The organism is Pseudomonas sp. DSP3-2-3 (assembly GCF_049898225.1).
Lineage (GTDB): Bacteria > Pseudomonadota > Gammaproteobacteria > Pseudomonadales > Pseudomonadaceae > Aquipseudomonas.
This window is the reverse complement of sequence record NZ_JAFCXH010000011.1, coordinates 1-195,988: the sequence shown is the minus strand read 5'-3', so window position 1 is coordinate 195,988 and position 195,988 is coordinate 1. Positions and strand designations below refer to the sequence as shown.

Here is a 195,988-nt window from a genome sequence, read left to right as displayed (position 1 = left end):
GAGTGTTTGATTACCCACTTCAACTGATCATCGTTGAGCTCGGTAAAAAAAGGCGTGTGGCGAAGCAGGTGCAAATAAGTGATTGAGGCTTTCATTCTGCTGTCCTGATAGGCGGTTTCGGGATCGGATGGTGCTTGGGGTATGCAACCAATGACTGCGAGGCCCGCTATACCAAGTACAAGGAAGCGAATGAGTTGAGTCGTTATCAGCGCGCAGTTCATTGGAGGATCCTCACGGGATGGGTGGCTTAACGTGAGGCAATAGTGAATTGCTTAGCCGAAAAGATAATTAGGCGTGATACGACATTACTATTCAGCTTTGATCAACAATCGATAAGCGTGTCCAAGTGAAGCAGGCGAAAGTAACGCGACTAACGCGGAAGCTATCCAAGTCAATTAAACGTTAGCGGTGGGACGATTTTGCAGGGGCAAGTCCACTAGGAAACGTCGAACATCACGGAGCTGCTTTAAAATCTCGGTAGCATTGGGAACATCCACTCTTTGAAAAGGGTTCGTGCTTTTACACCAGCAATTCCAGGCACTGACGGAGGGCCAGAGCGGAGTTCGGCAATGTGTTTTTCCGTCCTTTAGCGGAATGAATAGCTGTATCGGGGCTGCAAGAACAGCAGGCAGGTAGTAGGTATCCATGATCCGCAGCCCATGGTTTTCGCCCCCAAACACGCCGAGCACGAGAAGTCGCGCTGGAGCATGGCCGGCCATTCGAAAAATTCCACTGGTACCCAGTTGGCAAGGATGTAGGCAACGTTCGCAACCAAGGGCCACAGCTGATCGAGCCTCTGTCACTGCCTTCGTATGCTGAAGACTGAGCTTCGGCGTCTTCAGCTTGAGTGACATCTCCATCTGCTGCCGTTGCTCGCCATCCCACCGCTGTAATTTGAGCGACTATCGTTTGCGCCGCCGATTGGCTAATGGCTTACCGACAATCACTGTAGCACCTTGCGCAGCTACTGTTTTCGCGATGGCAGCGCCAATGCCCTTAGCATGCTCCGGTAACGAGTGCTTTGGCTTTCAGACCCTTCATAGGCCCAACCTGTTAACAGTATGTTGAGGCCGCAAACGGCTCCAATGTGGTTAGCATTTACGACCGATTCTTCATCGATAGCATATTGATCCGCGACTTGGTGTCCAACCTTTCTTGAAAACCTAGACACTCATCAACACCGCCCCCGCGATAAGCAAGCTAGCCGCCGCCATTCGTTGAACGCTTAACGGTTGTACCGTCATTTCAAACCAGCCCAGACGATCCAGTGCCATGGCCGCAAAAACTTGCCCTGACATCACCAATGCAATCATGCTGGCAGCGCCGATCCGGGGAGCAACGGCTGTGGTCGCTGACAGCACCACGGCGCCACACAACCCGCCGATCCAAGCCCACCAAGGCAGGCCCGTCATCTGAGAGGGTCTTGGCCACGGCTTACCTGCCGCCAAAGCGATGCATGCAAGTACCGCTGCTACCACCAACGCGGACAGAGCTGCTGCCCACAGGGGGCCTCCTACTGAACGTGCCAAGCGGGCATTCACCACCGCCTGTAAAGGGAGCATCACTCCGGCGGCAACGGCGAGGAAAAAATAGAACAGGGGCACGCTATTTCCCTTCTGGCTTGAAAAAGCTTACCAACAAGTCGGCCACTCGATTGGCGGCCTCTTCTGGCAGGTAGTGGCCGGCGTTGAGAATCACTTCACCTCGTACATTTTTTGCCAAGGCCTGCAATGCTTTAACGATATGATCGCCAACCCCTCGCTCTGCTCCTAATGCCAGAACCGGAATTTCGAGCAGTTTCCCAGCGCGAAGGCGATTTGCGGCGATCCCTTCAGGTGACAAGGCTGACTGGTAGTACCCGGTCACTGCTCGCAGTGCGCCAGGCGCGGCAAGCTGGCGCGCATAGACAGCAATATCCTCGGCTGTAATAGTCCAAGGCTGCATTGCCTTGGCTCGAAACAGCCAAGTGAGAAACATCTCTTCGCGTCCGCTAATCAGCAGCTCGGGCAGGTCATCGAGTTGGTTGAACGCAAAATGCCAACTGCGTCGGTTAGCCTCATCGGCGGACAGATCAGTACGTGGCGCTGAAACTCCGGGAATCAAAGCGTCAAGCACCGCGACACGCCGGATATCCGAGGGCCAGTCGGCGGCCCACGCATAGGCGATCCACGTGCCCACGTCGTGCCCAGCCACATCGATTGGCCCCTTCTCGAACAGCCCGATAGTTTCTGCAAAACGGTGCAGTTCGGTGGCAACAGTAGCCAGATCATAGTCGCCTACAGGCGCGTCACTTTCCCCCATGCCACGGGGATCGACCGCAATGACTCGATAGCCGGCAGCCACCAATTGCGGCATCACGTAACGCCATGCATACCAGCTCTGTGGCCAGCCAGGAATCAGTAAAATAGGTGGGCCTTCACCTCCTTCGACGTAGTGAATATTGACATCGCCAACTCGCGCACTCGCATGGCGAAATTGCTGCCAGAAATCTGTTCTCTTCATGAAATCCGTACCGACATGCCCTGGTTGCTCTGATCGAACGCGCATAACTTTCTCCCGAAAATGGAATTGATCGTTTCCTAATTGGTTAAAATGCTATTCAAGCAATTTCATCAGCTCGCAAACCATTCCAAGCATCTGCTTAGTATCTGATCCCGTTTTGCCTACTACCCGCATACCCTGCTGAAGCGTCAGGAGCAGTTTTGCTAGATTGGAGGCGTTGAGCTGCTCGCGAATAGAGCCATCTAGCTGGCCCTCTTCGATCAGGCGACGGAGCTGGGCTTCTCGCCTGTTCTGCTGTGTAGCAATCAAACTTGCAATCTCGCTGTCGGCCTGCGAAAGCTCGACGGTAGTTTCGACAACTAAACATCCTGTACGGCCTGCAGCCTCGCAGCTAAGGCGAGCATAGTGAGTGAGCAGAGCCTCGATTTTGTCGCGCCCTGAACTCTCCCTCGCCAAGCAAGCGGCAATCGCCTTGGCGCGTAGCGCCATATAGCGATCAAGCGCAGCCAGAAATAGGCCTCGCTTGTCGCCCCAAGCCTTGTAGATGCTGCCCGATGTCAGGCCCAGGCACGCATTCAAATCGGAGATCGAGGTGCCGTGGAACCCATATTCACTAAAGCGCGTGATCGCCTTGTCCAACGCCGTGTCGGTGTCAAACTCACGGGGGCGACCTGGAGGGATGGACATGTCAGTTTTGATATTCATGGAGCTAGTATAGGAAACAATCGTTTCCAAATGAAGAGCTGGGAGCAAAAAAGAGGTTATTCACGCTCAAAGATCAAAAGACCAATGTTTTTCGCCGGCCTTGCGCAGGTGTACCAAGGCTTCGAACCTGATGAGCCCTACGGTTTCGTCATCATCACGGCTAACAGCGATCAGGGCATGGTAGATATGCGTTAAGGGAGGTATGACGTTGAGCATTGAACCGCAATCGAGACTTTTTTTTGCCTTAGGCTGCCCAGCTGAACTGAGAAAGACGATTTCCCGATGGCGGTCATCGCTTTCGCTGCGGATCGGTCGCCCAGTTCCTGCAGCTAACTTTCATCTCACGCTGCTGTTTCTGGGAACTGTTAATAAGGCTCAGATCGCAGAGATCTGTGCAGCCACATCGACGGTTAAGGTACCCGGAAAACGTCTGACTGTAGTCCTTGACCAGCTTGAGGTATGGCGCAAATCAAAAGTTTTAGTGCTTACACCGGAAGATGCTCCTCCGGAGCTGATGCGACTGTCGTATGCGCTAGAGCAGACCATGTCGTCGTTCGGGCAGGATCAGGAGCATAAAGAATTTCGACCTCATTTGACTCTGACACGAGACTATCAATCTCCAGTACCGGAAGCAGATAGTCAGCCAGAGTTCTTGCTCCGAGCCGACCGTTTCGCGCTCTACGAGTCCCATAAAGGCCAATACCGGGTATTAGCGGACTGGCCACTTGTCGAGCCTGATAAGGCTGGGTGAGAGTGGTATCGGGGTGCATACCATTGTTGAGGTAGGGAGAAGGAGTCATAGAAATGGATACTGATTTATGAATCCTACGACACCAGACGGTCGTTATTTTGTTGTCAACGGAAAGCTATGGCGCTGTTCCAATCCTGCGTTGGATAAACACGAACGGCAGCGACTGGTGAACGCCTTGATGGCTGCGCGGCGGGCAGTAAAGGCAGCCAAAGCATCAGGAGATCCAGACGAGCTTAAGACCGCCAGAGCAGCTGTCGACAGAGCAAAGGGGGGCCTGGGAGAGCGTGGCCCAGTTTGGTCGGAAGACGGTGCACCGGACTTCAACAGGCACAAGGTGGGTAATACACCATACGCTGAGTGGTACCAGGCACTGGACGCTGTTGATTCTTAAACGTGGAGGCGGACTTTTTTCATCGGGTAGGCATCCAATCCTGGAATAGCGACTGCCCCTTCGGATACCAGGACAACATATGACTTTCTACATTTTCCTTCTTGCATGCTGCGCTGCTGGAGCAACCGGCATCATCTTCCAGCCGGGGGCCTGGTACGAATCCCTTAACAAGCCGAGCTTCACTCCACCGAATTGGGCCTTTCCAGTGGCGTGGACGACGATCTATCTACTGCTGGCGTGGGCAGGATATCGCCTAACCGGACTACCAGGCAGCGAGACCGTGCTGGCGCTATGGGCAGCTCAAATTGCGCTCAATACGTTGTGGACACCCGTGTTTTTTGGAGCGAACCGAATCGGCGTGGCGATGGTGATTCTTGCTTTGCTCTGGATGATTGTGGCCGCCATGGTATTGCTGGCGTTGCAGCTGGATATCGTCACAGGACTTATTCTATTCCCCTACCTGCTGTGGCTTTCGGTCGCTGCTGCGTTGAACTTCTCTATCCTGCGCCACAATAAATGACGTAGCGGGAGCCAAAATCATCGGTGGCAACGAGAACTGCGTTCTACAGCCCTAGATCGGTGGCCAAATAGTCCTCACTAAATTCGTCTCCCAACTCCGGAAACTGCATCAATTGCCATTGAAGATGGCGGCTCAGATGCGCTCTGAGACGTGATCGGATATTAAGGTAGCCCGTGCCCCTGGGAGCGTTCACGTTGCCATAATACGCAGCCATGGCATCGCCAAGTACCTGTAATCCACGGGGGCTGACCTGCGATGCATACAGCCGTGTAGGTTCGTCTAAGCCTGGCTGTCGTTTAAAGCTGCGCAACGCTTCTTCAAGGATAAACTGCATGCGAGCCCCGAACACTTCGCATGCTTTTTGCCAGATGCGGCCTTCAATATCAATTCCAAGCAAACCTCACCTCCCGTGATAACACCGGCATGGCCCTCGGCCTGCTCGGCGTTATAATTTTCAGCCTGACCCTGCCCATGACCCGCATCGTGGTCGAGGAAATTCACCCTCTGCTGAACGGCCTCGGTCGCGCGTTGGTGGCCGCGATTCCAGCGGCGGCGCTGTTGCTGCTGAGGCGTGAACAGTGGCCAACCTTGAAGCAGTGCAAAGGTCTGTTCTTTGTGATCCTCGGGGTCATCGTGGGTTTTCCGGTTCTCTCGGCGTGGGCCATGCAAACGTTGCCCTCCTCCCACGGTGCACTGGTTAACGGCCTGCAGCCGCTGATCGTGGCGATGTACGCCGCCTGGTTGTCCCATGAACGCCCGTGCAGAGCATTCTGGGCCTGCGCCGCGCTGGGCAGTGCGTTGGTGTTGATCTACGCGTTGATTCAGGGTGCCGGCAGCATCAGCAGCGGCGACTTGCTGATGCTTGCTGCCATTGCCCTCGGTGGTCTGGGTTATGCCGAAGGCGGGCGACTGGCGCGGGAGATGGGCGGCTGGCAGGTGATCTGCTGGGCATTGGTGCTGGCATTCCCGGTCTTGCTGGGCCCCGTGTTGTACCTGGCATTCCAGCATCAGGGGCCAATCAGCACGCCAACATTATGGGCGTTCGGCTACGTCACCCCGTTCTCGCAATTCATCGGCTTTTTCGCCTGGTACGCCGGCCTGGCCATGGGCGGGATCGCCAGGGTTGGCCAGGTGCAGTTGCTGCAGATCTTCTTCACCATTGCCTTTTCCGCGCTGTGGTTCGGCGAGCACATAGAACCTGTCACCTGGCTATTTGCTGCTGGCGTGGTAGGCACCGTGATACTGGGACGCCGGACCACGGTGAAGCCACCGCAGGCGAGTACGCTAAGTGATTGAGCCAGGCCAACCAGACTAAAACCTGATCGGATCGCCAGGTATGGAGGGTTGGACGAGAGTCTGACCCTCAGCCGCGCTGCAAAGCAGCTACAAATTCATCCTGACGCATATTCATATAGCTGTTTCATTCAACAAACACATAATTAGCTTAGATCAAAAAAGCCTTTTACAGCTCTTAGTCATAAGATTACGGTCTGAGGAAACCTGCCGGGACATTCCCGCGTCAGCCCTCACTCCTGACTGATGACTGCCCATGAGCACACGTTCCCTGGCTTGCGTTTCTGACGTTACACCCACCCTGCCGACGCCGTCTGGCTCCCCGCCAAACAGCGCGCAGCGGATTTTTTTCGGTTCACCAAACCGCTGGCTCGCGATTCTGGCCATCTCGTCAAGCCTGATCGGCTGCTCACCTTCCGCCGAACAGAACACCAACAATGGAACGCTGAAAATCGCGTTTTTCCGGGATAACACCACGCTCGTCAGCCTCGATCCTTTCCAGGTTTACTGGCTGGAACATCGGGTCGTGTTGCGCAACATTGCTGAGTCCTTGACTGATCAGGACCCGCAAACCGGCAAGATTATTCCCTGGCTGGCGACAGGATGGGACATCAGCGCGGACGCCTTGCAGTACACCTTCCACCTGCGCAAGGACGTCACGTTCAGCAATGGCACGCGCTTCGACGCCCACGCGGTGAAGACCGCTTTTGATTCCGACAAGGCTTTCGCCGAGCAACTGCCTGCGACCTTCGGTGCAACTTACCTCGCGGGCTACGATCATGCCGAGGTCGTTGACGACTTCACGGTAAAACTCATTCTGGCGCGCCCGAATGCCGGTTTCCTGCAAGCTACCTCCACCACCAACCTGGCGATCCTCGCGCCGGAAAGCTACGCCAAAACTGCCAAGGAACGCTCACTTGGGGCAATTATCGGCACCGGGCCGTTCGTGCTTGAGCACTACACCCCGGAGTCTGGCCTGCGGCTCCTCAAGCGAACCGGTTACGCCTGGCCCTCAGCCAACGCGCGGAATCGGGGCGAAGCGCACCTGGACAAGGTTGACGTGACCTACATTCCCGAGGAAAGCGTGCGTAACGGCCAATTTGTGCAGGGCCAGCTCGACATACTCTGGCCTCGTGCACCTTTTTCCGAAGTGGATAGCAAACTGTTCGAGTCGAAAAAAGCCACAATCCAGAGCCGCTCACTGCCTGGCCCGGCCCTGAACTGGTTTCCGAATACCCGTGGTGACCGCCTCCTCGGCGACGCTGCAATACGCCAGGCGCTGCAAAAGGCCATTGACCGCAAGACCTATGCCTCGACCGTTTATAGCCAGCAATTCCCGGTAGTCAGCAGCCTTTACGACACAACCACTCCATTTTTCAAAAATCAGAGCGCCAAGCTCGTCTTCGATCCCGTCGGCGCGCGGCAACTGCTCAATGACGCTGGCTGGGTGCCGGGTGCTGACGGGTACCGAGTCAAGAACGGCAAGCGCCTCAAGCTAACCTACAACCTGCAGGTCGCAGAAACCGCCGGCGACGTTCTGATCCAGGATCAGCTGCGCCAGGTCGGCATTGATCTCAAGCTCAACGTTTTGACCACTGCTGACTGGGCAGCCGCTAACGCCGCCGGCAACTATGACCTGACCTCCACCTACATGACGCGCGCCGACCCGATCATTCTGCAAACCATCATTGATCCACGAACGGCCAACAGCTCCACTGTGGCGACCAACCTGTACACCCCGCAAACGTTGCCCAAGGCACAGGCGCTGTTTGACGCAGGAATGACGGCAACCTCCAGCGACCAGCGGGCCCAGGCCTACGGCGCGCTACAGGATCTGCTCATTGACGAGGCCTCGGCATTTCCGATCTATGAGCGGGTGTGGCAAGCCGCGACCAGCCAGCGGGTACACAACTTCCGCTGGACTGCCGAGGGCTTTGCGCTGCTCAACGACATTGAGCTCAAACAACCATGAGTCGCTATGTGATCGGCCGAATCGGTCAGGCTGTTCTGGTGTTATGGGGTGCCTATACGGTCGCCTATTTCATTCTGTACCTGCTTCCGGGCGACCCACTCTCGATCATGCTGAGCGCATCCGGCGTCGAGATCGATTCACTCTCGGCGGCAGATCTTGCCAAGGCTCGCGCCTATTACGGCCTCGACCAAAGCGTGCTTCAGCAATACGTCAGCCTGGTGCTGGGCGCGGTGCACGGCGACTTTGGCCAGTCGATCGCGCTGAACCGCCCGGTGGCCGAGCTACTCACCGAACGGCTGCCTCAAACGTTGGCGCTGGCAGGCGTGGCCATTGTGTTGTCGTTGACTGGCGGTATCGGGCTGGGATATCTGGCGGCCTATGTGCGCTGGCGCCCCCTGAAAAAGGCCTTGGCCCGGGTGCCTTCGCTGGGTTTTTCCGTACCGGTTTTCTGGATGGGCTTGCTGCTGATCCAGGTGTTCGCATTCAGCCTTGGCTGGCTGCCATCCACCGGCAATCAAGGTGTGTCCAGCCTTGTGTTGCCCGCGATCACCTTGGCTATCCCTAGCGCGGCGGTTTACGCCCAGGTGTTACTGCGAGGCTTTCAGGGTGTCCGTCATGAGCCTTACCTCGCGACCGCGTACGCAAAAGGCCTGAGCCGTGCGCAAGTGCAGCGGCGCCATGCCTTCAAGAACGCTGCTTTACCGCTGCTCACCTTGATTGGCTTACAGGTCGGTAACACCGTGTCCGGTGCTGTGCTGGTGGAGACCATCTTTGCGCGCAGCGGCATAGGCCGTCTGGCTCAGGAGGCCGTTCTGCGCCAGGACATCCCGGTGGTTCTGGCTATCGTCAGCGTGGCAGCAGCGGCATTCGTCGTGGTCAACCTCGTCGTGGACCTGCTCTACCCCCTTCTTGATCCACGCATCACTCATACGCCGAGGATTGCCTGATGGCTGCTACCACCGAGATGTTGCTTGAGACGTTCCCCGGACACCTCAGCCCGGCCCCGGTCTGGCGACCGCGAACCCGGTGGCAACGGGCTCGCATTGCCGTGGCGCCTTTGCTGCGCCGTCCCGGATTTCTGCTGGCCCTGGCAGTCGTCGGTTTTGCACTGCTCTCAGCACTCGTCCCGGGGCTACTGAGCCATGCGGATCCTTATGCGACTGCGCCCATTGCCAAACTGGTGTCGCCAGGCGCCGCTCACTGGTTCGGTACCGACGAGCTTGGCCGCGATTTGTACAGCCGCGTGGTTTATGGATCACGCCTGTCAGTCACGGCCGCACTGCTGGCAGTGGGTATTGCGTTAGTTGGCGGTCTAGGGCTGGGCATTCTGGCCGGCTTTGCCGGTGGGCGTCTGGACACGATACTCATGCGCCTGATTGACGTCATGCTCGCCCTGCCCGGCCTGCTCCTCGCGCTGGCCATCGTGACGGCAATCGGTTTCGGCACAGTGCCCGTCGCAATCGCCGTAGGCGTCGGCATAATCCCCGGCTTTGCGCGCACGACCCGGGCGGAAGTGCTGCGAATCAAAACCCTTCCTTATGTCGAAGCCGCTCGCCTCGGCGGCGCAAGCTGGACACGCACCTTGCTGCGCCATGTATTACCCAACGCATGGGGGCCGGTAGCGGTTCTGGCGACCCTGGATTTTGGCGCCGCGATTCTCGCCACGGCAGGCTTGAGTTTTCTCGGTTTTGGCGCGGCACCGCCTGCGGCTGAATGGGGAACGCTGATCGCCAACGGCCGCTCCTTCCTGATGACCGCTCCCTGGGTGCCTTTGCTGCCCGGCCTGTTTCTGGTGGCCGTGGTGTTCAGCGTCAACCATATCGCTCGTACGCTGGAGGAAAACCCACGATGAATTCCCCGCTGCCCCTCATTGAAGTCACCGATCTGCACGTGTCGTATCGCGCCAGCGGTCAGTCGATGTCTGCAGTCCGCGGCGTGTCGTTCACCGTGCAGCGTGGCGAAACCCTAGCAATTGTCGGCGAATCCGGATCGGGTAAATCCACGCTGGCCAATGCTCTGCTGGGCCTGCTGCCGGGAAATGCGAGCATCGATAAAGGCCAGTTACGCGTTGACGGCAAGGAGGTTACCCACGCCAGCGAGCGTGAGTGGCAAAGGCTGCGCGGCCGCACCGTAAGTCTCGTGCCCCAGGACCCGATGGTTGGGCTCAACCCCACGTTGCGCATCGGGCAGCAGATTGGCGAGGCGCTGATTCAGGCTCAGGGTCGACGTTACCTTACTGTTGACGCGGACATTATCGAGCTGCTGGAACGGGTCGGGCTTGACCAGCCATTGTTGCGCGCCCGCCAGTATCCCCACGAACTGTCCGGAGGTATGCGCCAGCGCGTGCTGATCGCCATCGCGTTGGCGGGCAATCCACGGCTTATCATTGCCGACGAACCCACCAGCGCGCTCGACGTGACGGTACAACGCAAAATCCTCGATCACTTGCAGAATCTGGTGGCCGAGCGAGACATATCACTGCTGATCATCACCCACGACCTGGCGGTGGCGGCAGATCGTGCTGACCGTCTGTTGGTGATGAAAGACGGTCAGCTTATCGAGCAAGGTCCTCCGGCGCAGGTCCTTGAGTTTCCTTCTCAACCGTATACCCGAGCGCTTATCGCGGCAGCCCCTGCCTTCAGCACCCGTACGCGTCTATCGCCAATACCGGCGGCCAACGGCACGAGGCTTTTGTCTGTGGAGGGAATCAGCAAGACCTTCCAGCTGCCCAGACACAAAGGCGAGCCGACTTCATTTCAGGCATTACAGGGTGTCAGTCTGGAGGTTTACCCCGGTCAGACAGTGGCGATCGTCGGCGAGTCAGGTTCCGGCAAGAGCACTGCCTTGCGCATTGCATTGGGACTGGAGCAGCCCACTGAAGGCCGCATAATCTTTGACGGCCGAGACGTTACCAACCTCAGCTGGAGGGAATTTCGCCCCCTTCGCCAGCGCATGCAACTGGTACAGCAGAACCCCTTCGCCGCACTTGATCCGCGCATGACTATTTTCGAAAGCGTGATAGAACCGCTGGTGTCATTTGGCCGACTAAAGGGGCGAGAGCTTGAACAAGCAGCGCGCAAACTGATGGAGCGAGTTCATCTGCCAGTGACCTTTCTGGACCGGTTACCTCGCGAACTATCAGGCGGGCAACGCCAGCGCGTTGCCATCGCTCGTGCGTTATCGCTGCAACCGGACTTATTGCTTCTGGATGAGCCGGTGTCGGCTTTGGACGTCTCGGTTCAAGCACAGATTCTCGATCTGCTGGCCGAACTACAGACCGAACTGGGATTGGCCTACCTGCTCGTTTCCCATGATCTGGCGGTCGTTGCCAATGTCGCGCATCAGGTGTTGGTGCTGCGTCACGGCAAGGTGGTTGAACAAGGGACGACCGACCAAGTCTTCAAAAACCCGCAGGCGGCCTATACCCAGGAGCTGCTGGCGGCGGTGCCAGGGCAAAAGCGCAGCGCCTGATTGAAAGCCGACATGAGGTATTGACTCGGCATCACAATTCTTCAGCTTGCTCCACACGATTTCGCCCCGCCCGCTTGGCGCGATATAACGCTGCGTCGGCCGAGCCGTAAGCGGTGTCAAAGGTCGTCCCACAGGCGCTGGCGCTGACGCCAAAGCTCGCGGTGATTTGCCGGTTTACCGGATCGGCGAATACATGGCTGGCAATCGCGTCGCGCATGGCTTCTGCCAGTTCCAGTCCACGCGTCAGGTCTTCACCGGCAATCAACACTGTGAACTCCTCGCCGCCGACGCGACCGATCTTGCCAGTGTCTGCAACCACCTTGCGCAGGCACCCGACAATGCCCTGGATGACCGCGTCGCCGGCGGGATGACCAAACTCGTCATTCACGTGCTTGAAGTGGTCAATGTCCAGCACCACCAGCACGGCACCGTTTTTCTGCAGCGCCTGGACCGCCAGCTCGATGATCGCCCCGCGATTGAGTATTCCGGTCAGGGCGTCGTGAGTGGCACGGTATTCAAGCTGGCCCGCCAGCGTCTGCAACTGCGTATTGAGCAAATTCATTTCTCGCTCGGCACGGTCGCTTCTGCCGATCAACCGGCGCATTTCGCGCAGCAGTCGCTCGTAATGAGAGGCAAGATCAGCCAGTGATCGCCTGTAGATTGATGCCTCGGCATCCGTCACAGCCAGGATCGAGCGGGCATGTTCGAGCGCATCCGTCTCGTTTTTAAACAAGTCAGGAACCGCGTCACTCGAAGCGCAAATGGGTGTGACTGAAGCTGACATGACCGTCATCCTCATCAAGTGGTGATTGGATGGTCGTTGAACGTGACCGCCGTGAAGTCAGCCTTCAATTCCTCGCCGAATTCAAAAATCGTTTCGTCTTCTTCGTCGTGATACCAGTTCACCTCGATGCGGTTTCCAGCCTGGGCAGCTTGATCCAGGGCATCGAATATGTTGAACAGGATTTTGGTGCTGGAACTATTGAAATAGGCCAGTGCGATATTAACGGTGATGGTTGCGCTGTCTCGCTCAAGCAGAAAAGCGCGTAGTTGCTGCACGACAGGAGCATAAAAAGCAGCGGCATTTTCCGGGTACGACTCGCCCTTCATCGAAAGAAGATCCTGATCAAAGCGAAAATCGATCTCCGGCGAAGTTGCGGTTGCTTCGATGTAGAAATTATCCATGCTAGATAGGCCACTCATTTCAAATGATCGCTTTGAGGCAGAACAATGTGGTGTCGGGATCATCTGCTCTCGGGTGAAAGCCAAACTCCAAGGGGGCGCTTGCGTCTCGCGCCATGGTCAGAAAACCCAGCCCGGCGCCCTTGCTGTCTGCAGGAGTCTCCGAGCGCAACGTTACCTTGTAAGCAGCCTTGATTTCTTCAAGTGACATGTTGCGCAAAGGCTCCAGCTTTTCCCGCAGGCGCTCGACATCTGTCGTCGCAATGGGGTTGGCGCAAAGCATCAGATGGCGCTCGCCTTCGGTACTGATGCAGACAGCGCCCTGGCGAAGCACCGAATTCTCGGAAAGAGCTGCTCCAAGAGCGTCGGAGGAATAGTGAATAATATTCTGCGAAAGTTCGACGAAAGACGAAAACAACTTGCGTCTCGTTGGCCCACTCACTCCTGAGATCTCCAGCTGGAGTTTGACCACCTCCGCCATTGCCGAAATAACATGGTGGGAGAAGTAACCCTTGTGATAGAAAATCACGTTTTGTCGACTGGCCAATTCGAAGAATGAACCATCCTGTTGAACGCTAGATGAATTAAGCATTTTGATTCCTGAGGCGGGCACAGAACAGGGTCAAGTCATCCCGACGGGTTTGCTCGCCCTGCCAGTTGAGCAGCGTATTTTTTAAAGCGTCACAGATGGCCGCTGATGGCTGGGCACGATGTTGCAGTATTGTGTCGAAGGCCTTGCGCTTGCCAAAGCCAATGCCTTTAGGTCCGCCGATCTGATCGGTAAGCCCATCGGTGGCGATGAAGAGAATGCTGCCAGGCAACATCGGCACGGCGGCGGGCACCCACTCAAAGTCATAATCGCTATCGACGTAGCCGACACCCATCCGCTGGCCTACGAAGGTCTGAAGCTGCTCCGAGTCTGTATGCAGTACGTGCAGTGACATGCGCGCACCCGCGAAACTCAGCACCTGCGTGGCGTTGTCGAACCAGAAAAACGCCGCATCCAGTCCGTCATCTGATTCCGGTGTGCCATCCAGCCCATCGATCTGTCCGAGCAACCCCTTCACGCCACGGTTCACCGCAGATAAAAGAGCGGCAGGGTCGCGCGGCCCGATTTGCCCCAGCGCCTGGGTCAGCGACGACGACGCAATCAAGGTCATGAAGGCGCCCGGCACGCCATGCCCCGTGCAATCGGCGATTGCCCCGAACCAGCCCTCGGGATAGGCACAAAAATGATAGAAATCGCCGCCCACTACATCGCGTGGTTCCCACAACAGCGCGGCGTCATCCAGCGTTGAGGCCAATGCATCGCGGGAAGCTCTGAGCATGGCCCGTTGAATGACGCTGGCGTACTCAATGCTCTGCATCATCTGACGGTTCTTTTCCGCTTGCATGGCAGCCACTACCGCCATCAACTGCAAGCCATTGCCCAGACCTGCGAACCGGCCTTCACGGGTCACGATGAAACCGTCAGCAAGCGCTTTTTCGCCAAACTCCACCGTTTTGAAGGTCAGTTCCTCGATGCTCATTCCGGAATCGACCACCAAGGGCTCTTTGTCCATAAACGCAATGCAGCTCTTGCGGTCATACAGCTCGCGGTGAAAGGGTTTGCTCATCTGCGACATGAAGATATTTCGATTGATCAGCCCAATGGGTCGCTCGCCCTCGACCACGGCAAGACACACCATCTCGCGATGCGCGGTGAAGATGTCCATGACCTTGATGTTGGTGCTGTCCGAGTCGATGCCGGGCACCTCGTTGCACAAATCATCTGCACAGCGATGGTCCCTGGGCAGTGTTGGTCGCATGAATGTGAACTGTTCTGCCTGCATGCTCGCGTCATCGTGGCTGACTAAAGCTCATATCCTGACACGCTGATGTTAAAGTGATATTACAGCGCCTTTTTCATTTTGCTTCCCGACTGCCCTGGCAATGGGGCCGTGACGTCGTGAAAAAATCATCGCTGCCCCCTGGATTATCGTCACCCGCCCTCCTCAATTTCGTCTATCCCTGCCTTGTCCAGGTGACAGCAGGCGCGGCAGTTGTCGCAGCCTTGGACTACCTTTCCCTGCGCACGGTTGTCCATTAACAGGTCGACTTGACCATTCAGCGCTCACGAACGCGGGGTTAGACAAAAGCAAATTCCCCTAACACACCCGTAGCGGCAACCTGTAATTCGCTGCAAATAACAAAAACAACAACAGCCCAAGAGGCCTCTCCCATGCGCAAGAACAAGCTGCATTCCCTCGCTTTCCGTCTTCTCACGTGCGCTGCCATGGGGCTTTCAACGCTCCCGGCCTATGCGGACTCTGCAAAACCAGAAGTGCTCAAGATAGGTATCACGACGTTTATGTCGGGATCAGCCTCCGTTTTCGGGATGCCGGCCAAAGTGGCTGCCGAAATGTACATCGAGGAGCTGAATGCGGCAGGCGGCATTGAGGGTGTGAAAATCGAGCCGACCTTCATCGATGAAGGCGTTGGGGGCGACCGTCTTCTTTCCGAGTATCGCCGCGTGGTTCAAGAGCAAGGCGCGAAAGTGATGCTTGCGTCCATCTCCAGTGGGAACTGCAACACCCTGGCCCCGGTAGCCGAAGACCTGAAAGTGGTCAATATCCTTTGGGATTGCGGCACTGAAAAAGCCTTGGAAGGCCATGACTATAAATACGTCTTCCGTACCCAGGCGAACGCAGTGACCGAAATGGTTTCCAGCGTTCTCTACCTGCTTAAAACCAAACCCGATTTCAAAACCATTGCAGTGGTCAATCAGGACTACGCATGGGGCCGCGACTCCTGGGAAATATTCAGTGCCACTCTTAAACAGCTCAAGCCTGATGTAAAGATCGTGGCAGAACTGTTCCCCAAGTTTGGTGCTTCCGATTTTTCCGCAGAAGTCAGCCGGCTGCAGGTGCTGCGACCTGACGTTATCTTGAGCACCTCCTGGGGTGGTGATCTCGATACGTTTATCAGGCAAGCAAGCCAGCGCGGCTTGTTGCGCACTTCGCAGTTTTTCTTGCCACTGGGTGAAACTTCCCTGGAGCGACTTGGCAGCGTGCTTCCGGACGGAGTGCTGATTGGCGCGCGCGGCGATCACTATTTCCTCCACCCTCAATATGTCAACGACGCTCGGCACAAAGCGTTTGTCGAAAAATTCAAAGCCCGCACTGGCTCGTATCCCATCTATTCGGTTTATCACATGATCCAGGCGCTCGACGGCATGAGCGCGGCCTTCCGTAAGTCCATCGCTGACAACGGCGGCAAATGGCCGGACGAGGAGCAACTTGCCAGTGCGTTTCGCGGCCTGGAGTTTCGTGGTTTGACCAGCCCGGTACGGATTCGAGCCGAGGATGGCCAAGGTATGGAAACTCAACTGTTCGGCATGACCACCTCCAGCCCTGATTACAAATTCAAAGTGCTCAAAGACATCATGCTGGTGCAGGCCGACCGGATCACCACGCCGGCGGGCCAGAAGTCTTCCGAGTGGGTCAAGACCGTAACGCCAGCACTGTTGGAGGAAGTTAAACCCGCAAGTACCCAGCCATGAGCCGCGATATTTTCATCCTGGCATTGCTGGACGGAATGTCATACGCGGGCCTGCTGTTTCTCGTTGCGCTTGGCCTTACCTTCATCTTCGGAGTCGTGCGCATCCTGAATGTGGCGCACGGCAGCCTCTACGCATTTGGCGGCTACGGTGCTGCATCGCTGGGCTTATGGCTCGGGCAAGGGAGCGAATCGGCTTTTTTCTCGGTAATCCTGCTCGTCACCGGCGCAATTGCCGTCGGCGTGGTGATGGGTACTGTGCTGATGCTGCTGCTCAGACGCTTTCAAGACCGCGACCCGATCCTGCAACTGCTGGTGACGTTTGGGGCATTCATGATCTTCGAGGACGTTCAACGTCTGGTCTGGGGCACGCAACCGTACTTTGTCGCCGATGTAGTCAATCAGATGGGCACCTCTGAGTTGATGGGCGTCGTGTACATGAACTATCAGCTGTTCTTCGTACCTGGCGCTGCCGTCGCGGTCTACTTTGCTCTCAAATGGTTTCTGAATCAGACACTGACAGGCAAACAGATCGTCGCGGTGACCCACGATCGCGAGGTCGCTACCGCGCTGGGCATTAACGCGAAGCGCATCGCCTACCTGACGTTCGTAGTCGGGGCAGTGCTCGGTGCGCTTGGCGGGGCACTGGCCTCACCCACCACTTCCCTGGTGCCGGGGATTGGCGCGGACATGATCGTGCTCTCCTTTGCGGTTGTCGCGAGTGCCGGCCTGGGACAAATCACCGGCGCCTTACTGACGGCGCTGATGATTGGCTTGTCGCGTTCCTTCTGCGTTTACCTGGCTCCGGAAATGGAAGTGGTCATGCCTTATCTGATCATGGTTCTGGTTCTATTGGCGCGTCCACAAGGGCTGTTTACTGTGGTTCAGGCGAGGAAAATCTGATGCGTTCATTACTGATTGCAGGCATTTCTGTTGTATTGATCATGGGGCTGGCCCTCGCATTTCCATGGCTGAAACTGCCTCTGATCCTTGCACTTTGCTACGGCCTGGCGGCGCTGGGTATCGTCGTGCTACTGAGAGCGGGGCAGATTTCTTTCGGTCATGCAATGTATGCATGCATCGCTGGATACGTGGTCGCTTTTCTTGGCCAGCGTTATCCGTCGCTGGACGGTCTGTTGTTAATCGCCGCAGGAACCGTCGCAAGTATTCTGGCGAGCATGCTCATCGGGGCTTTCGTCGTTCGCTATCGTGAAATCTTCTTCGGCATGTTGAATCTCGCCATCTCCATGGTGCTGTTTACGGTGCTGGGCAAGTTTTACAACTTTACCGGTGGCACCGACGGGCTGCGCATCAATCGCCCTGACCTGCTGGGCTTCCAGATGGAACGTTCGCCTTTTGAGCTATCCCTGCTCGTGCTGGTTCTGGCGATCTCTCTGCTGGTGATCTTCGGCGTACAACGTTTCTTTGAATCCAGCGGTGGCCAGGCCCTGTCCGCAATCAAGACCAACGAAACACGGCTCGAATATCTAGGCATCTCGGCCAAGAAAGTCTTGTGGAAGGGCTACGTTCTGTCGGCATCACTTTGCGGACTGTCGGGCTCGTTGTTCGGCTTGTCGCAAGGCCTGGTGACGCCGGAAATGGGTTACTGGCTTCGCTCAGGAGAGTTTGTCTTCATCGCCATTCTCGGCGGTGCCGGACACGCAGTAGGTGCGTTCGTGGGAGCCATCCTCTACGAATTTCTCAAGATGTATGCGGCCGCGTTGGTCAGCGGGTCCTGGCAGCTGGTGCTGGGTGTCATTTTGATTGTGATCATTTACTTCCTGCCAAAGGGGCTGACCGGCCTGTTGCGCAAACGCAAAGCCCTCGCTGGAGGTGACGCATGACCGCTCTCTTGCAGACCCAAAACCTGACGCTGGCATTCGGTGGTCTGGTCGTGGCCAACGGCATCGATTTCAGCCTGGAGGAAGGTGAGCGGTTGGCGGTGATCGGCCAGAACGGCGCGGGAAAAACCACGTTCATCAATATTTGTACTGGCCTGCTCAAGCCCAATGACGGAAGTGTGCGATTTGCCGGCAACGACATCACCGGGCATTCGCCGCGCAGCATTGTCCGTCGCGGTATGGCTCGATCCTTTCAGCTGCCGCAATTATTCCTGGAACACAGCGTCCGTGAATGCCTGCAATTGGCGGCAGTGGCTCGGCAAGCCAGTTTATCTTCATGGAAAAGGCTTGCCGGCTCCAGCTCAGACCAGGAAATAGACAGAATGCTGTTCTTGATCAGCCTGCGTGATCGCCAGCACGAACTCTGTATCAATCTGCCCGAAGGCCAGCGCAAGCTCCTCGACGTGGGCATGTCCTTGATGCTGAACCCCCGGCTTTTGATTCTTGATGAGCCCACCAGTGGCGTTTCAACGGAAGAAAAGCACGGCGTAATGGAAATCCTCATGCGCGCCCTGGACGAGCAGCGGGTAACGGCGATCTTCGTTGAGCATGATGTGGATATCGTCAAGCGCTACGCCACCCGAGTAGCCGCCTGGATCAATGGCGCAATCGCAGCGGATGGATCGCCGTCCAGCGTGCTGGCCGATCCAACAGTAAAACGCGAGGTACTCGGGATATGAGCAGCAACGTAATGCTTGGCTTAAGCAATGTCAGTGCTGACATTCTCAGGGTCCCCATCCTGCGGCGTATCCATGCCGAGCTGCCCAAGGGCAGCATCATTGCGGTGGTTGGTCGCAATGGCGCGGGCAAGACCACGCTGTTGCGCACAATCATGGGCCTGGTAGCACTCAAGGAAGGACAGATTCTGTTCGATGGCAATGATCTTGCCCATGTACCGGCCCACGGTCGAGCGCGCTTGGGAATCGGCTATGCACCGCAAGAGCGGGTGATGTTTCCTACGCTGTCCGTAGAGGAAAATCTTCGCCTGCCCTGCCAGGTCGCGGGCATGAACAAGCAGGCGGTGAATGACCGCCTTGAACTGACGCTGGACGTTGTTCCGCAGTTGCGCCCAATGCTCAGCCGCTCAGGCGCCGCGCTGTCCGGCGGGCAAGGAAAAATGGCGGCGCTCGGTCGAGCGTTGATGATCGGGACACGTCTGATCCTTCTCGATGAGCCGTTCCAGGGACTCGCTCCAGCGCTTGCGTCTGAATACAGCAATGCACTCAAGCGTTTGCAGGAACGTCTGCCCGAGCTATGCATCCTGGTCACGGAATCCAACGGCAGCCTTCTCAAGGATGTCCCCGACCAGATTTTGCACATTGAGCGAGGCGAGCTCTCAGTCTTCGACCCGACCACAAGTGCTTCATCATCTGACCATTTCAATCCTCAGCCTAGGGAGGCGCAGCAATGAGTACGCTTTTTATCGCGGGTAAAAAAGTCTCTGCCACCGGCGGACAAAGCATCCCGGTTTATTCTCCGGTGACGGGTGAGGCTTATGCTGAAATCGCTCGCGGCCAGCCCGAAGACGTCGACCGCGCCGTGGCGGCAGCACGGGCAGCACTGAGCGGGGAATGGGGCAATTTGAGCGCAACGGAGCGTGGCCGCATTCTCGTGCGCATCGGCAACAGCGTGCTCGCCAATATCGACGAGCTTGCCGAAATCGAAGCCAGGGACACCGGCAAGCCTCTGCCACTGGCGCGCAAGGACATCGAAGCGTTGGCGCGTTACTTCGAGTTTTATGGTGGTGCGGCGGACAAAGTCCACGGCGAAGTCATTCCCTACCTCTCGGGATATTCGGTCAATGTTGTCCGCGAACGGTGCGGTGTGGTCGGCCACATCATTCCCTGGAACTATCCGGCACAGATGCTCGGCAGGACAATTGCTCCGGCGTTGGCCATGGGCAACGCCTCGGTGGTCAAACCCGCCGAAGACGCCTGCATGACATCCCTGCGCTTCGCAGAACTGGCGACCGATGCCGGCCTGCCGGCGGGTGCCCTGAACATCGTTACAGGTTTCGGGCGCGAAGCCGGAGCCGCCCTGGCCGGGCATCCTGATATCAACTTGATTACCTTTACCGGCTCGCCGGAGGTCGGCGTTTCCATTCAGACCGCAGCGGCCGCCAATCATGTGAAGTGCGTTCTGGAACTGGGCGGCAAATGCCCACAAGTAGTCTTCGCCGACGCCGACCTGGACAAGGCCGTACCGGTGATTGTCGGTGCGATTATTCAGAACGCCGGCCAGACGTGCTCAGCTGGCAGTCGACTGCTGGTGCAGCGTGAAGTCTATGACCAGGTCGTTGAGCGGGTTGCAGCGCGCTTTCGTGAAGTTCGCGTCGGCTTGCCCGAGACGTCCCCCGATTGCGGCCCGATCATTACCAAAGCGCAGTTCGGTCGGGTCAAGCAATTTATCCAGGAGTGCAAGGACAGCAACCTGCCGGTCATCGCCGAAGCGATGATGGACAGTGACCTCCCTGAAGCGGGCTACTACGTTCGGCCCGCAGTCTTCGGCCCCGTCCCGCGCGATCACAAGCTCGCCCTTCATGAGGTGTTCGGCCCGGTTTTGGCGGTACTTCCTTTCGATGATGAAGACGATGCGGTTGCCCTGGCAAACGGCACAGAGTATGGCCTCGTCGCCTCTATCTGGAGCGAGAACGGCGCACGTCAACAGCGGATGGCGAAACGGCTGGAGGGCGGTCAGGTATTCATCAATTGCTACGGCGCGGGGGGCGGTGTCGAGCTGCCTTTCGGCGGTATCCGCAAGAGTGGCCACGGCCGTGAAAAAGGCTTGCTCGCGCTGGATGAATTCAGCATCACTAAAACCGTGGTCTGCCACCACGGTTGAATCGACGGACACTTGTTAACTTACAACTTTCTACCCAGGAATCAGTCACGGAGAACAACATGGCTCAGCTCAATAACAAGATTGCCATTGTCACGGGTGCCGCCAGTGGTTTCGGCGCCTGCATCGCTCGTCGTTACATTGAGGAAGGCGCCAAAGTCGTTTTAGCTGATATCAATTACCAAGCTGCCAATCTGCTCGCGAACGAACTTGGCGCCAACGCTATCGCCGCTGCGTGTGACGTAACCAGCGCTGAACAGGTGCAAGCCGCCGTCGATCTATGCGTGAACACCTTCGGCGTACCGGACATTGTCGTCAATAACGCGGGCACTACCCATCGCAATCAGCCGCTGATGGATGTTGACGAAAAAACGTTTGATCGGGTCTTCGCCGTGAATGTGAAATCCATTTTTCACATGACCAAAGCCATCGTCCCACTGATGCGCGAACGCAAAAGCGGCTCCATCATTAACGTGGGTTCTGTTGCAGGTATTCGTCCACGTCCGGGGCTGACCTGGTACAACGGCTCCAAAGGGGCCGTCAATCTGCTGTCCAAATCGCTGGCTGTAGAGCTGGGCCCTGATGGAATCCGGGTCAACAATATCTGCCCGGTGTTGGGTGAGACCGCGCTGCTCGAAGATTTCATGGGCATGCCTGACACGCCCGAGAACCGTCAAAAGTTTCTCGCCACGATCCCCCTCGGACGCTTTTCCACGCCGAACGATGTCGCTGCGGTTGCAGTCTTTTTGGCAACCGACGATGCGGCTTTCCTGAACGGCGTGGAATTGCCGGTCGACGGTGGTCGAGTCGTTTAATCGGCCGCCGACAAACGAGTTGCGGTTAACCAAGTGACTCATGACAAAAACCGAAGGGGCAATCTTCGATGCAAATTCGCGCCGCTGTACTCGAAAAAATGGGAGCACCTGCGCCCTACTCCGTTAGCAAGCCACTAAGCATTCAAGACGTTGAGCTGGAAGGCCCTGGCCCAGGTGAGGTCTTGATAAGGATCGCTGCTGCGGGAATCTGTCATTCCGACCTGTCGGTGATCGAAGGCGTGAGGCCTCGTCCGCTGCCCATGGTGATCGGGCACGAAGCTTCAGGTGTGGTGGAAGCTGTGGGTCCGTATGTGTACGACCTGACTCCTGGCGATCACGTCGTTACCGTATTCGTCGCATCCTGCGGACACTGCGTCTCGTGCTCAGGTGGACGCCCGGCACTTTGCGAGCCAGGTTCGGCAGCAGGCGCCGCAGGCACACTTCTGCGCGGAGTAAGGCGCCTCAGCTCGAAAGGTCATGCGCTGAACCACCACTCCGGCGTCTCCTGCTTCGCCGAATATGCCACCGTCTCGGCGCATTCGCTGGTCAAAATTGACCCATCAATTGCCCTTGAACATGCGGCTTTATTTGGGTGCGCCGTGCTGACCGGGGTTGGCGCGGCAATCAATACAGCGCGGATTCAGCTTGGAAACACCGTTGCCATCGTCGGCATGGGTGGGGTAGGAATGGCCGCCCTGCTAGGCGCTTATGCAGCAGGTGCAGCGCAAGTAATCGCCATTGATACCAATCCCGACAAACTCGATAAAGCCAAGTCTCTCGGCGCAACGGCGACGTTCAATGCGCTGGATGAAAACGTCGTAGAGCTGGTCAGGGACTGGACCAAGGGTGGCGTCGATGTGGCGCTGGAGTTTGCTGGAGCAGCACCGGCACTGGATCTGGCCTGGCGCATTGCCAAGCGTGGTGGCGAGGTTGTCACCGCCGGGCTCGCGCCCCCCACTGCAACCTTTGCGGTGCCCATGGTCACGCTGGTAGCTGAAGAACGCTCACTTCGTGGCAGCTACATGGGCAGTAGCGTCCCCTCCCGCGACATTCCTCGATACCTGGAGCTATTCAAACAAGGCCGTCTTCCCATCGACCAGCTTGTCACTCATCGAATGAATCTTGATGACATCAATGTTGGCATGGACAGGTTGAAAGAGGGAAAAGCGATCCGGCAACTCATAACCTTTTGATCCTGACTTGAAAGGATCCGGGCCGGCTCTCAGCCGGCCTTTCGCATTCCAAACGCATTCAAACGTCTATCGCCAACCTCTCCGGCCCTTCCTTCAAACCGCTCAGCCCCCTACCAAGCCCTCCGCTCAATGAGCCCAAGGCGTCATCGTTCCTTAACACCTTTATGACATTCATCTTGCAGCGCTCGGTCAGGCATCCCGATAGACAAGCGATGTTTTGTGAATCAGAGGAAAGCGGACAGATGAAAGTGACAGTGTTCGGAACGGGTTATGTAGGACTCACCCAAGCCGCCTGCCTGGCCGAAGTGGGCCACACGGTTTGCTGCGTGGATGTCGACCAGGAGCGTATTGACGCCCTGCGCCAAGGCATCTGTCCCATTTTCGAGCCTGGTCTGGCGCAACTGCTGCGTAACGGACTGGACAGCAAGCGACTGCGGTTCACCACCGACGAGGCCCAAGGCAGTCGCTTTGCTGAGCTGGTATTCATCGCAGTCGGCACGCCCCTGCAAGCCGACGGTCACGCTGACCTGACCCAGGTGCTCACGGTGCTGCGTTCGCTGCTCAGGCACGCCGAAGGGGCGCGGATCATTGTCAATAAATCCACCGCGCCGGTGGGTACTGTCGACCGCCTGCGCCTGGAAATCGCTGCCAGCCCAAGGTGTAATGAAGGCTTTGAAGTGATCAGCAACCCGGAGTTTCTCAAGGAAGGTTCAGCCGTCAACGACTGCCTGCGCCCGGACCGCATTATCGTCGGCGGCGCCAGCCCGGCGGCACTGGAGCGTTTGCGCGAGCTTTACCAGCCATTCAGCCGTAACCGCGAGAAGTTCGTGGTCATGGATGCTCGAAGCGCCGAGCTGACCAAGTACGCCGCCAACTGCCTCTTGGCGACCAAGATTTCCTTCATCAATGAGATGGCCAACCTGGCTGAACGGCTGGACGCCGATATCGAACAGGTGCGGCTGGGCATCGGCGCTGACCCGCGCATTGGTTACGACTTTATCTACCCGGGATGCGGTTTCGGCGGCTCATGTTTCCCCAAGGATCTGCACGCCCTGCTCAGGACTGCCGAGGAGCACGGTATGGACGCTTCTCTGCTGGGCGCCGTGGAGCAGGTCAACCGCCGCCAGAAAAACCGTCTGTTTGAAAAGATCCACGCTCATTATCAAGGCTCACTCAAGGGTAAAGTCTTTGCTGTCTGGGGGCTTGCGTTCAAGCCCAATACCGACGATATCCGTGAGGCGTCCAGCCTCGCTTTGCTCGAAGCGCTTTGGGCAGCCGGCGCTCAGGTCCAGGCACATGACCCGCAAGCCATGCAGGCAATCCAGCGGCAATATGGCTCGCGCAGCGACCTGAATCTGGCGCACTGCAAGGAAGACGCACTTGAGGGCGCTGACGCTCTGGTGGTGATTACTGAATGGCAGGATTACCGGGTGCTGGATCTGGATCGGCTCGGTAAACAACTGCGTGACCGGGTGGTGTTCGACGGCCGCAATCTTTTCGATCCTATACAGGTGCGTGACGCGGGATTGACTTACTACGGCATTGGCCGTGGGCAGGCGGCCCAGCCATGACCGTGCTGGTGACCGGCGCCGCCGGTTTTATCGGGTATCACGTCGCCAGACAGCTGTGCGAGCAAGGCATTGAGGTGGTCGGTGTCGACAACCTCAACGCTTACTACAGCGTTGAGCTCAAGCAAGCCCGTCTGGCGATGCTCCAGTGTCTGCCGGGTTTTACTTTTCAGCGTCTGGACATCACCGACTTTGTCGGTCTGTCTGCGCTGTTCGAGCGGCACGGCTTCGAACAGGTTATTCACCTGGCGGCCCAGGCCGGTGTGCGTTATTCGCTGGAGGACCCGGGTGCCTACGTCCAGTCGAATCTGGTCGGTTTCATCAATGTGCTCGAAGCCTGTCGGCACCATCGCCCGGCGCATCTGATCTACGCTTCGAGCAGCTCGGTCTACGGCGCTAACCAGCGCATGCCCTTTCAGATCGAGGATGCGGTCGACCGGCCACTGTCACTGTATGCCGCCAGTAAACGGTCCAACGAACTGACGGCGTACAGCTACTCGCACCTCTACGGCCTGCCCGCCAGCGGCTTGCGCTTTTTCACTGTGTACGGCCCTTGGGGTCGCCCGGACATGGCGCTGTTCAAGTTCACCCGCGCCATGCTCGCCGGGGAGCCTATCGAGCTCTACAACCATGGGCAAATGGCGCGGGACTTCACCTACATCGATGACATTGTCGAAAGCGTTCTGCGCCTGCGTCTGCGCCCTCCCGTCGCTGTCGACAATGTGCCACCGCATCAACTCTTCAACATTGGCCGGGGTCAGCCGGTCACGCTGCTGGAGTTCGTCAATTGCCTGGAGGCAGCGCTGGGTTTGCGCGCAGAACGTCGCAACCTGCCGTTGCAGGCTGGCGATGCGCTGAAAACCTGGGCTGACGTTTCCGCTCTGGCGCGCTGGATCGACTTTCAACCGCAGGTGTCGCTCGACGCCGGCGTCCGCGCCTTCGTCACCTGGTATTGCGAGCATTACCAGGTCCAGGTCTGTCTGCCATCTTCACAACAGGGACATCAATGACTGTGCCGATTTTTCTTTCCGTAGTGATTCCCGCCAAGAACGAAGCCGACAACCTGCCAAGCTTGTTGGCGGAGGTGCGCAACGCGTTGTCCGCGGAACGCTACGAAGTGCTGGTGGTTGACGACGGCAGCACCGACGACACCTTGCCAGTGCTGCGCGCGTTGATGGACGGCGGTTTCCCGGAACTGCGGGTTCTGCGCAACGAGCGCTCGCTGGGGCAAAGCACCTCGATCTACGGCGCGGCTCAGGTTGCCCGGGGCACTTGGCTGGCGACGCTTGACGGCGACGGACAAAACGATCCCGCAGACATCCCCGGCATGTTGCAACTGGTGCGTGCTCGCGCAGAACGCGCCGATGCCATTCAACTGGTGGCCGGGCACCGGGTGAACCGTCGCGACACCGCCAGCAAGCGTTGGGCCTCACTGTTCGCCAACGGTCTGCGCAGGCGACTGCTCAAGGATTCCACGCCCGATACCGGTTGCGGTCTCAAACTGGTCGAGCGTGAAGCTTTCCTGCGCCTGCCGTATTTCGATCATATGCACCGGTTTATTCCGGCACTCATCCAGCGCCACAACGGGCGCATGTTGATCCATCCGGTCAATCATCGTCATCGCCAGGCCGGGGTGTCCAATTACGGCAATCTGGACCGTGCGTTGGTGGGCATTCTCGATCTGTTCGGCGTCTGGTGGCTGATCCGCCGCACCCGCCTGAACAGCCAGCCGCAGGAGCTGAACCGATGAGAATTGATAGCGCGACCCTCTGGCTGATCCTCGGTTTTGTCGGGCAGGCGGTATTCACCGGCCGTTTCGTCCTGCAATGGCTGTACAGCGAATTCAAGAAGCGCAGCGTCATCCCGGTGGGCTTCTGGTATCTGAGTATGCTTGGCAGTTCCCTTTTGCTGGTCTACGCCATCTATCGACAGGACCCGGTATTCATCGCTGGCCAGTCCTTCGGACTGGTGGTGTACCTGCGCAACCTTCAGCTGATCAATCAGCAAGCCAAGTCACTCAAGGAGTCATGACCGTGCGACCTACCCTTTCGGTGCGCGTCGAAGGTTGGCTGCTGGTGGTGTTTGCCGTGTTGCTGATCGGCGCCGGACTGGGTCTGCGCCAGTCACAGAATGTGGATGAGGAACGCTTTCTGGGCGTCGCGCTGGAAATGCTGCAGAGCGGTTCGTGGTTCGTGCCGCACCGGGCGGCAGAGATTTACGCCGACAAGCCGCCACTGTTCATGTGGACCGTAGCGTTCTTTACGTGGCTGACCGGCCGAGCGGAAATCGCGCTGTACCTGCCGGGTTTGCTGTCGGCCGCCACCACCACCGCTGTGCTCTACGATCTGGGCAACCGTCTATGGAACAGACGCACCGGACGCTACGCCGCCCTGCTGTTCCTTGCCACCTATCAGACCTACAGCATCTTGCGCACCGGCCAGATCGACAGTTTTCTGTGCCTGTGGATCGCGTTGGGTTTCTATGGACTGGTTCGCCACTTGTTACTGGGGCCGGCCTGGGGCTGGTTCTACCTGGCTTGCGCGGCCATGGGCCTGGGCATTATCAGTAAGGGTGTGGGCTTCGTGCCCGCGTTGATGCTGATTCCTTATACGTATGCCGTGCGCAAGGGCTGGCACGGCGTGGTGGCAATGCCCGGACGGGCTGCTCGCTGGGCGCTTGGCCTGCTGGTGGTGCTGTTGGCCTGCTGCTTCTGGCTGGCGCCGATGGTTATCTCGGTCATGCGCGACGGCGGGCCGGAAGGCATTGCCTATCTGCGCGAGATACTCCTGCATCAGACCGCCAATCGCTATGCCAGCGCCTGGGACCATCGCGAGCCGTTCTGGTACTTCCTCGTCAAGGTTATCCCGCAATATTGGCTACCGCTGGTGTTGGCGCTGCCGTGGCTGATTCCGGCGTGGCGTCGGCAGCTGTCCAAGCGCGACGGCCGGGTGCTGGTGCTGCTTGGCTGGGTGTTGCTGGTGCTGCTGTTCTTCAGTCTCTCCAGCGGCAAGCGCAAGATTTACATCTATCCGGCTTTACCCGGCCTGGTACTGGCTGCCGCGCCATTGGTACCCTGGCTGCTGCGGCGCTGGTTCGCCGACCGCGTCTGGGCCCGGCGAGTTTTCCTCGGAGCGACTGCGGCCTGGTTTAGCCTCTGGTTTGCCCGAGGATTCATCGAGCCCGTCATGGAGGGCGACAATCCTCATCAGCGCCTGATGGAACAAGCCGCCGAACTGACCCACGGTGCCGACCTGGTGCTGGTCAACTGGCGCGAAGGCCACTGGCTCTACGCGCGCCAGCCTCTGGTGCATTTCGGTTTCGCTCACACTTCATCGATTGAACAGGCAGCCGGCTGGTTGCAAGCGCACCCGAGCGCCTATGCGTTGGTGCCTGATGCGCAACTGGCCAGGTGCTTTATCCAGGACAAGGCCTACCCGCTGGGCCAGACGTCCCGGGCTGACTGGTTCATCGTTGGCGTCAACGCCGACAACGGCCAATGTCGACCGGCCAGCCCTGCTTCCGTCTACCGTTTCGTCTGGGGTCCGAGCGAACGTTGACGGGCCGCTGTGTGCATATCGTTCGGGCGCGCTTGCCGTCTGGCTCACTCCCTGCCCTCAGGAAAGACACATCCGCCATTGCGCACCAGCGCCTTCACCTCTTCGCTCACCTGCAGGAGGTTCTGACTTAATCGAGCAACGAACTCCTTGCGACGCAGCAGGTACGACTCCGAATCGTGCTTCGCGCTCCACAGGGCTACGTTAAGCACGATGGGAATGAGGTCCAGGCCCTTCTCGGTCAGCGTATAAAAGTCCTTGCGCCCGTCGTCGGGGCTGGGCGCCCTTGAGAGAATTCCTTGCTGCTCAAGAAATACAAGGCGGGAAGCAAGGACATTGGTCGCAATTCCCTCTTCCGATTTACGGAACTCGCCATAGGTCTTCTTGCCGACAAAAACGATGTCGCGAATGATCAACAGCGACCATCGGTCGCCGAAGATCTCCACACCGTAGTTCACCGCGCAATGGGACCGAATGTCTTCTTTACAGGTCGTTTTCATGCCCGCGATCTTAACATCGCTTGCATGCCGCAAGTAAATCCCTACCTATTAATTGCTTTCCACAAGTGAAATGCCTCGGCATGTTTGCATGTTGAGCGTGGTCGCCGGATCGCGCCGCCAGTCCATCAATTGAAGGGCCGGATCCTCGTGAATACTACTAACCGTAATGCCAGCATTGAGCCGTAACGTAATTCCGCACGGAACAGCGGATGCACTTGCACAAATGGTGGGGACGCCTCCGACTACCGGTCAGCGCTTCGCAAAGATCCTGTCTACGCTTCTGTTTGGGGTAAATATACGGATCGTAGAGGTCGGCATGATGACGGACGTTGTCAAACCGCGCGTGGGCATGCCCTTTGCCCTGCTGATAGGGATTTCCAGCCTTGTTGCTGGCTGTGGCAAGGAGCCTGCCCCGCCGCCCCGCCTGGCGCCAGACGTCACTGTGATGACGATTACCGCCCGTGATACCCCCGTCACTTTCGAGTTTGTCGCCCAGACCCAAAGCTCGCGCGAGGTCGAAATCCGCGCGCGCGTCGCCGGCTTTCTGGACCGTCGTCTGTACACCGAAGGCGACCTGGTCAGGACCGGGCAGACGCTATTCCAGATGGACCGCAAACCTTTCGAGGCAGCGCTGGCCTCCGCTCAGGGTCAGATGGCCCAGCAGCAAGCGCGCTATGAGGTGGCCAAGGCCACCTTGGCCCGCGTCCGTCCCCTGGCGGCGCAAAATGCGGTCAGTAAAATGGATCTGGACAACGCCGTCGGAGCTGAACGTGAGACCCGGGCTGCCGTCCTTGCTGCAGAAGGCTCGGTGCGCACCGCACAGCTGAACCTCAGTTACACCACTATTACCTCGCCCCTGAACGGTCTTTCAAGCGATGCAAAAAAACAGGAAGGCAGTTACGTGACACCTGGGGAGTCAGGGTTGCTGACTTCTGTTTCGCAGATGGACCCTATTTACGTCAACTTCAGCCTCTCGGAAAACGAAACGCTCAAATACCGCGACGACATCGCCGCAGGACGTCTCAAGTTTCCACCCCGTAGCGACTTTGTCGTCGAAGTGGTGCTGGCTGACGGCACCGTAGCGCCCGACAGAGGCAAGGTGAATTTCCTGGCGCCTTCATTCAGCCAGCAGACCGGGACGTTCCTGGTCCGGGCGGTGCTCGCCAACCCAAACGGCCTGCTCCGACCCGGCCAGTTTGTGCGTGCCCTGGCCAAAGGTGCTACTCGACCAAACGCCATTCTGGTCCCGCAGAAGGCCGTTCTGGAAGGTGCCAAGAGCCATTTTGTCTGGATCGTCGATAGCGAGGGCAAACCCCAGCAACGCATTGTAGAAGTTGGCGAATGGCAGGGTGATAACTGGTTTATCACCAAGGGTCTACGTGCCGGCGAACGCATCGTGGTGGATGGCGCCCTGCGGGTTACCGCCGCAGGCGCGGTCAGAATCGTCGATGTGCCTGGGGCCGATCCGGCGGCGGCGGCACCCGCGCAACCCGCTAACGCTGGCTCGTCGGGCGCAGCCAGCGGGAATAAGCCATGAGCATCTCCCACTACTGCATTGAGCGGCCGATCTTCGCCTCGGTGATCTCTATCATCATCACCTTGGCGGGCGCGGTGGCCATGCTTCAATTGCCCGTTGCTCAATACCCGGACATCACGCCTCCGCAAATCACAGTGGCAGCGACCTATCCAGGTGCGGATGCGCAGGTTGTAGCCAATAACGTCGCAGCGCCAATCGAGCAGCAGGTCAATGGCGCTGACAACATGATCTACATGAACTCGTCGAGCTCCGCGACTGGCAACATGACCCTTAACGTGTTCTTCGAGATTGGTACCGACCCTTCGCTGGCCCAAGTGGATGTGCAGAACCGGGTCAATCTGGCCCTGCCGCAACTTCCCTCGGCAGTGCAGAGCCAAGGCATCCAGGTGCAGAAAAAATCCTCGGCATTCATGATGGTGCTGGCCGTGTATTCCGCAGGCGACCGTTATGACAGTACCTACGTGGCTAATTACGCCAACCTTTATCTCCTGGATGCGATCAAGCGCATTCCAGGCGCCAATCAGGCCAGCATTTTCGGCACGCCGGATTATGCCATGCGCATCTGGCTCAAGCCCGACCGCATGGCTCAGTTGAGCATTACCGCCGCCGACGTGCAGAAAGCAGTGGCCAATCAGAACCAGCAGTTCGCTGTGGGACGTGTTGGCCAGTCGCCAACCGGCGCGCCTGTGGAACAGTCATTTGCCGTGACCACCAAGGGCCGTCTGACCGAACCTGCGGAATTTGAAAACATCATTCTGCGTGCCAGCAATGACGGGGCAGCCATCGTCAGATTAAGGGACGTCGGGCGTGCTGAACTTGGACAGAAAGACTATTCCTTGCGCAGCACCTACCAAGGCAAGCCGGCCACGCTGATCGCGGTATATCAACAACCCGGCGCCAATGCCCTGGATGTTTCCGCGGCAGTCACCAAGACGTTGGCGGACATGAAGGCGACGTTTCCCGAGGGCATCGACTACAAGATTGTCATGGACACCACCGCCTTCACCCGCGCGTCGATTTCCGAGGTGATCCACACGTTCTTCGAAGCCTTGGTGCTGGTAGTCATCGTGGTGTTTCTATTCCTGCAGAGTCTGCGTGCCACGCTGATCCCGGTGATCGCTGTGCCGGTGTCGATTGTCGGCACCTTTATCGGCATGTCTGCCCTGGGGTTTTCTGTGAACATGCTGACGCTGTTCGGCATGGTATTGGCCATCGGTATTGTGGTGGACGATGCGATCGTGGTGATCGAGAACGTCGAACGCAACATGCACGTCCATCAGATGACGCCCAAAGACGCTGCCAAGCGCGCCATGGACGAAGTGGCTGGCCCGGTCGTGGCCATCGTGCTGGTGCTGTGCGCCGTGTTCATTCCGGTGGCGTTCATGGGCGGGATCACCGGCCAGCTTTACAAACAGTTCGCCATTACCATCGCCATATCCGTGGTGATCTCCGGCCTGGTCGCCCTGACCCTGTCGCCAGCCCTGGCCGCTCTGCTGCTCAAACCGCAGCACGGCGACAAGAATGTTTTCTTCCGTTGGTTCGAACGCAGTTTCGAGCGCATTACCGAAGGCTACTCACGCTCAGTCGCGTTCATGATCAAGCGCTTCGTCCTGGCGCTGCTGCTGTTTGTCGGCATGATCGTGCTGCTCGTGTTGATGGCACAGCGCATACCCAGTGCCTTCCTGCCACCGGAGGATCAGGGCTATCTGCTGGGCGCCGTGATCATGCCAGACGCTGCCAGCCTGGATCGCACTGGCGAGGTGGGGAAAGTCGCCAGTGACTTCTTCATGAATGATGGCGCCGTCGAAGGTGTGGCCATCGTTAACGGCTATAGCCTGCTCGATGGGCAGAACAAGAACAATGCCGCTGCGTTTTTCGTAGGTTTCAAGGACTTCGAAGGACGCTACAAGGATTCGGACACCATCAGGCAACAAAGCGCCCCGGCGGTTATTCAAAAGGCGGCCCATGCATTTTCAACGGTGCAGGAAGGCATCATTCTGCCCGTCAATCCGCCGTCGATTCCTGGCCTGGGCACCACCGGCGGGATGGAGGTGTGGATTCAGAGCAAGGGCGATGCGCGCATCGATCAACTGGCAGAAGTGGTCAGCAATCTCGTGGCAAAAGCCAAGGAGCGCCCCGAACTGGGCGCCATTACCTCCACGTTCAACGTCTTTTCCCGTCAACTGATGGTCGAGGTGGACCGGGAAAAAGCCGAGAGCCTGGGGGTACCGGTGGAAGATGTCTACAGCACCATGCAGACCATGTTTGGCTCGCTGTACGTGTCTCAATTCAACAAGTTCAGCCGGCTGTGGCAAGTCATCCTGCAAGCCGAGCCGGCCTATCGGCTCAAGGCCGAGGATCTGCAACAAATCTATGTGCGCAACAAGAACCTTGAGATGGTGCCGCTCAAGGCCCTGCTGACTACCCGATACGTCACTGGCCCCGACTTGCTCACTCGTTTCAATAACTTCCCGGCAGTCAAACTCACCGCTAATCCGGCCCCCGGCTTTAGTTCCGGTCAGGCGCTGGCTGCCCTGGAGGAGATCAGCGCAGAAATCATGACTAACGACTATGCGCTGGCCTTGAGCGGCGAGGCGTTCGAAGAGAAAAAGAGCGGTGGTGCCTCCTCCCAGGTGTTCATTTTCGGCCTGGTGATGGTGTTCCTGATCCTCGCAGCCCAATACGAAAAATGGTCACTTCCCGTCGGTGTCCTGCTGGCGGTGCCCTTCGCGTTGTTCGGTGCCCTGCTCGCCGTCCTGATCCGGGGCCTGAGCAACGACGTCTACTTCCAGATCGGCTTGACTATGCTAGTGGCTCTCGCCGCCAAGAACGCCATCCTGATTTTCGAGTTTGCGGTCCTCAACCGGGAAAACGGCATGTCCGCCTACGACGCCGCCATGGTCGCGGCGAAAGAGCGCTTGCGCCCTATCGTGATGACCTCCCTGGCATTCATCCTGGGCTGCGTACCGCTGGCCATTGCAGTGGGTGCGTCGGAGAACAGCCGTCATTCCATAGGTACCGGGGTAATCGGCGGAATGCTGGCGGCCACAGTGATCGCGATTTTCTTCATTCCGTTGTTCTACTACCTGGTAGAACGGTTGTTCGGGGAAAAGGACGCTGCTCAAACGCCTGCCGAGCCAAAACAGCCAATGTCCTCGGCGCAGTTGCCCGACGGAGCAGCGCAAAGCCGGCATGAGGGGGATTAACATGCATCAGTCCTCGGTCCCGCTGTTGCTGTGTCTGGCCTTGGCCGGGTGCATGGTTGGCCCGGATTATCAGCCCCCGGATATTGAAACCCCCGCTGCCTACCGCTATGCCGACCACGAGGCCAGGAATCTATCCAATACACTGTGGTGGGAGCAGTTCCAGGACCCGGTTCTTAACGAGTTGATCCGCAGTGCGTTGCTTGAGAACAAAGACATCAAGATTGCCGCTGCGCGGGTAGAGGAATTTCAGGGCCGCTATGGTGAAACGCGTTCTTTGTTGTTTCCTCAGGCAGGGCTCGGCGCGCAAGGTCAGCGCAGCCGGTCTCCCCGAAACAACGGCCCGGTACCACTGGACTCGTCCATCGACCCGGTGTTCAACAACTATCAAGCCATCCTCAGCGTGAACTGGGAGCTGGACATCTGGGGCCGTCTGCGTCGCCTCAATGAATCCGCCCGCGCCGATCTACTCGCCTCCGAAGAAGGACGCCGTAGCGTCATACTCAGTCTGGTGTCATCGGTGGCCTCAAGTTACGTGACGTTGCGCGATCTGGACCGCGAATTGGAGATCGCCCGCACGACCGCCAAGGTGCGGGGTGACTCCTTTGATATATTCAAACTGCGGTTCGGTGCCGGCACCATCTCCGAAATGGAATTGGCACAGAATCAATCCGAATACCAGCGCACCCTGGCTTCAGTGGCCCAGCTTGAGCCTCTGGTCGCGCAACAGGAAAACGCGTTGGCCGTACTTCTCGGGCGCAACCCGGGACCCATCCTTCGGGGTCGCGATTTGGCGGATCTGACGCTGCCATCGGTGCCCGCCGGTTTACCGTCGGATTTGCTGCACAGGCGTCCCGATCTACGTCAGGCGGAGTTGAACCTGATTTCCGCAAACGCCCAGATCGGGGCGGCCAAGGCCCAGTATTTCCCGACCATTTCCCTGACGGGCCTGCTGGGCTCAGTCAGCAATCAGCTCTCGAACCTGTTCACCGGACCCGCCGCCACCTGGTCCTACGGCGTCGCTGCGAGCGCGCCAATCTTCACGGGCGGGGGCATCGCCGGGCAGGTTCAACAAGCAGAAGCCTTCCAGCAACAGGCGCTGCTCACTTACCAGAAAGCGATTCAATCATCCTTCAGCGATGTTGAAAATGCGCTGATCGCATCCAGTAAATCTCGCGAACAGATGGCGTTTCAGGCACGGCAGGTCGAGGCGCTGCGCACATATGCTTATTACGCGCGTTTGCGATACGACAACGGGTACACCAGTTACATCGAGGTGCTGGATGCCGAACGCAGTCTGTTTGATGCCGAGTTAAATTACACACGCACCCGCGGCACAGTCTTCACTTCAATGATTGATCTGTACAAGGCTACTGGCGGCGGATGGGTTGCACAGGCGGAGAAACTGACAACGAATGATGCGCCAAGCCAATAAACGCAGGGGGCCATTGCCGAAATCAAGTAACACAACTTCATCTCAACAACACCCCGAGCTCGGTGAGGGTACATATGCTAAAGAGGCTTATTAACACAACGGTCCAAACCGAATAGTTATTTAAATCTTACTCAGGGCAATTTGTCGTTTCACTCAAAACGAACTAGCGTGTTAAATCAAGCTGTACCGTAATTATTGAGCAAGGTATCTGCACACCATCAGTGCCAGCGAACTCGGACGTGAACGCGGCGGCGGCACTGCATAACCTGCCCGATCATCCGCGATCCGATCGCCTATTAACCCTGACGCCTTGACTCGCGCTGTGTTGGTGCCCCGGAATGCATGACCAAGCGGATAATCGATAACCGATAAGTTGAGAGAACCAACATGGCGTTCAACATGCATAATCGCAATCTGCCAAGCCCGGAGCACCACGCTCCGCGCGAACTGCGCTACTTGCTCGACCTGTCCCGAGACCCCAAACGCGCCAAATATACCGGCAAGCCTGAACACCTAGAATAATTTTTGCGCCGGCATGTTCATGCGCATTGCTTTACGGGTCGTGATCGCGATTGCCCTGACACTTGTCGAAGCGAGCGTGGGGACCCTTTTGGCTGCTGATTCACCCCAGGCCGCACGCGGCCCCTCAGCCATATCAAACCTTACCGTTTCGCAGGGCGAACTCAAGGCGTTACAGCTCAGGCTGGACAGTCTCAAACAGCAGATTTCATCGGCCAGCAGTTATAACCAGTTGGAGGGTCCGCAGGATCAGGTCCAGGCGTTCATTCTGGACATCGACCGGCTGTCGAATGCATTGCTGCCCGAGCAGGCTCAATTACGCGCGCAACTTGGGGTAATGGGCTCCGCGCCGGTTGAAAAGACTGCCCCGGAGATGACCGATATCGCCGAGCAGCGCGCCTCCCTCACCGCGCAGAAAAACCAGGTTGACGCGACCCTGGGCGTGCTTGCGGCGCTGAAAGAAAACGCTATCGACTTGATCACCCAGATAGCCGTGATCCGACGCAGTCTCCTCGAAAACGAACTCACGCTGAGAACCCCCAGCATTCTCAGTTCGGACTTCTGGGCGCCATTGTTTGACCCGTCTGCAGACGATCTGCAGAAGTTAACGGTTTTCATCGATCAAGTGGCGGACACCGGGGCCATTGCCTGGCAGCCCGGACAGCGCCTCTATACGATTGTTCTTGCGGCGCTGGCGCTGCTCATCTGGACACCGGGTCGGCGTTACGCTGAGCGCGTCCTGACCTGGTTCTGCATCCACCATATGCCGGATGGACGATTGCGCCGGAGCACATTGGCCCTGGCCTCGGTATTGTCGACCATTCTGACCACGGCCTGCGCTCTGCAACTGCTCTTTCATGCCTGCACCCGGCACCAGCCATTGACACCCATGCTCGCGACGTTTTCCGATGGCTTCGAGAAAGCCGCGTATATCTGTGTCCTCATCGCCGGACTGAGCCGCGCGCTGCTATCCACCGAGCATCCCTCCTGGCGCTTGCCGTCGATCTCAAATCCGCTGGCACTTGCTCTGCAGCCTTTTCCAAGACAGCTTGCCAGCACGCTGTTGGTGCTGATGACACTTATGCAAATCATCAATGCAGCCGGTATCAGTGGACAGACCGTGATAACCGCCCGAGGCATTATCGCGCTGGCCGTAACAAGCATTACAGCAGCGGGGTTATTGCGCATCGGAAAGGTCCGACGCGTAGCGGTTGCTGTGAAGGATTCAGCGCCGGCTGGCAGCACCTTGTACGGTCTGGTGTACACCATCACGGCAATTGCCACGCTCGTATCGTTGCTGGCAATGCTGGTCGGCTACATTTCACTGGCTAGATTCATCACCTACGAAGTCGCCTGGGTGCTGATTATCTTTTCGGGTTTTTACCTGCTGATGCAGCTGTTCAGAGACAGTTGCGAGTACCTGTTATCGCCCAAAAACCCAAGCGGCAAGTCGCTCGGACAGGTACTGGGTATCAGCGACACGCGGCTGGAACAGATATCGATCATCGTGTCCGGCATCGGCCGCGCGGGACTGTTGCTGCTCGCAGTGATCACGCTCTTCGTGGGTGGCCTGGGCACCACGTTGGGACAGCTGATGCACAATATCCTGACCATTCTTGGGGGCGCCGGGCTGCGCAACTTCAATATCATTCCGGGTCATTTACTGAACGCAGCCTTGGCGCTGCTCATCGGCGTCTACTTGATTCGATCCCTTGGCCGGTGGCTGGACAACGAGTTTCTGCCCAAGACCGATATGGACCCAGGCATGCAGGCGTCGCTGAGTACGCTGTACGCCAACATTGGTTATGCGCTGGTCATCCTGATAGCCCTGTCTTCGCTAGGTGTGGAGTGGACGAACCTGGCATGGATCGTCAGTGCGCTGTCCGTCGGTATCGGTTTCGGGCTGCAGGAAATCGTCAAAAACTTCGTATCGGGACTGATCCTGCTGACCGAACGCCCCGTCAAGGTAGGCGACCTGATCAGCATCAGCGGCGTGGAAGGTGACATTCGCCGCATCAATGTCAGAGCGACCGAGATACAACTGAGCGATCGATCGATCGTGATCGTGCCCAACTCGCAGCTCATTTCGCAAAACCTGCGCAACGTGACCTTGGGCGGCAGTGCTCAGGGCGTGGCGACACTCGAACTGCTGTTCCCGCTGGATATTGATCCTGAGCAAGTACAAAACCTGCTGTACGACGCTTACAACGAGCACGAACATATACTCGTCAGGCCAGCCCCTTTCGTGCGCTTCAGTAAACTCACGCCTGATGGCATCACCTTGACGGTTACTGGCTACGTGAGCAGCCCACGCATCGTCGGCACGACCAAGAGCGATTTGCTGTTCGACATTCTCAAGCGTCTGGGTGCAGCCGACATTGCATTGGCCAAGCCAGCATCCACTGCCTGAGATCAACGGATAGGTCGGAGGATGTCTCCATGAGCGCTTTGTTTGACGCTATCGTATTGGGCCTGCTGGCGTTGTTACCCTTGATCAATCCCCCGACTACAGTTGCGCTGTTTCTGGCGCTCGCCCAAGGTCTTAGTCGAGAAGAAAAAAAGAAACAGGCATTTTTAACCGCGTTCTACGTCTTTGCGATCATGACGCTCACCTACTACATCGGCGAACTGGTCATGGATGTTTTCAATATATCCATACCCGGCTTGCGCATTGCCGGCGGTGGCATTCTCGTGATCATCGGTTCGCGAATGTTATTTCCGCAGCCCCCTCGACCATCTTCTGCGGATGATGGCGATGTTCGACGAACCAGCTTTGCGTTCATCCCGTTAGCCATGCCCAGCACCGCCGGCCCAGGGACAATCGCGATGATCATCAGCGCATCGGCCAGCATCAAACACAACACCACCTTCCCCGCGTGGGTGCTGCTGACCGCGCCTCCTTTGATCTTCCTTGCAACTTCGCTGGTACTTTGGCTTTGTTTGAGTATGTCGGACGTCATCATGAAAGTGACGGGCGAATCGGGTATAGATGCCATATCACGATTGATGGGTTTTTTACTGGTTTGTATGGGTGTCCAGTTCGCCATTAACGGGGTCCTGGAGGTTGTTCAAACCCTCATCGACAGCAATCTGCAGCCCCGCGGCCCGGTATAAAGCGTGTCAACGTTGCGGCGCATTCCATGATCGCCAATGTTTGCACGCAGGTTCCCCTCAGAAAATTTCCGGGATATGCCTGAATGGATAATCCGCTTTGCGATAGTCGCCTGGCTTCTGCCGCTTGGGCAGCGTGGTCTTCTCGCGCGGAACAGTCTTGTAGGGAATGCGGCTCAGCAGATCTGAGATGATGTTGAGGCGGGCACGACGCTTGTCGTTTGAGTTGGCTACCAGCCAAGGTCCATGCTCGGTATCGGTAGCCTTGAACATGTCGTCACGGGCGCGCGAGTAGTCGAACCAGCGGCTGTACGACTTTAAATCCATCGGGGACAGTTTCCAGATCTTGCGCCCGTCTTCAATCCTCGCTTCGAGGCGACGTGTTTGCTCCTCCTGGCTGACCTCCAGCCAGTATTTGAGCAGAATGACGCCCGATTCGACGATTGCACGCTCCAGCAAAGGTACTGACTTGAGGAACTTGTCTACCTGCTTTTCAGTACAGAATCCCATCACCCGCTCCACCCCTGCGCGGTTGTACCAACTGCGATCGAAGATCACTACCTCGCCAGCTGCGGGCAGGTGTGGCAGGTAGCGCTGCATGTACATCTGGCTCTTCTCGCGATCAGTCGGCGCGGGTAGCGCCACCACCCGAAAGACACGCGGACTTACCCGCTCAGTGAGTGCCTTTATCGTCCCGCCCTTCCCCGCACCGTCGCGACCTTCGAAGATGACACAAATCTTGATGCCCTCTCGCTTGACCCACTCCTGGAGGTTGACCAGCTCAACGTGCAGTCGGCGCAGCTCGGTATAATAATCCTTGCTCGGCAACTTCCGGGTTGTGGCAGATGGGAGTTTACGAGAGCCCTTGTTCTTATCCTTTGTCATGATCAGACCTCACGGGGTCGTGGTTTGGCGAGTGCAGAATCAGTCTAGCTTCAATCAAACCTGTCGCCAGAGCGAACGGAAAGCAGTGCCGGGAAGCGCTGACAAGATAAACCTCCAAAATCAAAAATCCGCCGCCTGGAACTGGCAGAAAAAAAATGTTTGCTACTCTCAGTGAGAGGCGTCGAGGTGGCCGTTGTGCATGGCACAGCTGGCGCTTACTTTCCCGCCACTCATTCGTTTACCTCACGCCTGCCTGATCGCGAAGGGGGGGCAATGCGCATTCCACTACTTTGCGTGGTGTCTGCCTTAATGTTGTTCAGCGGTTCGGTCGGCCTGGCACAACCAGTTGATGCGACCGCAAATGCAGCTGACTCCGCGCCAGTCGCTACAGCGACCAAAGATGCCGTGTTCACTCAGGAACAGCTGGATCAGATGTTGGCGCCCGTTGCGCTTTACCCAGACCCACTGCTGGCGCAGGTACTGATGGCTGTGACCTACCCCGGAGAAGTTGCAGAGGCGGTGACCTGGTCAAAAGCTCACCCGGACGCGAAAGGCGATGAGGCGGTCAAGCAAGTGGCCAACCAGCCTTGGGACCCCAGCGTGCAGGCGCTGGTCGCTTTTCCGCAGCTCATGGCAACGTTAGGACAAGATCCCGTGTGGGTACAGCGCCTGGGCGATGCCTTCCTCGCTCAACCCGACGATGTGATGACAGGCGTGCAACGCTTGCGTCATAAAGCGCAAGCAGCGGGCAACCTTGAAAGCAATCAATACCAAAGCGTGACGGTTCAGGCCCTGGCGGCGCCAACGCCGGCGGCCGCCCCTGCGCCTGCTGCCGCAGCACCTCTACCCGCCAGCAGTACTTCGACCATCATCATTCAGCCCGCCGATCCACAGGTGGTGTACGTCCCCAGTTATAACTCGACCACCACCTATGGCACCTGGCCGTACCCTGCCTCCCCGCCGGCATACTATCCGCCTTCACCGGCCTATTACCCCGGTCAAGCGCTCATGGCGGGCCTGGCATTCGGGACCGGCGTAGCGATCGTCGGCTCGTTGTGGGGTGACTGCGACTGGGGCAATAACGATGTAGACATCGACGTCAATCGCTACAACAACATCAACAGCAGCAACCGGATCACCAACAACCAGAACAAGTGGCAACATAACGCTGCCCATCGCGATGGCGTTCCCTATCGGGACACCAGAAGCCGCGAACAGTACGGCCGCCAACTCAACGGCGCCAATGAGCGACAGGCCTACCGAGGGGACAATGCTCAACGAGCCCAGGCGCGAGAAAAAGCCCGTGGTTCCATGGACCGGGCCGGGATCGAGCGACCCGCCACCAGCAACCGCGAAGCCCGTGATCGAGCACGCGCCGCGCAATTCGAACCCTCAGCCAGCAATCGGTCACCGGCAGGTGCTGCCAGATCTGGTCCGGCTGGCCGGGGTCAGAATAGCGACAGAAATCCTCGCGACAACCAGCAGAACGGGCGACCGACGGCTCAGACAAATGAGCGCGGCCAGGCGTCCTCGCCAGGGCGCCCAGCCAGACAAGAGCGTCCCTCCGCAACGCCTGGCGGTGCGCGCAACAACGCATTCGCCGGCGCGCGCTCACCTTCCCAGAGCAATGCCCAAGCCAGTCGCGGCCGAGCCAGTCAGGCATCGGCCCTGCGCCCCAGTGCCGCGCGGTCTGCCGGTCCGCAGATAACCAGGCCGTCCGGTCCACCCATGCGTCAAAGGGGGGGCCGTCGGTGAAAAAACGGTTTCGAGTGAACGCTCTCATGGGCCGCCTTCTTTATTTCGTAACGATTACAGTCGGTTTGGCCTGGCCGTGGGTCGCCACCGCGCAGCAGGCATTTCCAACACCGGAACAGGCTGCTCACGCGTTTGTGGAGGCGCTGGGCACCGAGCGCGCTGATCAGGCACGGCTGACCGAGTTGCTGGGTGAAGAATGGCGCAGCTTCATTCCGCGTCAGGGCGTGCAGCGCAAAGACGTGGATGCGTTTTTGCAGCAATACCGCGAAGAGCACCGCATCGAAAAAACCAGCGAGTACCAGGCGCTGCTGTCGGTCGGCAGTGAGCACTGGACACTGCCGATACCGATGATCAAAACCGAAAACGGTTGGCGCTTCGACATCAAAGCCGGGAGCGCAGAAATCAGAGCGCGTCGAATCGGGAGCAACGAACTCGCCGCAGTGCAATCGGTGCTGGCCTATCACGATGCGCAGATGGACTACGCATCAGTGGACCGGGATGGTGACGGTGCTCTTGAGTATGCGCAGAAAATCTTTAGCACACCGGGCAGGCATGACGGACTCTATTGGCCGGACGATAAAAGCGGTGCTATCAGCCCGTTAGGCCCCGACTTCGGCAAGACCATCGCGGGCGAAGACTGGCATGGCTACCACTTCCGCATCCTCCACAGCCAGGGTTCCTCCGCACCAGGTGGCGCTTACAGCTACCTGATCGGCGACAAGATGATCCGCGGCTTTGCACTGATCGCCTGGCCTGCCAAATACAACGACACCGGGGTCATGAGTTTTATGATCAGCCATGAGGGGCAAGTGTTTGAGAAAGACCTTGGGCCCGCCGGTGCCACGTGGGCGCAGTCGATAAAACGCTTCGATCCGGATGAAAGCTGGAAAGCGGTTACTGTTGATCAAGACTAGCCGTTGATTCAGCCAGCGGTGTTACCGGAGGCTGAACCCGGCTCAGGATCAAGGGGTGACCTGATACCCTCGTTGCTGCATGCATGTGCTGTAAGCAGATGACGCCTGCTCTGTGGCGTGCCTGGCGTCTCGCCGATCCTGACGCTGTCGAGACCCGCCTACGACCGCACCGGCTACGGCAGCATCCTTGGCTTTACTTTGTCGATACTCCTGCTTGACGCTGTCATCGACCCGATCATAAGCGTTGTCGTGTTGATTACCCCGCACTTGTGCGACACCCGCACCTGCTACGGCCGCCTTCGTAGCACCGCGAACGCGGCCGCCCGACTGCGAAGTCGTGGCATTGCCCGTAGTGCCGGACGACGCCTGACATTGACTGGTATCGAGTTGGACTGTCTCGGGGGACTGGCCTTTGATGGGCACTACGGTTTCAGCGGCGGCACAAATGCTGAGTACGGACAATACCGCCGCCACGCTGGGGATTATGCATGTGTTCATGATCATGCCTCCATGGTTGGCAGTGTGCAGTAGATGCGACAAACAGCATCGCCGCGCGGGGCCAGACTGTTCACCGTATTAACACCTGGCGCAGGTGGTTTCGAAAAACATACTCTCTAGTTTCTTGTCCTTCTCATTATCTGCGCTGCTACGCACTCGATTATTAAAGACTTAATTCAAAGAATTACTCATCTCACCTAAGTTAGCCGATGTGCGGACAAGGGCAAACATCAAGCTTTCCCTACCCAACAAAATGAAGTCGTGTGAACTGATTAAGTTATTGTATTTGAAAGATTTTTTAAATAGTCAGGATAAAAAACCTGACTTTTTAACAATAAAACGCAATAAAAAATGTTTTTACATAACCAAATAGTTAGTTGACCAAGGTCTTTAAACATCTATACCTAGTCAAGTACAAGCGCCTGACAGTCAGGTGAACAACAACCAAGAGATCATGGACATGACTATCTTGAAGATTGCTGCGAGCGATGCAGTTCGCGCTTCTTTCAATACTACCCGTGAAGTCGTTTCTCTCGAAAATACATCTCTAACCGACGTTGCCGTCGCCGTGCTCTCGTTAGATGATTTAAAAGCTGGCGCAATAGAGACTATTAAGAATACCGGCTTCGATATTCCTATCTTCCTGATGGCTAACCAAGGCCCTGGCAATCGTTCCCTGGATGTATACAAACAGCTGCAGGATGTCATTCTCCAGGTCAGCGGCGTCTTCGACCTGGCCAGTAATAATGCGGAATATTATGGCCACCAGTTGGAAACGGCGGCGAAGGCCTATGAAGAGAGTCTCCTGCCGCCATTCTTCGACGCGCTGAAGCGCTATACCGAGGCGGCCAACGCTACATTTGCCTGCCCAGGTCACCAGGGTGGCCAGTTCTTTCGCAAACACCCGGCGGGTCGAGAGTTCTTCGAATTCTTCGGCGAAAACCTGTTTCGGGCCGACATGTGCAATGCAGACGTCAAGCTCGGAGATTTGCTGATTCATGAGGGTCCGGCACTCCTCGCACAACAACAGGCGGCGAAGGTGTTCAATGCGGACAAGACTTACTTTGTGCTCAACGGCACCTCGGCATCCAACAAAGTTGTTGCCAACGCGCTGCTCACTCATGGCGACCTGGTTCTATTCGACCGCAACAATCACAAGTCAAACTATCAAGGTGCGTTGTTGCAGGCCGGGGCCACGCCGGTGTATCTGGAGACCGCGCGCAACCCTTATGGGTTTATCGGTGGAATCGATGCTCACTGCTTCGAAGAGGACTACCTCCGTCAGCTGATCAAGGAAGTTGCTCCAGAAAAGTCCGAGGCACCAAGGCCGTTCCGGCTGGCGATCATCCAGCTTGGCACCTACGACGGTACCGTCTACAACGCCCGTCAGGTAGTCGAGCGTATCGGCAAACTGTGTGACTACATCCTGTTTGATTCCGCCTGGGTGGGCTACGAGCAGTTCATCCCGATGATGAAAGACTGCTCGCCCATGCTCCTTGACCTCGGCGAAAACGATCCAGGCATTTTTGTCACCCAATCGGTGCACAAACAACAGGCCGGGTTCTCACAAGCCTCGCAGATTCACAAGAAGGACCGCCACATCAAGGGCCAGGCGCGCTACTGCAACCACGCGAGGCTGAACAACGCGTTCATGGCCCAGGCCTCTACCAGCCCGTTCTACCCACTGTTTGCCTCGCTTGATGTGAATGCGCGTATCCACTCAGGCCGTAGCGGTCGGCGGTTATGGGACGACTGCGTCAAGTTTGGTATCAACGCACGCAAGCTGATCATGGAGGCGTGCACCATGGTCCGGCCGTTCGTGCCGGACCTCATTGACGGGCGCCCATGGCAGGATCACGCAACGGAAGCGATTGCCAGCGACCTGCGGTTTTTTGAGTTTCATCCCAAGGATCGCTGGCACGCCTTTCCTGGCTATGCAGACAAACAATATTTTATTGACCCCTGCAAACTGCTGTTCACCACTCCGGGTATTGATGCGGTGGATGGCACTTATACCGACTTCGGTATTCCTGCCGGCATCCTCGCCAACTTTCTGCGTCAGAACGGCATCGTTCCGGAAAAATGCGACCTGAATTCCATTCTGTTCCTGCTCACTCCGGCGGAAGACTGGGCAAAAATGGCCCACCTCGCCGCACAGATAGCCCGCTTCGAGCGCTTCGTTCAAGACGACGCGCCGCTGAGCCGCGTTTTGCCGGGGATATACGCCCAGCATGAGCAGCGCTATCGCGGTTACACGATTCGCAGGCTCTGCCAGGAAATGCATGACCTGTACCGCAGCCACAATGTGCAGCAGTTGCAGAAAGATCTTTTCCGCAAGGAACATTTTCCGAAGCAGGCCATGAAGCCCCAGGCCGCACAGACCGAGTACATCCGCGGCAATGTTGAGCTGGTGCCGCTGGCCGAGGCTGAGGGGCGCATCGCTGCCGAAGGTGCGCTGCCCTACCCACCCGGCGTGCTGTGCGTAGTGCCTGGGGAAGTATGGGGCGGCGCGGTGCTCAAGTACTTTCTGGCCCTCGAAGAAGGCATCAACTGCCTACCCGGCTTCACCCCTGAATTGCAGGGTGTTTACCTGAAACCTGAAGGCGATCGAATCCGCACCCATGGTTACGTAGTTACTGCCTGAGGCTGCGTCCTGAGCATGCTCAAGGAGAAACCCATGAGCTCCACGCAAACCAGACTGCCTCTTGATTTGGCCCAACGCTTCCCCGTGCTGATCGTCGCCAACACCCAAGAGCATAAGAACACCGTCACTATGCGCAGCGTCCAGGCAATCGCTGCCATCCTTGATGAGCATGAGCTCAAGGTCGAGATGGTCGGGTCGCTGGACGAGGCTGAAATCGCGTTCAGTGCCAACTCCGCCTACTGCTGCACAATTCTCGGCTGGGGCCTGTGCGATAACGACCAGGACAAAGCGCTGCAGCTGATCCAGCTGATCCGTCGGCGTACCGCACAGATGCCGATCATCCTGGGAATGACGCAAGCGCATCAGGGTCAGGTGCCACTGGCCTTCGTGGAGACCATCGACGGTTTCATCTGGCAGCCCGAAGACAGTCCGCAGTTCATCGCAGGACGCATTGAAGCCGCCGCCCGCCGCTACCTTGACACCATCCTGCCACCGTTTTTCGGGGCGTTGGTGAACTTTGCCGGCACCCATGAATACTCGTGGCATACCCCGGGGCACACGGGTGGTACGGCGTTTATGAAAACTGCTGTGGGCCGCACATTTGTCGACTTTTACGGCGAGCAGATGCTGCGCTCGGACCTGAGTGTTTCAGTCGGCGAACTGGGCTCGTTGAATGACCATTCCGGACCGATACATGAAGCGGAAAAATACGCCGCGCGGGTGTTTGGTGCGGATTTCACCTTCTTTTCCGTAGGCGGAAGCTCCGCGAGCAACGAGATAGTCCTGCACTCAGCAGTCACTGACGGCGATGCCGTGCTGGTCGACCGCAACTGCCACAAGTCATTGAATTATGCCTTGAACATGTCGGGCGCAGTGCCGCTCTATCTGCGTCCCCGGCGCAATGCCCGGGGTCTGATAGGCCCGGTGCCGGGTACGGAGTTGACCCCGGCCACGGTCAAACAAAAGCTCGCTGAAAGTCCGCTGGCGATCGATAAGTCAGCCAGACCGGTGCTGGCGGTGCTTACCAATTCGACTTATGACGGCCTTTGCTACAACGTCCAGACCACCACTCGAGAACTGAGCAAAAGTGTCGACCGCATTCATTACGACGAAGCCTGGTACGCCTATGCGCGCTTCAATCCGCTGTACGAAGGCAGGTACGGCATGCACCGTGGAGAACGGCATGCCGACGACGCCACGGTGACAGTCACCCACTCCACCCACAAGTTATTGGCCGCGCTTTCGCAAGCTTCAATGATCCATGTCCGGTCCGGGAAGATTCCGGTCAAACCCGCATTGTTCAATGAAGCCTTCATGATGCACACCTCGACGTCGCCGCAGTACAGCATCATCGCCTCGACCGATGTCTCGGCGAAAATGATGAACGACGCTGGGGGTTACCTCACTGATGAATCAATCGCCGAAGCAATCGCGTTTCGTCAAGCCATGGTGCGTCTGAGCAAGGACATTCAGCAGCGCGATCCCAAGGATTGGTGGTTCGCCGTGTGGCAACCGGACGAGGTCGACGGGGTGCCATTCGTTGATGTTGATCCGCAAGTATTGCGTCAAGGCGCCGCCTGGGTCCTCAAGCCCGAGGCGACGTGGCACGGGTTTGGCGATCTTGGAAGTGACTACTGCATGCTCGACCCGATCAAGGTCATGGTGCTCACCCCGGGACAAACGCTGGAAGGCATTATGGAGAACGATGGCATTCCGGCGCCGCTTGTGTCGTCTTTCCTCTCCAGCCGCGGCATTGTGGTGGAGAAAACCGAGCCCTATTCCATTCTGGTGTTGTTCAGTCTGGGGGTGACCAAGGGCAAGTGGGGCTCGCTGGTCGCCGGCCTGATGGATTTCAAAAAACACTACGACGAAAATTCCGCACTGGATCAGGTGATGCCGCATCTGGTCGCCAGCCATGGCGAACGCTACGCGCAGATGGGTCTCAGGGACCTGGCCAGCGAGATGCATCAGGACATGCTTGCTACCCAAATGCTGAAGAACATGGACGCCGCCTACACCCTGTTACCCGACCCGGTGTTTTCACCCAGGGATACCTACGCCAGGCTAGTCAGACATGAAATCGAACAGATTGCTGTGCGGGACATGATCGAACGCACCGTGGCCGTGCAGATCGTCCCCTACCCCCCAGGAATTCCTCTAATCATGCCTGGTGAGAAGGTCAGCGCCGATAAGAAGGCGATTGTCGACTACCTGCTGGCAATGGAAACCTTCGATGGTCACTTTCCCGGTTTCGAACATGACAACCATGGCGTCGAGATCGAATGTGACAGCCAGGGACAGTCAACCTACAAGATCTATGTAGTCAGGCAGTAAGCACTAATCCTGCTCGGCCGCTTGCGCTTAAGGGTCGGGCCAAGTTCAACACTTTGAACACGGCAAGGAGCTTGCGATGGCTGATTCAAGCAAGAAAATGAGCCTGACAGGACTGACGACGCTGGTGACCGTCAACATGATGGGTTCGGGCATCATTATGTTGCCCACCAACATGGCGCAATTAGGGGCGGTCTCGTTGCTGTCGTGGATTTTCACCGCCATAGGCTCTATGGCCATCGCCTACTGCTTCGCGCAGTGTGGGGTGTTCTGCCCTCGCTCCGGCGGCCTGTCTGCCTACACTGAAGAGGCGCATGCAAAGTCCGGCTTCTTCCTCTGTTCGTACCTGTATTTTCTGTCGCTTGCCATCGCCAACGTCGCCGTTGCCATCTCTGCTGTAGGCTACATGACCGCGTTCGTGCCATGGCTGGGGACGGGCGCCATCCCCTTGTGCATCGGCACAATTGCCTTGATCTGGCTCACCACGTTCGCCAATTTCGGTGGCCCCAGCATCACCGGAAAAATCGGCGCCTTCACTGTCTGGGGTGTGATCATTCCGGTTGCAGGCCTGAGCATTGTTGGCTGGTTCTGGTTCAAGCCCGATGTGCTGAGCGCCGCGTGGAACCCCAACGACCTGCCGATCGCGGAGGCCATCAGCAAAGCCATACCGCTGACCTTATGGGCTTTCCTGGGCATGGAGTCAGCCGCCCAGGCCTCTGATGCGGTCGAAGACCCCAAGCGCAACGTTCCGTTGGCATGCCTGTTCGGGACCCTTGGTGCAGCGGTGGTTTACGTGCTGTCGACGACCGTCATTCAGGGCATCATCCCGAACCAGGAGCTGGCGAATTCTTCTGCTCCGTTCGCGCTGGTCTACGCCAGGATATTCAGCCCCCTCGTAGGCAACATTGTCATGGCGCTGGCGGTCATGGCCTGTATCGGCTCGCTGCTGGGATGGCAGTTTACCCTCGCACAAACAGCGAAGATGACGGCGGACCAGAACCTGTTCCTCAAACTGTTCAGCAAGCTGAACTCGGCAGGTGCGCCCGTCGTCGGGATGCTCGTCTGCGGCGTGATGCAAACCCTCCTCGCGCTGTCGACCATATCGCCCGACGCCGCCGCCCAATTCAGCAAGCTGGTAAGTCTGGCAGCGGTGACCAATCTCCTCCCCTACATCACCGCGCTTACTGGCCTGCTGGTGATCATGCACAAGGCCGGGGTGTCCCGGGGAGTCTACTCGCGCAATGTGGTGGTATTGCTGATTGCAGTGACGTACTCCTTGTATGCCCTGTATGCATGCGGCAAGGACGCGGTACTGGGCGGAACCTTGGTCCTGGCGATCGGCTACCTGCTTTACGGTTTCCTCGCCAAGCGCTTTGTCGACGCGTCGCCAGATGCTGATACCCCCGCCGCAAACCCTTAGGCCAGACGGCCAGGGCTACACAAACATCTGCCTATAGGGAGTCGGATATGAACCTGCCATCTTCCAGGATCACTCGCTTGCTGGTCGCGCTTGCGCTTTCAACGCTGTCGCTGCTGACCAGTGCCAACACCCTTGAACGCGTGCGCAGCAGCCACACTCTGACCTTGGGTTTTCGACCGGATCTGGCTCCCTTCAGCGTGGTCGACGGCGACCAGGCCCGTGGATATGCCATCGACCTGTGCTTGATGGTCGCTGACAAACTCAAGAGCGAATTAGGCCTGCCCGACCTGCAGGTGCGCTACCAATCGGTAACGGTTGCCGCCGAGGTCAATGCTGTGAGCTCGGGCAAGGTCGACATTCTCTGCACACCCACACCGCCCACCCTTGAGCGGCGCAAGTGGGTCAGTTATTCCATACCCGTCTACACCGCAGGGCTGTCGGTAGTGGTGCGCAACGATGCCGGCGAGCCCTTGCTCAATGCACTTAACGGTCAGGTCGTCCACGACGGCCCGACCTGGCGCGCCACAGTCAACCGCGGCCTGGCCAATCAAACCTACGCGACCGTTGAAGGCGGAGTGACCGAAGAGTGGATTCGCCAGCAGATGCGCCTGCTGGGCGTAGTGGCCTCGCTGGTGACCGTCACCGACAATGATGAGGGAACCAGGCTGGTGGTCGATGGCAAGGCCGACGCCTTTTTCTCCGAGCGGATGCTGTTGAGGAGCGAACTGGCCAAGCAAGGCGAGGCCAGTAAACTGATACTTTTGGATCGGATTTTCGAGTACCTGCCGGTGGCAATGATGGTGGAGCGCAACGACGAAGACTTCCGCCTGCTGGTGGATACCGCGTTGAGTGAAGCCTACCGCTCGGGGGCCATAGAACGGGCCTACGACAAATATCTCGGGGGAGCTGACGGCATATTGAAAAAACTTTTCAAGGTGTACGCATTGCCCTGATTCGCCGCGGTCAGCACACCGCGGTGGCCAGGCGTCCGGTCAAGATGCTGTGAGGCTTTCCCGAAAACTGGCTGAGTGCCTTGGTAATCCAGAGCAACTCACAATTTTTACCCGGCGCCACTTACTCCCTGTCTTTGGTAAAGCGGATGAGATCACCGCGTAATTTCACGATTGCCTTGTGCATCTGTACGAAGTCGTCGGGATCCAGACCGGTTTGCGGGAAGCCTTCTTCTGTGAGGCCTTCACGCAGTTCGCGACCCTCTTTTGTCAGGCTGATGCGCACCTGACGTTCGTCTTCCGGGTTGCGCTGGCGCAGCAGATAGCCCATTGCTTCCAGCTTCTTGAGGATCGGAGTGAGAGTATTGGATTCGAGGAACAGCTTTTCACCAAGGCTGCCAACGGTCTGGTTGTCTTCCTCCCACAACGCAACGAGGGTGATGTATTGCGTATAGGTCAGTCCGAGCCGTTCCAGCATAGGCTTGTACGCCTTGCCGAAGGCGAGATTGGAGGAATAGACCGCAAAACACAGAAAATCGGCAAGCTTCAGGTCGAGGGCGTTTGTCTTTTCGGTGGACTTCATGAGCGTTCTCGATAGCCAGGACGAATGGGTTGCAAAAATGCACTATACGTCGTATGCGATGGTATCGGAAGAACCCTACCCTTTTGCAATCAATACCAGGTGCCTCTGGTCTTTGCAGGTCAGCGACCGGCCCGCCAGGAATCACCCTGACGAGCCGGCCAGACAATGCATTACTCGGTGAGCACGTTGATAGCGACATCAATGTTGCCGCGTGTTGCTTTGGAGTACGGGCAGATTGCATCGGCGTTATGCGCCAATTCGGTCGCGACACCCTCAGCCAGACCCGGCACGCGCAGGGTGAGCCGGGCCTGGAGGAAGTAATCCGCACCGGTCTGGCCCAGATCCACTTCGATGTCGACGGCGGTATCGGCCGGCAGTGTCACTTTCATCTGTTGGGCAGCCAGCCCCACTGCTGCGATGTAGCAAGCCGACCAGGCGCCCGCGAACAATTGCTCGGCTTTCGGGTGCGGCTGAACGCCAGTCAGCACGTGTGCCGGAGTGGCGTTGCCGGGCGATGAAAGCTCGATATCGACGTTGCCGTTATGCCCGCGCGATGTCCTGCCCGCGCTGTTGTGTGTGGTGTGGGTTTTGCCGGTGACCAGTACTTTATCGATCTTGCTCATGGGGATTTCCTGAGTATTTGTAATTGCATACGATTTCATCGCATGCGTGATATTTGGTGGCGCAGAGCCAGGATTTATCATTCAGCTGGCGAGGTGATCCAGTTGTTGTCGTTGCTGCCATGGAAAACGCGATAAGTGGTGTGGTTGCTTTCGGTATCCATGGCTGAAGCTCCAGGCAGTAGGGTTTTGGTTGAGTGATATCGCTTTCGATTGAATCGCACGCGATATGATGATATTCAATTAACGTCCTGCTGATGTCAAAGATTATTTGTTGTCTGGACGACGAGCGGTGAAAGGCAGTTGCGCGGGCAACTGTGTCCATCTGCCCTTGCAACGCTTTACGCAACCTTTACTGAATCCAGACCTCCGTTTACACGGAATGGGTGTTTCATACATCTATGGCGAACCCACACATGCCGCCTGAGGAGACACCATGTTTTCGAAGATAACCAAAGTCTTGATCCTGTCCGGTTGCCTGGTTGCCGCTGGTACGGCATCCGCCAATGGTCGCGACGTGATCGTGCCAGTCATTGCCGGGGCTGCGGTGGGCGCCATACTGGCCACGGTGATCAGCGGTTCAAGCCGCGATAACTATCGCCCGCAATACCAGGGCTACCAACCACAGCCCCGTTATCAACCGCAGTACCAGCCGCAGTACCAGCCAGTGGCCTACGTACCGGTGGCCACCCGCGTCGAATATCGCCGGTTCGACCCACGACCACCTCGCGGCTATTACAACGGTGGCTATGACTATGGTCATGATCGTGACCGGGGCCGTGATCGCGGCTTCGACCATAACCGGGGCGACGGCCGCTGGTAATCTCCAGCCCGGACACCAGGCCGCTCTAGTCATCGAGAGCGGCTTTTTTATGGGGCTACCTCATCTGAGGTTCAAACGCATCCAATGCTCCACATCCATGACTTCAATGCCGCGTTGAGCATTGAACGTGCAGCTTTGCTCCCAGGCGACCCCCTTCCCTTGCGCAAACACTGCCCGATATTTTCTTATTGCATCGTCAGGTTCAAGTGCCAGATCCGCGTCCAGTTTCGCGACCGGCCATTGGACCCGCTGCACCTTGCGATTGAGCACCTTGTCGATTTTGTCCGCCAGCTCCGCGTAGGTCAGCGTGTCGCCTGCGGTGTAAATCACCTGGTTGGCGAATCGAGGGGTTGCGAACAGGATTTCAGCCGTGAGCAAGCCAATGTCTTCAGGCGTGGTCACCGTGACGGCGGTGTCCCAACTGCCGAGGGCGTGTACCGTGTTTTCAGCGAGATCCACCACGCCGAACACCGGCTCGAACAGGAAGCTGGTGAACATCCCGGTGGAAATGATCAGCCACTCGGTTTGATCCTGGCCCCGCAAGATGTCCCGCACATCCAGCTGCTCATCGAACAGGTCCTGGGCGCTGCCTCTGCCAATGACGTCATAGTCCACACCAAACTGCCAAGGCACATAACGCGGAACACCAGCCTCGATTACCGCACGCACCAGCTTGATTTGTGTTCCCTTGCCAGCAGCAAATCCTATGCAGCTGACCACGGTGTCGAAGCCGCTGAACAACGCGCTGAGTTCGGCAATCGTGCCTGACACCAGGTCGCCCGGCAGCAATTCGATACCCAGCGAGCGCAGTTCCTCAATCTCCTTTTGCTTGTCTGGCGCGCTGGACTTCAGCGTCGAAGGACGCAGCAGGACCGCGACCCGCGTCTCGCCCGACAACGCCGCCAATCTGGACAACTGACGTAGCACGGCCATACCCAATTCACCCGCGCCGAGGACGAGGATCCCGCGCTCTGTAGTGCGTGTGGCATCTTGCATCATCATCTCCCGTTATTTGTTTGCACCACCGATGGCACTGCGTGATGCTGGCACACTTGAAGACGGCTCATAAGAAGGCACACCAGTGATACCGGGAGGGCAATTGGACAACGCAGAAGTATTAAGACGCTCTCAAGCCGCCTGTGACGCCTTGAGCGCAGATGATGACGGGCTGAAACGCGATGTGCTGACTCACGCAGGCAATCGCTGGTCACTGGGTGTTGTTCATACCCTGGGTGTGGCTGGCAAACTGCGCCACGCAGAAATCGGGCGGCGCATGCACGGCGTGACGCAGAGGATGCTCACCCGCACGCTGCGCCAACTGGAACGCGACGGTCTGGTGCTGCGTCACGATCACCACGAAGTGCCGCCACGCGTTGAATACGAGTTATCGGCGCTGGGCATGGGTCTGCTGGTGCACATGATCCCCATGTGGACCTGGGTGGTGGAAAACGCGGAAGGTTTTCGCAGCGCACGCGCGGCCTATGACAACCAGATCAATCCCGTCACAGCGCCCTGACGAAGCGCTTGCGATATTCGCTAGGGGTCACGCCAACGTGTCGGGTAAAGGTGCGCCGCAAGGTATCGGCGTTGGCGAATCCGCACTGCGCCGCCACTTGCTTGGGTACATCCACCCCGCTCTCCAGCTGCTTTCTGGCAGCAGCGACCCGCGCCTGTTCGACCCAGGCCGCTGGCGTAATGCCCACCTCCGCGTGAAACAAACGAGCGAAATGCCGTGGGCTGAGGTTCACCCGTTCCGCCAGGCGGGAAATGCTGTGATCGTCAGCAGGATTGGCCGCGATCCAGCGTTGCAGCTCTTGCAGCATGGCGCGCCCGGTGGGCAACGATTCGCCGCGCCGACTGAACTGCAATTGCCCGCCGGGACGTTTGAAATACATGACTAACTGACTGGCGACCTGCTTGGCAATGTCACGACCCAAATCATCTTCGACCAGCGCCAGCGCCATATCCAGCCCCGCTGTAACACCCGCAGCGGTATGCACCTTGCCGTCGTGGACATGCAGGGCATCTTCTTCCACGCAGATATCGGGATAGCGCTCGGCCAACAATGCCGAGCGCATCCAGTGGGTCGTGACGTGCTTGCCTTCCAGCAAGCCTGCCGCCGCCAACACAAAGGCGCCAGTGCATACCGAACCGTAGCGGCGGGCGCTGAGCGCCGAGTCCTGAAGCCAGCGAACAATGCTCGGTTTAAGGATCAGATACGGAGCATTCGGCGCGCCAGCCACCAGCAACGTGTCGACCTCAAGCTGCTCATTTCCCGCCACATGATCAGGCAATAAACGGGCGCCGGATGAACTGCGCACAGGCCCTGCCTCCAGCGCCCAGATTTGCAGTCGGTAGTATTCACGACCGCTCTGCGCGTTGGCTTCGGCAAATACATCCAACGGCCCCGAGACGTCCAGCAATTGAACGCCGGGCACCGCGAGGATGGCGATGGTGCGCGTTTTCGACATGCAGGGCTCCGCGTCTGTCAACTGCACGATATGGCAGGATTTGAATGTTACCGCCATTTGAAGCCATAGCGCCAGCGCTCGATACTGAGATCACAAACCACACCGCAGGAGAAACCCCATGACATCGAATATTGGCGACATCAAGATTCCCGACAGCGCAATGGCGCGTCAGATTACCGAACTGGTACGCGATACCGAGTCCGAGCTGCTCTTCAATCACTCCAGCCGCGTTTATTACTTTGCGGCCTTGGCAGGTCGGAAGCGCGGGCTGAGCTTCGACTCAGAATTGCTCTACGCCGGCTGCATGTTCCACGATATGGGCCTGACCCATAAATGCAGCAGTGCATGCGAACGTTTTGAGGTGGACGGCGCCAACGCGGCGCGCGATTTTCTCAAGGGCTACCAGCTCAGCCAGCAGGATATCGACACGGTCTGGACAGCCATCGCGCTGCATACCACGCCGGGCATTCCCGAGCATATGCATCCGGTGATCGCATTAGTCACAGCAGGGGTGGAAATGGATGTGCTCGGCCTGACTTATCCGCTGTACAGCGACGCTGAGCGCGAAGCCGTGGTGAAGGCTTACCCACGCAGCGCGCAGTTCAAGGAAGACATCATTCAAGCGTTCTATGACGGGATCAAAGACAAGCCGCAAACCACCTTTGGCAACGTAAAAGCCAATGTTCTCGCGGACAAGGATCCGTCGTTCGCGCCGGGTAATTTTTGTGAGGTCATTCGCCGTTCCGCCTGGTCTGCTTGAGCACTGATGGAGTTACTGCCGCTCGTTTAGTCAAATCAACGAGCTGGCAGCTCCATCAGTCCTGCAAGACCTGCTCAATGAGCCACTGCTTGAAAGCCTCAGCAGCAGGCGATGCCTCTACCCCTTCCCTTTGCACAATGTAGTACGCAAAGTCGCAGCTTTGCGCCTCACCAAAAGGACGAATCAATCTCCCCGCTTCGATATCGCTTCGGACCAGACTACTGCGGCCCAAAGCGACACCACTCCCGGAAATCGCAGCCTGCATGACAGCGGCGGAATCATTGATCTGCAGCCCTCGTTCAACGTCAGCAAACTCGTACCCTGCCCGCTGCAGCCAGGTTCGCCAGATTGGGAAAACCGTCGAATAGCGCATCGACACGTCGTGGATCAACGGAAAATGCTTCAGATCATCCACGCTTTTCAGCGGATGCTCAGCGGTGGGCAGTGTCGGACTGCACACCGGGAAAAATTCGTCAGCCATCATCTGCGTCGCGCTGAGGCCGGGCCAATGCCCGCTACCAAAACGGATACCGAGATCAATCCTTTCGGCGTTGAAATCGGCCAGCCTGCCGTTGGTATCAAGGCGCAGCTCGTAACCCGGATGCAGGGCGCGAAAGCCCTCGACGCGCGCCAGCAGCCATTTATCAGCAAACGCAGGCGGCACCGTGACGGTGATCGTTGCGCCCACTTCGGTTTTCAAACGGGCAACGGCGGAGGAAAGGAAATCAAAACCGGTCTGAAGATCCGGCAGCGCTGCGAGTGCCTGATCGGTCAACACCAGCCGCGCAGGACCACCGCGCGACCGATGAAAGAGCACGACACCGTGTGCGTCCTCCAACCCTCGAACCAGCTGGCCGATGGCTGCCGGACTGACATTCAGCTCTTCAGCAGCCCGCACATAACTCAAGTGTCGGGCGGCTGACTCGAACGCTCGAAGGGCATTGAGATGATTAGGCGCTCGCATAAGGCTCGCTGGCAGATGTCGGGAAATTGAAAATCATAGTCTCAGCTGGATTGCGGGCGGGCAACGTAAATCAAAAGCTGTTTTGCTCAGGTTCTGGAGACCTTTCGATCGAGGAACTCGCGCATCAAATCAGCGACTTGGCTGGAATGGGTCTCAAGGGCGAAATGCCCGGTATCCAGGAAATGCACCTCAGCCGAAGGCAGATCGCGGCGGTAAGCATTTGCGCCTGGCGGTATGAAGGCCGGGTCATTCTCGCCCCAGACGGCCAGCAACGGTGGTTGGTGGGTACGAAAATACTCTTGAAAGACCGGATACAGAGCGACATTGGTTCGGTAATCCAGGATCAGATCCAGCTGTTTTTCTTCCGCATCGGGCCGCGCCATATAGGCAATATCCAGCGTGTAACCGTCCGGTGCGACCAAACTGTGATCGGCACCGTGCAGGTACTGAAAGTTGATGATCGCATCGGCGCTCAATGATGCCCGGCATGCTTCGCGGGTCTGCGCGGACGGATTGCGCCAGTAGTCTTGCCAGGCCCCCCATTGATCGCTCAATCCTTCATTGTAGGCGTTACCGTTCTGACTGATGATCGCAGTTACCCGCTCCGGATGCGCCATCGCCAGACGAAAGCCCGTCGGCGCACCGTAGTCAAATGCATAAATTGAGTAGCGCTTGAGCATCAAGGCATCGACAAAACCGCCAATGACTTTCGCGAGGTTATCGAAGGTGTAGGCAAATGCACCGCGCGCGGGCGACCGGGTATTGCCAAATCCTGGCAAGTCGGGAGCGATAAGGCGGTAGCTGTCCGCCAATAGCGGGATCAGATTGCGGAACATATGGCTTGCGGTCGGGAAACCGTGCAGCAGCAAGATCACCGGCGCATTCGCCGGGCCTGCTTCCCGATAAAACACTTCGACGTCACCGACTCTCTGGGTTTTGTAAACAACCTCATGGGCGGCGCGGCTTGCGGTTGTTCCGGGCGCAGCCTTCGCGTTGTTCGAGCTTGCCGCCTGGCTTATTTGCGACGCCACAAGCGCGGCGGCTCCCACAGCAGCGGCGGCCAATGTCTGACGGCGTGAAAACTGAAAACTCGGTGCGGATTCATCTATCGAGCTGGTCATTACTCATTCCCGGACGGCACGCAGGTGCCTGGTCAAGTTGATTACAGAGTCCGGGAGCTGGCGCTTACCCGGTTGCACTGACTATCACCAAAAACCGGACGCCGGCCAAATCAGAAGATCTGTGCCACCGACAAAGAAAAACTATGCCGCGGGCCGTTGCTGAAAACCGGAGGTCACTAAGCCACCTGCGCCATAAGAAAGTCGATCAGCGTTCTGACGCGCAGGGGTACATGCTTGACGTGTGGATACAGCAACATGAACGGCCGGGTCGCGCCAGCCAGTCCGCTAAGGACTTCAACCAGCGCGCCGCGCTCGATGTCTTCCTGCACAGTGAAACGATAAGTCTGCACGATCCCTGCCCCATGCCTGGCCATGGTCACGCTGGCCAGATAGTCCTCCAGGCAAGTTGTATTGCCGGACGTCTGCACGTTGATTGCATTGCCCTTGTCCATGAACACCCAAGGCACATTTCGGCCGCTACTGGGCAGTTCGAACTGGATGCAGTCATGTGCTTTTAGATCCGCCAGCGATTCAGGGACGCCATATGCCTTCAGGTACCCGGGCGAAGCGACCACTACCAGCTCGGCGTTCTCCAGCGTGCGGGCAATCAGCCCGGAATCGTCTGGAGCGCGACCGCGAACCGCCAAGTCATAACCGCCTTCGGCGAAGTCGATATTGCGATTGCTGACGTGTACTACAACCTGCACCAGCGGGTATAGACGACGAAACTCAGCGAGCCTCGGCAGCAGCCGAAAATGTGCGTAAGGCGTGGGCGCGCTGATCCGGATTTCGCCTGAAGGCGCCTGTTGCTGGCCGGTGACCTCACGCTCGGCGTCCACCAGTTGGGTCAGCGCCTGGCGACACTGTGCGTAATAAAGGCGCCCGCCATCCGTCAGGCTTATCTGCCTGGTGGTTCGTACGAACAAACGAACGGCCAGACGCTCCTCCAGCCGCGAAACCGATCTGCTGACCGCCGCCGGGGTAACGCCCGCTGCGTTGGCCGCAGCGGTAAAACTTTCGTGCTCAACGGCCAGACAGAACAGCTCAATACTGCCCAGCTGCACATCATCAAAATGTCGCGGCATGTCAGCCTCTATTAATTACATCACGTATCAATTCAATTGTTCAGTAGGCGATTTATCTTACCCAAGCGCAAAAGTAAAGTGGCTTCACCGGACAACAGTCCACTCATCCAGAGGCCTTCACCATGAACACCATTCAAACCGTTATTGTCACTGGCGCTTCCAGCGGCCTGGGTTTCGCCATTGCCGAGGCGTACCTGAAGCGCGGCTACAACGTCGTGGGCAATGCTCGCACCCTGGATCGTCTTGAAACAGCCGCTGCCAAGCTCGGTAATCCCGAAAACTTCTTGCTGGCTGCCGGCGACATCGCCCAGCCGGACACCGCCAAAGCCCTCTTCGAACGAGCCATCGCCACTTTTGGCAAGGTCGACATCCTGATCAATAACGCTGGCATCTTCATTCCAAAGGCCATCGGTGACTACACCGAGGCGAACGTCAACGCCATTGTCGGCACCAACCTGATGGGCTTTTTCTACCCTTCCCAGGCGGCCGCCACCCATATGTCCGCCAACGGCAGCGGGCACATTGTGACCATCACCGCGAGCATCGCCATGCAGCCCAACATCAACGTCCCGGCGCTGCTGCCCGTGCTGATCAAAGGCGGTTTGAATCACGCCACCCGCGGCCTGGCTCTGGAACTGGCGCCGTTCAACGTCAAGGTCAATGCCGTTGCGCCGGGGATCATCGATACGCCGCTGCACAACAAGGATGAAGGCACTCAAGCCTTCCTCAAGGCATTGTCGCCGAGCGGCACCATCGGCAGCCCGAAAGACGTGGTGGATGCGGTGCTGTACCTGACCGATTCATCCTTCACCAGCGGCAGTGTCATGACAGTCGATGGCGGCTCAACGGCCGGTGTCTGGTAATTCAAACCCCGTCTTTCAAGGAGACATGACCATGCCTTACGTCAACATTCGCGTCACGAAAGAAGGCGTCACCCCGGAACAGAAGCTGGCACTGATCGAGGGGACAACCGAGCTGCTGTTTCAAGTGCTGGGCAAGCCGCCCCTATCGACCTTCGTGGTGATTGACGAAGTCGAGACTGACAACTGGGGTTGGCAGGGGAAAAGCACAACGACCCTAAGAAAAGAGCAGAAAGCCGCCAGTACCGAATAAGACGCCAGCACATCCGCAGGGCTGGCGTTGCCGGCCTTGAACGGCTACCTTTCCGGCTTCCCCACTGTTGCGCGCGAGTTCCCATGGCCCCAGCCGACAGCCGCCGACATTTTGGCATGAGCCTTAAAGGCATCAATCAGCCTTACGGCCGGACCGACATCGTTTCAGGACCGCAGGCAGACGGCTGTCGAAAAATTGCCGTGGTGGTCCTGGAACATTTTTCGATGATGGCTTTCACCGGTTCGCTGGATGCGCTGGTGACGGCCAATTATCTGAGCCAGACGCCGCGCTACGAAATCACAACCTACAGCCTTAAGGGCGGTCAGGTGCGTAGTGATCTGGGCATCGCGATCGCCACTGACCTGCCCGTCGACAAGCTGACCGTGGCAGACCTCGACATGCTGATCGTCTGTGGTGGTTTGCGAACCGCATTGACCCCGGCTTTGGCACTGATCAAAAAACTGCGCCAGGCCAGCCGCCAATCGGTGCTGCTCGGCAGTCTATGGAACGGCTGCTTCCAACTGGCGCATGCCGGTCTGCTGGACCAGCGCGAATGCACCGTGCACCCGGAAAGCCAGGCCAGCCTTCACGAACTATGCCCCGGCGTGCGTTTGCGGCCACAACCCTTTGTCATTACCGGAGACCTGGTCAGTTGTGCCGGCGCCAATAGCGCGTTGGGGATGATGCTGGCAATCATCCGGCGCCAGCAAGGGGCCGAACTGGTCAAGGGCATTGAGGCGATTCTCAGCTGTGATCGCGGTGCCTATGCCGAGGATATGCCCCTGGCACGTGGTGGTCGGGATCCGGCCTTTCCGCCTCAGCTATCGAGCCTGATCGAGCTGATGGAAAACAATCTGGAAGACCCGCTGGAGCTGGATGAACTGGCGAGTTATGTGGACTTGTCCCGTCGGCAGATCGAGCGCCTGTTCCAGACGTTCCTGCACAGCTCGCCGCGTCGCCATTATCTGGAGTTGCGCCTGACGCGGGCACGTCGCCTGTTATTGCAAGGCCATGCGTCGGTCGTGGAAGTGGCCATGGCCTGTGGGTTTATCAGCTCCCATCACTTTAGCCGGTGCTTCCGGGATTATTTCGGCTACACCGCCAGTCAGGCGCGTAGCCGACAGCGCATCGCGAGCGATTCATCCCCCAGGCTGCCAACGCTGCCCGATGACCCCAACGGCCAGACAAACTAGAAAAGCCGCCCCTGAGACAAATCATCCTGGCGCGCGCTCACCACTGGCCGCGATTGCAGAAAATGGAGAAATGCCGCTTGTGATGAAGTGGCGGGTTCCAGACAGTTTGTTTTCTGCAAAGATACGAATAGCGCAAGGGAATAGGCTTGGCAGTTGATGGATTTTTGAGGGTTGAACTCAATATCGGTGAACGCAGAATAGTCAGCCAGTTGCTCCGTAAGATCCTTTCGACTCTTCAGCGCATTTATATACAACCAGTCATAGAATGCGGTCTGCGGCTCCAGCGGCCAGTCCGTCTCCATGAAATTGAAGCCTGTGAGTCTTCCGGATGTACGCAACCGCTCGTCACGCTTGGCGTCACGCGAGGTGAACCGGTAAATCTCGGTAAAAGGGCCGCCTTGCTCGAACACTTTGCTGCCCTGAAAAGCGCATTCAACACTTACAGGACGCTCAAGCATCGACATTGCGAAGCATAGATTAAACGCGCTAAGCGCCACTCCGAGAGGCTCCGCAGATTTGGTCGACACTTCCAGTACGCTATCGACACCTGTTAAGCCACGTGCTGCCTGATGCAACGAATTGATGGATTTATGTTTCTGAGTTACGGACAGACCAGCAAACCATTCGAAGTCTACGGCATGCGTAATCACCGGCGCCTGCCCATCGGGGTTTGGAATAAAAACGGGTCTGCTAGCCATCAGTAAGTCCATCCGCGTTTACGTGCATAAGAGCGCGCACTGAGAAAACCACGACCTTCGGAATTAACCAGCGTCCGCCGGTCGCCAACGCAATCGTTGTAGGTCTGCAGGCTGCTCTCATCACTGAAAACCACCCCTTTGATGAAATCAGGCGACACTGTATCAAACGCTAAAACCTCAGCTTGAACGTCTGTAGGATCGAACGGCAACAGCTTGTTTTCTTCGCGAGACGCTAAGCCTTGCACAGGATTGAACAGATTATCGAACGCCGATACGGTCTTGAGGTCGTCGAGGGATTGTTGGCGAATACGATTGTCCGCGGCATTGTGATTGCAGAACGCGACGCTCAGGGTCCAGAGCACGCAACGATCAATGACCAGCACCACCCAGCCTTGTTCAGGCGTCTTCCAGCGGTAATGGGCGAACATCTTGTCATTTGGATAGCCGATAGACAGGCAAACGGCATCAGGACGCCCTTCCAGACGCAAGCGATCATTAAACTTGAAATCGACAGTAGCTTCAGTGAGCGTGGTAATTGAACACAGCCCACGTTGCATGATCGACGGTAAGTTTTCGACGCGAGTGAAATGAACCAGGTACGGAAGCTCAAGAGCTTTCACGCGAGCCTCTATCTCAGCCGGAGATGTGAGCATCGGACGGGGAGTTTCCGGCTCGTCGGTGGCAGGCTCAGGCTGTAACGAATCGGCGGTTATCGAGGGAACCGTACGTAATATGGCACCGAACGACAGGCGTGCAGATGGTTTGGTTTTTTCGGCAGCTATCTGGCAGATGCTGTTCCAGGTCTCGGCCCCGCCCACTTTATTAAGTTCATCACGCAGAGCGTTGCGCAGTGGTTCGTCAGTCCATACCTGGCGAACAATGTCGCGTAGAAAGCCATCTCGCTCGCTTCGTAACGTACGTATCCTGGCTCCAATGGCGATGGTATTGGTCAGGTTTGCATCGTCTTGACCAGGAGCAACAGTGAAGTCTGGAAACTGCCACCCAGGCGAAGGTTTCACCACAACCACATCAGTTGCCGGTTTTAGTACCTTGGTAAACCGGGCATAAGCTTCCTGATAGTGAGCCCAGCCTTCCTCGCCACGCTCCTCGCGAAAAGCCTGCACCTTGAGCGCAAGTTGTGCCCGCTGCAACGCATGTTCAACTCCGAGTTTTTCATTGAACAACGCACTTTGCAGCACTTCAGTCGCGCTGTTAACCGCCATGCTCAGGGATATCGAGTCAGTAAAGGCTGTGAGGGCATTGTTCACAGAGTCGAGCGAGCGCTGGACAGTGCCGACCTGAGGCGGGATTTCGCTTGGTTTTGAAACCGTGCGACCTACACTTGATACCGGCGGCGACAGGGCTGAAACAGCAGTTTCGCCGCGCTTGGGGATGATCGGGCGGGTTGTCTCAGTGCTGCGATCTTCTGGTTTGAAGAACGCGTAGCACATCCATATTGTGATCAACTGGAGCAGGATAAGCCCCGAAAAAAACACAGTCACAAGCGTGAATAATGTCCACGCCGCGCATGCAACTACTAGCGCTTTTTTACCGACCAGACTCGTGACATATAGGGTAAAGACAATAATTATCTGAAAATAAAGAATCGTCATCCATGGCTTCCCGATGGCAGCGGCCGTTTAATTACACAGAGGGTGAAGCCAACTGCCAGGCGCGGTATGCGCTGACCGATCGCGACCATCCATCCTTCGCGCTTGCTGCGCCCAGGTAACGGACCTATGAGTCTTCAGGCGCGGTTTAGTTGCGTATTGCCATCCCCCAACCATTAAAATTGCCCCACGAGTCGGGCCTGCAGTCCTTGTGTGTAGAATATATCTTGAATGAAGATGTGAAATATTATGTGAAGATAGCTAGTGGATATATCTCAAAAAAATCGCTGTCCCCCTTAAAAATAAAGGGTTCTAGCCGTAGGGATATGTGAAATAATATGTGAAGAATATGTTACTGGACTATCCATCGACAGTAAGGCGCTCAGGGATGTCATTGATCACATCGAAGACTTGGCTCGACCCAATCCTGCCCGAAGACCTTCCACCCTCCATCGTCTCGTTAGCCGATGCGCTCCCGAGGAAAACCCAATTCCTCGCTGGTCGCCTGGCCCCGGAATCGGGCGTCCAATTGGCGCGCCTGCTGCGGATAACGAACACCTACTATTCCAATCTTATCGAAGGCCAGTACACAGAGCCTGCGGATATGCAGAAGGCTCAATCGGCGCCGCGCCGCGAGCGCAAGCTGCTCAATGACCTGGCAGTCAAACACATGGAAGTGCAGTCGGTGCTTGAACGCGCTCTGCGGCGCAATGTGCCGGGAAACTGGGCGCAGATGTTCGATCCGCAACTGCTGTCACTGGTCCACTATCGGCTCTTCACTGACACCAGCGAGAGCAGCAGGACGCTACAAAACGGATTAGTCATGGAGGCCGGCGTCCTGCGGTCAGAGACCGGTCAGAATGTCTCGGTTGGCGGCCATGATGCGCCGGACGCCGCGGCCGTAGAGAGCATGCTGCTACATCTGCAGACCGGGTTCGGCCGCATTAAAGACCCGCGACGACAGCTTATCGGTGCCCTTGCGTACCACCATCGCCTTGCGTGGGTACATCCATTCGTCGACGGAAACGGTCGAGTCGCCCGAATGATCACTCACCTGCAACTGGTCTGTCTGGGACTGGAGCCACGGCTTTGGTCGCTGGCCAGGGGGTTGGCGCGGCGACATGAGGAATACTATCGCATGCTTGCATTGGCAGATCGCCAGCGCGAAGGCGATATGGATGGGCGAGGACAGATGTCGCGCAAGCACTATTTCGCGTTCATAGAGTTCATGCTGGACGTTTGTCACGATCAGGTCGATTACATGATCTCAGCGTTGAATCCGTCGTTAATGCGAGAACGAATCGTGCGGTCATTCAAGACCAATGAAAAGCTGCTGAACATGAAAATCCGTCCGGAAAGTGCCCCGGCGATTCATGCACTCATCATGGCAGGGTCAATGCCTCGTAACGACTTGAAGACCTTCACCGGTTTAACACCGCGCCCGGCCATCGACGAACTTACACGATTGATCAAAGCCGGGCTGGTGGTAAGCCCTACGCCCAAATCCCGCACAGTAACGCCAGGCCTGCCGGCATGGTTTGCGCAGGATATCTTCCCGGACCTTCATCGGCGCTTTCAGTAGGGTTTGTTGCGTCTAACATTCTGGCCTGATTGTAAGCCGGTGCCATCTCACGCTGATATGCGCTGGTTTCAGCCGAAACACTGACGATCAGTGAACGCAGGGTATTGCCTGCCATTTACGAATACTCCGGACATTAAAAAAACCGCTGGACGCGGGTTCGATGCGAGAACAGAGGAGAGACCCTACTTCGCGGCCTCCGCATCTGTTAACAGCGTGTTCAGTTTGTAGTAATGCGAGAAGCAGTTTTCGAAAGAGAAACCCTGTTCATTTGCACAGTAACTCCTTAGATTATCTTTATTCCTTTCTACCAGGGACTTCATGACAAGCACCGAGAGCAGCGAGATGACACTGTCTCCATAAATCTCGTTATGATTTTCTATGAAGGACCCAGGCACTGAAACAAAATCTATGGGATCTGTGGTTGAGCAGGGAAAAGAACTGATACCAAAGTCCTTATTCGTTCGCGAACACCTATTTTCAAGTGTCCACCTCTCAAGCGGCATCGCTTCCAACGACCGGATGTCCAACGATCCATCTTGAGCCATATTTGACAAGACGTGTGTACTTCCAGAGGGTTTCTCCGATCCAGTGGAGCGCTTCAGCTCGGCACGTTCGGCCTTCACAATATTAACCGCCTCGGCTTCGACTTTTTCAAATTCACGATCACTCATCACGCCAGTAGTAAACATGCCATAGTTGCCGACAGTTTGCGTATCCAGATCTTGTTCACGGATAACATAATCACGGCCAAGGTATCGCCGCTTAATATCAACCTGATTTGTTCTGACATTCACACCGAAGAACTGACCCAGCGGGAATAAATAATTGGTAGGGATGTCGGCCTGTGAGCTGACTACGTACATGATCGAAGGGACCTTTTTAGCCATCGCTCCAATGTTCATGCTGTGCTCTTTCAGCAGCAATGCTTGATTAGCCTCTATCGCAGGATTCAGCAGTATCACCCCGTCGCCAAAGGCCTTGGTCTCCTCACCGCGCTCAATAGCCGCCATTTTGCTCAACAACGTATCATGCAAGGCTGTGAGGGTGATGGCACCACCGAAGCTGTGACCTATGGTAATCATGAAGTTCTTCTGGTTGGCTGCCGTCATGTTTTCCAATTTTAGAAACAGTTCGGTCACGCCTCCCCGGCCCACTTCCTCTGCAGTGGACTTCCTGTCCCAGAAGGTAAGGTTTTCAAGGGCGAGGCCGTGAAAGCTCATACCGCGCCACCCCACATAAAGACCTATGATTTTTTTGCCACCGACGACCCTGGATACGGCTATGCGCTGCAACGCCTTTTTGAAGCTATTCACGTTGCCATCATCCGTTGAAGCGTTATGTTTCCATCCGTGGACAAAAATGACCAGTGCAACACTACCGGCATCCGAGGCGTCTTGTATTTTTTTCAGTAATGAAGCGGTCTCTTGAGGATTAAAATCATTGCCTCTTTCTGTGTACTCAATAAAGCCCAGATCATACCCGTTGTTTTTTTCATAAGAGCTCCCGCATCCGCTCCAATGCTCACACGAAACGCCATCGACCGTTCTAAACGGTGAATTTCCCACACAAGCGGACAATAGAACGGTCAACACAAGTATTACAGCTTTCATATGTTCATCCCCTACCCTGGCAAGTGATAAACCCTTCAAAACTCGATATGCATCAGGCCGCTCGTGCGTGCTTTCGGCAAACTGACAACGCAACTGCCTCGTTCAGGATTCAAACGAGCATGGTTGACGATCTGAATTTCGTCCACTTCGCGTCACTTAAGTAACCAGTACGCCAACCCTGCCCAGAGGTTTGTCGCGGTATTTGATTCACAACTGCTGCTGAAACGACACCGGACGGGTGGGTATCGGATTACGCAGGCGCTGGTCGAGCGCCCGGGCAATATCGCTGCACTTGCTGGGGTAAACATACTCGCGCGGCAGGTCCGGATTTGGCCGGACGTAGCCATCGATCAGCACCTCGCAGCGGTGATCGTCGATGACATTGATGATCATCTGTGAAGGATTCGAGCGGCACTGTAGCCGAGCACCCGGCTCGGGCGTCGATAATCAGGGTTTCTCGTCGTCAGGCGCGTCATCCGTGGCCGGCGGGGCTTCCGGCTTGTCGTCTTTCGCGGGTTTTGTCGCCGGGTTTGCGGGTTTGCCGGTTTTGCTGGGTTTCTTGCCCAGCTCTTCGGCATAGCCCGATTCGATCAACGCATCGGCGATGGATTCAACGTGCCGTGGACCAAAGTCGTGCTTGGCGATGACGCGCACCGGGGTCTGATCGCGCTGGAAGGCGCTGATAACGGCACCGGTGCTGTCCGTGTAAGTCGCCTCTTTGCTGAAATCGATGACCATTGCGTCGTCTTGGGGCCATAGCCAAACCCACGAAATGACAAAGTTTCGGAACTCCCCCTTTTCCAAAGCCCAAAAAAAACCCCGAAGACGTGAGTCTTCGGGGCTTTTAATAGTGGAGGCCGAGGTCGGAATCGAACCGGCGTAAGCGGATTTGCAATCCGCGGCATAACCATTTTGCTACTCGGCCTCAAACATCAAGTGCTTGACAAGCATTCAATGCATTTAAACTTGTCTGGAAACCAGAGCTACTTACTGGCGTCCAACCCTTTGAAATCTATAGGGTTTTTCGTATTCCTGAATCAGGAATGGACGCAATTCTGTACTTGTTCGGCGGGCATGTCAAGGAATGCCATGAAAAAAATACCAGTCAGCTCTAAATGATGAACTTGGTCAGGAATAACCCGCGATCGACCTGCTGTGCCAATTGCGGGTTTCAGGTTAGTTGCCTTTGGGCAAGGCGTACGCGATGACGTAATCGCCGCGATCCTGCGACTGACGCGCTCCGCCGGCAGTGATTACAACGTATTGCTTGCCGGTTTTGGGCGAGACAAATGTCATCGGTCCACCTTGGCTGCCGACTGGCAGGCGGGCTTTCCAGGTTTCTTCTCCGTTGGCGGAGTTGAAGGCGCGCAGGTAGTAATCCTGGGTACCGGCGATAAATATCAAACCGCCTTGGGTTGAAAGAGTTCCTCCCAGCGTCGGCATTCCGATTGGCAGTGGCAGGTGCATTTTGATACCCATCGGCCCGGTGTCCTGAACCGTGCCGACCGGCACTTGCCAAGCCACTTTCTGGGTCTTCATATCAATCGCCGTCAGAGTGCCAAAAGGCGGCGCCTGACAAGGAATCCCGGCCACCGAGAGGAAGCGATTCTTGTTCACGGCATACGGCGTGCCTTTAAGTGGCACCGCGCCCATGCCGGTGTTCAGCGCTTCGCCGCCGGAGGAAGCCAATGCATCTTTTTGCTGCGGCACCATCTGATTCCACAGGCCCAGGCGCATGTCATTGACGAAGATGAAGCCGTGGACTGGATCAGTCGAGATGCTGCCCCAGTTCATCCCCCCCAGCGATCCGGGAAAGCTCAGGGAAACATCGGTGCCTGGCGCTGTGTACAGCCCGTCGTAACGCATTTTCTTGAACGAGATACGGCACAGCAGTTGGTCGAACGGCGTGGCGCCCCACATGTCCGACTCAGTCAGGTGTTGCGCGCCGATTTGCGGCATGCCGACTGACAACGGTTGCGTCCGCGAATAGGGCTCGTTCGGGATGTTGGAGGCTTTGACCGGTATGTCTTCAACTTTGGTCAGGGATTTGCCGGTGGCGCGATCCAGGACGAAGATCTGTCCGGCCTTGGTGCCGATCACGACGGCAGGAACCTTGCTGCCGTCTGCCTTGGTGAAGTCGATCAGACTCGGCTGCATGGGCAGGTCGAAGTCCCACAGGTCATTGTGAACGGTCTGATAGACCCACTTCTCTTCACCGGTTGTAGCGTTCAGCGCCAGTACGGATGCGCCGTACTTGTGGTCCAGTGCAGTCCGCTCCACGCCATAAATGTCGGTGGAAGAACTGCCCATCGGCAAAAAGATGGTGTTCATCGCCGGGTCATAAGACATCGGCGCCCAGCTATTTGGTGTGCTACGCACGTAGGTGCTGTCGGCGGTCGGAGCTTGCTTGTCCTGCGGATTACCCGGGTCAAACGCCCAGCGCATTTCACCGGTAACGACGTCAAAGCCACGGATGACGCCACCGGGCATATCGGTCTGGACGTTGTCGGCGACTCGGCCGCCGACCACTACGGTGGTTCCGGCCATCAACGGCGGCGACGAAAGCTGGTAATAGGAATCCGGGACATTGCCCAGTCCAGCTTTGAGATCTACCTGACCATTGGTGCCAAAGCCCTGGCAGAACGTCCCCGTGTCCGCATCCACAGCAATCAAGCGTGCGTCGATGGTGTTGGTCAGCAGGCGGCGCTGACAGTTGGCACCAGCCGGTACTGCAACAGCCTTGGCGGGCGTACTGCCGTCGGCGGGTTGAGCGACCGCGGCCGTAGCGTCGAAATACGCGATGCCACGGCAGCGCTGCCAGACCGCAGATTTGGCGTTGATCTGGTTTTTCCACAGTTCTTTGCCGGTGTCAGCATCGAGCGCGATGAGGTTGTTGTGCGGGGTGCAGATAAACACCTTGTCACCCACCTGCAACGGCGTCATTTGATCTTCGGCGCCATTGCCGTCACTGACCGCGACATCCCCGGTCTGGTAAGTCCAGGCGGGCACCAGTTTCGAGACGTTGTCGCGATTGATCTGGTCCAGCGCGGCGAAGCGGCCGCCGCCTTCGTCATTGCCGTAATGCGCCCAGTTTTTCTGGGCATTGGCAGGATCAACCTTGGTCAAGCCAGGACCATCGCCACTGGCCGACACAGGATTGTGTGGGACGAACATGCCCCAGAACCCGGCAACCATGGCGATTGCCAGCACGCCGCTCAGTGCGTAGCCACCACGGCCACTGACCAGGCCGTTGGCCTTGCGTAGCGTCGGGTAAATCAGCGCAACCAGCAGACTCAGCACGCCCAAGGCAAACAAACGCGAAACCAGCGGCCAGAAATTCAGACCGGCATCCACCAGCGCCCAGATAACGGTCAGGACCATCACGGCCGCAAATAGCCAGGCCCCCAGAAGACGTTGCTTGAACAGCAATACCGCGCAAATGATCAAACCGAGACCGGCAAGCAGGAAGTACCAGCTGCCTCCCAGCTTGGCGAGGTATCCGCCACCTGCGGCGAAAAGCAAACCAAAGACCAGCACGCCCAAGGCGACGACCCAGATGGGCCAGCGGCTGAAAGACGCCGGAGATTGAGACTTAGTCATGTTGCATGATCCTACTGACGCATGAACGTTTATGGAGGAAGTTAATAGTCTTGAAGGCGGGGCCGCTGAGTGCCCGATTGGCTGAAAAAATCGCTGGAAGACTGTTCGAGTCTGGGCGGCGACGCTGGCAGGCCACGTCAAGCGCGACGCGCTGGCAGGTACGCGGAAACTATTAACTAAACGGTTAGTTTTGCAACGATATCAAAAAAAATCGCCGCTGCGACAATTTGCCATGCTCGATATGACGATAAACACTGTTGCGGTTCTGGTAACAATCGAGCGCGCAGTTTTTGCAGATACACCGGTTTGACCACTATCCTGCCCGGAGGTTAGCGGGCGCCGAGCCCCGCCGGACCTCTGCGGTATTCACTCGGAGTTTGCTGCATCTCGACGCGAAAATGCCGATTGAAGTTGGAAAGGTTGCTGTAGCCCACTTCGAAGCAAATATCGGCGACTGACATTTGCGTCTGCAGCAACAGCCGACAGGCACGCTGGACGCGCAGCTTGCCCATCAGATCGATAAAGCCATGGCCGGTGACTCGTTTGAAAAACCGTGAGAATCCGGGCTCGCGCTTGCTCAATGGGCGCACTCATCAACGTATTGAGCAACTGCAAGAACAGCACCAGGCGTTGCAAACCCTCGGCGAGGCCGATGTCTTCAAGCAACTTCGCTGCTTTCAGGGCTGTATCCCCGCTGAATTCCAGACCGCGTCGGGCACGCGAAAACAGCGATTGCAGATCGTCCAGCTCACGCTGCAAGCGGCCGCAAGGCAAATGATCAACCAGGATCATGGCGGCAAGATCATCAATATGGCGAGTCAGGCCGGACGACGTGGTGAAGCATTGGTCGGGGTGTATTGCGCGAGCAAAGCTGCGGTCATCAGCTTGACGCAATCTGCCGGATTGAACCTGATCAAGCACAAGATCAACGTCAATGCGATTGCCCCGGGCGTCGTCGATGGCGAACATTGGGATGGCGTCGATGCGCTGTTCGCCAAGTATGAAAATCGCCCGCTGGGCGAGAAAAAAAGACTGGTGGGCCAGGAAGTTCCTTACGGACGCATGGCCACGGCCGATGACCTGACCGGAATGGCGGTGTTTCTCGCGTCGCACGACAGTGACTACGTGGTCGCCCAGACCTACAACGTGGATGGGGGCAACTGGATGAGCTGACAGTGCCGAATACGACCATAAGCCGGGTTAACAGCACAGATCAAAGCCTCGGATCGGCACAGTGACCGAACGAGGCTTTGAGAAGAACGGCCTCCGATTCAGCCCGCCGCAACCACGGTAATTTCCACCAGCAAATCCGGAGCTGCCAGACGCGATTCCACGGTTGCCCGAGCGGGTGCGTGACCTTCAGGTGCCCACGCGTCCCAGATTTCGTTCATTCCGGCGAAGTTGGCCTCGATGTCCGACAGCCAAACCTGCGCGCTGAGGATCCGGGTTTTATCCAGCCCTGCCTTGGCCAGGAAATTGTCGATCTTCTCCAGCACCTGTGCGGTCTGGCCTTTGATGTCCAGGGTGCGGTCGGTTGCGGTCTGGCCGCCGAGAAAGGTGAAGCCGTTGCATTGAACGACGCGGCTCATGCGTTGATTGGTTTCGATGCGAGTAATTTCCAGCATGTGAACTCCTCAATGTTGCGGGATGGTTGAAGCGGATTGAAACGGTATCAGTGGCGTTGTTGCCACTGTTTTATCAAAACGGTCGATGGCGAAAGCGTCCAGAGAAAGGTCGGAATGCTCGCCCAGAATCTGCTGCGCCAGACGTCGGCCCGTGCCGGGCCCCATCTGAAAGCCGCTGCCGCAGAAGCCGAACGAATAGCTCAGATTACTGGCCTTGCGACTGGCGCCGATCACCGGCAAGTCGTCGGCCGTAAACGCCTCGACACCCGCCCAGACGCGATTGACCCCCAGGTGTTTGAGGTGCGGAAACAGATCGGTGACCGTGCGCGCGCTGGTGCCCAGTCGGGTCATATCGACTTCACCGTGGCGCGCAGGAAAATCCAGCGCGCCAATCAGCTTGCCGCCGATCACCACCGTGCCATTGGCGAATTGCTTGAACGACAGCGACCTGCCCGTTGCTCCCAGTACCGGTGCGCAGAACGGCGCGACCCGGTGCGTGACCATCAACATCAGACCTTCTGGATGCACCGGCACCGCTTCGCCCACCTGGGCCGCCAGCTCGCCCGCCCAGGCACCTGCGGTGACCACCAGATGCTCGGCGCTGAACACTGCCTTCGCCGTGGTGACCTTCCACTGACTGCCGGTCTGTTCAATGCGCTGCGCGGCACAGTTCTCATGCACCTGAACCCCGAGCTTCTCGGTCGCCAGCCGAAATGCAGTCACGGTTTTGTAAGGCACCGCATAGCCGTCGTCCTTGACCCAAATGCCGCCGACGATGTGTCGGGCCACGGTGGGAATGATCTCGAACACCTGCTGCTGGTCGATCAGCACTTCATGGCTGAATCCCAAAGCCCGAAGTTGCGCGACACGTTGCCTGCATTCCTCCAGCTCAGCCGGGTTTTCCGCCAGTTTCAGCTGGCCGCTGGGCACAAAGCCGCCATCGTCCCGCAGCACATGCTTCAGTTCATGCCAGAGATCCCGCGACGAAAGCGCCAAGGGGATTTCCGGCGTGTGCCGGCCTAACGTGCGCACGCCGCCAGCGTTTACCCCCGACGCATGACGGCCGCAATATTCAGCCTCCAGAACCGTCACCCTGACGCCGCGCCGGGCGAGATGAAATGCGGTGCTCAGCCCGTGAATACCGCCGCCGATGACCAGTACGTCGCCCTGACGTCGGCTCGACTCACTCACCGGCCAGCTCTCCAAGAGTGATGGGCTTGATCGGCGGGCGGATCCGGTAGTAACCCACTTCCGCAGCCGACACCCCGCGTGCCTTGGCAATGACTTCGGTGACGGTCAGACCGCACATGCGTCCCTGGCAAGGCCCCATGCCGCAGCGTCCAAAGGATTTGGCCTGATTCGGCCCGGCACAACCCAAGGCAACGAAGCCGCGCAGATCACCAGCGGTAACCTCTTCGCAGCGACAGACCATCACGTCGTCCGCAGGGATACGGTTTTCTTCTTTCGGTTGATACAGAGCATCCAGAAAGGGCCGGATTCTGAGATTGCTCTCAAGTTTTGCGCGCAGCGGCTCGGCCTGTTGATCACGTTGCGCCGTGTTGATTGTCGCTAACTGCGCAGCAATCCCGAGCGCCGCCAGTTGCCCTTGCACCGCCGCTGCCTGAGCACCCCCGATGCCGGCGCCGTCTCCGGCGACATAAACGCCCGGCACATCCAGTTCGCCCCAAGCATCGACCACCGGGCTGAAACACAATTGGTCGGTGTCCCATTCATGTCGCGTGCGCAGCGACTGGCTGAATTGAATGTTGGGTACCACGCCTTGATGCAGCAGCACACAACGGCTGGCGACCCGTACGGATTTCCCGGCAGCGATGAAGGTCAACGCCGTCGCGGCCTCCTCGCCCTCAACCGCCAGTTGTTCAGCTCCCGTGTAGTGAGCAATACCCGCCGCGCGCAGGCTGCGCATCAAATCCAGGCCTTTGCGCAGATACGGCCAGGCGCGCAGCGCAGCAAACAGATGACGCCGTGCGCGCCAGTAATCCTCCGGCCGGGTCGTATCGACCAACGCTTTGATCGGCACGCCAGCGCGCAGGTATTGCCAGCCGAGCAGGTACAGCAGTGGTCCGCAGCCCGCCAGCACCACCGTTTCGCTAGGCGCCAATCCCGAACTTTTCAATAGAATCTGCGCAGCGCCAGCGCTCATCACCCCAGGCAAGGTCCAGCCTGGAATCGGAAACGGCCGTTCCATGGCACCCGTGGCGAGCAACACAGCCTTTGCGTTCAGCGTGTACAGGCGACCGTTGCGCAAATAGCTGACCTGATGCTCCCGGGTAACCTGCCACACCGCCGCGCCTTTCTCATAGCGCACCGTCGATGCCACAAGCGCCTGGGCCAGTTGATTGCCATGAGCATAATCCGGGCCGAGCATGTCCCGGCGCGACAGCGGCGCCAGGGTGATACCCCGATAAATCTGTCCGCCCGGACTGCCCTGCTCGTCCAGCAAGACTACGCTCAGGCCGAAACCGGCCAGTGCAACGGCGCCGCTCATGCCCGCCGCGCCTGCGCCGATCACCACTACGTCAACGGTTTCGGGGTTCATGACTGCACCTCCAGGAGGTCGACATTCGTCGCCTGAAAAATCAGGTCACGGGCGCCTTCCTGAGAGCGAATACGCATGCCTTCAGCCACTTCGATCAGACAACTCTGCCGATTGGGCACGCCATCGATATCCACCAGGCACTCGAAACACACGCCCATCATGCAGTAAGGCGCACGCGGTGCTTCGCTGACCGGCGTCGCGCGGAAACGATTGATGCCGGACATCAGCAACGCCGCCGCGACACTGGTGCCAGCCGGTACGTTCAAGGGTTGCTCGTTGAAGGTCAGGTTCACGGTGCGCGTCGCCCTGACTTCGCTTATGACGGGTTGAAACAGCGGATCAGTGCGCATGGGAAAACACCTTGTCAGTTAGAAAACGCTCGCCGGTAAACACCGCCAGCTCGTCGGGTTGCGCGCCGCCCATGATCCACGGCGCGATGCGCAACACGTGAGCAGCGGCCAGGGTCACGCCGCTGTGGCAAGTGACCACGAACGCGCCAGGATGCGCGGCGGATTGCTGATAGATGGGGAAGCCGTCCGGGCTCATGACCCGCAACGCACCCCAGGCGCGAATCAGGCGCACGTCACGCAGCAGCGGAAAAGTTGCCACCCCACGCCTGGCGATAGCGGCCAGCACCTCGGTTGAAGTGCCGTCATCGAAACCGACCTCCTCCATCGAATCGCCCAACTGCACCGTGCCTTCATCGGTCTGGCGCACATTGATGGTCGGATAATCGAGAAATGGCCGGACACGCTCGCTGATCAGCACCTGGCCGCGATTCGGCGCAACCGGTGCATGCAGGCCGACCTGCTTCGCCAACCCCGGATTGCCGAGGCCGGCGGCCAGAACGATGCGCGGCGCGATAAAGCGCCGTTGCCCTGCGGTGATGCGGAACTCGCCCGGCGCGCAATCAATGCGGTCGACCTGCACGCCGCCATGCAACCGTGCGCCTTTGGCCTGCGCCGAGGTGTGCAACGCGCGCAGCAATTTCAGTGGATTGACGTGCCCGTCCTGGGGCGTGTAACTGGCGCCAACCACTGTCGGACCAATCAACGGCAAGCGGGCTTTGAGCTCAGCGGCATCAAGCATCTGATACGGATAATCGCCCAACGCATCCAGCAGGGTTTGCAACCGCGACTGCCGTTCCAGCAGTTCTTCGTCGCTGAAACACATGTGAAATCCGCCCGGTTGCCGCAGTTGCACATCGACCCCACTGTCGGCCAGCAACGCTTGCGCCAAGGCTGGCCAGCGCGTCGCCGATGAACGCGTCCAGCGCGAATAATCCGGCAGGTCGTGGCCTTTGCCTTGCACCCAGACCAGCCCGAAATTCCCCCGTGATGCTCGAAACGCGTCGTCACCCTGATCCAGAACCACCGTATCGGCGCCGCTGCGCGCGAGCCCGTAAGCCACCGCCGTACCGACCAGGCCGCCGCCGATCACAATCACTTCGGACTGCGTGATGCTATTGATGTCCTGACTCATTTGCCCTCTCCAATCAAGACCCGGTCCAGGCCCACCATGCGATCAAGCACCAGCATCAGCAGTAGAGTTCCGACGATCAGCACCGTGGAGACGGCGGTGATCAGGGGATCGATGGTCTGGGAAATCTGGTTGTACATCGCCACCGGCAAGGTCGTGGTGCCCGGCGTAGCGACGAATACGGTCATGGTCAACTCATCGAAACTCTGAATGAACGCCAGCATCCAGCCACCGATCACGCCGGTGCGGATTCGTGGCAGCACCACCCGGTAGAACGCGGTCCAGCGACTGGCACCCAGCGACAACGCCGCCTGTTCGATATCGCGCTCAAGGCCGATGGTCGACGCCAGGGTCAGGCGCAGTGCATACGGCAGGACCACGATCACGTGGGTCAAGGTCAGCGCCCAGAACGATCCGCCAATCTGCGCCAGCGAGAAAAAGCGCAGAAACGCGATCCCCAGCACCACCGACGGAATCATCAGCGGTGACAGCAGAAAGCCGGTCAGCGCGCCGCGTCCGGGGAATTCGTAACGACTGATTGCCAAGGCCGCAGGGATCGCCAGCAACGCCGCAATGGTCGCCGAAGCCAGGCCCAGCTTGATCGACAGGTTGAATGCGTCGAGCATTTCCTGGTTCTCCAGCAACGCCCGAAACCAGCGCAACGACAGACCATCAGTGGGCAGCGACAAATAGCCCTTGTTGGTGAATGCCATCGCCATCACGACCAGCAAGGGCGCGACAATGAAGGTGACAAAAAAGATGTGGTACAGCTGCGAGAAAAATCCGTTCTTGTGCATGGCGGCCTACTCGAAGACTTGCTTGAAGCGGCGCTCGGCCAGCTTGCTGCAACCCAGAATGATGATCAGATTCGCCACCAGCAAAAGCATCGCGATGGCAGCGCCGAGTGGCCAGTTGAGGGTGCCGAGAAATTCGTCGTAGGCCGCCGTCGCGACCACTTTCAAACGCCGACCGCCGATGATCGCCGGGGTGGCAAAAGCCGATGCGGCCAGGGCGAAGACGATGATCGAACCGGACAGAATGCCGGGCATGATCTGCGGCAGGATGATCCGTCGGAACACGGTCAAACGTGAGGCACCCAGCGACAAACCGGCCCACTCGACCTGCAGGTCCAGACGCTGCAAGGTCGCCCACACCGCGATCACCATGAACGGCACCAATACGTGGGTCAGGGCAATGATCACGCCGATCTGGGTAAACAACATTTTCACCGGCTCATCGGTAATACCCAGCGCCTGCAAGGCGTCGTTGATCAGGCCGTTGTTACCCAACAGGATCGCCCAGCCCAGGGTACGCACCACGACCGAAATCAACAGCGGGCCGAGCACCACCAGCAGAAACAACGAACGCCAACGCGGCGCCATGCGCGCAATGATGATGGTTTCCGGCACACCGAGCAGCACGCAGAGCACTGTAACCGCCAGCGCCATGCCGCCGGTGCGCAGGAATATTTCGTGGAAATAGCCGTCCTTGAACACCTCGATGTAGTTGCCCAGGCTGTAACCCGCAACCACGCCTGCGGTGTCGCTGAACAGATTCAGCGACAGCACCGCCGTGAGCAGCAGCGGCGCCAGCAAGAGTGCGATAAACACCAGCAATGCTGGTCCGCTAAGCAGCCACGGGGCAATGCCGACGCGTTCGGCATCATACCTGGCCATGGGCGACCTCCCGATCCAGCAAACGCAGGTCGTCATCGGACCAGTCCAGCCCGACCTCGTGGCCTTCATCGGGCGGCGGCATGCCGAGATTGGGTTGCGTCATATGCACCAGCCCAAGATGGCTATCGACCGCGATCAGCCATAGATTGCCCAGAAACACCCGCAGACGAACACGCCCTGTCAGACGACCGTTGCCAACGGCTGTCAGGCGAATTTTTTCCGGACGGATGTAGACATTGACGTCGTTGCTCAGCGAGCGGTCTTCATGCGGCACATGCAGCAGCGTGTCCCTGACCTGAACCTCACAGCAACGGGCGTTGCGCAGTTGCACCGCACCCGCGAAGGCGTTGGTCTTGCCGAGAAACGCCGATGCGAACGGCGAATGGGGACGCTCATACGCTTCGAACGGCGTGTCGATCTGCACGATGCGGCCTTTCTGCATGACCGCGATGCGATCGCTCATGGTCATGGCTTCGACCTGATCGTGGGTCACCAGAATCGTGGTGATGCCCAGATCGCGCTGAATCGCCCGCAGCTCGATGTGCATCTCTTCGCGCAGCTTGGCGTCGAGGTTGGACATGGGTTCGTCGAGCAGCAACAGATTGGGACGGATTGCCAGCGCACGGGCAATCGCGACCCGTTGCCGTTGCCCGCCAGATAGTGCTTTGGGGTAACGCTCGCCGAGGCCGCCAAGCCGCACCAGATCCAGCGCCTCGTTGACCCGCTGGCTGCGCTCGCTTTTGGGCACGCCGCGCATCTCCAGGCCAAAGCTGATGTTTTGCGCCACTGTCATGTGCGGAAACAGCGCGTAGCTTTGAAAGACGATGCCCAGCCCGCGTTGCTCAGGTCGCACATGAGTGATGTCACGGCCATCGAGGACGATGCGCCCTTCGGTGGGCTGCACGAAGCCGGCAATCGATTGCAGTGTCGTCGTCTTGCCACAACCGGACGGGCCAAGCAAGGCGATGAATTCGCCGTGCCGGACTTCCAGGTTCAAACCGTCAATGGCCCTGAAATTGCCGTAGGTCTTGACGATACCTTCGAGTGTGAGAAATGCCATGGGGCTTGCCACGCAGGCATGAGCCTGCGTCTCCAGAAAGGTTTCGGGAAAGTCGCAACCGCCGTGAACGCTAGCGCTCGACGGTACGATTCCAGCGCGTCGTCCACTCGCTGCGCTGCTGGTTGATCGTGTCCCAATCGACTTTGATCAACGCATTGACCTTCTCCGGCCCATACGGCATGCGGGCGGCGATTTCAGGCGCCAGCGTGACGGTCTGATTGACCGGCGCGAAACCGTTTTCCCTGGCCTGAATAGTCTGCACTTCAGGCGACAAGACGTACTGGATGAACGCCTGGGACAGTTCGGGCTGAGCATTGGGTGTCACGCCGCAGGCAGCGACCTGCAAGGCGATGCCGCCTTCCTTCGGATAGATGAACTTCAGCGGGAAACCAGTGCTCTGCAACGCCACGGCACGACCGCTGCCATACACGGCCATGACCACATCGCCGTTCTGCATCATGCCGTCCATTTCACCCGGCGCCGAGACCCAGGCCAGCACGTTGGGACCGATTTCGTCCTTGAGCGCCTTGAAGCCGGGATCGATATTTTTCTCGCCACCGCCTCGCAGCCGGGCCATTTCAACCAAGGTGTGCAAACCATAGGTGTTGGTCACCGGCGGCATGCCGAGCAATTGCTTATAGCGCGGGTCGGTCAGGTTTTCCCAGGAATCCGGCGGGGTCCAGCCGCGCTTTTTGAACGCATCCTCGTTGTAGCCGATACCAGTGGCGACGACGCCGATACCGGTCGCTTCCGGGCTCAGACGCGCCAGCGGATAAAGGTCCTTGTACACCGGTGCATCGCTGAGTTTCCCGCACAGGCCCATTTGCAATGCCTGATACATCGGGCCGTCGTCCATCATCGCGACGTTGATCTGCTGCCGACCTTTCTGCGCTTGCAGTTTGGCCAGGGTTTCCGTGGAGTTACCGGCGACGTAGATGACTTTGACGTTGTGCTGTTTTTCGAAGGCGGGAATGACTTTGGTCTTGTACATCTGTTCCGTAGAACCGCCGACACCTGCGACGTACAACGTCGTCTCAGCGAAAGCGCTGCTGCTGCAACCTAACCCAACCAGGCTGACGGCGACGGCGATGGAAAGACGGTTCAACGAGCGAAACGGCTGTGCTGCTGGGGATGTGTTAAGGCTATTCACAGACTATCTCCGAAGTGCGTGGGGCAGATCGAACAATGCGTCAGTTGCTTCGGACGAGACCGAAGTCATGCATGCAGGTCGCATGCTCCCGGAGATCCATCCCGGGTGGCGCATCTTCATGTGCGCTATGGGGTTGCTGGTTTCGAGTATTGCGACAGCCCATTCATATGGTCAAATACGGATATAAGGGTTAGTTATTCATATTTGATATGGACGGTCGCCATGAACCTCAGGCAGATAGAAGCGTTCCGCAGCGTGATGCGACTGGGCTCGATGACCGCGGCGGCAGAGGTTTTGTACACCTCGCAGCCCAATGTCAGCCGGTTGATTTCCCAGCTGGAGTTGAGCACCGGGCTGACGCTGTTCAAGCGTGCTGGCGTACGCCTGATTCCGACTCAGGAAGGCCAGGCGTTCTTTCAGGAAGTGGAGCGCGCGTTCGTCGGCCTGGACAGCCTCAAGCTTTCAGCGAAGAACATTCGCAACCTCGGCACCGGCCGTTTGCGGGTCGCCGCCGTGCCGTCGAACGGCTTGAGCGTGATTCCCAGAGTGCTCAAGACTTTCACTGACTCACGACCCGAGCTCACCGTATCCCTGCACGTCAACTCGTCGCCGACCGTGGAACAATGGGTGAAATCGCAGTATTGCGACATTGGCATCGTCGTCCATCCCGGCGATGTCAGCAGTCACCAGATCGAGCTACTGACTGAAATTCCCGCAGTCTGCGTATTGCCCAGTGCTCATCGCCTGGCGCAGCGTGCTGAAATCACCTTCACCGATCTCGAAGGCGAAGCATTTGTCTCGCTGTGCCATGGTGATGGCACGCGGTCGTTGGTGGACGGTTTATTCGAACAGGCAGGCGTCGAGCGGATCATGGCGGTGGAAGCGCAATACAGCGCGATCAACTGCGAAATGGTGGCGCTGGGCATGGGAATCACCCTCGCCCATCCGTTGGTGGCAAGGGATTACCTGCACCGCGAAGTGGTGGTCCGACCGTTCAGACCAGACATCCTGTTCCCCACTTACGTTATCTGGCCCATTGCACAGGCGAGAACCAGGCTGGCCGAGGAGTTTGTCGAGACGTTGAAAGCGTTTTACCGGGATGCCTTCAAGGGCGCCAACTAGCGCGCAAACCCTCGCGCTCAAGCCAGGCGCAAAACAGCACGACCGCGTCATCTGCCGACTTGCTGGCCGGGACGTACGCGCAATAACTGCGCGACGGCAGACGGGGGGTTGCGAACGGCATGACCAACCGGCCAGCGGCGAGATCATCGGCTATCAGCGCCGTCGGCCCCATCGCGACACCCAGCCCGTCGATAGCGGCCTGCAAGGTCAGATAGAAATGATCGAACACCACGCTGGCACTCGGTCTGAGCGCAGGGATTTTTGCGCTGGTCAACCAGTCCGGCCAAAGCCTTGGCAGGCTCGATGTGTGCAGCAAGGTGTGCTGGCGTAGATCGTCAGGCTCGTGCAGCGGCTGTCGCTGCAACAATATCGGACTGCACACCGGCAGCCGTTCTTCAAACAGAAAAGGTCGCGTCGAGTAACCGTAAAGCGTATCCGGGCCGCCGCGAATCACCACGTCATAAGGGTCTTTCAGACTTTCCACCGGTTTGTTCGACGTCTCGACATTGACGACCACACCAGGATACTCGGCGCGAAACCTCTCCAGCCTGGGCACCAGCCAACGCAAGGTGAACGTCGCGGACGCGTTCACCGACAACGTCCGGGAGGTTGTCTCGGCAAAGCCAAATCGCAGCGTTGCCTGGGAAAGTTGCTCAAATAGCGGTCCGATTTCCACGAGGTAAGCCTTCGCTGCCGGCGTCAGTACTACGCGCCGGTTGTGTCGCTCGAACAACGCCGCACCGAGCCATTCCTCAAGCAAGCGCACGCTTTGGCTGACCGCGCCATGGGTCACGTGCAATTCCGCCGCTGCATGCTTGAAGCTGCCCAGTCGGCCAGCGGCCTCGAAAACCCGCAAGGCGTTGAGAGGAGGCAATTTCCGATTCATTCGAGATAGATTCCCTAACGTGAACGGGCAATTTATCTGGTTTGTCAGTCCGCTCCAAGATAGATATTTTGCTGATCACAGCAATCTCCTCCCTTCTACGCTATGGAAAAACACCATGCTCAGTTATACCGGCGGCCTCGTCCTGCTTGCGGCAATTCTCCACGCGGGCTGGAACGCGATGTTGCATGGCAACCGCGACCGCTTTCTCTCCATGACCTGGATGAGCATCGCCATTGCGTTGGTTTCAACGCTGGCCGCCCTGTTCCTGCCCTTGCCGGTTGAGGCGGCATGGCCTTATATCGTCGCCTCGGGGTTGGTGCATATCATCTACAACATGAGCCTTGTGCGGTCGTATCAGAGCAATGATCTGGCCGTGGCGTATCCCATCGCGCGAGGCTCGTCGCCCTTACTCGTCACACTGGGCGCAGCGCTTTTCGCCCAGGAAGCGATCAGCCCATTGCATGTTTTCGGCATTGCGCTGATTTCCGGCGGCATCCTTATGCTCGCGCTTCAGGGACGTCACGTATCACGCTCCAACTTACTGGCGGCGCTGACCACCGGCGTGATGATCGCGCTGTATACCGTGATCGACGGCATTGGCGTGCGGTTATCTGAAGGCCAGGCGCTGGCCTACACCGTGTGGATGTTCCTGTTCTATTGGTTGATGCCCGTCCTGTTCGTCGCAATGCGAGGAATCGCCGCGCTAATGAATCCAATGCGCACCGCTCCAATGGCCGTGGGCTCTTCGGTTATGGGTGGGCTGGTGTCACTCGCCGCTTATGGCATCGTAATCTGGGCGTTGCAGTCAGGCGCGATGGGGGCAGTGTCAGCGTTACGCGAGACCAGCGTGGTCTTCGCGGCGCTGATTGGTCGGGTGTTTCTGAGTGAAGCCGTCAGCGCCAGGCGTTGGGGCGCGTGCGTGGTCGTTGCCATTGGCGCGATTCTTCTGGGGCTCTGACCGTCGAGACTTCGATGCGCCCTGGCTTTGCCGCCCCCTTATCCCAGCGCGTCCAGTTCAGCCAGCAGGTCAGGCGCGATGACCAACTCGCTGGCGGAGATGTTCTCTCGAAGGTGTGCCACCGAGGACGTCCCGGGAATCAGCAGAATATTGGGTGCACGTTGCAGCAGCCACGCCAGCGCTACGCACAGCGGAGACGCCTGCATACGGGCTGCCACGTTGGTGAGCACGTGCGACTGCAGCGGTGTGAATCCACCCAGTGGAAAGAACGGCACATAAGCAATGCCCTGCTGGACTAGCTCAGAGATGAGCGCTTCGTCTTCCCGGTGAGACAGATTGTAGTGATTCTGCACGCAGACGATGTCGGCGATACCCCGCGCCTGCCTGATCTGCCTTGCCGTGACATTGCTGACGCCCAGGTGGCGAATAAGCCCCTGGCGCTGCAATTCGGCAAGCGCGGTAAACGACTCCTCGATAGACCCTTCGGCAGGCGTCTGCACGGTACCCATGGCGCGAAGATTCACGACATCCAGTACGTCGACACCAAGGTTTCGCAGGTTGTCATGCACGGCCTGGGTCAATTCAGCGGGACTCTGTGCCGGATTCCACGAGCCATCGGTGCCGCGTAGCGCGCCGACTTTGGTCACGATCACCAGATTTTCAGGGTAAGGGTGCAACGCTTCGCGGATCAGCTGATTGGTGATGTGCGGGCCGTAAAAATCGGCGGTATCAATGTGGTTGACGCCTGCCGCCAGCGCTTCACGCAGTACCGCAATGGCCGCTTTCGGGTCTTTGGGAGGACCAAAAACATGAGGTCCGGCCAATTGCATCGCACCGTAGCCCATGCGATTGACCGACCGGTCGCCCAACTGGAAAGAACCTGCTTTAGCAACATTGCTCATCTCGTCCACCTCAATCAAAGTTTGTGTGACGCACTATAGGCATTGACCACTGCATTGGTAATGATGTGCAATCGGCACGGGTTGTACGGCTGAGAGAACAATGGAAACCAATATCCAGGACTTGCTGGCCTTTGTCGCCGTGGTGAATGCCAGGGGATTTCGCGAAGGAGCCAGGTCGAGCAGCAAATCAGCCTCAAGTTTGAGTGATGCCGTACGCCGCCTGGAAGCGAGGCTAGGCGTACGCTTGCTTAATCGGACCACCCGCAGCGTGGCACCGACCGAGGCTGGCGCCAGACTGATGGAGCGCATCGTGCCCGCATTGGGTGAGGTCGAGTCGGCGCTGGATGTAGTCAATGAATTTCGCGATCGGCCATCGGGCACACTGAAGCTGAACGTACCTGCCAGCGTCGCCAGACTGGTGCTGCCGGCGATCGTTACCCCCTTCCTGCAGACCTACCCCGACATCCGTCTTGAAGTGACGATTGAAGAAAGCTTCGTCGACATGCTTGCGGCCGGTTGTGATGCGGGCATTCGCTACGACGAACGCCTTGAGCAGGACATGATTGCGGTACCCATCGGTCCACGCTTGCAACGTTTCGCAACGGCTGCATCCCCAGCGTACCTCAACGCCAGAGGTCGACCGCAGCACCCACGGGATCTGCTGAATCACGCCTGCCTGCGGGGCAAATTCCCCAGTGGCGCGATGCCGCTCTGGGAGTACGAACGTCAGGGCGAAATCATCAGCGTAGACCCGACCGGGCCGTTGATTGTCAGAGTGGGAGGCGCCGTGGACCTGACCGTTCAGGCGGCGATTGACGGGCTGGGTATTATCTACCTGTTCGAGGGCTGGCTCGAGCCTCATCTGCACAGCGGAGCGCTGGAACCGGTACTGGAACCCTGGTGGCAAAACTTTTCCGGGCCGTTTCTCTACTACCCTGGACGCCGCTATCTGCCCTCACCCTTGCGGGCATTTATAGACTTTATCAATGCCGGCCGATCACTCGACAAACATGCGTAGTCGATAACCTCCATCAGGGGCAATCAAGCTTCGACCGGTTGCTCCATCGCGCCTGATTATCCGGCCGCCAGGACCCCATATCAGCGCGTGCTGTCAGGCGCGGTTTAACGTGTATAGTCTGTGTCAGGCCTGAAATTATTTCCTACGAGTGATCAGGACCACCAAGCGTCTCAAACCGTAACCGCGTCGATACCCGCAAGCCTTCAGTAGTGGAACAATGCAGGGAGCACGCCATGCCGAACCAGCGGCCCGATACACTGAGATCGGCCCCCGGCATAACCAATTGCGCAAATCCCGTTTCCGGTATTCCGAACGGCCTGTTTCGGCGCAGCTTCGAACAGATCAAAGAAGCCTACATTCTATTCCCGCTGCTGGCTGCGCTCCTGTTGCTGGCCATCTGGACGGCCACCTTGTACCTGATCAAGGTCGAACAGGTTCGCGCGCACCAGAGCATCGCTGCGGCGAGCCTGGAAATCGGCGCCACCTACGAAGCGCAAATGCTGCGCGCCATTCACGAAATTGACCAAACCCTCAAGCTGGTCAAATACACGGTTGAGGCTGAGGGTGAGCCCAATCCGCTTCCCCGACTCAAAGAGCGCGCGCTGTTGCCCCCGCCCCTGGTGTTTGACGTCAGTGTGGTCAACCCGGACGGAGGGCTCGTCGCAAGCACGCGGACACACGAGTGGGAATATATCGCTGACCTGGATGAACAGCAGACATTGCGGCACAGCGATTCACTGTCAATCAGTCGCCCCTGGAAAAGCCCCGTCACCGGAGAATGGCGATTGCGCTTCAGCCGTCGGCTCGACGCAGCGGGCGGCGTGTTCTCCGGGATTGCGATGGTCGAGGTCGATGCAGCCTATTTCGTCAGCAGTTACGACGACTCGAAACTGGGCGATCACGGCCTGCTCGGCTTGCTGGGCATCGACGGTGTCTTCCGGGTGAGGCGCGCCGGGGAAGAGATAGCGGCCGGTAATGCAGTCGATTACGCGGCGGTGGTGATGCCGGACACTGAAAATACCAACGCTGTACTTTCGGACAACGGGTGGGACGGAGTGCGGCGCTACACCAGCGCCCGCCAGCTGTACGACTTTCCGCTGGCGGTGATTGTCGGTTTGTCCGAGGAGGAACAACTGACCGTGGTGACCCAGCAGGCGCAAACCTATATCTGGCGTGCTGCGGGCGGCAGTCTGGTGCTGGTGTTATTGATGGGGCTGCTCGCCCGAATGAGCTGGCAACTGGGGCAAAGCCGTTTGCGCGCCGCCGAAACCCAGGCTCAGCTAGCCGCTGCCGCCCGCCAGGCTGGCATGGCCGAAATCGCCACCAACGTCCTGCATAACGTGGGCAACGTTCTCAACAGCGTGAATATCTCCGCTGAACTGGTCACCCGCAAGCTGCGCACCAGCAAGGCCCTGGGGCTCGGCAAGGCGGTGCAGTTGATGAACCAGCACGCCGAAGACCTGGGTGATTTCATCTCCAACGACGTGAAAGGCAAGCTTCTGCCCGGCTACCTGAACCAACTGGTGGATGCGCTGGCGATCGAACACCAAAGCATGACCGACGAACTCGAACAATTGACCAAAAGCGTTGATCACATCAAAGAGATCGTTGCCGCTCAGCAATCTTATGCTGGCGCATCCAGTATTGCCGAGGCCGTACAAATCAAGGAGCTGATAGAAGATGCTCTGCGGATGAACGCCGGAATACTTGCAGCGCGCCAGATAATCGTGGTACGAGATTTTGCAGAAACACCCTCACTACAGCTGGACAAGCATCGCGTGCTGCTGATCCTGGTCAACCTGATCAAAAATGCCAGCAGCGCGATGGATGACCGGCCGGAACTATGCCCTCAGATCACCCTTCATAGCGAGCTGCAGCAAGGGCATACCTTGATTATCAGAGTCATCGACAATGGCGAAGGAATTGCGCCAGAAAACCTGACCCGGATTTTTGCCCATGGATTCACCACGCGCCAGGACGGTCATGGTTTTGGTTTGCACAGCTGCGTCCTGGCAGCCATGGAAATGGGAGGTTCGCTGGAAGCACATAGCGACGGGCCGGGAAAAGGTGCGACCTTTACGCTCAAACTGGCAATTAAAGCCTCTGAACAATAGCGCGCAGTTTATGAGCCAACGTTAAAAGGAATAAACGAATGGCAGCAGCCCCCATGTCACCTCATTAGTTAGCGCCGACGCGTGCGGCTATGGAATCGTGCCTAAACCACACGTTGCTTTTTTCTGATGAGGTAGCAGTGATCATATGGACTTCAGACTCAATTCAGTGGCCTTGGTGGCGATGCTGTACGCCTGCGCCGTCAGTGCCGACGATCAAGAAACCTCAATGTTTTCACTGAGCAGTTTCGGCACCGTGGGGATAGTCCATTCCAGCGAGAAAAAAGCCGACTTCACCTCCAGTGTCTTCAAGCCCAACGGTGCCGGTCACTCGCGCAGCTGGAGTGCTGACGTTGACAGCCTGATTGGTGCTCAGATGATCGCCAATTTCACACCGCAGCTCTCGGCCGTGGTGCAGATGATCTCGGAGCAGCGTTACGACAATAGCTACCGGCCCTTCGTCGAATGGGCCAACATAAAGTATCAGTTCACGCCGGATTTCAGCGCACGCATCGGTCGCACCGTATTGCCGACATTTTTGCTCTCCGACACCCGAAAAGTCGGATACACCATGCCCTGGGTACGTCCGCCGATGGAGGTTTATTCGCTGATGCCAGTCACCAACAGCGACGGTCTGGACCTGAGCTATCGATTTCACGTCGGTGAGTTCACCAATACCGTGCGGGGTAATTACGGCCAGAGCGATTCCCGAGAGGCGGACAACGCTGGCAAGGCGTTGGCGCGAGATTTGTGGGAAATTACCAATACGACCGAATACGAAGCCCTCACCACACGCATCACCTACCTGAAAGCCGATCTGACCGTCGAGTCATTCAACTCATTCTTCGATGCGTTCAGGGACTTCGATGCAGAAGGCAACGCCATCGCGGCCCGCTACGATCCCAATAACTCGGTATTCGAATTTTTCGGGATGGGTGCCAGCTATGATCCGGGCAAGTGGTTCGTGATGAGCGAATGGGGACATTTCGATAGCCATTCGGCAATCGGCGCGAGAAGCGCCTGGTACGTCAGCGGCGGGTACCGGGTTGACGCGTTCACACCCTATGTCACTTACGCGCGAGAAAAGTCGGAATCCGCGACCTCTACGTCGGGTTTGACGGCGTCTGGCCTGCCACCGGCTCTCGCCGGGACCGCCGTCGGTCTCAACAGCGCCCTCAATGGCATCCTGGGTACGAACGAAGGTCAGCAAACTCTTTCACTTGGGATGCGCTGGGATTTCACGAAAAATATGGACGCCAAATTGCAATACGACTACACGCGGTTAAAAGGCAAAGCTACCGGTCCGTTGATCAACACCCAACCGGACTTTGAGTCGGGGGGCTCGTTCAGCGTGATCAGTCTGGCTGTCGATTTCGTATTTTGATGGAGCGGGCCATGCGGTTTGTGAAACTCATCGGATTCGCTGTAGCGGGGTTCGTCATGTGCGTGGCCAGCGTTATCGTCAGGGCCGATGTGGTGGTGGTAGTTGCGACTTCCAGTCCGGTGAAAGCACTGGCACGTAATCAGGTTGCGGATATCTTCCTCGGCAAAACCAGTCGTTTTCCCGATGGTGGGCAGGCCATCCCCATCGATCAGATTGAAGATTCGCCGACCCGCGATGAGTTCTACTCGAAGTTCACGGGCAAGTCCGCGCCCCAGCTCAAGGCGCATTGGTCGAAGATTATCTTTACCGGCAGAGGGCAACCTCCGCTGGCGCTTTCAAGCAGCGCAGAAATCAAGAAACGTATCGCCGCAAACCCCGATAGCATCGGCTATATCGAGGCCCGCGATGTGGACGGCAGCGTCAGAGCGCTACCGCCCTCCCCCCAATGAGTGTTGATGGTTCACCTGCTGATACTCGCGTGGCGTACAGCCGAATTCACGGCGGAATACCGTGTGCAGGTATTGCGCCGATTTGAAGCCGCAATTTTGCGCGATATCAGCAATCGCCGAATCAGTGTTTTCCAGTCCGCTGGCGGCCGCTGCCAGTTTGAAACGCAGGATTTCGTCGTGCACGCTACAGCCCCGCACCTTGCGAAAGTGCGACTCCAGCGATGAGCGCGACACACCCACATAACCCGCCACCTGCGCAGTCTTGATGCCCTGACAGGCGTATTGACGGATGAAAAGCAGCGCCTGCATGACATAGGGATTTCCCAACGGTTGATGCAGACTTGAGGTCTGCACGTTGATCGCATCAGGCGGTATCAGAACCTGCGTGCCCGTGGATGGCATGCCGTGCAGCATCTGATGCAACAGGCGCGCGGCGGTCCGGCCCATGGTTTCGGTGCCTTGAATCACTGAGCTCAGCGGCACCCTCGTCAGGCTGCGGGTCAGCGGGTCGTTGTCGATGCCGATCAACGCGACCTGCTCCGGCACAGCGATCCCGGCAGTCAGGCAGGCTTGCAGCAACTGCCGGGCGCGGGCATCGCTGACGGCGATGATGCCGATGGGTTTGGGCAGGCTTTGCAGCCAGGCAATCTGCTGTTCAACAGCGCTGTCCCAAAGCGGTGCGCTGGTGCCCATGCCGCGATAGACCTCGACATGCAAGCCATCGCGCTGCAGCAGCCGGCGAAAGGCTTTTTCCCGTTCCTGCGCCCAGCGATTGGCTTGTGCTTCAGGCAGGCTGAAGCAGGCGAAACGCGTCAAGCCGGCCTGGATCAGGTGCTCGTACGCCAACTTCATCAGCGCGTAATTATCGGTGGCGACGTAGGGAATGCCTTTCGGATAGGCGCGCTCATCCTGATAGGACCCGCCGACCGCCACGACTGGCAACTTGATCCCGCCCAGCGCCTCGCCGATCAGCGGGTCGTCGAAGTCGGCAATGATCCCGTCGCCCTGCCAGCGCTCGATCCCTTTCAACCGACAGAGAAAATCCTCCTCAAGGAACAAGTCCCATGACGCGCGGGTGCTGCTCAGGTAGTTGCCGATGCCGCTGATGATGCCGCGGTCGTAGATCTTGCTGCCGTTGAACAACAGCGCAATGCGGTGAACGGGCGGTAGGGTTTTCATTGTTTTTACCTGGGCCGATCAACACAGACTAGGCGCGCAAACGACGAATCTCAATACGCAAAATCGAACTGCGCATTGGTGATTTTCATAATCTGCACCCACAGGGCCGGCGTTAGTATCGGGACACCGCCAAGAACAACAAGGAAATTGCCCATGCTGTACTTCCCCGCTGTCGACAAGATTCGCTACGAAGGTCCCGCCAGCGATTCGCCCCTTGCCTTCCGCCATTACGACGCCAATAAGCTCGTGCTCGGCAAACCCATGCGCGAACACCTGCGCATGGCCGCCTGCTACTGGCATACCTTCGTCTGGCCGGGTGCTGACATGTTCGGTGTCGGGGCCTTCAAACGCCCGTGGCACCACGCCGGAGAGCCGATGGAACTGGCCATCGGCAAGGCAGAAGCGGCCTTCGAGTTCTTCTCCAAACTGGGCATCGACTACTACAGCTTCCACGACACAGATGTCGCCCCCGAAGGCAGCTCGCTGAAAGAGTATCGCAACCACTTCGCCCAGATGATCGACCATCTGGAGCGCCATCAGGAGCGAACCGGGATCAAGCTGCTGTGGGGAACTGCGAACTGCTTCAGCAACCCGCGCTTTGCCGCGGGCGCCGCCAGCAACCCGGACCCGCAAGTGTTCGCCTGCGCCGCCGCCCAGGTGTTCAGCGCCATGAACGCTACCCAGCGTCTCAAAGGGGCCAACTACGTGCTGTGGGGCGGTCGTGAAGGTTATGAAACCTTGCTCAATACCGATCTGAAACGCGAGCGCGAACAGTTGGGCCGCTTCATGCGCATGGTGGTCGAGCACAAACACAAGATCGGTTTCAAAGGCGACCTGCTGATCGAACCCAAGCCGCAGGAACCGACCAAGCACCAATATGATTACGATAGCGCCACGGTCTTCGGCTTCCTGCAGCAGTTCGGTCTGGAAAACGAGATCAAGGTCAACATCGAGGCCAACCACGCGACCCTGGCCGGGCACAGTTTTCATCACGAGATCGCGACGGCCGTCTCGTTGGGGATCTTCGGCAGCATCGACGCCAACCGTGGCGATCCGCAGAACGGCTGGGATACCGATCAGTTCCCCAACAGCGTCGAGGAGATGACCCTTGCCACCTATGAAATCCTCAAAGCCGGTGGTTTCAACAATGGCGGGTTCAACTTCGATTCCAAGGTCCGTCGCCAGAGCGTAGATGAGGTCGACCTGTTCCACGGCCACGTCGCCGCAATGGACGTCCTCGCCCTGGCGCTGGAGCGCGCAGCATCCATGGTAGAGAACGATCAACTCCAGCAATTCAAGGATCAACGCTACGCCGGCTGGCAGCAGCCATTCGGTCAAGCGGTGCTGGCGGGTGAGTTCAGTCTCGGATCACTGGCCGAACATGCCTTCGCCAACGAGCTGAATCCCCAGGCCGTCAGCGGTCGGCAGGAGATGCTCGAAGGTGTGCTCAATCGGTTTATCTACCCCTGACCGGAGGCAAGCCTGATAGCCGCTCGGCCGTGAGTTCGCTGGCGCAGCGACGCGGTTACATTCTCGCGACAAATCTGTGCTCGCGGTGGCCTGCGACTCTCTACAGTTCTACCGGCACCATGTTCATCGTCAGGAAGTGTCTTTCAAACAACAATAAAAGGACGCACCACAATGAAAAAAGTAAAACTCACGCTGCGCGCTGGCGCTGCTATCGCTTCCGGTCATGGCCGATTCTGCCCACCCGAAAATCGGTTTTTCCATCGATGACCTGCGCCTGGAACGTTGGTCCCGCGACCGTGACTACTTCGTCGCAGCGGCGGAAAAAATGGACGCCAAAGTCTTCGTGCAGTCGGCCGATGCCAACGAGCAAAAGCAGATTTCCCAGATCGAAAACCTCATCTCCCGTGGCGTCGATGTGATCGTCATCGTGCCCTTCAACGCCACCGTGCTGACCAACGCCGTCGCCGAAGCCAAGAAAGCCGGGATCAAGGTGGTGTCCTATGACCGACTGATCCTGAATGCCGATATAGACGCCTACATTTCCTTCGACAATGAAAAAGTCGGCGAGATGCAGGCCTCCGGTGTGCTCAAAGCGGCGCCCACAGGCAACTACTTCCTGCTCGGCGGTGCCCCCACGGACAACAACGCCAAGGTCCTGCGCGAAGGGCAAATGAAAGTGCTGCAACCAGCCATCGACAAGGGTGACATCAAGATTGTCGGCCAACAGTGGGTAAAGGAATGGAACGCCACTGAAGCGCTGAGCATTGTTGAAAATGCCTTGACCCGGAACAGCAATAAGATCGACGCCATCGTTGCCTCCAACGACGCCACTGCGGGCGGAGCCATTCAGGCACTGGCCGCGCAGAAAATGGCCGGCAAGGTGCCGATCTCAGGCCAGGACGCGGACCTGGCGGCGGTCAAGCGGGTGATCGATGGCACCCAGACAATGACCGTCTACAAGCCGCTGAAACTGATCGCGTCAGAAGCCGCCAAGCTCTCGGTACAGCTGGCGCGTAACGAGAAGCCCACTTACAGCTCGCAATATGACAATGGCAAGAAACAAGTCGACACCATCCTGCTCACCCCGACTCCGTTGACCAGGGACAACATCGACCTGCTGGAAAAGGACGGGTTCTATACCAAGGCGCAGCTTGCCGGGCAGTGACCTGCGACTCTGGGGTTAATGCAGTCAGTCAGGCAAAAAACTGTGGGAGCGAGCTTGCTCGCGATGACGGCAGCCCATCCACTATTGATGGAAGCTGAACCAGCGCTATCGCGAGCAAGGTCGCTCCCACACAGGTGTGAGCCCTTTTCAGGAATCCTTGCGATGTCCGACTACCTGCTGCAAATGAACGGTATCGTCAAAACCTTCGGCGGTGTCAAAGCCCTCAATGGCATCGACATCAAGGTCAAGGCGGGTGAATGCGTCGGCCTGTGCGGCGAAAACGGTGCTGGCAAATCCACGTTGATGAAAGTCCTGTCGGCGGTCTACCCCTACGGCACCTGGGAGGGAGAAATTTTCTGGGACGGTCAGCCGCTCAAGGCGCAATCCATCAGCGAAACCGAAGCTGCCGGGATCGTCATCATTCATCAGGAACTGACTTTGGTGCCCGATCTGTCAGTGGCTGAAAATATCTTCATGGGTCACGAACTGACGCTGCCTGGCGGGCGCATGAACTACCCGGCGATGATCCACCGTGCCGAAGCCCTGATGCGTGAACTCAAAGTGCCGGACATGAATGTGTCGCTGCCGGTTTCACAGTACGGTGGTGGCTATCAGCAACTGGTGGAAATCGCCAAGGCGCTGAACAAGCAAGCGCGCCTGCTGATCCTCGATGAGCCCTCATCGGCCCTGACCCGTTCGGAAATCGAGGTGCTGCTGGACATCATTCGCGACCTCAAGGCCAAGGGCGTCGCGTGCGTCTATATCTCCCACAAACTCGATGAAGTGGCCGCCGTGTGCGACACCATTTCAGTCATCCGCGATGGCAGACACATCGCGACTACCGCCATGGCGGACATGGATATCCCGAAGATCATCACTCAGATGGTCGGACGGGAAATGAGCAACCTCTACCCCACTGAACCCCATGACATCGGCGAAGTGATTTTCGAAGCGCGCCACGTCACTTGTTACGACGTCGACAACCCCAAACGCAAAAGGGTTGACGACATTTCGTTCGTGCTCAAGCGCGGGGAAATCCTTGGTATCGCTGGGCTGGTCGGCGCCGGGCGCACGGAACTGGTGTCGGCGCTGTTCGGCGCCTACCCCGGCCGCTACGAAGGTGAAGTCTGGCTGGAGGGCCAGCGGATCGACACGCGCACGCCACTCAAGTCAATCCGCGCCGGTCTGGGCATGGTCCCTGAAGACCGCAAGCGCCAAGGCATCATTCCGGACCTGGGGGTCGGCCAGAACATCACCCTGGCCGTCCTGGACAACTACTCGAAAATGACCCGCATCAACGCCGAAGCCGAACTGGGCAGCATTGACCAGGAAATCTCGCGCCTGCACCTCAAGACCGCGAGTCCATTCCTGCCGATTACCAGCCTCTCCGGCGGCAACCAGCAGAAAGCCGTGCTGGCGAAAATGCTCCTGACCAAACCCCGGGTGCTGATTCTCGATGAGCCCACCCGAGGTGTGGATGTCGGTGCCAAATACGAGATCTACAAGCTGATGGGCGCGCTGGCAGCCGAAGGGGTGTCGATCATCATGGTGTCCTCGGAACTCGCCGAGGTATTGGGGGTTTCCGATCGCGTGCTGGTGATCGGTGAAGGTCAGCTGCGCGGTGACTTCATCAACCATGAGCTCACCCAGGAACAGGTACTCGCCGCCGCGCTTAGCCATGCCGATGACCATAACAACAATGATCGGAAGTCCGCGTAGATGAATCAGGTCAAACAACTGTTCAGCCGCTACAAAATGCTCGCGCTGGTGATTGCCGTGGCGGTTATCTGGCTGTTCTTCAGCTGGCAGACCGACGGCGGCTTTCTGACCCCGCGCAACCTCTCTAACCTGCTGCGGCAAATGTCCATCACCGGGATTCTCGCCTGCGGCATGGTGCTGGTGATCATTAGCGGTGAAATCGATCTGTCGGTGGGCTCATTACTGGGCCTGCTGGGTGGCCTGGCGGCGATTCTCGACGTGGTCTATCACATCCCGCTGCTGGCCAACCTGAGCCTGGTTGCCTTGTGCGGTCTGGTGATTGGTTTGGGTAATGGCTACATGACTGCCTACCTGCGCATCCCGTCATTCATTGTCGGCCTGGGAGGCATGCTGGCATTTCGCGGAATTCTCCTGGGGGTTACCGGCGGAACCACTATTGCGCCGGTGTCGCCGGAGCTGGTCTACGTCGGCCAGGGTTATTTGCCGCACACGGTTGGCGCGGGGCTCGGCGTACTGTTGTTCGCCCTGACACTTTTCCTGACCTGGAAACAGCGCCGCAATCGTGCTCTCCATGGCCTCGCGGCACACTCATTGGTGCGTGACGTGTTGCGCGTGGTGTTGATCGGCGCAGTGCTGGCGGGGTTCGTCCATATCCTCAACAGCTACGACGGTATTCCGGTTCCGGTGCTGCTCCTGCTGATTCTGCTTGGCGTGTTCAGCTACGTGACCAGCCAGACCGTGTTCGGACGACGCGTTTACTCGGTAGGCAGCAACATGGAAGCCACGCGCCTGTCCGGCATCAACGTGCAGGCGGTCAAACTGTGGATCTTCGGCATCATGGGCGTGATGTGCGCCCTCGCCGGGGTAGTCAACACCGCGCGCCTGGCCGCGGGCTCACCCTCGGCCGGGAACATGGGCGAACTTGACGCCATTGCCGCATGCTTCATCGGCGGTACGTCCATGCGCGGTGGTTCGGGTACCGTTTACGGCGCCCTCCTCGGCGCGCTGGTCATCAGCAGCCTGGACAACGGCATGTCCATGCTCGACGTGGACAGCTACTGGCAGATGATTGTCAAAGGCAGCATTCTGGTGCTGGCTGTGTGGGTGGATGTAAGTACCCGGACCGGGCGACGCTGATCTGAATTTGATGCAGCTGGATATGCAGGTCGGGTGGCCGCCCTTGCGTTGGCCACCCTTCTGCGTCCGTCAGAAATCCACCGTCGCCGACAGTTGCAACGTGCGCGGATAGCCTGGCGAGAAAGCGCCATACGAGGCGACGCCCGACCAATACTCGCGATCAAACACGTTCTGCACCGTGGCCCGGAACGTGGTGGGACGGCCTTCTATTTTGGTTGCATAACGGGCCCCCGCGTCGAAGCGAGTCCAGGCATCCAGCTCCTGGGTGTTGGCCTGGTTGACGTATTGACTGTCGGTGTAAATCGCACCGCTCGTGAGGGTAAAGCCTTCCAGCCATGGCGTATCCCATTCCGCCCAGATATTGGCCTGGACGTCTGGCACGCCCACGGGCTTGTTGCCCCGGTTGGCAGCGGTGGCCGAATCCGTCAACTTGCCGTCGAGCAGGGTTACGCCGCCCATCAAGCGCGTGCCCGGTGCAATTTCACCGAACATGCTCAATTCAACGCCACGGTTGCGTTGTTCTGCCTGCACCGAGAAGACATTGCCGGCGCCGATTTCACCACTGGGCTTCTCGATCTGGAACAGCGCCAGCGTGGTCATGAAGGTGCCATGCTCATACTTGACGCCGACCTCGTGCTGCTTGGATTCATACGGCGCGAAGGTCACGCCGGCGTTGGCCGCCGTGCCCGGTGCCACATCACCTTTACTCAAGCCCTCGACGTAGTTGTAGTAGAGCGACACGTCTTCCCAGGGCTTGACCACCACGCCAACCAGTGGGGTGGTGGCGCTGTCGTCATAGCGGGAACTGACCGAGCCCGCCGCGTTGTAATTGCGCGATTCGATGTCTTGTCGGCGCACGCCCAGCGTCAATTGCACACGGTCATCAAGCACTGACAAGGTGTCGGTCAACGCGACGCCGGACAACTCCGATTCAGAAATACGCAGCACCTTGGGTGAGCTGATGGATTGCTTGGGCACGTCCACCGGGTGGTACATGTTCGAGCGGATCTCCGTCCCGTTGGTGATGCCCCGGGACAACTCATCCTGATAACGGGTCGCCATCAGCGTGGTGGTGTGGGTGACCGGGCCCGTGGCGAACACCCCGCGAATCCCCACATCGGCGGTCGAACGATCAACGTTGAACTTGTAATACCCCGGAATGTTACTGGTATCGCCCGCGCTGTTCAGAATTCTCGGCACCTGATCGGACTTGCGCTTGACGTCTGATCTACCGCCACCGGCGTGGGCAAAAACGGTAACCGCGTCTGTCAGGTCGTATTCGCCGCCCAGCAACGCCGACTGCTCTTTGGTGTCCGACCAACCCCAATCCTGGGACACGTTGGTGCGGCCGTTGGGGGCTGACGGGACATCTACGCCGGGCGCAATGGTGAACGGTCGTGAGGCGCCGTCAAAATTTTCTTTCTGACTGATGAAATCAAGGTTCAAACGCAACCGTTCACCTTGGTAGTCGAGGGCGATAGCCCCGATATTGAGCGCTCGTTCCTGGTCATCAACGGCGGTGTCACCGCCCTGAAGACCGGCGTTGAAACGCACGCCGAAGCGGTTTTCCGGACCAAATCGACGGCTGACATCCAGATGACCGCCCACCTCGGAATCGGACGCGTAACTGGCAGTAAATCGGGTCAGGTCGACGTCCAGCGGACGCTTGGGAACGATATTGATCACCCCGCCGACACCGCTGTTTGGCGAAATGCCGTACATCAGGGCGCCCGGTCCCTTGAGCACTTCGACACGTTCAGCGTATTCGGTGAACACCCGATAGTTGGGCGCCACGCCGTACACACCGTCGTAGGCCAGCTCGCCAAGGTTGCCTTCGCCGACGGGAAAGCCACGGATGAAAAAGGAGTCGACAATGCCGCCAGTCTGACCGGTCGAGCGCACAGAAGGATCGCGCTGCAGGGCGTCGGCCACCGTCACAGTTTGCAGGTCGGCCATCGTCTTGGCGGTGTAACTGGTCACGCTGAACGGCGTGTCCATCACATCCCTATTGCCCATCATCCCCAAACGGGCACCGCGCGCAACCTGACCGCCGGCAAGCACTGGCGCAAGTGCGCCCGGGCTGTTGGAAGTGGCGGTGATATTGGTCTCGTCAAGGGTCAAGCCCTGCGCATTGTTGTCAGTCAGCGAACCCGCCGCACTGTTCGGGTTCTTATTCCCGTCAGCTTCCTGCTCGGGGGCAGCAGCCCAGACAGTGGCGCTGGCTGCGGCCAAAACGAAGCTCAGCGTGGCGGTACGAATCGCGAGTGAGAGCGCGCATTCGCCGCAAGGTCGACGTGCAACAGACATGGCGTAAGGATCCTTTTCGACAAGAGAAAATGGTAATCACTCCTATTGCCAGTCGACCTGCGGAAAAGTATCACCCCCCTGGAATTTATTTTTCAAACCTTGCGGCAGCGGGCTTCAAGCTCCTCAACAAAACTCCAGAGGGCTGTTTTCCCCTGATCGCAAAGCGCGTAGTCTGCTGATCCTCAATTTTGGCGACAGCAGATCTGCGCGCCAACCATGCTTCGCTTGTTGGCGTTTAACCGCCGAGACTGACTCATGTCCCATGCAGGTGCCATCCAGGGTTTGAACGTGAGGATCCTGATTTATCTTCTGTTCGCGATCCAGCTCGTCTCCATGGGCGCGATGGAAATGAGCGGTCCGTTCTGGCCGGTCCACCTGCGCGGGATGACCTCCTCGGAGTCCTTTTTCAGCTTCGCCAGCATTGCCGTATACGTCGGACCGATGCTGGGCATCATGCTGACCAGTGCGCTCTGGGGCCGGATCGGTGATCGCTACGGGCACAAACCGATGATGATCCGCGCCCTGGCCGGGTTGTCCTTGACCCAGCTCGGGCTGGCGCTGTCCGGCGACATCTGGGTCATTCTGATCCTGCGTTTTCTGCAAGGCGCCTTCGCCGGGTACATCGCTCCGGCACAGGCTTACGGTGTCAGTATCGAAGCACCTTCGCGGCGGGCGCGGCTGTTTGCGATCCTGCAGATCTCGACCAACGTCGGTTCGTTGCTCGGTGCGGTGCTCGGCGGCCTGATCCTCGACCATGCGACGTTCTTCTGGATCAACATCGTCGCCTCTGCACTGTGCGCGGTCTGCACCGTGGTGGCGGCCGTGACATTGCCGAATGTGCCGCCGATGAAGAAGACGCCGGCGAACAATGCCTCGGTAGAAACTGGTCATACCGGCAGCATCTGGCAGCGATCGCCGCTGCTGCCATTACTGTGCGTCATGGGCATTCTGCTGTTGGCGCGGATGCTGCCGCAGACGTCATTCTCGCTGTATGTCAGCTCGGTATTCGAAGTCAGCAACTCGGTCGTCGGCCTGTGCTACGGCTTGTTGGCACTGGGTTTCATTCTGTCGGCCACAGCATGGTCACGCTACTTCGAGCACCGTTCTCAACAGGACACCCTGTATCGCATTACTTACGTCGTGCTGGGTTGTATCGCCCTGACCGCCATAGCGGGCGTCACACGCCACGCCGTCGTGTTCGTCGTCGTGTACTTCATCTGGGGGGTGCTGCTGGGTGCCACCACGCCGGTACTGATGGCCCTGGTTTCGAAAACTGCCGACAGCTCACGACAGGGCCACGTACTGGGGATTGCCCAAGGCACCGCGCAATTCGCGTCGGTTGCGGGCATTTCGGCGGGTGGCTTGCTCAGCCAGGTCTATGGCCTGCAGTACACCTACCTGTTCGTTTGCCTGGCTTATCTGCTGGCGCTGATCCCCGTTATCGCGTTGCGCTGCCGGTCCGCGAGCCTGCAAGCCGATCACGCCGCGCCCGGGGACTGATCCCGCTTGCGTCACAGGCTTGTTGTCAATTAGCATTGGGAATACTTCTCAATTACAAAAACCTGCAGCCATGAGCGAAACCCTGCCCACCAACAACGACAATCATCTGCGTGTGATCGAGGCTCTGTACGCCGGTCATCACGGCTGGTTGTACGCCACGCTGAAGAAAAAACTGGGCAACGCCATGGATGCGGCGGATCTGGCGCAGGATACCTTCACCCGCATACTCGCCTCCCAGGTCACGGCCATTGACCAGCCCCGGGCGTACCTGAGCTGCGTGGCCAAGGGCATTCTCATCAACTGGTATCAGCGCAAGGCCCTGGAACGCGCTTATCTGGAAGCCCTCGCATATCTGCCTGCTCCCGAAGTGCCTTCACCCGAATTGCGCTTCTTGGTCCTGGAAACCCTGCACGAAATCGACGCCATGCTCGACACGCTGCCACCGCTGGTGAAGCGCGCGTTCCTGCTGTCGCAGATCGGCGGCCTGAAATACGACGACATCGCCGAACAGCTGAACGTCTCCCTGATCACCGTCAAGCGCTACATGAAACAGGCCTTCGTTCAGTGCCTGATGCTGGTGGAATGAATGCTCACGCGTCGCAATGAGCAGCCGCTCGATCCGAAAATCCTCGAAGAGGCCGCCGAGTGGCTGATGCGCTTGAGTGAACGCGACCTCAGCGCCACCGAACGTGACGAATGGGAGTGCTGGAAACTCAGCAGCCCCGAGCGCAACCGCGCGTGGTCCCGTGCGCAGTTACTTCAAAGCAAGCTCGGCGGGCTGCCACCGTCGCTGGCAATGTCGGCGCTGGATCGCCCGAGCAGCTCCGAACGTCGCGCGTTCCTTGGCAAACTGGCGATCCTGCTGGCGGTGGTCCCGGTTGGTTGGGGCAGCTGGAAACTGGCGCAATCGCAACAATGGTCGGCCGACTACCGCACCGCCGTTGGCCAGCGCCGGGAGTTGACCCTGGCCGACGGATCCCGGCTCACCCTCAATACCGATACCGCCATCGACGTCCTGTTCGACACCCGGCAGCGGCTTATCAACCTGCGCGAAGGGGAAGTTCTGGTGCAGACCGCGCCAGATGCATCCTCGCTGCCACGACCCTTTCTGGTCAGCACACGCCAAGGCCGGATGCAGGCACTGGGCACGCGATTCACCGTTCGTGAACTCCCGTCGCGCACCCATCTCGCGGTCCTCGACGGCACTGTGCGAGTTGAATTGACGGACAGCCGCCAGGCCGTACCGCTCATCGTCAACGCGGGCCAACGCACTGATTTTTCCGCACAGACCTTCGGCCCGTTGAACCCGGCAGACCGTAACGTTGGCGCCTGGACTCAAGGCATGCTGATGGCCGACAAGATGCGCCTGGCAGATTTCGTTGCCGAACTGGCTCGCTATCGCAAAGGCTTCGTGCGTTGCGACCCAGCCATTGCCGGGCTGCGCATTTCCGGCGCCTTTCCCATCAGCGATACCCAGCGCACGCTGAACATGCTGGTGCAGACCTATCCGGTGCTCGTCACCGACCACTTGAGCGGTTATTGGGTGACCCTTTCCCCCGCTTGAGCTCAGGCAAAAAAATCGCAGCGCAGGTGATACTTTTTTTGATCTCGACTGGCAAAGAAAGGAATAGCCATTTCATCACGTCCATAGGGTTATCCATCCATGCTCGTTGCACGGCCCCTGCGTCCGGATCGTCCGCTCAAGCCCGTCATTCGCAGTGTGCTGCTCAGCTTTGCCCTGAGCGCGGGCAGCGGGTCGTTTGCCTTGGCTGCCGTGCCGACGCAACTGGACGCTGTCGCTTCCCGGGCCTACAACATCGCTCCCGGTCCGCTTGGCGCAGCGCTGTCGAGCTTTGCCGTGGACGCCGGCATTGCCCTGTCGTTTCAGCCTTCAGTCACCGAAGGCTTGCTCAGCCCTGGGCTTTCCGGAACCTACTCCACACAGGAAGCACTGAGCCGCTTGCTGGCCGACAGCGGTGTGGAAATGGTTGCCCGCAGCGACGGCAGCTACACATTGGTGCTCCGTCAGGTGTCCCTGCCGGAAATCACCGTCGATGGCACTGGCAGACGTAGCAACAGTCTGCCCGCGACCTATACGGGTGGTCAGGTCGCACGCGGCGCACGCCTCGGCATGCTCGGCAACACGGACGTGATGGACGCGCCCTTCAGCGTCAGCAGCTACACCTCAACGCTGATCAAGGATCAACAGGCGGTCACCGTCGGCGACGTGCTGGAACGTGACTCTTCGGTGCGCTCCACGGGCCAGGCCGGCGGGATTGTCGATTCGTTCTTCATCCGTGGCTTTCCGGTGGGGGAAGGCAATCTCGGTGAGCTGGCGTTCGACGGGGTGTACGGGGTGGCGTCCAACTATCGGGTGTTTACCGAATACGCCGAGCGTATCGAGCTGGTCAAGGGCCCCGGCGCCCTGCTCTATGGCATGTCGCCCAACAGCGCTGTCGGCGGGGTGATCAATGTGATTCCCAAGCGTTCCCTCGACGAAGACCTGACCCGCTTCACCACCCGTTACGCCATGAACTCGCAACTCGGCGGCCACCTTGACCTCAGTCGGCGCTTTGGTGAGGAACGCCGGTTAGGTGCGCGAATCAACAGCAGCGTCCAGCAAGGCGATACGGCAATCGACGCTCAATCCCGAGACATCGGCATCGGTGCCATTTCCCTGGATTATCAGGGTGATCGCCTGCGCACCACGCTGGATCTGATCAGCCAGAAGGAGCAATTTGACGCAGCGTCTCGACCGTTTCTGATCGCACCCAATGTGCAGATTCCCTCTGCCGCCAACGGCCGTACCAGCGTGAGCCAGGACTGGGGCCGATCCGAAACCCGGGACAAATCGGCGCTGCTCGGTGTCGAGTACGACCTCAATGACGCGCTGACCGTATTCGCCCATGCCGGAGGCGGCAAATCGGCGGTCGAGCGCATGTCCGATCAGACCCCAACGATCATCAACGCCGCCGGTGACACGTCTTCCATCCCCGGCTATTACAAATTCGAAGTCCAGCGCTACACCGTTGACACCGGTGCGCGCGTGGGTTTCGACACCGGACCGGTCAGTCACAACACTGTCCTGCAAGTTACCCGTTATCGCGATGAGCTGTCCCGAGGCATCATTTCCGGCCCGGCCGTGCTCTCGAATATCTATCACCCGATCGCCCGCCCGGAACCCGCCATCGCCAAGCCGGATACGCCGAAAGTTTCCGAGAGCGAACTGGCGGGTGTAGCCCTTGCCGACACGTTGTCAGTGCTCAACGAGCGCTTGCAAGTGACCGCCGGGTTGCGCAAGCAGAACATCAAGTCGGACAACTACAACGCATCCGGCGTAGTCAGCACTTCCTACGACAAAAGCGAGACCACGCCGCTGTTCGGTATCGTCGCCAAGCCCTGGGAGCATGTCTCGTTCTACTACAACTACATCGAAGGCATGAGCAAGGGCGACATCGCGCCGTCCGCCGCGACCAACGCGGGCGAAATTTTTGCACCTTACATCTCTCGGCAACAAGAAGTCGGAGTCAAGCTCGACTACGTCAGCTTCATGGCCACACTGGCCCTGTTTCAGATCAAGAAGCCCAGCGGCGAATTGGCGTCCGGGGTGTTCTCAGTACAGGGCCAGCAACGCAACCGTGGCGTGGAACTGAACCTGTTTGGCGAGATTGCCAGAGGCACGCGCCTGCTCGGTGGCGTGACGCTGCTTGATGGGGAATTGACCAGGACCAGCGTTGCCGCCAACCGTGGCAATAAACCGGTAGGCGTTCCGCAGGTTCAGGCCAACCTCTGGGCCGAGTGGGACACCCCGGGTGTTATGGGCCTGACGCTGACCAGCGGTGCGATCTACACCGGCAGCCAATACGTGAACCAGGCCAACACCCAGGAACTGGATGCCTGGACCCGCTTCGATGTCGGCGCGCGTTATGCCACCCGCATTGCGCAGCGACCCACCACATTCCGCGCCACGGTGCAGAACGTGTTCGACCGCGAGTACTGGTCGGGCGTGGCTTCCTACGGTGCGTTCTCCCAAGGCTCGCCACGCACCCTGCTGCTGTCGGCCACCGTTGATTTCTGAAACTTCCGGTCCGGGGCGGCGGCATGCGCCGTTGTGCGGTCTGGCTTCTGCAAAGGCATAAACCATGGTTACCGTTTTTCGTCGCAGTCAAACCTGCGTTGCGCTGTTGTTCGCAGGGCTGCTGAGCTTGTCGTTATTGTCCGTGACCCCGCGCAGTGCGCTGGCCGCCGAGGCGGATCCCGCGCTTAGTACCGTGACCGACCTGCTTGGCCGCAAGGTCATGGTTCACCTTCCGGTCAGACGCGTCATCCTCGGCGAAGGTCGTCAGTTGTATCTGGTCGCGGCGCTGGACACGCAAAATCCCATCGAGCGCATCGTCGGCTGGCGCAAGGACCTGATCCAGTCCGATCCAGACACCTACGGTGCCTACCTGCGCAAGTTTCCCGATATCGCCAAAATCCCGACCTTTGGCGGATTTGAAGACGGCACCTTCGACATTGAGCAGGCGATCTCTCAGCGGCCGGACGTGATCATTCTCAATATCGAAGCCCGACACGCCACCGAAGATGCGCGCTACATCGAGAAGCTCGACGCCCTGGGCATTCCGGTGGTTTACGTCGATTTTCGCAACAACCCGATGCAAAACACCGAGCCGACCATGCGCCTGTTCGGCGAGTTGTTCGGCAAGCAGGCTCGTGCCGCGGCTTTCATCGATTTTCGCAACCAGCAGATCCGGCGGGTCACTGATGTCATTGAAGCGCAACACCCTGCCCGCCCCAACGTGTTCATCGAGCGCATCGGCGGCTACACCGATGATTGTTGCCTGAGTTTTGGCAACGAGAACTTTGGCCTGTTCGTGGAAATGGCCGGCGGCAACAACATCGCCAAGCACATCATCCCCACCACCTTCGGCCAGTTGAACCCCGAGCAAGTCATTGTCGCCAACCCTGACCATGTCGTGGTCACCAGCGCCAACTGGGAAGCCTTTGCGCCGGGTGGCCGCTGGGTTGGCGTCGGCCCCGGTGCGGATATGACCCAAGCCAGACACAAACTGGCGTGGTACACCCAACGCCCGGCTTACGCGGGCATCAACGCTCAGGACGATCAGGCCTTTCATGCGATCTGGCATCAGTTCTACAACAGCCCTTATCAGTTCGTCGCTATCCAGCAGTTGGCGAAATGGTTTCACCCGACGCTGTTTGCCGACCTGGATCCAGATGCCTCATTTCGCGAGTTGCATGAGCGCTTTCTAGCGGTGCCTTACGAACCGGGTTACTTCGTCAGCCTGCCCAAGCCGGAGCTCAAACCATGAGCGCATCTGACGGAACATTGATCGTACAACGGGAAACCTATCGGCACCTGGTGCTGCGTAAACGCCTGATTCTGGCTGGGCTCGTGGCGCTGCTGCTGGGCAGTGTGCTGCTGGATCTGGCCCTCGGGCCGGCGAACTACAGCCTTGGCGAAGTATTGGGCGCGCTGTTTTCCCCGGACAGTGCGTCGCCACAAGTCCGGGTGGTGATGTGGGACATCCGCCTGCCGGTGGCGCTGATGGCGGTGGCAGTCGGCGCGGCGTTGTCGCTGGCCGGCGCGCAGATGCAGACAATCCTCAACAACCCGCTGGCCAGCCCGTTCACCCTGGGCATTTCCGCCGCCGCCAGTTTCGGCGCCGCCATGGGACTGGCGTTTGGCGTCGCACTGTTTCCGCTGGCGGCGCAGTACATGGTGCCGGTGAACGCGTTCATCATGGCCATGCTCTCGGCGTTGCTGATCCATTTCCTGAGCATGCGCCGAGGGGTCACCGCCGAAACCATCGTGCTGCTCGGCATTGCCCTGGTGTTCACCTTCAATGCGTTGCTGGCGCTGGTGCAGTTTTTTGCCACCGAGCAAGCCGTGGCAGCCGTGGTGTTCTGGACCATGGGCAGCCTGACCAAAGCCACCTGGCCCAAACTCGGGGTGATCTGCCTGGTGATTCTCATCACCGTGCCGATCTTCGCCAAACGCGCCTGGGCCCTGACCGCCCTGCGCCTGGGCGATGACAAGGCCGCGAGCTTCGGCATCAACGTACGTAGCCTGCGTTTTCAAACGCTGATCATGGTCAGCCTGCTTGCCTCGTTCCCGGTGGCCTTCGTTGGCACTATCGGCTTTATCGGGCTGGTCGGTCCGCACATTGCGCGGATGCTGATCGGTGAAGACCAGCGGTTCTTCCTGCCGGCGTCCTTGCTGACCGGCGCATTGATCCTGTCCGCCAGTTCGGTGGTCAGCAAAACCCTGATTCCCGGCGCCATTTTCCCCATCGGCGTGGTCACGTCGCTGATCGGCGTCCCCTTCTTCATATCTCTGATTCTCGGCGGGAAGAAAAACTCATGGTGACGATCCAGCTGGAGAATCTCGGTGCCCGCTACGGCCAGCGCACGGTCATTACAGGGGTCACCACAACAACTTTTGTCGGCGGCCAGGTGGTCGCGGTAGTCGGCCCAAACGCGGCGGGTAAATCCACCTTGTTCAAACGCATGGCGGGCTTGATCGATGGCCCCGGACAGGTCGTTTTGCAGGACTCGAAAAAGGGCCTGGCGGGCATCAGTTACATGCCTCAGGGCTTGAATGCCAGCGTCCGCTTGACGGTGTACGAATCAGTTCTGCTGGCGCGCAAACAACTGACCCCAGGCTGGGTTGTCGACGATGATGAGCTGCAGCTGGTGGACGAAATTCTCGCTGCGCTTGGGATCACGGAGTTGTCCTTCCGCAACCTTGGTGAGCTCAGCGGTGGACAGCAACAGTTGGTGTCCATCGCGCAGACGCTGGTGCGCGAACCGGAGATCCTGCTGATGGATGAACCGACCAGCGCCCTCGACATGCATCGGCAGGTACAGGTCCTGAATTTCATGCGCGCCCTGGCTCGCAAACGCCAGGTCATTGTATTCATCGCGATTCATGATCTGAACCAGGCGCTGCGCTTCGCCGATCAGGTGTTGGTGATTGCCGAGGGCACCACTCAGGGCAGTGGCCCGAGCCACGAGGTGATTAGCGAATCGATGCTTCGCGAGGTCTACAAGGTCGAGGCGCGGATAGAGCGCTGCAGTCGTGGCGAGCACCATATCCTTATTGACGATATCGTTTGATATCAAGCGTGCGGCACTTCTGGATTTGGCCGCTGCCCTTCACCCACCACGAAGGACATCGGCCTGAAATAACCAGATGGATACGGCGATCAGGGCTGACCCGCCGTGGAGGCTGCAGTCTGACCGTCAAACATGGCCGCAAAACGAGGCTTGTTGGCGGCATAGTATTCGGCAACCACCTTATCTGCCGAGCTGTCACGCGCCGCCGCCATCAACTTTTCAAGATCAGCTTGAGGAATCTTGAAGTTGACAAAGAACCGCGCAACATCGGGGTGCTCAGCACTGAAGCCTTTGCGGGCAACCGCGTGGATTTGCTCGGCGCCACCGAAAACATGCTTCGGGTCATCCAGATAGCGCAGGGGCCACTTGGAGAACATCCAGTGCGGGCTCCAGGCGTTGATCAACGACCATTTGTCTCGCTTTAGATTACGATCCAGCTCGCTCAGCATTCCAGACTCTGAAGAGGCAACCATTTTATAGCCGTCGAGGTTGTATTCCTTGATGGCTTTTTCCGTCAGTTTGTATTGGCCGTTGCCCACTTCGGAAGTCAGGATCTTGCCGCCAAGTTTCTCCCGCACCGCTGGCTTGTTGAGGTCTTCAACACTGGCAATCTCACTGACCGGGATGGACGTTGGCACCGCCATGCCGATCCGGCCTTCATACAGCACACCGAGGTCTTCAAGTTTGTCGCGGTATTTGTCGTAGAACGCCTTGTGGGTACTCGGCAACCAGACCATCGGGATCAGGTCGATATTGCCGTTGGCTACTGCCTGAAACTGAATACCAATGTCCGCCAGAACCAGTTTGACGGGTTGCTTGAGGTGATCCTCCAGGGCGGCATTTGCCAGCTTTACCGCAATTTCCGTGTCCGACCAGTTTACCCAGCCGATACGGATAGGTGCCGGGTCGGCCGCATGAGCGACCAGACTGCATGAGGCCATAGTCAAGGCCGAAAACCAGCCAATAAGGGTTTTACTGGATAACGTAATCATGGTGCATCTCCGCGTACTGTATGAATAGTTATTGGCAGGGCAGTAGATGAATCAAGTTATCTCATGACCGCAAAATGACATCGCGATCACAAGGGCATTCCGGTTAGAGCTGGATGAATTATTGTCAGGTGCAGTCACTGTCCTTTCAGGTGGTTCGGCCCTCCTTCGCTCATGGGCGCAATGTGCCGATGCGTCGTTAACCAATGACTCGCGCGCGTTAATCCGCATGCATCGATCACCCGCACCTCGCAACGCCTTTTAGCTCGAATGAGCCAGATCAGCCCGTGTTTGCTGGATATTAATCCTGGTTTTTTGCCGGCGCAAGCAAAAATGTACACGTGTGTCCCGCTCATTGACACACATGAACATTCCACATACCGTTATGTCAAAACCAAGCCTGATGTTCTGTTCCAGGAGCGCGCCACCATGTCCAGCGATCCCTTGCTGCAACCCTATAAAATCAAAAACCTGACGCTCAAAAATCGCATCATGACCACCTCGCATGAACCGGCTTATCCGGTCGACGGTATGCCCAAGGAGCTTTATCGGGCCTACCACGTCGAGCGTGCCAAGGCTGGCGTGGCATTAACCATGACCGCCGGTTCCGCCGCGGTGTCGCGCGACAGCCCGCCGGTGTTCAACAACATCCTGGCTTACAAGGACGAAGTGGTCGGCTGGATGAAGGACTTGACCGACGAGTGCCACGAGCACGGCGCGGCCGTCATGATTCAGCTGACCCATCTGGGTCGCCGCACCCGCTGGGACAAAGCCGATTGGCTGCCAGTGATTTCGCCTTCGCACCGCCGCGAAGCGTCGCACCGCTCGTTCCCCAAGAAGATGGAAGAGTGGGATATCGACCGGATCATCAAGGATTACGTCGATGCCGCCGAGCGCATGAAAGCGGCGGGCCTCGACGGTCTTGAACTTCAGGCCTACGGCCATTTGATGGATCAGTTCTGGTCACCGCTGACCAACGACCTCGACGGCCCTTACGGCGGCTCCCTGGAAAATCGCCTGCGGTTTACCTTCGATATCCTGCGCGGCATCCGCAAGCAATGCGGTGAGGATTTCCTGCTGGGTGTGCGTTACACCGGCGATGAGGATCTGGCCGGTGGCTTCGGCACGCAGGAAGGCATCGCTATTTCGCACATGCTCAAGGACAGCGGCCTGGTGGATTTTCTCAACGTGGTGCGCGGGCACATCGACACCGATGCCGGCCTGACCGATGTGATTCCAATTCAGGGGATGCGCAATTCTCCGCATCTGGATTTTGCCGGTGAAATCCGCGCGGCGACGGGCTTCCCGACGTTCCACGCGGCGAAGATTCCGGACGTCGCCACCGCTCGGCATGCCATCGCTTCCGGTAAGATCGACATGGTGGGTATGACCCGCGCGCACATGACCGATCCGCACATTGTGCGCAAGATCATCGAAAAGCGTGAAGAGGAAATTCGCCCCTGTGTGGGGGCAAACTATTGCCTGGATCGCATCTATCAAGGCGGTGCGGCGTATTGCATTCACAACGCTGCCACTGGCCGCGAAACCACCATGCCTCACGAAATCCCCAAAGCGCCTGCCAGGCGCAAGGTGGTAGTGATCGGAACCGGCCCGGCGGGTCTGGAAGCGGCACGCGTGGCCGGCGAACGCGGCCACGACGTCACGGTGTTCGAGGCCGCTGACCAGCCCGGCGGGCAGATTCGCCTGACCTCACTCAGCGAGCGGCGTCGCGAGATGATCAGCATCATCGACTGGCGCATGGCGCAATGCGAACGTCTCGGCGTGAGATTCCACTTCAATACCTGGGCCGAAGCCGACACGGTGCTGAACGAAGAGCCCGACGTAGTAATTGTTGCCACCGGCGGCATGCCGGACATCGAGGTGCTGAAACAGGGCAATGAACTGGTGGTGTCAACCTGGGACATCATTTCCGGCGACGTCAAGCCGGGCAAGAACGTGCTGATTTTCGACGATGCTGGCGACCACGCGGCGCTGCAGGCTGCGGAAGTCATCGCCAACAGTGGCGCAACGCTGGAGATCGTCACCCCGGACCGGTCGTTCGCGCCGGAAGTGATGGCGATGAACCTGGTGCCTTACATGCGCAGCCTGCAAGACCTGGACGTGACATTTACAGTGACCTATCGGGTCGAATCCGTAGAGAGGCGGGACGGTAAATTGTTAGCCCGCTTTGGCAGCGATTATGGTCAGGTACACAAGCAGCGAGTGGTCGATCAGGTGGTGATCAACCACGGCACCCTGCCGCTGGACGATTTGTACTTCGATCTGCGCCCCCTTTCGAGCAACGGCGGCGCGGTCGAGCAGCACAATCTGATTGCGGGGAACGCCCAGAACATCGTTACCAACCCGGGAGGCCGCTTCCAGTTGTTCCGGATCGGCGATGCAGTCTCGGCGCGCAATACCCATGCCGCCATCTACGATGCGTTGCGACTGGTAAAAGACATCTGAAAGCATGCCCCTGACTTCAACCATCAGGGGCAATTCATCAGCCAGACAGATTAAGGCTTGGGTTGATCAGGATTGAAGCCCATTGCGGGCCACCGAAGCCCCTTCCTGCAACGCCCTGCCGATTTGCTCCTCGAAATTAGCACGAGTCATCGCCTGCAAAGCGGCGGCGGTCACGCCCCGGTAAGCCGCTAAGGCGTCAAGGATTTCCTGTGCATCACGACTCGCCAGTAGCTGACTGCTATTGACCACGACATTTTTCGCCGCAAGTTGCGCAATATCAGCAGGGATACCGGCAGCGACTGCCTGGTTGCTCAGTGCCGTCATCAACAGGGCGGGAAAGGCCGGCCCCGTGCCCGAGAGGGCTGAAAGGTAATCAATGAAGCCCTCCTCCTGAACCTCAGCCGCAGTGCCGACGCATTCGAACAGACGCTGCACGAGGTTTTTCTTCGATGCATCCATCTCCCCAAAACAATACCAGGGCGTAAAAGACTGCTGGATTTCTACCGCAGCATTGGGCATCGCCCGCACGACCGCCGAAGCCGAGGTCTGCGCAGCAATGGCCCGCGCGGTGATTCCCGCCATCAAGGAGATGATTGTTTTGCCCGTCGCGTTGATATTCAGGCTGGCGAAATGCTCAGGACGAACTGCAATGATCACCAGGTCGCTGCAATCCACCAACTCCTGATTATCGGTTACCAGGCTTGCGCCCTGATGGGCCAACGGGTGGCTTCCCGATCGGTTTGAAATAACCAGCTTGCCAGCCGGAAACAATCCCTTTGCCAGCACGGCCTTGGCGATCGAGCCACCCAACCAGCCCGTTCCGCCAATGATGCCGAGCGTCTCATTGGTCATCGGCAGCCGCCTCCTCGAAGGTGTCGGTCAAAGGCACGAAGATCCCGGGTTCCTTTTCGGCATAACCGAATTTGCCGTAGAAACGATCCAGTTCGCGCTGCTTGGGTATTTTCCCGGTGAAAATACTCACGTAATGCGGGATACGCCGGAAACGCTCGGTAATCAGCTCATTGGTGTTCATGGTGATATAGCCGATTTGCGTCAGATAAATCGTGCGAGCCCGCGCATCAGCACTATGGCTGTCATAGCCGAAGCGCTTGAACATATTCGCCAAGGCGTTCATTCGTTGCTCGTCTATGGTTGCGACTTCTGCGGCAACTTCACTTGATTGCAGCGCCCAGCTACGGACCGCAAACTCGAACTGCGAGTCGAATAACTGTGGATTGAGCCAACATTCAAAGACATTCAGAATTGCTTCGGAAATGCTTTCTGCATAGCTTTCGCACTGCCGGATCAACCCACCGGTATTGGTATCGCGCCAACGCGTAAGCAAGGCGGCCAACAACTGCTCGCGATCCTCAAAGAACCAATAAAAGCTGGTGCGTGACAAACCAAGACGCTTGGCCAGCGGCATGACGCGAACTGCATCAATGCCCGACTCCTTCAATGCGTCATAGGCCGCCTCAAGCCATCCCTCCGGCGACCCGCGCCAGCCGGCATCCTGGGCCTTGCCACGTGTCTTCCCTAACTGGGACATTTGGGGAACCCTCTTCAAAAACGTGTAACTTAAATGTACTCCGATGCCCCTTGAATGTACACCTGAGTACATTTGACCGACGCCCCTCGCTTTGGCACTTTGAGACCAAGCATCATGAAAATCCAGCCGCAGCCCGAAGAACCCAGCAAAAAAATCAAGGGCTACCGACGGCCAAAAAAGCCGGCGCCATCGTGCCCTCTTCCTGCAGTCAAGGGGTGTGTGGCACATGCAAGACCACAGTCCTGCAAGGCACGGTCGAGATGAACCACAACGGCGGTATCCGCCAGCGGGAAATCGACAAAGGGCTGCGTCTGCTCTGCTGCAGCAAACCGACATCAGACCTCGTTATCGATTTGTAAGCCCGGCGCCGCACGACAACAGCGCCAACCCATGCATCACAGACGAAACCGATCCACCGATTGCGAAAGTTTCCCCGCCAGGGCGGACAGTTCATCGGTGGTGGTCGCCGTCTGGCCAATGACCCGGCTGTTGTCTTCGGACATGCTGGCAATCATTTCCACTTGATGGGCAATTTCATTGCTGGCCAGGCTTTGCTCGCCGATGGTCCGGGTGATGTCATTGACCAGCTGAGTCGTCTTCAATGTGGCGTCGAGGATTTCGCGGATGGCGCGCTCGACATCGGCGGTCACAGCCATGCCTTTGTCGACCTGCGCAACGCCGGTCTCCATGCTGGTGACAGCTTCGCGGGTGCTTTGCTGGATGCGCGAAACCATGCTGGCAATTTCCTGGGTCGAAGCACTGGTTCTTCCAGCCAGACTGCGCACCTCGTCGGCAACCACCGCAAAACCACGTCCCTGCTCACCCGCGCGGGCGGCCTCGATGGCTGCGTTGAGCGCAAGCAGGTTGGTCTGGTCAGCGATGCCCTTGATCACCTGAATGATGCTGAAAATACCCTCCGACTCCTTGTCCAGGGTACGGATCACCTGCGCCGACTGCTGCGCAGAGCGCGCAATACCGTCCATGTCGTTGACCACCTGATGGATCACGCGACCGCCATTCTTGGCCAGTTCCTCGGCCTGGTTGGCCATCTGCAGCGCCCGCTCGGCGTGGCGGGTGATTTCCTCGATGCTTGCAGTCATTTCACTGGCCGCAGCGGCCATGGTGCTGGCGGCTGCGCTTTGCTGTTGGCTGCTGCCGGTGACCTGATGGCAGCCGCTGCTCAATTGCTGACTCATGCCACTCACGCCATGGGCATTGCTGCGAACCACTTCGATCATCCCGCGCAGGTCACGCTGCATGGTTGCCAGGCTGCGAATCAGCATGCTGGCTTCGTCCCGTTGCACAGGTTCGACAATGGATTCGCTCAAGTTGCCATGGGCAATGCTCTCGGCAATCCGGCTGGCGGACTGCAGCGGGCCCATGATGCTGCGAATCACCCAGCGGCCCTGGATCAACAGCAACAGCAAACTGGCGATCAGCACGCCGCCGAGGGTCATGTTGGCGTTGCTGATGGTTTGCTGAGTACCCTGGCCGGTCAGCTGAGTGTCGGTTTCGATCAACTCGCTGAGAGCGGCCAACTCGTCTTCCAGTTGGCTGAAGGCTTTATTGAAAGTGCCCAGTTGCAGCTGCGCAGCATTCGGGTCATCGAGGGCCAGTCCGACGATGCGCTCGCCGGCACTGATGTAGGTGTCGAGGCTTGGGCGCATTTTGCTCAGGGCTGACTTGATGGTGTCGTTGACCGGCAGCTTGAGGTTATCACCGAGCATCTGACGAAAGTGTTCTGCATGTTCCGCGATGGAGCTGCGCACCTCATCCTTGGTGCTGGTGCTTTTCCCCAGCCCCACCAGCATCGCGGAGAACACGTCGCCACGCAGCGCATCGTGCATCATGTCCGCTTCCAGGTGATTACGCAGCGCGGTCATGCTGACCTCGTTGTCATTCACCGCATCACGCATCTGGAGGTTGCCCAGGTAGCTGACCAGACTGACGATCACGGCAGTGAGCAAGCTGGTGCCAATCAGCAAAAGCAGGCGTAATTTTATCGACATCCGGTGGTTTCCCTGTTGGCAGGTGCATTGTCAGCTGGGCGAAACCAGCCACGGATTGCGGTGCTCAAAAGGGTTATCGACAGTTGCAACCCGTTACTTGAGCGTATTCCCTACCAATAAGATTTTAACGACCTGCGGCAAGGCGGCGCTGGCGGCCGCGTGGGTTTCCGGTTGCCCTGACAACGGGATGTCCCTGACATTGCCAGCACGCGCCTCTCCCATCGAATCAAACGATTCAGCCATAAGCTAATGCAAAATAATTATTTAGAAATACTTTTTTAGAACCATATTCTTGCCTCAGCACCGGAAGTGGTGAGGCAAAACACCTACGCACCGCACTCTATTTCTCAAACCTGAGCATTTTTGATGAAAGCCCTGAAACCCTTGTCGTTGGCAGCTGTATTTGGTTCAGCCGTCTTGTTGAGCGCGGTCTGTTCGTTCTCCGCCATGGCGGCGGGATTGCTGGAAAAGGGGCGCGCGAGTGGGTTGACGGCGGGGATTGCCAACGAGCAGCCCTATGCCTATATCGGCACGGACGACAAAGTGACCGGCGCCAACGTCGAAGTGCTGAAAGCCGTGCTCGCGGCGCTGGGTATCACCAACATTGAAACGCCAATCACCGACTTCGGCTCACTGGTCCCGGGCCTGGCCGCCGGGCGCTTCGACTTGATCGGTGCCGGGCTGTTCATCAACCCCGCTCGCTGCAAAGTGATCGGCTATTCCAATCCAGTCACCCGCTCCGGCGGCGCGTTCATTGTCAAAGCCGGCAACCCGCTGAAGTTGCACAGCCTCAAGGACGTCGCCACCAACGGCAAGGCGCGCCTGGCCACGCAGCCCGGTAGCAATCAGGTTCAGGAGTCCAAGGACAGCGGCATCGCCAGCGGCAACGTCGTGCTCTTCGATAAAGACACAGAAGCATTGGCCGCGCTCCAGGCCGACCGTGTCGACGTGGTGTATTTCCCGGACGCCGAAATCATCAGCCTGGTGAAGAAAGCCAACAGCCCGGCCATCGAACGGGCGCAGCCTTACGTGCAGATCCCTGATGCTCAGGGCAAGCCGACCTGGAATTACCACGCTTACGGCCTGCCGAAAAACGACCCTGAATTCATCCAGGCCTTCAACGAACAACTGGCAAAACTGCGCGCATCGGGTGAACTGCTGAATATCCTGCAGAAATACGGCTACACCGAGAACGAACTTCCGGACGCCGCAGTCACCGCCGAGCAACGCTGCAGTCTTTGAAGTTTTTGCGAGCAAAGCGAATGGCTGATCAGCCTCGCACCGTTGCATGCCAGCACTCTTTGAACAGCACCTGCTGATCGTCTTCGTCACCTGCGGTGGCGACATTGAAACCTGAGCGGCAAACGGCCTCAACCCATACGAGTACAGGCCATGTTCTTCGATCCTTCTGTTGTGGACACCGCAGGTTTTATTGCGCGTCAGCTGGCATCCGGTGCGCTGTTGACCCTGGAAATTACTTTGCTCGCCCAAGTGGTGGTCGTGGTGATGTCGTTCGTCATTGCCCTGATGCGCTTGTCGCCGTTGCGCGGACTGCGCTGGATTGCCACGGTTTACGTCGAAATCCTGCGGGGCATTTCGGCGCTGGTCCTGTTGTTTTACCTGTTCTTCATCCTGCCATTGTTCGGCATCAGTCTGTCGCCAATGACCACCGGCGTCATTGGCCTGGGCCTGACTTTCTCGGCCTATGGCTCGGAAATCGTGCGTTCGGCACTCGTCAATGTCAGTCGCGGGCAACGCGATGCACTCCGGGCGCTGGACTTCGATTCAATCACCGCTTTTCGCCGGATCATCCTGCCCCAGGCGCTGCCGTTCATGTTACCGCCGATGGGTAATCAACTGGTGGAGCTGCTCAAGACCACCTCGCTGGTGTCATTGATCAGCCTGAGCGACCTGACGTTCTCGGGCGCGCAGTTGATCACTACGCTGGGCCAGCAAACGCTGATCTGGTGCATCGTGCTGGTCTGTTATTTCCTCATGGCCTGGCCATTGAGCTGGCTGGTGCGGCGTTATGAGCGTCACGTCACGGCCTGGCGCCAGGAGACGTGCTCATGAGTTTCGATTACGCCTTCGCCTGGTCGATCCTGCCCGAGCTGTTCCTGGGTTTGCTGGTCACCCTGCAAGTGGTGGTGCTGGGTTTCCTGCTGGCGGTGCTGGTGGGCCTGGTCCTGGCGATTGCCCAGCGCTCGAAAATCATCTGGCTGCATCGGCTGAGCAGCGCTTACCTGAGCTTTTTTCGCCACACGCCCTTGATGGTGCAGCTGTACGTGCTGTTTTTCGCCTTCCCCTTGGCCGGCATCACGTTACCGGCGATCTCCACCGGGGTGATTGGGCTGGGACTTTATTACGGCGCCTACATCGCCGAAGCCTATCGCGGCGCCATCGAAGGTGTACCCGCGGGCCAATGGGAAGCCGCACGAGCCCTGGATTTTGACACCGCCACAACCTGGCAACGCATCATCCTTCCCCAGGCGCTCAAGCCGATGCTGCCGATCCTGGGCAATTACCTGATCGGCATGTTCAAGGAAACCCCGTTGCTGGCGGTGATCACCATTCCTGAACTGTTTCAGGCGGCCAAGCAGATCGCGGGCATGACCTATCGCTATAACGAGCCGTACACGGTGATGGCGCTGATGTTTCTGGCGATCAGCGTACCCACTTCCCTGCTCTTCAAATTTTTCGAAAGGCGCAGTCATGTCTGATCTCGCACACGGTCTTACAGGCGCTCCGGCGCAAATAATCCTGAAACAGGTGGTCAAGAGTTTTGGCAGCAACCGGGTCATCGATCATCTGGACTTGAGTATTCCCCAAGGACAGAAAGTCGCTTTGATCGGTCCCAGCGGTTCAGGCAAATCCACGGTCCTGCGCTTGATCAAGGGCCTGGAAGCCTACCAGCAAGGCAGCATCGAAGTCGCCGGAGCTGCGGTGCCGGGCAAGCATTCAGGCTGGCGCTGGCCCGGATCAAAAAAACCGCCGGTGGCGCATCGGGTGGGCATGGTGTTCCAGCAGTTCAACCTGTTCCCGCACCTCACCGTGCAGGAAAATGTCACCGAGGCGCCCTTTCGGGTTCTGAAGCTCAGTCGGGAAGAAGCCCAGGAGCGCGCCAACGAGTACCTGGGCCTGGTGGGCATGAGCCATAAGTCGAGTGCCTATCCGGGCCAACTTTCCGGCGGTCAGCAGCAACGCGTCGCCATCGCCCGCGCGCTGGCCATGCGCCCGCAGGTGATGTTGTTCGACGAAGTGACGTCAGCGCTGGACCCGGAGCTGGTCGGTGAAGTGCTGGCGGTGATCCGTTCCATCGCCCACGAACAGCAGATGACCATGTTGCTGGTGACCCACGAAATGAAGTTCGCCCAGGACATTGCCGACCGCGTACTGTTCATGGAATCCGGAAAAATCGTCGCTGATGGCAGCGCGAAGCAGATATTGATCGAGCCTGACAACGAAAGGACGCGGCGCTTTTTGAATCTGGTGGAGCAGCGCTGAATTCATCGGGCAATGAAAGGCAGCGCTGCGACCGCCAGGCTCAGCTAGAACCCCGCCGCATGCCCGTCACGGCGGCTGTCACTGGCGGCAACGTAACCATGATCGGGATCATCCGACAGACGCCAGATGAACTGCCCGGAGCCGAAGTCCATGTACGGATCTTCGACGGATTTCAACCGGTGACCAAGGTCGCGCAGGCCGTCAACGGTGGCGGCGGCCAGTGTGTCTTCCAGATCCACCGAAAAATCCCGATTGACCTTCCAGCGCGGCGCATCACAGGCCGCCTGCGGTTGTTGGTGATAGTCGAGCATGCGCACCAGGGTCTGCACGTGCCCTTGGGGCTGCATGTCGCCGCCCATCACGCCGAAACTCATTTGCGGCTTGCCGTCCTTGGTCAGGAAGGCCGGAATGATGGTGTGAAACGGACGCTTGCCGGGTGCGACAACATTGGCCGACGCAGGATCGCTGGAGAAACCGGCGCCGCGATTCTGCAGACTGATGCCATATTCCGGCACCACGATGCCGCTGCCAAAACCCATGTAGTTGGACTGGATGAACGAGATCATCATGCCGTTTTCATCGGCGGCGCTCAGGTACACCGTGCCACCGCTGCGCGGCATGCCAAAGCCCGGATCGCTGGCTTTGGCAGGATTGAGGAGTCGGGCGCGACTGTCCAGATAACTGTCATCGAGCATCTGCTCAGGCGTGACGTCCATGCTCGAAGGATCGGCCACATACTGGTAGATATCGGCAAAGGCCAGCTTCATGGCTTCGATCTGCAAATGCTGAGACTGCGCTGAATCCAGCGGCAACGACGCCAGATCGAAACGTTCCAGAATGCCGAGCGCGATCAACGCCGCGATGCCCTGCCCATTGGGCGGGATCTCATGCACGTCAAAGCCCCGATAAGACTTGGCGATGGGCGCGACCCACTCCGGTTGATAATTGCGCAAGTCATCCAGCGACAACGAACCGCCCGTCTGACGCGAGAAGCCGACAATCGCTTCGGCGATCTGCCCTTCGTAAAACGCCCGGCCGCCTTGCTGGCCGAGCAGGCGCAACGTGCGCGCAGCGTCCTTGAACACGAATTTCTCGCCGGTGCGCGGCGCCCGCCCGCCGGGCATGAACACCTCGGCGAAACCGGGTTGGGTATTGAGCAACGGCACGGCGCCAGCCCATTTATGGGCAACGGTGGGCGCCAGAGTGATGCCGCGTTCAGCGACTTGCGCAGCCGGTTCGAGAAGATCAGCAAACGGCAGCTTGCCGAAGCGCTCATGCAACGCGGCCCAGCCTGCGACGGCGCCGGGCACGGTGACTGAATCCCAGCCACGAACCGGACGCTTGGCGTGACCTGCGCCATCCTCGCCATAACGCTGGCGGAAATGCGCCAGATCCCAGGCTTGCGGGGCCGGGCCGGAAGCATTGAGGCCGTGCAATTGCTGGCCGTCCCAGACGATGGCGAAGGCGTCGCTGCCCAGTCCGTTGGACACCGGCTCAACCACCGTGAGCATCGCGGCAGCAGCAATTGCGGCGTCCACGGCATTGCCGCCAGCGAGCAGCATGTTCAGCCCGGCCTGCGCAGCAATTGGATGCGATGTCGACACTACATTGCGAGCGAACAACGGAATCCGGGTCGTGGGGTAAGGGTTTTGCCAATCAAAAGTCATGGATACTCCTTGAGCTAGTTTTTGCGTTGTCGCCGGGCAGCACCCGGCTCCCAGAAAATCACCCGGTGCTGTATCGCCCGTACGCTTTGCGCGCCGCACAGACCGATCAGCGCCAGCAAAATCAGGCCGCTGAACATCGTTGCCATATTCATGCTGACCGAGCTTGAAGCGATCAGATAACCCAAGCCGCTTTGCGAAGACAGAAACTCGCCCACCACCGCGCCGATCAGCGCCAGGGAAATACCGATCTGCAAGCCCGCGAACACCTCGCCCGCCGCTGCCGGGAACTTCACGTGCAGCAGCAAATACATCCGTGACGCCGAAAATGCCCGACAGGCATCCAGCAATTCAGGGTCGGTCCGGCGAATACCATTGACCGTATTGACGAACAGCGGGAAGAAACACACCAGCGTCACCAGCACGATCTTCGACGCGATGCCGAAGCCGAACCACACCAGAATGATCGGCCCGAGAGCGACCTTGGGCGTGGCCTGCAAGCCGATCAACAACGGATAAACGAAGCGTTCGAAGGTCCGCGACTCGGCCAGCAAAGCCCCGAGAATCACCGCCAGCACCGAGCCGATGACATAGCCGCTGAGGGTCTCGATCACCGTTGCGGCAATATGTGGCCACAGCGTGCCGTCGGCGAAACCGCTGGCCAGAGCCTGAAAGACTGCCAGCGGCGCCGGCAGCAGATAATCGGAAATACCCAACCAGCGCACGGCCTGGTCCCAGACCAGAATCAGCACCGCAAGGCTGGTGAGTGGATACAGCACGGGCAGCAATCTACGCATGGCTGAAATGCCTCCGCAGGTGATGACAAAGCGCGGTGAACTGCGGGTCATTGAGGGTATCCAGCGTGCGCGGTCGCGGCAGGTCGATAGCCAACTCATCGATGATCGTGCCCGGTGACGACGACATCACCAGCACCCGGTCAGCCAGAAACACCGCTTCCTGAATGCTGTGCGTAATGAACAACACCGACTTGCGATGCACGCTCCAGATCCGCTGCAGCTCAAGGGTCAATGCCTCGCGGGACATGGCGTCCAGCGCGGCGAATGGCTCGTCCATGAGCAGCATCTGCGGGTCATGCAGCAACATGCGCGCGATCCCGACGCGCTGTTGCATACCGCCGGAAAGCTCGAACGGATAGTCATTGGCGAAGGCCTGCAAACCCACCAGTTCCAGTAACTGTAACCCTCGCTGGCGCGCCTCGGCCATGGGCAAACCCAGGGTTTTTGCTGGCAGCAGCACGTTGTCCAGCACCGACTTCCAGGGCAGCATGTTGGGCTTCTGGAACACCACCCCGCTTTGCCGACTCGGCCCGTGAACGGCGGCGCCAGCCAGTTCGATGCGCCCGCTGGAAACTGGCAGCAAACCTGCGGCCAGTTTAAGCAGCGTGGATTTGCCGCAACCCGACGGACCCAGCAACGCGACGAATTCGCCCTCGGCGATGCTCAGGTCAATATTGCTCAAGGCATGAATCTGCCCACGCCGCGTCGCATAAGTCAGGCCGACTTGCTGCACACTCAGCGCCGCACTCATCGCTGCAACGCCCGTGCAGCGACGGCACGTTCGAGAAACTCAAGCACCCTGCCCCAACTGTGCTGATTGGCCAGTGCGTTGGCGGCTGGTGTGCCGCCGCCGCTGATCAGCACCTTCGCCACCGGGTGCAAGCGAGCAATCGCGGTGGTTGGCACATAAGGGATACCAATGGCATGCCCGGCGTCGCGATTAAGCACATGCTCCACCGGCCAGGCATGGCCACGGGCGCGCAAATCTGCCTCGATTTCGACGCAATAAGCCGTCGACGGCCAGAACCCATCGTCATCACCGGATATCAGCAGCAGCGGCCCCCGGATGTTTTCTACCGGGATCCGCGCACTGGCCACGGACGCAGCGTCCTGTTGCACCGCTATGAACGCCGACGCCTGCCGAATCGGTGCGCCTGGCTGATCGGCAACATCGAAGGCCCGCCAGTCAGCGAGAGGGTTGTCTCGCCAGACGTTGACCAGCGGCTGTCCTTGCCAGGTCCAGGCGTTGGCATCCCGGGGTTGATCCGGCCGACCGGCGCGCAACGTGCCGTGCACCACCGAGCTGGGTACATAACCGATCACCGCGCTGACCCGTTCAGGGAAGTGCGATGCCAACAGCAACGCCAACTCGCCGCCACGGGACAACCCGGCTACCGCGATAAAATCGTCCTTGGGCTTGAGCGTGCGCGCGGCCCATTCCAGCGCCTGCTGAAAGTACTCCAGAGGCGTGTCACTGATATGTTCCGCACGCCCCGGCGCCTTGAAATAAGCCAACGCCAACGCCGTGTAACCATGGGCCGCATACAAGGCGGCGCGCTGTTGCGGTGTACCGCCGCCGGAGCCATTGAGCACAATCACCAGCTCTGAAGGTTGATTGCCGGCAGGCAGGAAAAGCGTCGCACTGATCCCGGCCTCGCTGATCTCGCGATGCTCAACGCCCGGCGCCAGGTAATGCTGAAGAAACGCGGCGCTGACCTTCTGCCCTTGCGCATCGGTCACTTGCAGCTCGATGCGCTGCGCGGCCAGACTTTCCTGAGCCGGGGAGGTGGTTGGCGGCAGGATCTGCCGCATGGACCAGACCAACGCCATGGCATCGGCGCTTGACCAATCCCCCGCTTGCGGGGCATTCCGACTCAGGTCCAGCTCACCTTGCTCGTCGATCAGAAATTGCGCCTGGCTTTCCCAGCGACCTCCGTCGGCACTGTGCAGCCAGCTGCGTAACTGGGCGATGCCTGACGAAAGCCCGGTAAAGCGGATCTCTCGGGGCTGATCGATCAGCCCGTCCGGGATGTCGATCCAGCACTGCGGGCTCATTGCGCGTCCTGCGCGCGTTGCACCAGCGCCGCGCGGTCAAAATCAGTGAAGGCCGGGACAAATTCATTGGAAAAGATTTTTTCTACCGGCACATCGGCGGTGGGGAATTCGCCGGTTGTGGCCATGGCCGAGATCGCGTCCTTGATGATTTGCAGGTTGTATTGCCCGGGAACACGCGAGCTGCCATCAGAATTATGCAAGGTGTTGCGCAGTCGACGGCTCAACAGTTCGCGGGCATCGGCAAGGCCTTTGCCATCGGCGTCTGCCGGTTTGCTTTCCGGATGCTGTCGCCAGAAGGCTTGCACGCAATAGGTCGGATTGGCCTCGCAGACAAGTTGCCCCTGAGTGTAGGCGCGACCGAATCGGCGGATCAGGTCGGGGTTTTCCTTGAAGGTGTCGACATGGGCAACAAAGCCGTTGCCGGGGTTTTCCTGAAACACCGGCGGATAGGCAATCCGGCGGATCGCCGTGCCGGAAAGCTCCAGCATGTCATCCCAACTGCTGTTGAAGTTGAGGGCGTCAACACGGCCGCTTTTCAACGCCTGGAAGCCTGCGCCCAACGCACCGACTGCGACAAACTCGACGTTTTTGCCGGGTTCCAGTCCGGCGATGCGCAAGGCCGCGCGGCTGTTGGGCAACGTGCCCCAGGTCAAGGCGCCAACGCCGATCTGCTTGCCTTGCAGATCCGCCAGGCTCTTGATCGGTGAATCGGACAGCACCGCATATTCCATGGTCTGGCTCGGCACGCCATTGTAGAAATAGCGCACCGGCAACGGGTCCTTGCCATTGAAGTAACTGGAAATGACCGGCTCGGCAACCGGGAAGCCGAAGGTCACTCGCTTGCTCGCCACCTGGGGCAGCAAGGCCCCGGCGCCCTGAAACACCACCACATTGACCTTCAGGCCCTGCTCCTTGAACAGGCCCAGTTCCTCGGCCGCAGCATACGCCGCGCCGTCATGTACCGCAGGCGGAATCGCCAGGGCAACGGTTACGTCATCCAGCGCCCAGGCGTGGGCGGCTCCGAGCATCAACGGCGCAGTCAGCGGCAGCAACAGCTTGGCAATGGTCATGAACAGTCCTTATCGAGTCAATTCAGAGAGCGCCTGATCAATCAGGGCGCGGCGGTCGATCTTGTTGGTAGTGGCAAGCGGCAATGCGTCGAGAAACCAGACCCGGCGCGGGTGCTGATAGGCAGCGGCATGCTCCAGGACGAAGGCCTTGAGCTGATCTTCACTGGCAACGCTGCCTTCACGCAGAACCACGAATGCCACCGGTTTATGGCCTTTGATGGCATCTTCCAGCGGCACCACGCAGGCCTGCTGCACTGCGGGATGCTGCTCCAGCAGTTTTTCGATTTCCCCGGGATAGATGTTCTCGCCGCCGCTGACGAACATGTCGTCGCGCCGCCCGACGAAGGTGTAGAAGCCGTTGGCATCACGTTCGAATACGTCGCCGGTCACGTAATAACCGTCCTCGGTGAAAGGCACGGGTAAGTCCGGTCGATTGTGGTAACCCGTCATCAGGCCGGGGCTGCGCAGTTCCAGCACACCCTGATCGCTCAGCTCACCCGCTTCATCACGCAGGCGCAGCTCGACTCGCGGGTGGGCGCAGCCCAGGGACAGCGGCGGGCTGGGCAGCCCGGCCGGGTGCGGCGCAAACACAACCGGCCCGCCTTCGGTGGTGCCATAGGCGTTGATCACTTTGGCAGCGGGCAGCAGACGATGGATTTGCTCCAGCAAGCTGAAACTGACCGGTGCCGAACCCATGCGCACCACGCGCACATGGGACAGATCAACCTCGGCCAGCAAGGCTTTCTCGCGCAGCATCATGGCGATCATCGGCGGTACGGCGGTCAGCCAGGTGCAGGCGTGGTGCTGGATGGCGTCGACATAACTCGCTGCCGTGAATTGCGGCAACAGCACCGTGGTGGTATGGGAAGCCAGGCTGAGCAAGGCCAGCGCCAAGGCGTTCATGTGATAGAACGGCGCCGCAATCAGCGGCTTTTCCTCGGCCAGGCGGGTCGCCTGCAAGCGGGTTTGCACCACCCACAGATGAGCCGCATGACTGAGCACCACACCTTTGGGTTTACCGGTGGAGCCGGACGTGTAGAGGATTAGCGCGGGTTCGTCGGCCAATGGTTCAAACGCCTCGAACGCTCCGGGGTTGGTAAATGCGGCGAGGCCTGCGGCGCTCAAGTCGAGCCGTTCCAGACCGGCAGGCGCAGCTGGCAAACGACGTTGGTCGCAAAACAGCAGCCGTGCTCCGCTGTCGGCAATCACGTAGTGCACGGTGGCGTTGGGGAATTTGTAATTGACCGGCACCGCCACCAGCCCGGCGCGCATGATGCCCAGCGCTGCCGCGAGGTATTCCACGGAGTTGGCGGCCAACAGGGCAATCCGCTCGCCCTGGGCATAGCCGCGTGCCGCGAGCGCGCGGGCGATACCGTCGGCGAGGTCGTCCAGTTCGCCGTAGGTGATCAACCGCGAGACCGGACGTGACATCGGACGTGGGACCGGCTTTAGCCGGGAAAAAGCCAGCGAATCAGGAAGATTTGCATGATCTGAAATGACGCCTTCCCGGCTGAAGCCGGTCCCACGACCAGTACCACCGCTAGCCCCCCAGTCATCCACCCCGATAAACGCCAACCGCTCGCGATCAGCCTGTCGGTCAATCACCCGACCGAGGTTTTTCACGGTTGAGATCACGACACAAACTCCAGCAAGGTTTCGAACTCGGCAATTTCGATCAGCACCCGATCCGCCTCGATCCGAAAGCTAAGGCCCGCTTCGTCAGCCAGGCGAGCCAGTTGCGCAGGATCAGCGCAGCGCAGGGTAATCGCCGCAAAACGTTCGCCGCGCTGGCTGAGCTGGCTGGCGGAGGCACCAAAGCGCTGTTCGAGGCTGGCGTGATCAACCACGTCCAGGGCAAACCCGTCTTCCAGCTGGCCGAGGGCGGCATAGCGCTCCCGTGCCGTTTGCGGTTCGGCGCTGAGCACCGTCAGCTTGAGGATCGCAGTCACGTCATTGGCATGAGTCAGCCACTGTGGTTGCCAGACCAGTTCCGGGGTTTCGTGATGGCAGTAGTAGACGCGCCCGCCGGCAAATTGCTCAGGCTGCAAGCGCACTGTGGTGAACCGCGCCTGCAACTCCCGGCCCTGATGTTCAACGGCCCGAGAGAAACGCTGTACCGGCTGCACCAGAAACCCGGCACTGACCAGCTCGCCATGGGTGGCGTGGGCGTTTTTGGTACTCAGCACCAGACCGTCAATGCCGACCGGGCTGTCCAGCACTTCCTGGCGTAACTTGCGGGTGCCGAGCGGGAGGCCGATGAGTTCGAGGTAGGCGCCCGGGAACATCATCAAATGGTTGAGTGAACCCAGCGAGTGATAACCGCGCGGCGTGAGGGTGAAACCCAGCGCAGCGAACACTTGAGCTGCGGTGTCGGTCTCGAAACGAGTATTGATGACCAGATGATCCAGGGCAGTTTGCATGATCAGGCCTTGGGTGCAGGTGTCGAGTAAACGCCGCGACCGCTGGCCACCAGATGACCTTCGGCATCGAACACCTGAGCCTCGGCCACTGAGAACTGCTTGCCGAACTTGATCACCCGGCCGCTGGCGCGCAAATCGCCCTTGGCCGCACGGTGGTAATCGACCCGCAGGTCAATGGTCGGTACGCCCTTGCCGGTTTTCGAGACCAGCGCCCAGTCGGCAGTCAGGTCCACCAGCGCCGCGAGAATCCCGCCGTGGGTGTAACCGCCTTCGACGTTGACCACCCACTCTTCGCGCCATTTGGCGGTGAGTTCAATGCTGCCCTCACCCACCTCGGTCACTTCAAGGCCAAGCCATTGGTGGTAAGGGCCTTTGAGCAGACGCGCCTGGATATCGGCAGCAGTTGGCAATGTATCGGTCATGATGAATTCCTGATGTCAGTGAATTAAGAGCAACAAAAGCCCGTACCGCTGGAGGCCCTGCAGGACCGGCTTCAGCCGGGAAGGCGCCAGTACATTCGATGGATATGCTGTGGCAGGGATGAAGTCTTCCCGGCTGAAGCCGGTCCCACAGATAAGTCAGGGTTTGACGACGACCTTGCCCAGCACTTCCCGATCACGGATCAGCGCCAACCCTTCGGCGGCCTGCTCAAGGGGCAGAACCCGGTCAATCAGAGGGTCAATCTTGCCTTCGGCGATCAGGTCCAGCAGACCCACCAGATTCTCCTCGTAGAAGCTGTTGGAACCCTTGATGTTCAATTCGAAGCTCCACACATAGCGCAAGTCTTCAGCCGGATCGTGACCGGCCGTGGCGCCGCAGACCAGCAAGGTACCGCCGCGCTTCAGGCACTTGAGCGAAGGCACCCAGGTGTCGCCGCCGGTGAAGTTGATCACCACATCGACGCCGCCTTCATGGGTCCGGCGTTGTGGCTTGCCGTATTGGGCGATCGCCCATTTGGAGAAGTCAGTGTCACGATAATTGAGTACGTGATCAGCACCGATTTCCTTGAGACGCTCACCCTTGGCATCGCTACCGGCACAGGCGATGACTTCAGCGCCCAGCAGCTTGGCAAGAATTACGCAGGCCGTGCCGACCCCGCCGCTGGCACCCAGAATCAGCACGCGATCCCCGGCCTTGACGGTGTTGTGAGTGATCAACATGCGATGCGCGGTGCCGTAAGCCACCGGCAGCGCTGCCCCCTGTTCGAAGCTCACTGCTGACGGCAGGCTGATCAACTGCCGCGCATCCACCAATGCGTATTCGGCCATGCCACCGTCGACCATTTCGCCCATCAAGCCGACGTCGGGCTTAAGCGGATTGACCAGCACGCGGTCGCCCACCTTCCAGCCGCTGACGCCCCCGCCTACTTCGCTAATGGTGCCGGCCAGATCCAGACCGATGACCACCGGCAGTGGCACCTTGATGCCCGGCATGCCTTTGACGGTGAACACATCGTGGTAGTTGAAAGAAGACGCGCCAACGCGGATCACGACGTGACCCTGGATGACTGCCGGTACCGGCTTGTCGCTCACCACGCGCAACTGGTCGAGGTCGCCGTGTGCATCGAGTACCAGGGCTTTCATGGTTTTGCTCACTGGAGATTTCTCCTGAATCGTTGATGAAAATGACAAGACTATTTGAGGTTTTTCGAGTCGATGTACGGCTGGGTGGCGAACAGCTCATCCTTGAGTTCGCCTTTGACCAGCCCGCCTTCAATGAAGACTTTGTGCTGCAACTTGAGAGTCGCTATGTCGGCGGGCTCGAATGACACGCGGTTCATGGCATCCCACAGGCCGACGTAGACTTTGGCGTCCTTGGTGGGCAGGTTGGCGCTCTTTTCCAGGATGCCGATCACGTCGTCATGGTGCGTCGCGCCCCAGGCCAGGGTGTCGCGCAATGCGGCGATGACCTTGACGACGGTTTGCGGATGTTCATCCACCAGGCGCGCGTTCACCGCGCCAACGCCGATGTAGGGCACGGCATCGGTTTTGGTCAGTTTCTTCCACTCATCGGCGAAGCTGCCCAGGCGTTTCACCTTCAATTCGTCATCGAGCTGAGCGATGGTCAGAGAACGCAGCGCAGCGCCATCCACTTGTTTTTGCGAGAGAAATTGCGCGAGCCGCGATTCGTTGCCGCCGATCAGCGAGAAATCCGCGGGCTGAATGCCGTAGTTGCCGGCCAGCACTGTCCCGGCAATCACCGCGACCGACGAACCGGTCGGCGACATGCCGATTTTTTTGCCCTTGAACTCTGCTACCGAGTTGATCGGAGAGTCCGCCGGCACCACGAACTGCACGTCCGCAGGTTGTGTGGCGGCAAAAATTTTGATCGGCACGCCTTCGGCAGCAGCGCTGAACACCCCGGCTACCGGCGCACCGAAGGCCAGGTCGATAGATCCGGCGGCCAGTGCCCGGATGGGCGCATTCACATCCGGGAAATGCACGAATGTCGCCTCGATGCCGCGTTTGGCCAGGAAGTCCTTGGCCTCCAGCACCGAGCCGTAGCCCAGGCTGACGCCGCTGGTCCAATAACCGATGCGCACCGCTTCGGCCGCCTGGCTGGAAAGAGAAACAAAGACTGTTGTGGCCAACGCCGCGACAGCAAAAAGCTTGCGCATGAGTGCAGTTCCTGAGGGATTATTGATTGGAGGTTTTCCAGCGAAACAACCGCCGTTCGAGGGGTTTGAGCACACCGGCCTCAAGCAGCAACATCAAGGTGACCAGCAATATCGTCCAGGCGAAGACCTGATCGCTTTGCACCAGGTCGGCTGCCTGGCGCAGGCGATAGCCGATGCCATCGGAAGCGCCGAGGGTTTCCGCCACCAGCGACACCCGCCAGCCGAACCCGAAGGCCAGGCGGGCACCGGAAAAGAAGTACGGCAGGATCGTCGGCAGGTAAATCTTGAGCAGAATCTGCCTGCGCGACATGCGAAACGAGCGCGCCAGATCGATGTATTGCCGCTCCACGGTTTGCGCGCCCTGCCAGACGTTGGTCAGGATCAGCGGCATGGAGGTCATGAACACCACGAACACGGTGGTCGCGTCGGAGATACCGAACCAGATGATGGCGAAGATCGCCCAGATGGCCGAGGAAACGGTGTTGAACACCGCCAGGATCGGCTCGAAAAATTGCGCAAGCGCGCGGTTGGAGCCCAAGGCCAGCCCCAACGGCGTGCCGATCAGCGCAGCCAGTGCAAAGCCGCTGAAGACTCGGCCCATGGTTGCACCCAGATCGTGGGTAAAGGTCGCGCTATGCCACAACGCACCCAGGGCATGAAAGACTTTTTCCGGGCCCGGAAGCACAAACGAGGGCAAGCGTGCCGCAGCAAACCACCAGGCAATGGCAAATACGCCCACCAGCAGCAAACGCTGGGCAAACAGCACGACAAAGCGATGGGTGAGCATGCTGTTCATACCGTCAACCGCAGTTGTCGAACCTGCTCGCTGACATCCGCAGCCGTCGGCGTACGCGGACGCTGCAAATCGATGCGTACCACGTCCCGCACCCGGCCGGGACGCGGCTCCAGCACCACCACTCGATCCGCCAGCACCACGGCTTCTTCCACGTCATGGGTGACGAACACCACGGTCATGCCCTTGAGCCCTTGCAGCCGCAGCAGTTCCAGATGCATTTGCGTGCGGGTCTGTGGGTCCAGCTTGGAGAACGGCTCGTCCATCAACAGCACGCTGGGTTCCACCACCAGGCTGCGGGCCAGCGCCACCCGACTGCGCATGCCGCCGGAAAGCTGATGCGGCCAGGCCTTGGCAAACGCCCCCAGCTCGACCAGATCCAGCGCAGCATCAGCTCGGGCGAGGCGCTCGGCTTTGTTCATACCCGCGCCTTCCAGACCGAACGCAACATTGCTGCGCACGGTTCGCCACGGCAGCAAGCGGTCTTCCTGAAACATATAGGCCACACGCCGCCAGCCGGCGAAATCTTCGGCGGCGAAGCCTTCCAGTTCCAACGTTCCATGGTCCGCTTGCAGCAGGCCGGAAAGGATATTCAGCAACGTGCTCTTGCCGCAGCCCGAAGTGCCCAGCAATGCGAGGATTTCCCCCTGATCGACTTGCACCGAGATGTCCCGCAGCACCTCAAGCGCACCGAAATGCTTGGAGATGCCTTGCAGGCGCAACGCCGGAACCTGGGCGGGAATGTTCGCCGCCGCAGTCATCGGGCAAACCTCGCGGCGAGCAACGGCAGCGACGCACCCGACTCGCTCAGGCTGTCATAGACCTTTTCCAGCGTCATGGCCTGGAAGGTCTCGATATGGCGACGGGCGATCAACTCGACGCGTTTGCCATCACCTTCTTCGAAGGCGCTGATCATCGCGTTATGATCGTGCTTGATCTCAGGCTTGGTCCGCTGCACGTTGAAACCCAGCGCGACCAGGCGGGTCATTTCGTCCATCAGGCCGGATAAGGTACGCACCAGACGCTCGTTGCCCGACGCCTCGATGATTGCCATGTGAAACGCCTTGTTGGCGTCCATGAACACGTCGATCTGTTCGGACAACGGCGCCAGATGGCGCACCCGGCAGGCCGCTTCGAGAACGCGCAACTGCGCCACATCGACCCGCCCGACTGCAAGTCGCGCCGCCATGGGTTCGAGCTGCACCCGCAGGGCAAAGATCTCTTCCACATCTTTCAGAGTGACCGGCGCAACCTGATAGCCCTTGCGTGGCCGAGAACGCAACAGGTTCTCGTGGCACAACCGGGTCAGTGCGATCCGGCAGCTGCTCTTGCCGATGCCGTAGCCAGCCATCAAGTCAGGCTCGGTGATTGTCGTGCCTGGCATCAACCGGCACGACAGAATGTCGCGACGAATGCGGCTATAGGCATCGTCGCCAAAACTGGCGACTTCGGGTCTGGCTAGTGGCGTGGAGGGAATCGTCATAACGCAGCTTCAATCCGGTCTGTGGGCAGCTCACAGCTGGATTCTGTGAGGCTTACCAAGAGCCGCTACGCTAATTCAAAACGTGGCAAATCCGAACGAACCCTTTCGGCTAAGAATATGCAACAGGAGCATAACGTGAGCATCTCACAGAGATAAGATGCATAAAGGTCGCGTTCATTCGCAATCGGGACCTGTAAACGCCTAAGTCCAAAATGGAATTAACAAATACGAACTCAGTATTTATGGATCTATGTTCAGTCGCAGTAATGTGGCGCATCACTTAGCTGCCACTTACGAGAGCTGCCTCATGTCTGATTCCGCCAACGTCATAGATTTCAATAGCTATCGTAAACGCCGGCAAGCACGGGCAATGGCTGAGTTGATGTGGGCGATGTACGCCACCAGAGCCAGCGTTGCCAATTTCACGTTCACGGCAGCGAAACTCTCCAGTGAGACTCGCCAGGCTTGAATCCATGAACTTCCTGCAGACCGTAGACGACCCGACAGATACCCCTTTAGCCAACGATTGCAGCAACGCAGACGACGACGTGATTGGCCCGCGGGTCGCAAGCAACCTGCAACGTCTGCGCAACAAACGCTACCTGTCCATGGACGCTTTGGCGCGTCTTACCGGGGTGAGTCGGGCGATGCTCGCCCAGATCGAGTCAGGCCGCAGCGTCCCGTCGATCAAAGTGCTGTGCAAGATCGCCAAGGGCTTGAAGGTCTCCGTCGCGGCGTTTCTGGATGACAGGGCTTTCGAAGGCGTGGCCTTGCTGCCCGCCCGGCAGAGCAAACGTCTGGTTGGTGCCGGCGGCGCGTTTGTCAGTCGTGCCTTGTTCCCCTTTGACATGGCGCGCCAGTCCGAATTTTACGAAGTGCGCCTGAGCGCGTTGGGCGAGGAAGCTTCGCCGGGACATGGACCGGGTGTGCAGGAGAATCTGGTCGTCGCGCAGGGCGTATTAGAGATCAGTCTGAATGAAGAACGTTATCTGCTCTCTACCGGCGATTCGATCCTGTTCTACGCCGACCAGCCACACCGCTATCGCAATCCTGCCGACAGCGAAGCAGTGGCGTATTTAGTAGTAACCTATCCGGAGCGCCTCGACTGAGTGTTGCCTGGAAAACCAAAAAAGCCCCGACGCGCAAACGTCGGCTTTTTGGTGGATCGTGTGCCGTCCTTGGTGGGAGATCTCCGTCCAGACGCCGCGTTGTCGCGCAGCAAACACCGGCACCCGTTGGAGCGAGCATTTTCAGTTCAACGATTGTACATGTCCTGCGCCCGGCAACCGATCAGCAGGTGCAGCACATCATCGGCATGCCATTGCAGCTCATCATCATCGGCATGGCGCAGTCATTCATCATCTTCATCATCAATGCGCAGCAGTTGTTCATCATTTCCATGCTCATGCCTGGCATCGGCATCATCTTGCACTTCATGCAATCGGCTTCGACGGTGCATTCCATGATGCATTTCATCATTGGCATCGGCATGCCCATTGGCATCATCATCGGCATGTTCATGGTCGACATCATGTTCGTCATCGCCATGCCGTCTTCGGTCATGCACATCATCGACATGTTGGCGCAATGCATCATCATCGGCATGCCGCACTTCATCATCATCGCCATCATGTCGGCGCTGTTCTTGAACATGGCCATGTCCATGCCTGCTGCCGGCCTCATGGTGCACATCATGCCGTCGGCCATCATGTCGCACTTCATGGTCGCCATCATCATCGGCATGCCCATCATTGGCATCATCGGCATGGTGTTGTTCATCGGCATCGGCATTGCGTTCATCATGTTCGAAACTCCGTAATCGAAAGGAATGTTGAAATTCATGGTGCCGATTCTAGAGGCACTGGAACGCGCCGCAAGACGATGATCCAGCAGTGAAAATCCATGCTGGACGCCACCATTGACGCAACAAAGCAGAGTTGTCGATGCCGATAGTGTCGATAAGCGCGCCGCTACATTAGTTAGCAGCGCTATAACGTCGATATGGCTGTTATGGATATGCCATCTATTTCTAATGCTACAACTGGAAGAAATAAACGTTCTAACAGCGAACGCGCGCGCATGAACTCTATTGACTCACGGAAGAACTCCTGCAAATTTCCAGGCATGTACGGCCATTCAGTAACGCCGGGTGCTGATCAACTCATCGAGCACCCGCGTGGGAACACGAAACGGCACCGACATGTGATCCTCGCCCGGTTCGATCTGGAAGTCGCTACGCAGCCCGTACTGCGACAAATCCTGCAGGCGCCCTTGCAAGGCGCGGGCATCCTGGATGGCCTGGACCATATCGCGCTCGCCCATCAATAACGTCAGGCTGCTGTGGATCAGGTTCAACTGCCCGGCATGCGCGCGTTTGCTGAATGCACGCTCCGGCTCCAGCAGGTAGCGATCCTGCCACCACAGGCTCGGGCTCACCGCTACCACATGCTGAAACAGTGTTGGCCGGGTGAACAGCGTATAGACACCGAACATGCCACCAAAGGAATGCCCCACCAGGCTGCGCTGATCCTGATCGACCTTGAAGCGCTCGGTCACCTTCGGCATCAGGCGCTTTTCAATGAAGTCGAGGAACAGTTCCTGCCCACCTTGCGGCGGATCGTTGCGCGCAGGCGGCGCAGGCGGTGACAAGTCGAACGCACGCCGCACGAAGTCCAGTGGCGTATCGCTTGGGTAGCCGATAGCCACCAAAATCGAACCGCGCAGGCGTTTTTGCGCCCGCTTGGCTGCATGGAAGGCCGGGAAATAGGCGTTGCCGTCAAGCAGATAAATCACCGGATAACCGCCGGTGTAAGGCACATCACCCTCAGGCAGGCTGATCATGATGCGGTACTCGCGACCCTCCGCGCTTTGCATCGTCCACTGCTCGGTAGCGTCCAGGGTCACCGGCTCGGCGTGGGCGACTGAGGCGCCAACCAGCATGGCACCCAACACCATGAATAACATGCGAATCATCGTCTCTCTCCTTACCAGCGATAGCTCAGGCTGGTGACGACACTGCGCGCCTCACCCCGGTAGCAATAGCCTTCCTGGCAATTGATGTAGCGCTTGTCGGACAGGTTGCGACCATTCAGGGCCAGACGTACACCGTCCATAGCGCCACCGAAGTCGTAATGCACGCCGGCATCAATCAGCGTGTAGTCCTCGTTCTTCACCGTATTCGCCGCATTACCGTAGTTACTGCCGGTGTAGCGCGCGCCGCCGGACAGCCCAAGGCCCATGGGCAGGCGGTAATTCAGCCAGAGCGAGGCCAGATGACGCGGCACATTCATCGGTGCCTTGCCTTCATTACCGTCGTTGCTGCGGGTGACTTCCGGATCGTTGAAGCTGTAGCTCGCCGTCATCCGCAGGCGTTCAGTCAGGTCGGACACAGCCTCCAGTTCCAGGCCACAGGATACCTGCTCGCCCGTTTGTATGCTGTTGAGGGGATTGGCCAGATCGCGCGTCCGCACATTGGTTTGCGTCAGGTGATAGAGCGAGCCCGTCAGCATCGTGCTGGTGCCCGGCGGCTGGTACTTGAGGCCCACTTCGTACTGCTCGCCCTTGGTCGGTTTGTAGGGTTCGCCGCTGGTGTTGGTGCCACTCTCGGGCCGGAACGACGTGGCATAACTGACGTACGGCGCCAGGCCATTGTCGAACAGGTAAAGCACACCGACCTGGCCGGTGGTCGCCGAATCACTCGTGTTGCTGTTGTTGTCACTCAGGTTGTTCGAGCGCCGCACCTTGACCCAGTCACGGCGCAATCCGGCCGACAGGCGCCATTGGTCGAGTTCGATCTGATCCTGCATATACAAGCCGCTGCGATGCTCCAGCCCGTCTTCGTCAGCCAGGGGAGTAGTCGGATGCGCCACCGGCTGGTGATAGTTCGGCGCATAGCGATCGATCGAAGGAGCATCGCCCATGGCATACAGCAACGACGTGTCGATCCACGCATAGTCCATGCCGGTGATCAGCGTGTGATGCAGATTCCCGGTGGCGAAGCGACTCACCAGACGGGTATCGGTGGACAGCGATGACATGTCTTCATAGACACCTATCGCCGAGCGGTTGAGGGTATGGCCATCGCCGGCGTCGCTGGGCTGGAGATACTGGTTAGTGGTGTCCACCTGACCGTAACGCAGGTTCTGCTGCACGCTGAAGGTATCGTTGAACGCGTGTTCGAACTCATAACCCAGCGTCCACTGCCGTTGTTCGAGCTTGTCGAAGTACTCGTCACCCTGCCAGAAGTTGGAGAGATGATCGCCGTCCTGATACAGCATTGGCGAAGCACCGGTCTCCCGCTCCTGATACTGCGCGAGCACGGTCAGGCGGGTGTCGGGGTCGATCTGCCAGCTCAGCGAAGGCGCCAGCAGACGGGTATCGTTGTTCAACTGCTCGATATAGTTTTCTGCATCGCGGTACACGCCAACCGTACGGAACAGGACATCGCCCGCCTCATCCAGGCGCCCGCCCACATCGAACTGCGCCTGTTGGTGGTTGTAGTTGCCGGACTGCACCTGCACTTCGTTTTTCGCCAGCAGGCTCGGACGCTTGCTCACCCGATTGACCATGCCGCCGGGGCTGATCTGCCCATAGAGTACCGATGCAGGCCCTTTGAGCACTTCGATGCGCTCCAGGTTGTAGGCCTCGGTGGAGTACAAGGACAGCCAGCCACTGCCCGGCTGGCGCAGACCATCGAGAAAGTCAGCACCGATGGTGGTCTCGAAACCACGGACACTGATCATGTCGAAGCGCGGGTCCAACCCCGAGCTGCCGACCCGCACACCCGCGCTGTACGCCACGGCATCTTCGACCCGGTCGACCTTGCGGTCCGCGATCTGCTCGGCCGTTACTACACTGATGCTCTGCGCGGTTTCCAGGATCGGCTTATCGCTCTTGGTCGCGCTGCTGGCGTTGCTGGCGAAATAACCTTCCACTGGCGCGAACGCACTCTGAACCGTTGCGGCATCGATGTTGGTGGGGTCAAGTTGATAGCTGGCGTCGGTCTTGACGGGCAGCACCACATAGCCCGACGAGGTCTTTTGCGCGACCAGGCCGCTACCGGCAAGCAGCTTCGCCAGACCCTCGTCCAGCGATCCGCCGCCCGACAGGCCCGGGCTGCTCATGCCGCGCACCGTTTCCGGGGAATAAGACAAGGTGATGCCGGCCCGCTCGGCGAAGGTGCTGAGCGCCTGCTGCAACGACCCGGCAGGAATGCTCGGCGCCGCTTGCCCGGTGTTCGATGATGCCGCCTGAACCGGCAGGCTCGCAGCCCCCCCAAGCAGGACCAACGCCAGGCACACGGCCTTTGGCAGAGTACGGGACGGGAACGGGGCAATGGCACGCAGAGGCAATCTGGCAAGGAACATGACGGTATCCATTCAGGAGGTGATCATCCCTAACCGGACGAACCGCAAAAGTCCGACAACTTATTTACGCCAGCGGCATGATGCGCACCCACCAACGGGTACGCTCGACGATATGTACCGGCAGCAGGTGAGTGAGATTGCGCAGCATGACCTCCGGTTCATCGAGGCGAAAAACCCCGGACAGGCGCAAGTCGGCCACCGTGTTATCGCAGCCCAACCAGCCCTGACGATAACGTCCGGCCTCAGCCAGGAAGTCGACCAGGCGGATATCGTTGACCAGCAACAAACCGCGGGTCCAGGCGAAGGGATCGAGCGGCCCCTTGCCCAACACCGTCATCTGCGCCGCGTGAATGCCCAGTCCATTACCCGCTTGCAGACGGCGCTGCCCGAATGGGGTGGAAATCAACACCTCGCCGCGCGCGACGTGGATTTCGCTGTAGCCATCACGCTCCCGCAGCACCGCCCGCGCCTGCCGGCCCTCACACACAGCGAAACGGCAGCGCACGCGCCAGTCAGCGCCGTCCACCAGCACCTCGCCAGACCGCAGCAGCCACTCGCGCCCCCGCACGTCCACTGCACTGCCGGTATTTAGCACCAGTTCAGCGCCGCCCACATCGACCCGACGACGTTCGCCAGTGGTCGTGGCAAAGTCGCTGCGCCAGGCCGGCGGCGCGGTCGTGACCAGTAGCGTTGCACCGCCCGCAGCCAAACCGAGACCGAGCAGTTTCAGGGTGCGTCGACGGCTCAGATCAGCCTCGGCCCGTCGCAACAGGGGAATGCTTCGAGCAGCATCAGGCAACTGACTGGCCTGGAATAACCCGCCCATTTGCTGCAAACGTTGCCATGCCAGCTCATGCCGGGCGTCGTGGCGTCGCCAGTCGTGCAACTGCCTGTGCAACTCGGCACTGCTGGCATTGGCCCGTAAGCGCATCTGCCATTCAATAGCCGTGCGGACGATCTCTTCCGGGACGCGCTCGGCAGCCGCAGTCACTGCGGCCCCTCGAAGCACACTCGATAGCAATGCATCAGGGCGCTCGCCACATGCCGCTCAACGGTACGACTGGAAACGCCCAACGCCTGGGCCACCTGCGCATGGCTCAGATCGCCGAGCTGATACAGCAGAAAGGCTTCGCGCACTGGCGGCTTGAGACCGTCAAGCAACTGCGCGATGCGCTCAAGGCATTGCAGCGCCTCATGACGAACTTCAGGTGATGGATGGCTGGCCTCGGGCAACTGCGCCAGCGCCTCAAGATAAGCTCGCTCCAATGCATCGCGACGCCAATGGTCGATCACCAGACCACGGGCGATACGCACCAACAGCGCACGCGGTGCACGAGCGCTGATCGGCTGACCGCGCACCAGCAAACGCAAAAAGGTGTCCTGGACCAGATCCGCCGCCTGCTGCGAGCACCCCACCGAACGCCGCAACCAGCCCTGCAGCCAGCCGCGGTGCGTGCCATACAAAAGATCGAGAGAAACGATCGAATCCGTTTCATGGAGCGACATGGAACGCCTCAGACAGACAAACACCAAAAACGCCATGAATGGACATGACAGACGCGCGCACCTTAAACGCGAATTGTTCTTATTACAACCTTTTGTACCGGACCTTTCGACTATTCATCCAGGCTTTGTGCTATGGGCGACGGCGTCCCGCAGACGCCTTGTCGGCAGGAAACGACATCACAGACCGCAGCGAGAGTTGCGCAGATGGCTGGAGTCAAGCTGGCGCGCATCGTTCCAGCATAGTTATGGCATCTCCAGAACAAAACGCCCCGCAAGCGCTTTGCACTTACGGGGCGTTGTGTAACTAACTCAGCACTGTCGATGTTTAAGTTACATAAGCGCTGTTGGTCATTATTGGCCTTGCTTTTCTATCAGCGCAGCGAGCATCTCGTACTCTTCTGAAGACAGGTCGGTGAGCGGAGTACGCACGGGACCTGCGTCATGACCGACAATCCTTGCACCTGCCTTGACGATACTTACCGCGTAACCGGCCTTGCGGTTACGGATGTCCAGATAGGGCAGGAAGAAGTCGTCGATCATTTTGTCAACGGCAATGTGATCTTCCCTGGCAATCGCGTGATAGAAATCCATCGCCAGTCTGGGTACAAAGTTGAATACCGCCGAAGAGTAAACTGGAACTCCAAGCGCTTTGTAGGCTGCGGCGTAGACCTCAGCAGTCGGCAGACCACCCAGGTACGAGAAACGATCACCGAGGCGACGACGGATCGAGACCATCAATTCAATATCGCCCAGACCATCCTTGTAGCCGATCAGGTTCGGACAGCGATCGGCCAACCTTTCCAGAAGCGGCGCAGTAAGACGACACACGTTGCGGTTGTAGACAACGACGCCGATCTTGACGGATTTGCACACGGCTTCGACATGTGCAGCCACACCCTCCTGACTCGCCTCGGTCAGATAATGAGGAAGCAGCAACAACCCTTTGGCTCCCAGGCGCTCGGCCTCTTGCGCGTATTGAATCGCCTGGCGTGTGGAGCCGCCCACACCCGCCAGGATCGGTACACTGCTGGCGCAGGTATCGACAGCAGTCTTGATGACCGCGCTGTATTCGTCGGCCGCCAGGGAGAAGAACTCCCCGGTTCCACCCGCCGCAAAAAGCGCACTGGTGCCATACGGGGCCAACCACTCCAAACGTCGCGCATACCCGGAGGCATTGAATTCACCGCGGCTGTCGAAATCAGTCAGCGGGAACGAAAGAAGCCCCGAGGAAAGAACGGATTGAAGCTCAGATGGAGTCATCTTTTTATCACCTGTTTTATTGTCATTGGGAAAGCAATTGAAGTCATACGACATCATATAACAGCAAATAAAACAACCCTGCCGTTTATTTAAAATCGAACAACTTAAAACGTTAACGACTTGTTTTGCACAACTGATTACTTTCCCTTATCTGACTAATAAAAATATTGACTCAGTGAATAACGTTTTTGAGATTGACATAACTTCACTGGAAAGAAAGACTCACCACAGGTCATACGACGACTTACAACTAATAAAAAAGGTGATTTTATTTATGCTCCGTTTGCATTGTCCTGCATCGCGCTCCAACCGGATAAGCACCTCTCTTCTTGAAAAATTTCAGTTGCGCAGCCTTCACACAATCAACCTGGTGCAAGCACCATGAAAGAACTCCTGAAACTCTATTTTCTAGTACTTAAGGTATTGATCATCGCGTGCCTGGTTTGTATCACTGCGCTGATCTTCACCAACGTAGTGTTGCGCTATGGCTTCAATTCCGGCTTGTTCTTCACTGAAGAAATCTCCAGGCTGGCATTCGTCTGGCTGGTCTTCGCTGGCTCCCAGCTCATGCTTCATGAGAAAGGCCATATCGGCGTCGATATCCTGACCAGCCGTGTATCGCCCAGGACAGCCAAACATTTGTTGACGCTGACCTATCTGCTGATGCTGTTCACAACCTCGCTGTTTCTTCAGGGCAGCTGGAAGCAGACACTGATCAACTTGCACGTAGGCGCCCCTTCCACCGGAGTTTCCATGGGGTTGTTCTATGGCGCCGGGTTGGTGTTTTGCGTCTTGAGCACCCTTCTGCTTTGCGCTCAATTGGTGAAGCACCTGGCCACACCGGCTGGCGTGTCACTGTCCTCAACCGCACACGGGGTGCTCAAATAATGGCCCTGGGCGTTTTTGTCGGCGTGCTGATGGCCGCCTTGCTCATAGGCGCGCCAATCGCCTATGCACTGATCCTCTGCGGCGTAGCCCTGATGTGGCTGCTCGGGTTGTTCGACGGCCAGATCATCGCGCAGAACATCATCAACTCGGCGGGCAGCTTTCCGTTGCTGGCCATTCCTCTGTTCATCATCGCCGGTGAGGTCATGAACAGCGGCGGCCTGTCCAAGCGCATTATCAACCTGGCCATTTCCCTGGTCGGCCATATGCGCGGCGGCCTTGGTTACGTCACCATCTTCGCCGGGGTACTGCTCTCCAGCCTGTCCGGGTCGGCACTGGCAGACGCGGCGTCGCTGACGGCGCTGTTGCTACCGATGATGGTCATCGCAGGTTACAACCGCAATCGATCCGGCGGCCTGATCGCCTCGGTCTCGGTGCTCGGCTCGATCATCCCGCCCAGCATCGGCTTTGTCGTCCTGGGGGTCGCCTCCGGCTTGTCGATCACCAAATTGTTCCTGGCGGGTATCGCTCCAGGGCTGATGATTGCCGTTGCGCTGGTCATCGCCTGGTGGCTGGTGTCACGTCGTGACAACGACGTCGAACTAAGTCCGAAGGCCTCTGGCAAGGAACGACTCAAGGCCCTGGCCGACAGTACTTGGGCGCTATTGTTGCCAGTCATCATCGTGGCCGGCCTGCGCTTCGGTGTAGTGACCCCTACCGAAGCGGGCGCGGTGGCGAGTGTGTATGCGCTGCTCGTGTCATCGCTTATCTACCGTGAACTCAGCCTGAAGTCATTCAGCGAGCTGCTGCTGCGCGCAGGAAAGACCACTGCGGCCGTCATGTTCCTGGTCGCCGCAGCCTCGATCCCGGCCTGGATGATTACCATCGCGGACATCCCGGGCCAGATCATCGACCTCATTCAACCCTTCATGGACAACCCGAAACTGCTGATCGTGGTGTTGATGTTGTTGATTCTGGTGATCTCCATGGTGATGGACCTGACACCGACGGTTTTGCTGCTGGCGCCAATCCTCGTACCGGTAGTGACCGCCGCGAACATCGACCCGATCTACTTCGGCGTGCTGTTCATGATCAATTGCTCCATCGGCCTGATTACGCCGCCCGTGGGCACGGTGCTCAACGTCGTCTGCGGTATCGGCAACATGCGCTACGAAGCGCTGCTCAAAGGCACCGTGCCGTTCCTGATCGCCGAAGTCATCGTGCTCTTCCTTCTGGTGATCTTCCCCGACCTGGTGACTGTTCCAGCGCAATGGTTCGCCCACTAGAACAACTGACAAGAAAAGGAAAAACCATGAAGAAGCAACTAACCGTTCTTGCTGCGCTGCTGCTGGCCAGCAGTTTGAGCTTCGCCGCCGAGTACAACGCGCGCACGATCAAGTTTGCCGCGACCAGCCCGAAAGGAACGCCGCCGGCAATCGGCATGGAGCTGTTTGCCAAGAAGGTCAATGAACGCAGTGGCGGCAAGATCAAGGTACGAACCTTCCCCAATGGAGTGCTGGGTGGCGACGTACAAGTGCTCTCCTCGTTGCAGGGGAATGTGGTGGAAATGATGACCTGGAACGCCGGTCTGATGCTCAATCATGTGACCGACTTCGGCATTCTCGATTTTCCCTTTATCTACAATGACATGGCCAAGGTCGACGCCATGCTGGATGGCGAAGTCGGCAAGATGTTGATCGACCAGTTACCGGCGAAGAACCTGGTCGGCCTGGCTTTCTGGGAGTTGGGCGTGCGCAACCTGACCAACAACGTCCGGCCGGTGCAGAAAATGGAAGACATCGCCGGCCTGAAGATTCGCGCACAGCAATCGCCCTTGTTCCTGGATGCGTGGACCGCACTCGGAGCGAATCCCACACCCCTGCCCTTCACCGAAGTTCACACCGCACTCGAGACCCACACCGTGGACGGCCAGGAAAACCCGGCCGCGCTAATCCTCGCCTCAAGGTTCAATGAAGTTCAGAAATACCTCAGTCTGACTCAGCACAACTACAACCCGCAGATCGTGCTGATCAGCAAACCCTTCTGGGACACGTTGAATGATGACGAGAAGGCCCTGCTGACGGAGGTCGCCATGGAAGTGCGCCTTGAGCAACGCGAGATTTCTCGCCAGGCCGACAGCACGACGATCGCCGAACTGCGCAACTCCGGCATGCAAATCAACGAACTGGCCCCCGAAGAGATCGCGCGCATTCAGCAAAAGGTTCGCCCGGTGATCGAAAAATACGCCGCGCAGATCAATCCCGAACTGGTGAGCAAAGTCTACAAGGCCATGGATTACCAGCCGCAATAACGGTGCCGTAAACAAGGTCAGCCCTGCGCTGACCGTCCTATTCAGCGCACGCCTTATAAACAATCAAGAGGAAGCAACAGCATGAAAATTTCGGTCGCACAGATCCACCCGGTGGCTGGCAATCCGGTGCAAACCATCGGCAAAGTTGCCGAACTGTCGCGTCAAGCTGCAGAAGAAGGATCGCGTCTGATCGCATTTGCCGAATGCCTGTTGACCGGAGGCTCCTTCGACAGCCGCGAAGAACTGGAAAAAGGTGCCATCAGTCTCGACGCACTCGACCCCTTGCTCACGGCTACGGCTGAAACCGGCATCCACATTGTCGTCGGTTTTTATGAAAAATACGCCGAGTCGATCTTCAATACGGCGGCACTGATCGGCCCCAAAGGGATCATTGGTTTGCATCGCAAGCGTCATCTGCCGTTCATGATCGGTGACCGCTTCACTGATCGCCCTGCTGATTGGACGCCGCCGGTATTCGACACTGAGATCGGCCGTATCGGCCTGGCAATCTGCTACGAAATTCGCTTCCCGGAAGTCATTCGCACCCTGGCACTGGAGGGAGCTGACATCGTTATCCTGCCTGCGGCCTGGCCCGAGCAGGCTCGCCTGCTGCCAGACGTTTTCAGTACCGTGCGCGCTGCCGAAAATATCGTCTATTTCGTGGCCCCAAATCGCAATGACCTGGACGGCGGCATGCAGTTTATCGGCATGAGCCACATCATCGAACCTTCCGGCAAGACCTTGATCCGCGCAGGACAGGAAGATGGCGTTTTCAGCGTCGACATCGATCTGGATAAGGCGCGTAACAAGTCATTGATACGCGACCCCGGCGTGTTCGAGATACACCCCTTCCGCGACCGTCTGCCTGAGACCTATCGCCTCTGACGCAGCAGCCACCGACAACGCATTCTCAGGTACTTGCAATGCACAAGAAGATCACGTCACTGAAAGATCGAATGGCTGAAGGCCCGACGTTCGGGATGAACATCTACAGTACGTCCTGCATGGCCATCGAAGTGGCTGGCAACTGGGGACTGGATTTTGTCTTCGTTGATGCCGAACACACTGCGCTTGGCGTCGACAAAGACATGGAAAAATTGATTCTGGCGGCCAACCATGCCTCCATACATAGCCTGGTACGTGTTCGCGGCACCCTCGAATGGGACATCCGTAAAGCCTTGGAAATGGGCGCTTCAGGGGTCATCGTTCCCCAGGTCCACAGCGCCACACAGATGCGGGAAATCATCCGCCACAGCAAATTCCCACCATTCGGGCGGCGCGGCGGTGACAGTTCGGTTCGCTCCGCGAATTACGCAGGACCCGGATTTGACTGGGCCAGTTACACGCAAAAAGAAAACGCCCGTAGCGTCATCGTACCCATGGCCGAGAGCTACGAGTTCTTCGACAACATCGATGAAATTCTCGACGTCGAAGGTATTGATGCGGTGCATTTTGGCCCGGCGGATTACTCGCTGTCGCGTCAATTGCCGGTCGATTATCGCCTCGGCAATCCCGAAGTCCAGGCGCGCCTGGCCTTGCTGATCGAGAAATGCCATGGCCGCTCGATTCAAGTCATGGTGCCCTGCTTTCCCGCAGACACTGAAACCTCCCGGCGCCTTTTGGATATGGGCTGCGACATGTTACTGATGGGCAGTGATCTGTCATGGCTGAACCAGGCGGGACAACAGATATCGGCCATTCAGAAGACACTTCAGGGATAAAGAGAATCCATCAATAAGAACAGCTCATAAACAATAAAAGCCGAATCAATAAACTTGATTCGGCTTTAACAGTATCCCGGAGAGCGTTAGCTGACCAAAAAGTTTTGGCGTAACAGTGTCGCCTGAGTAAGTGCAACCAATTCATCGAGCTGAACATCGGGCCTTTCCGTTACATAAGACAAACAGAACCTGGCCGGTTCTATAGGTGGATTGCAGGGCAACACCTTCAATAAGTCAACGGACAACATATCCCGAATTAACGGAACCGGAAGAATCCCGATAGCATATCCGGCAGAGATCATTTTCGCGATGAACGCCAGGGAATTACTGGAGTGGAAAGCCTCGGACACACTCCCCCCCTCTTTAAGCCACCGCTCAACGACTGAATACAATGTCGAGGGCGCGGAATGCGTCACTATGGGATGGGCGCAAGCGTGTTTCGGTAGAAACTCCCCACCTTCGATCTCCAGTTGTGCGGCGGCTACCCACTGAAAGGTCATCCATCCTAAAAAGATGTCAGTGACATCGTCTCGCGTAATCGGATTGGTCAGAAGCGCCAGGTCAAGCTCGTGATCATTCAACTTCTGGTTAAGCACCGCCCCCACATCGATAGTGATTTCAAGAGTGATCTCCGGGAAATGCGCCTTGATTTCGGCAATGACCGCAGTCAACCCGACCATTGCCGAACATTCGTCAGCACCGACGCGCAATCTGCGATTCTGCTTTTGCTTGGCGGCAAACCGTTCAAGCTTCACGCTGTTGTCAAGCGCCAGTTCCGCATGTTGCAGGGCAATCAGGCCATCGGCGGTGATGATCATGCGTTGCTTACTGCGGTCGAAAAGTTTCACACTCAGCAACGACTCCATCTCGCGAATTCGAGACGAAATTGCCGGTTGTGTCAGATGAAGATGTCGAGAGGCAGCATGGACACCGCCTAATCGGGCAGTCCAATAGAAAGCCTCGATCTGCATCAGGGTAATTCTCATGATAAAAATCGTCCCGCCGTTGACTCGTTGTTTTTTATTATCACATTAAAATCATGCTTGTTAGGATGAACGGACTGTATCAGACATTCATCAAAAACAAGTAAATTCCAGCATGTATATTATTGAAGAACTACCACGACAGATCGCCGGGGAAGAACTTTCGGTTCTTCTCGAAGCGGAGCCGGCAACGATTGGCCACTTCACCACTAAAGGTATTTTAAGTCCTCGGATAAAAGCACACTTCCAGGACATTAGAACCGCGGGAACCGCAGTCACCGTAAGAATGCCAGGGGCCGATGGGGGAATTCTGCATTACGCGATGGGTTGCGCAAGGCCAGGCGATTTCCTGATCGTGGATCGCTGCGGTGAGCGCGTCACCGCAGCCATGGGCGGCGCCATGGCTTATGCAGCCAGGCAGGCTGGAATCGCCGGGATCGTCATTGATGGGTTCGTCACCGACCTGGGTGAGTTGCGCCAGTATGGGGTTCCCATATGGTCCTGGGGCGCCAGTGCCGTGACCACCCGGCTCAAGGGGGACGAAGGTGAGTTTTGTACGCCTGTCCAGTGTGGCGGTGTGGTTGTTCATCCCGGTGATGCCGTGGTCGCCGATGAGAATGGCATCGTCATCATCAAGCCAGACCAGGTCCTCACACTGGCCAGACGCGCAATCGAGTTTCAGGAGAACGAAAAAAACACCTTGGCAAGACTGGCAAACGGCGAGAAATTCCCGGATGTCGTAGGTTCCAGATCGATCATCAACGCTGCAATCGGAGACTTTTGAACAGGTGAACAAAGACCCGCTTCGCTGCCCCGTTTCTGCCATGTAGCTCCCTCAAAAAAACAAAAGGACTACCATGCAACCGTTCAAGATACCGCCCCTGATCATTGCCCTGCTCAGCGGTCTGATCGGGCCCGCAGCCTTTGCGGACACCCCGGCAACCACCCACTTCAATGTCATTGGCGGTGGCAGCCACAATTACACGTTTCGCGCAGTGGAAAAGCCGTTCTGGAACACGACCCTGCCCGCGAGTTCTGGCGGGACCGTCACGGCTCGCCTCAGAGGGCTATCGGAGAGCGGCCTCAAAGGTCCGGAGATGGTGCGCCTGATACGTCTTGGCGCGGTGGATGTCGGCATGGGGGTTTTCGCTTTCGTCGCCGGTGATGATCCATTCTTCGAAGGTATAGATCTGCCCGGCATGGCTGCCGATATCGAAACCTCACATCGGGTTTCGGCCGCGTTCAAACCGGTATTGGCACAACGCATGGCCGAACGACATGGCGTCAAGCTGCTGGCAACGGTGCCCTATACGGCGCAAGTGTTCTTCTGTCGCACCCCCATCACCTCGATAGAAGACCTCAAGGGACGCAAGATTCGCGTTCGCGGGCGCAATATGTCCGAGATGATCAAAGCGCTCGGCGGAGCACCCATGACCTTGCCTTTCGCCGAGGTCGTGACGGCCATGCAGACCGGCGTCATTGATTGTGCGGTGACAGGCATTGGCTCAGGCAACGCGGCCAGATGGTACGACGTTGCCAACCACATCTATAACTTGCCTGTGGACTGGTCGATTGGTTTCTACGCCATGGGCCTGAAGCGCTGGCAATCATTGCCCGAACCTGTACAGCGCCTGCTGCAGGAACAGTCCGACGTACTCGAAGCCAAGTGGTGGGAAGAAACCGCCAGGGAAAATCACTCTGCATTGGCCTGCAATATCGGCGCGCCTGACTGCCAGATTCACCACCCCGCCAATATGCAGGTCAGCACACCGACAAACGTCGAAAAACAGGTTGTGCGGGACGCCGTGCTCAAGATCGCCAACAACTGGGGCAAACGCTGCGGGGCGCAATGTGTCGAGCACTGGAATGCCACGGCGGGCGTTGCCCTTGGCGTAAATCTGCAAAAACCCTGACCCGCACCCGTTTTCGGAGACCCCCGGACATGAAACACACTGAATCTTCTGGTATCCGGCTCGTAAACACCATCGCCAGGCTGAGCGCCTGGCTCGGCGGCATTGCGCTGATGGGCACTGCATTGATGATCGGTACCGACCTGATCCTGCGAAAGACCATTGGCATGTCCATGGGCGGCGCCGATGAAATAGCCGGTTATGTCCTGGCCATTGTCAGCACCTGGGCGTTTCCCATCGCCCTGTTAAAGCGCTCGCATATCCGGGTAGACATTCTCTACTCACGGCTGAAGCCCGAAGCCAGAACGTCGCTGGACCTGCTGGCCCTGAGCTGCATGGCGATTTTCGTGGGTACCTTGCTGTTCCACTCCTGGGGCGTGCTGTGGGACTCCATTCAGTACCGCTCTGTTTCCACCACGCCGTTGCAGGTCCCGCAGTGGGTGCCTCAATCAGTCTGGTTCGCAGGCTATGTGTTCTTTGCCCTCACCATTGTGGTACTGGCCTGCGCGAGCCTGACCCATCTGCGTCAACAAAGATGGGCGTCGATCACTGCGCTGATCGGCATCAACTCCGTTGAGGAGGACATTCAAGAAGAAATCCACAGTCCCGCGCCGGGGCTCAAAACTTCCCCATCGAATGGAGCGAACTAGATGCTGGCCTTTACCCTCTTCACCCTGCTCGCCTTGCTTGGCTTGAGCGTGGCCGCAGCGGTCAGCGTCGGCCTGCTGGGCATTTCGTTGTCAGAACTGTTTTCGACATTGCCACTGAGCAACGCCATGGGCGAAATTGCCTGGAGCACCAGCGCCGAATTCCTGCTGGTGGCTATTCCGCTTTACATACTCATGGGCGAGTTACTGGTGTGCTCGGGCGTCGCAGGACGTATGTATGGCGCCGTCGCCAAATGGCTGTCGTGGCTGCCCGGCGGCTTGATGAACTCCAACATCGGCGCCTCCGCGCTGTTTTCGGCAACCAGCGGCTCCAGCGTGGCGACCGCCGCAACGATCTCGACCATAGCCCTGCCGGAGCAGGAGCGAAAAGGCTATCCGGCTCCGCTGTTCCTCGGGTCTATCGCCGCTGGCGGTACTCTTGGCATATTGATCCCACCCTCGATCAACATGATTCTGTTCGCGCTGATCGCCAATCTGTCGGTGCCCAAACTCTATCTGGCAGCGACGATTCCCGGCATTCTGCTCAGCTTCATGTTCGTCGCCATAATCGTCCTGGCTTGCGTTATCCGCCCGGAACTTGGAGGTAAAAAAGAACACTCAACCTGGGCTGAACGACGGGCCAGCATTCCCGACCTGCTGCCGCCGCTGGCCATCTTCGCCCTGGTGGTCGGTGCCATCTACAGCGGCTTCGCAACTGCCAGTGAGTCGGCCGCCCTGGGGGTCATTGCTGCGTTTTCCCTGGGCCTGTGGCGACGCGCGTTTACCTGGCAAAATCTGGCACAGGCCTTCGAGTCCACTATGCGCACGACCGGAATGATCATATTCATTACCTTGTCGGCGTTTTTCCTCAATTTCGTGCTGTCTTCCATAGGGCTGACATCCACCTTGGTCAGTTTCGTGACGGACCTCGACATGTCCCCGATGGGAACGCTGCTGGCCATCATCGTGTTCTACATCATCCTCGGCTGCTTCATGGATACGCTGGCCATGCTGATCACCACGGCACCGCTGGTGGTGCCAGTCATTGTCGCTCTGGGTTTCGATCCACTGTGGTTTGGCGTGATACTTATCATTCTGTGCGAAATGGGACAAATCACTCCCCCATTCGGGATGAATCTATTCGTGGTGCAGAGTATTCGCAATAAAGGCAAATTCCTGGATGTGGTCTACGGTGCCTTACCTTTCTGTTTTGTATTACTTATGTTGATCGCGCTCTTGATCCTGTTTCCGCAGATCGCGCTTTGGCTCCCACAATTTGCTTGATGGACGTTGTCACCGCGGGGGCTGGGCTGCGAGAAAACGTATGGAAAATTGCAAGGCCCGCCCTGTTGAACGATACCCCGGTCCTTGAATGCCTAAGTCCAGCCGGGGCGTTCTATGTGTTCGCTTTCGGTGCCGGATTGACCGGTCGTACCCCAGCGGGTGGCCCAGTACTGCACAGCGAAAGATGTCGCTCACGTGCGGCTCGACGAAGCGGATGTGGCCGTAGTGCACGGCAGCGCCTTTGGTCCTGGTCCGCACATTCGCATTGCCTATGCCCCGGATGACGCATCATTGCGCCAGGCTTGCGAGGCGATCCGGTCGTTTTTTGCCGCCCTGCGTTAATTTTCAGGCGGCTCGTCAACCTATGAAGAATACGGCGACCTTGTTTCCCAATGGATCACGAAGGTAGGCGACGTAGAAATCGTCATCGTAGGCGTCTCGGTACCCCGGAGCGCCTTCATCCACTCCTCCGTTTGCCAGACCGCCCTCATAAGCCGCTTCGACCTGCGCCTTGGAATCGGCCCGAAACGCCAACATGACGCCGTTTCCAGCTGTCGCCAGTTGGCCATCAAAGGGTTGCGCGACATGAATGGTTCCCGGCCCATTCGACTTGTCGGCAATATCCGGCAGAGAGAAACAGTATTGCTCCTGCGCTACCTCTTTCTCATAACCCAAGGGTGAAAGCACGGCGTCATAGAATCGTCCGGAAGCCTCGACGTCGTTAGCGCCAATGTATAAATAGCTGAGCATGATCTCCTCCTGACGGGGCATGGGTGAAATCGGTTGGCTGATCCCGGAAGCGACCGATCGAAGTCCATAGGATTCTAGACAGCGATTGCGGGGAGCGCGTGGCGCCCCCCCCTGAGTCATGGGAAATCCGATTATCTGCAAAGCCCAACGGTGCGCTTGGGCTACAGCATTCTTTGCAATCCATGGGGACCTGCAAAAAGGTACATAAACCCAGTCGGCGGGAGGCGGGATGAGGGCTTTTGGGCCGCCTGTTTTGCGCTGAACGCTGAAGGTCAAAAAAATCACCCAATCGGATGGTTTTTTCTGTTTTTTGCGTTCATTCGAGCCTTCATTTGAACGTGCCGGTCCGGCATTATCCCGTCCATAAAAGGAGGGGAAATCATGACACTGGCAAACCGTTTACGAAGTGAGCGCGAAGCCCAAGGCCTGTCGCAACGCGAGGTGGCGACGCTGGGCAACATCCAGGCTAACGCTCAGGGACATTACGAAAATGGGCAGCGCTGGCCACGTGCCGATTACCTGTCGCTGATCCATGCCGCCGGGTTCGATGTGCAGTACATCATTACCGGCGTGCGCAGGCCGCTGGCTAAGTCGACATTGTCCGATCATGAGTACGTCGTCATTAAGAGCTTCCGGCTGATCGGTTCCGATAACCGCGATGCCATCGAGCGGATCGTGACGTCATTGGCTGTGAGCGTTCGAAACAGGACCGATGACAATGCTTAGGTTTGGCTTGCTGCTCGCTGTATTTAGCGGAATCTGGATGACTGCGGTTTCGATGATCATGTTTAGCTGATTTCAGCCAGCGCCTGAGTGAGAGCTGTCGCCGGGTAGTGGGTCTCGGCGACTCCTGCGCGCAATGATCGATGGCGAGCCGCCTTCAGCCAGATTCTGGCAGCGGCTGCGCTGGATGTGCAGCGGCCTCCCTGCTTCTGCCCAAAAAAAAACGTTACAAGGTCCGGTCAGAAGGTGAATTGCAGTTGCCGCACAGGCGGTGCACATTCGGGCTGTAACAACGCTCATGCGCTTGATGCAGCGTCTATTTTCAAACGTCATGACCCTGTGTTTTTCGGCGTGGTAATCTCATCATTTTTTAAGATTGGCGTTGATCTCACCCCAATGAGTCGCCATAACCAGGAAGTGTCATGTCCAGAATTTCTCACTCAGCGTTGCGTCGTAATTTCCGGGAACTGCTTGCTTCGAAACTGTGCTTTGAAACAGCCTCCGTTTTCGATCCGATGTCCGCTCGCATCGCGGCAGATCTTGGCTTCGAGGTTGGCATTCTAGGTGGTTCTGTTGCATCACTGCAGGTATTGGCAGCACCCGATTTCGCGCTTATCACGTTGAGCGAATTCGTCGAACAGGCAACCCGAATAGGTCGCGTCGCGCAACTCCCCTTCATAGCGGATGCCGATCATGGCTACGGTAATGCGCTCAACGTTATGCGAACAGTAGAAGAGCTTGAGCGCGCAGGTGTTGCCGCGCTTACCATTGAAGATACTTTGTTGCCTGCGCAATTTGGTCGCAAATCGACAGATCTGATCTGCATTGACGAAGGCATCGGTAAAGTCAAAGCAGCCCTGGAGGCGCGCGTTGACCCTGAACTTTCGATCATCGCGCGGACGAACGCGGCGGTGCTGCCCGTCGAAGATATTCTTGAGCGGACTCAAGCCTATGAGAAAGCTGGAGCTGACGGCATCTGTATCGTTGGAATCAAAGATTTCGAGCACCTTGAGCAAATTTCCGAAAAGCTGACTGTGCCTTTGATGCTGGTGACCTACGGTAATCCAAAGCTCAACGACAGCCAGCGCCTGGCGAATCTGGGTGTGCGCGTTGTCGTTGCCGGCCATGCGGCCTACTTTGCGGCGATCAAGGCCACCTACGACAGCCTCCGCGCTCAACGTCACATGACGCAAAGCACCTCGAACTTGAGTGCCACAGAGCTGACCCATACCTACACCCAGCCAGAAAGCTATGTGGCGTGGGCCAAAGAGTTCATGAACGTCAAAGAGTGACCCTGACTGGCAGGGTAAGTGAGCGGCATTTCTGAGGCCTTTCCGCTCCCAGCGGTAGTTGCGACCGACTACCTATCGTTGAAATCTAATTGGCGTTTGGCGATGAATGCCCTGCATACCTTCCTTCTGGAGAGCCTGGATAATGCAGTACTCGCATCATCCGTGGCACCGCTAGTCGAGCCTTCCACCCTGTTCCCTTGCATGCTTGATGTCTCTCGAGGGTGGGGCTCCGAAACGTCGGGCATATTCGCGGCTGAACTGGGCGACGCTTTCATAGCCAACCCGCAACGCGGCGGTGTTCACGTCTACCCGCTCGGTCAACATGAGGCTACGCGCGGCTTGCAGCCGTAGCGATTTTTGATACTGAATGGGGCTGGTGCCTGTCAGCTTGCGAAAGCGGTGATGCAGCGTAGAGCTGGCCATTCCTGATCGTTCGGCGAGGTCGGCCACTTGCAACGGTTTATCGTAGTGATATTTTAGCCATTCAACGGCTTTCACGATGCCCTTGTCGCGGTAACCATCGCGAGTGACGCTGCGCAACAAATGCCCCGCTTCACTGAGCAGCAACCTGACGTATATCTCCCGCTTGATAAGGCCCGACATCAAGGCTGCTTCAAGCGGCCGCTCGATCAGCGTGGAGAGTCGAGCGAACGCATCGAGCATCTCACTCGTCGCCACACCGGATACGAAGCCCCGCGGCTCAGTAGCCAGTTCCTGCTCTGGCGGTTCCAGGGTCAGGATCACCTCATTGAGCATGGAAAAATCGAGCTTCAACACAACTGATAAATAAGGGGTTTGCTCGTTAGCTGCGGTAACGCGAGCCAGTGTCGGTATATCGACCGAAGTGACGAAAAACGCCGCTTGCCCGAACTCACAGGCTTCCTCGCCGAACGTGATCTCCTTCGCGCCCTGCAGAATGATGGCCACGCAAGGCTCGTAAATGCAGTACGCGGCCGTACCTAGCTCGGCTATTCGATAAAAGGTCAAGCCTGGAATCGACGTTGTGCAAACCTCGTTCAAGCCAATCTGCAGGGTGACTTTTTCGATAAGCCGTTTGAGTGCCTGGAGGTGCTCGTCGGGCTGAGCGGGTTCGCGCAAGCTCAGGGCATGCGCATGGCTGGAACCGAACTGCGAGAAGGAACCGCTCGTCATCACATGCGTCCTGTTAACGGAATATTCGAGTCTGGTGAGAATGCGTGCTCAGCACAAGCGCATCGGCAGGATTATGCACAAAATACGGCGTATTAGGGTCACCCGGGTAACCCTCGTTGTTCTAATTTGTTGTACGAATACCGGCTTCGATAAGCCCTTGAAACCTCAGTCGCGAAAGGAATGCTGGATGGACAGACGAGATTTTCTTACCTATTCGGCGGCGGGTGCCGTTGCAGCCGCGTTGCTGCCAGCATCGAGTGTCGCAAGTGCGGCAGCTAATGCCCCAGCGCCCTCCTCGCTGACCGAGCGCGGAAGCGTGATGCGTACTGAAGGCCGGCTAGTGCGCGCAGACCTGCCCCTCAATTCGCCCTCGCATACAATGAGATACATGACACCTCAACGCTTTGGTATGGGCGGAACGCAGATCGGCAATATCTTTGCGCCGATCAGCGACGAGCAGGCGAGACTGGTTCTGCAGGCGGCTTGGGGCGCGGGTGTGAAGCTTTACGATACGTCGCCGTTCTACGGGTTTGGCTTGAGTGAATATCGTCTAGGCCGCTTTCTGCGCGGCAAAGATCCAGATAACTATGTGATCTCCACCAAGGTCGGCCGCGTATTGACTGCCGCTGGTGGCCTGCGCGCGGACCATGCCATCTGGAAGTCGCCAGCGCCCTTCAACTACCGGTACGACTACACCGCAGCAGGAGCGCGTCGTTCCGTGGAAGACAGCCTGCAGCGACTGGGGCTACCGCGTATCGATATCGTCTATATCCATGACATCTCGCCAGATAACACCGAACTGGAAGGCGGATGGGAAGCGGCGTATCGAATTGCGCGCACAGGGGCGATGGTTGAGCTTGAAAAGATGCGTGATGAGGGACTCATCAAGGCATGGGGTTTCGGAGTCAATACGCCGAATGCTGTGGTTCAGGCACTGGCCAGTGATGACCCGACTCCCGATATCGTGTTGCTTGCCTGTCAGTATTCCCTCTTTGACCACGGCGATGCGTTGCGCAACACCTTTCCGGCATTGAAAAAGAAGGGCACCAGCGTCGTGGTTGGAACACCACTCAATGATGGATTTCTGGGAGGGCGCAGCCGATATAACTTCAGCCTGGATCTACCTGCCGGAGCGGTAGAAAAGCGCGGGCGAATCATGGCGGTTGCCAGCCAACATGGCATCGACATTCATACTGCCGCCTTGCAGTTCGCAGCGGCCCATCCGCAAGTGTCCGCGATCATTCCGGGGGCGCGTTCGTCAGGGCAGGTAGTGTCCAACGTACAGGCGATGAAGGTCGGTATTCCGGCAGCCTTTTGGGAGGAGCTCAAGAGCCAGAGTTTGATTGATGCTCAAGCACCGGTCCCTTCCTGAGTAGTGTCCACGCCCGCGCAACCTGTTGATGTAAAGTTATCGTCGCCAGCCTCATTTACCCCGTGGCTGGCTTCTAACTTATCCTGCTGTTTGCAGCAACGATGCAAACAGCAGCCGTTCCAATAGCGCTTTACCGGAGCACGCTCTAACTTACTATCGCGGCAATCACTTACATCCATAACGCTGAGCATTTAAAGGCATTTTCTCCAGCAACTAAACTGCGCACGCATCCAAATAAGAACACTGGCCTGAGATCATAACAAATGAAGATACGAGCGCCTCTCATGATTTTCGGCGGCCTACTTGCGCTTTCCAGCAACGGCCACTTACTCGCGGACACACTTGCGCTTAGCGTTCCATTGCCTGATCCACTCCCGCATCTAAAAGTACTGACACTCCTTGTAGGTATGCACCTGCTCGGTATGTGCTTCGGTCTTGGTGGGGCGACGATGCTGGACCTGTGGATTTTGCGCTGGATGCGTCGGGGTAGCCTCCCAGCTGAAATCGGACGCACCTTTCACTTCATCAGCGACGCGGTCACTATCGGACTATGCCTCCTGTGGGTTTCAGGCCTTGGTTTCCTTGCCCTTTACGGGATGGAGTCGCCGGAAAAGTTTGAAAACCCTAAACTCTGGGCGAAGGTAATTGTGGTGATCGTCCTGACCATCAATGGAATAATCATCCACGCGTTTGTGTTGCCAGAAGCACTACGCGACTTGAGTCGCCCCCTGCTCTTTGGAGTCTCCCGCAGGAGAGCTGCCTTATTTCTCGCATCAGGTGCAATTTCGGGTGTGTCCTGGTACACAGCTTTTGCCTTCGGCATTTTTCGTGAATTAAACAACAGTGTCACATTCACCCTGTTGGTCATCATGTGGCTGACGCTGATAGTAGCCGCTTCTCTCGCAGCAATTCTGCTTTGGTTAAACTCTGCAGCGGGAGTAAGAAAACCTTCTTCGTTAAGCCCACCGACTTAAAGAGTAAGACCACGGCATTGCTACACATGGCCCCCAACGGCCACATGGTGAAACCGATGCCGAAAGTCAGCAAAGACATCAGCAGGGAAGATAGCGAACTATCCGATGGGAAAAAGGTTTTCCCATGATCACGGCTGAAAGGCTGTAAGCCATGAAATCGTAGATCACCAGGCCATTTCGACGTTCTCTTCTTGCTGGAGGGCTCGGAGCCCCGAGGTTTCCGGTACTGATACCGCTTTCATACCGCCGCGCTCAACGCTTTGATCTCCTGATGCAGGATGCGATCGTGCTCCGAATAGTCGACCGGGCAGTCGATCACATGCACACCGGGGGTCTCCGGACATTGCTGTATCAAAGGCGCAAAAGCGGCCTCGCGTGTAATAGTATCGTGAGCCTTGGATTAGGCTTTTCTCAACCTGATATGGATGCGACGGACAAACAATGAACACTGCTCAACTATCGATTCAACAGTACATAAAAGCCAAAGACGGCAACCGCCCACATGTGTTATCCCAAGCCTTTGCGCCAGACGCGATACTGGACATGGTCTTGCACACGGGATCCATCTCGTTTCCCTCCCACGTTGAAGGCCTTGGACCGATCGGCGATGTGCTGGTCAGACGATTCGGTCAGACCTTCGAAAACGTCTATACCTTTTGCCTTGGACCCCCACCTGAACCGGAGGCCAAAACATTCCAATGCAAATGGCTGGTCGGCATGTCCGACAAGAACTCCGGCGAAGCCCGTGTCGGTTGCGGTCTGTATGAATGGCAGTTCAGCCCCGAGTCGGGACTTGTCGAGAGGCTCACCATCACCATTGAGCACATGAAAACCCTGCCAGCGACTGATCTGCACTGCATCATGGAGTGGGTATCGCATCTGGACTACCCATGGTGCCGCCCGGAAGCATTAATGAGCAATGCTCCAGACATTGACACGCTTAAAGAGGTGATCCAGTACGTTGCGGCCAATAATCCACCCCGCCCCTCGTAGGTGTAAAATGTGGCCGTCCTGCCCAGCGCTGCTGGACGTGGGGTAGGTAAATCACTGATCACCTTCTGTGAAAACGCCAGCCGACAGCTCGGAATGAATGCGATGCATCTGGCTGCATGTGGGATGCAGCCAAACATCGCACGCTTACACCAACGCGGCGTTGACGATCCTAACCTGCGTGTAGTCTTCCATGCCTTCGATCCCACCTTGCTGGCCGATGCCTGACCGAGTTTGATTGCGAACGCGTTTAAACTTCCCGCTACCCGCAATGCCATCAGCCAGTTGCATCAAGCAATCAGCGATCTGTCAGCAGACTGCCCAACCGTTCACCGATAATCACGCACGGCGCCATGGTGTTGCCGGTCGTTACGCGCGGCATGATCGAAGCATCTGCGATTCTGAGGTTCTCAATGCCGTAGACGCGCAATTGCGAGTCCACCACCGACAGTGCATCCCTGCCCATCTTTGCCGTACAGGACTGATGCCAGACGGTCGACGCCGTATTGCGTACGAACGACTCCAAGGCCTTGCGGCTCATGTTCCCGGGCATGACTTCACGGCGGACGAAGGGGCGCATGGTCGAACTGTTGCCAATTTCCCGGCAGAACTCGACCGCTCGCACCAAGGCCTGCAGATCCTCCGGCTCGGCCAGCGCTGCGCTATCAATGTTGAGCGGGTCCATGGGGTTGGCGCCCGACAGCGTGATCGAACCTCGGCTTTTGGGGCGCACCAACCCTGGTAGCAGCGACCATGCCGCCGCAGGTGGGTTGAACATGGCCTGAGCCTCAGGCGTGGCTATGGGGATTTCGGCAAGGAAGGTCTGGATGTCCGGAACATCAAGTGCGGGATCGCTTTTCCAGAAGAACGTCGACTCCCCTGCGTTGTTGTGCGGTGCATGAGCCTGCTCGTATTCCCAGATGCACCCGGACACCATGATGTGGTCCTGATAATTCTGGCCGACGCCTGGGAGATCTTGCACCACAGCAATACCGTGTCCGGTGAGTTGCCGTGCATCGCCGATTCCCGAAAGCATCAAGACCTTTGGCGTGTTGATTGCGCCGAGCGACAGCACAACCTCATGCCTGGCTCTGAAGCTCATGATTTTTCCGTCATGCAGCGCCTCGATCCCGACCGCTCGCTTACCGTCCAGCAACACCCGCAAAACATGTGTATGCGTCAACACCGTCAGGTTGGGCTGGGCCATCAACGGGTACACGTAGCTACGGAAGATCGAACGACGGCGGCCATTATCCAGACACAGATTGGCCAACGCAGCGCCGCCGGGGCCCTCCATCATTGCGCCGTTCTGATCGTCGTAAACAGCCATGCCCAGCTCTGCCGCTGCTCCCAACATCGCCGGTGCAACCGGATTGGGGTTTGGCGCAGGCTGCACAAAAACCGGACCTCCGGTGCCTCGGCGTTGCGGATCTGCAGCGCCTTTCCAATCTTCGATACGCCGATAGGTGGCCAGAGTCGATGGGTAATTCCAGGCGGCATCTCCTGACTCGCTGGCGAAATAGTCCCAGTCACTGCGGTGACCTCGTGACCAGACCATCACGTTGATCGATGCACCGCCGCCCAGCACTTTGCCCATGGAAAGGGGTATGGCTCGGCCATTAAGGTGGGGGTTCGGCTGTGCCTGAAACTGCCAGTCCCGCTCGCTGCCCAGATTGGTGAACCAGGTACTGGCATCCATGACAGCTGGCACGTCGTCACTACCACCCGCCTCAAGCAGCAAGACTTTAACGTCAAGGTTCTCCGCGAGGCGGCGCGCTACCACCGATCCGGACGTGCCTGAACCACACACGATGTAATCGTAAGCGCCATGGAGATTAGCTTTTAACTGACGCTGATTTTCTTCAACACGACGCGAAATATCCGCGTTGTCGGTTGCGCCGAGGTGGCTTTTCATAGGGGTGCCTTTAGACATCTCTGTGCACTGACGGCGAGAGGAATGGCGCAGTCAAGGACAGAGGGTGACTCATGATGGGGTTTACGGCTGCGGCGATAAGGGCAGCAGCCACGGGAATAAATCAGTCTCTGAGGACGTGATTGATTCTATGGCGCAGAGGATGCACACCCGTTATCTGAAAGGCGCTTGCTGGATGTCTGTGAGGCGCTTTTTCAATTCACCTGGCTGGGTTGGAAGGCCCTGTTGGCGTATTCCAGGCCGCATTGGCTTGAACCTGCGAAGGGCAAATGCCGAACTGCGCACGGTAAGCACGGCTGAAATGGGCTGCGGTAGCGAATCCGCAGCGCCATGCGACTTCCTGAACGCTGGGCCTGAGCGTCTGGTTGGCGTTCAGCAGACGTTGTGCGTGCTGCAAGCGAACGTGCCAGACATGACGCATGACCGTAGTGTCCTGGCTTTTGAACAACCGTTGCAGGTGTTTAACCGAGACATGCGCGGCGCCAGCAATGGCCGTAGTGTCCAGCTCGGCATCACTTAAACAGGTGTAGATGTAACGTCTAGCTCGCAACAGTACGACTTCAGTGCTGCGTGAGGTGGCCTTATCTCCTGAACTTCCCAGAATGGCGTCTATCAGTTCGAACAGCTGTCGGCCCATCAAGTCGCGGATCAATGGGCCAGGCGCGATTTGTTGCTGCGCGATGCAGTAAATCAGTTCGCGGGAAGCGCGCATGTCAGCCGAGTTCATGTCAGCGACTACCAGCCCAGACAATGAATGCTGAAGTCCGCGATCACGCAAACCGGGCTTGGGAATGCGCAGAACTATCATTTGGCCGCGTTCGGTAAACGACTCCTGGAACGACCGTTCAGGGTCAATGAAGAACATGCTACCGGCTATAAAGCGATGCCGGTTTCCCGCTTGCTCTATATCGACATGCCCTCCTGTCATCAACTTCAGGTAAAGCCAATCACCCTGCCAGGAAGATTGCTCTTCCCCAACGGGAGCCAAAACGATGGACGCCAAGTCAGCCTGGGTCAGGCCGATATTGCCCAGAGTCCAGCTTTTCGATGTGGAACTGCTTGAACGTAACTCATCAAACTGGCAGTACAGCCCGTGGTGCTCAAGCATGACGTCAGACCACTTGGCTGCGCCATCTGGCCCCAAGTCAAAGTCCATCTCGTGAGCGTCGAAGACCCTTGGCTTCATCCAAAGCGTTCCTGATTCAGTGAACATACTAAATGTTGTGGGCGGCCTCCCACCCGGTAAGGTCAGGATCTGCGAGCAGGCTACGCCATTTGTCCAGTTATAACCTGACTGTCGCGGGAAATCCCATGGCGCCTGAGTCGAACCTTCAGGTCATAACCCGCCGCAGTGAGGTCAACGAAGCGGTCGGTGTAGCATATCGTTGACCAGCAGGACCCTCCGGTTCGGTGTTCATCGCTTATTCCGCGGAGCATCAAGAGGGATATCGAGGGTGAAGGTTGCGCCCTGTCCAGACCCGTCGCTGTGCACGGTCAAGCTGCCGCCCATTTCCTGCGCAGCTAGCGCGCAGCTGTGCAGGCCGAAACCGTGACCGTCTTTGCGAGTAGTGAAACCATGCGAAAAGATACGCACCAGGTGCTCTGGCGTAATCCCATTGCCGTTGTCGGCCACCGTAATCCGCAGTACTGATCCGTCAGCGAGGGAGGCGTCGAGCGTGATGCACGGGCTGCGACCGACCACGCCGTCCAGCGCCTGCCTGGCGTTGCGGATCAGGTTCACCAGAATCAGCAGCACCCGGTGCCGGTCCAGCGACAGCAGGGGCAAGTCGGCAATTTCCTTGACCACCGTCACCTCCTGGCGCGCCAGTGATCCGGCACTCATGCGCAAGGCATCATCGATTAACTCCGGGACCGGCACTGTTTCGACGACACTGACGGTAACGGCATAGGACTGCTGGGCAGCGACAATGGTTTTGATGTGGTCAACGCCCTTGGTGAGTCGCTCGAGTTCTTCGATGATGCCCAGTTGCTCTGCCGTCACCACCTCCGCCAGCTTTAGCAGATAGCCGGGCAGCATCTTTCCTTTGTGGTCTGTGGTGAGAAAATCGCTCAGGTCATTGACGTGTTCGTTCATCAATTGAGCCACCTTGCCCAGCCCCTGGGCTTTGGAGGTGCGCATCTGGCTGCTGACCAGTTCTGCCGATAGGTTCACGCTGTTGAGGACGTTGCCGACGTTATGCAGCACAGTAGTGGCGATTTCGGCCATGCCCGCCTGACGGGACTTTGCATGCAGTTCGGTTTGCACTTGGCTCATGCGTATCGCCGCGCGTACGCGAGCCTTGAGCTCCAGCGGCGAGAAGGGTTTGGCGATATAGTCGTCGGCGCCACTCTCCAGCCCGGAAACGCAGGCCTCGCTGCCGCCGCGGGCGGTCAACAGGATCACGGGTAAATGGGCGAAACCGGCGCTGGCTTTGATTCTGGCTGTCAGGCCAAAGCCGTCGAGCTCCGGCATCATCACATCCGAGACGACGACATCGATTGGTCGACGTTGCAGGAGTGCCCAGGCCTGCTCGCCATCAGCTGCGGTGGCGACGATGTAGTCGTTGTGCAAAAGTTCGCTGAGGTAGCTGAGCATTTCCGGGCTGTCGTCTACCACTAGCACCCTGGACTGCAAGGCGTGCTCCGGGTGCTGCCCGTCGTCCGCGCCTTCCGTCGAAGCCCGGTCGTTGCTGCTGCCATGGTGGCCGTCGTCGAAACGCAGGTGGCGCTGCTCGATCGTGCTCGTTGTGCTCGGTGACGTTTGCTCGTGCATATTGCTGGCTTCGGTCGGAAAGGTGTTTTGCTCAGCCCCCAACGGAAGTCGAACAAAGAAGCACGACCCCCGTCCAGGCTCACTGTTGACGCCGACTTCGCCCCCCATCAGTTCGACCAGATCCTTGACCAGGGCGAGACCGATGCCTGTGCCGCTGTAGTGGCGCGTGGCGGAATTGTCGATCTGGGAAAAACGCTGGAACAGCAGCGGCAGTTTGTCTGGCGCAATGCCAATCCCCGAGTCTTGCACCGCGAGTTCAAATCGCTCGCCATCAAGCGGAGTTACTGCCAGGTGCACGGTGCCGCCAGCGGGCGTGAACTTGATGGCATTGCTCACCAGGTTGAGAAGAATTTTCTCGAAGTGTCGGGGGTCCAGGAAAACCGTGCCGAGCGCAGGATCGATGCTGAAAGTTAAAGTGCAGCCTTTGCCCTTGGCGACCATGGCGGCATCCTCGGCCAGCACACCCACCGCCTTGTTCAAGTCAATGGGTGCCGGACACAGCTCAAACTTGCCCGCTTGGGCCTTGGAGAAATCCAGGATGTCGTTCACCCGGTTCATCAAGCGCAGCGCATTGCGTTGGGCGCGGTCGATTTGCACACGCCAGTCCGCCGGGGGTATGGTCGCCGCCGAGAGCTGCTCCAGCGGGGCGAGAATGAGGGTCAGAGGGGTGCGCAGTTCGTGGCTGACCGTGGCAACGAAATCGCTCTTTGCCTGGTTAGCCGTCTCGGCCTGGTTGCGCGCCTGAATGAGTTCGACGGCCTGCGCCTCCAGCACCTCGGTCTGCTGGTGCAGCGTGTCGGTCCGTTCGGCGACCATTCTTTCCAAAGAGGCCTGGACTTGCTGTCGTTCGGCTTCGGCCTCGGCCTCCAGCACCCGGATGCGCAGGGCATTCTCCTGGAACACCCGTACGGCGCGGGTCATGATCCCAATCTCGTCGCCGCGTCCGGCGCTGGCGATCTCGGCGTTCAGGTCGCCGGCCGCAAGCCGACGCATGACCGAGGCCAGGGCCACGATGGGCTGCGCGACAAACCGCGACGTGCTCCAGGCGATGGCGCCAGCCAGCAGGATGGCGACGGTACCCGCGACTATCGTCGCAAGCATGCCGCGATCATTGTGGACCAAGGCGTCGGAGCGCGCTTCGCCAGCGAAGCGCGCAACCAACAGGCCGGCGCTCCGTGCCTCGTTGCGAACCTGGTCGCGTGCGCCGCTCAAGGAGTTGCTCGCCTGATGGAACCTGGCGAATGCCGCCCGGTAGCCAGCAATCTGATCGCTGACCGTCAGGGGCGTAGCCTTGGCTTGCAGCCCCATGGACGAAGGGAGAACGCGAGCGAGACGGGAGAGCTCGTCCAGGATGTCGCCGACAGAACCGGCGACCTCGGCCGACGGTGACAGGCGAAACGACAAGGTCTGGGCCTCCAGGGTGGCAACGCGCTCGGCGAAACGCTTGGACAACGCGGCTGCATTGTTCAGCAAACCGGTTGCTGCCTGAATGTCGTTTGCGTCATGGGCAACGTGCTCGTCCACTTCAGCCAGCATCGCCTCAAGGCGCTCGGCCACATCCCCGACGGCGGCGAGATGCCGCAAAGCCTCACCTTCCTGGTGTCTGGGCGCCTCGCCAAGGTGCTCGACCGCCAGGCTGGCAGCAGCGACCGCCGTCGCCAACTGGTCCAGGATCTCTCCCTCCTGCGGCGTCCCCATCACCTCACGCAATTGCTCGACCACAGGCGGAAGTGCCGCGCAGGCGTTCCGCGCTGCAGTGGCGGCCGCCCCATCGCCGGTCACCAGCATCCTGGCCACATTGGCGGTGATGATCCGTTCGCCGTTGCGCAGGATATCCAGGATGCGATGGGCGCTTTCGATGTTGCTCACCCGCGCCTTGTGGTCAGCGGCGCGGAAATCAATCCCCTTCAACCCTTCGGCGATGCCTTGTTCAACGAGGATCGTCGCCTCTCGCATCCGGCCGTAATGGGCTGTCATGTTCTCCGTTTCGCCATCCATGGTCAGGGTCGCCGCCCGCAAGGTGGCGATCGCTGCGGCGAGCCTCTCCAGACTGCCCTTGAGCGATTCGGCCTCAGCCACCGGAATGGCGCTGAGGCCGGCAATAGCCGTCGCCACCATGCCTTCGGCCTGGAACAGGCTTTCCTGGTCGCGGGTGGCGATGAAGTTTTCCACCCGCTCGGTGGCCCCGTTGACCGACGCCAGAATTTCCGCGGAATGGCTGGCAGAATCCACTGCACGTACCATGCCTCGCAGGCCGTAGAGGTTCACGAGCGATACCGCCAGCATCAGGAACACCAGTGCGGCGACCGCCAGGCCAATTTTGACGGCAATGGGCCTGTCCCTGACTGGTTTGAATGTCAACATGGCGCCTCGCATCCCCGCCCGCCGCTACTGCTTCATAACCTCCGGCAAAGGCGCCGGCGGCGCCGTATTGTTGATGGCCGCGTCGATCATCGCCGCAACGGAAGCCTGGCTGTAGAAAGGATTGGCGGCGCCGCCCACGGGCATAGTGGCGAGCCAGGCGTCCAGGTCTTTCGCATCGATGCGTACCAGCGGCACCTCGACGAACTTAGGCACCTGCTTGCCCGCCAGAATCTGCTGGGCCACCCAGAAACCCACCTGGGAGACGCTCGGGGAGGCGGAGACCGAGACGGTCTCGTAGCCATTGGCATCGCGTTCCTGTTTCCACAGGGCGAGTTCGTCCTGACGGTTCCCCATCACGATGATCGGCAAAGGGCGTCCCGCCGCCTTGAACGCCATGGCCGCGCCATAACCGTCGCCCCCCTGAGTAGCGACGGCATCAATGCTGGGCAGCGAAGGCAGCGCCAGCGCCACCTCTTTGCGTGCGACGGAAGCCGTCCAGTTCCCGTACACAGTCTTGGCGAACCTCAGACCCGGATAGTCGCTGGCGGCCTTGCGAATGCCGTCGCTGATGTTTTTATCGGTGGCATCGCCGGCAATGCCGCGGATCTCTAGCAGCGTTCCGTTCCCCTTGAGGCGCTCGGCGACATAATCCATTTCCACGCGGCCCATGGCGGACCAATTGTAGTCCACGGTATAGGCGCAGCGTTCGGTGACCAGGCTGGCCATGACGACTACCACGATGCCAGCGTTGCAGGCATCGCGGATCACCCCGTTGAGGGCCGTGTCGGACGCAGCCAGGATGACGATAGCGTTGACGCCCTTGACGATCATGTCCTGGATATGGGCCGCTTGTTCCGACGCCGAGTTATTGGCGCTGACCACCGGGGCCTCCCCGATCAAGCCATCCCTTTGCGCCTGGATCGCAATCTCCTGCCAGTTGCGCACCATCACCTTGCGGAAATCGCTGCCCGCGTAGGAGTTGCTGAAGGCAATGCTATGACTTGCGGTAGGGTCGCCGGCGATGCCGCCGCCGGCAGCCTGGGCTGGATTGGCAGCAACCAACGCCAGCCCGGTTACGCAGCCGGCGAAGCGCCACAAGATTTTGTGGATCGGTTTAGTATTCATGCTGTTCTCCATCGTGCCCGGGATTTAACAACAGTAATCCGCCTGCACCTGCCGACAGCCTGGGTCAACTGCCTGGTCTGGTTGGAGCAGTCGGCCTGCAGATTGGAGATCGTCGACCATGTGAAGTTTGGCGCAGGCATTGAGCGTCTCCCTGTATGGCGCGTGCGAGGGCTTTCGCATACACGGCCAGACTGCTCATTCGGTCGTTCCAAAAATAGAACCGCCATGAAGAACCAGACACATACAGACTCCTTTCCTTGGCGACCGACAATTGAAACCAGTACATTGCCTGCAGTGGCATGAGCATAGTATCAAAGTGCCCGCTTCGCGCGCGGCCATGGAGGATTCCAGTCAACTGAGCGGCCCACAAGGTCACACCAGGCACTGAGTGACGAGTTCGACGCTGGAACATGAGCAGCACTAGAGGAAATGCAGAACCGGTTGCGCAACGCGCCAGAGAGGCGCTTGAACGTGCTTGCTCATCTCGCTATCCAGGCTGCGTATGGAGTCGGCACACCAAATCCCGCTGGTGGTCGGCGAGCCTGTTCAATCGCGTGCTGGCTTCTGATGCTTGATCCGTCCCTTGTGTCACCGCCGTGGCCACTGCATCGATATTCGCAATGTTCTGCTGGATCTCGTCGGCCACCGCTGCTTGCTGCTCGACCGTGCTGGCGATCTGCATGTTCATAGGGGTAATCACCGAAACCGCCTCGACAATCCGGTCCAACGACTGACTGACCTGTGCCGATTGCTGCACGCTGTGGGAAGCCTTCTCCTGATTGACCTGCATGGCATCGACCGCCTCCTGCGTGCCTCTTTGCAATTGCTGGATAAGCCTCTGAATTTCTCCATTGGCATTCTGCGTTTTTTGCGCGCCAGGCTCCTGACCTCGTCCGCGACCACGGCAAAACCCCGGCCCTGGTGGCTTCAATCGCCGCATTCAGGGCGAGCAGGCTGGCGGCGGGCTAGGTAATCAGTAGCGGATTCATGCTGTATGCAATCAGGTGTTGGTTCTGGCCGAACAGGGCGACTTGAGCAGCGCCGTCATACAGTGCCTGGCTCGACTTTGTGACCAGCCCCTGGATGAAGTCCACCGAAGACGCGTCTGCGGCAATCCCGATGAACTGCCCATGGACCTTTATCGGGACCGAAAAGATCGGCAACAAGATCTTGCGGCCCCCACTTTCATAAACACGCGAGTCTGGTGACTGGAATAAAAGGTGAACATCAGCAAGGCCGCCACCGCCAGGATCAAGATACTGCCGGCCAAAAACGTGGCGGATATTTGTAAGGAGCGAAACTTCATGCTGCCTCCCCGAGCTGTAGCCAATTGATCAGAGTCTTGCTGCGGCACCGACCACCACAACGCCCCGGACTCCCTGCCCGTTGTCGTGGTGCATCTCCTTTGCCGAGACCTTCAGCTCTCCTTGACTGGCTGCGCAAGCAGACTCGTTTCAGGCTTTTTTGCGAAGACCTTCTGCGGCAGCAGCAGCCAGGCCAATGCCGGCAGCAGGATCAAGGCGCCGAGCATGTTCACCAGGAACATGAAGGCCAGCAGGATGCCCATGTCCGCCTGGAACTTGATCGGTGAGAAAGCCCAGGTCGACACCGCCACCGCCAGTGTCATGCCAGTCAGCAAGACCACTTTGCCGGTGAACAGCAGCGACTGGTAATACGCTTGGGCCAGGGTATCGCCGGCACGCATTCGAGCCAGGATCACGCTCAACACATAGAGCGCGTAGTCAACGCCGATGCCCACACCGAGTGCGATCACTGGCAGCGTAGCGACTTTCACTCCCATGCCCAGACTCACCATCAGCGCCTCGCAAAGAATCGAGGTGAGCATCAGCGGCAGCATTGCACAGAGGGTGGCGCGCCAACTGCGGAAGGTCAGCAGGCATAACAGGCTGACCGCACCGTAGACCCAGAACAGCATCTCGTTCATGGATTTTTTCACCACGATATTGGTCGCGGCTTCGATCCCGGCACTGCCGGCGGCCAACATGAATTTGACCTCTGGCACCTGATGCTCAGCGATAAATTTCTCGCTGGCCTCCACTACCCGGTTCAGGGTATCGGCCTTGTGATCGGCCAGGTAAACGTACAGCGACAGCATCGAGCAACCTTGATTGAACAGCTCCCGAGGCGCTCGGGTCTGCACCGCACCCAACGCGCCGTCATTGGGAATCAGCTCATACCATTTGAAGTTACCTTCGTTGTAACCCACCGTGGCGATCTTGCTCAGCGCCGCCATGGAGGTGGTCGACTCCACTCCCGGCAATTGCTCCAGCCGAGAGGCCAGCGCATCCACTGCGGACAGGCTGGCGTAGCGTGTGCACTGATCTTCCGGGGTTTTGATCATGACCACGAAAATATCCGAGCTGGCCGCATAGTTACGGGTCATGAATAGCGCATCGCGGTTGTAGCGCGAGTCGGCGCGCAGCTCCGGAGCGCCGGGATCAAGATCGCCAATTTTCAGGTGCAGGCTCACGGCAAAACCGAACGCTGCCAGCAGCAGGCCGCCCAGCATGGCGCCAATGGCCCAGCGACGATGGGTGAACAGATCGAGAAAACGCCACAACGGATGTTTGATCTGCGCCTGCAGCTCGGCGGTTTCCGAACTCAGGCTGCGTAGCGCCGCTGCCGGGCTGACACCGAAATAGCTGAGCAGGATTGGCAGCAGAATCAGGTTGGTGAAGATCAGCACCGCCACGCCGAGGCTGGCGGTAACCGCCAGGTCCTGGATCACCCGGATATTGATCAGCAGCAACACCGCAAAGCCCACTGCATCACAGAGCAACGCGGTCATGCCGGCGGCGAACAGTCGGCGGAAGGTATAACGCGCGGCGACCACCCGATGGGTGCCGCGACCGACGTCCTGCATGATGCCGTTCATCTTTTGCGCACCATGGCTCATGCCGATGGCAAATACCAGAAACGGCACCAGCGCCGAATAAGGGTCCAGCTCATAACCGAGGGTGGCGAGCAGACCGAGCTGCCAGACCACTGCCACCAGCGAGCACGTCACCACCACCAGGGTACTGCGCGCGCAACGGGTGTAGCCATAGAGCACGACCACGGTCACCAGTACCGCCACCACGAAAAACAGCAGTACCTGGGTCATCCCCTCGATCAGATCGCCGACAATCTTGGTAAATCCGGTGATGTGAATCTGCACACCATCGGTCTCGTACTTGTCCCGCAGGGTTTCCAGTTGTCGAGAAAACTCACCGTAGTCCAGCGGCTTGCCGGTCTGCGGGCTGATTTCCAGCAGGGGCACGAAGATCACACTGGACTTGAAGTTGCCGGCCACCAACTGACCGACCTCGCCCGAGCGGGCGACGTTGGTTCGCACCTGTTCGATACTGGCGGCAGAGCCATCGTAGTCGTCGGGAATCACCGTGCCCCCATCCAGGCCTTCTTCCGTAACGGCGGTCCAGCGTGTGGTCGGGGTCCATAACGACTTCATGTAAGGCCGATCGACGCCTGGCAGCAGATAGAGCTCGTCATTGAGCCTGACCAGAGTGTCGAGGTACTCCTTGGTGAAGATGCTGCCCTGCTTGACTTCCACGGCGATGCGCAGCGAGTTGCCCAGGCCGCTCAACTCGCTGCGATTTTCCAGGAAGTTGGCGACGTAGGGGTGGCCGGTCGGGATGGTCTTCTCATAACTGGCGTTGATGCCGATGCGCGTGGCTTGCCAGCCAAGCAGCAGGGTCACCAGCAGGCACAGCAGGATCACCAGCGGTCGATGGTTGAAGATCGCCCGCTCGGCGAAGTTGCCCGAAGCCCGGTCAAAGTCTTCCAGGCGGCCGATCACGGTTTGGGTTTTGTCGTCTTTCAAGTCTGACTCCTGTTGCACGGGCCTCGGCCCGATAGCGCTACACCGTGAAGTTTCAAGGTTGGCCGGATGCCCGCGGATCCTGGTCAGCGGCCACGCCGCTCAAACCGACGCTGGCCAGACTGCCGTCCGCCGCCTGCTGCACGGCGGCGACCGTCGCGCCGCTGCGGCTCTGACGTTTGTTGAAGCTGCGACCCTGGTCGTGGCTGAACAAGAGTTCACCGCTCTGGCTGACCACCAGCAGACTGCCGTCGCGCAGTTCGATGGCGCTCGCCAGCGTTGAGTGGACGCCGGTATCGAGGCGCCGCCAGCTGTTGCCACGGTCATCGGACCACCAGGCGTTGCCGCGCAATCCATAGGCAATCAAAGCGCCACTGCTCGTGCCGAGCAGGCCGAAAAAGCTGCCTTCATAAGGTGATTTCAAGGCCTTGAAGGAAGCCCCCGCATCGGTCGAACGCAACAGCAAACCGCGCTCTCCCACCAGCAGCAGATCAGTGCCCGAAGCCCGGATGCCATACAGGTTGAGGCCCTGGGGGTTGTCCACATGGCGCATCCTCGGTTGCCAACTGCGCCCGCCGTCGTCAGTGCGGTAGATCTGGTTATAGGCACCGACAATGTAGCCATGCAGCCGGTCACTGAAGTACAGGTCGAGAAACGGCTTGTCCGGTCCATCGCCCAGCAGTTGCCGTGCCTGTTTCAGGTGGCTGGCACCACCCGGTTGGTCGGCATCACGCTCCGCAGCCTGCACCGCCAGCCTGGCGGCACCTTCACCGTCGAGCTGTTTGTGCCAGGTTTCACCCCCGTCCTTGCTGTGAAGTACGACACCCAGATGACCCACCGCCCAACCCTGCTCAGCGTCGACAAACTGCACCGCCGTCAGGCTGACGCTGACCGGCACGCTGGCCTGGCGCCAACTTTTCCCCGAGTCGTCCGAGAGCAACACGATGCCCCGCTCTCCGACCGCCACCAAACGCTCCCCGGCCCGGGCCAACCCGAGCATTACCGCGCGCTGAGCCTTGGCGGTCGACAATGCCGGCTGCTGTAATACCGCGAACGTTGCAGCCTGCGTGCCCACGGACGTGCTCGCCATCAGGCACAACCCCAGGGCACACGCGCCCCGTCGCAGGCCGCCGCGTGCTAAGAACTTTTCGATGCTCATGTCTTTATTCCGCTCGGAAAATTTCCAGCGACCGTGACGAGCTTTTCGCCCGCCACAGCCACTCAGGGTTCAACGCATGTTTTCGTTGGCCATGGCATCCGGCGTGAAGTAGGAGGCCGAAGGCTTCGCGACTTTCTGGTACTGAACCGCCAGGTCATTGCTCGATGAGTTGAGGAAGTAGGCGCCGGTGTCGAGGTTGTAACTGCCCCACATGACCTGTGCAGTGAGCGCTGGCAGGTCCGGTGCCAACAGCGTCAGCGAATACATCTGGCGCCCCAGTTTGCCCTGGGCGTCATATCCGTCGGCCATCAGGATCTGCCAGGAGTCCTCGTCGACGTAGTAGGTCCGACGCGGCACCACATGGCGCTTGCCGGATTTAAGCGTGGCCTCGACCACCCAGACCCGATGCTTCTCCCAGCGCACCAGATCGGGATTGAGGAAGTTCTGTTTGACCAAATCGTCGCTCTTGGCCAGACCGGCGCGGTTGTTGTTGTAGGCGACGATCAGTTCTTTCTTGCCCATCAGCTTGAGGTCGTAGCGATCGGTCGGCCCGAACAGCATGAACGCCTCATCGAAGAAGCCGACTCCGGAGGTCACAAAGTCCGGTGTGTCATAAGCAATATTCGGTGCCCGACGCACACGGCGCTGTCCAACCAGATACTGCCATGCCGCCCGGTTGGCCGGATCCAGGTCCCAATGGGTCATCAGACCTTCGCCAGCCTTGGACGACGGCAGTTCGGTCAGCAGCTTGCCGAGCAGGTACTTGCCGGAATAGTTTTCCAGGCTGCCGCCTTCGACGTAGTAGGGAAACTGGTAGGTGTACTGGGCGCGAGTCGCCTGGACTTTCTTGCCGCCGGCGGTCATCAGCCAGGTATCGAAAGGTGCATAGATAGTGTCGCCGCCCTGCCAGGACAACCGGTAGTTCCACAGTACTTGTGCGCCATTGTCCGGAATCGGGAACGGAATGCCGCCGTAGGCGCTGGCGACTTTCTCGCTCTCAACGTCCAGCGTGGCGCGGATGGCATTCTTGGCGGTGTTGTCATAGACCCATTGCGGGGCGGCTGCCGAGCGATGGGTCGGGTAGACGTCCAGGCGATAGTCCGGGTATTTCTTCAGCAGAAGCTTGGTGCCTTCGGCCAACTGATCAGCGTGCTGCTGCATATTCGAGGCGCTGATCGAATACAGCGGCTTCTCTGCTGCAAATGGATCGGGACGTTTGTCACCCGGTTTGTAGCCGGGCGCAACCTTGGTGTAGCCGCCGCTCCAGGCCGGGATGCTGCCATCGGCATTGCCGGCGCGCTCCGCGCCAACGGGCGTCAGGTCGGTTTTCAAACGTGCTGCCTGCTCAGGCGACACTGCAGCCTGCGCTTGTGCGAGGCACATGCCGGCCAAGGCCAAGGTGAGGACGCATGTGTTGAGAAATGCTTTGTTCTGCATGGCGAATCCACCTTATTAGAATGAGGTTTTCAAGTAGAGAGAGACGAAGTCACGGTCGGCCAGTGACTGCCCGTAGCTGAAGTTTCCGTCCTCTCGAAGCCCGGCTTTCGGGGCACCGAAGAAGTTCACGTAGTTCAGGCCCACATCCCAGCGCTGCAAATAGGTCGCCTTGAGCCCGACGCTCCAGTCACCGGAGTGGGTATTGCCGAAGCCCGATTTGTTGACGGCCGAAGAGCGCCCGTCGAGCACGATCCCCATGCCAATAGGCACCGTCAGGTCAACCCCGTCGATAACCTGGAAGTACGACGGCTCCATCAATACCCTAAGGGCTGTCGCATCTCGGGTTGTGTTGGAATCCAGCGCCGCAGCGTTCTCGGTGATGCTCAGGGTGCGGTTCCAGGCCAGTTCGGCCAATGCCGAGCCGCCGTCCCAGAAGGCGTTCGGTGATAACAGGTAAATGGCCGACAAGTTGGCGTGCGCGGTTTTACCCCGAGCAAATAGCGAGTTATCGCCACCGTCCGCTTCCATCCCCGGGGTTACCACTTGCAGATTGCTCACCAGCGGAGCATTCCAGCGCACAGACGTTTCGCCGGCAAAGTTGAACGGGCCATAGGCCGTGGAAAAGCTGACACCGGCAGTCTTGATATCTTCGGCGTAGACCTGACGATAAGAACCGAGGATGGGCAGTCCGGTGGCCGCCGCAGCCGCACCATCGAGGTAGGCGTACAGGCCAATCGGGGCCTTGTCGTGATACTGCGCAGCGTAAAAGCCCAGTTCCAGCTCGGTCCCGGTCGGTTTAAAGCGAATTTGCATCCCCCCTTGCCCCGAATTTCTCGCTTTCAAATCGCCGCCATTCACCGTGTCGTTACCAAACACTTCGCGCAGCGAACCGCTGCCGTAACCGATGGCATCGGTATCGCTCAGGTAACTGCCGGCGCCAGGCAGGTTGGAGCGCTCCCACTCGAACTGGTAGTAAGCGCCCACCGACAACTGCGGGTTGATCTGCAACTGCCCGGATATCTGATTGACCGGACGCAGAATCTCTTTGAACTGGGTCCCCGGCACGCTAAGCAACTTGACCACGTCGGTCGGGCCCTGGGCATTGGCAATCCCGTTGCCGCCGTAGAACAGGCTTTCACCGTAGATCAGGCTGTGTCGCCCCAGACGCACCACACCCTGGGAGTCTTCACCGAGGTCTCCGCGCAGGAATACAAAGGCGTCGAGGATTTCACCGTTACGGCCATGGAGTTTGCGGGTCTCGCTGAGGAAATGCGTTTGCTCGCTGCTGTCGGTGGCCTTGTTGTAGATATCGTCGTACCAAGCCGCGCCACTCACACGCAGCCCGTAGTTTTGCCGGCTGAGGTCCATTTCGGAAAACAGGTCCAGACGGTTGGAGACCAGACCGCTACTGAAATTTTTATCGCCCTGGCTCTGGATCGAGGGAAACAGGCCGTTGGCGGTGGGCGCATTGACTAAACGACTGTCCTGACCCTGTAGACGCCAGGCCTGGCTGTATTTGATGGTGTTGTCCCAGCGCAGTTTCCAGTCGGAATCACCGAGGTCCATTTGCATGGCCTCGACCCTTTCGACCATCACGCCTGCGCTGCATAACGCCAGAAACAGGGCGCAATGCTTAAAACGAAAGCAAACTTTTACGTTGTCCATGGACGCTCCTCATTATTTTTATTTTTGGCTTGGCCGTGCACGCAGGGTGTCAGCCAACACGCTCGAACAGCGGCCTGCACCGCTGTCTACCGGATTGAGCTTTAGATGTATGTGGAGGCCAGGCCGCCATCGACCGCCAGGTTGACGCCGTTGATCCAGCGCGACTCGTCGGCACACAGGAAAGCGATCACCGCCGCTACCTCATCGGCATAACCGGGGCGTTTAATGCGATGGGCATCGGCCTGGGTCCGGGCCTCGCCGAGCATGCTCACGAAGTCGCCAAGAATGGGTGTGAAAACCGGGCCCGGCGCAACGCTGTTCATGCGCACCGAATGTTCCAGAAACCATTGCTGGGCCTGCCGGTAGTTCCAAACGATCAAGGCTTCCTTGAAATACTGGTAGCAGGTCTCGTCCGGTACCGCGTGTTCGGCCAGCCAGGCTTGCGCAGCAGCAAAATCTTCAATGTGCGCCAGCTCCTTGTGCAGCGTCAGGCGCAACGGCCACTCGGCGCCGAGGATCGAAGCGATATTGACGATGCTGCCGCCAGCCGTGATGCGCGGCAGCAGCGCACGGGTCAGGTGACGCAGCCCCAGGTAGTTGACCTGCGCCAGCAGTTGCGGGTTTGCAGTGCCCGGGACCCCGGCTATATTGCACAGGCTGTCGATCCGTGCCGGTAACTGCGGCAAGAGCCGGTCGATGCTCTCGGCACTGCTCAGGTCGCCCAGGACAAACCCGTCCAGGGTCATGTACGGAGCCTTGAGATCCACACCAATCACCTGAGCGCCGTGAGCGCGCAGCAGGCTTGCAGTGGCCGCGCCGATTCCTGAGGAAACCCCAGTTACCAGTACAATCTTGTTGTCGAGTTTCATGTTGCGTCCTCTTATTGTTTTTGTGGACTCGCCCGGTGGACCGACCACCCTAGTCGACCCTTGCCCCATCAGAATGGGTAGCGCGGCGCCTTATCCTTGACCGTCACCCATTGCCATTGGGTGTATTCGTCCCAATCGGCCGGGCCGCCAACGCTGCCGGCATTTCCCGAACTGCCGCGCCCGCCGAATGGATTGATGCATTCGTCGGCCACCGTCTGATCGTTGATGTGCAGCAGACCGCAATTGAGTTGCTCGCCAATTGCCATCGCGCGCCCGACCGAAGGCGAGATGATCCCCGCGGACAGGCCGTACTCGGTGCGATTGGCCAATTGGATGGCCTCTTCATCACTGGCAAAACTCACCACCGTGGCCACCGGACCGAAGATCTCCTCGTCGAACGCACGCATGCCCGGACGCACGCCTGAAAGAACCGTAGGTTGATAGAAGAGCTGTTCAAACTCGCCGCCGGCTTCCAGAGTTGCCCCGGCCCTCACACTCTCTGTCACGATTTCATGCACACGTTGCAACTGTCGTTTGTTGATCAAAGGTCCCAGCACAGCCTCGCCGCGAGCGGCATTGCCGACGGTGATCGCCCGTGCTTTCTCTGCCAGCCTGCGGACCAGCTCTGCAGCGATCGACTCATGAGCCAGGATGCGTCCAGTGGCCATGCAGATTTGCCCCTGATGCAACCAGGCCCCCCAGGCGGCGTTGCTGGCCGCCAGGTCGAGATCGGCGTCTTCGAGCACGATCAGAGAATTTTTGCCGCCCAGCTCCAGGGCTACTTTTTTTAGATGACGACCAGCCACCTCCGCGACCTTGCGTCCCGCCGCAGTAGAGCCGGTGAATGCAATCATTCGCACGTGCGGATCGCGGCACAGCGCTTCACCAGCCAGCGCTGCGCCCGGCAAAACCTGCAACAGGCCGTCAGGCAGACCCGCTGCCTCGAATAACCGGGCAATGATGAAGCCACCACTGACCGGGGTCTGCGGATCGGGCTTGAGCACCACGGCGTTGCCAGCCGCAAGCGCGGGTGCTACCGAGCGAAGAGAAAGCACCAGAGGAAAGTTGAACGGAGAAATCACCCCGACCACGCCATGGGGCAACCGACGTGCATAGGACAGGCGCCCTGCCTCGCTCGGAAGAACCAGGCCATGGGGTTGCGACAGTAGACCGGCCGCCTGATGCAGCAGGACGATCGCCTCACGGACCTCATGTTCGCCCTTGAACAGACTGCCGCCGCTTTCCCGAGCGATGTAAAGCGCCAGCTCGGCAAAGTGTTGCTGGGCCAGTGCTGCTGCTTTGCGAAAAATCTCCGCCCGCTCGCGCGGACCCAACGCTGCCCAGGCAGGCTGGACACGGGCAGCGGTGAGACTGGCAAGCGCGATGTCCGCCGCATCGGCCAGGCCGGTGACAGTCAACACCTCGCCGGTGGCTGGCTCGCGCACGCTATTGCTGCCGCCCAATGGGCGTATCCAGTCGCCATTGAAGATGCGTTCGTGCCACATCTCGTCCCGCAGAAAATCAGAGGGTTCACTTACCGACATTTCGGCCTCCCGGCTCTTGTGCTTGTCATCGCCCGACGACACCGTGCTGAAGCGGTGAAGTCGTCTGCGTCGTGAAAGCACTAGAGCAAGGGCTGTGCCGACTTCCAGAGTCCCAAGGTTATTTAGATGGCGAAGGCTCTGGCCTGTGGGCTGAGGATGAGTATCCAAACATGGGACTCCGGTCTCGACGCTCCGTCAGCCACGGGCCACTTGTTCAAATGATAAAGTTATGTTTAATAACTGTTTCAATAGTTACTCATTTCGACCAGTCATTGCGTTCAGGGGCATAACAATGAATAACCCCAACATGCTGTTTCCCGGACTCGCAATCCGGGAGGAACATTTCTCGCCTCGCGGGGACAGCACCCAGCTGGCCGAGGGCAACTCACCGACGCTAGCCGAGTTGACCGAATGCCTGTTCTTTTCCCCTGTCGACGGACGCATCTGGCTCAACGATCAGCGCATGCTGCTATTGCACAGTTCATCCTTCGGCGCATTGCGGCGCGAGATCATTGATCGCCAGGGCCTGGAACAGACCCGTGGCCTGTTTACCCGCACCGGTTACCTGTCAGGCGCACGCGATGCACGGCTGATCCGCGAGCGTTGGCCGGACGCCGATGCCGCAGCGGTTTTCTCCGCTGGCACTCGCTTGCACACTCTGGAGGGCATGACCAAGGTCGAACCCCTGCACTTCAAGTTCGATGCCGACTCCGGCTTCTACGAAGGCGAGTTCCTCTGGCATCACTCCTGCGAGGCCGACGAACATATCGCCGCCTACGGGATCGGCCAGGACCCGGTGTGCTGGACCGAGCTGGGCTATGCCATCGGTTATGTCAGCGGGCTATTCGGCCGCCTGGTCATCTTTCGTGAAACCGAATGCCGGGGCATGGGCCACGAAACCTGCCGAGTGGTCGGCAAGACCGCCGAACAATGGGGCGATGTCGAACAGGACCTGGGGTACCTCACTGCATCGCCGTCCAGCGTCGCCCCCATGCAGCGCCCGGTCCAGGCAGCATCTGCCCCTCAGGACGACACCGATCTGCCCGCGGGGCCAAAACCCATTGGCGCCAGCGCTGCCTTCAACGCCGCCACCCTTGCTTTGCAACGCGTGGCGCCAACGCCCGCTACGGTGTTGTTCAGCGGCGAGTCCGGGGTCGGCAAGGAGTTGTTCGCTCGGCAATTGCATCAGTTCAGTCCAAGGCATCAAGCACCTTTCATAGCCCTCAACTGCGCCGCAATCCCGGACAACCTGATCGAGGCGGAATTGTTCGGCGTTGAACGCGGTGCCTACACGGGCGCGACTCAATCGCGGCCCGGACGCTTCGAACGCGCTCACGGCGGCACCCTGTTCCTTGATGAAATCGCCAGCCTTAGCCTGCCGGGTCAGGGCAAGCTGCTGCGGGCATTGCAGGAACGGGAAATCGAGCGTGTCGGTGGTGGCCAGTCGATCAAGGTTGATGTCCGGGTGGTGGCGGCAACCAATGTAGACCTGCGCAAAGCCGTGGCGGCCGGAGATTTTCGTGAGGACTTGTTCTACCGTCTGAACGTCTTCCCTATTACCCTGCCGCCACTGCGTGAACGACGCGACGACATCCCGTTACTGGTCAACGCGTTCCTGCGGCGCTTCTGCCAGGACTATGCTCGCAAACCCGCCGGGCTGACCATGCGCGCGCTCAAAGTGTTGCTGCGCTACGACTTTCCCGGCAACGTGCGCGAACTGCAAAACCTGGTGGAGCGTGGTCTGATCGCCAGTGAGGACGGTCAATCGATCGACCTGGTCCATCTGTTTCGTAACGAGCCAATGCCAAAGGAAATGTACTCGCTGGACGACACTGGCAGCCTTGCGGCAATCGACCAGGATCCTGCCAGCACGCAGAATCGCCCCGCGTTGCTGGAAGCCTTGACCCGCCTGGAGCGCGGTTTCTCCATTGAAGGGCTGGAGTCGCGCTTGATCGACGAAGCGCTTCAACAGAGCGAAGGCAATCTGGCTGCGGCTGCACGACTGTTGGGGTTGAGTCGTGCGCAGTTCGCCTATCGGCTGAGGAAGTACCAGCAGGCATCGGCAGAGCGGCCATCCTGAAGCGCAATGCCATCCACGTTGATCACCCACAAAAAAACCGCCATTGGCGGTTTTTTTGTACATGAACAACCTACAATGGATCCATTAAACATATTTAAAACAAACTCACATTGAATAAAGCATGCTTTTTAAGCCCAAATATATCCACAAATGGCCTAGGACAAGGTTGACTTGCGGCATCTGCTTATCGCCTAATGGATCCATCAAAACAAAAACAAACGATGACCTGGAGAGTTTTCATGTACCCAAAAAACACGTGGTACGTCGCCTGCACCCCCGATGAAATTGCACAAGGCCCTCTCGGGCGGCAGATCTGCGGCGAAAAAATCGTTTTCTATCGCAGCCAGGAAAACCAGGTTGCAGCGGTCGAGGACTTTTGCCCGCATCGCGGCGCGCCGCTTTCATTGGGCTATGTCGATAACGGCAACCTTGTGTGCGGCTATCACGGACTGGTCATGGGTTGCGACGGAAAAACTGTCGAAATGCCAGGGCAACGGGTACGCGGCTTCCCTTGCAACAAGACTTTCGCAGTGGTCGAACGTTACGGTTTTATCTGGGTATGGCCCGGAGAACAGGACAAGGCTGACCCAACGCTGATCCACCACCTGGAGTGGGCCGTGAGCGATCAATGGGCATACGGCGGCGGTCTGTTCCACATCGCCTGCGACTATCGCCTGATGATCGACAACCTCATGGATCTGACGCACGAGACTTACGTGCATGCGTCCAGCATCGGCCAGAAAGAAATCGATGAGGCCGCCCCGACCACGACGGTCGAGGGCGACGATGTGGTCACCGCACGCCACATGGAAAACATCATGGCGCCGCCGTTCTGGCGCATGGCCTTGCGCGGCAATAATCTGGCTGACGATGTGCCGGTGGACCGCTGGCAAATCTGCCGCTTCTCGCCCCCCAGTCACGTACTGATCGAAGTGGGTGTCGCCCATGCCGGCAAAGGCGGCTACCACGCCGACGCCGAGTTCAAAGCATCCAGCATCGTGGTCGACTTCATCACTCCGGAAACCGACACCTCCATCTGGTACTTCTGGGGCATGGCGCGCAACTTCAATCCTCAGGATGAAGCGCTCACCGCGACCATTCGCGAGGGTCAGGGGAAGATTTTCAGCGAAGACCTGGAGATGCTCGAACGCCAGCAACAAAACCTGCTGGACCACCCTCAGCGCAATGTGCTCAAGCTCAATATTGATGCGGGCGGCGTGCAGTCCCGCCGCGTCCTGGAACGAATCATCGCCAGCGAGCGAGCCCCCGAGCCGCAATTGATCGCCACCGCACAATAACCAGGCCAGGCCAGGGCACGCCATGCCGTGCCCGTCCCTTGCGCAGCCCAATCTCAAAATAACCAGAAGTGACCACTGTGGTGGCAACGCTCCGAGGATGAAGCATGATCGATGTGGTGGTGGTATCACGTAAAAACGAAGCTCAGGACATCTGCAGCTATGAATTGGCCAGCGTCGATGACAGCGCACTGCCCGGCTTCAGTGCCGGCGCGCACATCGATGTGCACCTGCCCGGCGGAGTCATCCGTCAATACTCCCTGTGCAATCACCCCGAAGAGCGCCACCGTTACCTGATCGGCGTGCTCAAAGATCCGGCCTCGCGCGGCGGCTCACAATGCCTGCACGAACAGATCAACACCGGGGATCGCCTGCGCATCAGCGAGCCACGCAATCTGTTCCCGCTGGTACACCAGGCCAGGCGCAGCCTGTTGTTTGCCGGCGGCATCGGTATCACACCGATTCTGTGCATGGCTGAACGTCTTGCCCACAGCAACGCGGACTTCGAAATGCATTACTGCGCACGCTCGAGCGAGCGTGCAGCCTTTGTCGAACGAATCAAGAACTCGTCTTTCGCCGACCGGGTATTTCTGCATTTCGATGAGCAACCCGAGACAGCGCTGAACGCGGCCAGGGTATTGGCCCAGCCGGGAGAAAACGTTCATCTGTATGTTTGCGGTCCGGGCGGTTTTATGCAGCACGTGCTGGACAGCGCCAGGGCTCAAGGCTGGCAGGAAGACTCGCTACACCGCGAATATTTTGCCGCCACGCCCACTGATACCAGTAACGATGGGAGCTTTTCGGTCAAGGTTGGCAGCACCGGCCAGGTCTTCGAAATCCCGACCGACAAGACCGTGGTTCAAGTACTGGAAAGCCATGGCATCAATATCGCCACGTCCTGCGAACAAGGCATTTGCGGCACGTGCCTGACCAGGGTACTGGAGGGCGTGCCGGATCACCGCGACCTGTTCCTCACCGAAAATGAGCAGGCACTTAATGATCAGTTCACTCCGTGCTGCTCGCGCTCGAAATCATCGCTGCTGGTGCTGGACCTCTGAAAAGGCCGAGCCTCACTCAGAGCGGTGAATGACCTTCATCCGCTCATTGGCTGTCGCAGAACCAAATATCTCGGCATAGCGCAGGGTAGCGTTGGCGTGTTCGCGCATGATCGCTTCGGCACGGGCGCCCTGGCGATTGATCAAGGCATCGAAGACGGCATGATGTTGCATGTGGGCGTAGTTGAAACGCCGATACTCGCGGGCCATGTCGTTGCGATCCACCGCCAGCGCGGTTACCGAAGCAAAAGGCAGGTGGTCATTGCGAGCTAGCGCATCGGCGATGGCCGGGTTGTGACTGCCTTCGACGATCACCTGATGGAAACGCATGTTGAGGTCATGGTAGACCTCCAGGTCGTCTTCTGTGACATAGCCCTTGTCGAACAATTCGTCACCTTGCAGCAGGCATAGTTCCAGGATCGCGCGCGCCTCTGCCGAGAGTCCGCGCTCGGCAGTCTGACGTGCTGCCAGACCTTCGAGCACTCCACGTACTTCAACGGCACCGGCGATGTCATCGGCACTGACCGAGCGCACCTGAAACCCTCGACCGCCGAACCGCACCAGCAACCCTTCCTGTTCGAGGGTTCGAAACGCCATACGCACCGGCATCCGGGACACCCCGAACAGCTCCGCCGTGGGGATTTCCATCAGTCGTTCGCCAGCAACCAGCTCGCCCGAAGCGATCATCTTGCGCAGCGCTACCAGCACCAACTGACCGGGCTTACTCATCCAGGCAACTTCCAGAAAACGTGGGCGGCCATAGTAACGCAAGCCTTGCACAAGCTGGAGATCAACTCGCACAGCAGGCATCGCCCAATACTTTGCGCAATAGCAGGTCATTGGCCTGAATTTCGTTACTGCCCTCGTAAATCATTGCGATTCGGTTGTCGCGCAGAGTCTGCTCAATTGCGAACTCGGCGACGTAGCCGTAACCACCGAACACCTGCAAGGCATTGCTGGCCAGACGAAAACCCTGCTCGGTGAAAAAAGCACAGATAGGCGCCATGGGCAATGCCGGTATACATGGCCCAGCCGTCAGCCAGTGTTCGAAGATGAATTGCATGTCGCGCAGCGGCGCCTGGTGGTGCCACATGGAAAGCCTCATATCGTCGAAAGTCGCGAAAGTCTCTCGCCGCTCAATACTTGCCCGGCGCTGCTCAAAGCGGAGACAGGGCTTAGTCGCGGTACTGCGGGTTCTCGATCAGCACGGCCATGCCCTGCCCGCCACCGACACAGGCAGAGGCGATCCCATAGCGCAGATTCTGCTCGCGCAACTGCCGGGCCAAAGTCATCACCAGACGCAGGCCGGTGGCAGCTAACGGATGACCGAGGGCAATCGAACCGCCACGGCGGTTCAGCCGATTGCTATCCAGCTCCAGCGCCTGGGCTACTGCCAGCACTTGCGCGCCTTGCGCCTCGTTGATTTCAAACAGGGCGATATCGTCCTGCGCCAACCCGCTGCGTTGCAGCAGCAACTGGATCGCTGGAACCGGGCCTATTCCCATGAACTCCGGGGCCACGCCGACCACTGCCGTCGCCAGCAGGTTTGCCAGTGCCGGTCGCGTACCCACCGATGCGCGGCCGACCAGCACCGCCGCTGCACCGTCCACCACAGCACAGCTGTTGCCAGCGGTTTGCACGCCCTCCGAATGAATCGCTCGCAACTTGGCCAACGCGAGGAAATCAGTGGACCGAATGTGGCTGTCGAGGGTGACTTCGTCTACCCGAAGCGGCAGCGTAATGCCCCGAGGCTGATAGCCGTCCAGCTCGAATGACTCGTTGCGCACTGCGACGATTTCATCGGCGAACCAGCCAGAAGTCTGCGTTTGCAATGCTTGCTCATGGCTGTTGAGGGCATAGGTATCCACCGCTTCGCGACTCAAGCCATGACACCTGGCAAGGTTTTCCGCCGTGGCGATCATGTCCAGTCCCGGTGCTGGGTCGTACAGCGCCTCCCAGAGGAAATCCTTGAAATCCACCGACGCACCCAGCCGAAATCCGTATCGATGGGTGTAGGCAGCAATCGGGTTGCGCGACATGGATTCGGCGCCCACACACAGCGCCAGTTCCGCGCCGTCGCGAAGTTGCCCACCGGCCTGGCGCAGCAGCTCGAAGCCGGTGGCGCAAATGCGCTGCACCGCCAGTGCAGGCACCTGTTGCGGCACACCACTGTAAAGACCGATGTGGCGTGGCAGCAAGTAGGCGTCGAAGCTGGCCTGGGCCATGGAGCCCGCCAGCACAGTATCGACTGTCCGCGGATCGAGCCCGGCACGGGCCAGCACTTCACGCCCGACCTTGATGCCCAGATCGATGGGTGATACCTGGGCCAGCGCACCGCCGAGGTCGATCCAGGGCGTGCGCACGGCCTCAAGAATCGCCACATCGTTGAATGCCGAATACTGCCCTGCGTAATTCAAGACCGTGGACCGGCGCGCAGGATCGAAGGGTCTTCGCCGCGATACAGCGCTTCGACCTTGGCTGCACGCCATTGCAAGACTGCCCGCTGGTTGATTGAGCCTTTGTCAGTGATTTCACCACGATCGATAGACGCGGCCTCGTCGAGCACCGCGATCCACTCAAGGCGACTGGCGTTGCCGCTGGCTTCGCGATTGAGGCGTTGCAGCCAGTCGGCGAACCACACCCGAACCGGCGCGCTGGCCAGAACTTCGGCATCGCTGGCAGCCTTGGTCAACCCCGATAGTCGACGACACTCGTACAGACGAGGAAAAACCAAGGCGCCCAGGCACTCGCGATCCGGTGCCGCGACAACGAGGTCCAGCACATAGGGCGAGCCCTCGAGAACCGCACGATTGCGCAGGGGGCCAACACTGACGAACACTCCAGAGGACAACTTGAAGTCTTCGGCGAGACGACCATCGAACATCAGACCCAGTTGCGGGTCGCTCGGGTCGGCCAGCTTGATGGCATCACCGGAACAGTAGAAGCCCTCATCGTCGAAGACTTCGGCGGTCTGCTGCGGTGCACGCCAGTAGCCAGGCATGATGTGCGGGCCACGGAAACGTCCTTCCAGCTTGCCATCCACCGGTACGAGCCGGACCTCGCAACCCGGCGCCGGCAGACCGATGTAACCGGCCATCGACAGCGGCCCGGTGGTGAAGGTGCAAGAGGGAGACGCTTCGGTCATGCCGAGCCCGGCCATCATGCGGATGCGTTCACCACAGTGTTGCTCTGCGACCCGGTCGAGCCGATCCCAGACACTCTGCGAGAGACCGGCTGCTGCGAAAAAGAACAGCTTCATATGGGCAAAAAAACGTTCACGCAATTCGCCATCGTTTTCCAGCGCCGAGACCAGCTCCTCCCAGCCTTTGGGTACGGTCAGGTAGGCGGTCGGCGAAACTTCCGTCAGATTGCGCAGGGTTTCAGCGAAGCCCTGAGCCGTGGGCTTGCCGTCATCCAGATAAAAAGTACCACCGTTGTAAAGCACGATGCCAACGTTGTGACTGCCGCCGAACGTATGGTTCCACGGTAGCCAGTCCACCAGTACCGGCGGTTCCTCGCCAAACACTGGAAAGGTCTGCAACAGCATTTGCTGGTTGGCGCAGAGCATACGCTGGGTGGTGATGACCGCCTTGGGTAATTTGGTCGAACCCGAGGTGAACAGGAATTTGGCGATACTGTCCGGGCCCGTGGCGGTGAAAGCTACATCGGCCTCGGCACCGCCAGGGCGTTCGAGCAGACTGGCGAAATTCACCTGACTGCGCCCTGGCACGTGTCCGTGCACGGCAACCAATGGAGTCTCGGTTGGCAACACAGCATCGATCGCCCGCTGGTAGGCGGCCGCGTCGCTGACAAATATCAACCCCGGCTGCAGCAAATCGCAAACATGCCGCAGCTTGGCGAAATCCTGAGATAGCAACGAATAGGCCGGAGAAACCGGACAATAAGGAATCCCCGCATACATCGCACCCAAGGCGATCTGCAAATGCTCGATGTCGTTGCCCGAAAGGATCGCCAGCGGTCGCTCGGCCGAAAGCCCGTAGCCGAGCAGGCTCTGGGCGATGGCACGAACGCTGTCGAACATCTGGGCATAACTGACCCGGCGCCAATCGCCACCTTGTTCGCGGGCGGCGATAAAGGTCTGCTGCGGACGCACCTGTGCCCAATGCACCAATCGGTCAAGCAGGCGCATGGGCAGTGACGCCAGCGGCTCCAGGGAGCGCATGTGCAAGTTGCCGTTACGTTCACTGACCTCCACAGCAGAATGGCCGATGGACACGGGGCGGTAACGCGTTTGAGCAACGCCGGATTGGGGTTGCGGTCTGAATTCGGAACTCACGTCGTTATCCTCCATCAAGGCATGCCAGCACCAACCAGCACTCAAGCGGCTCGGTGTAAGCACGGCAGCGTCTGGCTGCATCCTTGTTATTGTTATGCCTTGTTTACATTCGCAAGCGGCTGCTCGCACGAGACAGCAGCCCGAGAAACGCAACGAACGATCAGATCGGGTAGTGCCGTGACCCATTCTGCAAAGTGACCCAGCGCAATTGAGTGAAATGCTCGATCGCCGCTTTGCCGCCAAAACTGCCGTAGCCGCTGGACTTGACCCCGCCGAAGGGCATCTGCGCCTCATCGTGTACGGTCGGTCCGTTGATATGGCAGATGCCCGACTCGACCCTCTGGGCCAAGGCCAGGGCGCGCCCGGTATCGCGACTGAAGATCGCCGCCGACAGACCGAATTCGGAATCGTTGGCCAGGCGCAGCAACTCCTCGTCGTCCTCGCCACGCAGCAGCACCGCCACCGGACCGAAGGACTCCTCGCGGTACAGGCGCATCTCGGGGGTCACGCCATCAAGCAAGGTAGGCTGCATGATGCTGCCCTCGATCTGACCACCGGCAACCAGGCGTGCACCCTTGTCGAGGGCATCATCAATCAACCCCCGGATGCGCTCGCCAGCTGCGGCATCGACCAGGGAACCCAGTACCGAGTCGACAGCGTTCGGGTTGCCAGCGCGCAAGGTGGCGATCTTGCTCGCCAGCTTGCTGACAAAGACATCCGCAACCCCGGTATCGACAATCAGGCGCTCGGTGGACATGCAAATCTGCCCCTGGTTGAAGTAGGCACCGAAGGCTGCAGCCTCGACCGCTGCGTCGAGGTCCGCGTCGTCCAGCACCAGAAACGGCGCCTTGCCACCCAGCTCAAGAAGTGCCGGTTTGAGGTGTCGCGCCGACAGTTCACCGACGATGCGTCCGACATGGGTGGAGCCGGTGAAGTTGACTCGACGCACTGCCGGATTGGCGATCAGCCGCTCGACTATGGCCGCGGCATCTGCCGGGGCATTGCTGATGACATTGACCACCCCGTCGCCCAGCCCCGCATCCTGCAACACCTGGCCGATCAACCGATGCACAGCCGGGCTCAGCTCGGAAGCTTTGAGCACCACGGTATTACCGCAAGCCAAAGGCATAGCAATCGCACGAGTGGCGAGAATAACCGGGGCGTTCCATGGTGCAATCCCCAACACCACCCCGCAGGGTTGGCGCAGGGCCATGGCGAAATTGCCAGGGACGTCGGAGGGAATCACTTCGCCATTGTTCTGCGTGGTCATCGACGCCGCCTCGCGCAGCATGCCGGCCGCCAGCTGCACATTGAAGCCATACCAGTTCGCCATGGCGCCAGTTTCCCCGGCGGCGGCGACGAATTCAGCCGTACGCGCTTGCAATTGGTCGGCGGCGGCGAGCAAGCGCGTGCGCCGTACATTAGGCGCCAGTGCGGCCCAGGCAGGAAACGCGGCCTTGGCAGCGGCGACCGCCGCATCGGCATCTTCGAGGGTAGCGGCGGCCACTCGCGACACGACCTTGCCCGTCACCGGGTTGCGGCGCTCGAAAGTTCGCCCGTCACGGGCTGGGCACGACTTGCCGCCGATCAGCAGGGGCACGTCCAACATGGTGATTCCTCTTTATTGTATTTATCGGGAATTCGTTCAAGCGGTATGACAGTAGGGCAAGGACGCGGCAGCGAACAGCAGGATGCGCCCGATGTGCGCTGCGGACTTCAGCGTTTATACGTCTGCAGGCCGGGTTTGATGCTTTTGTCATCGAGGAACTGCTTCATGCCCTGCTCGCGGCCGCCTTCGGTGTCGAGCAGTCGCGACTGGTCGAGCTTGGCGTACAGGTAGTCCTCGTTCTGCTCCCAGGTCAGCTCGCGGCAGCGTTTGAAACCCTGTTTGGCCGCACGCAGCACCACCGGGTTTTTCTCCAGCAGATTGCGCGCCAGGTCGACGGTCACGTCACGCAGTTGCGCCAGCGGCACACTCTCGTTGACCAGGCCCATCTCGGCGGCTTTCTGCCCGCCAAAGGTCTTGCCGGTCATGATGTAGTAAAGCGACTGGCGATGGCCCACGGTGTCGGCCATGGCCTTGCTCACCAGATTGCCCGGCGGAATGCCCCAGTTGATTTCCGACAGGCCGAAGGTTGCCTCGTCGGCGCAGATCGCCAGGTCGCAGGCGACCAATGGGCTGAAACCACCGCCAAAGCACCAGCCGTTGACCATCGCGATGGTCGGTTTGGCGTACATGCGCAACAGCTTCCATTGCCACTGAGAGGCTTCGCGGCGAATCTTTTCCTGAAGGATTTCCGGGCCGGCATCCACTTCGCGAAAGTACTCTTTCAAATCCATACCGGCGGTCCAGGCTTCACCGGCACCGGTCAACACCAGCACGCCGGCGTCAGGATCCTGTTCGAGGACTTCCAGCACCTCGATCATTTCGCGGTTCAGGGTCGGGCTCATGGCATTGCGTTTTTCCGGACGATTGAGGATGACCCAGGCGATGCCCTCTTCGATTTCGACCTTGACGGTTTTCCAGCGACCTTCGTAATTGCTCATAGCGGTTGCTCTCTTGTTGTTGGCTTGAAGATGAGCAAAACCTAACCGGCAATTTTAGTTATGTCAATTAACCATTAATAAAATTAATCAAACTGTGTTCACACTCGACGGTATAGCAACTCTGCTCTCCAGCGCGCTGCTGCTTTTCACTTTGCCGGAATCGGTGCGGTTTCTGGTGAGCAAGCACCAGCGACCTGAAACGGTGGTGCGAATCCTCAAGCGCCTGGGTCCAGGCATCGATGTCCGATCCGGTGATCGGTACTTTCTCGCCTCGTGGAGTCCGCTGGTTTATCAGTACGCGGGATTCGACCGGGCTACGGCGTCATGGGCAATACCGTGGCGCGCATCGACAGACGCTCGACCGTGAAAGCCGAGCTTTTGACAACATCGCAACAGTAGAGGAAAAGGCAATCGAGGAGGTTTGCAGTCTGAAGCCCTTGGCTAATGGGGTGCCGATATTTACATTCGGCAATGTATTGAACGTTACGGTAGCTATCGACCGATAACCTCGGCAAACTAGATAGCTTTCTTAACTTCATTCCCACAAGGACTCCACTTTCAATGGCCAAGCCTTCCAACATTGCCGACGCGAGTGAGGTGTTACCCGGCAGCACCGAGGTGCAGGCGCCGCTGGACACAGCACTGGACGACCTGATCGGTTATGCCCTGCGCAGAGCCCAACTCAAGTTGTTCCAGAACCTGATCAGCCGACTGTCGAAGCACGACCTGCGGCCTGCGCAATTCTCCGCCCTGGCCATCATCGATCAGCATCCCGGGCTGATGCAGGCCGACCTGGCCAAGGCGCTGGCCATTGAACCACCGCAGGTAGTGCCCCTGCTGAACAAGCTGGAAAGTCGTGCGCTAGCCGTGCGGGTTCGCTGCAAACCGGACAAGCGCTCCTATGGCATATTTCTCAGCAAGACCGGCGAGACCTTGCTCAAGGAATTGAAACTCATCGCAGCGCAGAGTGATATCGATTCCACTGCCGCGCTCGATAGCGCAGAACGCGAGGAGTTACTCAGACTGTTGAGAAAGGTTTATCAGGAGTGAACTTCGCTCGTCCAACTGTCCCAACTCCAGGCTGCTCATGCCTTGCCGGAAAAAATACTCCGCACTTCTTTTTGCCTGTTTCTGTTGCTCTGTTCGGCGCGGCTCATGATCAAGGGATGACTTGGGCGGCGAATCTGAAGGTCGTCTCGTGCAGTTCCCGGGCGGCCCACTGGCGATTTTGAATCTGGTCAAGCTTGGCTAGAGCGCAAACATTCAGTGCTTTGAATCACTCCATACCATTGTGAGTTCAACGCTGGCCTTACCTATTTCCCAGCCAGCGATTGCCGTCCACAGGTTCATACCCTTGCGCGGCTACACATTCACCGGGAATGTCTGCTCTCCCGGTTTCTCCAACACCAACTCGATGAATGCAGAGACGGCCAAAGGCAAATGTTTTCGACTGGGGTAGAGCAAGTGCAGGCCATATCCAGTGCGATAGTAATGCGGCAGCATCGCAATACCTAATCCAGCCAGCGTGGCCTTACGCAATGCTTGAGCAGTGTTGCCATTGAAACGGCTGGTGATCTGTACATCGCTCTCGACACCGCCGGGCCCCATAAGACGCCACGTCGTGATTCCGCGGGGATGAGCAAAGGTCACGCAGTCGTGATTTTCCAGGTCCTTTAGCGTGACAGGCAAGCCGCGCTTTTCGAGGTAATCCGGGCTGGCTACCAACCCCTCATTACCTGCTCCAACCAGTTGGCGACCGACGTATCCCGAGTCCTGCAAAGTGCAGCCTCGGAATGCAATATCAATCCGGTCGGCAATCAGATCGGTCCGCGCATCATTCAGCACGAACTCCAGTCGCACGTGTGGACGCCTGGCGAGAAAATCAGCCATCGCCGCAACGCGCACCGTACCGCTTGGTTCCTGGCTACCCGTCACCAATTGCTGTCCGGCATCGAGCAGGCCTTCTACCGCACCAGAACAACGCTCATGAAACAGCTCCCCGGAATGGGTCAGTGTGTGTTTGCGCGTCGAGCGCTGGCCCAACGGCCAGATCAAGCGGCTATAACTACTGCGGTGACTTGGTCATTCGTTCAGTTGATGGTCTCCGACATCGTCAAATCTGACGACTTTCCCAAGATCCATGCGTATGCGCAGCATCTGGAGCAGACAGAGCTGTTCCAACGCTATCCGATCGACTGAGTGATGGTGGCGGGAAGCTCTATGCGGCCTTGATGGAGCCGACAGAATGGCTCGGCTCTGCAGACATTTAGCGCTATCCGCTCCACCTCCTGACAGACCAGCCAGCACGGCGGCTGCACAGCCAGCTCGATGCCAGTCCCTATCATCAATGGCCGCGAGATGGTCTACATCAACCACTGGGATGCGGCCAGTCGTGGTATTCAGGGGCTTTCCGGATTGGCAACGGATAACTCGCTCATTTTCCGGTGTGTAGTATCTGTGCTTCCGGCATCGCCGAAGAGTGGTGGTTGAGAATTTTCCACTGACCGTTAACCTGTTCGTAGACGAAGGTGTAGCGCGCCTGTACTTGACGGGTCTTTCCGCTGGCGTCGGTCAGAGTGAACGTGTAGACGCCACTGTCCATGGCAACATTGGCGCCCAGTTGATGGATTTCGCGGTAGTTGATCTGGCCCACCGGTTTCATCGGCAGGAAGTGATCGAAGTAGTCCTTGATCTCCGCTGGCGTGGTGCGCACCTGATTGGAAACCGTCGGCTGCAGCACGGCGTTCGGGGCGTAGAGGTCCACGACGGTTTGCGAGTTACCGGTCTTCAAGGCGCGGTTCCAGCGGTCAAACAAACCGGCAATCTCTCGGTCCTTCACGTTGGCCGGCGCTTGGGCCACGGCGCGGTAAACGTACGGGGCGGTCTCTGCTGCTTGTACAAACGGGGCGCTAAGGGCAAAAAACAGGGCGATGGCCGGGGTTTTCAGTTTCATTGCGATACTCCATGGGTGATTGGTGAGCCCACTTTGCCAACTCACCAGCCAGCCGACATCGGCCAACCAGAGTCATTTACCTATGCCATTCGGCAGATAGCGCTCAAGCCCGTTAACAAGGTTTAATGACCCCCCCTGCGCCCGCGGGCCTGTCTCAACGCCGGAGCCGAACCATGCAACGCCCTCCTCACGACCCCGGTAGCGCCCTGGCCATCCGTACTCAATATCGACAATCCGAGAGTCGCGCGGCGCGCCTGCGGTTGTTGGTGGACACCGGGCAGGAGTTGACCCAACTGGCCCCTGACGCCATGCGCGAGCGCGTGTTGGCGCGGGCTTGCGCGTTCCTCGCGATGGACCATGGGTTGCTGCTGGAATGGGACGCTGAGGGGCACGTCAGTACCACCGCCCGGCATGGCAGTCGTGATCGACTGAACAGCCTTGATACCGTCGCCGACTGTGCCATGCACACGCCATGTTGGCAGGAGCGTCCGGGGGAAGCCCTGCCCTGCGTGCTGCGAGTTCCGCTGCGCGGCGGCGACGGGAATGCCTTTGGCGCCCTGGTTCTGGCCAACAGCGTCAGCCTGAGGACGCCGGACAGCGAAGACAGCGAATCTCTGCAACTGCTCGCTACCCTGCTGGCCGCGCACCTTGAAAACAATCGATTGCTGATGGCGCTCAAGGCCCGGGATCGGACCCTGTCGGATCTGGTCAAGCGACTGTTCCGCGCCCAGGAAGACGAGCGTAAACGCGTGGCCTATGACTTGCACGATGGCCTCGCCCAAACCCTCGCTGGACTGCATCAGCGCCTGCAAGGTTTCGCCGGGAACTGCCCGCCACTGCCGGCCCCCCTTGGGGCGAACTTGCAGGCGATTCTGGCGCTGGCCCAACACTCTGTGGGTGAGAGCCGGCAACTGATCGGCGGCTTGCGTCCGACGGTACTCGACGATTTCGGATTGCTGAAGGCGGTCGACAAAGAGGCCGATCGGCTGCGTGACGCCGGGATCAGTGTGCAGTGGCTTGCACGTTGCGAGGCGCGCTTTCCCAGCCAGGTAGAAATCGCGTTGTTCAGGATCGCCCAGGAAGCAGTCAACAACACCCTCAAACATGCCCGGGCCAGCCAGGTACAACTGACGCTGGAACTGCGCGAAGGCCATGCCTTGCTACGGGTGGCCGATAACGGCAGAGGCTTTGCCCTGGTACAGCAACTCGACACCGATGGCACTCGGCATCTGGGCCTGGCCACCATGCAGGAACGCGCCAGCCTGCTGGGTGGAAGCCTAACCTGCACCAGCGCAATCGACGGCGGCACCCAACTGCACGCCCGCGTGCCTGCCCACCTGAATGGAACACCTCAATGACCCAAGCCTTCCGTCTAGTGCTGGCCGACGACCATGAAGTTACGCGTACCGGTTTCGTCGCGCTGCTAGCGGGTCATCCGCAATTTGAAGTAGTCGGCCAGGCCTGCGATGGTCAGGAAGCGGTCGAACTGTGCGAACAGTTGCTTCCGGACATCGTCATCCTCGATATTCGCATGCCGGTGCTCAACGGTCTGGGCGCGGCACGGATTCTTCAGCAACGCCTGCCGTCGCTGAAAGTGGTGATCTTCACAATGGACGACAGTCCCGATCACCTGGAAGCGGCAATGAATGCTGGTGCCATTGGGTATCTACTCAAGGACGCCAGCCGTGGTGAAGTGATCGACGCCTTGCAGCGGGTTGCCGCCGGTGAAGAAGCCATCAATAGCACGGTCAGCGCCCGCCTGCTGCGGCGCATGACCCAACGCAATGCCTGCGACGCCATACCCACCGAAAACCTCACTGCTCGGGAACGCCAAGTGCTTGGACTGGTGGCTACCGGCATGAGTAACCGTGAAATCGGCGAGAAACTGGGCATTACCACCGGCACGGCAAAAACCCACGTCGAACGGGTCATCGGCAAACTCGGGGCTGCAGATCGAACCCAGGCGGCGGTCCGTGGCATTGTCCTGGGCCTGGTGACTCAACCATGAAGGTGTTTTACGCCAGACGCTGGGCCGACCTGCCGCTACGGAGCAAGGCCTTAGTAGTGATTTCCTTGCCCCTGGTGGTCCTGCTGCTGTCTCTGGTGTTGATTTACATTGCCGAACGCCAGACCGCCCGCGCCGAAGAAGACGTACGCCGGGTATTGTTGGTACAAGGCGATATCCAGACCGTGCACACCTTGCTCGCCGAAGCAGCCGCCAGTGTGCGCGGTTATCTGCTGACCCGTCGGGAAGACTTCCTGCCGGGTTACCTGAACGCCAAGCCCCTGATCGAATCAGCCCTGCGCCGGCTCGACAGCAACGTTCGTGATGAACGGGTGCGTGCACAACTCATCGCCATCACGCCGCTGATCAACACTAGAGTCGATGGTCTGGAAGAACTGCTTAGTGATCGCCAGACAAACCCCGACGCGTTCACCACCATCCTGATCAACAACAAACACATCCTCGACGAATTGCGCGAGCACATCAGCACCATGCTCACCCTCGAAGACACCTTACTTGCCGAGCGTACCGCTGCTGCGTCCGCGACCCGCCAGCGGCTGTTGCTCTCAACACTGCTGGCCGCCCTCTGCGGGTTGTTTGGCGCCATCGTTGCGGTGCTGTTTTTGTCTAAGGGCATCGTCGCCCGGGTGCAGCAAGTCCAAGGCAACGCCCAACGCCTGGCCCTCGGTCAGCCGTTACTGCCGCAGCCGCCAGAGCAAGATGAGATTGGCCAGTTGGGCACTCGTCTGGTGGAAGCCGGCATACTGCTGGCCGAGCGCGAGCGAGCTTTGCGCGACAATGAAGAGCGCTTGCGACTGATCATCGACGGCGTGAAGGACTACGGGATCTTCGCCCTCGACACTCAGGGTTATGTCACCAGTTGGAACGCTGGTGCCGAGCGGATCAAGGGCTACACCGAACAGGAAATCATCGGCCAGCACTTTTCCGTGTTTTACCTGACGCAAGAGTGCCCGCAACATCCCGAGATGGCCCTGCGGGAAGCCATGCGCGACGGGCATTACATGGAAGAAGCCTGGCGTTGCCGCAAGGATGGCAGCCGCTTTTGGGCCAGCGTGGTAATCACCGCTCAATACGACAGCAGCGGTGCGTTACGCGGTTTCTCGAAAATCACCCGGGACATCACCGACCGCCGTGCGGCCGAGATTGCACTGCGCACCGCCCGCGAAGAAGCCGAGCGCGCCAGTCGGGCCAAAAGCGAGTTTTTGTCGCGCATGAGCCACGAACTGCGCACACCGCTGAACTCGATTCTGGGCTTTGCGCAACTGTTGGACATGGACTCGCTACCCGGACAAAAGACCCAGATAGGCCATATCCTGCGCGCCGGCCAGCACTTGCTGACGCTGATCAACGAAGTGCTGGACATTGCCAAGATCGAAGCCGGACGCCTGCCGCTAAACATCGAATCGGTACCGTTGGCAATCGCGCTGCAAGAAGCCTTGACACTGGTCTCGCCGATGGCTGCAGATGCCGGTATTCATCTGGAGTCATTGCCGACGCTGGCCGCTGACAGCGGGATTGTCGCTGATCGACAACGCCTGACCCAGGTTCTTCTGAACCTGCTGTCCAATGCCATTAAGTACAACCGGCCTGAGGGTCAGGTGAACATAGAGGTCAAGGTTGATCAACAACGGACTGCCGTGTCAGTCTGCGATACCGGCAAGGGCATTGCGGCTGATCGACTGGACCAACTTTTCAAACCGTTCGAGCGACTTGAGACGAATCCGAACGTGGAAGGCAGCGGCCTCGGCCTGGCGCTGAGCAAGAGCCTTCTGGAAATGATGAACGGCAGCCTGACCGTGCAAAGCCAACCCGGCACTGGCTCAAGATTTACTTTGGAACTGCCTTTTGTGCGCCTACAGCAACCCGCCGGGCCCGTCGCTGCGCCCATCGACGCCCTGCCGCAGATCCCCGGCGCCAAGGTCCGGGGCAAGGTGTTATGCATCGAAGACAACCTCTCCAGCCTGGCACTCATCGAGACCTTGCTGCAACAGCGCCCCGGAATAAAACTGCTCTCGAGCATGCAAGGGCAGCTGGGGCTGGACCTGGCCGCGCAACACGCACCGCAGCTTATTCTGCTGGACGTCTCCCTGCCGGACATCGAAGGGCTCAACGTCCTGCAGCGCTTGCGCCAGTCCGCGATCACCCGTACCACGCCAGTGCTGATGATCACCGCCGACGCCAGTGACCTCACGCGCCAGGCCTTGTGCAAGGCCGGCGCGACGGCGGTGTTGACCAAACCCATTCACGTTCCTTCGTTCCTCGCCTACCTCGACCAATACTTTCCGGAGCCAGTGTGAACACCGACCTGCGTATTTTGATCATTGACGACCAACGCCCCAATCTAGATCTGGTGGAGCAACTGCTGGTACGCGAGGGGCTGACCAACGTCCTGAGCAGCACCCAACCGCTGCGCACCTTGGACCTGTTCAACAGTTTCGAGCCGGACCTGGTGATTCTCGACCTGCACATGCCTGAGTTCGACGGATTTGCCGTCCTTGAACAACTCAACCGACGCATCCCGAGCGACGAATACCTGCCGATCCTCGTGCTCACGGCCGACGCCACCCGCGACACTCGTCTGCGGGCGCTGGCGCTGGGGGCCAAGGATTTCATCAGCAAACCGCTGGATGCCTTGGAAACCATGCTGCGGGTGTGGAACCTGCTGGAAACCCGCGCCCTGTACAAGACCCTTAGGACGCTGATACCTGCGGATCAGATCGACTTGTTAAAACGACGTAGTACGACGTTGTAAAATCATTCGGCTATTTCATGAATCCAATACCGACGGCGAACTCAAAAACAGAAAAAAGACCCTGAAGTTATCGCTGTTTCTGGAATCAAGTTAAGGATTGCCAAAAAAGCCACGTCAACAACTTCAAGGGATTAGCCAACCTGGCAATACTCCATCCAGTTCCCCTCATTTGATGCTTGCGGACGATTGACCTTGTTTGCGGCTCAATATCTTTTTCGTCCACCATCCAGGCCAGCATCGGTGCGGTTCCATAAGCGGTATCGCCAATGAGCCGATCCGGCTGGATGGCGAACTGTTCTTCGGCCCGTTCAATCATGGTCCTGGTGCTTTCGACCTCGGCGGTTCGATGGGCGGGTGTCGGCTCCACGTCCACAATCACACCATGCTCGACATCAATGAGATCGTTCGTCGAGTAAGCAAAGAACGCTGGGTCTCCAGGAGCTGCGGTCCAGCGTGCAAGGGGATCGGTCAACGACAGGCGCTTTGGCAGTGTTTCGGCCAAAGCTTCTTTATCTAGCGCTTCAAGGTACTCACGCACGGCACGAGTACTTAGCACCGGATCACTCCAGTTGCTATCTTCGTTGCCGGGTACGCCTCGTTGTCGACTGGCATCTGCCTTGATGACACTCGCGTCCACAGCAAAACCTTAGCCCTTGAGCAGACCTGCGTCCATGCAGCGGCGCAGCACCTCGTTAAATAGCCAGCGATACGCCTGGTTCAAATGAGCTTCTTCGCATAACCCGCGTTCGGAGCGAATACCGCAGCAGTAGCCCATGATCAGCAGGCGGATCATCAGTTCAGGATCAATCGAGGGACGCCCAATCGGGCTGTAAAAGTCGGCGAGGTAATGGCGTAGATCGCTTAGATCGAGGCATCGATCAATGTTGCGCAGGAGGTGATTGGCTGGGATGTGATTTTCAATGTTGAACGAGTAAACAGTCTCTCTGCCCACTCGACAATTGTCCGATCATGCTGCGAATCCTCCCGCTGGCCGATGACCTGATTTTGCAGCAGGCCAGGCAGGCGATCTACTTTTTCAACAGAATCGGCCAGAAGCGGACGGCCAGTGAACCGCAAGCACAGCAACGAATCTACCCGTTTACGGCGATTCGTCACTCCCAGTAACCACGATGCTACCGCTTACTGGTTCAGCGTTATCGGGAAGTCTGGAATGCACGGATTGTGGACAGGCCGATTTGATACCCGGCTTACGGGCGAAGCGAGCGATTTGAACCACATATTAAGGAGCTGCGCATTGACCTTCTTGAAGGAAGTCTTTTAGCGCGGCCTGATAAATAGTTAACGGTTGATTATCGGTGTTGAACATAGCAAATGGAATCACCGTGATATGTGAAAATGTCATCGAGCCTATTGAATAGGTTTTTTGCCTGCAAAAGCCCTGCTTGTTAATGAGTGTGAAGTTAAACTTAAACAGCTCTGGCCTTGTACACCAGCTGGGAATCAAGCCGAGACTTAATCCCGTCAAGTACTCTTGTGTACAAGCACCACCGGATGAAAATTCCGAGATTTTTATTTCTAATTCAGGGAGAGTCGACGCTATCGACCTCGAGCTATTGTCTTTTGCAGTTGGAATCATTTTTTGCGTCACTTCGTATGCGCTCTTTCCGAAGCGACTGTCTTTCCATGGGGCGTCAACCTCATAAGTGAAGCTGGAGATCATTTCTTTTTTTCCGGATTCAACACGATCGCTGATGATCGGCTTGGACGCATATGATGTACAGCCGGAGCCTACAATAACACTGCTGAAAACAACCAAGCTATAAGCACTTACGCGACGCATTTTGAGTTCCCCTAACTATTAATTAACCGACATCTCTGTCGCATCACGCTTGATAAGTGTCGTATAGCGTCCCATCACCCCCCCTACGTTTTCAATCAGCCTAAAAGGCGAGCCTGCCAGCACGACATCGGCAAGCAAGAAAATGACAGCGTTTGATGCACATTACCGGTGCACTCGTTGCGTGTCCACGGCCTACTATTGACCGTTTGAGTCACTGATTGGCAAGGAATGATTGACCCTGGCCCTGACAAACCACGCGCTGAAAGTCCCAATGGATAGCCAAGGAAGAACTGATGTCGGAACAAACTTTTGAAAGCCTGCTGGAAACAGCCATGCCGGCCTTGATGAACAAGCAGGAGCAGCTCCATCGCGATTACGGGCACGGCGACATGGCTCGCTAGTGGCTGGATCAGGAGACCGCTACTGTCCAATTCTTCGATGAGGACGACCGGTTGGCCGTCGAAGCGCAGATCATCAACATCGACTCCTTTGCACCCAGGCACTGCAGCTGGATGTGGATGACTGCTATCGGCCCAGACTGTGTGAAAACGTCACGAGCGAAGACAAGACAAGGCAAAAACAGGCGAAAAAGCGGAGTCCAGGTGTTCTAAATGAGCATTTTTCGCCTGTTTTTAACGCAGTATTGTCGAGCGCAGTAGTTTTCACACAGTCTGCGCCAGAAGTGGACACCTGCAATGCCCCCTGACCTTTACATCTCGTTGGAAGAAATCGGATTGGCCAATCCAAACGTGCCTTGAGCAAACGCGGCTAGGCGCGCTCGCACCGCTATAGTCGACTCTATTGCCGACCGTACTTTCAGGAGCTTTTCCCAGTGTCTGACATGCCGACCCATTTCGCTTACACAAAACGCTTCAACGACGTACTCGCCTACATTGATGCCAATCTCGAAGGTGACCTGTCGGTGAAGACGTTGAGCCATGTGGCGAACTTTTCGGCATTTCACTTCCATCGACAATTCACCGCGTTCGTTGGAGTGCCTGTCTCACGTTATGTGCAACTGATGCGACTACGACGCGCGGCACATAGCCTAGCCGCCCTCGCTGATCATTCGGTACTGGACGCCGCACTCGGTGCCGGCTTTGAAAGTCCCGAGGCATTTTGCAGGGCGTTCAGGCGGGCGTTCGGTACGACGCCGAGTGCGTTCAGGAGTGAACCGAACTGGCAGGTCTGGAATGCGGTATTCGCAATCCCTCACTTTTCCAGGACTATCATCATGCAAGTACGAATCGTAGATTTCCCTGAAGTCAGGGTAGCAGCGCTTGAGCACTGCGGACCAGCCGGGCTCGTCAATGAGAGCGTGCGCATGTTCATCGAGTGGCGTATGCAGAGCGGACAGTCCCCGGTGGCATCGAGTCGCACCTTTGGCATTCCCTATAGCAACCCCGATACGACACCTCCACAAGCATTCCGCTTCGCAATCTGCGGCGAGATTCACGAGGCGGTGGCGTCGAATGAGTTCGGCGTGCACGAGATGGTCATTCCTGCCGGTCGCTGCGTCGTGGTGCGACACGCGGGGTCACCGGATCACATCGGGGAAACGATCTATCCGATTTACCGCGATTGGCTTCCTGCCAGTGGAGAGGAACTTCGTGATCAGCCGCTGTTCTTCAATTACCTGAGCGCCTATCCCGAGACACCGCAGGATCAATGGCAAACAGATGTGTATGTTCCACTGCAATAGCGGAGCAAAGCTTTCGACCCTGAGCTGACGTTGACGAGTGTCCGTTCAGGGTCGATTCTGTTGAAAAAGTAGATCTCCTGCTTGGTCTGCGGCAAAATCAGGTCATCGGCCAGCGGGAGGATTCGTAGCATGATGGGGCAATTGCCGAGCGGGCAAGAGAGACTGTCTTACTCGTTCAACATTGAAGATCACATCCCAGCCAATCACCTCCTGCGCAGCATTGATCGATGCCTCGATCTAAGCGATCTGCGCCTTTATCTCGCCGATTTTTATAGCCCAATCGGGCGCCAATCGATTGATCCCGAACTGATGATTCGCCTGTTGGTGGTGGGCTACTGCTACGGCATTCGCTCCGAACGCCGGTTGTGCGAAGAGGCTAATTTGAACCTGGCATATCGCTGGTTCTGCCGATTGAGTCTTGAAGATGAAGTCCCCAATCACTCTACGTTTTCCAAGAATCGCCACGGTCGTTTTCGTGACAGCTCGCTGTTTCGCTGGCTGTTCAATGA

At 58.4% G+C, this 195,988-nt stretch carries 172 protein-coding genes, 1 tRNA gene and 13 pseudogenes; 96 read left to right on the top strand and 90 right to left on the bottom strand.

Annotation, left to right across the window (positions count from 1 at the left end; all coding sequences use genetic code 11):
* From ACP7E4_RS15235 to ACP7E4_RS15220, 4 genes and pseudogenes are all read right to left on the bottom strand, one after another.
* A pseudogene (locus ACP7E4_RS15235) lies at window positions 1-221 on the bottom strand (hypothetical protein); the annotation flags it as partial.
* A 942-nt stretch (window positions 222-1,163) separates the two neighbouring features.
* Window positions 1,164-1,604, bottom strand: a complete 441-nt coding sequence (locus tag ACP7E4_RS15230; RefSeq protein ID WP_426115669.1) for a DMT family transporter — start codon at window positions 1,602-1,604, stop codon at window positions 1,164-1,166.
* Window position 1,605: 1 nt separating this feature from the next.
* Window positions 1,606-2,547 carry an alpha/beta fold hydrolase gene (locus ACP7E4_RS15225; RefSeq protein WP_426115667.1) on the bottom strand — a complete coding sequence of 314 codons (942 nt, stop codon included), beginning with the start codon at window positions 2,545-2,547 and terminating at the stop codon, window positions 1,606-1,608.
* Between the two features lie 48 nt (window positions 2,548-2,595).
* Window positions 2,596-3,207, bottom strand: a complete 612-nt coding sequence (locus tag ACP7E4_RS15220; RefSeq protein WP_426115665.1) for a TetR/AcrR family transcriptional regulator — start codon at window positions 3,205-3,207, stop codon at window positions 2,596-2,598.
* Between the two features lie 202 nt (window positions 3,208-3,409).
* Between ACP7E4_RS15220 and thpR the strand changes: the two genes are divergently transcribed.
* The 3 genes from thpR to tspO all read left to right on the top strand — a co-directional run bounded on the left by thpR (window position 3,410) and on the right by tspO (window position 4,869).
* Entirely contained in the window at window positions 3,410-3,958 is a 549-nt protein-coding gene (gene thpR, locus ACP7E4_RS15215) for an RNA 2',3'-cyclic phosphodiesterase (protein ID WP_426115663.1), read from the top strand.
* 67 nt (window positions 3,959-4,025) lie between these two features.
* Window positions 4,026-4,349: a hypothetical protein gene (locus ACP7E4_RS15210; RefSeq protein ID WP_426115661.1), complete on the top strand. Its 324-nt coding sequence runs from the start codon at window positions 4,026-4,028 to the stop codon at window positions 4,347-4,349.
* A gap of 79 nt (window positions 4,350-4,428) precedes the next feature.
* The gene (gene tspO, locus ACP7E4_RS15205; protein WP_426115659.1) at window positions 4,429-4,869 is read left to right on the top strand and encodes a tryptophan-rich sensory protein TspO; all 441 of its coding nucleotides are present in this window, start codon (window positions 4,429-4,431) and stop codon (window positions 4,867-4,869) included.
* A gap of 43 nt (window positions 4,870-4,912) precedes the next feature.
* Here the strand turns inward: tspO and ACP7E4_RS15200 are convergent, their stop codons facing one another.
* On the bottom strand, window positions 4,913-5,266 hold the full coding sequence (locus ACP7E4_RS15200) for a hypothetical protein (protein WP_426115657.1): 354 nt from the start codon (window positions 5,264-5,266) through the stop codon (window positions 4,913-4,915).
* Between the two features lie 26 nt (window positions 5,267-5,292).
* Here ACP7E4_RS15200 and ACP7E4_RS15195 point away from each other — a divergent pair, with 26 nt between their 5' ends.
* The 6 genes and pseudogenes from ACP7E4_RS15195 (at window position 5,293) to ACP7E4_RS15170 (ending at window position 11,605) form a co-directional block, all read left to right on the top strand.
* Complete coding sequence (locus ACP7E4_RS15195; protein WP_426115655.1) at window positions 5,293-6,165, top strand: DMT family transporter; 873 nt, start codon at window positions 5,293-5,295, stop codon at window positions 6,163-6,165.
* A gap of 253 nt (window positions 6,166-6,418) precedes the next feature.
* The gene (locus tag ACP7E4_RS15190) at window positions 6,419-8,134 is read left to right on the top strand and encodes an ABC transporter substrate-binding protein (RefSeq protein WP_426115653.1); all 1,716 of its coding nucleotides are present in this window, start codon (window positions 6,419-6,421) and stop codon (window positions 8,132-8,134) included.
* Window positions 8,131-9,081 (top strand): ABC transporter permease, encoded by a 951-nt coding sequence (locus tag ACP7E4_RS15185; RefSeq protein WP_426115651.1) that lies wholly within the window; start codon window positions 8,131-8,133, stop codon window positions 9,079-9,081. The genes ACP7E4_RS15190 and ACP7E4_RS15185 overlap by 4 nt, the downstream gene beginning before the upstream one ends.
* On the top strand, window positions 9,081-9,986 hold the full coding sequence (locus tag ACP7E4_RS15180) for an ABC transporter permease (RefSeq protein WP_426115649.1): 906 nt from the start codon (window positions 9,081-9,083) through the stop codon (window positions 9,984-9,986). The genes ACP7E4_RS15185 and ACP7E4_RS15180 overlap by 1 nt, the downstream gene beginning before the upstream one ends.
* Window positions 9,983-10,750, top strand: a pseudogene (locus tag ACP7E4_RS15175) (ABC transporter ATP-binding protein); the annotation flags it as partial. The gene ACP7E4_RS15180 and the pseudogene ACP7E4_RS15175, both read left to right, overlap by 4 nt.
* Window positions 10,751-10,831: 81 nt before the next feature.
* Window positions 10,832-11,605, top strand: a complete 774-nt coding sequence (locus ACP7E4_RS15170; protein ID WP_426115678.1) for an ABC transporter ATP-binding protein — start codon at window positions 10,832-10,834, stop codon at window positions 11,603-11,605.
* A gap of 31 nt (window positions 11,606-11,636) precedes the next feature.
* On the opposite strand, the gene ACP7E4_RS15165 is transcribed toward ACP7E4_RS15170, so the two are convergent.
* Genes ACP7E4_RS15165 through ACP7E4_RS15150 form a run of 4 tightly spaced genes read right to left on the bottom strand, consistent with a single transcriptional unit; the run spans window position 11,637 to window position 14,595 of the window.
* Complete coding sequence (locus ACP7E4_RS15165; protein ID WP_426115647.1) at window positions 11,637-12,389, bottom strand: GGDEF domain-containing protein; 753 nt, start codon at window positions 12,387-12,389, stop codon at window positions 11,637-11,639.
* Window positions 12,390-12,403: 14 nt separating this feature from the next.
* Window positions 12,404-12,790 carry a DUF1987 domain-containing protein gene (locus ACP7E4_RS15160; protein WP_426115645.1) on the bottom strand — a complete coding sequence of 129 codons (387 nt, stop codon included), beginning with the start codon at window positions 12,788-12,790 and terminating at the stop codon, window positions 12,404-12,406.
* Between the two features lie 19 nt (window positions 12,791-12,809).
* Complete coding sequence (locus tag ACP7E4_RS15155) at window positions 12,810-13,379, bottom strand: SiaB family protein kinase (RefSeq protein WP_426115643.1); 570 nt, start codon at window positions 13,377-13,379, stop codon at window positions 12,810-12,812.
* Window positions 13,372-14,595, bottom strand: a complete 1,224-nt coding sequence (locus ACP7E4_RS15150; protein ID WP_426115641.1) for a SpoIIE family protein phosphatase — start codon at window positions 14,593-14,595, stop codon at window positions 13,372-13,374. The genes ACP7E4_RS15155 and ACP7E4_RS15150 overlap by 8 nt, the downstream gene beginning before the upstream one ends.
* Before the next feature lie 413 nt (window positions 14,596-15,008).
* Here ACP7E4_RS15150 and ACP7E4_RS15145 point away from each other — a divergent pair, with 413 nt between their 5' ends.
* The 13 genes from ACP7E4_RS15145 (at window position 15,009) to ACP7E4_RS15085 (ending at window position 28,196) form a co-directional block, all read left to right on the top strand.
* The gene (locus ACP7E4_RS15145; protein ID WP_426115639.1) at window positions 15,009-16,328 is read left to right on the top strand and encodes an ABC transporter substrate-binding protein; all 1,320 of its coding nucleotides are present in this window, start codon (window positions 15,009-15,011) and stop codon (window positions 16,326-16,328) included.
* On the top strand, window positions 16,325-17,227 hold the full coding sequence (locus tag ACP7E4_RS15140) for a branched-chain amino acid ABC transporter permease (RefSeq protein ID WP_426115637.1): 903 nt from the start codon (window positions 16,325-16,327) through the stop codon (window positions 17,225-17,227). The genes ACP7E4_RS15145 and ACP7E4_RS15140 overlap by 4 nt, the downstream gene beginning before the upstream one ends.
* A gap of 41 nt (window positions 17,228-17,268) precedes the next feature.
* Window positions 17,269-18,168, top strand: a complete 900-nt coding sequence (locus ACP7E4_RS15135; protein WP_426115635.1) for a branched-chain amino acid ABC transporter permease — start codon at window positions 17,269-17,271, stop codon at window positions 18,166-18,168.
* On the top strand, window positions 18,165-18,905 hold the full coding sequence (locus ACP7E4_RS15130) for an ABC transporter ATP-binding protein (protein WP_426115633.1): 741 nt from the start codon (window positions 18,165-18,167) through the stop codon (window positions 18,903-18,905). The genes ACP7E4_RS15135 and ACP7E4_RS15130 overlap by 4 nt, the downstream gene beginning before the upstream one ends.
* On the top strand, window positions 18,902-19,636 hold the full coding sequence (locus tag ACP7E4_RS15125; RefSeq protein WP_426115631.1) for an ABC transporter ATP-binding protein: 735 nt from the start codon (window positions 18,902-18,904) through the stop codon (window positions 19,634-19,636). The genes ACP7E4_RS15130 and ACP7E4_RS15125 overlap by 4 nt, the downstream gene beginning before the upstream one ends.
* Window positions 19,633-21,066, top strand: a complete 1,434-nt coding sequence (locus tag ACP7E4_RS15120; protein WP_426115629.1) for an aldehyde dehydrogenase family protein — start codon at window positions 19,633-19,635, stop codon at window positions 21,064-21,066. The genes ACP7E4_RS15125 and ACP7E4_RS15120 overlap by 4 nt, the downstream gene beginning before the upstream one ends.
* A gap of 59 nt (window positions 21,067-21,125) precedes the next feature.
* Window positions 21,126-21,878, top strand: coding sequence for an SDR family oxidoreductase (locus ACP7E4_RS15115; RefSeq protein WP_426115627.1), 753 nt, complete (start codon window positions 21,126-21,128; stop codon window positions 21,876-21,878).
* Window positions 21,879-21,946: 68 nt separating this feature from the next.
* Window positions 21,947-23,071: a zinc-dependent alcohol dehydrogenase family protein gene (locus tag ACP7E4_RS15110; RefSeq protein ID WP_426115625.1), complete on the top strand. Its 1,125-nt coding sequence runs from the start codon at window positions 21,947-21,949 to the stop codon at window positions 23,069-23,071.
* Between the two features lie 242 nt (window positions 23,072-23,313).
* The gene (locus tag ACP7E4_RS15105) at window positions 23,314-24,642 is read left to right on the top strand and encodes a UDP-glucose dehydrogenase family protein (protein WP_426115623.1); all 1,329 of its coding nucleotides are present in this window, start codon (window positions 23,314-23,316) and stop codon (window positions 24,640-24,642) included.
* On the top strand, window positions 24,639-25,649 hold the full coding sequence (locus tag ACP7E4_RS15100) for an SDR family NAD(P)-dependent oxidoreductase (protein ID WP_426115621.1): 1,011 nt from the start codon (window positions 24,639-24,641) through the stop codon (window positions 25,647-25,649). Before ACP7E4_RS15105 ends, ACP7E4_RS15100 begins: the two co-directional genes overlap by 4 nt.
* Complete coding sequence (locus tag ACP7E4_RS15095) at window positions 25,646-26,389, top strand: glycosyltransferase family 2 protein (RefSeq protein ID WP_426115619.1); 744 nt, start codon at window positions 25,646-25,648, stop codon at window positions 26,387-26,389. The genes ACP7E4_RS15100 and ACP7E4_RS15095 overlap by 4 nt, the downstream gene beginning before the upstream one ends.
* A complete protein-coding gene (locus tag ACP7E4_RS15090) occupies window positions 26,386-26,670 on the top strand; it encodes a lipid-A-disaccharide synthase N-terminal domain-containing protein (RefSeq protein WP_426115617.1) in 285 nt (94 codons plus the stop codon). Before ACP7E4_RS15095 ends, ACP7E4_RS15090 begins: the two co-directional genes overlap by 4 nt.
* Entirely contained in the window at window positions 26,667-28,196 is a 1,530-nt protein-coding gene (locus ACP7E4_RS15085; RefSeq protein ID WP_426115615.1) for an ArnT family glycosyltransferase, read from the top strand. The genes ACP7E4_RS15090 and ACP7E4_RS15085 overlap by 4 nt, the downstream gene beginning before the upstream one ends.
* Window positions 28,197-28,240: 44 nt before the next feature.
* On the opposite strand, the gene ACP7E4_RS15080 is transcribed toward ACP7E4_RS15085, so the two are convergent.
* On the bottom strand, window positions 28,241-28,693 hold the full coding sequence (locus ACP7E4_RS15080) for a winged helix-turn-helix transcriptional regulator (RefSeq protein ID WP_426115613.1): 453 nt from the start codon (window positions 28,691-28,693) through the stop codon (window positions 28,241-28,243).
* A 316-nt stretch (window positions 28,694-29,009) separates the two neighbouring features.
* Between ACP7E4_RS15080 and ACP7E4_RS15075 the strand changes: the two genes are divergently transcribed.
* The 7 genes and pseudogenes from ACP7E4_RS15075 (at window position 29,010) to ACP7E4_RS15045 (ending at window position 38,501) form a co-directional block, all read left to right on the top strand.
* Entirely contained in the window at window positions 29,010-30,230 is a 1,221-nt protein-coding gene (locus ACP7E4_RS15075) for an efflux RND transporter periplasmic adaptor subunit (protein WP_426115611.1), read from the top strand.
* Window positions 30,227-33,436, top strand: coding sequence for an efflux RND transporter permease subunit (locus tag ACP7E4_RS15070; RefSeq protein WP_426115609.1), 3,210 nt, complete (start codon window positions 30,227-30,229; stop codon window positions 33,434-33,436). The genes ACP7E4_RS15075 and ACP7E4_RS15070 overlap by 4 nt, the downstream gene beginning before the upstream one ends.
* Before the next feature lies 1 nt (window position 33,437).
* A complete protein-coding gene (locus tag ACP7E4_RS15065) occupies window positions 33,438-34,868 on the top strand; it encodes an efflux transporter outer membrane subunit (RefSeq protein ID WP_426115607.1) in 1,431 nt (476 codons plus the stop codon).
* 214 nt (window positions 34,869-35,082) lie between these two features.
* A pseudogene (locus ACP7E4_RS15060) lies at window positions 35,083-35,168 on the top strand (arginine deiminase family protein); the annotation flags it as partial.
* An 87-nt stretch (window positions 35,169-35,255) separates the two neighbouring features.
* Window positions 35,256-35,387 (top strand): annotated as a pseudogene (locus ACP7E4_RS15055) (ornithine carbamoyltransferase); the annotation flags it as partial.
* A gap of 22 nt (window positions 35,388-35,409) precedes the next feature.
* The gene (locus tag ACP7E4_RS15050) at window positions 35,410-37,797 is read left to right on the top strand and encodes a DUF3772 domain-containing protein (protein WP_426115605.1); all 2,388 of its coding nucleotides are present in this window, start codon (window positions 35,410-35,412) and stop codon (window positions 37,795-37,797) included.
* A 29-nt stretch (window positions 37,798-37,826) separates the two neighbouring features.
* Window positions 37,827-38,501, top strand: coding sequence for a MarC family NAAT transporter (locus tag ACP7E4_RS15045; protein ID WP_426115603.1), 675 nt, complete (start codon window positions 37,827-37,829; stop codon window positions 38,499-38,501).
* A gap of 57 nt (window positions 38,502-38,558) precedes the next feature.
* Here ACP7E4_RS15045 and ppk2 read toward each other — a convergent pair whose 3' ends face one another.
* A complete protein-coding gene (ppk2, locus tag ACP7E4_RS15040) occupies window positions 38,559-39,383 on the bottom strand; it encodes a polyphosphate kinase 2 (RefSeq protein ID WP_426115601.1) in 825 nt (274 codons plus the stop codon).
* A 273-nt stretch (window positions 39,384-39,656) separates the two neighbouring features.
* Here ppk2 and ACP7E4_RS15035 point away from each other — a divergent pair, with 273 nt between their 5' ends.
* Together ACP7E4_RS15035 and ACP7E4_RS15030 are read left to right on the top strand one after the other, a co-directional pair.
* Window positions 39,657-41,138, top strand: a complete 1,482-nt coding sequence (locus ACP7E4_RS15035) for a DUF3300 domain-containing protein (protein ID WP_426115599.1) — start codon at window positions 39,657-39,659, stop codon at window positions 41,136-41,138.
* Between the two features lie 26 nt (window positions 41,139-41,164).
* On the top strand, window positions 41,165-42,052 hold the full coding sequence (locus tag ACP7E4_RS15030) for a DUF2950 domain-containing protein (protein ID WP_426115597.1): 888 nt from the start codon (window positions 41,165-41,167) through the stop codon (window positions 42,050-42,052).
* Between the two features lie 48 nt (window positions 42,053-42,100).
* Here ACP7E4_RS15030 and ACP7E4_RS15025 read toward each other — a convergent pair whose 3' ends face one another.
* Window positions 42,101-42,550: a hypothetical protein gene (locus ACP7E4_RS15025; protein ID WP_426115595.1), complete on the bottom strand. Its 450-nt coding sequence runs from the start codon at window positions 42,548-42,550 to the stop codon at window positions 42,101-42,103.
* A 460-nt stretch (window positions 42,551-43,010) separates the two neighbouring features.
* Here ACP7E4_RS15025 and speF point away from each other — a divergent pair, with 460 nt between their 5' ends.
* From speF to ACP7E4_RS15005, 4 genes are all read left to right on the top strand, one after another.
* Window positions 43,011-45,194 carry an ornithine decarboxylase SpeF gene (speF, locus tag ACP7E4_RS15020; protein ID WP_426115593.1) on the top strand — a complete coding sequence of 728 codons (2,184 nt, stop codon included), beginning with the start codon at window positions 43,011-43,013 and terminating at the stop codon, window positions 45,192-45,194.
* Between the two features lie 33 nt (window positions 45,195-45,227).
* A complete protein-coding gene (locus ACP7E4_RS15015; RefSeq protein ID WP_426115591.1) occupies window positions 45,228-47,528 on the top strand; it encodes an Orn/Lys/Arg decarboxylase N-terminal domain-containing protein in 2,301 nt (766 codons plus the stop codon).
* Between the two features lie 76 nt (window positions 47,529-47,604).
* A complete protein-coding gene (potE, locus tag ACP7E4_RS15010) occupies window positions 47,605-48,945 on the top strand; it encodes a putrescine-ornithine antiporter (RefSeq protein ID WP_426115589.1) in 1,341 nt (446 codons plus the stop codon).
* A 47-nt stretch (window positions 48,946-48,992) separates the two neighbouring features.
* Entirely contained in the window at window positions 48,993-49,898 is a 906-nt protein-coding gene (locus ACP7E4_RS15005; RefSeq protein ID WP_426115587.1) for an amino acid ABC transporter substrate-binding protein, read from the top strand.
* A gap of 121 nt (window positions 49,899-50,019) precedes the next feature.
* On the opposite strand, the gene ACP7E4_RS15000 is transcribed toward ACP7E4_RS15005, so the two are convergent.
* Both ACP7E4_RS15000 and ACP7E4_RS14995 read right to left on the bottom strand, forming a co-directional pair.
* Window positions 50,020-50,478 (bottom strand): MarR family winged helix-turn-helix transcriptional regulator, encoded by a 459-nt coding sequence (locus ACP7E4_RS15000; protein ID WP_426115585.1) that lies wholly within the window; start codon window positions 50,476-50,478, stop codon window positions 50,020-50,022.
* A gap of 170 nt (window positions 50,479-50,648) precedes the next feature.
* Window positions 50,649-51,101, bottom strand: a complete 453-nt coding sequence (locus ACP7E4_RS14995; protein ID WP_426115583.1) for an Ohr family peroxiredoxin — start codon at window positions 51,099-51,101, stop codon at window positions 50,649-50,651.
* 433 nt (window positions 51,102-51,534) lie between these two features.
* Between ACP7E4_RS14995 and ACP7E4_RS14990 the strand changes: the two genes are divergently transcribed.
* Entirely contained in the window at window positions 51,535-51,921 is a 387-nt protein-coding gene (locus ACP7E4_RS14990) for a hypothetical protein (RefSeq protein ID WP_426115581.1), read from the top strand.
* A gap of 60 nt (window positions 51,922-51,981) precedes the next feature.
* Here ACP7E4_RS14990 and ACP7E4_RS14985 read toward each other — a convergent pair whose 3' ends face one another.
* Window positions 51,982-52,917, bottom strand: coding sequence for an aromatic alcohol reductase (locus ACP7E4_RS14985; RefSeq protein ID WP_426115579.1), 936 nt, complete (start codon window positions 52,915-52,917; stop codon window positions 51,982-51,984).
* A 103-nt stretch (window positions 52,918-53,020) separates the two neighbouring features.
* Here ACP7E4_RS14985 and ACP7E4_RS14980 point away from each other — a divergent pair, with 103 nt between their 5' ends.
* Window positions 53,021-53,437 carry a winged helix-turn-helix transcriptional regulator gene (locus tag ACP7E4_RS14980; RefSeq protein ID WP_426115577.1) on the top strand — a complete coding sequence of 139 codons (417 nt, stop codon included), beginning with the start codon at window positions 53,021-53,023 and terminating at the stop codon, window positions 53,435-53,437.
* On the opposite strand, the gene ACP7E4_RS14975 is transcribed toward ACP7E4_RS14980, so the two are convergent.
* On the bottom strand, window positions 53,424-54,392 hold the full coding sequence (locus tag ACP7E4_RS14975) for a GlxA family transcriptional regulator (protein ID WP_426115575.1): 969 nt from the start codon (window positions 54,390-54,392) through the stop codon (window positions 53,424-53,426). The genes ACP7E4_RS14980 and ACP7E4_RS14975 overlap by 14 nt on opposite strands.
* A 118-nt stretch (window positions 54,393-54,510) precedes the next feature.
* Here ACP7E4_RS14975 and ACP7E4_RS14970 point away from each other — a divergent pair, with 118 nt between their 5' ends.
* Window positions 54,511-55,152 carry an HD domain-containing protein gene (locus ACP7E4_RS14970; protein WP_426115573.1) on the top strand — a complete coding sequence of 214 codons (642 nt, stop codon included), beginning with the start codon at window positions 54,511-54,513 and terminating at the stop codon, window positions 55,150-55,152.
* Window positions 55,153-55,207: 55 nt separating this feature from the next.
* Here ACP7E4_RS14970 and ACP7E4_RS14965 read toward each other — a convergent pair whose 3' ends face one another.
* The 3 genes from ACP7E4_RS14965 to ACP7E4_RS14955 form a co-directional block, all read right to left on the bottom strand.
* Window positions 55,208-56,116, bottom strand: coding sequence for a LysR substrate-binding domain-containing protein (locus ACP7E4_RS14965; RefSeq protein WP_426115571.1), 909 nt, complete (start codon window positions 56,114-56,116; stop codon window positions 55,208-55,210).
* A gap of 86 nt (window positions 56,117-56,202) precedes the next feature.
* A complete protein-coding gene (locus ACP7E4_RS14960) occupies window positions 56,203-57,237 on the bottom strand; it encodes an alpha/beta fold hydrolase (RefSeq protein ID WP_426115569.1) in 1,035 nt (344 codons plus the stop codon).
* A gap of 176 nt (window positions 57,238-57,413) precedes the next feature.
* Window positions 57,414-58,322 carry a LysR family transcriptional regulator gene (locus tag ACP7E4_RS14955; RefSeq protein ID WP_426115567.1) on the bottom strand — a complete coding sequence of 303 codons (909 nt, stop codon included), beginning with the start codon at window positions 58,320-58,322 and terminating at the stop codon, window positions 57,414-57,416.
* A gap of 122 nt (window positions 58,323-58,444) precedes the next feature.
* On the opposite strand from ACP7E4_RS14955, the gene ACP7E4_RS14950 reads away from it, so the two are divergent.
* The 3 genes from ACP7E4_RS14950 (at window position 58,445) to ACP7E4_RS14940 (ending at window position 60,628) form a co-directional block, all read left to right on the top strand.
* Window positions 58,445-59,185 carry an SDR family NAD(P)-dependent oxidoreductase gene (locus tag ACP7E4_RS14950; protein WP_426115565.1) on the top strand — a complete coding sequence of 247 codons (741 nt, stop codon included), beginning with the start codon at window positions 58,445-58,447 and terminating at the stop codon, window positions 59,183-59,185.
* A 31-nt stretch (window positions 59,186-59,216) separates the two neighbouring features.
* The gene (locus tag ACP7E4_RS14945; protein ID WP_426115563.1) at window positions 59,217-59,435 is read left to right on the top strand and encodes a tautomerase family protein; all 219 of its coding nucleotides are present in this window, start codon (window positions 59,217-59,219) and stop codon (window positions 59,433-59,435) included.
* A gap of 83 nt (window positions 59,436-59,518) precedes the next feature.
* On the top strand, window positions 59,519-60,628 hold the full coding sequence (locus ACP7E4_RS14940; protein WP_426115561.1) for a GlxA family transcriptional regulator: 1,110 nt from the start codon (window positions 59,519-59,521) through the stop codon (window positions 60,626-60,628).
* Here the strand turns inward: ACP7E4_RS14940 and ACP7E4_RS14935 are convergent.
* Window positions 60,625-61,326, bottom strand: a complete 702-nt coding sequence (locus tag ACP7E4_RS14935; RefSeq protein ID WP_426115559.1) for a DarT1-associated NADAR antitoxin family protein — start codon at window positions 61,324-61,326, stop codon at window positions 60,625-60,627. The genes ACP7E4_RS14940 and ACP7E4_RS14935 overlap by 4 nt on opposite strands.
* Window positions 61,326-62,939, bottom strand: coding sequence for a DarT ssDNA thymidine ADP-ribosyltransferase family protein (locus ACP7E4_RS14930; RefSeq protein ID WP_426115557.1), 1,614 nt, complete (start codon window positions 62,937-62,939; stop codon window positions 61,326-61,328). Before ACP7E4_RS14930 ends, ACP7E4_RS14935 begins: the two co-directional genes overlap by 1 nt.
* A 385-nt stretch (window positions 62,940-63,324) precedes the next feature.
* Here ACP7E4_RS14930 and ACP7E4_RS14925 point away from each other — a divergent pair, with 385 nt between their 5' ends.
* Window positions 63,325-64,518, top strand: a complete 1,194-nt coding sequence (locus ACP7E4_RS14925) for a Fic family protein (RefSeq protein WP_426115555.1) — start codon at window positions 63,325-63,327, stop codon at window positions 64,516-64,518.
* A gap of 182 nt (window positions 64,519-64,700) precedes the next feature.
* Here the strand turns inward: ACP7E4_RS14925 and ACP7E4_RS14920 are convergent, their stop codons facing one another.
* The 6 genes and pseudogenes from ACP7E4_RS14920 to ACP7E4_RS14895 form a co-directional block, all read right to left on the bottom strand.
* The gene (locus ACP7E4_RS14920) at window positions 64,701-66,128 is read right to left on the bottom strand and encodes a hypothetical protein (RefSeq protein ID WP_426115553.1); all 1,428 of its coding nucleotides are present in this window, start codon (window positions 66,126-66,128) and stop codon (window positions 64,701-64,703) included.
* A gap of 207 nt (window positions 66,129-66,335) precedes the next feature.
* Window positions 66,336-66,521: a hypothetical protein gene (locus tag ACP7E4_RS14915; protein WP_426115551.1), complete on the bottom strand. Its 186-nt coding sequence runs from the start codon at window positions 66,519-66,521 to the stop codon at window positions 66,336-66,338.
* A gap of 54 nt (window positions 66,522-66,575) precedes the next feature.
* A complete protein-coding gene (locus ACP7E4_RS14910; RefSeq protein WP_426115549.1) occupies window positions 66,576-66,866 on the bottom strand; it encodes a hypothetical protein in 291 nt (96 codons plus the stop codon).
* A 113-nt stretch (window positions 66,867-66,979) separates the two neighbouring features.
* Window positions 66,980-67,053: transfer RNA gene (locus tag ACP7E4_RS14905), tRNA-Cys, on the bottom strand.
* A gap of 251 nt (window positions 67,054-67,304) precedes the next feature.
* Window positions 67,305-69,728: a glucose/quinate/shikimate family membrane-bound PQQ-dependent dehydrogenase gene (locus tag ACP7E4_RS14900; RefSeq protein ID WP_426115547.1), complete on the bottom strand. Its 2,424-nt coding sequence runs from the start codon at window positions 69,726-69,728 to the stop codon at window positions 67,305-67,307.
* A gap of 329 nt (window positions 69,729-70,057) precedes the next feature.
* Window positions 70,058-70,478: pseudogene (locus tag ACP7E4_RS14895) on the bottom strand (helix-turn-helix transcriptional regulator); the annotation flags it as partial.
* Between ACP7E4_RS14895 and ACP7E4_RS14890 the strand changes: the two are divergent.
* Window positions 70,479-70,901 (top strand): annotated as a pseudogene (locus ACP7E4_RS14890) (SDR family oxidoreductase); the annotation flags it as partial.
* Window positions 70,902-70,999: 98 nt separating this feature from the next.
* Here the strand turns inward: ACP7E4_RS14890 and ACP7E4_RS14885 are convergent.
* The 9 genes from ACP7E4_RS14885 to ACP7E4_RS14845 all read right to left on the bottom strand — a co-directional run bounded on the left by ACP7E4_RS14885 (window position 71,000) and on the right by ACP7E4_RS14845 (window position 79,278).
* Complete coding sequence (locus ACP7E4_RS14885) at window positions 71,000-71,350, bottom strand: RidA family protein (protein WP_426115676.1); 351 nt, start codon at window positions 71,348-71,350, stop codon at window positions 71,000-71,002.
* Window positions 71,351-71,362: 12 nt separating this feature from the next.
* Window positions 71,363-72,544, bottom strand: coding sequence for an NAD(P)/FAD-dependent oxidoreductase (locus tag ACP7E4_RS14880; RefSeq protein ID WP_426115545.1), 1,182 nt, complete (start codon window positions 72,542-72,544; stop codon window positions 71,363-71,365).
* Window positions 72,537-73,913, bottom strand: a complete 1,377-nt coding sequence (locus ACP7E4_RS14875) for an NAD(P)/FAD-dependent oxidoreductase (RefSeq protein ID WP_426115543.1) — start codon at window positions 73,911-73,913, stop codon at window positions 72,537-72,539. Before ACP7E4_RS14875 ends, ACP7E4_RS14880 begins: the two co-directional genes overlap by 8 nt.
* Entirely contained in the window at window positions 73,910-74,263 is a 354-nt protein-coding gene (locus tag ACP7E4_RS14870; RefSeq protein ID WP_426115541.1) for a (2Fe-2S)-binding protein, read from the bottom strand. The genes ACP7E4_RS14875 and ACP7E4_RS14870 overlap by 4 nt, the downstream gene beginning before the upstream one ends.
* On the bottom strand, window positions 74,253-75,395 hold the full coding sequence (locus tag ACP7E4_RS14865) for an NAD(P)/FAD-dependent oxidoreductase (RefSeq protein WP_426115539.1): 1,143 nt from the start codon (window positions 75,393-75,395) through the stop codon (window positions 74,253-74,255). The genes ACP7E4_RS14870 and ACP7E4_RS14865 overlap by 11 nt, the downstream gene beginning before the upstream one ends.
* The gene (locus ACP7E4_RS14860) at window positions 75,392-76,189 is read right to left on the bottom strand and encodes an ABC transporter permease (protein WP_426115537.1); all 798 of its coding nucleotides are present in this window, start codon (window positions 76,187-76,189) and stop codon (window positions 75,392-75,394) included. The genes ACP7E4_RS14865 and ACP7E4_RS14860 overlap by 4 nt, the downstream gene beginning before the upstream one ends.
* Before the next feature lie 6 nt (window positions 76,190-76,195).
* Window positions 76,196-77,068, bottom strand: a complete 873-nt coding sequence (locus tag ACP7E4_RS14855; protein WP_426115535.1) for an ABC transporter permease — start codon at window positions 77,066-77,068, stop codon at window positions 76,196-76,198.
* Window positions 77,055-78,128 carry an ABC transporter ATP-binding protein gene (locus tag ACP7E4_RS14850; RefSeq protein ID WP_426115533.1) on the bottom strand — a complete coding sequence of 358 codons (1,074 nt, stop codon included), beginning with the start codon at window positions 78,126-78,128 and terminating at the stop codon, window positions 77,055-77,057. Before ACP7E4_RS14850 ends, ACP7E4_RS14855 begins: the two co-directional genes overlap by 14 nt.
* Before the next feature lie 70 nt (window positions 78,129-78,198).
* Window positions 78,199-79,278: an ABC transporter substrate-binding protein gene (locus ACP7E4_RS14845; protein ID WP_426115531.1), complete on the bottom strand. Its 1,080-nt coding sequence runs from the start codon at window positions 79,276-79,278 to the stop codon at window positions 78,199-78,201.
* A 222-nt stretch (window positions 79,279-79,500) separates the two neighbouring features.
* On the opposite strand from ACP7E4_RS14845, the gene ACP7E4_RS14840 reads away from it, so the two are divergent.
* Window positions 79,501-80,400, top strand: coding sequence for a LysR substrate-binding domain-containing protein (locus tag ACP7E4_RS14840; protein WP_426115529.1), 900 nt, complete (start codon window positions 79,501-79,503; stop codon window positions 80,398-80,400).
* On the opposite strand, the gene gcvA is transcribed toward ACP7E4_RS14840, so the two are convergent.
* Window positions 80,384-81,286 carry a transcriptional regulator GcvA gene (gene gcvA / locus ACP7E4_RS14835; protein WP_426115527.1) on the bottom strand — a complete coding sequence of 301 codons (903 nt, stop codon included), beginning with the start codon at window positions 81,284-81,286 and terminating at the stop codon, window positions 80,384-80,386. The genes ACP7E4_RS14840 and gcvA overlap by 17 nt on opposite strands.
* Before the next feature lie 115 nt (window positions 81,287-81,401).
* Here gcvA and ACP7E4_RS14830 point away from each other — a divergent pair, with 115 nt between their 5' ends.
* On the top strand, window positions 81,402-82,244 hold the full coding sequence (locus tag ACP7E4_RS14830; protein WP_426115525.1) for an EamA family transporter: 843 nt from the start codon (window positions 81,402-81,404) through the stop codon (window positions 82,242-82,244).
* Window positions 82,245-82,282: 38 nt separating this feature from the next.
* Here the strand turns inward: ACP7E4_RS14830 and ACP7E4_RS14825 are convergent, their stop codons facing one another.
* On the bottom strand, window positions 82,283-83,146 hold the full coding sequence (locus tag ACP7E4_RS14825; RefSeq protein WP_426115523.1) for an aldo/keto reductase family oxidoreductase: 864 nt from the start codon (window positions 83,144-83,146) through the stop codon (window positions 82,283-82,285).
* A gap of 100 nt (window positions 83,147-83,246) precedes the next feature.
* Here ACP7E4_RS14825 and ACP7E4_RS14820 point away from each other — a divergent pair, with 100 nt between their 5' ends.
* The 4 genes from ACP7E4_RS14820 to ACP7E4_RS14805 all read left to right on the top strand — a co-directional run bounded on the left by ACP7E4_RS14820 (window position 83,247) and on the right by ACP7E4_RS14805 (window position 88,108).
* Entirely contained in the window at window positions 83,247-84,164 is a 918-nt protein-coding gene (locus ACP7E4_RS14820; RefSeq protein WP_426115521.1) for a LysR substrate-binding domain-containing protein, read from the top strand.
* A gap of 233 nt (window positions 84,165-84,397) precedes the next feature.
* Window positions 84,398-86,278, top strand: coding sequence for an ATP-binding protein (locus ACP7E4_RS14815; RefSeq protein ID WP_426115519.1), 1,881 nt, complete (start codon window positions 84,398-84,400; stop codon window positions 86,276-86,278).
* A gap of 145 nt (window positions 86,279-86,423) precedes the next feature.
* Window positions 86,424-87,659 carry a hypothetical protein gene (locus ACP7E4_RS14810; RefSeq protein WP_426115517.1) on the top strand — a complete coding sequence of 412 codons (1,236 nt, stop codon included), beginning with the start codon at window positions 86,424-86,426 and terminating at the stop codon, window positions 87,657-87,659.
* An 11-nt stretch (window positions 87,660-87,670) separates the two neighbouring features.
* On the top strand, window positions 87,671-88,108 hold the full coding sequence (locus ACP7E4_RS14805) for a phosphate ABC transporter substrate-binding protein (RefSeq protein WP_426115515.1): 438 nt from the start codon (window positions 87,671-87,673) through the stop codon (window positions 88,106-88,108).
* Here ACP7E4_RS14805 and ACP7E4_RS14800 read toward each other — a convergent pair.
* Window positions 88,088-89,287, bottom strand: coding sequence for a XylR family transcriptional regulator (locus tag ACP7E4_RS14800; protein WP_426115513.1), 1,200 nt, complete (start codon window positions 89,285-89,287; stop codon window positions 88,088-88,090). The two genes, ACP7E4_RS14805 and ACP7E4_RS14800, sit on opposite strands and share 21 nt — an antisense overlap.
* 153 nt (window positions 89,288-89,440) lie before the next feature.
* Here ACP7E4_RS14800 and xylA point away from each other — a divergent pair, with 153 nt between their 5' ends.
* The 4 genes from xylA (at window position 89,441) to ACP7E4_RS14780 (ending at window position 94,778) form a co-directional block, all read left to right on the top strand.
* Window positions 89,441-90,757, top strand: a complete 1,317-nt coding sequence (gene xylA, locus ACP7E4_RS14795; RefSeq protein ID WP_426115511.1) for a xylose isomerase — start codon at window positions 89,441-89,443, stop codon at window positions 90,755-90,757.
* A gap of 223 nt (window positions 90,758-90,980) precedes the next feature.
* Window positions 90,981-91,922: a D-xylose ABC transporter substrate-binding protein gene (gene xylF, locus ACP7E4_RS14790; protein WP_426115509.1), complete on the top strand. Its 942-nt coding sequence runs from the start codon at window positions 90,981-90,983 to the stop codon at window positions 91,920-91,922.
* A gap of 162 nt (window positions 91,923-92,084) precedes the next feature.
* Window positions 92,085-93,641 (top strand): D-xylose ABC transporter ATP-binding protein, encoded by a 1,557-nt coding sequence (xylG, locus tag ACP7E4_RS14785; RefSeq protein ID WP_426115507.1) that lies wholly within the window; start codon window positions 92,085-92,087, stop codon window positions 93,639-93,641.
* Window positions 93,642-94,778, top strand: a complete 1,137-nt coding sequence (locus ACP7E4_RS14780; protein WP_426115505.1) for a sugar ABC transporter permease — start codon at window positions 93,642-93,644, stop codon at window positions 94,776-94,778.
* Between the two features lie 69 nt (window positions 94,779-94,847).
* Here the strand turns inward: ACP7E4_RS14780 and ACP7E4_RS14775 are convergent, their stop codons facing one another.
* Window positions 94,848-97,085, bottom strand: a complete 2,238-nt coding sequence (locus ACP7E4_RS14775; RefSeq protein ID WP_426115503.1) for a TonB-dependent receptor — start codon at window positions 97,083-97,085, stop codon at window positions 94,848-94,850.
* Window positions 97,086-97,340: 255 nt separating this feature from the next.
* Between ACP7E4_RS14775 and ACP7E4_RS14770 the strand changes: the two genes are divergently transcribed.
* The 7 genes from ACP7E4_RS14770 to ACP7E4_RS14740 all read left to right on the top strand — a co-directional run bounded on the left by ACP7E4_RS14770 (window position 97,341) and on the right by ACP7E4_RS14740 (window position 105,722).
* Window positions 97,341-98,585: an MFS transporter gene (locus ACP7E4_RS14770; protein ID WP_426115501.1), complete on the top strand. Its 1,245-nt coding sequence runs from the start codon at window positions 97,341-97,343 to the stop codon at window positions 98,583-98,585.
* Window positions 98,586-98,655: 70 nt separating this feature from the next.
* Complete coding sequence (locus tag ACP7E4_RS14765; protein WP_426115499.1) at window positions 98,656-99,171, top strand: sigma-70 family RNA polymerase sigma factor; 516 nt, start codon at window positions 98,656-98,658, stop codon at window positions 99,169-99,171.
* On the top strand, window positions 99,172-100,149 hold the full coding sequence (locus tag ACP7E4_RS14760; protein ID WP_426115497.1) for a FecR domain-containing protein: 978 nt from the start codon (window positions 99,172-99,174) through the stop codon (window positions 100,147-100,149).
* A 99-nt stretch (window positions 100,150-100,248) separates the two neighbouring features.
* Window positions 100,249-102,663 carry a TonB-dependent siderophore receptor gene (locus ACP7E4_RS14755; protein WP_426115495.1) on the top strand — a complete coding sequence of 805 codons (2,415 nt, stop codon included), beginning with the start codon at window positions 100,249-100,251 and terminating at the stop codon, window positions 102,661-102,663.
* Window positions 102,664-102,727: 64 nt separating this feature from the next.
* Window positions 102,728-103,915, top strand: coding sequence for an ABC transporter substrate-binding protein (locus tag ACP7E4_RS14750; protein WP_426115493.1), 1,188 nt, complete (start codon window positions 102,728-102,730; stop codon window positions 103,913-103,915).
* A complete protein-coding gene (locus ACP7E4_RS14745; RefSeq protein WP_426115491.1) occupies window positions 103,912-104,973 on the top strand; it encodes a FecCD family ABC transporter permease in 1,062 nt (353 codons plus the stop codon). Before ACP7E4_RS14750 ends, ACP7E4_RS14745 begins: the two co-directional genes overlap by 4 nt.
* Window positions 104,967-105,722, top strand: coding sequence for an ABC transporter ATP-binding protein (locus ACP7E4_RS14740; RefSeq protein ID WP_426115489.1), 756 nt, complete (start codon window positions 104,967-104,969; stop codon window positions 105,720-105,722). The genes ACP7E4_RS14745 and ACP7E4_RS14740 overlap by 7 nt, the downstream gene beginning before the upstream one ends.
* 89 nt (window positions 105,723-105,811) lie before the next feature.
* Here ACP7E4_RS14740 and ACP7E4_RS14735 read toward each other — a convergent pair whose 3' ends face one another.
* On the bottom strand, window positions 105,812-106,714 hold the full coding sequence (locus ACP7E4_RS14735; protein ID WP_426115487.1) for a glycine betaine ABC transporter substrate-binding protein: 903 nt from the start codon (window positions 106,712-106,714) through the stop codon (window positions 105,812-105,814).
* 426 nt (window positions 106,715-107,140) lie between these two features.
* On the opposite strand from ACP7E4_RS14735, the gene ACP7E4_RS14730 reads away from it, so the two are divergent.
* A complete protein-coding gene (locus ACP7E4_RS14730; RefSeq protein WP_426115485.1) occupies window positions 107,141-109,177 on the top strand; it encodes an FAD-dependent oxidoreductase in 2,037 nt (678 codons plus the stop codon).
* A gap of 66 nt (window positions 109,178-109,243) precedes the next feature.
* On the opposite strand, the gene ACP7E4_RS14725 is transcribed toward ACP7E4_RS14730, so the two are convergent.
* Window positions 109,244-110,029 carry a pyrroline-5-carboxylate reductase family protein gene (locus ACP7E4_RS14725; protein WP_426115483.1) on the bottom strand — a complete coding sequence of 262 codons (786 nt, stop codon included), beginning with the start codon at window positions 110,027-110,029 and terminating at the stop codon, window positions 109,244-109,246.
* The gene (locus tag ACP7E4_RS14720; protein ID WP_426115674.1) at window positions 110,019-110,726 is read right to left on the bottom strand and encodes a TetR/AcrR family transcriptional regulator; all 708 of its coding nucleotides are present in this window, start codon (window positions 110,724-110,726) and stop codon (window positions 110,019-110,021) included. The genes ACP7E4_RS14725 and ACP7E4_RS14720 overlap by 11 nt, the downstream gene beginning before the upstream one ends.
* A gap of 161 nt (window positions 110,727-110,887) precedes the next feature.
* Here ACP7E4_RS14720 and ACP7E4_RS14715 point away from each other — a divergent pair.
* Window positions 110,888-111,085: pseudogene (locus ACP7E4_RS14715) on the top strand (2Fe-2S iron-sulfur cluster-binding protein); the annotation flags it as partial.
* A gap of 36 nt (window positions 111,086-111,121) precedes the next feature.
* Here the strand turns inward: ACP7E4_RS14715 and ACP7E4_RS14710 are convergent.
* Both ACP7E4_RS14710 and ACP7E4_RS14705 read right to left on the bottom strand, forming a co-directional pair.
* The gene (locus ACP7E4_RS14710; protein WP_426115672.1) at window positions 111,122-111,847 is read right to left on the bottom strand and encodes a methyl-accepting chemotaxis protein; all 726 of its coding nucleotides are present in this window, start codon (window positions 111,845-111,847) and stop codon (window positions 111,122-111,124) included.
* A 132-nt stretch (window positions 111,848-111,979) separates the two neighbouring features.
* Window positions 111,980-112,735 (bottom strand): annotated as a pseudogene (locus ACP7E4_RS14705) (MCP four helix bundle domain-containing protein); the annotation flags it as partial.
* Window positions 112,736-113,101: 366 nt separating this feature from the next.
* Between ACP7E4_RS14705 and ehuB the strand changes: the two are divergent.
* The 4 genes from ehuB to ACP7E4_RS14685 all read left to right on the top strand — a co-directional run bounded on the left by ehuB (window position 113,102) and on the right by ACP7E4_RS14685 (window position 116,239).
* Window positions 113,102-113,977 carry an ectoine/hydroxyectoine ABC transporter substrate-binding protein EhuB gene (gene ehuB / locus ACP7E4_RS14700; protein WP_426115481.1) on the top strand — a complete coding sequence of 292 codons (876 nt, stop codon included), beginning with the start codon at window positions 113,102-113,104 and terminating at the stop codon, window positions 113,975-113,977.
* A 150-nt stretch (window positions 113,978-114,127) separates the two neighbouring features.
* Entirely contained in the window at window positions 114,128-114,808 is a 681-nt protein-coding gene (gene ehuC / locus ACP7E4_RS14695; protein ID WP_426115479.1) for an ectoine/hydroxyectoine ABC transporter permease subunit EhuC, read from the top strand.
* A complete protein-coding gene (gene ehuD / locus ACP7E4_RS14690; protein ID WP_426115477.1) occupies window positions 114,805-115,455 on the top strand; it encodes an ectoine/hydroxyectoine ABC transporter permease subunit EhuD in 651 nt (216 codons plus the stop codon). Before ehuC ends, ehuD begins: the two co-directional genes overlap by 4 nt.
* Complete coding sequence (locus tag ACP7E4_RS14685) at window positions 115,448-116,239, top strand: amino acid ABC transporter ATP-binding protein (protein ID WP_426115475.1); 792 nt, start codon at window positions 115,448-115,450, stop codon at window positions 116,237-116,239. The genes ehuD and ACP7E4_RS14685 overlap by 8 nt, the downstream gene beginning before the upstream one ends.
* A gap of 44 nt (window positions 116,240-116,283) precedes the next feature.
* Here the strand turns inward: ACP7E4_RS14685 and ACP7E4_RS14680 are convergent, their stop codons facing one another.
* The 13 genes from ACP7E4_RS14680 to ACP7E4_RS14620 all read right to left on the bottom strand — a co-directional run bounded on the left by ACP7E4_RS14680 (window position 116,284) and on the right by ACP7E4_RS14620 (window position 129,138).
* A complete protein-coding gene (locus ACP7E4_RS14680) occupies window positions 116,284-117,906 on the bottom strand; it encodes a gamma-glutamyltransferase family protein (RefSeq protein ID WP_426115473.1) in 1,623 nt (540 codons plus the stop codon).
* 14 nt (window positions 117,907-117,920) lie between these two features.
* Window positions 117,921-118,700: an ABC transporter permease gene (locus ACP7E4_RS14675; RefSeq protein ID WP_426115471.1), complete on the bottom strand. Its 780-nt coding sequence runs from the start codon at window positions 118,698-118,700 to the stop codon at window positions 117,921-117,923.
* A complete protein-coding gene (locus tag ACP7E4_RS14670; protein ID WP_426115468.1) occupies window positions 118,693-119,451 on the bottom strand; it encodes an ABC transporter ATP-binding protein in 759 nt (252 codons plus the stop codon). Before ACP7E4_RS14670 ends, ACP7E4_RS14675 begins: the two co-directional genes overlap by 8 nt.
* Window positions 119,448-120,755: an acyl-CoA thioester hydrolase/BAAT C-terminal domain-containing protein gene (locus ACP7E4_RS14665; RefSeq protein ID WP_426115466.1), complete on the bottom strand. Its 1,308-nt coding sequence runs from the start codon at window positions 120,753-120,755 to the stop codon at window positions 119,448-119,450. Before ACP7E4_RS14665 ends, ACP7E4_RS14670 begins: the two co-directional genes overlap by 4 nt.
* Window positions 120,752-121,825, bottom strand: a complete 1,074-nt coding sequence (locus ACP7E4_RS14660; RefSeq protein ID WP_426115464.1) for an ABC transporter substrate-binding protein — start codon at window positions 121,823-121,825, stop codon at window positions 120,752-120,754. Before ACP7E4_RS14660 ends, ACP7E4_RS14665 begins: the two co-directional genes overlap by 4 nt.
* 9 nt (window positions 121,826-121,834) lie before the next feature.
* Window positions 121,835-123,460 (bottom strand): class I adenylate-forming enzyme family protein, encoded by a 1,626-nt coding sequence (locus ACP7E4_RS14655; protein ID WP_426115462.1) that lies wholly within the window; start codon window positions 123,458-123,460, stop codon window positions 121,835-121,837.
* Window positions 123,457-124,245 (bottom strand): VOC family protein, encoded by a 789-nt coding sequence (locus tag ACP7E4_RS14650; RefSeq protein ID WP_426115460.1) that lies wholly within the window; start codon window positions 124,243-124,245, stop codon window positions 123,457-123,459. The genes ACP7E4_RS14655 and ACP7E4_RS14650 overlap by 4 nt, the downstream gene beginning before the upstream one ends.
* Window positions 124,246-124,247: 2 nt before the next feature.
* Window positions 124,248-124,667, bottom strand: coding sequence for a PaaI family thioesterase (locus ACP7E4_RS14645; protein ID WP_426115458.1), 420 nt, complete (start codon window positions 124,665-124,667; stop codon window positions 124,248-124,250).
* Between the two features lie 156 nt (window positions 124,668-124,823).
* A complete protein-coding gene (locus tag ACP7E4_RS14640) occupies window positions 124,824-125,840 on the bottom strand; it encodes a zinc-binding dehydrogenase (RefSeq protein ID WP_426115456.1) in 1,017 nt (338 codons plus the stop codon).
* Between the two features lie 38 nt (window positions 125,841-125,878).
* Window positions 125,879-126,862 carry an ABC transporter substrate-binding protein gene (locus tag ACP7E4_RS14635; protein WP_426115454.1) on the bottom strand — a complete coding sequence of 328 codons (984 nt, stop codon included), beginning with the start codon at window positions 126,860-126,862 and terminating at the stop codon, window positions 125,879-125,881.
* 19 nt (window positions 126,863-126,881) lie between these two features.
* Window positions 126,882-127,658 (bottom strand): ABC transporter permease, encoded by a 777-nt coding sequence (locus ACP7E4_RS14630; protein ID WP_426115452.1) that lies wholly within the window; start codon window positions 127,656-127,658, stop codon window positions 126,882-126,884.
* Entirely contained in the window at window positions 127,655-128,416 is a 762-nt protein-coding gene (locus ACP7E4_RS14625) for an ABC transporter ATP-binding protein (RefSeq protein WP_426115450.1), read from the bottom strand. Before ACP7E4_RS14625 ends, ACP7E4_RS14630 begins: the two co-directional genes overlap by 4 nt.
* Window positions 128,413-129,138 (bottom strand): GntR family transcriptional regulator, encoded by a 726-nt coding sequence (locus ACP7E4_RS14620; protein WP_426115447.1) that lies wholly within the window; start codon window positions 129,136-129,138, stop codon window positions 128,413-128,415. Before ACP7E4_RS14620 ends, ACP7E4_RS14625 begins: the two co-directional genes overlap by 4 nt.
* A 307-nt stretch (window positions 129,139-129,445) precedes the next feature.
* Between ACP7E4_RS14620 and ACP7E4_RS14615 the strand changes: the two genes are divergently transcribed.
* From ACP7E4_RS14615 to ACP7E4_RS14605, 3 genes are all read left to right on the top strand, one after another.
* Window positions 129,446-129,607: a hypothetical protein gene (locus ACP7E4_RS14615; protein WP_426115444.1), complete on the top strand. Its 162-nt coding sequence runs from the start codon at window positions 129,446-129,448 to the stop codon at window positions 129,605-129,607.
* Between the two features lie 4 nt (window positions 129,608-129,611).
* Window positions 129,612-130,247, top strand: coding sequence for a helix-turn-helix domain-containing protein (locus ACP7E4_RS14610; RefSeq protein ID WP_426115442.1), 636 nt, complete (start codon window positions 129,612-129,614; stop codon window positions 130,245-130,247).
* 188 nt (window positions 130,248-130,435) lie between these two features.
* A complete protein-coding gene (locus tag ACP7E4_RS14605; RefSeq protein WP_426115440.1) occupies window positions 130,436-130,957 on the top strand; it encodes a hypothetical protein in 522 nt (173 codons plus the stop codon).
* A 317-nt stretch (window positions 130,958-131,274) separates the two neighbouring features.
* Here ACP7E4_RS14605 and ACP7E4_RS14600 read toward each other — a convergent pair whose 3' ends face one another.
* The 5 genes from ACP7E4_RS14600 to kdgD form a co-directional block, all read right to left on the bottom strand.
* A complete protein-coding gene (locus ACP7E4_RS14600; RefSeq protein ID WP_426115438.1) occupies window positions 131,275-132,111 on the bottom strand; it encodes an alpha/beta hydrolase in 837 nt (278 codons plus the stop codon).
* An 11-nt stretch (window positions 132,112-132,122) separates the two neighbouring features.
* Entirely contained in the window at window positions 132,123-134,504 is a 2,382-nt protein-coding gene (locus ACP7E4_RS14595) for a TonB-dependent siderophore receptor (protein ID WP_426115435.1), read from the bottom strand.
* Window positions 134,505-134,568: 64 nt separating this feature from the next.
* Window positions 134,569-135,495, bottom strand: coding sequence for a DUF4880 domain-containing protein (locus tag ACP7E4_RS14590; RefSeq protein WP_426115432.1), 927 nt, complete (start codon window positions 135,493-135,495; stop codon window positions 134,569-134,571).
* The gene (locus tag ACP7E4_RS14585; RefSeq protein ID WP_426115430.1) at window positions 135,492-136,010 is read right to left on the bottom strand and encodes a sigma-70 family RNA polymerase sigma factor; all 519 of its coding nucleotides are present in this window, start codon (window positions 136,008-136,010) and stop codon (window positions 135,492-135,494) included. The genes ACP7E4_RS14590 and ACP7E4_RS14585 overlap by 4 nt, the downstream gene beginning before the upstream one ends.
* A 351-nt stretch (window positions 136,011-136,361) precedes the next feature.
* Window positions 136,362-137,270: a 5-dehydro-4-deoxyglucarate dehydratase gene (gene kdgD / locus ACP7E4_RS14580; protein ID WP_426115670.1), complete on the bottom strand. Its 909-nt coding sequence runs from the start codon at window positions 137,268-137,270 to the stop codon at window positions 136,362-136,364.
* A gap of 381 nt (window positions 137,271-137,651) precedes the next feature.
* Here kdgD and ACP7E4_RS14575 point away from each other — a divergent pair, with 381 nt between their 5' ends.
* The 5 genes from ACP7E4_RS14575 to ACP7E4_RS14555 all read left to right on the top strand — a co-directional run bounded on the left by ACP7E4_RS14575 (window position 137,652) and on the right by ACP7E4_RS14555 (window position 142,187).
* Window positions 137,652-138,158, top strand: a complete 507-nt coding sequence (locus tag ACP7E4_RS14575) for a TRAP transporter small permease (RefSeq protein WP_426115428.1) — start codon at window positions 137,652-137,654, stop codon at window positions 138,156-138,158.
* Window positions 138,158-139,441, top strand: a complete 1,284-nt coding sequence (locus tag ACP7E4_RS14570; RefSeq protein ID WP_426115426.1) for a TRAP transporter large permease subunit — start codon at window positions 138,158-138,160, stop codon at window positions 139,439-139,441. Before ACP7E4_RS14575 ends, ACP7E4_RS14570 begins: the two co-directional genes overlap by 1 nt.
* A 26-nt stretch (window positions 139,442-139,467) precedes the next feature.
* Complete coding sequence (locus ACP7E4_RS14565) at window positions 139,468-140,466, top strand: TRAP transporter substrate-binding protein (RefSeq protein WP_426115424.1); 999 nt, start codon at window positions 139,468-139,470, stop codon at window positions 140,464-140,466.
* A gap of 81 nt (window positions 140,467-140,547) precedes the next feature.
* Window positions 140,548-141,351, top strand: a complete 804-nt coding sequence (locus ACP7E4_RS14560; RefSeq protein ID WP_426115421.1) for a carbon-nitrogen hydrolase family protein — start codon at window positions 140,548-140,550, stop codon at window positions 141,349-141,351.
* A 38-nt stretch (window positions 141,352-141,389) separates the two neighbouring features.
* A complete protein-coding gene (locus ACP7E4_RS14555) occupies window positions 141,390-142,187 on the top strand; it encodes an HpcH/HpaI aldolase family protein (protein WP_426115419.1) in 798 nt (265 codons plus the stop codon).
* Window positions 142,188-142,273: 86 nt separating this feature from the next.
* Here the strand turns inward: ACP7E4_RS14555 and ACP7E4_RS14550 are convergent, their stop codons facing one another.
* Window positions 142,274-143,173: a LysR family transcriptional regulator gene (locus ACP7E4_RS14550; protein ID WP_426115417.1), complete on the bottom strand. Its 900-nt coding sequence runs from the start codon at window positions 143,171-143,173 to the stop codon at window positions 142,274-142,276.
* Window positions 143,174-143,285: 112 nt separating this feature from the next.
* Between ACP7E4_RS14550 and ACP7E4_RS14545 the strand changes: the two genes are divergently transcribed.
* The 5 genes and pseudogenes from ACP7E4_RS14545 to ACP7E4_RS14525 form a co-directional block, all read left to right on the top strand.
* Window positions 143,286-143,954, top strand: coding sequence for an RraA family protein (locus ACP7E4_RS14545; RefSeq protein ID WP_426115414.1), 669 nt, complete (start codon window positions 143,286-143,288; stop codon window positions 143,952-143,954).
* A 73-nt stretch (window positions 143,955-144,027) separates the two neighbouring features.
* Window positions 144,028-145,083, top strand: coding sequence for a TRAP transporter substrate-binding protein (locus ACP7E4_RS14540; RefSeq protein WP_426115411.1), 1,056 nt, complete (start codon window positions 144,028-144,030; stop codon window positions 145,081-145,083).
* A gap of 29 nt (window positions 145,084-145,112) precedes the next feature.
* On the top strand, window positions 145,113-145,730 hold the full coding sequence (locus tag ACP7E4_RS14535; RefSeq protein ID WP_426115409.1) for a TRAP transporter small permease subunit: 618 nt from the start codon (window positions 145,113-145,115) through the stop codon (window positions 145,728-145,730).
* Entirely contained in the window at window positions 145,731-147,011 is a 1,281-nt protein-coding gene (locus tag ACP7E4_RS14530) for a TRAP transporter large permease (protein WP_426115407.1), read from the top strand.
* A 62-nt stretch (window positions 147,012-147,073) separates the two neighbouring features.
* A pseudogene (locus ACP7E4_RS14525) lies at window positions 147,074-147,353 on the top strand (aminotransferase class I/II-fold pyridoxal phosphate-dependent enzyme); the annotation flags it as partial.
* Between the two features lie 15 nt (window positions 147,354-147,368).
* Here ACP7E4_RS14525 and ACP7E4_RS14520 read toward each other — a convergent pair.
* The gene (locus ACP7E4_RS14520) at window positions 147,369-147,761 is read right to left on the bottom strand and encodes a VOC family protein (protein ID WP_426115405.1); all 393 of its coding nucleotides are present in this window, start codon (window positions 147,759-147,761) and stop codon (window positions 147,369-147,371) included.
* Window positions 147,762-148,142: 381 nt separating this feature from the next.
* On the opposite strand from ACP7E4_RS14520, the gene ACP7E4_RS14515 reads away from it, so the two are divergent.
* Both ACP7E4_RS14515 and ACP7E4_RS14510 read left to right on the top strand, forming a co-directional pair.
* Window positions 148,143-148,487: a helix-turn-helix domain-containing protein gene (locus ACP7E4_RS14515; protein WP_426115403.1), complete on the top strand. Its 345-nt coding sequence runs from the start codon at window positions 148,143-148,145 to the stop codon at window positions 148,485-148,487.
* 419 nt (window positions 148,488-148,906) lie between these two features.
* Window positions 148,907-149,776 carry an isocitrate lyase/PEP mutase family protein gene (locus ACP7E4_RS14510; protein ID WP_426115401.1) on the top strand — a complete coding sequence of 290 codons (870 nt, stop codon included), beginning with the start codon at window positions 148,907-148,909 and terminating at the stop codon, window positions 149,774-149,776.
* Window positions 149,777-149,947: 171 nt separating this feature from the next.
* Here ACP7E4_RS14510 and ACP7E4_RS14505 read toward each other — a convergent pair whose 3' ends face one another.
* A complete protein-coding gene (locus ACP7E4_RS14505; protein ID WP_426115399.1) occupies window positions 149,948-150,928 on the bottom strand; it encodes an AraC family transcriptional regulator N-terminal domain-containing protein in 981 nt (326 codons plus the stop codon).
* A 187-nt stretch (window positions 150,929-151,115) separates the two neighbouring features.
* Between ACP7E4_RS14505 and ACP7E4_RS14500 the strand changes: the two genes are divergently transcribed.
* Window positions 151,116-152,300, top strand: a complete 1,185-nt coding sequence (locus ACP7E4_RS14500) for an aldo/keto reductase (protein WP_426115397.1) — start codon at window positions 151,116-151,118, stop codon at window positions 152,298-152,300.
* Between the two features lie 284 nt (window positions 152,301-152,584).
* On the top strand, window positions 152,585-153,274 hold the full coding sequence (locus ACP7E4_RS14495; protein ID WP_426115395.1) for a hypothetical protein: 690 nt from the start codon (window positions 152,585-152,587) through the stop codon (window positions 153,272-153,274).
* A 25-nt stretch (window positions 153,275-153,299) separates the two neighbouring features.
* On the opposite strand, the pseudogene ACP7E4_RS14490 reads toward ACP7E4_RS14495, so the two are convergent.
* Together ACP7E4_RS14490 and ACP7E4_RS14485 are read right to left on the bottom strand one after the other, a co-directional pair.
* Window positions 153,300-153,505 (bottom strand): annotated as a pseudogene (locus ACP7E4_RS14490) (MFS transporter); the annotation flags it as partial.
* A gap of 7 nt (window positions 153,506-153,512) precedes the next feature.
* Window positions 153,513-153,641 (bottom strand): annotated as a pseudogene (locus ACP7E4_RS14485) (hypothetical protein); the annotation flags it as partial.
* A 74-nt stretch (window positions 153,642-153,715) separates the two neighbouring features.
* Between ACP7E4_RS14485 and ACP7E4_RS14480 the strand changes: the two are divergent.
* Together ACP7E4_RS14480 and ACP7E4_RS14475 are read left to right on the top strand one after the other, a co-directional pair.
* Window positions 153,716-154,267, top strand: coding sequence for a hypothetical protein (locus tag ACP7E4_RS14480; RefSeq protein ID WP_426115393.1), 552 nt, complete (start codon window positions 153,716-153,718; stop codon window positions 154,265-154,267).
* A gap of 9 nt (window positions 154,268-154,276) precedes the next feature.
* Window positions 154,277-154,492, top strand: a complete 216-nt coding sequence (locus tag ACP7E4_RS14475) for a GNAT family N-acetyltransferase (RefSeq protein ID WP_426115391.1) — start codon at window positions 154,277-154,279, stop codon at window positions 154,490-154,492.
* 70 nt (window positions 154,493-154,562) lie between these two features.
* Here the strand turns inward: ACP7E4_RS14475 and ACP7E4_RS14470 are convergent, their stop codons facing one another.
* The 12 genes from ACP7E4_RS14470 to ACP7E4_RS14415 all read right to left on the bottom strand — a co-directional run bounded on the left by ACP7E4_RS14470 (window position 154,563) and on the right by ACP7E4_RS14415 (window position 172,971).
* On the bottom strand, window positions 154,563-156,179 hold the full coding sequence (locus tag ACP7E4_RS14470; RefSeq protein ID WP_426115389.1) for a GMC family oxidoreductase: 1,617 nt from the start codon (window positions 156,177-156,179) through the stop codon (window positions 154,563-154,565).
* Between the two features lie 217 nt (window positions 156,180-156,396).
* Window positions 156,397-157,383 (bottom strand): AraC family transcriptional regulator, encoded by a 987-nt coding sequence (locus ACP7E4_RS14465; protein WP_426115387.1) that lies wholly within the window; start codon window positions 157,381-157,383, stop codon window positions 156,397-156,399.
* 228 nt (window positions 157,384-157,611) lie between these two features.
* Window positions 157,612-161,334, bottom strand: a complete 3,723-nt coding sequence (locus ACP7E4_RS14460; protein WP_426115385.1) for an ATP-binding protein — start codon at window positions 161,332-161,334, stop codon at window positions 157,612-157,614.
* 24 nt (window positions 161,335-161,358) lie between these two features.
* A complete protein-coding gene (locus ACP7E4_RS14455; protein WP_426115382.1) occupies window positions 161,359-162,459 on the bottom strand; it encodes an ABC transporter substrate-binding protein in 1,101 nt (366 codons plus the stop codon).
* A gap of 487 nt (window positions 162,460-162,946) precedes the next feature.
* Window positions 162,947-163,399 (bottom strand): methyl-accepting chemotaxis protein, encoded by a 453-nt coding sequence (locus ACP7E4_RS14450; protein ID WP_426115380.1) that lies wholly within the window; start codon window positions 163,397-163,399, stop codon window positions 162,947-162,949.
* Window positions 163,400-163,424: 25 nt separating this feature from the next.
* The gene (locus ACP7E4_RS14445; RefSeq protein WP_426115378.1) at window positions 163,425-163,622 is read right to left on the bottom strand and encodes a hypothetical protein; all 198 of its coding nucleotides are present in this window, start codon (window positions 163,620-163,622) and stop codon (window positions 163,425-163,427) included.
* 254 nt (window positions 163,623-163,876) lie between these two features.
* Window positions 163,877-166,300 carry an efflux RND transporter permease subunit gene (locus ACP7E4_RS14440; RefSeq protein ID WP_426115376.1) on the bottom strand — a complete coding sequence of 808 codons (2,424 nt, stop codon included), beginning with the start codon at window positions 166,298-166,300 and terminating at the stop codon, window positions 163,877-163,879.
* Between the two features lie 52 nt (window positions 166,301-166,352).
* The gene (locus ACP7E4_RS14435) at window positions 166,353-167,456 is read right to left on the bottom strand and encodes a WD40/YVTN/BNR-like repeat-containing protein (protein WP_426115374.1); all 1,104 of its coding nucleotides are present in this window, start codon (window positions 167,454-167,456) and stop codon (window positions 166,353-166,355) included.
* A 69-nt stretch (window positions 167,457-167,525) separates the two neighbouring features.
* On the bottom strand, window positions 167,526-168,893 hold the full coding sequence (locus ACP7E4_RS14430; RefSeq protein WP_426115372.1) for a DUF1329 domain-containing protein: 1,368 nt from the start codon (window positions 168,891-168,893) through the stop codon (window positions 167,526-167,528).
* Between the two features lie 15 nt (window positions 168,894-168,908).
* Window positions 168,909-170,558 carry a DUF1302 domain-containing protein gene (locus tag ACP7E4_RS14425; protein ID WP_426115370.1) on the bottom strand — a complete coding sequence of 550 codons (1,650 nt, stop codon included), beginning with the start codon at window positions 170,556-170,558 and terminating at the stop codon, window positions 168,909-168,911.
* Window positions 170,559-170,659: 101 nt separating this feature from the next.
* Window positions 170,660-171,427 carry a coniferyl-alcohol dehydrogenase gene (locus ACP7E4_RS14420; RefSeq protein ID WP_426115368.1) on the bottom strand — a complete coding sequence of 256 codons (768 nt, stop codon included), beginning with the start codon at window positions 171,425-171,427 and terminating at the stop codon, window positions 170,660-170,662.
* 68 nt (window positions 171,428-171,495) lie between these two features.
* The gene (locus ACP7E4_RS14415; RefSeq protein WP_426115366.1) at window positions 171,496-172,971 is read right to left on the bottom strand and encodes a benzaldehyde dehydrogenase; all 1,476 of its coding nucleotides are present in this window, start codon (window positions 172,969-172,971) and stop codon (window positions 171,496-171,498) included.
* A 292-nt stretch (window positions 172,972-173,263) separates the two neighbouring features.
* Between ACP7E4_RS14415 and ACP7E4_RS14410 the strand changes: the two genes are divergently transcribed.
* The 3 genes from ACP7E4_RS14410 (at window position 173,264) to ACP7E4_RS14400 (ending at window position 177,404) form a co-directional block, all read left to right on the top strand.
* On the top strand, window positions 173,264-175,051 hold the full coding sequence (locus ACP7E4_RS14410) for a sigma 54-interacting transcriptional regulator (RefSeq protein ID WP_426115364.1): 1,788 nt from the start codon (window positions 173,264-173,266) through the stop codon (window positions 175,049-175,051).
* A 239-nt stretch (window positions 175,052-175,290) separates the two neighbouring features.
* Window positions 175,291-176,349, top strand: coding sequence for a Rieske 2Fe-2S domain-containing protein (locus tag ACP7E4_RS14405; RefSeq protein WP_426115362.1), 1,059 nt, complete (start codon window positions 175,291-175,293; stop codon window positions 176,347-176,349).
* A gap of 104 nt (window positions 176,350-176,453) precedes the next feature.
* Window positions 176,454-177,404 carry a PDR/VanB family oxidoreductase gene (locus tag ACP7E4_RS14400; RefSeq protein WP_426115360.1) on the top strand — a complete coding sequence of 317 codons (951 nt, stop codon included), beginning with the start codon at window positions 176,454-176,456 and terminating at the stop codon, window positions 177,402-177,404.
* 12 nt (window positions 177,405-177,416) lie between these two features.
* Here ACP7E4_RS14400 and ACP7E4_RS14395 read toward each other — a convergent pair whose 3' ends face one another.
* The 6 genes and pseudogenes from ACP7E4_RS14395 to ACP7E4_RS14370 all read right to left on the bottom strand — a co-directional run bounded on the left by ACP7E4_RS14395 (window position 177,417) and on the right by ACP7E4_RS14370 (window position 184,245).
* The gene (locus ACP7E4_RS14395) at window positions 177,417-178,130 is read right to left on the bottom strand and encodes a GntR family transcriptional regulator (protein WP_426115358.1); all 714 of its coding nucleotides are present in this window, start codon (window positions 178,128-178,130) and stop codon (window positions 177,417-177,419) included.
* 79 nt (window positions 178,131-178,209) lie between these two features.
* Window positions 178,210-178,398, bottom strand: a pseudogene (locus ACP7E4_RS14390) (acyl-CoA dehydrogenase family protein); the annotation flags it as partial.
* 178 nt (window positions 178,399-178,576) lie between these two features.
* Window positions 178,577-179,818: a thiolase family protein gene (locus tag ACP7E4_RS14385; RefSeq protein WP_426115356.1), complete on the bottom strand. Its 1,242-nt coding sequence runs from the start codon at window positions 179,816-179,818 to the stop codon at window positions 178,577-178,579.
* On the bottom strand, window positions 179,815-181,698 hold the full coding sequence (locus tag ACP7E4_RS14380) for a feruloyl-CoA synthase (protein ID WP_426115354.1): 1,884 nt from the start codon (window positions 181,696-181,698) through the stop codon (window positions 179,815-179,817). Before ACP7E4_RS14380 ends, ACP7E4_RS14385 begins: the two co-directional genes overlap by 4 nt.
* A 160-nt stretch (window positions 181,699-181,858) precedes the next feature.
* Window positions 181,859-183,307 carry an aldehyde dehydrogenase gene (locus tag ACP7E4_RS14375; RefSeq protein WP_426115352.1) on the bottom strand — a complete coding sequence of 483 codons (1,449 nt, stop codon included), beginning with the start codon at window positions 183,305-183,307 and terminating at the stop codon, window positions 181,859-181,861.
* A gap of 107 nt (window positions 183,308-183,414) precedes the next feature.
* Window positions 183,415-184,245: a p-hydroxycinnamoyl CoA hydratase/lyase gene (locus tag ACP7E4_RS14370; RefSeq protein WP_426115350.1), complete on the bottom strand. Its 831-nt coding sequence runs from the start codon at window positions 184,243-184,245 to the stop codon at window positions 183,415-183,417.
* 561 nt (window positions 184,246-184,806) lie between these two features.
* Between ACP7E4_RS14370 and ACP7E4_RS14365 the strand changes: the two genes are divergently transcribed.
* The gene (locus ACP7E4_RS14365; protein ID WP_426115348.1) at window positions 184,807-185,295 is read left to right on the top strand and encodes a MarR family winged helix-turn-helix transcriptional regulator; all 489 of its coding nucleotides are present in this window, start codon (window positions 184,807-184,809) and stop codon (window positions 185,293-185,295) included.
* Window positions 185,296-185,607: 312 nt separating this feature from the next.
* Here the strand turns inward: ACP7E4_RS14365 and ACP7E4_RS14360 are convergent, their stop codons facing one another.
* A complete protein-coding gene (locus tag ACP7E4_RS14360; protein WP_426224894.1) occupies window positions 185,608-186,288 on the bottom strand; it encodes a substrate binding domain-containing protein in 681 nt (226 codons plus the stop codon).
* Window positions 186,289-186,679: 391 nt separating this feature from the next.
* On the bottom strand, window positions 186,680-187,198 hold the full coding sequence (locus ACP7E4_RS14355; RefSeq protein ID WP_426115344.1) for an SgcJ/EcaC family oxidoreductase: 519 nt from the start codon (window positions 187,196-187,198) through the stop codon (window positions 186,680-186,682).
* Between the two features lie 173 nt (window positions 187,199-187,371).
* Between ACP7E4_RS14355 and ACP7E4_RS14350 the strand changes: the two genes are divergently transcribed.
* From ACP7E4_RS14350 to ACP7E4_RS14335, 4 genes are read left to right on the top strand one after another with little or no spacing between them, the layout of a single operon-like run.
* Window positions 187,372-188,556 carry a sensor histidine kinase gene (locus tag ACP7E4_RS14350; RefSeq protein WP_426115342.1) on the top strand — a complete coding sequence of 395 codons (1,185 nt, stop codon included), beginning with the start codon at window positions 187,372-187,374 and terminating at the stop codon, window positions 188,554-188,556.
* The gene (locus ACP7E4_RS14345; RefSeq protein WP_426115340.1) at window positions 188,553-189,206 is read left to right on the top strand and encodes a response regulator; all 654 of its coding nucleotides are present in this window, start codon (window positions 188,553-188,555) and stop codon (window positions 189,204-189,206) included. Before ACP7E4_RS14350 ends, ACP7E4_RS14345 begins: the two co-directional genes overlap by 4 nt.
* On the top strand, window positions 189,203-191,521 hold the full coding sequence (locus ACP7E4_RS14340) for an ATP-binding protein (protein WP_426115338.1): 2,319 nt from the start codon (window positions 189,203-189,205) through the stop codon (window positions 191,519-191,521). Before ACP7E4_RS14345 ends, ACP7E4_RS14340 begins: the two co-directional genes overlap by 4 nt.
* Window positions 191,518-191,976 carry a response regulator gene (locus tag ACP7E4_RS14335; RefSeq protein WP_426115336.1) on the top strand — a complete coding sequence of 153 codons (459 nt, stop codon included), beginning with the start codon at window positions 191,518-191,520 and terminating at the stop codon, window positions 191,974-191,976. Before ACP7E4_RS14340 ends, ACP7E4_RS14335 begins: the two co-directional genes overlap by 4 nt.
* A gap of 199 nt (window positions 191,977-192,175) precedes the next feature.
* On the opposite strand, the pseudogene ACP7E4_RS14330 reads toward ACP7E4_RS14335, so the two are convergent.
* Window positions 192,176-192,947, bottom strand: a pseudogene (locus tag ACP7E4_RS14330) (transposase); the annotation flags it as partial.
* Between ACP7E4_RS14330 and ACP7E4_RS14325 the strand changes: the two are divergent.
* Window positions 192,946-193,101: a hypothetical protein gene (locus ACP7E4_RS14325; RefSeq protein WP_426115334.1), complete on the top strand. Its 156-nt coding sequence runs from the start codon at window positions 192,946-192,948 to the stop codon at window positions 193,099-193,101. The pseudogene ACP7E4_RS14330 and the gene ACP7E4_RS14325 overlap by 2 nt on opposite strands.
* A 115-nt stretch (window positions 193,102-193,216) precedes the next feature.
* Here ACP7E4_RS14325 and ACP7E4_RS14320 read toward each other — a convergent pair whose 3' ends face one another.
* On the bottom strand, window positions 193,217-193,777 hold the full coding sequence (locus ACP7E4_RS14320; protein WP_426115332.1) for a hypothetical protein: 561 nt from the start codon (window positions 193,775-193,777) through the stop codon (window positions 193,217-193,219).
* Between the two features lie 832 nt (window positions 193,778-194,609).
* On the opposite strand from ACP7E4_RS14320, the gene ACP7E4_RS14315 reads away from it, so the two are divergent.
* Complete coding sequence (locus tag ACP7E4_RS14315; RefSeq protein ID WP_426115330.1) at window positions 194,610-195,479, top strand: AraC family transcriptional regulator; 870 nt, start codon at window positions 194,610-194,612, stop codon at window positions 195,477-195,479.
* A gap of 129 nt (window positions 195,480-195,608) precedes the next feature.
* On the top strand, window positions 195,609-195,988 hold a 380-nt coding region (locus ACP7E4_RS14310), incomplete at its 3' end, for a transposase (RefSeq protein WP_426115328.1).

What these genes read in the sequence shown, in the direction of transcription:
- ACP7E4_RS15150 (WP_426115641.1), bottom strand. Translation starts at nt 14,595, where the DNA reads ATGCGACCAACACTGCCCAGGGACCATCGCTGTGCAGATGATTTGTGC.
- ACP7E4_RS14990 (WP_426115581.1), top strand. Translation starts at nt 51,535, where the DNA reads ATGTTTTCGAAGATAACCAAAGTCTTGATCCTGTCCGGTTGCCTGGTT.
- ACP7E4_RS14365 (WP_426115348.1), top strand. Translation starts at nt 184,807, where the DNA reads ATGGCCAAGCCTTCCAACATTGCCGACGCGAGTGAGGTGTTACCCGGC.
- ACP7E4_RS14830 (WP_426115525.1), top strand. Translation starts at nt 81,402, where the DNA reads ATGCTCAGTTATACCGGCGGCCTCGTCCTGCTTGCGGCAATTCTCCAC.
- ACP7E4_RS14515 (WP_426115403.1), top strand. Translation starts at nt 148,143, where the DNA reads ATGACACTGGCAAACCGTTTACGAAGTGAGCGCGAAGCCCAAGGCCTG.
- ehuB (WP_426115481.1), top strand. Translation starts at nt 113,102, where the DNA reads ATGAAAGCCCTGAAACCCTTGTCGTTGGCAGCTGTATTTGGTTCAGCC.
- ACP7E4_RS15035 (WP_426115599.1), top strand. Translation starts at nt 39,657, where the DNA reads ATGCGCATTCCACTACTTTGCGTGGTGTCTGCCTTAATGTTGTTCAGC.
- ACP7E4_RS14470 (WP_426115389.1), bottom strand. Translation starts at nt 156,179, where the DNA reads ATGAAAAGCCACCTCGGCGCAACCGACAACGCGGATATTTCGCGTCGT.
- ACP7E4_RS14320 (WP_426115332.1), bottom strand. Translation starts at nt 193,777, where the DNA reads ATGCGTCGCGTAAGTGCTTATAGCTTGGTTGTTTTCAGCAGTGTTATT.
- ACP7E4_RS15025 (WP_426115595.1), bottom strand. Translation starts at nt 42,550, where the DNA reads ATGAACACATGCATAATCCCCAGCGTGGCGGCGGTATTGTCCGTACTC.
- ACP7E4_RS14550 (WP_426115417.1), bottom strand. Translation starts at nt 143,173, where the DNA reads ATGAGAATTACCCTGATGCAGATCGAGGCTTTCTATTGGACTGCCCGA.
- ACP7E4_RS14805 (WP_426115515.1), top strand. Translation starts at nt 87,671, where the DNA reads ATGCGGTTTGTGAAACTCATCGGATTCGCTGTAGCGGGGTTCGTCATG.
- potE (WP_426115589.1), top strand. Translation starts at nt 47,605, where the DNA reads ATGGCTGATTCAAGCAAGAAAATGAGCCTGACAGGACTGACGACGCTG.
- ACP7E4_RS14920 (WP_426115553.1), bottom strand. Translation starts at nt 66,128, where the DNA reads ATGAAAGCTGTAATACTTGTGTTGACCGTTCTATTGTCCGCTTGTGTG.
- ACP7E4_RS14505 (WP_426115399.1), bottom strand. Translation starts at nt 150,928, where the DNA reads ATGACGAGCGGTTCCTTCTCGCAGTTCGGTTCCAGCCATGCGCATGCC.
- ACP7E4_RS14425 (WP_426115370.1), bottom strand. Translation starts at nt 170,558, where the DNA reads ATGGACAACGTAAAAGTTTGCTTTCGTTTTAAGCATTGCGCCCTGTTT.
- ACP7E4_RS14930 (WP_426115557.1), bottom strand. Translation starts at nt 62,939, where the DNA reads ATGACGATTCTTTATTTTCAGATAATTATTGTCTTTACCCTATATGTC.
- ACP7E4_RS15145 (WP_426115639.1), top strand. Translation starts at nt 15,009, where the DNA reads ATGCGCAAGAACAAGCTGCATTCCCTCGCTTTCCGTCTTCTCACGTGC.
- ACP7E4_RS14680 (WP_426115473.1), bottom strand. Translation starts at nt 117,906, where the DNA reads ATGACTTTTGATTGGCAAAACCCTTACCCCACGACCCGGATTCCGTTG.
- ACP7E4_RS15210 (WP_426115661.1), top strand. Translation starts at nt 4,026, where the DNA reads ATGAATCCTACGACACCAGACGGTCGTTATTTTGTTGTCAACGGAAAG.
- ACP7E4_RS14670 (WP_426115468.1), bottom strand. Translation starts at nt 119,451, where the DNA reads ATGAGTGCGGCGCTGAGTGTGCAGCAAGTCGGCCTGACTTATGCGACG.
- ACP7E4_RS14400 (WP_426115360.1), top strand. Translation starts at nt 176,454, where the DNA reads ATGATCGATGTGGTGGTGGTATCACGTAAAAACGAAGCTCAGGACATC.
- ACP7E4_RS14565 (WP_426115424.1), top strand. Translation starts at nt 139,468, where the DNA reads ATGAAGAAGCAACTAACCGTTCTTGCTGCGCTGCTGCTGGCCAGCAGT.
- ACP7E4_RS14965 (WP_426115571.1), bottom strand. Translation starts at nt 56,116, where the DNA reads ATGCGAGCGCCTAATCATCTCAATGCCCTTCGAGCGTTCGAGTCAGCC.
- ACP7E4_RS14665 (WP_426115466.1), bottom strand. Translation starts at nt 120,755, where the DNA reads ATGAGCCCGCAGTGCTGGATCGACATCCCGGACGGGCTGATCGATCAG.
- ACP7E4_RS14945 (WP_426115563.1), top strand. Translation starts at nt 59,217, where the DNA reads ATGCCTTACGTCAACATTCGCGTCACGAAAGAAGGCGTCACCCCGGAA.
- ACP7E4_RS14910 (WP_426115549.1), bottom strand. Translation starts at nt 66,866, where the DNA reads ATGGTCATCGATTTCAGCAAAGAGGCGACTTACACGGACAGCACCGGT.
- ACP7E4_RS14650 (WP_426115460.1), bottom strand. Translation starts at nt 124,245, where the DNA reads ATGCAAACTGCCCTGGATCATCTGGTCATCAATACTCGTTTCGAGACC.
- ACP7E4_RS14855 (WP_426115535.1), bottom strand. Translation starts at nt 77,068, where the DNA reads ATGGCCAGGTATGATGCCGAACGCGTCGGCATTGCCCCGTGGCTGCTT.
- kdgD (WP_426115670.1), bottom strand. Translation starts at nt 137,270, where the DNA reads ATGACTCCATCTGAGCTTCAATCCGTTCTTTCCTCGGGGCTTCTTTCG.
- ACP7E4_RS14660 (WP_426115464.1), bottom strand. Translation starts at nt 121,825, where the DNA reads ATGACCATTGCCAAGCTGTTGCTGCCGCTGACTGCGCCGTTGATGCTC.
- ACP7E4_RS14555 (WP_426115419.1), top strand. Translation starts at nt 141,390, where the DNA reads ATGCACAAGAAGATCACGTCACTGAAAGATCGAATGGCTGAAGGCCCG.
- ACP7E4_RS15095 (WP_426115619.1), top strand. Translation starts at nt 25,646, where the DNA reads ATGACTGTGCCGATTTTTCTTTCCGTAGTGATTCCCGCCAAGAACGAA.
- ACP7E4_RS14510 (WP_426115401.1), top strand. Translation starts at nt 148,907, where the DNA reads ATGTCCAGAATTTCTCACTCAGCGTTGCGTCGTAATTTCCGGGAACTG.
- ACP7E4_RS14435 (WP_426115374.1), bottom strand. Translation starts at nt 167,456, where the DNA reads ATGAGCATCGAAAAGTTCTTAGCACGCGGCGGCCTGCGACGGGGCGCG.
- ACP7E4_RS15195 (WP_426115655.1), top strand. Translation starts at nt 5,293, where the DNA reads ATGGCCCTCGGCCTGCTCGGCGTTATAATTTTCAGCCTGACCCTGCCC.
- ACP7E4_RS14645 (WP_426115458.1), bottom strand. Translation starts at nt 124,667, where the DNA reads ATGACCGATACATTGCCAACTGCTGCCGATATCCAGGCGCGTCTGCTC.
- gcvA (WP_426115527.1), bottom strand. Translation starts at nt 81,286, where the DNA reads ATGAATCGGAAATTGCCTCCTCTCAACGCCTTGCGGGTTTTCGAGGCC.
- ACP7E4_RS15030 (WP_426115597.1), top strand. Translation starts at nt 41,165, where the DNA reads ATGGGCCGCCTTCTTTATTTCGTAACGATTACAGTCGGTTTGGCCTGG.
- ACP7E4_RS14545 (WP_426115414.1), top strand. Translation starts at nt 143,286, where the DNA reads ATGTATATTATTGAAGAACTACCACGACAGATCGCCGGGGAAGAACTT.
- ACP7E4_RS15220 (WP_426115665.1), bottom strand. Translation starts at nt 3,207, where the DNA reads ATGAATATCAAAACTGACATGTCCATCCCTCCAGGTCGCCCCCGTGAG.
- ACP7E4_RS14600 (WP_426115438.1), bottom strand. Translation starts at nt 132,111, where the DNA reads ATGATTCGCATGTTATTCATGGTGTTGGGTGCCATGCTGGTTGGCGCC.
- tspO (WP_426115659.1), top strand. Translation starts at nt 4,429, where the DNA reads ATGACTTTCTACATTTTCCTTCTTGCATGCTGCGCTGCTGGAGCAACC.
- xylF (WP_426115509.1), top strand. Translation starts at nt 90,981, where the DNA reads ATGGCCGATTCTGCCCACCCGAAAATCGGTTTTTCCATCGATGACCTG.
- ACP7E4_RS14860 (WP_426115537.1), bottom strand. Translation starts at nt 76,189, where the DNA reads ATGCACAAGAACGGATTTTTCTCGCAGCTGTACCACATCTTTTTTGTC.
- ACP7E4_RS15225 (WP_426115667.1), bottom strand. Translation starts at nt 2,547, where the DNA reads ATGCGCGTTCGATCAGAGCAACCAGGGCATGTCGGTACGGATTTCATG.
- ACP7E4_RS14635 (WP_426115454.1), bottom strand. Translation starts at nt 126,862, where the DNA reads ATGCGCAAGCTTTTTGCTGTCGCGGCGTTGGCCACAACAGTCTTTGTT.
- ACP7E4_RS15190 (WP_426115653.1), top strand. Translation starts at nt 6,419, where the DNA reads ATGAGCACACGTTCCCTGGCTTGCGTTTCTGACGTTACACCCACCCTG.
- ACP7E4_RS14480 (WP_426115393.1), top strand. Translation starts at nt 153,716, where the DNA reads ATGAACACTGCTCAACTATCGATTCAACAGTACATAAAAGCCAAAGAC.
- ACP7E4_RS14775 (WP_426115503.1), bottom strand. Translation starts at nt 97,085, where the DNA reads ATGTCTGTTGCACGTCGACCTTGCGGCGAATGCGCGCTCTCACTCGCG.
- ACP7E4_RS14685 (WP_426115475.1), top strand. Translation starts at nt 115,448, where the DNA reads ATGTCTGATCTCGCACACGGTCTTACAGGCGCTCCGGCGCAAATAATC.
- ACP7E4_RS14825 (WP_426115523.1), bottom strand. Translation starts at nt 83,146, where the DNA reads ATGAGCAATGTTGCTAAAGCAGGTTCTTTCCAGTTGGGCGACCGGTCG.
- ACP7E4_RS14345 (WP_426115340.1), top strand. Translation starts at nt 188,553, where the DNA reads ATGACCCAAGCCTTCCGTCTAGTGCTGGCCGACGACCATGAAGTTACG.
- ACP7E4_RS14395 (WP_426115358.1), bottom strand. Translation starts at nt 178,130, where the DNA reads ATGAGTAAGCCCGGTCAGTTGGTGCTGGTAGCGCTGCGCAAGATGATC.
- ACP7E4_RS15080 (WP_426115613.1), bottom strand. Translation starts at nt 28,693, where the DNA reads ATGAAAACGACCTGTAAAGAAGACATTCGGTCCCATTGCGCGGTGAAC.
- ACP7E4_RS14615 (WP_426115444.1), top strand. Translation starts at nt 129,446, where the DNA reads ATGTCTGATTCCGCCAACGTCATAGATTTCAATAGCTATCGTAAACGC.
- ACP7E4_RS15155 (WP_426115643.1), bottom strand. Translation starts at nt 13,379, where the DNA reads ATGCTTAATTCATCTAGCGTTCAACAGGATGGTTCATTCTTCGAATTG.
- ACP7E4_RS15125 (WP_426115631.1), top strand. Translation starts at nt 18,902, where the DNA reads ATGAGCAGCAACGTAATGCTTGGCTTAAGCAATGTCAGTGCTGACATT.
- ACP7E4_RS15015 (WP_426115591.1), top strand. Translation starts at nt 45,228, where the DNA reads ATGAGCTCCACGCAAACCAGACTGCCTCTTGATTTGGCCCAACGCTTC.
- ACP7E4_RS14850 (WP_426115533.1), bottom strand. Translation starts at nt 78,128, where the DNA reads ATGGCATTTCTCACACTCGAAGGTATCGTCAAGACCTACGGCAATTTC.
- ACP7E4_RS14975 (WP_426115575.1), bottom strand. Translation starts at nt 54,392, where the DNA reads ATGTCGAAAACGCGCACCATCGCCATCCTCGCGGTGCCCGGCGTTCAA.
- ACP7E4_RS14765 (WP_426115499.1), top strand. Translation starts at nt 98,656, where the DNA reads ATGAGCGAAACCCTGCCCACCAACAACGACAATCATCTGCGTGTGATC.
- ACP7E4_RS14560 (WP_426115421.1), top strand. Translation starts at nt 140,548, where the DNA reads ATGAAAATTTCGGTCGCACAGATCCACCCGGTGGCTGGCAATCCGGTG.
- ehuC (WP_426115479.1), top strand. Translation starts at nt 114,128, where the DNA reads ATGTTCTTCGATCCTTCTGTTGTGGACACCGCAGGTTTTATTGCGCGT.
- ACP7E4_RS14710 (WP_426115672.1), bottom strand. Translation starts at nt 111,847, where the DNA reads ATGGCCGCTGCGGCCAGTGAAATGACTGCAAGCATCGAGGAAATCACC.
- ACP7E4_RS15165 (WP_426115647.1), bottom strand. Translation starts at nt 12,389, where the DNA reads ATGTCAGCTTCAGTCACACCCATTTGCGCTTCGAGTGACGCGGTTCCT.
- ACP7E4_RS14780 (WP_426115505.1), top strand. Translation starts at nt 93,642, where the DNA reads ATGAATCAGGTCAAACAACTGTTCAGCCGCTACAAAATGCTCGCGCTG.
- ACP7E4_RS14350 (WP_426115342.1), top strand. Translation starts at nt 187,372, where the DNA reads ATGCAACGCCCTCCTCACGACCCCGGTAGCGCCCTGGCCATCCGTACT.
- ACP7E4_RS15105 (WP_426115623.1), top strand. Translation starts at nt 23,314, where the DNA reads ATGAAAGTGACAGTGTTCGGAACGGGTTATGTAGGACTCACCCAAGCC.
- ACP7E4_RS14415 (WP_426115366.1), bottom strand. Translation starts at nt 172,971, where the DNA reads ATGTCGGTAAGTGAACCCTCTGATTTTCTGCGGGACGAGATGTGGCAC.
- ACP7E4_RS14495 (WP_426115395.1), top strand. Translation starts at nt 152,585, where the DNA reads ATGATTTTCGGCGGCCTACTTGCGCTTTCCAGCAACGGCCACTTACTC.
- ACP7E4_RS14575 (WP_426115428.1), top strand. Translation starts at nt 137,652, where the DNA reads ATGAAAGAACTCCTGAAACTCTATTTTCTAGTACTTAAGGTATTGATC.
- ACP7E4_RS14900 (WP_426115547.1), bottom strand. Translation starts at nt 69,728, where the DNA reads ATGACTAAGTCTCAATCTCCGGCGTCTTTCAGCCGCTGGCCCATCTGG.
- ACP7E4_RS14570 (WP_426115426.1), top strand. Translation starts at nt 138,158, where the DNA reads ATGGCCCTGGGCGTTTTTGTCGGCGTGCTGATGGCCGCCTTGCTCATA.
- ACP7E4_RS14735 (WP_426115487.1), bottom strand. Translation starts at nt 106,714, where the DNA reads ATGATTACGTTATCCAGTAAAACCCTTATTGGCTGGTTTTCGGCCTTG.
- ACP7E4_RS15005 (WP_426115587.1), top strand. Translation starts at nt 48,993, where the DNA reads ATGAACCTGCCATCTTCCAGGATCACTCGCTTGCTGGTCGCGCTTGCG.
- ACP7E4_RS14410 (WP_426115364.1), top strand. Translation starts at nt 173,264, where the DNA reads ATGAATAACCCCAACATGCTGTTTCCCGGACTCGCAATCCGGGAGGAA.
- ACP7E4_RS14995 (WP_426115583.1), bottom strand. Translation starts at nt 51,101, where the DNA reads ATGAGCAAGATCGATAAAGTACTGGTCACCGGCAAAACCCACACCACA.
- xylG (WP_426115507.1), top strand. Translation starts at nt 92,085, where the DNA reads ATGTCCGACTACCTGCTGCAAATGAACGGTATCGTCAAAACCTTCGGC.
- xylA (WP_426115511.1), top strand. Translation starts at nt 89,441, where the DNA reads ATGCTGTACTTCCCCGCTGTCGACAAGATTCGCTACGAAGGTCCCGCC.
- ACP7E4_RS15075 (WP_426115611.1), top strand. Translation starts at nt 29,010, where the DNA reads ATGATGACGGACGTTGTCAAACCGCGCGTGGGCATGCCCTTTGCCCTG.
- ACP7E4_RS15115 (WP_426115627.1), top strand. Translation starts at nt 21,126, where the DNA reads ATGGCTCAGCTCAATAACAAGATTGCCATTGTCACGGGTGCCGCCAGT.
- ACP7E4_RS14620 (WP_426115447.1), bottom strand. Translation starts at nt 129,138, where the DNA reads ATGACGATTCCCTCCACGCCACTAGCCAGACCCGAAGTCGCCAGTTTT.
- speF (WP_426115593.1), top strand. Translation starts at nt 43,011, where the DNA reads ATGACTATCTTGAAGATTGCTGCGAGCGATGCAGTTCGCGCTTCTTTC.
- ACP7E4_RS14585 (WP_426115430.1), bottom strand. Translation starts at nt 136,010, where the DNA reads ATGTCGCTCCATGAAACGGATTCGATCGTTTCTCTCGATCTTTTGTAT.
- ACP7E4_RS14770 (WP_426115501.1), top strand. Translation starts at nt 97,341, where the DNA reads ATGTCCCATGCAGGTGCCATCCAGGGTTTGAACGTGAGGATCCTGATT.
- ACP7E4_RS14960 (WP_426115569.1), bottom strand. Translation starts at nt 57,237, where the DNA reads ATGACCAGCTCGATAGATGAATCCGCACCGAGTTTTCAGTTTTCACGC.
- ACP7E4_RS15090 (WP_426115617.1), top strand. Translation starts at nt 26,386, where the DNA reads ATGAGAATTGATAGCGCGACCCTCTGGCTGATCCTCGGTTTTGTCGGG.
- ACP7E4_RS14520 (WP_426115405.1), bottom strand. Translation starts at nt 147,761, where the DNA reads ATGCTCAGCTATTTATACATTGGCGCTAACGACGTCGAGGCTTCCGGA.
- ACP7E4_RS15070 (WP_426115609.1), top strand. Translation starts at nt 30,227, where the DNA reads ATGAGCATCTCCCACTACTGCATTGAGCGGCCGATCTTCGCCTCGGTG.
- ACP7E4_RS14915 (WP_426115551.1), bottom strand. Translation starts at nt 66,521, where the DNA reads ATGATCATCAATGTCATCGACGATCACCGCTGCGAGGTGCTGATCGAT.
- ACP7E4_RS14800 (WP_426115513.1), bottom strand. Translation starts at nt 89,287, where the DNA reads ATGAAAACCCTACCGCCCGTTCACCGCATTGCGCTGTTGTTCAACGGC.
- ACP7E4_RS14375 (WP_426115352.1), bottom strand. Translation starts at nt 183,307, where the DNA reads ATGTTGGACGTGCCCCTGCTGATCGGCGGCAAGTCGTGCCCAGCCCGT.
- ACP7E4_RS14325 (WP_426115334.1), top strand. Translation starts at nt 192,946, where the DNA reads ATGCTGCGAATCCTCCCGCTGGCCGATGACCTGATTTTGCAGCAGGCC.
- ACP7E4_RS14755 (WP_426115495.1), top strand. Translation starts at nt 100,249, where the DNA reads ATGCTCGTTGCACGGCCCCTGCGTCCGGATCGTCCGCTCAAGCCCGTC.
- ACP7E4_RS14970 (WP_426115573.1), top strand. Translation starts at nt 54,511, where the DNA reads ATGACATCGAATATTGGCGACATCAAGATTCCCGACAGCGCAATGGCG.
- ACP7E4_RS15135 (WP_426115635.1), top strand. Translation starts at nt 17,269, where the DNA reads ATGGGGCTGGCCCTCGCATTTCCATGGCTGAAACTGCCTCTGATCCTT.
- ACP7E4_RS14935 (WP_426115559.1), bottom strand. Translation starts at nt 61,326, where the DNA reads ATGGCTAGCAGACCCGTTTTTATTCCAAACCCCGATGGGCAGGCGCCG.
- ACP7E4_RS14955 (WP_426115567.1), bottom strand. Translation starts at nt 58,322, where the DNA reads ATGCCGCGACATTTTGATGATGTGCAGCTGGGCAGTATTGAGCTGTTC.
- ACP7E4_RS14420 (WP_426115368.1), bottom strand. Translation starts at nt 171,427, where the DNA reads ATGAAACTCGACAACAAGATTGTACTGGTAACTGGGGTTTCCTCAGGA.
- ACP7E4_RS14985 (WP_426115579.1), bottom strand. Translation starts at nt 52,917, where the DNA reads ATGCAAGATGCCACACGCACTACAGAGCGCGGGATCCTCGTCCTCGGC.
- ACP7E4_RS14865 (WP_426115539.1), bottom strand. Translation starts at nt 75,395, where the DNA reads ATGAGTCAGGACATCAATAGCATCACGCAGTCCGAAGTGATTGTGATC.
- ACP7E4_RS14450 (WP_426115380.1), bottom strand. Translation starts at nt 163,399, where the DNA reads ATGCGGCGATTGAAGCCACCAGGGCCGGGGTTTTGCCGTGGTCGCGGA.
- ACP7E4_RS14460 (WP_426115385.1), bottom strand. Translation starts at nt 161,334, where the DNA reads ATGTTGACATTCAAACCAGTCAGGGACAGGCCCATTGCCGTCAAAATT.
- ACP7E4_RS15110 (WP_426115625.1), top strand. Translation starts at nt 21,947, where the DNA reads ATGCAAATTCGCGCCGCTGTACTCGAAAAAATGGGAGCACCTGCGCCC.
- ACP7E4_RS15160 (WP_426115645.1), bottom strand. Translation starts at nt 12,790, where the DNA reads ATGGATAATTTCTACATCGAAGCAACCGCAACTTCGCCGGAGATCGAT.
- ACP7E4_RS14540 (WP_426115411.1), top strand. Translation starts at nt 144,028, where the DNA reads ATGCAACCGTTCAAGATACCGCCCCTGATCATTGCCCTGCTCAGCGGT.
- ACP7E4_RS14455 (WP_426115382.1), bottom strand. Translation starts at nt 162,459, where the DNA reads ATGAATACTAAACCGATCCACAAAATCTTGTGGCGCTTCGCCGGCTGC.
- ACP7E4_RS14675 (WP_426115471.1), bottom strand. Translation starts at nt 118,700, where the DNA reads ATGCGTAGATTGCTGCCCGTGCTGTATCCACTCACCAGCCTTGCGGTG.
- ACP7E4_RS14625 (WP_426115450.1), bottom strand. Translation starts at nt 128,416, where the DNA reads ATGACTGCGGCGGCGAACATTCCCGCCCAGGTTCCGGCGTTGCGCCTG.
- ACP7E4_RS14745 (WP_426115491.1), top strand. Translation starts at nt 103,912, where the DNA reads ATGAGCGCATCTGACGGAACATTGATCGTACAACGGGAAACCTATCGG.
- thpR (WP_426115663.1), top strand. Translation starts at nt 3,410, where the DNA reads ATGACGTTGAGCATTGAACCGCAATCGAGACTTTTTTTTGCCTTAGGC.
- ACP7E4_RS14940 (WP_426115561.1), top strand. Translation starts at nt 59,519, where the DNA reads ATGGCCCCAGCCGACAGCCGCCGACATTTTGGCATGAGCCTTAAAGGC.
- ACP7E4_RS14720 (WP_426115674.1), bottom strand. Translation starts at nt 110,726, where the DNA reads ATGTCCCAGTTAGGGAAGACACGTGGCAAGGCCCAGGATGCCGGCTGG.
- ACP7E4_RS15120 (WP_426115629.1), top strand. Translation starts at nt 19,633, where the DNA reads ATGAGTACGCTTTTTATCGCGGGTAAAAAAGTCTCTGCCACCGGCGGA.
- ACP7E4_RS14595 (WP_426115435.1), bottom strand. Translation starts at nt 134,504, where the DNA reads ATGTTCCTTGCCAGATTGCCTCTGCGTGCCATTGCCCCGTTCCCGTCC.
- ACP7E4_RS14630 (WP_426115452.1), bottom strand. Translation starts at nt 127,658, where the DNA reads ATGAACAGCATGCTCACCCATCGCTTTGTCGTGCTGTTTGCCCAGCGT.
- ACP7E4_RS14405 (WP_426115362.1), top strand. Translation starts at nt 175,291, where the DNA reads ATGTACCCAAAAAACACGTGGTACGTCGCCTGCACCCCCGATGAAATT.
- ACP7E4_RS15045 (WP_426115603.1), top strand. Translation starts at nt 37,827, where the DNA reads ATGAGCGCTTTGTTTGACGCTATCGTATTGGGCCTGCTGGCGTTGTTA.
- ACP7E4_RS15085 (WP_426115615.1), top strand. Translation starts at nt 26,667, where the DNA reads ATGACCGTGCGACCTACCCTTTCGGTGCGCGTCGAAGGTTGGCTGCTG.
- ACP7E4_RS14740 (WP_426115489.1), top strand. Translation starts at nt 104,967, where the DNA reads ATGGTGACGATCCAGCTGGAGAATCTCGGTGCCCGCTACGGCCAGCGC.
- ACP7E4_RS14530 (WP_426115407.1), top strand. Translation starts at nt 145,731, where the DNA reads ATGCTGGCCTTTACCCTCTTCACCCTGCTCGCCTTGCTTGGCTTGAGC.
- ACP7E4_RS14370 (WP_426115350.1), bottom strand. Translation starts at nt 184,245, where the DNA reads ATGAGCAATTACGAAGGTCGCTGGAAAACCGTCAAGGTCGAAATCGAA.
- ACP7E4_RS15185 (WP_426115651.1), top strand. Translation starts at nt 8,131, where the DNA reads ATGAGTCGCTATGTGATCGGCCGAATCGGTCAGGCTGTTCTGGTGTTA.
- ACP7E4_RS14760 (WP_426115497.1), top strand. Translation starts at nt 99,172, where the DNA reads ATGCTCACGCGTCGCAATGAGCAGCCGCTCGATCCGAAAATCCTCGAA.
- ACP7E4_RS14820 (WP_426115521.1), top strand. Translation starts at nt 83,247, where the DNA reads ATGGAAACCAATATCCAGGACTTGCTGGCCTTTGTCGCCGTGGTGAAT.
- ACP7E4_RS14750 (WP_426115493.1), top strand. Translation starts at nt 102,728, where the DNA reads ATGGTTACCGTTTTTCGTCGCAGTCAAACCTGCGTTGCGCTGTTGTTC.
- ACP7E4_RS14725 (WP_426115483.1), bottom strand. Translation starts at nt 110,029, where the DNA reads ATGACCAATGAGACGCTCGGCATCATTGGCGGAACGGGCTGGTTGGGT.
- ACP7E4_RS15050 (WP_426115605.1), top strand. Translation starts at nt 35,410, where the DNA reads ATGCGCATTGCTTTACGGGTCGTGATCGCGATTGCCCTGACACTTGTC.
- ACP7E4_RS14610 (WP_426115442.1), top strand. Translation starts at nt 129,612, where the DNA reads ATGAACTTCCTGCAGACCGTAGACGACCCGACAGATACCCCTTTAGCC.
- ACP7E4_RS14950 (WP_426115565.1), top strand. Translation starts at nt 58,445, where the DNA reads ATGAACACCATTCAAACCGTTATTGTCACTGGCGCTTCCAGCGGCCTG.
- ACP7E4_RS14430 (WP_426115372.1), bottom strand. Translation starts at nt 168,893, where the DNA reads ATGCAGAACAAAGCATTTCTCAACACATGCGTCCTCACCTTGGCCTTG.
- ACP7E4_RS15130 (WP_426115633.1), top strand. Translation starts at nt 18,165, where the DNA reads ATGACCGCTCTCTTGCAGACCCAAAACCTGACGCTGGCATTCGGTGGT.
- ACP7E4_RS14875 (WP_426115543.1), bottom strand. Translation starts at nt 73,913, where the DNA reads ATGAACCCCGAAACCGTTGACGTAGTGGTGATCGGCGCAGGCGCGGCG.
- ACP7E4_RS14870 (WP_426115541.1), bottom strand. Translation starts at nt 74,263, where the DNA reads ATGCGCACTGATCCGCTGTTTCAACCCGTCATAAGCGAAGTCAGGGCG.
- ACP7E4_RS14465 (WP_426115387.1), bottom strand. Translation starts at nt 157,383, where the DNA reads ATGAAGCCAAGGGTCTTCGACGCTCACGAGATGGACTTTGACTTGGGG.
- ACP7E4_RS15140 (WP_426115637.1), top strand. Translation starts at nt 16,325, where the DNA reads ATGAGCCGCGATATTTTCATCCTGGCATTGCTGGACGGAATGTCATAC.
- ACP7E4_RS14840 (WP_426115529.1), top strand. Translation starts at nt 79,501, where the DNA reads ATGAACCTCAGGCAGATAGAAGCGTTCCGCAGCGTGATGCGACTGGGC.
- ACP7E4_RS14535 (WP_426115409.1), top strand. Translation starts at nt 145,113, where the DNA reads ATGAAACACACTGAATCTTCTGGTATCCGGCTCGTAAACACCATCGCC.
- ACP7E4_RS14925 (WP_426115555.1), top strand. Translation starts at nt 63,325, where the DNA reads ATGTCATTGATCACATCGAAGACTTGGCTCGACCCAATCCTGCCCGAA.
- ACP7E4_RS15100 (WP_426115621.1), top strand. Translation starts at nt 24,639, where the DNA reads ATGACCGTGCTGGTGACCGGCGCCGCCGGTTTTATCGGGTATCACGTC.
- ACP7E4_RS14355 (WP_426115344.1), bottom strand. Translation starts at nt 187,198, where the DNA reads ATGAAACTGAAAACCCCGGCCATCGCCCTGTTTTTTGCCCTTAGCGCC.
- ACP7E4_RS15065 (WP_426115607.1), top strand. Translation starts at nt 33,438, where the DNA reads ATGCATCAGTCCTCGGTCCCGCTGTTGCTGTGTCTGGCCTTGGCCGGG.
- ACP7E4_RS14500 (WP_426115397.1), top strand. Translation starts at nt 151,116, where the DNA reads ATGGACAGACGAGATTTTCTTACCTATTCGGCGGCGGGTGCCGTTGCA.
- ACP7E4_RS15180 (WP_426115649.1), top strand. Translation starts at nt 9,081, where the DNA reads ATGGCTGCTACCACCGAGATGTTGCTTGAGACGTTCCCCGGACACCTC.
- ACP7E4_RS14340 (WP_426115338.1), top strand. Translation starts at nt 189,203, where the DNA reads ATGAAGGTGTTTTACGCCAGACGCTGGGCCGACCTGCCGCTACGGAGC.
- ACP7E4_RS15000 (WP_426115585.1), bottom strand. Translation starts at nt 50,478, where the DNA reads ATGAAGTCCACCGAAAAGACAAACGCCCTCGACCTGAAGCTTGCCGAT.
- ehuD (WP_426115477.1), top strand. Translation starts at nt 114,805, where the DNA reads ATGAGTTTCGATTACGCCTTCGCCTGGTCGATCCTGCCCGAGCTGTTC.
- ACP7E4_RS14810 (WP_426115517.1), top strand. Translation starts at nt 86,424, where the DNA reads ATGGACTTCAGACTCAATTCAGTGGCCTTGGTGGCGATGCTGTACGCC.
- ppk2 (WP_426115601.1), bottom strand. Translation starts at nt 39,383, where the DNA reads ATGACAAAGGATAAGAACAAGGGCTCTCGTAAACTCCCATCTGCCACA.
- ACP7E4_RS14815 (WP_426115519.1), top strand. Translation starts at nt 84,398, where the DNA reads ATGCCGAACCAGCGGCCCGATACACTGAGATCGGCCCCCGGCATAACC.
- ACP7E4_RS14730 (WP_426115485.1), top strand. Translation starts at nt 107,141, where the DNA reads ATGTCCAGCGATCCCTTGCTGCAACCCTATAAAATCAAAAACCTGACG.